The sequence below is a fragment of the Achromobacter sp. SIMBA_011 genome, assembly GCF_046535435.1.
Lineage (GTDB): Bacteria > Pseudomonadota > Gammaproteobacteria > Burkholderiales > Burkholderiaceae_B > Achromobacter > Achromobacter dolens.
In genome coordinates, this window is the sequence record NZ_JAWRWN010000002.1 from 113,731 (window position 1) to 344,416 (window position 230,686).

Genomic DNA, 230,686 nt, shown 5'->3' on the forward strand with positions numbered 1-230,686 from the left:
GCTGACCGTGTTCGGCGAGCCGATCGACCGCGTGCGCGTGCTGGGCGGCCTGACCTTCCTGGACGCCAAGCAGCGTTCCACCGGCAATACCGCCATCGACGGGAACCGCGTCATCGGCGTGCCGCGCTTCCAGGCCAACCTGGGCGCGGAATGGGACATCCCCGGCGTGCAGGGCCTGGCCGTGGACGGCCGCGTGGTCTACACCGGCGCCTCCTATGCGGACGATGCCAACACCCTCAAGGTGCCCGGCTGGACCCGCTTCGACGCCGGCCTGCGCTACATGATGGACGTGGACGGCCACGTGGTGACGCTGCGCGCCCGCGTCGAGAACATCGCCAACCGCAACTACTGGTCGTCGGTGGGCGGCTACCCGGGCAACGGTTACCTGGTGCTGGGCGGCCCGCGCACCTTCTCGCTGAGCGCCAGCATGGACTTCTGAGCGCGGATGCCCGCCGCCAGGCGGGCGCCGCGCAGGCCAGGAAAGGCAACGTCCCGGCGGTCTAGGTCATCAACCAGCCGCCCGCCACGTCCAGCACCTGCCCGGTCACGAACCGCGCCTGGTCCGAGGCGAAGAACAGGCAGGCGTCGGCCACTTCCTCGGGCGTGCCGAGCCGGCGCAGCGCGGTGACCTCGGCCACGGCGTCGTTGATCTCCTTGGGCACGCTTTTCAGCAGCGGCGTGCTGATGCGCCCCGGAGCCAGGCCGTTGACGGTGACGTCGTGCTCGCCCAGTTCCGCGGCCCAGTGGCGCGTCAGGCCCAGCAGCGCCGCCTTGGTGGCGGCGTAGTGCGCGGCGACGATGTCGCAATAGGCCTTGCCCGCCACCGACGACATGTTGATCACGCGTCCCTGGCGCTGGCGCACCATGTGCGGCGTGGCCAGGTGGGTCATGTAGAACACGCTGTTCAGGTTGACCGCCACCACCTTGTCCCATTCACCCGGCGTCATCTCCCACACCTTCAGCGCGCGGCCGTCGGTCTTGGGCGAGATGCCGACGTTGTTGACCAGGATGGTGGCGGGGCCGAGGTCGCGGGTGATGCGGTCATACGCAGCCTGGCACTGGTCGAAGTGCGAGACGTCGGCGTGCACGAAGGTCACGGCATGGCCGCGCTTTTTCAGTTCCTTCTCGTAGGCCTGGCCGCCCTGCGAATTGAAGTCGATCAGCCCGACCTTGCCGCCTTCGGCCAGGAAGCCCTCGACGATGGCCGAACCGATGCCGCCGACGGCGCCGGTGACGATGATGACCTGATCCTGGAAGCGCGCGCTCATGCCCGCACCTTCAACATGATCTTGCCGATGTGCCGGCTGCTTTCCATCAGCGCGTGGGCCTGGGCCGCTTCTTCCAGCGGGAACACCTGGTGGATCAGCGGCAGGCAGCGCCCCTGTTCCATCAGCGGCAGCACCTTGTCGGCCAGCGCCTGGGCGATGGCGCCCTTGTCTTCGTCGGAACGCGGACGCAGGGTGGAGCCGGTGAACGACAGTCGCTTGGTCATGATGGGCAGGGCGTCGATTTCGGCCTTGCTGCCTTCCAGGAAGGCGATCTGCACCAGCCGGCCATTCACCGCCAGCAGGCGGATGTTCTTGTTGATGTAGGTGCCGCCGACCATGTCGAGGATCACGTCCACGCCCTGGCCGCCGGTGGCCTGGCGGACCTCCGCCTCGAAGTCGGTGTCGCGGTAGATCAGCGCGTGCTGCGCGCCGGCCTTCAGGCAGGCCTCGGCCTTTTCCTGGTTGCCCACCGTGGTCCAGACCTCGGCGCCGAAGGCGCGCGCCAGCTGGATCGCGGTCAGGCCGATGCCGCTGGAGCCGCCGTGCACCAGGAACTTCTCGCCGGCCGCGAGGCGGGCGCGCTCGAACACGTTGGTCCAGACGGTGAAGTAGTTCTCCGGGATGGCGGCGGCGGACAGCAGGTCCAGGCCGCGCGGCACCGGCAGGCAGTGGCGCTCGTCGGCCAGGCAGTACTGCGCGTAGCCGCCGCCGGGCGTCAGCGCGCAGACCCGGTCGCCGACCTGCCAGCGCGTGGCGTCGGGACCGACGGCGACGATGGTGCCCGCGACCTCCAGTCCCAGGTAGGGCGAGGCGCCGGGCGGCGGCGGATACGAGCCGGAGCGTTGCAGCACGTCGGGGCGATTGACGCCGGCGTAGGCGACCTCGATCAACACCTGGCGGCCGGCGGGCGCGGCCATCTCGCGTTCGGCCAGGCGCAGGCAATCGGGCGCGCCGCCGGTGCCGTGGTCGATGAATGTGCAGCGTAGAGACATGAATGCGGTCCTTCGGATTTCAGTGGCCCAGATAGGCCTTCTTGACATGGGGATCGGCCAGCAGCTCGGCGCCGGTGCCGGTGCGCACGATGGCGCCGTTCTCCAGCACGTAGCCGCGGTCGGCCAGGCGCAGCGTGCGGAACACGTTCTGCTCCACCAGCAGCACCGTGACGCCGTGGGACGTGACGTCGCGGATGATGTCGAACATCTGCTGCACCAGCAGCGGCGACAGGCCCAGCGAGGGCTCGTCGAACACTAGCAGCTTGGGATCGGCCATCATGCCGCGCGCGATCGCCACCATCTGCTGCTCGCCGCCGGACAGCGAGCCGGCGTACTGCCCCAGGCGCTCGCGCACCCGCGGGAAGATCCGCAGCACTTCCTCCAGCTTGCGCTGCACGATGGGGCGGGCGGCGCGCTTGTACGAGCCCATCAGCAGGTTGTCGCGCACCGTGAAGTGCGGGAACAACTGGCGGCCTTCGGGAATCATGGTGATCCCGGCGTCGACGATGTCGTAGGGCGTGCGGTTGGTCAGGTCGCGGCCCTCGAACTCGACCCGGCCGGCGGTGGCGGGAACCACGCCGCACAGCGTCTTCAGGGTGGTGGTCTTGCCGGCGCCGTTGGCGCCGATCAGCGTCACGATCTCGCCGGCATTGACCTCGAAGTTCAGGCCGTTGAGCACCTGGCTCTTGCCGTAGCCCGACGACAGATCCGAAACCTTAAGCATCCTGGTACTCCTTGCCCAAATAGGCCTCGATGACGGCGGGGTTCTCGACCACGTCCTTGGGGGCGCCGCTCACCAGCACCGCGCCTTCGTTCAGCACGATGATGCGGTCAGACAGCGCCATGGTGGCCTGCATCATGTGCTCGATCAGCAGCACCGACACGCCCGAATCGCGGATGCGGCGGATCATCTTGATCGACTTCTCGATGTCGGTGGGGTTCAGCCCCGCCATCACCTCGTCCAGCAGCAGGATGCGCGGCCGGATCGCCAGCGCGCGGGCGATCTCCAGCCGCTTCATGCCGCCCACCGTCAGGCTGCGGGCCTCGGTGTTCAGGTACTTGAGCAGGTCGGTTTCCTCGGCCACCTTGAGCGCGATCTGCTCGGCCTCCTCGCGGTCGGCGGTGCGGATGAAGGCGCCCAGCATGATGTTCTCCAATACCGTCAGGCCGGTGAACGGCTTGGCGATCTGGAAGGTGCGGCCCAGGCCCTGGTGCGCGAACTCGTCCGGCGTGCTGCACGAGACCCAGTTGCCCTTGGCGTCGACCATCGACACCGCGCCCTTGTCGGGCGACAGGAAGCCGGACAGCAGGTTGAACACCGTGGTCTTGCCGGCGCCGTTGGGGCCGATCATGCCCAGGATCTCGTACTGGTTCAGCGTCAGCGACACGTCGTTGGTGGCGCGCAGGCCGCCAAAGCTCTTGAACAGGTTCTCGGCCTTGAGCACCGGCTGCTCGCGCCGCGCCGCGTCGGTCGGACGGGCTGGTTCGACCAGTTGGCGCCGGGCGCGCGGCGTGCCCAGGTAGGGTAGGCGCGCCAGGGCGCGCTCGATGGCCGGACCGAAGGCGCCGGCCAGGCCGCGCGGGATGGTCAGCACCACCGCCACCAGGATCAGGCCGTAGATCAGCCCGTGCATGCCGTTGCCCACGCTGGACAGCCAGCCGCGCGCCAGCTCGGCGATCGGCAGCACCAGGAAGGTGCCGGCGATGGGGCCGGCCACCGTGCCCAGGCCGCCGATCAGCGCGAACATCGCCACCTGCACCGACAATTCCAGCGAGAAGGCCGAGCTGGGATCGACGAAGGTCAGGTAAGTGATGTGGAAGGTGCCGATCACGCTGGTCAGCATGGCCGACACCACCGCGGCGATGATCTTGACGCGCACCGTGTGGATGCCCACCGCCAGCGCCGCGTCCTCGCGCTCGCGGATGGCGATCAGGTAATGGCCGATGCGCGACTTGCGGATGTACCACGAGACCCAGGTCACCAGCAGGAACAGGCCGAAGGCGATGATCACGTAGTTGATCTTCTCGCGGAACACGATCCAGGCCCAGCCGATGTTCAGCGGCAGGCTGATGCCGCTGGAGCCGCCGGTCCAGCTTTCCTCGTGGATCACCAGCAGCCGCACCACTTCCAGGATGGCGATGGTGGCCAGCGCGAAGAACGGCCCGCGCAGCCGCAGCGTGGGATAGCTGATGATGATGGCCACGGCCGCCGAGATGGCCGCGCCCGCCAGCATGCCGAACCACGGCGAGATGCCGAAGTTCTGCGTCAGCAGGGTGGCGGTGTAGCCGCCGATGCCGTAGAACACCGCGTGGCCCAGCGACAACTGGCCGGCGTAGCCGCCGACGATGTTCCAGGCCACCGACAGCGCGGAAAAGACGAACAGCAGGACGAACAGGTTGGTCCAGAACGGCGTGCCCGTGACGACGGGCACGATGAACATGACGATCAGCAGAATCAGGCTGACGTAGGCTTTGGGGCTTCGAAAGTCGGGAAACACGTCTCGCTCCTTGTGGCTCTGATCACTCTGTGCCGACGCCGAACAGGCCGGTCGGACGCAGGACAAGGATCAAGAGGAAGATCCCGAAATAGACGACCTCTTTGAGGTCGGGGGCGATGTAATAGCCGGCCAGCGTATCGACGATGCCGATGATCATGGACCCGGCCACCGCGCCGTACAGGCTGCCCAGGCCGCCCAGCACCACGATCACGAAGGCGGTCAGCACGAAGTACGTGCCCACCGTCGGGAACACCGGATACTGAGGCGCCAGGAGGCCCGCGGCGATGCCGACGAAGGCCGTGCCCAGGCCGAAGGCGATGGCGTAGACGTTGTTGACGTTCACCCCCATCAGCGTGGCGGCGTAGCGGTGCTGCGCCACCGCCCGCAGCGCGCGGCCCAGGTAGGTGCGGTGCATGAACAGGTGCAGCAGCACGGCCAGGCTCAGGCCGACCACGAAGGTCACCAACTGGCCGGTGACCATGGAGTAGTTGCCGACGTCCAGGGTGCTGGTGCCCAGTTGCACCGGGGCGCGGAACACGTTGGCGCCGAAGATCACCAGCGCCAGGTTCAGCAGGATGGTGGACACGCCCACCGTGGCGAAGATCTGGATGTGCTGGTCGGCGTTGAGCAGCGGCTGGATGATGCCTTTCTGCGTCAGCGCGCCCAGCGCGAACAGGATGACCGCCACCGGCACCAGGCCGATGTACGGGTGCACGCCGAACTGCGCCGCGATCAGGTAGACCGCGTACATGCCGATCATCAGGAATTCGCCATGCGCGAAGTTGACGACGCGGACCACGCCGAAGATCAGCGTCAGCCCCAGGCTGATGATGGTGTAGGCGCCGCCCAGCAACAGGCCGTTGATGACCAGTTGAATGAAGATATCCATGGTGCAACCTCTTGGAACGGGGCGCGTCCCGGCCGCGCGCCGTCGCCGGCGGGGCCGGGGCCGCGGGCCCCAGTGAAACGCCGGACGCCCCCGAGCGTCCGGTTTGCTGGCTTGCCGTGCCGGGCCTGCCGGGTGGCGGCCCCGGCGTTCTATTTCTTGAAGACGGGCTTGCCCAGCGCGAGGTTGTCAGGCGCGATGGTGACCAGCTTGCCATCCTGCCACTGCATCACGTAGAAGGTCGAGGCGTTGTTCTGGCCGTCCTCGCCGAAGTCGAAGGCCCAGCCGTTGGCGGTCTGGCCGGCCGGCTTCTTGTACGCCAGCACGGCCGCGCGGATCTTGTCCTTGTCGGTCGACTTGGCGTTGGCGATGGCTTCGAAGAAGGCCTTGGCGCCGACGTAATTGGTCAGGCTGTGGCCGGACTGCGGGTCGCTCTTGTAGGTGGTCTTGTAGGCTTCCAGGAACTTGTCCAGGCCGGGCGCGCCGGCCGGATTGATGGACGCCTGCGGGAAGTCCAGGTCGAACACGCCGTTCATGTCGGCGCCCACGGCCTTGGCGGTGTCGGCCAGCGAATAGCCGCCGCCGGCGCCGATCACCACCTTGGGCTTGAAGCCGGCGGCGCGCGCCTGGCTGAAGTACAGGATGGCGTCGTTCTGGTAGGCGGTCTGCAGCACCACGTCGACCTTGGCGCCCTTCAGGCGCAGGATCAGCGAGGACAGGTCGACCGTCTTGGCCGAATAGGGCAGCACCTCGGCCACGGTGTAGCCCAGTTCCTGGGCGCGCTTTTTCTCGGTGGCGGCCACGTCGGTGCCGTAGGGGCCGTCCTCGTGGATGATGCCGATGCGCACTTCCTTCGGGTTCAGGCCCATGCCCGGCCCGATGATGTCGTGCAGCGCGTTGACCACCGACACGCCGTACAGCGCGGTGTTGGGGTTGCTGCGGAACAGGTACTTGTAGCCGCGCGTGGTGATCTTGTGGGCGGTGGCGCCCAGCTCGAAGTAGGGCACGCCGGCCAGCTCGGTGACGGGCGAGGCCGCGTACGAGATGCCCGAGGCGTAGCTGCCGAACACGCCGACCACGTTCGATGAGATCAATCGCTTGGTCTCGGACACCGCCTGGGTCGGATCGACCGCGTCGGCCTTGATGATCTGGATCTTCTCGCCGTTGATCCCGCCGGCGGCATTGATTTCGTTGACGGCCAGCTCCAGGCCGCGATAGCTCTCCTGTCCCAGCAACGCCAGCGCGCCGCTGAACGGGAAGAGGGCGCCCACCTTGATGTCGGCCGCCGCGGTGCCGCTGGCCATGACGCCGCACAGGCCCAGCGCGATGGCGAATTGTTTGATCTTGAACACTGTCTACGCTCCTTTGTGGGTTTGGATGCGGACTGTTGTCTGAGTCGTCCGTCTGTTTTTGAATATATGATATATGCGCCGGCGGGGTGTGAGAACCTCGTCCTGGATTCTAGTGCCGGACTTGGTCGGCTGAATCGGGGATTTCCCTCAAGCCGCATGAATAAAGCGTTTGCGGGCAGTTTTTGCCTGCACGGCAGATCAAATTCCGCTGTCCGGGCGCTGTTTCACAAACCTTTTCATGGCTGCTTTGCTGGCAAGAAAGTTCCCCTTTGAATCATATATCCTATATGATCGAAAGGCGTTTGAGCATAAGAATCCAGGAGACAAAGAGCATGTTCGAGGAAGTGGATTTCGCCGGAAAAAAGGTACTCATCACCGCCGGCGCCGATGGACTGGGCCTGGAAATGGCGCAGGTGTTCCACAGCGCGGGGGCGTCGGTGCTGGTGTGCGACGTCAACCGCGAGCGGCTGGCCGCGCTGCCGGCCGAATTGCCCGGCGTGCGCGCGGTGCATGCCGACGTGTCGGATGAAGACAGCGTGGCGGCCCTGTTCGATGCCGTGCGCCAGCAGTTGGGGGGCCTGGACATCCTGGTCAACAACGCCGGCGTGGCCGGCCCCACGGGTTTCGTCGAGACCTTGTCCAAGGCCGACTGGGACCGCACCCTGGCGGTCAACATCACCGGCCAGTTCCTGTGCGCGCGCCAGGCCATCCCGCTGCTCAAGCAGTCGCGCGCCGGCGTCATGATCAACCTGTCGTCGGCCGCGGGCCACCTGGGCTTTGCCGGACGCTCGGTCTATTCGGCCTCGAAGTGGGCGGTGATCGGCTTCACCAAGTCGCTGGCGATCGAGCTGGGCGGCCACGGTATCCGCGTCAACGCCATCCTGCCGGGCGCGGTCGAAGGCCCGCGCATCCGCGCCGTGATCGAGGCCAAGGCCAGGACGCTGGACAAGCCGGTCGAGGAAATCGCCGCGCTCTACGAGAACCAGGCCGCGCTGGGCCGCATGGTCACGGCGCGCGACATTGCCAACATGGTGCTGTTCAACGCCAGCGAGGCCGCCCGCAGCGTCACGGGGCAGGCCATCGTGGTGGACGGCTTCACGCAGAAGCTCTACTGATGGCGGCCGATCCGCGGCGGCGCCACGCCGCCATCATCGGCACCGGCCTGATCGGCCAGGCCTGGGCCATCGTGTTCGCGCGCCAGGGCTGGCAGGTGCGGCTGTACGACGTCGACGCCGCCATGCTGGCCGAGGCCGGCGCGCTGATCCGGCGCCAGCTCGATGCATTGCAGGCGCACGGCCTGCTGCGCGACGCGGCGTCGGCCGCCGCCCGCATCGAAGTGGCGGCCAGCCTGCCCGAGGCGCTGGCCGGCGCCCGCTACATCCAGGAGAACTCGCCCGAGCGGCGGGATCTGAAGCGCGACCTGTTCGCGCAACTGGACGCGGCGGCCGATCCCGACGCCATCATCGGCAGTTCCACGTCCAGCATTCCCGCCAGCGAATTCACCGAAGGCCTGCCCGGCCGGGCTCGCTGCCTGGTGGCGCATCCGGTCAATCCGCCCTATCTGATCCCGGTGGTGGAGCTGTGCCCGGCGCCCTGGACCAGCGAGGCCGCCATGCAGGCGGCGCGCGACATCATGCTGGACATCGGCCAGAAGCCGGTGACGATGCGGCGCGAGATCGAGGGCTTCATCCTCAACCGCCTGCAGGGCGCGCTGCTGCACGAGGCCTTCCGCCTGGCCGCCGCCGGCATCGCCAGCGCCGAGGACATCGATACCACGGTCAAGGACGGCCTGGGCCTGCGCTGGTCGTTCATGGGGCCGTTCGAGACCATCGACCTGAACGCGCCCGGCGGCCTTGCCGACTACTGCGCGCGCTACGGCGGGCTGTACCAATCCATCGGCGCCAGCCAGCGCGAACCCGTGCCCTGGGACGGCGCGCTGGTCGAGGCCCTGGCGGCCGAGCGGCGCGGCCTGCTGCCCGCCGAAGACCTGACGACGCGCCGCTACTGGCGCGACGAACAACTGATGCGCCTGATGCGCCACAAGCAACCGCAAGACAACGGAGACGAAAATGGCTAAAGCCAAGCAGAAAGTCGTGATCACCTGCGCCGTGACGGGCGCCATCCACACGCCCAGCATGTCGCCGCACCTGCCGGTGACGGCCGACGAGATCGCCGAGGCCGCCATCGGCGCGGCCCGCGCCGGCGCCGCCGTGCTGCACCTGCATGCGCGCGACCCGCAGACCGGCAAGCCGTCGCAGGACCCGGCGCTGTTCGAGCCGTTCCTCAAGCGCATCAAGGCCGAGACCGACGCCATCATCAACATCACCACCGGCGGCAGCCCGCACATGACGGTGCAGGAGCGCATGCGGCCGGCCACCACCTTCAAGCCGGAGCTGGCGTCGCTGAACATGGGCTCGATGAACTTCGGCCTGTTCCCGATGCTGGGCCGCTTCCAGGACTTCAAGCATGAGTGGGAGCGCGAGCACCTGGAGAACAGCCGTTCGCTGATCTTCCGCAACACCTACCAGGACATCGAATCGATCCTGGAGCTGGGCAACGCCAACGGCACCCGCTTCGAGTTCGAGTGCTACGACATCAGCCACCTGTACAACCTGGCGCATTTCGTCGACCGCGGCCTGGTGAAGTCGCCGCCGTTCATCCAGTCGGTGTTCGGCATCCTGGGCGGCATCGGCCCGCACCCCGAAGACCTGATGCACATGAAGCGCACCGCCGACCGCCTGTTCGGCAACGAGTACGAATGGTCGATCCTGGGTGCCGGCCGCAACCAGATGCCGCTGGCCACCATCGGCGCGGCCATGGGCTCGAACGTGCGGGTGGGTCTGGAGGATTCGCTGTGGATCGGGCCGGGCCAACTGGCCGAGTCGAACCGCTCGCAGGTCGAGCGCATCCGCACCATCCTGGAGGCGCTCAACCTGGAAGTGGCCACGCCCGCCGATACCCGCGCCAAGCTGGGCCTGAAGGGCGGCGACAACGTGGCTTTCTGACGCCAGGCCGGGCAAGGGCGTGCGCGCCGCCGCCGGATTGATGCCCCCGCCGATGGCGCGGCGCGCGGCCCGCCGGATGCGGGTCGCGGCGCTCCCGGGCGCCGCCCGCGGGACGCCGCCAGCGCGAGCGGCGGGGCGTCAGGCGTGGCGGCGCAAGGCGGCGACGAGGGTCTTGATGTCCAGCGGACGATCGAAATTGGCGGCATGGCGCGCGGCCAGCGTCAGCTCGGCCGCGCGCGCCAGTTCGGCGTCGGACGGCGCGGCCGCGCCCAGCGCCGCCAGCGTGGTGGGCAGCCCCACCTGTTCGTACCACTGCGTCAGCGTGGCCAGCATGCCGTCCTGGCGCGCCTCCAGGTCGAGCTGCACCAGCAGGCCGACGGCCACCTGCAGGCCGTGCGGCGCGCTGGCCAGGCCGGCGATGTTCGGCAGGCCGCGCGTCAGGGCGTGGGCGATCGACAGGCCGCCGCTCTCGAAGCCCAGGCCGCTCATCAGGATCATGGCTTCCACCACCCGCTCGAAGGCGGGCGTGGGCTGGCCGCTGCCGGCCGCCGCCAGCGCGTCGGCGCCGTCGGCCAGCAGCGTGCGCAGGCAACCGTCGGCGATCAACTGGGCGGTCAGCGGCGGGACGCCGTCGTACATGTTGCGTCCGCCGTTGCGGGCGCATTGTTCGGCTTCGAATTTCTTGGAGATGGCGTCACCCAGGCCGGCGCGGAAGAACGCCGCGGGCGCGGTGGCGATGACGGCGGTGTCGACCAGCACGATGGTGGGGTTGAACAGCATGTGCTCGACCGCCAGGAGGTTGTGATGGGCGTCGTACAGCACGTAGTTCTTGCTGGTGGGGGCGTCGTTGGAGGCCACCGTGGGCACCGTGACCAGGTGGCAGTGCTCGGCCTTGGCCACCGCCTTGCCGGCGTCCAGCGCCTTGCCGCCGCCCACCGCGATCACCATGTCGACGCCGGCGGCCGCGGCCTGCGCGCGCAGCGCCGCGATCGATTCGGGCGTGATGTCGCCCTCGACCGGCAGGGCCGTCAGCGCCACGCCGTGGGCGCCGCACAATGCCTCGATTCTCGGGCCCAGCACGCCCTGCACGTAGCGGTCGATGACCAGGGCGGCGCGGCGGCCGAACAAGGCGGCGTATCCGCCCAGCGCGTCGAGCGCGCCGGCTCCCTGGATGTAGCGGCCGGGAGCGCCGAAAATCTTCAGCATCGAGTCTTCCTATTTGCGAGGCCCTGGCGGGCGGTAGTCGAGTTCTTTTTCGCGTTCGACCAGCCAGTCGATCATGATCTTGCCGCCCCACACCAGGTCGGCCTGGATCGCCTTGGTGGCGGCTTCGGGGTCGCGCGCTTCCAGCGCGGCCAGCACGGCCTCGTGGCGGTGTTCATCCTGGGAGTAGTCCAGCCCCGCCGTCTTGATGTGGAACACCTTGAGGATCGGGCCGGTGATGACCCAGAACGATTCCACGGTGTTGCGCAGGATGGGCTTGTTGCTGGCTTCCAGGATGCCGAAGTGGAACTTGCGGTTCAGGTAGCTGGCGCGCTTGGGGTCGGTCGAGGTGCAGGAGATGAAGTCCTTCTGCAGCGCGATCAGGTTGTCCAGTTGCTTGCGCGTGATGTTCCTGGCGGCCTCGGCCGCGCCCATGCCTTCCAGGTGGAAGCGGATCTGCTGGATTTCGCGCAGCTTTTCCGAGTTGACATAGGGCACGTAGACCGCGGTGGCAGCCTGCATTTCCAGGCCCTGTTCGCTGATGAGACGGAAGATGGCCTCGCGCACGGGCGTGATCGAGACGCCCATTTCCTGGGCCAGCTCGCCAATGATGAGGCGCTCTCCGGGTTCGTACTGCCCGTTGATCAGGGCGTTACGGATCTCGTTGTAGACCTTGACGGAGAGGTTCTCTTTTTTTACCGGTTTAAGGCTGGGCATGACGGTCGAGGCTTGGGTTCGATGGAATGGCGGAGGCCGTGAAACGGCGCCCGGCTGAATTCTATCCCGCCCTGGCCAATTCAAGCGCGATGGGTATATTATATATCATATATTCTGATAAGCGAAGGAGACGCCATGCGCCAGGACCGGGGAGACCCAAGCGAAGACGAGGTCCGGATGCTGCGGGAAAAGGCCCGCCACATCCGGTTGGAGACCATCAGGCTGATCGAGATCGCCAAGGTCGGGCATTACAGCTCGGTCTTTTCGTGCGCCGAGATCTTTGCCGCCCTGTATTACGACGTGATGCGGCTGCGGCCGGGCGAGCCTGGCTGGCCGGATCGCGACCGCTTCCTGATGGGCAAGGGCCACGCGGCCGTGGGCCTGTTCCCGGTGCTGGCCGACCACGGTTTCATTCCGCATGAACTGCTGGACGGCTACACCCGCCTGGGCAGCCCGCTGGGCGACCATCCCGACATGACCAAGGTGCCGGGCGTCGATTTCAGTTCCGGCTCCATCGGCCATGCGCTCTCGAACGGCGCCGGCATGGCGCTGGGCGGCCGCATGAGCCAGCGCGATTTCAACGTGTTCGTGATGCTGGGCGACGGCGAGATGCAGGAAGGGCAGGTGTGGGAGGCCGCGTTGTTCGCCGCGCACCACAAGCTGTCGCGCCTGGTGGCCATCATCGACCGCAACGGCTACCAGCTCGACGGCAAGGTCGACGACGTGATCGGCGTGGAATCGCTGCGCGACAAGTGGCAGGCCTTTGGCTGGGAGGTGCACGAGGTCGACGGCCATGACCTGGCGGCGCTGACCGCGCTGCTGCGGCGGCTGCGCGCGGACGAGGCGCGCGCGCGGCCGGCCTGCGTCATCGCCAAAACCATCAAGGGCAAGGGCGTTTCCTATATGGAGACCGAGCCCGGCTGGCATCTGGGCTACCTGGCGCCGCAGGACGCGCAGGCCGCCATCGACGAAATCATGACCCGCGAGATCTGAATGGCACAGGCACAGACGCTTTCCCCCGATTCCTGGCAGTACCGCGCGCTGAACGCGGTGAACCCCGGGCTGTCGTATCTTTCCGACGCGCTGATCGACCTGGCGCGGGCCGGGCATCCGGTGGTGGCCGGCTCGGCCGACCTGCAGTATTCCAACGGCTTGAACCGCTTCGCCTCGGCCTATCCCGAGCGCTACGTGCAGTTCGGCATTTCCGAGCAGAACATGGTGTCGGCGGCTGCCGGCCTGGCCACCACCGGCGCGATGCCGTTCGTGGCGACCTTTGCCTCGTTCCTGGGCCTGCTGTGTTGCGAGCAGATCCGCATGGACGTGGCCTACACCAAATTGCCGGTGCGGCTGATCGGCCATCACACCGGCATCAGCCTGGGTTTCTATGGCACCTCGCACCACGCCACCGAGGACATCTCCACCATGCGCGCCATCGCCGGCCTGACCGTGGTGTCGCCGGCCGACGGGCCGCAACTGGCCGCCGCCATCAAGGCCTCGGTGGACTGGCCCGAGCCGATCTATTTCCGCATCGGCCGCGGCCGCGACCCGCAGGTGTACGAGGACGGCGCGCCGTTCGCGTTCGGCCGCGCCATCGTCCACTCAACCGGCAGCGACCTGAACATCATCGCCTGCGGCATCACGCTGCACGCGGCGCTGGAAGCGGCCGCCCGGATGCGCGAGGACGGCCTGTCGGTGGGGGTGATTGACATGCCCACCATCAAGCCGCTGGACCGCGAGGCGGTGCTGGCGGCGGCCGGCCAGGCGCGCGCGCTGCTGACGGTGGAGGAACACAATGTGATGGGCGGCCTGGGCTCGGCGGTGGCAGAGGTGCTGGCCGATGCCGGCAGCGGCACGCGGCTGCGGCGCCATGGCATCTACGACGAATACAGCCTGATCGCCCCGCCCACCACGCTGTACGCGCACTACCAGCTCGACGGCGCCGGCATCGAGGCGGTGGCGCGCGAACTCATCGCGCGATAGGGCGTGCCAGCATTCACGGGCGCCGGGTGCCGGCGCCCCGACAAGGAGACAGAGCAATGAAGGAAATCAGCGGCAACACCCGCCTGTTCGGCATCCTGGCCGACCCGATCTACCACGTCAAAACCCCGCAGCGCCTGAACGAGCATTTCGCGCGCATCGGCTTTGACGGCGTCTGCGTGCCGTTCCATGCGCGGCCCGACAACCTGGCCGAGGTGGTGGCCGGGCTGCGGCGGCTGGAGAACCTGGGCGGGCTGATCGTCACCATGCCGCACAAGGCGGCGATCCTGGCCCTGGCCGACGAGGCCACGCCGGTGGCGCGCAAGATCGGCGCGGCCAACGTGGTGCGGCGCGAGGCCGACGGCCGCCTGGTGGCGCACATGCTGGACGGCGAGGGCTTCGTGCGCGGCCTGCGCACGCACGGCGTGGCGCCCGAGGGCAAGCGCGCCTATCTGGCCGGCGCCGGCGGCGCGGCCAACGCCATCGGCTTCGCGCTGGTGCAGGCGGGCGTGTCGCGGCTGACGATTGCCAACCGTACGCCGGCCAAGGCCGAGGACCTGAGGGCGCGCATCCTGTCGCTGCATCCCGGGGCCGACATCACGGTTGGCACGGCCGATCCGTCCGGCCATGAGCTGGTGGTCAACGGCACCTCGCTCGGCATGAAGCCGGACGACGCGCTGCCGCTGGACGCGGCGCGGCTGACGCCCGATCAACTGGTGTGCGAGGTCATCATGCAGCCGGCCGACACGCCGCTGCTGGTGGCGGCGCGGGCGCGCGGCTGCAAGGTGCACTACGGCGCGCCGATGCTGGCCGGGCAGATCGAGCTGATGGCGGAAATGATGGGCGTGGCGCCGGCCGCGCAACGCTGAGGCGCGACGGACGAGACGATGGGCGACTACGACTTCATTATCGCGGGCGGCGGCACCGCCGGCTGCATCCTGGCCAACCGCCTGACGGCCGACGGCCGCCACCGGGTGCTGATGCTGGAAGCCGGGCACGAGGCGCGCAGCATGTGGATCTCGATCCCGGCGGGCTTTTCCAAGCTGTTGGTGAACCCGGACTACAACTGGCGCTTCGCCACAGAGCCGGAGGACAACGTCTACGGCCGCACCATCGCCGTGCCGCGCGGCAAGGGCCTGGGCGGTTCGACGCTGATCAACGGCATGATCTACGTGCGCGGCCGGCCGCAGGACTACGACGGCTGGGAGGCCGCCGGCGCCACCGGCTGGGGCGGCGGCACCGCCGAGCGGGTGTTCCGCAAGATTGAATGTTATGAGCCCGGCGGCGAGACCCGCGGCAAGGACGGCCCGATGCACGTGGAGGAAGTGGCCGAGCGCTTTCCGCTGTCCGACGCCTTCCTGCGCGCGGCGCAGGAGGACGGCCTGCCGCTCAATCCCGACTACAACGCCGGCCGCCAGGACGGGGTCGGCTACTACCAGGTGGCGCAGCACCATGGCCGTCGCTGGAGCGTGGTGGATGGTTATCTGAAGCCTGCCGCGAACCGCAAGAACCTCACGGTGGAATGCGGCGCGCACGTGACGCGGCTGTTGTTCGAAGGCAAGCGTTGCGTCGGCGTGGCCTACCGCAAGAATGGCCAGGAGTTCACCGTGCGGGCGCGGCGCGAGACGCTGCTGTGCCTGGGCGCGGTGCAGTCGCCGCAACTGCTGGAACTGTCGGGCGTGGGCAATCCCGCGCTGCTGCAATCCTTCGGCATACCGCTGGTGCACGCGCAGCCGCGGGTGGGCGAGAACTACATCGACCACTTCGCCACGCGCATGAACTGGCGGGTCCGGAACACCGTGACGCTCAACGAGATGTCGCGCGGCTGGCGCCTGGCGCAACAGGTGGCGCGCTACTACACCCGCCGCAAGGGCATCCTGACGCTGGGCACGGGGCTGGTGCATGGCTTCGTCAAGAGCGCGCCGGACCTGCCGGCGGCCGACGTGCAGTATTTCTTCGTGCACGCCAGCTACGCCAACGCGGCCGAGCGCATCCTCGACCGCGAGCCGGGCATGACCATCGGCGTGGCGCAACTGCGGCCGGAGTCGACGGGTTCCATTCATATCAAGTCGCCCGATCCCTTGGTCGCGCCGTCGATCCGGCCCAACTTCCTGTCCGCGCAGATCGATCGCGACAGCCTGGTGGGCGGCATGCGGGTGGCGCGGCGCATCGTGCAGCAGCCGGCTCTGCAGCGCTATATCGAGCGCGAGATGAGTCCTGGGCCGGACGTGGACAGCGACGAGCAGTGGCTGGATTTCGCGCGCCGCAACGGCCAGACCATCTATCACCCGATCGGCACCTGCCGCATGGGCTCGGATGGCGGCGCGGTGACCGATCCGCGCCTGCGGGTCAACGGCATCGACGGCCTGCGGGTGGTGGACGCCTCGGTGATGCCGAAGATGGTGTCGGGCAACACCCAGGCGGCGGTGATGATGGTGGCCGAGCGCGGCGCCGAGATGATCCTGGAGGATGTTGCGGCGGCGTGACGCAGTGTGGCGGCCGGTGAATCGGGCAGCATGCGCAAGCGCCGAGATTTCATTGATAAAACTGATTTTCTATATTTTGGCCCTGCACAATTTATTTGAAAGCTCAGGAGTGGGAAGGAATATAGGGTAAATACTTAAAATCTCTGTCTTGTTGGGGCGTTGAAATTCTTCTAATGTTATTTCATTAATAAAATTGAATTTCACGATAATGCACGCCGCTCCGGCGCCGCGCCACGTTCCCCACCGACGAGACGAGACATGACCCTACGTTTGCAAGACAAGCGCGCATTGGTGACCGCAGCCGGCAACGGCATCGGCCGCGCCAGCGCCCTGGCCATGGCGCGCGAGGGCGCCCAGGTCTGGGCCACCGATATCAACGAGGCGGCGCTGGCCGACCTGGCGAAGGAGGCGCGCGAAGCCGGCCTGGACGGATTGCGCACCCGCGTGCTGAACGTGCGCGACGGCGCCGCCGTGGCCGACTGCGCGCGCGAGACCGGCGCCGTCGACGTGCTGTTCAATTGCGCCGGCTTCGTCCACGCCGGCACCGTGCTGGACTGCGACGAGGCCGACTGGGACTTCAGCATGGACCTGAACGTCAAGGCCATGTACCGCACCATCCGCGCCTACCTGCCGCTGATGCTGGAACGCGGCGGCTCGATCATCAACATGGCCTCGGCCGCCTCCAGCGTGAAGGGCGTGCCCAACCGCTTCGTCTATGGCGCCTCCAAGGCCGCCGTGATCGGGCTGAGCAAGGCGGTGGCGGCGGACTTCGTGGCGCGCGGTATCCGCTGCAACGCGATCTGCCCCGGCACGGTCGAGTCGCCCTCGCTGCGCGAGCGCATCGCCGCGCAGGCGCGCCAGCAGGGCAGCGACGAAGCCGCGGTGCGCGCCGCCTTCGTGGCGCGCCAGCCCATCGGCCGCGTCGGCCGGGTGGAGGAGGTGGCCGCGCTGGCGGTCTACCTGGCCAGCGACGAATCGGCTTTCACTACCGGTACCATCCAGGTTATCGACGGCGGCTGGTCCAACTGAGCCGCCGCTCCGCTTTGTTCCCTTTCAAGGATTCCGCATGAAACTCGTACGCTACGGCCAGCCCGGCCAGGAAAAACCCGGCCTGATCGACGCCCAGGGCGCGCTGCGCGACCTGTCGGGCGTGGTGGCCGACATCGACACCGCCGCCATCGCCCCGGCGATGCTGGCCAGATTGGCCCAGCTCGACCCCGCCAGCCTGCCGCGCGTGGACGGCGCGGTGCGCTACGGCTGCCCGGTCAACGGCGTCGGCAAGATCGTCTGCGTCGGCCTGAACTACGCCGACCACGCCGCCGAGTCCGGCCTGCCGGTGCCGGCCGAGCCGGTGCTGTTCCTCAAGCCCAGCTCGTCGCTGAGCGGCCCGAACGACCCGGTGATCATCCCGCGCGGCTCGGTCAAGACCGACTGGGAAGTGGAGCTGGGCGTGGTCATCGGCAAGAAGGCCTCGTACGTGGAGGAAAGCGAGGCCATGGACTACGTGGCCGGCTACACCGTGGTCAACGACGTGTCCGAGCGCGAATACCAGATCGAGCGCGGCGGCCAGTGGGACAAGGGCAAGGGCTGCGACACCTTCGCGCCGGTCGGCCCGTGGCTGGTGACGCGCGACGAGGTCGCCGATCCGCAGAACCTGGACATGTGGCTGGAAGTGAACGGCCATCGCTTCCAGAACGGCAGCACCCGCACCATGGTGTTCGGCGTCAAGACGCTGGTCAGCTACATCAGCCGCTTCATGTCGCTGATGCCGGGCGATATCATCAGCACCGGCACGCCGCCGGGCGTGGGCCTGGGCCAGAAGCCGCCGGTGTACCTGAAGGCGGGCGACGAGATGCGCCTGGGCATCGCCGGCCTGGGCGAACAGCGGCAGGCCCTGCGGGCCTGGAGCCGGGCCGAATAAAATCGGGTTTCACTCCAACGCCGACGCCATGACCGCTTCCAAGATTTCCCCCGCCGATTCCACGCCGACCGAGGCCGACGCCGCCGACGCGCCGGGCGCGCAACGCTACGCCGCGCCCGCCCTGGAAAAGGGGCTGGACATCCTGGAGGCGCTGGCCGCCAGCCCGGCCGGCTACACGCTGGCCGAGCTGGCGCAGAAGATCGGCCGCAGCGTCAGCGAGATCTTCCGCATGGCGGTGACGCTGCAGCGGCGCGGCTTCGTGCAGGTCGACGACAACGACCGCTACACGCTGACGCTGAAGATGTTCGAGCTGGCGCACCGCCAGCAGCCGCTGAAATCGCTGGTGAGCGTGGCGCTGCCGCTGCTGCGCGAACTGGCCAACCGCGCGCGCCAGTCGTGCCACCTGGCGGTCTACCAGGCCGGCCGGGTGGTGGTGATCGCGCAGGTCGACAGCCCCGAGCGCTGGTCGTTCGGCCTGAAGGTGGGCGTGATGATGGGCCTGACCGACACGTCCTCGGGCCACGTGTTGCTGGCATTCCGCGACGAGGTCGAGCGCACCCGCATGCTGGCCGCCCACATCAAGGTGGAAGGCGAGCTGGAGTCCGACCCGGGCGAACTGTTCCCGATCCTGGCGGACGTGCGCAAGAACGGCTGCGCCTGCATGGCCAGCCGCCAGATCCGCGGCATCACCAACGTCGCCTATCCGGTGATGGGCGTGGGCAACCAGGTCATCGCCGCCATCAACGTGCCCCACATCGAGCGCATCGACCGCAAGGAATCGCCCAGCATCGCCCAGGTGCAGGAGATCGTCGCCAACGTCGCCCAGCGGTTGTCGACGCTGATGGGGTATAGCGGTTATCTGCCGGAGCAGGCGTAGGGGAGGGCGCGCTCACGCCGCCTGGATCGGGATCACCGCATGCACCGGGCGACCGCGCGCATCAATCGCCACCGTCACCGGCATGTCGCGCACCTCGAATTCATAGATCGCCTCCATGCCCAGGTCGGCGAAGGCCACCACGCGCGCCGCGCGCACGGCCTGCGACACCAGGTAGGCCGCGCCGCCCACCGCGCTGAGGTAGGCGCCGCCGTGGGCCTGGATCGCCTGCACCGCCAGCGGTCCGCGCTCGGCCTTGCCGATGGTCACCAGCAGGCCGCTGTCGGCCAGCAGGCGCGGCATGAACTTGTCCATGCGGGCCGCGGTGGTGGGGCCGGCCGGGCCCACCGCTTCGCCGGCCACCGGATCGACCGGGCCGACGTAGTACAGCGCGCGCCCTTGCAGCGGCACCGGCAGCGGTTCGCCCCGCGCCAGCAATTCATCCATGCGCTTGTGCGCGGCGTCGCGGCCGGTCAGCAACCTGCCGGACAGCAGCAGCGTTTCGCCGGCTTGCCACGAGGCGACCTCGGCGTGCGTCAGTGAGTCCAGGTCGACCCGGCGGCCGGCGCTGTCCGGCAGGGCGTCCGGAATGCCGTCCCAGGCCGCGGGATCGGGCGGCGGCAGTACCGCCGGCCCGCTGTCGGGCATCGTGAACGTCACGAAGCGGGTGGCGGCGCAGTTGGGCAGCAGCGCCACCGGCAGCAGCGCCGCGTGCGAGGCGGCGGTGGCGACCTTGACGTCGAGCACGGTGGTGTCGCCGCCCAGGCCCTGGGCGCCGATGCGCAGCGCGTTGACGCGCTGGTGGACCTCGATCCGCAAGCGCTCGACCGGGTCTTGCGCGCCGCGTGCCAGCAGCTCGGGCATGTCGATCGGCGTGAAGAGGGCGCGCTTGGCCAGGGCCATGGCCTGTTCCGGAGAACCGCCCACGCCCAGCCCCAGCACGCCCGGCGGGCACCAGCCGGCGCCCATGCCGGGAAGTTGCGCCACCACCCAGTCGGCGACCGAGTCGCTGGGATTGAGCATGGCATAGCGCGCCTTGACGTCGCCGCCGCCGCCCTTGGCGACTACGGTCAACTCCAGTCCGTCGCCTTCCACCAGTTCCACGTGCAGCACGGCGGGCGTGTTGTCGCGGGTGTTGCGGCGCAGGCCCAGCGGGTCGCGCACCATCGATGCCCGCAGCGGATTGGCGGCACAGCCATAGGCGCGCGCCACGGCCCGGTCGGCCAGGCTTTGCAGGCTGGGCGTGGGGCCGGAGCCGTCGGCGCGGATGCGCGCGTCCATGCCGAGCCGGGCATAGACGTGCGCCACGCCGGTGTCCTGGCAGACCGGGCGCCGCGCCCGCGCGCTCATCTTGCTGTTGACCAGCAATTGCAGCAGCGCGTGGCGCGCGGCCGGCGCGGTTTCGCGGTCGTGGGCGGCCTTCAGCGCCCGCACGAAATCGGGCGGATGCGTGTGGCTGACCGCCTGCAGGGCCTGGGCGATGCTGGTCTCGATATCGGAAGCGAGCAGGACGCGCATGATGTGGCGGGCCTATTGCAGCGTGATGCCGGCCTGCTTGATGACGCCGGCCCAGCGCTTGCCTTCATCGGCGGTGAATTGCTGGAAGGCGGCGGGCGCGTACTGGCCCTCCGGCAGCAACTGGATGCCCTGTTCCACCATCTTGCCGGTGAAGTCACTGTCGGCCAGCGCCTTCTGCCAGGCGCCGTACATCGTCTGCACCACCGCGTCCGGCGTGCCCTTTGGGGCATATAGGCCGTACCACGTGGACACCTGGAAGCCCGGCAGGGCTTGCGCGCCCATCGGCGCCACGTTGGGGAACTGCGCCATGGCGGTGGCGGAGGTCAGCCCCAGCGCGCGCACCTTGCCGCCGCGGGTCTGAGGCAGGGCGGTGTTGGTCTGGTCGAACATGGCGTCGACCTGGTTGCCCATCAGGTCGTTCAGCGCCGGGCCGGCGCCCTTGTAGGCGATGGGCGTGATGTCCATGCCGGCCTGGCTGGCGAACATGGCGGCCACCAGGTGCGAGGTCGAGCCGACCCCGGCGTTACTGAAGTTGAGCTTGCCCGGATGCTGCTTGCCGAAGGCGATCAGTTCGGACACCGACTTGTAGGGCGAGCTTTCGCCCACCAGCAGCACCAGCGGCGTGTCGGGGAAGCGGAACACCGCCTGGAAGTCCCTGGTCGGGTCGTACGGCAGCCGTTGGTACAGCGACGGCGCGGCCGCCATGTAGCCGATGTGGCCCACCAGGAAGGTGTAGCCGTCGGGCGTCGACTTGGCCGCCTTGGCCGCGCCGATGGTGCCGCCCGCGCCGCCCACGTTCTCGATCAGGATGGTCTGCTTGAGTTCCTGCGCGACGCGGTTGGCGATGTTGCGCGCCATCGCGTCGGTGGGGCCGCCGGCCGCGAACGGCACGATCCAGGTGATGGCGCGGTTGGGGTAGGTGTCCTGCGCGTGCGCGCCCGGGGTCAGGGCGAATGCCGCCGTGGCGGTGATCGCCGCCAGCCAGTTCTTCATGGTTTGTCTCCGTGGGTGTTTTTTATCGGGGGAAAGCCGGCGCCGCGGTTCAGGCGGCGCCGGGGTTGAGATGCGCGCGCATGCGGTCCACCATCCGGGGCGCGGCCCCGAGGTAGTGGGCCGGATCGCACAGCCGTTCGATCTGGTCCGCGCCGAGCCGCTGCGCGACCCGCGCATCCTCGCGCAGCACGTCAGCCAGCCGGCGGCGGGACGTGGCCGCCTCGCGGCAGGCGTCGTAGACCACGTCATGCGCGGTCTGGCGGCCGATGTGCGGCGCCAGGCCCATCATCACGGCCTCGGCCACGATCAGGCCGCCGGACAGATCCAGGTTGCGCGCCATGCGCGCGGTGTCCACTTCCAGTCCGCCGAGCATGAAGCGGGCCTGGCGCAGCGAGCCGGCCGTCAGCACGAAGGCCTCGGGCACGGCCGACCATTCGATGTGCCAGGGGCCGGTGGCGCGCTCGAAGTCCTGCAGCATGGCGTCCAGCGCCAGCCCGGCGTGCTGGCGCACGGTCTTGGACGCCGCCCACATCAATTCGCACGAGATCGGATTGCGCTTCTGCGGCATGGTGCTGGAGGCGCCGCGGCCCTTCACGAACGGCTCGAACGCCTCGCCCAGCTCGTTGGTCATCATCAGCATGATGTCGACCGCGATCTTGCCCAGCGAGCCGCATACCAGCGCCAGGAACTGCACCGTTTCCGCCAGGCCGTCGCGCGCCACGTGCCAGGTCACCGGCGCGGCGCCCAATCCCAGTTCGTCCATCAGGGCGCCATGCACCGTCAGGCCCTGCTCGCCGAGCGAGGCCAGCGTGCCGGCCGCGCCGCCGAATTGCCCGATCAGCACCCGCGGCCGCAACTGCGCCAGGCGTTCGCGATGGCGCCGCAGCATCAGCAGCCAGATGGCGGCCTTGTAGCCGAACGTGATCGGCAGGGCGTGCTGCAAATGGGTGCGGCCTGCCATGGGGGTGTCGCGGTATTCGCGCGCCAGGTTGTCGAGGATGGCGTCCAGCGCCGCCAGGTCGGCATCCACCAGTTCCAGCGCCTCGCGCACCTGCAGCACGGTGGCGGTGTCCATGATGTCCTGCGTGGTCGCGCCCCAATGCAGGTATTCGCCTTCCGGACCGCATTGGCGCGACAGCTGGTGCACCAGCGGCAGGATCGGATAGCCGACGATCTCGGTTTCCTCGCGCAGCAGCGTCATGTCGAGGGCGGCGGCGTCGGCGCGGGCCTCGATGGCGCGGGCGGCCTCGGCCGGGATCACGCCCAGCCGGCCCTGCACCCGCGCCAGCGCGACTTCGGTTTCCACATAGCGTCGCACGGTGGCGGCATCGTCGAACACGGCCCGCATCGCGGCGGTGCCGAACATATCTTTGAAGAGGGTGGATTCGAGAACCGAGACTGGCATAAATGTACGCTCTTAAAAAGTTGTACGTACATTTAAGCAGGGCCTTCGGCGGGCGTCAATGCCGGGGAATACCCGCGCCCGGGCAGCAGATAGAATGGAGCCTGTCGCAAACACCCCCGGTTCCATGTCCATCTCGCTGTACACCCGCATCTCCGAAGAACTGGCACGACGGATCGCCGGCGGCGTGTATGCCGTGGGGGCCGTGCTGCCGTCCGAGAACGCCCTGGCCGAAGAGTTCGACGCCAGTCGTCACACCCTGCGGGCGGCGTTGCGCCAGTTGCAGGACCTGGGGTTGATCGCGCGTCGGCGCGGCAGCGGCACCGTGGTCACGGCGGCCCGGCCCAAGGCCGGTTTCAGCCAGTCGCTGCGGTCGCTGGAAGACTTGGTGCAATTGGCCGCGCGCACGCCGCGCACCATCCTGCAGGTGCAGGAGATCGTGGCCGACCTGGAACTGGCCGCGCGCCTGGGCGTCGGGCCGGGCACGCGCTGGCTGCGTTTTGTCTCGACCCGAGGCACGCCGGCGCAGCCGCCGGTGGTGTGGACCGAGCTGTATGTGGACGCCCACTACAAGGGCGTGCGCAAGCTGGCGCGCCAGCATCCCGACCGGCTGGTGTCGGAACTGATCGAGGAACACTACGGCCGCCGCATCGCCTCGGTCGAGCAGACCATCTCGGCCTGCGCCATGCCGGCGGCGGTGGCCGGCGAATTGCAGGTGGCGCCGGAGTCGCCCGGCTTGCTGATCCTGCGCCACTACAAGGACCAGGCCGGGCAGATCGTGGAAGCGTCGTGCTCGTACCATCCTGCCGGACGCTACGAGTTTTCGACGACGCTGATCCGCGAGCACTGAGCCGGTTGGTCCCCGCGCCGCCGCGCCTACACCGCGTACACCACCCGGTGCGCCTCCGTCGGCAGCGGCAGGTCCCAGCGGTGCAGCATGCCCAGCAGGGTCTTGTTGGGCAGCGACGTGTCGCGCCGGGCGTTGCGCCGCAGCAGTTCGGCGCGCGGCTGCTCCAGGTACACCAGCTCGACCTCGGCGTGGTAGGCGTACAGCAGGTCCAGCGTTTTCTTGCGCATCAACTGGCTGAGGTTGGTGGCGTTCCAGACGAACGGGCGGCGCGCGCGCAGCAAGGCCTTGGCCCGGTCGATCGCCAGGTGCGCCACCTTGCCTTCGTTCTTGCCGTGCGCCAGGCCGAGCGCCTCGCGCGCGTCGTCGAACGACACGACCGGCAGGTCGGGGTGATGCGCCGCCACCCAACTGTTCTTGCCGCTGGCCGGCAGGCCCGACATGACGATGACGCGCGAGCCGGGCTCCTGGAACAGGGCGTAGTCCGGATGCACGTCGGCGCCGCGAAAGTAGCTGACGGCGGTGTGCGCGTCGGCGAAGCGCCGCGGCTGGCCGTAGCAGTCTTCCTCGCGCGCGGCCTCGCGGAACAGCGCGATGTTGTCCAGCACCTGCTGCTGGTCGCGGCAGATGCGGCCGCGCATGTCGGCCTCGGCCAGCATCGCCAGCAGCGGAATGCTCAGTTGCCACGACAGCTCGCGCACGATGAATTCCACCGATTTGCCGCGGCGCGAACCGGACAGGGCGAAGAACGGCACCTGGTGCACGGCGATCAGGCGGCAGATGGCCTCGCGCACGGCGAAGGGCACGCCGACGTCCCACAGCGCGATGCGCGCGTCGATCGCGCCCCGGGCGGAATGGCCGGGTTGCGAAATCGCGCCGCTGGCCGGGTCGATCACCGTGGTGGCGTGCTTGGCGATGTCGTGCAGCAGCGCCGCCAGGAACACGATTTCCTGGTCGGCGCGGCTGGCGGCCTGGTAATCGGGCAGCGCCAGCAGGGCCTCGACCACCATGCGCGTGTGGGTCCAGACGTCGCCTTCGCCGTGGTAGCGCGGGTCCTGCGGCGTGGCCTTGGCCAGCTCCAGTGCCGGAAAGGCCGCCAGACAGGCCGCGAAGTCCGGCGCCTGGCCGGCGGCGGGCGCCAGGGCCCGCAGTTGCTCGTAGTTCATGATGCCTCCTTGTCGCCGCGCAGCGTGTCCCAATCGACCCGCGGACGCGGGGCGTACAGGTCGACGCCGGGCGCGAGCTGGTTGGGGACGTAGGGCTGCTCGGAATGGTGCTTGTCGGCGGCCAGGATGGCCTGGACGAAGTCGGCGCGCACCCATTTGTATCGGCCCAGCGTCCTGCCGTCGGCCTCCACCTTGATGTACAGGCCTTCCGACAGGTCCGACTTGTCGCATTGCCGCCAGGCCAGCGCCAGGTCCAGGCCCTCGCGCCGCACGGTGGCCTCGAACGCGTCGCGCCACCGCGCCGTCTTGGCCAGCGAGGGCCGCAGCAGGGCCTTCAGGTCGGCCAGGCGCGCGGGCGCCAGGCCGTCGTACAGGACAGGCACCGACAGCACCGGGCCGCCGGCCAGCAGTTCGCGCCGCGCCTCGGTGGACAGGAAGGCGCCGGTGCGGCGGTCGAGCACGTCGAACTCGAAGAAGTGGTGCGGCAGCGCGTCGTAGAACACCGAGTGCTTTTTCGATAGCGTTTCGCCGTACATCACGTAGCGGTCTTCCAGCCGTTGCAGCAGCCAGCCGGCGTGGGCCTGGGCCCAGGCCTTGATGAAGTTGAATTGGCGTTCGCGTCCGCCGCCCACCAGGTAGTGGCCGCGCGATTGCAGCAGCAGGTCGCCCGCGGGGCTGAAACTGATGCCGGTGTTGGCGCCATCCAGTTTCTCTTCCACGACCAGGCGCAGGCCGCGCAGGTCGCGGTAAGGCACGTGGTCGTGGCCGTGGTCGCCCTCCTGCAGCCGCGAGCCTTCCAGGTGCGGGGTGCGGGGATAGCGGAACAGTTCAAGGGATTGCGCGCAGGCGCGGAAATCCGGCGTCATGGGTCTTCTCCAGGAAAAGTGGGGAAGCCGACGACGCGGTCTTGCGGGGAAGGGAAGCGAGGGGGGATGTGTTGCGCGTTCCGGAACCGCGCCTGCCGCGGGTCGCGCTCAAGACCGGGAAGGTCGAGCCGCGTGAATGGACAGGCTGACCGCGATTACCGGAAGGTAGTCGTCGGCGTTTAGGCGAATTGACGAATGGCAGACACGTTGGCACCCGGAAGAAAAGGGGTTGTTGAAAAGCAAGGGCGCATCCTAAGGCAACGATGATGAGGCTGTCAACGCCGCGTCCGCCGGTTGTTGTCCGGCGGACACGCGGGGTTGCGTCCGGCACGGGGGGCGCGCCGGGCGGTATCGCGGTATCACGGCGCTATCACATTCAAATCACGATAGTGATTTTGAAATTCACAGCCGCGTCACCTGCAGCACCGCGTCGGCGAAGGCCTCGGGCGCTTCCTGCGGCAGGTTGTGGCCGATGCCGCCGGTCACGTCGATGTGACGGTACTTGCCGCTGAACTGGCCGGCATAGGCGGCGGGCGCGGGGTGCGGCGCGCCGTTGGCGTCGCTTTCCAGCGTGATGGTGGGCACCGCGATCTTCGGCGCCACGGCCAGGCGCCGCTCCAGGTCGTCGTAGCGCGCCTCGCCCTGCGCCAGCCCGAGGCGCCAGCGGTAGTTGTGGATGACGATGGCGACGTGGTCGGGGTTGGCGAAGGCGCGGGCGCTGCGCGCGTAGGTGGCGTCGTCGAAGCGCCATTGCGGCGAGGCCAGTTGCCAGATCAGTTTGTTGAAGGCGTCGACATTGGCGGCGTAGCCGGCCGCGCCGCGTTCGGTGGCGAAGTAGAACTGGTACCACCACTGGAACTCGGCCTGCGGCGGCAGCGGCTTGCGGTTGCCTTCCTGGCTGCCGATCAGGTAGCCGCTGACCGACACCAGCGCCTGGCAGCGTTCGGGCCAGAGCGCGGCCATGATGTTGGCGGTGCGCGCGCCCCAGTCGAAGCCGGCGATGACGGCCTTGCCGATATTCAGGGCGTCCATCAGGGCGATGATGTCGACCGCCACCACCGCCTGTTCGCCGTTGCGCGCGGTATCGGCCGACAGGAAGCGGGTCGAGCCGTAGCCGCGCAGGTACGGCACGATGACGCGGTAGCCGGCGGCGGTCAGGCGCGGCGCCACGTCGATGAAGCTGTGGATGTCGTAGGGCCAGCCGTGCAGCAGGATGGCGACCGGGCCGTTGGCCGGGCCGGCGTCGACGTAGCCGATGTCCAGGTCGCCGGCGCGGATCTGGCGGATGGCGCTGAAGCTGGCCGTGCCGGTGGCGCGAGGGGCGACTGGCGCGGCGCCCTGGGCGCGCGCGCTGGCGCCCAGGGCCAGGTTCAGGAGGCTGGCGCCGGCCAGGGCCGAGGTGGTGCCGAGCAGGCGGCGGCGTCGGGTGTCGATGGGATCGGGCATGGCGGGTCTCCGGGAAAGGGAAGTGACAGGGTGTGGCGCCGTTGTAGCCAGCCCGGCGGGGTGGGGGGTGTCGCAATGTACGGCGCGGGCGGGCGGATACATTGCGACTTGAATCTCCTTGTCCGCGCCGCCGGCGTCGTGCGCGGATGACGAGCGCGCGATGCCTGTTGTGCATTCGGCGCGGACTTGGCATGATCCGCGCCATGGCAACGGACCCGACCTCCCGCATCACGCGCCCGCGCGCCCGCCGCGCGGGCCGCGCCGCCGTGCGGCTGGCCCTGGGGCTGGCCGCGCTGACGGCCGCCGCCTATGCGGCCACGGCCGTGATGGAGATCCCGCCGCCGCACACGCTGTGGCGGCTGGAGGCGTCGGCGCCGTCGCGCCGCGGCGACCTGTTGCCGGCGCGGGTCGTGCCGGCCTCGGCCACGCCGTCCGTGCTGGCGGCCAGCGCCTGGCCGCCGCCCGCCACGGTGCCGTGGAAAGGCGCCGAAATTCCGTTCGAGCGGTTCCTGCAAAGCACCGCCACCAACGCGCTGGTGGTGCTGCGCGACGGCCAATTGGAGTACGAGTGGTACCGGCCGGGCGTGCGCGCCAGCGACCCGCAGTCGTCGTGGTCGATGGCCAAGTCGGTGGTGTCGCTGCTGGTGGGCCAGGCGATCGCGCGCGGCGAGCTGCGCGAGGACGACCGCCTGACCGCGCTGCTGCCCGAGCTGGCGGGTGCCGGCGATTACGACCGCGTCACGCTCGGGCATCTGCTGGACATGGCCTCGGGCATCGACGTGTCGGAGAACTACCGGGCCTACTGGCCCTTCACCGGCGCCGCGCGCATGTATCTGACGCGCGATCTGGCCGGGTTTGTGCACGACCACCGGCGCATGCATTTCACGCCGGGCAGCGCGGGCGACTACCGCAGCGTCGACACCCAGCTACTGGGCATGGCGCTGACGCGGGTGACCGGCAAGCCGCTGGCCGACCTGCTCGCCGAACGGCTGTGGGGGCCGATGGGCGCGGAGTCCGCCGCCACCTGGAATCTGGACCGGCCCGGCGGCATCGAGAAGGCGTTCTGCTGCCTGAATGCCACGGCGCGCGACTTCGCGCGGGTCGGGCAGCGCGTGCTTGAGTCCGGGCAGGGCGCAGGCCTGGTCCCGGCCGCGTGGGTGGCGCGCATCGCGCGTCCCGCCCCGCATCCGGTCGACGGCTGGGGCTACGCCGCGCAATGGTGGCAACTGGAGCCCACGGGCGGGCCGGACTTCGCGGCCGTCGGCATCCATGGCCAGTACCTGTACGTGCATCCCGGCCGGCGCGTGGTGATCGTCAAGCTCAGCGACTATGGCGAGAACCAGGACGAGCGCGAGACCTATCGGGCGCTGCGGGCGATCGCCGATCGTTGATGCGGCGCGCGGCCCTGGCTACAGCAGGCCCGAGGTCAGCGCCTTGAGCGTGGCGGCCGCGCGGGTCGAGCATTCCAGCTTGCGGAACACGCTTTCGACGTGGGTGCGCACCGTGCTGGGGCTGATGTTCAGCGCGCGCGCCGCTTCCTTGTTGCTGGCCCCCAGGCTGATCTGCCGCAGCACTTCCAGTTCGCGCTGCGACAGCGGCGAGACGGCGCGGCGCGGGGCGGCGGTTTCGCCGCCCGCCGCGGCGATGGCGGCCTCGGCCGCGTCGGCGTCGTAGCGGCCGGCGGCGGCCTCCTGGCGCAGTTGCCGCGCCGCGTCCGCCAGCGCAAGCGCGGGACGCCAGGGGCGGTCCTCGAGCAGCGCCTGCAAGGTCACGCAGGCGGCCAGCACGCGTTGCGGCAGGCCCAATGCCGCGCCCGCCGCGCCGCGGAAATAGCCGCTGCCATCAAGCCGTTCGTAGGCATACGAGGCCAGTTCGGCGGCCTCGCTCAGGCCCTTGATCTGGCGCGCCGCGCGCGCGGTCCAGTAGGGCATCAGGCGCACCTGCTCCCACTGGTCCGGCGACAGCTTGCCGGCGGTGTTCCACAGGCGGTTCGGCAGCGCGGCGCGGCCGATGCCGTGGACCAGTGCGGCGGCCTGCAATTGCGCCTGCGTCGCCGCGTCCAGGTCGAGCCGCGCGGCGGTGGCCACCGCCAGCGCCGCCACCCGGCGCGAATAGCCGGCCAGCCAGGGCAGCTTGAGTTCGGCCACGTCGGCCAGCAGCGTCAGCGCGGCCGGCGCGCCGGGGCGGCCGCCGGCCAGGTTCCAGTCGGCGCCGTCGGGCGGATCGGCGTCGATCTGGTCGAGCCAGGCCGGGCCGTGGCGCGCGGTCAGCGCGGCGATGTCGGCGGGATACTTGGCGCCGGCCTGCTGGCGCAGGAAGTCCAGCGCGCTGTCGCGGCCATGGGCGCGGCTGAGGATCTCCAGGTCGCTGGCGGCGTTGACGATGAACGCCAGCGGCGAGACGGCGCCGCCGTCCAGCGCCTGGGGCATGCCCTTGCCATCGTGGCGCTCGAAGGCGTGGCGCAGACCGGTCACGACCGCGTCGGGCATGCCCAGGCTGACGGCGACGTCGCCGGAGATCTCGCAATGGATCAGCGCCAGCGGCACGATCAGCGACTGCGTGCGCGCGTCCAGGGGGGGCAGGGTCTGCGCCATCATGGCCTCGCGCGAGGCGATGTCGTCGCCCAGGAGCTCGGCGAAGCCGCCGGCGTTGGCGGTGCAGCCTGACCAGCGCAGCAGCGCCACCGCGCGGGCGTGGTCCTGGCCGGCCGCATCCAGGCCGTGCGCGGCGGCCAGCAGGCCCGCCAGGCAGGCGGTGCGGCGCGAATGGTCGGTGGCGCGGCCCATGCTGAGGTCGCCGATGAAGGCCATGGCCAGCACGGCGTCGGTCAGTTCTATGGCGCTATCGGCGATCATGGGGGCAGGCGGGGCGATGAATGGGGGCGGCAGGAGAGGGCGGGAAAGCGAGAACCGGCGCATCGGTCAATCATCCGATACCGCGCGACGGGCGGGAAAACGACACTGGCGTCAAGCAAGCGCCATGTCGGCGTTTGATCCCGAAAAAAAGGAACCGTCATGAAGCGCCATATTATCGCAGCCTCCCTCCTGGTAGCCGGCCTGTTCGCCGCGCCCGTCTCGCAATCGTTCGCCGCCGAGCCGGCCGCCGCGCGGCCATCCGTCGTCATTGTGCACGGCGCCTTCGCCGACGGCTCGGACTGGGCCAAGGTGGTCGCCCTGCTGCAGGCCAAGGGCGTGCAGGTGCAGGCGGTGCAGAACCCGCTGGAATCGCTGGCCGGCGACGTGGCTGCGGCCAACCGCGCCATCGACAACCAGCCCGGCAAGGTGGTGCTGGTCGGCCATTCGTGGGGCGGCACGGTGATCACCGAGGCCGGCAACCATCCCAAGGTCGCCAGCCTGGTCTACGTGGCCGCGTTCGCGCCCGATGCCGGCCAGTCGGTGGCGACGCTGACCGAGGGCACGCCCAAGGCGCCGGGTTCGGACAGCATCGGCGCCGACAGCCACGGCTGGCTGAGCCTGTCGCCCGCCGGCCTGGCGCGCGATTTCGCGCAGGATGTGCCGGCCGCGCAGGCCCGGGTGATGGCGGCCACGCAGGGCCCGATCAAGGCCAGCGCCTTTGGCGAAGCGGTGTCGACCGCCGCGTGGAAGACCAAGCCGTCGTGGTTCGTCGTCAGCAACCACGACCGCATGATCCTGCCGGCGCTGCAACACCAGATGGCCAAGCGCATCGGCGCCAAGGTCACCGACCTGCAGACCAGCCACGTGCCGCAGCAATCGCAGCCGGACGCCGTGGCGCGGGTGATCCTGGACGCGGTTGCCAGCGTGAAGTGAGGGCTGTGACCGCCCGGCGACATGACGCCGGGCGGTCATGCATGAACGCCGCGCGTCCGTCGGGACACGCGGCGTTTCAGCATCCGGACGCCAGTTGTTCGAGCGCCGCGAGCCGCAGCACGTAGAGCGTGCCGGCGCGGCTGGCGATGATGCCTTCGCGGCGCCACTTGGAGAAGATGCGGCTGAGGGTCTCTGCCCGCATGCCGAGCTTGACGGCGATCTGCGAGTGGCTGAGCGGCAGGGTCAATGGCTGGCCGGCCTGAGGCTTGCCGGCGCGCAGCACGTATTCGGCCAGGCGTTCCTGCGCCGAACTGGATGTGAGCCAGTCGATCCGGTCGGTGTGATGCCGCACCAGCGCGGCGCCGTGGGCGGCGACGCGGCAGGCGAAGCGGCCGTCGTCGCGACATAGCTGCAGGAAGGCGCCTTGATGCAGCAGGCAACCATTGCCGTCGCGGCGGGCGCGGACATGATGCAGGTGGCGCGGCGTCGGCTCGAACATGGCCAGCACCGACAGCCAGCCGCCCGGGCCGACTTCGCCAAATACCTTGTCATCGCCATCGGCGGTGTAGCGCAGGCCCTGGACCAGCCCCTCGCACACCAGCAGGCACGCGGTTGCCGGCTGGCCTTCGGAAAACAGCGTGTCACCCGCCTCGAAGCGCAGCCAATGGGCGCGCGCCGCCAGCGCGCCGAGCGCGGCGTCGGCGATGCCCTCGAACCAGGGATGGCGCCGCAACGCGGCGAGCAGAAGCGACTGGGACGAATTGACAATAGTCATTTGATCGGCGGAGGTGGCTACCTAGAATTCGAATCGAAAATGATTCCTGTTCAAGATGCCCTCCCCGTGAAAAAATACAAGGCCAGGACCGCGCCGCATCCGCGCCGTCTTATAAGTTCTCCCATTGCCTTGAGCGCCTTGTCGGCGGCGTTGTCATGGTCGTCTGGCGCGGCGGCGCAGGGCCCCGTGCGCTTCACCGACATGCTAGGCAACCCGGTCACGCAGGCCGCGCCTTCGACGCGCGCGGTCTCGCTGCCGATGCCGGGCGGCACGCTGTTGATGTCATTGGACGGCGGCTCGTCGCGCCACCTGGCGGGCATGCATCCCGACTCCTATGCGCGCATGGCCGACCCGGTGCCGTCGCGCCTGTTCCCGCACATGGAAAGCGTGCGCTCGGACATCACCCGGTCGGGCTTCGTGCCGAACGTGGAAACCCTGCTGCAGATCCGTCCCGACATGGTGTGGCAGTGGGGTCACATGGGAGACGACCTGATCGCGCCGCTGCGCAATGCCGGCCTGCCGGTGGCCGCGCTGCTCTACGGCACCGACGTGCGCACCCGCGAATGGATCCGGCTGATGGGGCATTCGCTCGGGCGGGATGCCCAAGCCGCCCGGCTGCTGGCGTGGCGCGACGAGGTGCGCGCGCAGATCCTTCGCGTCACCGGCGGCCTGCGCGCCGACGAGCGGCCGGGCGTGCTGTACCTGTCGCGCTACCGGCCGCAATTGCGCACCTCGGGCGCGGGCAGCAGTTTCGATGACGACATCCAATTGACTGGCGGGCGCAACGTGGCCGCGGCGGTGGTCGGCACCGGCCAATCGGTCGGCATCGAGCAGATCATGGCCTGGGCGCCCGATGTGATCCTGCTGAACAACTTCGAGTCGGGCCTGACACCCGCCATGATCTATGCCGATCCGCTGTTCGCGGATATTCCGGCCGTGCGCAGCCATCGCGTCTACATGATTCCGGCCGGCGGCTATATCTGGGATCCCCCCAGCCAGGAATCGCCGTTGTACTGGCAGTGGCTGAGCCAGTTGCTGCATCCGAAGCGATTCGACTGGCCGCTGCGCGAGCGCATCGCGCAGGCGTACGCCTGGCTGTACGGCTATGACATCGACGCGGCCGATATCGACAAGGTGCTGCGCATGCGCTTGAACCACGGAGCCGCCGGCTATGACCGCCTGCGCTGAACGGAATCCCGCGCGGGGCGACGATCGGCGGCGCGCCTGGCCCTGGTGGCTGATGATCGCCGCGGCGCCGCTGTCGGCCCTGGCCGCGTTGTGCGTGGGGCGTTATGCCTTGCCGGCCTCTCATGTAGGCGCCGCGCTGGCCGGATGGGCGCTGCCCGACGGCCTGGCATCCTGGCTGCCGGCCGTCGCCGACGCCGAGCGCCGGGTGGTATTGCTGGTGCGCCTGCCGCGGGTGCTGCTGGCGCTGCTGGCCGGCTCCAGCCTGGCGCTGTGCGGCGCGGCCTTGCAGGGCGCCTTCCGCAACCCCCTGGTCGGGCCGCAGATCCTCGGCATTTCCTCGGGCGCCGCATTCGGCGGTTGCGCCGCGATCCTGCTGTTCTCGTCGCTGTGGGCGACGTTGGGGTTCGCTTTCGCGGGCGGCCTGCTGGCGGTGGCCATCGTCTACCTGCTGGGCCGCTCGCGGGGGCGCACCACCATCCTGATGCTGGTGCTGGCGGGCGTGGTCACCAGCGCGTTCTTTTCCGCGCTGATCTCGCTGGCCACCTATTTCGCCGATCCCTACGACAGCCTGCCGGCGATCGTGTTCTGGCTGATGGGCAGCTTCGCCACGGCGTCCTACGTCAAGCTGGGGGCGGCGGTGGCGCCCATCGCGGCGGGCATGGGGCTGTTGTTCGCGCTGCGGTTCCGCATCAACGTGCTGTCGCTGGGGGACGAGCAGGCCAGCGCCATGGGGCTGGCGGTCGAGCCGCTGCGCTGGATGCTGCTGGGCTGCGCCACGCTGGTGGTGTCGGCCAGCGTGGCGGTGTCGGGCACGGTGGGCTGGGTCGGGCTGGTGGTGCCGCACATCGCGCGCATGCTGGTCGGCCCCGATCACCGCGTGCTGCTGCCCGCCAGCGCCTTGCTTGGCGGCACCTACATGGTGTGGGTCGATACCGTGGCCCGCAGCGCCACCAGCGCCGAGATTCCGCTGGGCGTGATCACCGCGCTGGTCGGCGCGCCGCTGTTCGCATGGCTGTTGCGCCGCACGCAGGGCAGGGAGGCGGGCCATGCTTGAACTGGACCGCCTTGCCGTGCAGGCCGGCGGCCGCCTGCTGCTGTCCGACCTGACGCTGCGCGTGCCGGCCGGCGGCGTGCTGGCCGTGCTGGGGCCGAACGGCCGGGGCAAGACCACTTTGCTCAGGACGCTGCTGGGGGTGCAGCCGCCGGCCGCTGGCGCGGTGCGCCTGCGCGGCCACGCCGCCTATGTGCCGCAGCGCACCGATTCGCTGTTCGCCTACGACGTGCTGGCCATGGTGACCATGGGCCGCGTGCGGCACCTGCGCTGGTGGGCCTCGCCTGGCCCGGGCGACCGCGACATCGCCCGCGAGTGCCTGCGCGCCGTGCGGCTGGAGCATCTGGCGGCGCGGCCGTTCCACGCGCTCAGCGGCGGCGAACAGCAGTTGGCCTGCATCGCGCGGGCCATGGCCAGCGCCAGCCCCATCATCGTGCTGGACGAGCCCAGCGCGGCGCTCGACCTGCGCAACCAGGACGTGATCCTGACGCTGCTGCGGCGGCTGGCGGGCGAGGGCATGACGGTGGTGTTCTCGACCCACCAGCCGCAGCACGCGCAGCACATCGCCGACCAGACCCTGTTGATGCATCCCGACGCCTGCGAGGCCGGGCCCACCGGACAGATGTGCACCGACGAACGCCTGAGCCGGCTGTACGGCTTGCCGGTACGGGTGACCACCGTCACCGCCGACCGCCGCGAGGTGCCGGGCGTGATTCCTCTTTTCCATTGACTCCGATGAACACCATCGTCTATTTGAATCACTGGACCGGCGACGGTCCCGCCGTGTTGACCGGCGGCGATGCGCCGCCGGCCATCGCCGAACCCCTGTACGCCCTGCATCGTTTGGAACTGGCGGCGGTACGGGCCCTGCTGGTGCCGGCCAATACCGATCAGCGCTATCTGCTGTCGCAGCAGGCCCGGCTGGAGGCGTGGCTGCTGGCGGGCGGCACCATGGTGTTCAACGGCCACGTGGCCTATCCCTTCCTGCGCTGGCTGGCGCCGTTCGCGCCCGGCCCGGCGCGCGGCATCGAGGGACTGCGGCTGCACCGCGCCCAGGCGCATCCCGTGTTCGATGGCGTCGATCCGGAACACCTGACCTTCCGCCGCGGCGTGGCCGGCTTCTACGCGCGCGGCGGCAACCCGCCGCCGGCCGGCGCCAGCGTGCTGCATACGCTGGGGCCGGACGCGGTGCCGGTGGACTGGGTGCTGTCCTTGCCCGGCGGCGGCCGCCTGTTCACGCATTCCGGCAACGACATGTGGATGTATGCGGGCAGCGCGGACAGCACCCGCCGCATCGTGCCGCAACTGATCGACTGGCTGCGCGGGGAGGCGGCATGATCCACGACGCCCCTTCCGTTTCGAACCGGCGCGCGCCGGTGATCGCCGCGCTGGACGCCGGCACCTACTACCACCATCGCACCTTCCACACGCCGGAACTGGCGGCGTACATCGACCGGGTGATCTACCTGCCGGAACTGGATGACGCCGCCCTGGAGGGCTGCGACGCCTTGATCGTGTCGTGCCGCATCAATCCCGAGCTGCTGGTGGCGCAGCGGGCGCGCTTGGCCCGCTTCCTGGCCGCCGGCAAGACGCTGGTGGCGATGGGCGAGACCGGCTCGCACCGCTGGCTGGATGGCGTGTGCTGGACCGATTGCGAAGTGAATTTCTGGTGGTGGAAGACGCCGGGGGCCGATCCCGGCCTGCGGCTGGCGGCGCCCGACCATTCGCTGTTCCGGTATCTGACGCTGGCCGATGTCACCTGGCACCAGCATGGCACCTATGCGCCGCCGCCGGGCGCGGTCTCGCTGGTCGACAAGGTCGGCGCCGGATCGGTGCTGTACGAGGACCGCTGCAGCACGGCGGGCCGGCTGATCGTCACCTCGCTCGATCCGATGTACCACCACGGCAGTTATTTCATGCCGGCCACCAGCCGCTTCCTGCGCGGCTTCCTGCCGTGGCTGAAAGATTCCACGCCCGCCGCCTGAGGCGGCTTCCTTCCGGCCTCCGGGCTATTGCGCTTTGTTCGTATGACTCATTCCTTCCCGTCCTCGCCCTTCGTCCGCGCCATCCTGCTGGCAGCCGCCAGCCTCGGCGCGCCCGCCATGGCCGCCGAGACCGCCGCGCAGCTTCCCGCCATTCGCGTCACGGCCGAAGACGCCGCCGTCGACGATGGCCGCCTGCGTGCCATTGGCGCCGCGCCGCCGCCGGCGACGCTCGACCATACGGTCACGCAATCGGTGTCGGTGGTGGATCGCCAGGACCTCGACCGGCTCAGCGCCATCAGCACGCTCGAACTGTTGGGCAGAATTCCGAACGCCACCATCAATCTGGGCGGCGGCATTGGCGGCACTTTGTTCCTGCGCGGCATGGACACGCTCGATATGCGGGTACCCGTGTTCATCGACGGCGATCGCTTTCGCGGCCGCAACAAATTGCAGTTCATGCTCATCAGCCCCACCGAGCTGGAAGCGGTCGAGGTGGTGCGGGGGCCTGATTCGGCACGCTTTGGCAGCGATGGGCTGGGGGGCTTGATCACCTTCGTCACCAAGCGCGCCCGTGGCAACCTGGATCACGGGTTCACCGTGAACGGCGGCGAGGTGTCGACCACCTGGCAGAGCAATGGCATTGGCAGGCAGGCCAACGCGGCGCTGGAGGCGGCCGGCGATGGCTTCGACCTGCGCGTCTATGCCACCGGACGGCGCGCCGGCAACTTCCGCAGCGCCGAGGGCGCAGTGCCGAACAGTGATTTCCGCAGCGCGGGCGGCGGCATCGTGCTGGGCTACATGCCGGATGCGCGCCAACGTATCGAGATCAGCGGCCGCATGGCGCACGTCAACGAAGGCTGGGCGGGCACCGTGCCGCCCTATCCGCTGGCCAGAACGCGCAGCAATCCCCTGAACGTCAAGCAGGGAAGGCTGGCCTATCGGGGCGAGTTCGACGGCGCGATCAGCGAATTGCGCGCCAGCGTCTACGTCAACGAATTCGACACCACGCTGGTGGTGCACAACCAGGCCAACCCGGATCGCGTGCTGGACGTGCAGCGCCACGTGCCGGGGCCGCTGGCGTATGGGGGCAGCCTGGCTGCAACCCTTCCGTGGGCCAGTGTCGCCACCACGGTCGGCATGGATTTCATGCATGAAAACTGGCCCGGCCAGGAACGGCGCACACAGGTGACGCTGCGCCAACCGGACGGCGCCACCCGCATCGCTCGCGGCGACTGGGTGCCCAGCGGACCGTCCCGCTACCAGACCAATATCGGCGCCTTCCTGAGCAATGAGTGGACGATTTCGCCAAAGTGGACGCTGACCGCCGGCGGCCGCCTGGATTGGTACCGTTCCGATGTCGACCTTTCCCCCCTGCCGTCGCCCGATCTGCTGCCGGCGTTCCGCGCGGCGCGCAACAACCAGCAGACCGCCACGACCGGCAGCCTGGGGGTGTCGTATCGCGCTACGCAGGTGGTCGAACTGCTGGGCAGCGTAGGCAATTCGTTCCGCATGCCGTGGATCTTCGACATGTTCGACGCCGGCTTCACGGGCGCCAGCTATTCCTTCCCCAACCCCCGGCTCAAGCCCGAGCGCGGCACCAACGTGGACATCGGCACCCGCCTGCATTTCGAGGATGCCAGCGTTGGCCTGACCGCGTTCCGCAGCGATTTCCGCGACTTCATCGAGAACGTCAACACCCAGTACAACGGCCTGCCCGCCACCCAAAAGGCGAATGTGGGCAAGGTCCGGGTGCAGGGGGTGGAAAGCGACTGGCGCTGGCAGGTGACGCGCGCGCTCAACCTGTATGGCAGCGCCGGCTACCTGCATGCCACCAACCGCATCACCCACCGGCCGCTGCCCTCCATCGCCACGCTCAGCGGTCTGATGGGGGTGCAGTACGTCGGGCCGAATGACGCCTATGCCTTCGGCGCCGAATTGCAGTGGGCCAAGGGGCAGGGCCGTTATGACGACCGCAAGGAATACCCGGCGGCCGGCTTTGGCGTGGTCAACCTGTCCGCGCAATTGCAGTTGGACCGGCTGGGCTTGCCGAAGGTGGGCAATACCCAGGCGGTGTTCAGCATCAACAACCTGTTCGACCGCGCGTATCGCACCGCCGCCACGGCGTCGAATGTCAATTACCCCATGACGGGCCTGAACCCGTTGCTGCAGCCGGGGCGCAGCGTCAATGTGACGTTGCGGACACGGTTCTGAGCCTGTCGCGCGGGGCCCTGTTGCCCCGCGCGCCGGCTTTCATCGCCGCCGCGCAAGGCGGCGTTTCTCCGGCCTTCGGGCTTTGCCTCTGCGTTCCTGTATGACTCATCCCTTTCCGCATTTGCCCCTGGTCCGCGCTTTCCTGCTCGCGGCCACCACCCTTGGCGCGCCCGCCGTGGCTGCCGAACCCGCGCAACTGCCGGCCATCCGCGTCACGGCCGGCGACGGCGCGGACGACGGCCGCCTGCACGCCATCGGCGCCGCCCCGCCGCCGGCGACGCTGGACCATGCGGTGACGCAATCGGTGTCGGTGGTCGATCGCCAGGACATCGACCGGCTCAGCCCCATCAGCACCCTGGAGCTATTGAGCCGGATTCCGAACGCCACCATCAACCACACGGGCGGCATTGCCGGCACGGTATTCCTGCGCGGCATGAACACCAATGACATGCGGGTGCCTGTCTTCATCGACGGCAATCGCTTCCGTGGCCGCAATACCCTGCAATTCATGCTGATCAGCCCGACCGAGCTGGAGCAGGTCGAGGTGGTGCGGGGGCCGGATTCGGCGCGCTTCGGCAGCGATGGGCTGGGCGGCCTGATCAACTTCGTCACCCGGCGCGCCCACGGCAATCTGGATCATGCATTCCAGCTCAATGGCGGCGAGGTGTCGGCGTCGTGGCGCAGCAACGCCAACGCGCTGCAGGCCAACGCCGCGCTCGAAGCCGCCGGCGACGGCTTCGACCTGCGCGTGTATGCCACCGGCCGGCGCGCCAGCAATTTCCGCAGCGCCACCGAAGAGGTGCCCAACAGCGGTTTTCGCGGCGCGGGCGGCGGCATCGTGCTGGGCTACATGCCCGACGCGCGCCAACGCATCGAGATCAGTGGCCGCATGGCGCACGTGAACGACGATGCCGCGGGCGCGGTGCCGCCGTATCCGCTGGCCAGCAGCCATCGAGATCCGCTGGCCGTCAAGCAGGGAAAGCTCGGCTATGCCGGTGAATTCGACGGCCTGGTCAGCGAGTTGCGGGCCAGCCTGTACGTCAACGAATTCGATACCACCCTGGCCGCGCACAACGAGGTAAACCCGGCCCGGGTGGTCGACGTGCGCCGCCATGTGATCGGGCCGCTGGTCTATGGCGGCAACCTCGCCGCGACCCTTCCGTGGGCCAGCGTCGCCACCACGGTCGGCATGGATTTCATGCACGAAACCTGGCCGGGCCAGAAACTGCGCACCCGGACGACGGTGCGCCAGCCCGATGGCGCCACCACCCGGAACCGTGGCGATTGGATCCGCGGCGGACCGACCCGTTACCAGACCAACATCGGCCTGTTCCTGAGCAACGAATGGAACCCCGCGCCCAAATGGACGGTGAGCGCGGGCGGCCGCTACGACTGGTACCGTTCCGACGTTGGTCTCAGTCCGCTGCCGTCGCCCGATCTGCTGCCGGCCTTCCGCGCCGCCCGGAACAACCAGCAGACCGCCATCACCGGCAGCCTGGGGTTGTCGTACCGCGCCACCGAGGTGGTGGAACTGCTGGGCAGCGTGGGCAATTCGTTCCGCATGCCGTGGATCTTCGACATGTTCGACGCCGGCTTCACCGGAACCGGCTACACCTTTCCGAATCCCCGGCTCAAGCCCGAGCGCGGCACCAATGTGGATGTCGGCACCCGTCTGCATTTTGCCGACGCCACGGTCGGCCTGACGGCGTTCCGCAGCGACTTCCGCGATTTCATCGAGAGCGTCGACACGATGTATCTGGGGCTGCCGGCGACGCAGCGCGCGAACGTGGGCAAGGCGCGCGTGCAGGGATTCGAAAGCGACTGGCGCTGGCAAGTGACGCGCGCGCTCAACCTGTATGGCAGCGCCAGCTATCTGCACGCCACCGACCTGGTCACCCATCGGCCGCTGCCTTCCATCGCCGCGCTCAGCGGCCTGATGGGCGTGCAGTATGTGGGGCCGAACGAGGCCTACGCCCTGAGCGGGGAACTGCAGTGGGCCAAGGGGCAGAACCGCTACGACGAGCGCAAGGAATATCCCGCCGCCGGCTTTGGCGTGGTCAACCTGTACGCGCAACTCCAGTTGGATAAGCTCGGATTGCCACGGGCCGGCAATACCCAGGCCGTGCTGGGCGTCAGCAATCTGTTCAACCGCGCCTACCGTAGCGCGGCCACGGCCTCGAACGTGAATTACGCCATGACGGACCAGAATCCATTGCTGCAGCCGGGGCGCAGTTTCAACCTGACGCTGCGGACGCGGTTTTGAGGTTTTTCGGTCGCGGGAACCGAACCCCGCCGCGCCGGTCCATAGCCAACGGATCGGCCGCCGGCCAGTCCGCTTGATATATCAAGGAAGACCTCATGTTCGGAATTGGAATCGCCCTGGCCATTCTTGGCGCCGTGTGCTTGCACGCGGCGATCGGCACGCATCGCGCCGGGTGTGAGTGCCGCGACAGTTATGCCCTGGCGGGGCTGGGCATCGTCGCGGGAAGCGGCGGCGCGTTGTTGCTGGTCTAGGCGCCGCGCTGGCAGGCAGGCGGGCGTCCCGGCCTCGGGACGCCCGTTTTTTACCAGTAGTACTTCACCGACGCCACGACCGTGCGGCCGTTGCCGTACATGCACACGCCGTACGACTGGCAGCCGCTGACATAACGCTTGTCGAACAGGTTGGCGGCGTTCAGGGCGAAACGCCAGTTCGGCATTTCGTAGTGCAGGCCGGCGTCGTAGACGGTGTAGCTGGGGATCTTCAGCGAGTTGTCGGCCGCGCCCGCGGCCGAGCTCTGGTAGCGCACGCCCGCGCCGGCGCCGAAGCCTTCCAGCGGCCCGGTGCGCCAGGTCCAGTCGGCCCACAGCGAGGCCATCTGGCGCGGACGCGGGATGTCCACCGGCCACTTGCCCTGGGTCTCGTCGTTGGCCTTGGTGATCTTGACGTTCTGGAACACGTAGGCGCCGACGATGGACAGTTCGGGCGTGATCTTGCCCACGGCGCTCAGCTCGACGCCCTGCGAGCGCACCGCGCCGGTCTGCACGTAGCTGCTGTTGGTCGGGTCGTTCGGGTTGTTGGTGACGACGTCGGTCTGCTTGATCTGGTAAATGGCGGCGTTCAGCGTCACGTTCTTGCCGTCGGGCTGCCAGCGCAGGCCGGCTTCGATCTGTTTGCCCTGGGTCGGCTTGGCCCAGTTGCCGTCGGCCAGGCGCGTGTTCGAGACCGGGTTGAACGAGGTCGAATAGCTGACGTAGGGCGACAAGCCGTAATCGCCAAGATAGGTCAGGCCGACGCGGCCGGTGAAGGCCTGGTCTAGTTGCTCGGCGCGGGTGTCGGCCTCGCGGTCGTTCTGGCGGGTGCGGGCCCAGTCCTTGCGGCCGCCCAGCGTCAGCACCCAGCGGTCCCACTTGATCTGGTCCTGCGCGTACAGGCCCACCGTGTTCATGACGGTATAGGTGTCGGTGCGCGGGAAGGCGTTGGGGCCGTAGAAGATCGAGCGGTTGATCGGCGTGTAGACCGGGTGGTAGACGTTGAGCGACGGCGCCAGCGCCATCCATTCGCTGTCGATGGTGGACTGGCGGCTGTATTCCAGGCCGGTCAGCAGCGTGTGTTCGAGCGCGCCGGTGCGGAATCTGGCCTCCGCCTGGTTGTCGATGTCGAAACGGCTGTAGTTGAATTGGAAACGGCCGGCATAGCGCGTGATCGTGGCCTGGGTCGGGTCGCTGTCATCCAGGCCGCCGCCCCAGACCGAACGGTTATTCAGCTGCAGGTGCATCAGGCGCGTGTTCTGGCGCAGGGTCCAGACCGAATCCAGTTTGTGTTCCAGCGCGTAGCCGACCGACCATTGCTTCTTGTGATAGTCGTTGAAGTCCGGTTCGCCGGTATAGACGTCGCGCGAAATGCGGCCATTGGGATTGGACAGCACCGTGCCCTGGGCGGGCAGGAAGTTGGTGTTGATGTCGCCCCAGTCTTCCAGGTAGGTGGCCGACAGCGTCAGGCTGGTGGCGGCGCTGGGCTGCCAGCGCAGCGACGGCGCGAACACCACGCGCTGGTCCTTGTTGGGGCCGGTCTGGGCGTTGCCGTCGCGGCCCACGCCCAGGATGCGGTACGACAGCGTGCCGTCCTCGTTGAGGCTGTCGCCGAGGTCGAAACTGAGCTGCTTGCGGGCGTAGTTGCCGACCTGGGTCTCGATCTCGCGGATGCGCTCGCCGTTGGCCAGCTTGCTCTGCACGTCGACGATGGCGCCGGGGTCGCCCTGGCCGTACAGCACCGAGGTCGGGCCGCGCAGCACGGTGATGCTGTCGATCAGGTAGGGATCGACGCGCCAGCTCGCCAGGTTGAGCGTGTTGGGCACCTGCAGGCCGTCGACGTAGGCCGTGGGGGTGAAGCCGCGCAGGGCCGAATACCAGTCGGAACGGTTGTCCGAGCCATAGCTGGAGAAGCCGGGCACGTAGTGCAGCGCCTGGTTGATGTCGGTGGCGCCGGTCATCTCCAGCTGCTGCGCGGTGACCACGTTGATGGTCTGCGGGATCTCGTTGAGCGCGGTGTCGGTCTTGGTGCCGGTGCGGCTGCGGCGCGCCACCAAGCCTTCGATCGCGTCGCCCCGGGTGTCGCCATAGACCGAGACGGTGGGCAGCGTGGCGGTGTCGGCGGCGGGCGGCTGCACCACCGCGGTGTTGCCGGTGATGCGCGCGACCAGGCCCGTGCCGGCCAGCAGGCGGTCCAGCGCCTGTTGCGGTGTCAGGGTGCCGCTGATGGCGGGCGCGCGCCGGTCCTGCACCGCTTCGGGCAGGTAGTAGACCTGTAGATTGGTCTGGCGGCCCAGGTGCAGCAGCGCCTGCGCCAGTGACTGGGCGGGCAGGTTGATCTTGACGGCGGCGGCTTGCGCGTGGGCGGCGGACGGCGCGGCGCCCAGGGCGACGGCGAGGGCAAGGGTCAGGGTGCCGAGGGCGGCATGCAGCGGCGTGGCGCGGGGGCGCGGGAGGCGGGTGGGCCTGGCGGAAATCTGGGTCACGATGGCGCTCGATCGGGGCGGCGGTTTCCGCGAGGGAACCGGCCGGCGGGTTCATGCGGGGCGACAGCCTCCGCTTACCTGCTAAGAGCGGATCGGACGCCGAACCCCGTAATGATTCTCAACTCAAAATGGAAACAAGATGTATCTTCGGCCGGGCGGCGCGAGGGGGCGCGAGGCGGCGGCGTTGCAACCGGCGCGGTGGCGGTCGCCGCGCGGCGCTGGCGAGGGCGGAAAACGTGAATGCGGGGGTGGGGCGCGGAGGGCGGCCTGGACTGAAGACGCGGCGCCGGGTCAGCGGGCGATGATGTCGCTGCCGCCGTCGGCGCGCGGCGTCACGCGCACGGGGATCAGGGCGGGCAGGGCGGCCAGGAAGCCGCGGGTGTCGTCGATGTCGAATACGCCGGCGATGCGGATGCCGCGCAGCGCGGCGGCGACCCGGATGGGCTGTTCGCGGTAGCGGTTGATCTCGTCCACCACCTGCGCCAACGGCACATTGTCGAAGACCGCCTTGCCCTGCCGCCAGGCGGTGAGCGTGGTCACGTCCACGGCTTCGGCCCGCAAGGCGTCGCCCGCATGGGTCAGGCTGACGCCCTGGCCGGCGGCCAGCAGCACCCGCTCGCGCCGCCACCAGGCGCCGGTGGCAACCTCGACCGAGCCGGATTCGACCGCCACCGCCAGCCGCTGGCGGTCATAGCGCACGTTGAAGCGGGTGCCGGTGACGCGCACGCGGCCCAGGTCGGTGTCGACGACGAAGGGCCGCGCCTTGTCCGGCGACACCTCGAACAGGATCTCGCCGGCGTGCAGCGCCACGTGCCGTTCGTCGCGGGTGTAGCGCACGTCGGCCTGGGTGGCGGTGTTCAGCGTCAGGACCGAGTCGTCCTGCAAGGCCACCCGGCGGCGCTCGCCGCGGGCGGTGGCGTAGGCCTGTTCGAACAGCGTCGGCGCCGGCCCCCAGAGCGGCCAGGCCAGACCGGCGCCGGCGGCGGCGCAGGCGGTGGCGGCCAGGCCCCAGGTCAGCCGGCGGCGTTGCGGCGATGGCGGGGGCGGCGCCGGCCGGCGCGAGAGCAGGGCGCGCAGGTCGCGGTCGGGCACGGCCTGGGTCAAGCCCCACACCTGCAGCATCTCCTGGTAGGCGCGTTCGTGCGCGGCGTCGGCCTGGCGCCAGGCCTCAAACTGGCGCCGTTCGCCGGCCGTCATCAGGCCGCCGCGGTCGCGCGCGAACCAGTACGCGGCGGCGTCCAGGGGATCCCTCGGCAGGTTGGGAACGGATGTCATGGCGAATAGGCGTGCAGCCGGGTGTGCAGGTGGCGCATGGTACGGGTCAGGTATTTTTCCACGCTGCTGACCGACAGGCCCATGTGGCTGGCGATTTCCGGCACTGTCCAGCCTTCCAGGCGGTGCCAGGCGAAGACCGCGGCGCAGGGCTCGGGCAGTTCGTCCAGCGCCTGCCGCAGCGCGCGCGACAGTTGCGCGGTGCGCGCGCCGGCCTCGGGGCTGTCCTGCGCGGGGTGTTCGTCTTCGTCCAGGTCGTGCAGCGGCACGGCGGCGCTGCGCACCTGTTGGTGATACTGGTTGGCCAGGCCGTGGTAGATGCTGCGGTGCAGGTAGGCGCGCGGATTGCGGATGGCCGAGACGTCGCCTTCCAGCATGTTGGCGATGGCGTCGTGGGCGGTGTCCTCGACGTCGCCGCTGGCGTGGCCCTTGCGCTTCCATGTGCCCAGCAGCTCGCGATAGTAGGCGAGCCAACCGTGTTCGGCGGGGCGGTTCCGGCGCATGCGGGGGCAACGTGGAAGGGACGAAGCCGCCGATTATTGCAAATAAGAATAATTCTTGTAAAGCCCGCCGGGGCGCGCGGGCTGCCGCCCCGGCGGGCGCCGCCGCTACAGCGCGCGGCTATGCTGACCGGCGCCCAGCGCGCCGCCGCGCTGGCGGGCGGCCTCGCGCTCCGGCGTGGGCAGGTAGATGGCGCACAGCAGGTTGGCGCCGGCAATGATGGCGAACATCAGCGCCATCGGCTGCCAGGTCAGGCCGAAGGTGTGCGCCACCCACAGGCCCACCAGTGGCGTGGTGCCGCCGAAGATCGCGCCGCACAGTTGGAAGCTGAGCGAGATGCCGGTGTAGCGCATCTCCACCGGGAAGGCCAGCGGCAGGTAGGGCGCCAGCACCGCGTAGTAGGCGCCGATCAGGAAGATCGCAGTGAGGATGCCGATGGCGATGTTCTGGATGTCGCCGGTCAGGATCAGCATCATCATCGGCACCGCCCACAGCGTCGACAACGCGGTGACCCAGATCAGGAAGCGGCGCTCGCCGACGCGGGTGGCGATGTACGAGGCGATCGGGAAGCTGATCAGCTCGACCACGCCGGCCCAGGTCACCACGTCCAGGATCTGGCTGCGCGTGATCTTCAGGTAGGTGGTGGTGTAGGTGATCATCAGGGTGGTGACGAAGTAGAACCCCGAGATGCCCAGCAGGCACAGGCCGATGCCCAGCAGCAGCGCGCGCTTGCGTTCGCGCAGCACCATGCTGATGGGGGCGGTGCTTTCCCTTTTCTTTTCCTTCAGGCGCGCTTCCAGTTCGGGGCTTTCGTTGACGCCGCGGCGGATGACGAAGGCCACCAGCACCAGCACGCCGCTGATGATGAAGGGCAGGCGCCAGCCCCACGACAGGAAGTCCTCTTTGGGCAGGTCCGACACCAGGCGGAACACGCCGGTGGCCAGGATCAGGCCGATGGGGCTGCCGTATTGCGGCGCCGAGGCCAGGAAGGTGCGCCACTTGGGCGGCGCGTGTTCGGCCGCGATCAGCACCGCGCCGCCCCATTCGCCGCCCACCGCGATGCCCTGCACCAGCCGCAGCGCGACCAGCAGCACCACGGCGGCCAGGCCGATCGAATGGTATGACGGCAGCAGGCCGATCAGCGTGGTGGCCACGCCCATCAGCAGCAGCGTGATGACCAGGCTCTGCTTGCGGCCGACGCGGTCGCCCAGATGGCCGAACAGCACCGCGCCCACCGGCCGCGCGAAAAAGCCGATGGCGAAGGTGCCGAGCGAGGCCAGCGTGCCCATGAAGGGATCGTTGGTGGCGAAGAACACGTCGCCGAACACCAGGGCGGCCGCCGTGGCATAACAGTAGAAGTCGTACCACTCGATCATGGTGCCGAAGAAAGCGGCGGCCGCCGCCCTGACCGGCTGTCTGCGGCCATTCTGGTCTTGCATGGAATTCCCCTTGTTTGTCGCGGCTTTCCACGGTGGCGCCGCATTGGATACGGCGTTGACGATAGCAACTACTGGCTATATCTTGTATAGCCACAATCCAATCAGATATAGGTCCACTTCATGAAGGAAGTCCTGCTCGCCGACCTGCTTTCCGGCGCGCTGTCGCGCGAGTCGGCCGACCCGCTGCAAAAGCAGATCTACGACATCGTGCGGCGCGGCGTGCTGGACCACACGCTGGTGGCGGGGCAGCGCCTGCCGTCGTCGCGCGTGCTGGCGCAGGAGCTGGGCATTTCACGCATCACGGTGACGCTGGCCTACGAGCGGCTCATCGCCGAGAACTACCTGAGCGCGCGCGGCGGCAGCGGCACCTTCGTAGAGAAGACCGTGGACCGGCCGCTGCTGCCGCCGGCCTCGCCCGAACACGTGCAGCGCCACGTGCCGGGCCTGTCCACGCGCGGCGAGGGCATCGCCGGCGGCGCGGCGGGGCTGGGCCAGCACACCGGCGCGTTCGTGCCGGGCGTGGCCGACGCCAGCCTGTTTCCGTTCCACCTGTGGCGCCGGCTGGTGTCGCGCCACCTGGGCAAGTCGAACCTGGCGCTGTCGGGCTACGCCAAGGACGGCGCGGGCTTTCTGCCGCTGCGCGAGGCCATCGCCAGCTATCTGCGGCTGGCGCGGGCCGTGGTGTGTGAGCCGGAGCAGGTCATCGTCACGGCGGGCACGCACCAGTCGGTTGATCTGTGCGCCCGTATGCTGACCGAGTGGGGCGACGCCGCGCTGGTGGAAAGCCCCTGCCACTGGGCCTTTCCGCCGGTGCTGGCGGCGGCCGGCGTGCGCGCGCATGCCGCCGTGCTCGATGATCAGGGCCTGGACCTGGCGGCCAGCAAGCTGCCGCGCCGGGCGCGGCTGTTGATCACCAGCCCGTCGCATCAGTACCCGACCGGCGTGGTGATGCCGCTGGCGCGGCGCCTGGAGCTGCTGCAGGCGGCGCGGGCGCGCGGCCTGTGGGTGCTGGAGGACGACTACGACAGCGAGTTCCGCTACGACGGCGCGCCGATCCCGTCGCTGCAGGGCCTGGACGCCGACGGCCGCGTGATCTACCTGGGCACCTTCAGCAAGACCATGTTCGCCGGCCTGCGCATGAGCTACATGGTGGTGCCGCCGCAGGTGGCCGAGTCGTTCTCGCGGGCCTGCGCCAGCATCTATCGGCCGGGACAGTTGCATCTGCAGGCGGCGCTGGCGGATTTCATGGCGGACGGCCATTTCTCGCACAACATCAAGCGCATGCGCACCGAGTACGCGCAGCGCCAGATCGTGCTGCGCGATGCGCTGGCGGCGCGGGTCGGCGACCAGGTGCGGTTGTCGCAGGCGCGGGCCGGCCTGCATGTGTATGCGCGGCTCGACCGCAAGGTGTCGGCGCCGCGCCTGGCCGAGGCCGCCCGCGACGAGGGCATCGTGCTGGGGCAGCCGCATTACCTGCCCGATGCCGCCAGCGCGGCGTCGCCCGCGGTGGTGCTGGGGTATGGCGGCGTGCCATGCGAGCGCATCGACGACGGGGTGGCGCGCTTTGCGCGGGCGCTGGGGCGGGCCGGGGAGAACCGGCCCGCGCGCCGGGCGCGTCGTTGAGCCCCGTCGTTGCGCCGCGGCGGCAGGTCGCCGCGGTGACGCCCGGTGATGCAACGCGGCGGCGAATCACGGGGATGGCCCGCCGCCTCCGGCGGCGCCGTCTTGCCCGTGGGAGCCAGCGGAGAGGACGCGCGCGCCGCGCCGCTTTGCCGCCTACAGTTGCGCCAGGGTCTCATCCGCCGCCGCCAGCAGCAGGTCGGCGTGTTCCCGCGCGAACGGCAGTTGCGGCCGCAGCTTGAGCACGTTGCCGTGCAGGCCGGTGGCGCTGAGCAGCACGCGGCGCTGGCGCATCAGGTTGACGAAGCGGTGCGTCTCTTCCTTGGCCGGCGTTTTCGCGGCGCGGTCGCGCACCAGTTCGACGCCGATGAAGAGGCCGTCGCCGCGCACGTCGCCGATCAGCGCGTGGCGCTCGGCCAGCGCGCGGAAACCGTCGCGCAGGTATTGGCCGGTGCGCGCGGCGTTGGCCTGCAGGCCTTCTTCCTCGATGACCGAGAGCGTGGCCTGGGCAGCCGCGCAGGCCACCGGATTGCCGCCGAAGGTATTGAAGTAGCGCGCCTCGCGGCCAAAGCGCTCCATGATGTCGGGACGCGACACCATGGCGGCGATGGGATGGCCGTTGCCCATCGGCTTGCCCATGGTGACGATGTCCGGCACGAGAGCGTGGCGCTGGAAGCCCCACATGCACGAGCCGGTGCGGGCGAAGCCGGCCTGCACTTCGTCGGCGATGAACAGGCCGCCCGCGTCGCGGATGGCCTGCGCCGCCGGGGCCAGGAAGCCGGCCGGGTCGCTGTAGACGCCGTCGCTGGACAGGATCGTGTCCACCAGCAGCGCGGCCGGCTTGATGCCGTGGCGCCGCAGGTCGTCGATGGCGGCCTGCACCTGCTGGCCAAACCATTGCCCGAGGGTGGCCGGGTCGTGGCGGTAGCTGTCGGGCGCGGCCACGGCGCGGGTGTCCACGCCCAGCGGCACGGCCTGGCCGAGCGAGGGCGACACGGCGGCCACCGCGGCGGTGACGCCGTGGTACGCCAGTTGCGTGACGATGACGCCGGTGCCGCCGGTGTGGCTGCGCGCCACGCGCAGCGCGAGGTCGTTGGCCTCACTGCCGGTGCAGGTGAAGATGACCTGCGACAGCGGCTGCGGGAACGTCGCCAGCAGGCGCTCGGCGTAGTCCAGCACGCCGTCGTGCAGATAGCGGGTGTGGGTGTTCAGCACCGCCGCCTGCTCGGCGATGGCGCGCACCACGCGCGGATGGCTGTGGCCCACAGAGGCGACGTTGTTGTAGGCGTCCAGGTAGCGCTCGCCGTCGGCGCCGTAGAGCCACACGCCTTCGCCGCGCACGATGTGCAGCGGCTGGTCGTAGAAGAGGCGGTAGGCCGGCCCCAGCACGCGCTGGCGGCGGGCGATAAGCTCGCGTTCGGCCGGCGGCAGCGCGTCGGCCGCGGCGGGGTCGAAGGCGTTGAGCATGGCTTGGTCTCGGCTCATACAAGAGTCTCCATCGGGGTCTGGCTGGCGGCCAGCAGGATGTCGCTGGCCTGCTGCCGGGGCAGGGCGTCCAGGCGCGCCAGGCCGGTCCAGGCCAGGCCGTTGTTGCGCAGGATGTACTGGCGGTTCTCGGGATGCTGCTGCGCGCGCCAGCCGGTGATGGCCACGGTGATCAACAGGCGCGTGGCGATCAGGTCGGGCAGCAGCGCGATCTCGGTTTCGGTCAGCGGCAGCGTCTGGTGGTAGCTGGCCAGGCACTGGCGCAGGCCGGCCGACAGCGGGTCGGGCGCGTCGTCGAGCAGATAGGCGGCGGCCACGGCCAGGTCCTGCGCCAGCGGCGCGCGCACCATGTCGCCGAAGTCGAGCAGCGCCGCGATCTGTTCGGGGTCGTCGCGCGCCACCATCACGTTGTAGGGGTTGAGATCGTTGTGGATGACCTGGCGCCGCAACCCGCCCAGGCGCGGCCGCAGGTCATGGGCGAAGCGTTCGAGCTGGCGCTCGGCCAGCCGGCGGCGGTCCGCCTCGGGAATCTTCGGCAGCAGGTCGGCGATGCGGTCGGCGTGCTGCAGGTCCCACAGCAGTTCGTGGTCGGCCATGGCATGGTCGAAGCCGGCCAGGGCCAGGTCGAACTGCGCCAGGGCCCGGCCCAGCGCGCGGTACTGCGCCGGACTGCGGGCCACCTGGTGCAGCGGCACGCCCTGCACGAAGGTCATCAGCCGCAATGCCCGGCGCGCGCCGTCGCCGGCATCGTGCCAGTGCACGTAGTCGCCGTGCAGGCCCGGGATCAGGCGCGGCACCGGCGGCTCGCCGCCGGCCAGCATGAGGCGCAGTTGCGCCTGGGTGTGGAAGTCGGTGACCGCCGGGTCCTCGGCCGGGTGGGTGGCCTTGAGCACGTAGGCGCCGCCGGCGGCGTCGCGCAGCAGGAAGTTCTGGTCGCGCTCGCTCGACAGCAGCGTGGCCTGGGCCAGCAGGCCGTAGTGGTGTTGCGCCAGGGCCTCGGCCTGTGACAGGGACAGCTTGGGCGGCTCGGCCGCGAACAGCGCCTGGCCGGCGCTGGGAAGGTTGCCGCCGCTCATGCCTGACGCTCTTCCAGGCCGCACCACTCGGCGATGAACAGGGCGATGGTCTGGGTGACCTTGCGCACCGATTCCAGGTTGACCGCTTCGTCGTAGCCGTGCGGCATGCGGCATTCCGGGCCGTAGACGATGGCCGGGGTGTCGGCGTACAGGCCGTAGAAGCGGGCGTCGGTGGCGGCCGACGTGGCGTATTCGCGCAGCGGTTCGCCGAACACCTGCTCGTGCGCGGCGCGCAGCGCGGCCTCGGCCTCGTCGGCGTTCCGCAGTTCGTAGCCTTCGGCCATGAAGCCGTGGTAGACCACCTTGGGCGGATGCTTGGCCAGGAACGGATCGCGCGCCGCGGCCTGGGCCACGAAGGCCTCGATCTCGGCGCGCGCGGCCTCCAGGCTCTGGCCCGGATAGACCGCCACGCGCATGTCGAAGGTGCACCAGGCCGGCACGCTGGACGGCCAGTCGCCGCCGGCGATCTTGCCGAGGTTGAAACGGATGGGGTGAGGGTGGTCGCAGAAGTGGCGGTGGTCGCACTTGTTGGCGTTCCAGCGCGTTTCCAGTTCGTCCAGCGCCTGGATCAGGAAGATCGCCTTCTGGATGGCGTTGGCGCCGGCGCCGGTGAAGGCGGCCGAGGCGTGCTGGGGGTCGCCTTCGACCTGCACCTGGAACCACATCGGCCCGACCTGGGCGCGCATCAGCATGGGCAGCAGCGGTTCCGGGATGAAGGCGGCGTCGGCGCGGTAGCCGCGCGCCAGGCAGGCCAGGGCGCCGTTGCCGGTGCATTCTTCTTCCACCACCGACTGCAGGAACACGTCGCCGGCCGGCGCCAGGCCGATCGCGGCGAGCGCGTCCATGGCCGACAGGCAGGCGACCAGGCCGGACTTCATGTCGCCCGCGCCGCGGCCGTGCATCCAGCCGTCGACGATGGCGGGGTCGTACGGGTCGCGGCTCCATTGCGCCAGCGGGCCGACCGGCACCACGTCGATGTGGCCGTTGAGAATCAGCGAGCGGCCTTTCAGGCTGCGGGCACGGTGCGCGCCGACCACGTTGTAGGCGTTGTCATAGGACACCGCCACCGGCGAAAAGCCGGGCAGGTGGCGGATGGCGTCGACGTCGATGCGCCAGCGGTCCACGGCGTAGCCGCGCTCGGCGTAGCGCGCCGCCATGAAATCCTGCGCGGTGGCTTCCTCGCCGCGCTGCGACGGCAGGCGCACCAGTTGCGCGGTCAATTCGGTCTGGGCCGCGAAGCCCGCGTCCACGGCTTGGAGGACGCGCTGGCGCAGCGCCGGGGTCAGTTCTGGCATGGATGTGCTCGAGGTTGACAGGGAACCCGGTCATGCTAGGGAAAATTGGATCGGTGAAAAATAGCCAATCCGGGTTATTTGATATGGCCACTTTTGGCGCGCCGGGCCTGGCGACCCGGCGCGCCCTGCCGAACAGCGCGATCCCGCGGGCCATCGCCGAATCCGGCGGGCGCCTGGGCCGCGCCGCCAAATGGCTTGGCATTTCGGCTTGGCATTTCGCGCATCGGCTACCGCGACGCCAGGCACGGCAATTGCTGGCCGGCACGATCATGCCGGCGTTGGCGCGCGCGCCAAGCGCTGCGACAATAGCGTCAGGCGGTCAATCCAACCACTGGACGGGGCGGCAGCGGCGCCCCGAAGGAGAGCGGCATCATGGCGACGCGAACCATCTGGAAAGGGGCGATTTCATTCGGGCTGGTGCATATCCCGGTGGGGCTGCACACGGCGACGACTGAATCGGGCGTGGATTTCGACTGGCTCGACAAGCGTTCGATGGACCCGGTCGGCTACAAGCGCATCAACAAGCGCACCGGCAAGGAGATCGACAAGGACAATATCGTCAAGGGCGTGGAGTATGAGGACGGCCAGTACGTCATCATTTCCCCGGACGAGATCGCCGAGGCCTACCCGCGCACCACGCAGACCATCGAGATCCAGCAGTTCGTGGATGCCGGCGAGGTGTCGTTCGTGTACCTGGAGCGGCCCTATTACGTCGCGCCGATCAACAAGGGCCAGAAGGTGTATGCCTTGCTGCGCGACACGCTGGCCAAGGCCGGCAAGATCGGCATCGCCAAGGTGGTGATCCAGACCAAGCAGCACCTGGCCGCGCTCATTCCGTCGGGCGATGCGCTGGTGCTGAACCTGATGCGCTGGGGCGACGAGGTCAAGTCCACCGAGGACCTGGACCTGCCAAAGGCGGGCGCCAAGGCCTCCGCGCCCAGCGCCAGCGAGCTGAAGATGGCGCGCATGCTGGTGGACGACATGTCGGGCCAGTGGGATCCGGAACAGTACAAGGACGAATTCAAGGCCGCGGTCATGGACCTGGTGGCCCGCAAGGTCAAGGCCGGCAAGACCGAGACGGTGATCGAGCCGCAGGAGGAAACGCCCGCCTATGCCGATAACGTCATCGACCTGACCGAACTGCTGCAACGCAGCCTGAAGGGACGCTCGTCCGGGAAGGCCACGAACGGGGCGGGGAATGGAACGGGCAATGCGACGGCCAAGGGCAAGGCCGCGGCGAAGAAGACCGCGAAGAAGGCAGCCGCCCGGCCGGCGAAGAAGAAAGCGGCGGGCGCCAAGGCGGCCAAGACCCGCAAGGCGGCGTGACCATGGCCGATACCCTGGCGAAATACCGCGCCAAGCGCAATTTCAATGTGACGTCGGAGCCGGCCGAAGGCGGCCAGGCCAACGAGGCGGCGCGCGCCTTCGTGATCCAGAAGCACTGGGCCAGCCGCCTGCACTACGACTTCCGGCTGGAACTGGATGGCGCCATGAAGAGCTGGGCCGTGCCCAAGGGACCCAGCTATGACCCGTCGGTCAAGCGCATGGCCGTGCAGGTGGAAGACCATCCCATCGCCTACAACCGCTTCGAGGGCGAGATCCCCAAGGGCCAGTACGGCGCCGGCAAGGTGATCATATGGGATCGCGGCACCTGGTCGCCGGTGGGCGATCCGGCCGCTGGCTACAGGCGCGGCCATCTCAAGTTCGACCTGCATGGCGTCAAGATGCGTGGACGCTGGGCGCTGATCCGCATGAAGGGCCGCGAGTCGGAAAAGCAGCCGCCCTGGCTGCTGGTCAAGGACCGCGACGAACACGCCCGCGCCGAAAGCGAATTCAGCGTGGTGGACGAGCAGCCCGACAGCGTGGCCACGCCGCCGCGGACGGGCGCGCGGGCCGTGCCCGCCGCGGCGCCCGGGGCGCGGCCGGATGCGGCCGCGTCGCCGTCGTCGCCGCCGGCGTCGGGCGCCGGGGCATCGGACCTGCCGGGCGAGGCGGCGCCCTTGCCGGAGTTGCTCAAGCCGCAATTGGCCACGCTGGTGGAAGGCGTGCCGCGCCAGGCAGGCGATGACTGGATCTACGAGATGAAGTTCGACGGTTACCGTCTGCTGGCGCGGCTGCGGGAGGGCCAGGTGCGCCTGTACACGCGCAACGGCCACGACTGGGGGCCGAAGCTGCCGCACCTGGTGCGGGCGTTGCAGCGCCTGCCGCTGCCCGACGCCTGGATCGACGGCGAGATCGTGATGCTGGCCGACAACGGCGCGCCCAGCTTCCAGGCGCTGCAGAATGCCTTCGACGGCGAACGCACCGACGGCATCCTGTTCTACGCGTTCGACCTGCCCTACGTCACCGGCCGCGACCTGCGCCAGGAGCCGCTGCGCGTGCGCCGCTCGGTGCTGGCGCGGGTGATGGAGGCCGCCGGCGGCGATCCGCTGCGCTTCAGCGAGGCCTTCGACGCGGCGCCGGCGGACCTGGTGGCCTCGGCCTGCAAGATGGGGCTGGAGGGCATCATCGCCAAGCGCCTGTCGGCGCCCTACGTATCGCGCCGCAGCGATAGCTGGGTCAAGCTCAAGTGCGCCCGCCGGCAGGAATTCGTCATTGCCGGCTATACCGATCCCAAGGGCGCGCGGGTGGGGCTGGGCGCGCTGCTGCTGGCGTACCACGACGAGGACGGCGGGCTGGTCTACGCCGGCAAGGTCGGCACCGGCTTTGACGACATGGGCCTGGCGGCGCTGCAACGCCGCCTGAGCGCCCTGGAAACGGAGCGGCCCGCCGTCAAGGCGGCCGGCGTTGGCCGCGGCGTCCATTGGGTGCGGCCCGAGCTGGTGGCGGAAGTGTCGTTCGGCGAATGGACCGCTGCGGGGCATGTGCGCCACCCCGTGTTCCGCGGCTTGCGCACCGACAAGCCGGCGCGGGCGATCACCAGGGAGGCGGCGATGGGGGCCGATACGATGCAGTCCGACGATACGGCCGGCAAGACCGGCAAAGCCAAGACCGGCAAGGCCAAGGCGGGCAGCGCCCAGACTGGCAAGGCCAAGGCGGGCAAGGCCCAGCCAGGCGCCGGCAAGCTGACCCACCCTGAACGCATCATCGATCCGTCCACGGGGCTGACCAAGCTGGACCTGGCGCGCTACGACGGGCTGGTGGCGCCGCTGCTGCTGCGGCATCTGAAGGACCGGCCCGTTTCCTTTCTGCGCGCCCCGTCCGGCCTGAAGGGCGAGTTCTTTTTCCAGAAGCACCTGGAGGCGCCGATGCCGGGCGTGCGGCCGCTGCCGCAGGAACTGGACCCGGATCATCCGCCCTTGATGGAGGTGCCGACGCCGCAGGCGATCATGTCGGCGGCGCAGATGAACGTGGTCGAGTTCCACACCTGGAACGCGGTGAAAAGCGCGATCGACAAGCCCGACCGCATGTTGTTCGACCTGGACCCGGGCGAAGGCGTGGCTTGGCCGTCGATGCAGCAGGCGGCGCGGCTGGTCCACGTGATGCTGCGCGAAATCGGTTTGCGAAGCTGGCTCAAGACCAGCGGCGGCAAGGGCCTGCACGTGGTGGTGCCGCTGCGTCGGCAATACGACTGGGACACGGTCAAGGCGTTCTCGCAGGCCATCGTCCAGCATCTGGCGCGCACGCTGCCGCAGGTGTTCGTGGCCAAGAGCGGTCCGAAGAACCGCGTCGGCCGGATCTTCGCCGATTACCTGCGCAACGGCTTCGGCGCCACCACGGTGGCGGCCTGGTCGGCGCGTGCGCGGCCGGGGATGGGGGTGTCGGTGCCGCTGGCGTGGGACGAGCTGGACGAGGTCCGGGCCAGCGACCAGTGGACCATCGCCAACATCCATGAGCGCCTGGATGTCGGCGACTCGCCGTGGGACGACTACACCCCGCAAGCGCTGGGCGCGGCCATGAAGGCGATGGACTTCAAGCCGGATTCGGGCGGGTAGGACGCCTCGGCGCCCCGATCCAGCCGTTGACCGGCGCCGGGGCCGGTCAACAGGCGGGGGCTTGGGGCCGGCGGCCTACTCGGCGCCCGCCGGCGCCAGTTCCGCTTCGGCCCGGGCGCGCGTGCCGATGCCGAACACCTGCGCCACGATGCCCATGGCGACGATGACGCCGGCCAGGATCGAGGTGTAGACCACTTCGTTGCGATAGGTGCCTTCGATCACCATGGTGACCAGGGCGGCGATGATGCAGACGATCACCGCATACGTCAGCCACGGGAACAGCCACATCCTGAATTCCAGCCGCACCCCGCGCGCCTGCAGGCGCTGGCGCATGCGCAATTGCGAGAAGGCGATGGCCAGGTAGACGAACAGCGCGATGGTGCCGGTGGCCTGCATCAGCACGTCATAGACGTCCATTTTCGAGGTCGCCATCATCCACACGGCGGCGAAGGCGAACAGGCTGGAGACGATGACGCCGACATAGGGCGTGCCGGTCTTGCGCCCGGTGATCTGCATGACGCGGTGGGCGTCGCCGCGCCGGGCGAGCGAATAGAGCATGCGCGAGGCGGTGTACAGCGCTGAATTGAAGCAACTGCATACCGAAGTGAGCACGATGAAGTTGACGATCAACTGCGCGTGCGGAATGCCGAGCGCGTCGAGCGCGACGTTGTAGGTGCCCTGGGTCGGCTGCGTCAGCCCGGGCGCGTTGTACGGCACCAGGCAGACCACGATGAAGATCGACCCCACGTAGAACAGGCAGATGCGCCACACCACCGAGCGCGTGGTCTTGATGATCTCGCGTCCCGGGTCGGCCGATTCGGCGGCGGCCACGGTGACGATCTCGGCGCCGATGAAGGCGAACATCACGCCCAGCAGCGCCACCACCACGGACTTGGGGCCGTTGGGCATGAAGCCCTGGCTGGTCAGGTGATCCCAGCCGTTGGCGGCGCCCCATGGCCACAGGTGCGCCAGCGCCAGGCTGCCCATCACCAGGAACAGCACGATGGCCACCACCTTGATGAGCGCGAACCAGAATTCGAATTCGCCGTAGTTGCGCACGTTCAGGAAGTTGACGATCAGCAGCGACACCGTCACCAGCAGCGCATAACCCCAGGCCGGGACCATCGGGAACCAGCCGTGCAGGATCTGCCCGGCGACGTAGGCTTCCCAGCCCATCAGCAGGGCCCAGAAGTACCAGTAGAGCCAGCCGATGGTAAAGCCCGCCCAGCGCCCGATGGCGCGGTCGGCGTAGGTCGAGAACGAGCCGGTGTCCGGCTGCGCGACCGCCATCTCGCCCAGCATGCGCATGGCCAGGATGACCAGGATGCCGCCGCCGATGTAGGCCAGGATGACGGCGGGGCCGGCCAGGGCGATCTGCTTGCCGGACCCCACGAACAGCGCGGCGCCGATGACGCCGGCGATGGACATCATCGTGAGGTGGCGGGACTTCAGGCCGCCCTTGAGCTCGGTATTGGGGGTGTTCTCCAACTTCTTCTCCTCTCCAGATGCGCGGGGGCCATGGCGTGTTCGCCATCGGAATGGAAAAGAGGCATGTCCCCTGCCGGTTTATCGCTTTTTGCTATTAAGCGTAGGAGCATACGCCCCATGCCGCGAGGGCTGGCGCGCGTGCCATGTCCTGTTGCAAGTGCCAGGTTTTGTTGCGCGCGAGCGAGATAATCAGACTGATAGCAGGCACAACGCCACTGGCGCGTCACGCAACAGGTCGGCAACGTTCAGCGCCGCGGCCGGATGCCGGCGGTCGGACAGCACGTCATGCAGCTCGCCTCCCACGCCGGCCGGCAGGATCACATGCGTGTCCGCCCAATAGGCGCGGGCGGTCGCGCCATCGCCGCGCGCATAGCCGGCAATGGCGGTGGCGCAATGATGGGGCGCGAGGACCAGCAGAGCCTGGCCCGCATGGCGGCGCAGGAACGCCAGCAGGCGCGACGCGCGCGGTCCGCGTATCTCGAGGGGCAGCAACGCGCCGTCGCGCAGCAGTTCGGGGTGACGGGCGCGCAGCGCCAGCGACCGCTGGATCAGTGCCTGCTTGATCGCGCCGCTGCGCCACGCGGCGGCGCTGGTGTCGAGGGCGCCGTCGCCGGCCGCCTCGGCCAGCAAGGCCGCGCGGTGTGCGTAGTCCACGGGACGGCGGTTGTCGGGATCGACCAGGCTGAAGTCCCACAGTTCGGCGCCCTGGTACAGATCGGGCATGCCCGGCAGGGTATAGCGCAGCAGCGTCTGGGTCAGGCTGTTGACCAGGCCGGCGGGCGCCAGCCGTTCGGCGAAATCCGCGATCTCCCGCAGCAGGCCGCGGCCGCCGGCGGTGTGCGCCAGCGCGTCCAGCGCCTGCCGGGCCGCGTCTTCGTAGGGGATGTCGGGCGCGGTCCAGCGCGTGTGCAGCTTGGCTTCGCGCAGCGCCTTCTGCTGCCATTGCGCCACGCGCTCGATAAGGGCGACGACGGCGTCGGGGCGGTCGCCAATGTCCTCGGGCGCCAGCTCCAGCGGCCAGGCTCCGACCAGCGTCTGCAGCAGCAGGTAGCGGTCGGCGCGCGACGGCATGCCGTCGCGCGGGGCCAGGCGTTCGATCCAGTCGCTCGCGGCGGCGATCCAGGCCTGCGGGATTTCGCTCAGCGCGGCCAGTCGGCAGCGGCTGTCTTCGCCGCGCTTGTGGTCGTGGGTGGCGGTGGCCAGCATGGCGTCGGGATGACTGCTGGCGCGCGCGGCGCAGGCGTCGAAAAACGCCTTCGGCGCCAGGGCGAACCGGGTGGGCGATGAACCGACCTCATTGCGCGAGAGCAAGGGGCCATGGCGATAGAACAGCGTGTCTTCCAGGGCCTTGGCGGCCAGGGGCGGGGTGAGTTGCTGGAAGTGGCGCAGCGCCCGCGCCCGCGCGCTGCGCAGGGCGGTGGCGGCGCTTTCCTCCTGGGGCTCGCCGGCCGAGCCATCCAGCCATTGATCCAGCAGCGCCAGGAGGCGGCCGTCGGCGCTGTCGGCCGGGGCGGGCAGGCTGGCGCGCGCGCCGGCCAGGGCGATCCGCCAATGGTGGCGATCGGTGGCGCCGCGACCGCCATCCTCCGCATAACTGCGATACGCGGGAAACGCCGCCAGCAACGCGCTCAGCACGCGGTCGATGGCGGGCGCGGTCCAGTCGCGGGTGCGCAGGTCGAGCCGGGCGATCCGGGTGAGCGCGCGCACCAGAACCAGCCGCTCGGCGGCGAAGTGGCGCGCCAGCATCAGCTCGCGCGCCCGCAGCAGTTGCGTCGATGGCGGCCGGCGGTCGCCGGTGAGCGTTTGCCAGAAGGCCTCCAGCGGCTCCCGGGCGTCGGCCACGTGCAGCAGCGCGCCGACCTGGTCCATGAAATCGTAGCCGGTGGTGCCATCGACGGGCCAGCGCGGGTCGAGGGGTTCGTCCTGGGCGAGGATTTTCTCCACGATCAGGTAAGGCGCGCCTGACAGGCCGGCCTGCGCGCGCGCCGGCGCGGCCCGGGACAGGGCCGCGCGCAGCCGCCGCAGGTACGCACCCGGCATGGCCAGGCCGTCGACATGGTCGATGCGCAGGCCGTCCAGCACGCCCTCCTGCACCAGCCGCAGGGGCAGGGCATGCACGGCGTCGAACACGATGTCGTCCTCGACCCGCACGCCGACCAGCTCGGTGATCTCGAAGAAGCGCCGCCAGTTGATCTGATCGGGCGCGGTGCGCCACCAGGCCAGGCGGTAATGCTGGCGCTCCAGCAACTGATGCAGCCGGCGCCGGCCCTGGGGCGTGGCGGGCGCATGCGCGGCGCAGGTCCGCGCGGGGGATTGTTCGGATTGCGGGGCCTGCTCCAGCGGGTAGCGCTGGTCGCCGATGGCGATGGCATAGCCTTGTCCGGGGGCGTATGCCAACGTAATGTCGCCGTTCTCGAGGCAGACGCCGTAGGGTTCCGGCAGCACCGGCAGCAGCACCTTGCCGCGCAGGGCCGGATCGGGCGCGCGCCAGTCGATGTCGAAGCAGCGCGAATGCGGACTGCGCTCGCCATGGCGCAATACGTCCGCCCACCAGGCGTTGGCGACGTCGGTCGCCATGTGGTTGGGCACGATGTCGGCGATCAGCCCCATGCCGCGCGCGCGCGCCTGCGCCGCCAGGCGGCGCAGCGCCGCCTCGCCGCCCAGGTCGACGCTGACCCGTCCGTGGTCGATCACGTCGTAGCCATGGGTGGACCCGGCGCGTGCCTGGGTGATGGGCGACAGGTACAGATGGCTGATGCCGAGGCCCGCGAAGTAGGGCAGTTGCGCGCGGGCGTCGTCGAGGGTGAAGCCCGCGTGCAGTTGCAGGCGCAGCGTGGCCCGGGGGCGGCCGGCCCCCGCCGGCAGGACAGGTGCGTGGCTGTTCATGGTTTGCGTCCGCGCAGGGACCGCAGCGGGGCGAGGCGTTCGCGCACCGCCGGGTCCTTCAGGCAATCCGCCGCCGCCAGGGGCTGGCGCTGCCGCCAGTTGGGATGGCGGCTGTCGGCGCCCGGCAGGTTGGGTTGGTCGATCGCGCCGGTGGCATCCTCCAGGGGCACCAGGGCCAGGGGGCACGGCGTGGCCGCGACGAAGGCCAGCAACGAGGCGCTGGGCGCTTGCGCAGGCGCGGGCGTGTCGGGCGGCAGGCGCGCATGGTCGCGCACCGCCTGCCACAGGCATTCGCGGTCCGCTTGGCGCTGCGCGCGCAGGTCGGCTTCGCGCTCGTCGGCGCCGAGCAGGCCAAGCCCGCTGCGCCAGTCGAGATCGCGGCCGCGCCACCAGCCCGCGAGCGTGGGCAGGTCATGGGTGGTCGTCATGGCGGCGGCCGGGGCCGGCCAGGCCTCGGGCGCGACGAAGCCGGCCGCGCGACGCGGGCCGGCCGCATCCCGCATGAACCACAACACGTCCATGCCCAGCAGTCCGTGGTCGCGCAGCGCGTCGTCAAAGCCCTCGGGCACGGTGCCCAGGTTTTCGCCGATCACCAGCGCCTGGTGGCGCCACGCCTCCAGCGCCGTCAGCCGCAGCAGCGTGCGCAGCGGATAGCGCAGGTAGGCGCCGTCGCTGGCCGGCGCGCCCTTCGGGATCAGCCACAGGCGCGCCATGCCCAGGATGTGGTCGATGCGCAGTCCGCCGGCGTGGGCCAGGCCTGCGCGCAGCAACGCGAGGAAGGCGGCATAGCCGGATTGGCGCAGGGCCTGCGGCGACAGCGCCGTCAGGCCCCAGGCCTGCCCCTGCGGATTGTAGATATCGGGCGGCGCACCCACGCCGGCGTGCCGCACCAGGTCGGCCTGGTGGCTCCAGGCATGGCTGCCGGCGGGGCTGGCGCCGATGGCCAGGTCGGCGATCAGGCCCACGCGCATGCCGGCGCGCCTGGCCGTCTGCTGCGCCTGAGACAGGCTGACCGCGGCCAGCCATTGCGCGAAGATGTGGAAGTCCAGTTCGGCCGCCTGCGCCTGGGCGAAGTCGCGGACCTCGGCGGAACGGGGATCGCGCAGGCCGTCCGCCCACGCGGTCCAGGCGCGAGGCGCGCCGGGCATGCGGCCCAGGTGTTCGTGCAGCGCTTCGAACAGCGCATGGTCGTGCAGGGACTGTCCGCCGGCCGCGCGGAATGCCTGCAGCGCCTGGCGCTGCTGCGGCGTCGCCGTGCGCTCGAAATCGCGATGCAGTTCGCGCAGCAGCCGCTGGCGGGCGCGGGCGGTCTGCGGCCAGTCGATCAGGTCCTGCTTGTCCAGGGCATGCAGCGCCTGTTGCGCCAACGGCCCCATCCGCGCCAGCGCCGCGCGCACCGGCCTGTCGCCGAGCACGGCGGCGGGATCGGCATAGAGCGTGTTGAGGAACAGCCGGCTCGAAGGCGAATAGGGACTGTACTGCTCGGGATCCGCGGCGAACATCGCGTGGACCGGACTGATCGCCAGCGCGTCCGCGCCCGCTGCGCCCGCGCTCGCGGCCAGCTCGCGCAGCGCGCCGAAATCGCCATGGCCCTGGGTCGCGTGAACCGGATCGTCGCTGGCGCGTCGCAGGCTGTAGACCTGTACCGCCAGGCCCCAGGCGCGCGGCCGGGGCTCGCCCAGCAATTGGGACGGCGTGGGCGCGCTGGCCGGCGCCACCGCCAGGAGGGTGGCGCCGGCGCGCAGCGCCAGGGTGTAGTAGCCGGGAACGGTGGGGAGGGCGATCTCCGGCTGGCCGGCGGCGTCCGGGGTGGTTTCCCCGGCCAGCGGCCTGGCGTGCGCGGCGCTGATCTCGTAGCGCCCCGCGCACGAAGGCGGCACCTTCAGCATGCCGCCGGCGATGCCGACCAGCATGGCCGGCAGTTGCGCCGCGCCGCGGGCGCTGGCCAGCCGTTCGTGGCTGTCGCGGATGTCCGCGTCGCTGTCGGCGGGCAGGTCCATCGCGCGCAGCAGGGCGCGCAGCGTGTCGGGCGCGACGACGCGGGCCCGCTGGTGGGCGTCGGTCCAATGTTCCGCCAGGCCGGCGGCCTTGGCCAGCGCGGACAGCGAGGCGGTCATGGCGTGTTCTCCAGCAGGTAGGTCGCGCTGTTGCCGCACACGCTGCCGGTGCGCAGCGCGTTGAACGCGCCGGGCAGCGACTCGAACAACAGGTCGCAGTCCGCCGGGGGCGGCGACAGATCGGGCGGCAGGGACTCGGGCGCATCGCCCAGGTTGACGTACAGCGAGAGCACCGCGCCATCGTCCAGCCGCCAGCGGGCGAGCGCGGTGGCGGCGCCCAGCGCCAGGGCGCCCAGGCTGACCGCGCCGCGCAGGCGCGGCGCGATGAGCTGCCGCCGCAGGTGCAGCAGCGCCCGGTAATAGGTGCGCCAGGCCTTGCCCTCGTCGCTGTGTTCGGCGGTCCATGGCTGGCTGCGGGCATAGGTGTCGATGGCGCCGGGGTCGGGCACCGCGGCCGCGTCGAGCGCGAGGGCCGGGAACTCGCGGCGCCTGCCCTCGCGCACCGCCCGCGCCAGCGCCGGATCGGCATGGCTGGTGAAGTAGAGGAAGGGCGCGGTGCTGCCGCATTCCTCGCCCATGAAGATCAGGGGGATCTGCGGGGCCAGCAGTTGCAGGGCGACCGCCGCGCGCAGGCGGTCCGGCGATGGCGTCAGGGTGGTCAGGCGTTCGCCCTGGGCGCGGTTGCCGGTCTGGTCGTGGTTCTGCAGGAACAGCACGAAGGCCGTGGGCGGCAGGTGGGCGCTGGGTTCGCCACGCGGGCGGCCGCCGCGATGGGCGGAGGGCTGGCCCTGGTACAGCCAGCCTTGCTCCAGGCATTGGGCCAGCGCCTGGGCCGGATAGCGCGTGTAATCGGCGTAGTAGCCATGCGATTCGCCGGTCAGCAGGTGGTGCAGCACGTGGTGCGCGTCGTCGTTCCATTGCGCGTCGTAACCGGCGCCGAGCAGCGACGCGCGGTTGTCGTCGTTCTCCAGCACCAGGTGCAGGTGGCGTTGCGGCAACTGGCCGCGCAGGTGGCGCGCCAATTCCTCCAGCCAGTCCTGGTCGATGATGGCATGCACGGCGTCAAGCCGCAGACCGTCGAAACGGTATTCGGTGAGCCAATGAAGCGCGCTTTCCTCGAAATAGCGGCGCACGGCGGCCTGGCGCAGATCGATGGCCGCGCCCCACGGCGTGGGCACGTCGTCGCGGAAGAACGGCGCGGCGTATTGCGACAGGAAATTGCCATCAGGGCCGAAATGGTTGTAGACCACGTCCAGCATCACGCCCATGCCCAGGCCGTGGGCGGTATCGATGAGGTCCTTCAGTTCCTCGGGCGTGCCGTAGGCGGTGTCGGGCGCGTACGGCAGCACGCCGTCGTAGCCCCAGTTGCGCGGCCCGGGGAAATCGGCCAGCGGCATCAGTTCGAGCATCGTGACGCCAAGGTCGGCGAGGGCGGGCAGGCGTTGCCGCAGGCCGGCATAGCCGCCTGCCAGGCCCACGTGCACTTCGTACAGCACGGTCTCCTCCCATGGCCGGCCGCGCCATCCCGGATGCCGCCATGGGTAGGTGTCGAGGCCGGTGACCACGCTGGCGTCACGCACGTCGCCGGCCTGCAGGCGCGAGGCGGGATCGGGCACCACCAGCGCGTCGCCGATGCGGTAGCGGTAGCGGGTGCCCGGGCCGCAATCCACATCCACCTGCGCATACCCCTGCGCGTCGCGCCGCAGCGCGATGGGATCGCGGCCCTCGATCAGCAGGGCCAGCCCGGGGGGCGCGGAAGGCGCCCACAGGCGAAAGCGCGTGCGGCCATCGGGCAGCGGCAGGGCGCCGAAGGAAAATGGTTCGGGCCATGCGGTCATTGCGCCTGCTCCGGAATGTGGGCGGCCGCCAGCAGCACCAGGCTCTGCGCCGGCACCACGAGTTCTCCCTGATTGACGGGCGCCGCGGCGGTCGGTGCGGAGGAATCCAGCTCGCGGATCCAGGCCAGCGCCGGCGCTGGCAGCGTGAAGGCGGCCGGCTCGGCGCCGGGATTGAGCAGCAGCAGCGTGATGTCGGCGCTGCCGTCGTCACGCAGCGCGGCGCGGCGCAGGGCGAGGGACTTGGCGGTGACATCTTCCCAGGAGGCCGGTTCGATGGGGCGGCCGTCGGGGTTGAACCAGGCGATGGCGGCCACGCCGGGGCAGACTTCGCGGGCGGCGTCGCCATAGCGCGCGGCCCGCAGGGAAGGATGACCGCGCCGCAAGGCCAGCGCGCGCGCCACCGCCTGGCTCAACGCGCGGCCTTCATCGCTCTGGGCCTGGGTCCAGTCGAGCCAGGACAGGGGATTGTCCTGGCAGTAGGCGTTGTTATTGCCGTCCTGGGTGTTGCCGAATTCATCCCCGGCCAGCAGCATGGGCGTGCCATCCGACAGGCACAGCGTGGCCAGCAGCGCCCGCTGCACCCGGTCGCGCCGTTCCAGCACCGCCTCGTCCTGGCTGGGACCTTCCTCGCCCCAATTGCTGCTGTAGTTCTCGGGATGGCCGTCGTCGCCGTTCTCGCCATTGGCCTCGTTGTGGCGGCCGTCGTAGCTGACGACGTCGCGCACGGTGAAGCCATCGTGCGAGGCGACGAAGTTGACGCTGGCCCAGGGGCGCCGGTGGCGGCGGTCGAAGACGTCGCGCGAGCCGGTCAGCCGCGCCGCCATGTCGCCGCGCTGCCCCTCGTCGCCGCGCCAGTAGCGCCGCGTCGTGTCGCGGTAGCGGTCGTTCCACTCGGCGAAGCCGGGCGGGTGGTTGCCGAGCTGGTAGCCGTCCGGGCCGATGTCCCACGGTTCGGAAATGAGCTTGATGCCCGCCAGTTCCGGGTCCTGCAGCACGGCGTCGAAAAAGCCCGACCCCGGATCGAAGCCGGTGCCTTCCCGCCCCAGCGTGACCCCCAGGTCGAAGCGGAAGCCATCCACGCCATAGGACCGCACCCAGTGGCGCAGTGAATCGGTCACCATCTGCAGCACTCGCGGATGGGACAGGTTGACCGTGTTGCCGCAGCCGGTGTCGTTGATGTAGTGGCGTTCCTCGCCCGGCACCAGGCGGTAGTAGCTGGCATTGTCCAGCCCGCGCCAGGACAGCGTCGGCCCCAGTTCGTTGCCTTCGCAGGTGTGGTTGTAGACCACGTCGAGGATGACCTCCAGGCCGGCAGCGTGCAGGCGGCGAATGGCCTGGCGCAGGTCGTTGGGGCCGTGCTGCAGGTACGACGGTTCGGGCGCGAAGAACGACAGCGTGTTGTAGCCCCAGTAGTTGCGCAGCCCGCGCTCGAGCAGGAAGCGGTCCTGCAGGAAGGCGTGCACCGGCAGCAGTTCGATCGCGGTCACGCCCAGCCGCTGCAGGTGCTCGATGAAGCGCGGATCGGCCAGCGCCGCGCTGGTGCCCCGCAGCGGTTGACGCAGGTCTTCGCGCTGCATCGAGGCGCCGCGCAGGTGCATCTCGTAGATGACGCTGTCGGCCCAGGCGGTGCGCGGCGGCTTGCTGTTGCCCCAGTTGAACGGCATATCCTCCACCACGATCGCCTTGGGCATGGCGGGGGCGCTGTCGCGCCGGTCCATCGCCAGGTCGGCGCGGGCGTGGTTGAGGCGGTATCCGAACAGCGCATCGCTCCAGTTGACCGGGCCGGTGAGCTGGCGCGCGTAGGGGTCCAGCAGCAGCTTGTGCGGGTTGAAGCGGTGGCCGTTGCGCGGGTCGTACGGGCCATGGGCGCGCAAGCCGTAGACCAGGCCCGGCTGCGCATCGGGCAGGTAGCCGTGCCAGATCTCGTCGGTGCATTCCGGCAGATCGAAACGGCGCAGTTCCTTGCGGCCGCGGGCATCGAACAGGCAGACCTCGATGCGGGTGGCGTTGGCCGAGAACACGGCGAAGTTCACGCCCAGGCCGTCGCTGACGGCCCCCAGCGGATAGGGGTGGCCGGCGGTCATGCGGGTCAACAGGGAGGGATCCATGGTCATTCGCCTTCATGCCTGAAGTAGAGGGTGGACAGGGCCGGCAGCGCCAGGGCCAGCGATTGGGCATGGCCGTGCGCCGGCTCCGGCGCGGTGCGCGCCAGCCCAAGGTTGCCGCCGCCGGCGCCGCCATAGGCGCCGGCATCGGTATTGAGGACTTCGGCCCAGCGGCCGGGCAGCGGCACGCCGACGCGGTAGCCGTCCCGGGCCACCGGCGTGAAGTTGCTGATCGCCAGCATTTGCGCCGCGCCATCGGTGCGCAGGAAGGCGACCACGCTGTTGTCGGCGTCATCCAGCACCACCCAGGCGAATCCGGCGGGGTCGGCGTCAAGCGCGTGCAGCGCGGGCTGGTCGCGGTACAGCCGGTTCAGGTCGCCGACCAGCCGCTGCACGCCCCTGCGAGGCGGATCGTCCAGGAGGTTCCAATCCAGCGGCGCATCGTGGTTCCATTCGTCGGGCTGGGCGATCTCGCCGCCCATGAACAGCAGCTTCTTGCCCGGATGGGCCCACATGTAGCCCAGGTAGGCGCGCAGGTTGGCCAGGCGCGCGGCGGCGTCGCCGGGCATCTTGTTCAGCAGCGAGCCCTTGCCGTGCACCACCTCGTCGTGCGACAGCGGCAGGACGTAGCGTTCGGCATAGGCGTAGACCATGCTGAAAGTCAGCTCGCCGTGGTGGTGCTTGCGGTGCACCGGGTCTTCGCGCAGGTAGCGCAGGGTGTCATGCATCCAGCCCATGTTCCACTTGTAGTGAAAGCCCAGGCCGCCCTCGGCCACCGGGGCGGTCACGCCGGGCCAGGCGGTGGACTCCTCGGCGACCATGATCGCGTCGGGCACCTCGTGGCGCACCGCCTGGTTCAGCGCGCGCAGGAAATCGACGGCCTCCAGGTTCTCGCGGCCGCCGTGGCGGTTGGGAATCCATTCGCCGGGCCGCCGGCTGTAGTCGCGGTACAGCATGGACGCCACCGCGTCCACGCGCAGGCCATCGACGTGGAAGCGTTGCAGCCAGTGCAGGGCGCTGGCGATCATGAATCCCCGCACTTCGGTGCGTCCCAGGTTGTAGACCAGCGTGTGCCAGTCGGGGTGGTAGCCCTCGCGCGGGTCGTCGTATTCGTAAAGCGCCGTGCCGTCAAAGCGCGCCAGGCCATGGGCGTCGTCGGGAAAGTGCGCGGGCACCCAGTCCAGGATGACGCCAACGCCGGCGGCGTGGCAGCGGTCGACGAAGTGCGCGAAGTCCGCCGGCGGACCGAAGCGCGCGCTGGGCGCGAACAAGCCCAGCGGCTGGTAGCCCCACGAGCCGCCGAACGGATGTTCCATGATCGGCATCAGTTCGATATGTGAAAACCCCATCGACGCGGCGTAGGCCGGCAGCTTGTCGGCCAGTTGCCGCCAGGCGCAGGCATCGTCGCCGGTGGCCAGCCATGAGCCCGCGTGGACTTCATAGATCGCGATGGGCGCGTCCGCGCCATGGCGGTTCCCGCGGCCGCGCATCCAGTCGCCGTCCGTCCACGGATAGGGCGCCGCGTCGTCCACCACCGAGGCGGTTGCCGGCGGCAGTTCGGCGCGGCGCGCGTGCGGGTCGGCCTTGAAACGGATCGCGCCGGTCGCGTCGGTGACGGCGAACTTGTAGGCCGAGCCCGCCGCGACGTCGGGCACGAACAGCTCCCAGACGCCGGCCTCGTGCCGCAGCCGCATGCCGTGGCGGCGGGGATCCCAGCTATTGAAGTCGCCGACCAGCGCCACGCGGCGCGCGTTCGGCGCCCAGACGGCGCAGCGCAGCCCGGCGACGCCATCGACCGTGGCGGGCCGCGCGCCGAGCCAGTCCAGGGCGGCCCGCCAGTCGCCGGCCGCCAACCCGCGCAAGGCGTCGGCCGGCAGCAATGGGCCGAAGGCATATGGGTCGGCGGTGCGCTGCAACGCCTGCGGCCATTCGATCTCCAGCCGGTACGAGGCAGGCTCGCCGGCGCGGGCGCAGTCCGCGGGGCCGCTGAACAGGCCGTCGCCGTCATCGGCCAGCGGGTGGCGCGCCTCATCGGCGCCGATCACGGTGACCGACCGCGCGCCGGGCGCCAGCACCCGCACGTGGCCGTCATGCGGGCCCAGCACGGCGAAGGGGTCGCCATGCAGGCCGGCGACCAGGGCGGTGCGCTGCGCCGCGTCCAGAGGGGGCGTCAGGGAAGGCGCGGCAGGCGGCGGACGGCCGTTCGCGCCGGCGGCGCCGCGGGAAGAGGCGTGGCGTCGGTTCATGAGGTCGGATCCTCGGCATCGATGGCCGCGTTCTGCAGCAGGGTGTGCGCCAGGGCGCCCAGCGCGCACAGGGGAATGGACAGCCAATCGGGCCGGTGGCCGGCCTCGTAGGCGATTTCGTAGGCGGCCTTTTCGAGCTGCGCCAATTGCAGCAGGGTGCGCCATCGCGGGGCGTTGGCCGCGGCGGCTTCCTCGTAGCCCTGCAGGAAGGCTTCGGTGGCGCGGGCGCGAAAGCGCGCCAGCAGCGCATCGCGCAATTGCCCCGGCGAGTTCGACGCGGCCGCATTCTCCACTGGCGCGGCATTGGCGTCGGCCGGCGCGCCGCCCAGGGGATCCTGGCGCGCCACGGCGGCCGCGGCATAGTCGAACGAGCGCAGCATGCCGGCCACATCCTTGGCGGGCGAAGCCAATTGCCGGCGCAACGCCAGCGGTTGATCGGGTTCGCCCTCGAAATCGATCAGGTAGGCGTCGGTCTGCGCCACCAGGATCTGGCCCAGGTGCAGGTCGCCGTGGACGCGGATCAGCGGGCTGCCGGCGAGCGCCTGGGCCATGCTTTCGACCCGCGCCGCCAGGCGTTCGTGGTGTTCGAACAGCCATTGGGCGCAAGCGCGTGAGGGGGGCTCCAGCGCGTCCAGGCGCGCGCGCAGCGCCTGCGCGGCGCGGTCCAGTTGCGCGTTGACCTGGGCCGCGAGCGCGTCGCCCGCCTCGCGCGACGCCACCGCGGGCGCGAAGGCCGGATCGTCGCTGGGCCGCGACAGGGCCTGGTGCAATTGCGCCACGCGCCGGCCCATGGTGTTAGCCAGGGTGGCATAGCCTTCCAGGCTGGCCTCGAATTCCTCGGGGCTGTCGCCCCCCAGCAGCGCGGTGCCGAGGGCGCGCTTGAGGAAATCGAGTGTCCAGGTCCAGGCGTCGCCTTCGTTGGGAATGTAGGCATACAGCACGGCCAGCGTGCACGGCGTGTCCTCGGCATCGATCCGCCGGACTTCGCCCAGCAGGGCGGGCATGTTGGCGTAGCCGGCGCGCGTCAGGTGGCGGCTCATTTCCACTTCGGCCGACAGGCCGGGCTGGACATTGCGCAGCAGTTTCAGGATGGCCTGCCCGCCGATCACCACCGAACTGTTGGATTGTTCGCCGCTGATCCATTGCAGCGCCGGTTCGCCGCCGAGGTCGAGCGTCGCCAGGCCGGGCTCGGGCAGGCAGCGGATGACGCCGGGGCGCTCGCCCGGCTTGCCGCCCTGGCGGCCGTCCCATTCCCGGGCGGCGCGCAGGGCCGCGACGATCCCCAGCACGAAGCCGGGCTGCAGGAACGCGTCGGCAAGGATGCCGACCTCCGGTCCGCGCCGCACCCGCGCGATCGGATACTGGATCTGCGCGGTTTCGTCCCATACCAGTGCGAAGGGCACCTGCACCCGTTGCGTGGCGGGGGCATCGGCCGGCTCGGCCTCGGCCCAGTAGTACTCCGCGCCATCGGCGCCGAACGGCGTGGCATAGGCCAACTGTGCGCGCGGCGGCGCGGCGCTGCCGGGGAACCAGCGCTGGCGCGCCAGGTATTCGGGCAGGACTTCGGTTTCGAGCGCGAGACGCGAGGCGTCGGTCAGCACCGCGTTGGCGTGGCCGCGCAGGACCAGCGTAACCAGTTCCGGCATGCGCTCAGGCGGACTGGCATGCCAGCCCGGCGGCGCCGCGTTGGCGCTCAGGTCCATCCAGTAAAAGCCGTAAGGCGGCAGCGTCAACAGGTACGGCAGTTCGCCGATCGCGGGAAACGGCGTGCCGCCCAGCATTTCGACCGGCACCCGGCCATTGAAGGCCTGCAGCGGCAGCTCCACCGGCTGGGCGGCGTTGGACAGGTTGGCCACGCACAGGATGGTGGTGTCGCGCCACTGCCGCAGGTAGGCCAGGATCTTGCGGTTGCCGGCCTGGATGAAACGCAGCGTGCCGCGCCCGAAGGCGTGGGTCTGGCGGCGCTGCGCCAGCATGCGGCGGGTCCAGTTCAGCAGCGAATGCGGATCGCGCTGCTGGGCCTCGACATTCACGGCTTCATAGCCGTACAGCGGACCCATCAGCACCGGCAGCGGCAGCCGTTCGGGGTCGGCGCGCGAGAAGCCGCCGTTGCGGTCGGGCGACCACTGCATTGGCGTGCGCACGCCGTCGCGGTCGCCCAGGTGCACGTTGTCGCCCATGCCGAGTTCGTCGCCGTAGTACAGCACCGGCGTGCCGGGCATCGACAAGAGCAGGCTGTTCATCAGTTCGACCCGGCGCCGGTCGCGTTCCAGCAGCGGCGCCAGGCGGCGGCGGATGCCCAGGTTGATGCGCGCGCGCGGATCGGCCGCGTAGACGCTCCAGAGATAGTCGCGCTCGCGGCTGGTGACCATCTCCAGCGTCAGTTCGTCGTGGTTGCGCAGGAAAATGGCCCACTGGCAGGTGGCGGGGATGTCCGGCGTCTGGCGGATGATGTCGGTGATGGGAAAGCGGTCTTCCTGCGCGATGGCCATGTACATGCGCGGCATCAGCGGGAAGTGGAACGACATATGGCATTCGTCGCCATTGCCGAAGTATTCCTGCGCGTCCTCGGGCCACTGGTTGGCCTCGGCCAGCAGCAGGCGCCCGGGATATTCGCTATCGATCACGGCGCGGATGCGCTTGAGCACCTGGTGGGTCTCGGGCAGGTTCTCGTTGTTGGTGCCCTCGCGCTCGACCAGGTAGGGCACCGCGTCCAGCCGCAGGCCGTCCACGCCCATGTCCAGCCAATGGCGCATCACCGCCAGCACTTCCTTGAGCACCTGCGGGTTGTCGTAGTTCAGGTCGGGCTGGTGCGAGTAGAAGCGGTGCCAGAAGTAGGCGTTGGCCACCGGGTCCCAGGTCCAGTTGGATTTTTCGGTGTCGCAGAAGATGACGCGGGTGCCGGCATAGGCCTTGTCGTTGTCCGACCACACGTAGAAGTTGCGCGCGGCCGAACCGGGCCGCGAACTGCGGGCGCGCTGGAACCACGGATGCTGGTCGGACGTGTGGTTGACCACCAGTTCCGTGATCACCCGCAAGCCGCGCGCGTGCGCCGCCCGGATCAGCCGGCGCACGTCGGCCACGGTGCCGTAGTCCGGGTGCACGCCGCGATAGTCGGCGATGTCATAGCCGTCGTCGCGCCGCGGCGAGGGGTAGAACGGCAGCAGCCAGATCGTGTCCACGCCGAGGTTGGCGATGTAGTCCAGCTTGGAGATCAGCCCCGGCAGGTCGCCGACGCCATCGTCGTTGGAGTCGAAGAACGACTTCACGTGCAGTTGGTAGACGACCGCGTCCTTGTACCAGAGGCCGTCGTCCTGGGGCGGGGTATCGCTGTTCATGGTTGCGGGCTCCATGGCGGCGTCAACCATGACGCGACAGCCGCCAGATGCGATAGGGTTGTTCGGGAGACAGCGCCACTTCGCGGGCGCCGCCCCGCCAGGTTTCGCGCCGTTCGGCCAGCAGATCCTCGGCCACCATCTCGGCGGCCCACGGCGGGCAGAAGAGCGCGTAGGGCGGTTCGATGCGGGCCGTCTGGGCGTGGAACGGGTCCAGGCTGATCGCCGCCAGGATCACGTTGCCCTGTCCGGGCGTGGCCTTGGCGAACGCGATGACGCGCGCATTGCCGCTGGCGGCCAGCGTCAGGCCGCGGTGGCTCTGCAGGGCGGGGTTGGCGCGGCGAAGCTGGTTCAGGCGGGCGATGTCGGCGCGGATGTTGCCGGGTTGGCGCCAGTCGCGCGGGCGCAGTTCGTACTTCTCGGAGTCCAGGTATTCCTCCTTGCCCGGCACCGGCGCGGCCTCGCACAGTTCGAAGCCGCTGTAGACGCCCCACAGCCCCGAGCCCAGCGCGGCCAGCGCCGCGCGGATCAGGAAGCCGGGACGGCCCGAGGTCTGCAGGAACAGGGGGTTGATATCGGGCGTGTTGACGAAGAAATGCGGCCGGAAGAAATCCGCCGCCGGCGGCTGCGAGATCTCGCGCAGGTAGTCTTCCAGCTCGGCCTTGTCGTTGCGCCAGGTGAAGTAGGTGTATGACTGCGTGAATCCCACCTTCGCCAGCCGGTACATCATCTTGGGGCGGGTGAAGGCTTCGGACAGGAACAGCACGTCGGGATGGCGCGCGTGGATTTCGGCGATCAGCCACTGCCAGAACGGCAGCGGCTTGGTGTGCGGGTTGTCGACGCGGAACGTGCGCACGCCCTGTTCCGCCCAGAACAGCACGATGTCGCGCAGGGCGCGCCACAGCCCGAGCTTGCGCGCGCGCTTGGGCGCGGGGCCGTAGAACGACACGTTGACGATGTCCTGGTATTTCTTGGGCGGATTCTCGGCGTAGCGCAGCGATCCGTCGGGCCGCCACGAAAACCAGTCCGGGTGCTGCGCCAGCCAGGGGTGATCGGGCGAGCACTGAATGGCGAAGTCCAGGGCCATTTCCATGCCGTGGGCGCGCGCCGCGTGCACCAGCCGCAGGAAATCCTCCAGCGTGCCCAGTTGCGGTTCGATGGCGTCGTGGCCGCCTGCCGCCGATCCGATCGCGTAGGGGCTGCCCACGTCGTCCGGCCCGGCCTGCAAACTGTTGTTGCGGCCCTTGCGGTTGGACCGGCCGATGGGGTGGATCGGCGGCAGGTACAGCACGTCGAAGCCCATTTCGCGGATGTCGGGCAGGCGTGCGATCACGTCGTCGAACGTGCCGTGGCGGCCCGCCTCGGTTGCCTGGGAGCGCGGAAACAATTCATACCAGGCGGCGTGGACCGCGCGCGGCCGGTCGGCCCAGACGGGATGGGGGGCGGACAGCGACTCGAACGGATGGCTGTCCAGGCCGCGCATGGCCTGCGCCAGCGCCGGGCTGAGCAGCAGCGCAATCTGCTCGGCGTCGGGCTCGTCGCCCTCGCGCCGCGCGGCGCGGGTCTTGATGGCGCGCTTGAGCAGGCCGGCGCCGGCGCCGGACGCGCCGCCCATGCTGGCGCGCTGGTCCGCCTCGCGCAGTAATTGCAGCCCTTCCTCGCGCTCGAGCCGCAGGCTGGCGCCGGCGGCGTGCTTGACCTCGAACTCGTGCTGGAAGGTGGCCCAACTGTCGTACCAGGCGACGATCTGGAAGGTGTGCGGGCCGATCCGGCTCGGGCGGAAGGCGGCCTGCCAGCGGTCGTTGCCGGCAGGAACCATCGGCACGCTGCGCCAGCCGGGTTCGTCGTCGGCGCGCCAGCGAAGTTCGGCGGCGAGCTGGTCGTGGCCGTCCATGAAGATGTCCGCCCGCACCTCGACCTGTTCGTGGACGCTGCATTTGACCGGAAAGCCGCCGCCGTCGACGGCGGGCGCGACCTGCTCGATGGCGATGCGCGCCTGGGGGGCGCCTTCGGCGCGCGCCGGGGCCGCCATCCGTGGCGCCGCGCATATCGGCGGGGCGGGGGACAGCAGATAACGGGCATGGCCTGCGGGCGCCAGGATGCCGTCGGCTGGCGCGCCGTCCCGGGGGGAGAGCTCGCCGGGCGGCAGCAGGCCGGCGGCCAGGTCCCGGTCCAGGCGCGCGGGGGCCTGGTCGTCGGGATTGAGCGCGAGCAGATCCGCGCCCTCGGCGGCCGTCTCGCGCAGCACCAGGGTGGCGCCGCCGTCGCGGCCCACGACGATCCGGGGCGGGGCGGTGGCATGGGCCTGCCGCAACCAGGCATTGACCTGGGGGGCGCCGCCGGCCTCGCCGATGTCGTCGGCGAGCCAGCCGCAGCCGCTCAGGGCCGCGGTCCAGGCGCGCCGCGGATCCGCCCGGGGCGCCGCGGCGCCCGCGGGCGGGGCGTCCAGCGCGCACGCGGGGGCGATGATCGGCGCGATGGCGCGCAGGCGATCGTACTCCTCGGCCAGCCAGGGCGCCCGGTAGTCCCACCAGGGCAGCGATGAGAACACGCCGTCAAAGCCAGCGTCGTGCAAGCCCGCCAACGCCGCGGGCGCCAACCCCGGGGTCCAGGCCAGGGCGCGCAGTTCGCCGTCGGCCTCGCGCGAGGGCGCGAACAATGCCCGCCAGGCCTGCGCGTCCAGGACCGGGGGCACGTGCACCACATAGCCGCCCACCCCGGCGCGCGTCCAGCGCCGCAGGCGCTCGGCCCAGGCGGCCACGAAGCCCGCCGGCGGGCCGTCGCGCAGTTGCCTCACGCCATGCTCGGTGACTGGCAGGCGCGGGTCGCGCGCGGGGGCGTCGACGGGGTCGCGATACCAGGCGGCCGGGGCCGTGGTGTCGCGGGCCTCGCGCGCCACGCGCTGCAGCTCCAGGCGCAGCAGCAACGTCAGGCCGTGGTCGGCGGCGCTGCGCGCGTCGCGCGCCAGCCGCGTTGCGAGCGGCTCGACGCCGCCGTCGGCGGCGGCGTGGTCGGCATCGACCGGCGCCAGCGTCCGCGCGCCCGGCGGGCAGAGCCAGGGCACGGGCGCCAGCACCGCGGTGAAACCGGCGCGGCGCACGCTCGCCAGCCACTGCTCGCGCGCCCCGTCGTCCGACGCCGGCGGCAGGCCGGCGCGCGCGTAGTGGATGCGAGGCAGGCCGGCGTTGTCAGGCAGGGCGTGCGGCTTGGCCATGGCGGATTCCTACTGCGGCAGCGGGGCCGTGAGGGAAGCGCCCTGATGCGCGCGGCGCACCGGGCGCGCGGCGGCTTGCGCGGGCTGGCGCGCCGGGGCGGACGCTTGCGCCTGGGTGCCGCTGAGCGCGTGGAACAGCGCCAGGTATTGCGCCACCGCCGGCCGCCAACTGAAGTCCGCGGTCATGGCGTTGCGCTGCATCGCGCGCCAGACGGTCGCGTGGCTCCGCAAATGGACCGCGCGGGCGATGGCGGCGGTCATCTCGGCGGGCGTGCTGCCGTCGAACAGCACCCCGGTGGCGCGGGTCATGGCGGTCAGCGGCTGTTGCGGACCGGGGTCTTCGATCGTATCGGCCATGCCGCCGACCCGCGAGCCGATCGGCAATGTGCCGTAGCGCATGGCATAGAGCGGCGCCAGGCCGAACGGCTCGAAACGGCTGCCATGCAGCAGCAAGTCGCCGGCGGCGTGCAAGCGGTGTGCGCCGGCCTCGTCATAGCCGATGCGCACCGCGCAGCGTCGGGGATAGCGCTGGCCCAGTTCGCGCAGCGCGTTTTCCAGGTGTCGTTCCCCCTGCCCCAGCACCGCCACCTGCAGTTGCGGATGCGCGTCCAGGGCCTGCGGCAGGGATTGGGCGGCGACGTCTGCCATCTTCTGGCCGGTCAAGCGGCTGCACATGATCAGCAGCACCGCCTGGGGGTCTTCCTGCAGACCGTATTCGTGCTGCGTGGCGGCCTTGCACAAGCGCTTGTTGGCCAGGTTGGCGGCGCCGTAGCGCAGCGCGCCGAGATGCGGATCGCGCGTGGGGTTCCACAGTTGGGTGTCGATGCCGTTGGGAATGGCCAGCACGTCGGCCACGCGCTCGCGCAAGAGGCCATCCAGCCCGCAGCCGAATTCGGGGGTCAGGATCTCGCGGGCGTAGCGTTGGCTGACGGTGGTGATGCGATCGGCGTGGCGGATGCCCGCCTTCATGAAATTCAGTTGGCCCCAGGCCTGCGCCCCTTGCTCGCCGCAGAAGGGCGCCGGAATTCCCAGCGCCGGCGCCGCCTCGATCGGCGCCTGGCCCTGGAAGGCCAGGTTGTGGATGGTCAGCACGCTTTTCACGTCCTGCACCCGCGCCGCCCGCAGCAGCAGCGGCGTCAGGGCCGCGTGCCAGTCATGGGCATGCACCACGTTGGGGCGCGGCAGGCCGGGCAGCCCCTGGGCGACGCGCACCGCCGCGTGGGCCAGGGCGGCGTAGCGCAAGGCATTGTCGGCGTAGGGTTGGCCGCCCTCGTCCAGGTACAGGCCGTCGCGGTCATAGAGCGCGTCGTTTTCCAGCAGCAGGAACGACAACCCGGATTGGGGACATTCGCCGGCCAGCAGCCGGGCGTCGCCGCCGGGCAAGCCGGCCAGATGGGCCACCGGGCGCGTCGATTGCAGCCGCCGCGCAACGCCGCGATAGGCGGGCAACAGCAGCGTCGGTTGGGCGTGCGCCTGGACCAGCGCGCGCGCCATGCCGGTGATGGCATCGCCCAGGCCGCCGGTCTTCGCCAGGGGGAAGGCTTCCGCCGCCACGATGAGGATTCTTGGTGTCGTCATGCTCGCTCCGGAGTCGGCGGACGGTCCCGGGAGCCGGGGCCACATCCGCAAGACTCATCGCCAAGCAAGTGCCATGCCCGCGGGCGCCGCGGCGGGCGCGCGGGTCTATGTGGACGGTCGTGCGTCGTTGTTGCCGCTGGTTTGTAATCATGGCGCGCGCGGCTGGCTGGTATCCGCAGGCGGATGGCGCCTGCGCCAACCGAGGCGCGCCTCGACCGCGGCGAACGCCAGCAGCGCCAGGCATAGCGGCGCCAGCGCATACAGCGCCCGGTAGCTCAACGCCGCGCCCAGGATTTCCGCCGCCGGCAGCCGCGATGACAGGGCCGCCACGAAGATCGCCTCGGTGGTGCCGAGTCCGCCCGGCACGCGGGTGACCACCGCCGCGAAGCTGGTGCACAGGAGCACGCCCAGCACCACCGGATAGCTGACTTTGGCCTGTAGCAGCACGTACATGATGGCCCCCATCAGCAGCCACGACAGCGCCGCCGTCACGCTCTGCAGGACCGCCATGCGGCCGCCCGGCAGCGTCACGCGCTGCCTCAGCCAGCGCGCCACGCGGCGGGTGGCGCGGGCGCAGATCCAGACATAGAGGGCGGCCATGGCGAGCAACCCCAATCCCATCAGGCGCAGCACGCCGCCGCCGATGTCCCAGCCGGCCGGCAACACGATCGCCCCGCTGGCGAACACCGCGCCGGCCACCCAGGCATAGCCGATCCAGTTGGACACCGCCGAGAACACCGCCACGCGGGTGGCGGTGGCCTTGCGGCAGCCCAGCCGGGCATACAGGCGCAGACGCGTGCCCAGGCCGCCCAGCAGCACCCCCAGGTTCAGGTTCAGCGCATAGCTCAGCAACGCCACGCCCAGCACCTTGGGCCAGGGCAGGCGATGGCCGGTGTAGCGGCGGCCCAGCAGGTCCAGGGCGGCGTAGGCGAGGTACGCCGGCACCACCAGGGCGGCCGCGAGGAGCAGCGTCTCGCGGGGGATGCGGCGCACGGCCTGCCACACGCCGGGCCAGTCGACCGAGCCGCCGAAATACCCCAGCAGGCCCAGCGCCAGCGCCAGCACGATCCATGGCAGCACCCGCTTGACGCGTGGCCAGCGGCGCCGGGCCGCGCGCACTAGAGGGGCGCGGCGCAGGTTCATCGCGCGTCGCTCTGGTGATGGCCCGCGCCGTTGACGGTCCGCAGGCGCGGCTTGTGCGCGGGCAGCGCGCCGGCCCAGGCCGGGAAGCGGCGCAGGAAGTGGAACACCACGACCCCGACCCAGAGCCGGCGCAGGCGCCGCCGCGAGTCGGGCCGCATCCGTACCCGTTTGCAGTCCTGGGCGATGAGGCGCTCCAGGCTGTCGCGCAAGGCGGCGTTCAGGGCGCTGTCGCGCGCCACCACATTGGCTTCCAGGTTCAGGGCGAGGCTGAGCGGGTCGAGGTTGCTCGAGCCGATGGTCGACCAGTCGTCGTCGACGCAGGCGACCTTGGCGTGCAGCGGGCGCCGGCAGTATTCGAAGATCTCGACGCCGGCGTCGATCAGGTAGTCGTACAGCATGCTGGCGGCCAACTGCGCCACCAGCATGTCGGGTTCGCCTTGCAGCAGCAGCCGCACGCGCACGCCACGGCGGGCGGCGTTGGCCAGGTCGCGCAGCAGGCGATAGCCTGGAAAGAAGTAGGCGTTGGCGATCAGCACGTCATGGCGCGCCGAACGCAGGCCGGCGCGGTAATAGCGTTCGATGTCGGTGCGGTGGGCGTGGTTGTCGCGCACCACCAGCCGGCCGCCGCCGTCGCCCGCGGGCATCGCTTCCAGGGGCGCGGGCCGACGTCGGCGGGGCGGGTCCGCGCCGAGCGCGGCCCGGGCATGGTCGGCGATATCGGCGGCCAGCGGACCGTCCACCCGCACCGCATAGTCCTGCTTGGCTTCGGGGCCGTAGTCCGGCAGATGGTCGGCCGAGAAGTTGATGCCGCCCACGAAGGCGCAGGCGCCGTCCACCGCCACGACCTTGCGATGCATGCGGCGGAACAGATTGGTGCGCACGCCCAGCAGCCGCGGGCGCGGGTCGAACAGGTGCACGCGCGCGCCGGCGCCGGTCAGCGGCGCCAGGAATTCCTCTGACAGAAGGTCCGAGCCGTAGCCGTCGACCAGCACGTCGACGCTGACGCCCCGGCGCGCGGCGGCGATCAGGGTATCCCGCAGATCGCGGCCCACCGCGTCGTCGAAGAGGATGAAAGTCTCGATCAGCACTTCGCGGGTGGCGGCCTCGACGGCGGCGCGCACCGCGGGAAAGTAGGCCTCGCCGTTTTCCAGCAGCGTGTAACGGTTGCCGCTGCGCCAGCCATTCGGGGGCAGCGTCATAGCGCGACTTCCGCGGCGATCGGCACGTGGTCGGACAGCCCCGCCCACACCCGCGAGGCCAGCGGCACGGGCCGCCAGTCGCGCACATTGCGCACGTAGATGCGGTCGAGCCGCAGCAGGGGCCAGCGCGCCGGGAACGTGCGGGCGGGCCGGCCCAGCCGCGAAGTGAAGACTTCCCGCACCTGGCAGTCGCGCAGCAGGCCATCGGCCTGCTGCCGCCAGTCGTTGAAATCGCCGGCGATCAACAGCGGATCGCCGGCCGGCACGTCGCGCGCCACCAGGCGGCACAGGCTGGCGATCTGGCGGGCGCGATGGCGGGCGCGCAAGCCCAGGTGGACGCAGATCGCATGGACCGCGCCGGCGCGCCCCGGCAGTTCCAGCACGCAGTGCAGCAGGCCGCGGCTTTCGTGTCCGCCGACCGTCACGTCATGGTTCTCGAAGCGCGTGATCGGGTAGCGCGACAGCACCGCATTGCCGTGGTGGCCCGCCGGATAGACGGCATTGCGGCCGTAGGCGAAGTCGCGCCACAGCGTATCGGCCAGGAATTCATACTGCGACGCCGCCGGCCAGCGCGGCGCGGCGCGCGCGGCCATGGCCTGGTGTTCGCCCACCACTTCCTGCAGGAAGACCAGGTCTGGAGCGGCCATGCGCAGGGCGTCGCGCAGCTCATGCAGCATGAAGCGGCGGTTGAAACTGGTGTAGCCCTTGTGGATATTGACGGTCAGGAGCGTCATCGGGACGATCGGTGCGGGCAATGGCCTCTCCGGCGAAACGGGATCCTGGCCGGGGAGCAAGTCCCGTGCCCGGCGCGCTTCGCCCTACAGCCCCAGTGCCAGCAGCATCAGGAACGCGCCGAACAGGACAAAATGGGTCATCCCTTCGATCGCGTTGGTCTGGCCGTCGTTGAGGTTGATGGCGGCCACCAGCAGCGTCAACAGCATCATCAGGGTCTGCAGCGGCGTCATGGCGATATCGATGCGCTGGCCCGATATCAGCGCCAGCGCCTCCATCGCGGGCACGGTCAGGATGACCGTCGAGAGCGAAGCGCCCAGGGCGATGTTGACCACCGATTGCATGCGATTGGCCAGCGCCGCGCGCAGCGCCGTCAGCATTTCCGGGGCGGCCGAGATGCCGGCCACGATCAGCGCCACCAGGCCGGCGGGCACGTCGACGCCAGCCAGGCTGCGGTTCAACGAGTGCGACATCAGTTCGGCCAGGGCGCCCACCGCGATGATGCCGGCCGCCATGACGCCGATGGACTGGCGCCGGGTCGGATAGCCGGAGGCGGGCGGCGGCCGGCGGGTCTTCTTGTCGGGATAGCTGTAGCTGAAGAAATAGCTGTGCGGGCCGGTCTGCATGCGCAGGAAAACCCCGTACAGCAGCAGCATCACCACGATGGTGAAGGCGCTGTAGGCGCGCCAGCTTTCCCCGGGGACGAATTCCGGGATGATCATCGACACCGTGACGGCGGTCAGGATCATGACGCTGTAGGTGCGCGCGGAATCGTCGTTGTAGGCCTGCTCGCCGTGCTTGAAGCCGCCGATCAGGGCGGCCACGCCGAGGATGCCGTTGATGTCCAGCATGACCGCCGAGTAGATGCTGTCGCGCACCAGGGTGGGCGAGCCGGCCTTGGACGAGACGATGGCCAGCACGATGACCTCGACCAGCACCGCCGACAGCGTCAGGATCATGCTGCCGTAGGGATCGCCCAGCTTTTGCGCGATGCGTTCGGCATGGCGCGCCACGCTCAGGGAAGCCGCCAGGATCGCCGCCACCAGTATGGCCGTTTCGAGCAGGCCGGCCGCCCGTCCGTAGTCGGCCAGGCGGGCATCCGCCGCGAACCCCGCCATCGCGATGGCGCAGGCCAGCAGCAGGAATTTCTCGGACTGCAGAATGGATTTCATCGGGTTTCGGCGGACCGCAACAGTGCGAGGCTAGCACGCGTCGGGCCGCGTCGGGGCGGGCAGATGGGCACGCGGCTTGCTGGAAAGAAGCGCCGCGTCCGACAGGAAGGAGTCCCATGACCAGCAATCGCGTGCCTCGGCGCAAGCCGTCGTCGAAACGAGCGCCCCGCCCGCGCGGGGGCGACCGTGGCAATGCCGTTTCCCGCTTCTTCGATCATTTTGCCGCCCGGGTCACGAAGTGGACCGGGTCGCCCGTGGCGTTCGGAACGGCGCTGCTCGCGGTGCTGGTCTGGGGGCTTTCCGGTCCGGCGTTCGGTTATTCCGAAACCTGGCAACTGGTGATCAACACGGGCACCACGATCGTCACTTTCCTGATGGTGTTCCTGATCCAGCAGAGCCAGAACAAGGACAGCGAGGCACTGCATCTGAAGCTTGACGAGCTGTTGATCGCGCTGCACGGCGCCGACGAGGGACTGGTCGATGCCGAGCGCCTGGATGAAGACAAATTGTTGGCGCTGGCCGCGGCCTGCACCGCTCGCGCCCGATCGCAACGGCGCCAGCGCGCCCGCGATCCCGACGAAGCCGGCCGGCACGGGTCGGCACGGCGATTGCTGGACAGGTCCCGGCGGCCGCGATCGCGGCCCGCCCGCCAACCCGACAGGAGTCAGCAATGACGCAGAAGACCTTGCAGGATCTATTCATCCATGAACTTTCGGACATCTACAGCGCCGAGAAACAACTGACCCGGGCGCTGCCCAAAATGGCGCGCGCCGCCAGCGACGCCAAGCTCGCCGAGGCGTTCACGTCGCACCTGGAGGAGACGCGCGGACAGGTCGAACGCATCGACAAGATCGTCGAGGCCGCCGACTTCAGGCTCAAGCGCGTCAAATGCGCGGCGATGGAGGGCCTGGTGGAAGAGGGCCGCGACGTCATCGAGGACGTCGAGAAGGGCCCGGTGCTGGACGCCGCGCTGATCGCGGCCGCGCAGAAGGTGGAGCACTACGAGATCGCCAGCTACGGCACCTTGTGCACCTTCGCCAAACAACTGGGTCACGACGATGCGCTCGCCTTGCTGAAAGAGACGCTGGCCGAGGAAAAGGCCGCCGACGAAAAACTCAACACGCTGGCCCTGGAGCAGGCAAACGCCAAGGCCGCGCGCGCCGGCAAAGCCGCATAGGCCGGCCGACCCGTCCGACAAGGAGACCGCCATGGCGAACGCCACCAAGCATCCAGACACCGGCGAATCCGGACGACGCCGGCAGCCGGCGCGGCCGGACCAGTCGCCCGCGGAATCACCGGATCCGCCGGTCCGCGAACAGGACGCCGACCGCCATGGACGCTGGCCGCCGGGCGGCCTGCCCAATCCCATGCCGGACGTCGACCCGCAACAGACTCCCGGCATCGACCGGCTCGGCGATGCCGGCCCCGAGCAACGCGCCTGGCTGCGCGGCTGGCGCGCACTTTAGGAATCCACCATGGACATATATGTGCCCGTCGCGCCGTCGCGCGACAGCGCCGCGCGCCGCTTGCGGCCATCCGCGCCGGCCGCGCGCGCCGACGCCTATCCGGAGCGCGGCCCGATCGCGTTGAACGGCTATTCCCAGGTCCTGCCGGCCGCCTTGGCGGACCGGGTCGAGCGGCGCCTGGCCGTGGCGGACCGCGATGCCTGGATGCAGCGGCTGTGGGCCGCCGACGCCACGCTCTGGACCGGCGCCGATGAGGACCGCTGGCTGGGCTGGCTGCAACCGGGCGTGGCGCCGGGCCGGCTCGGCCGCTTCTGCGCCATCTGCCGGCGTCTGTGCGTGGCGGGATTCACCGACGCCGTGATGCTGGGAATGGGCGGCGCCACATTGGGCGCCGAGGCCTTGGCGCGCCTGCTTGGCGCGGCCGTCGGCGGGCTGCGCATGCATGTGCTCGATTCCACCGACACGGCCCAGATCCTGGCGCTGCAGGCGCGGCTGGACCTTGGCCGGACGCTGTTCGTGGTCGCCAGCAAATCGGGGACCACACTGGAATCCGGCATGCTCGCCGCCTATTTCCAGCAATGCGTGGCGGCCCGGCTGGGCCGCCAGGAAGCGGCCCGTCGCTTCGTCGCCATCACCGATCCGGGCACGCCCCTGCATGCGCATGCCCTGCGCGAAGGCTACGCGGCGGTTTTCCCCGGCAATCCGGCGGTGGGCGGACGCTACTCGGTGCTTTCGTCCTTCGGGCTGGTGGCGGCGGCGCTGCTGGGACACGATCCGGCCCGCCTGCTGCGGGCCGCCCGACCCATGCGGCGCGCCTGCTCGCCGCGCGCCGCCGCGCGGCGCAATCCCGGCCTGCTGCTGGGCTGCGCACTGGGTGAAGCGGCGCTGGCGGGCCATGACAAGGTCACGCTGCTGGCCGACCCCGGCCTGGACGCGCTGGCCGGGTGGCTGGAACAGTTGCTGGCCGAGTCGACCGGCAAGGACGGCAAGGGGTTGATCCCGGTGGCGCAGGAGTGCCTGGCCGGGCCGGGGGAGTATGGGCGCGACCGCCTGTTCGTGCACCTTGCCGACGCGCGGTCGCCCGACGCGCGCATGGCCGCGTTGGCGCGCGACCTGGCCGCCGCCGGCCACCCGGTGCTGACCTGCCGTAATGGGGCCGCCCTGACTGTGGGTCAGGAGTTCTTCCGCTGGGAATTCGCCACCGCGGTGGCCGCCGCCGTGCTGGGCGTCCATCCCTTCAACCAGCCCGATGTGGAGGCCAGCAAGGCGCGCACCCGCAGTCTGTCCGCCAGCCCGGGCGGGGCCGCGCCGGGCGGCGCCGAGCTGCTGCGGGTGGAGGGGCCGCTGGCCTTCCATGGCAAAGCGGCGTCGGCCGATTCGGCGCTGGCGCTGCTGGCGTCGCACATGACGCAGGGAGCCCCCGGCGGCTACGTGGCCCTGCTGGCGTATCTGCCGCAAGGCGCGGCCTGCGAAGCCTGGCTGGCGGGCGCGCGCGACTGCGTGCGGCGCGGCACCGGCGCGGCCACGGTGGGCGGCTTCGGGCCGCGCTACCTGCATTCCAGCGGGCAATTGCACAAAGGCGGCACGCCGGGCGGGCGGTTCCTGTTTATCACCGCGGACGCGCCGCGGGTGCTCGAGGCGCCGGGCTACGCGGCCAGCTTCGGCGCGACCCAGGCGGCGCAGGCCTTGGGCGACATGGAGGAACTGATGGCCCGCGGCCGGCCTTGCCTGCGGGTGCATGTCTCGGGGGATCTCGCGGCCGGCCTCGCGCAGCTCGAGCGGCTGCTGCGGCAGGCGCTGACGCCCGCCGCGGCGCGCGCGGGGCTGTCCGCGGTCGGCGCGGCCACCGATTGCATCAACCCTCTACCCGCCACACCCGACGCGCGACGGTCCCCCCTTTCTGGAGTCCTGCCATGAAACAAACCCCGATACTCGCTGCCGCGTTCGCCCTCAATATGTTGGCCGGCGCGGCCTCCTGGGCCCAGGCGCAGCCGCCGGCCGGCGCCACCAATCCGCCCGCCACGCCCGCGCCCGACGCCCGGCCCATGCCCAAGGCGCAGCCGGGGCAGCACCCAGCGCGCCCTCAACCCAAGGCGCAGCCGAATCAGGGCGCGCCCCACGCCGTGCCGAAATCGGAGCCGCCCCAGGGCGAGCCGCGTCCCGCCAAGGAAGACCGCCCCGCCAAGCGCCTGGACAGCGAGGGCGGCACCGACAGCCGGGGTGCGTCCGGCGGGCGAGGCGGCACCGGCTCGACCGGCCAGGGCGGCATGCCCGGCTCGGGCGCGTCGGCCGGCTCCGGCGGCACGACCGAGACCCGGTGAGGGCGCAGGCGCGGCTCAGGCCGCGCCGCTGTTGCGCGCGGGTTGCCGGGCCACGTGCAGGATGCGCTCCGGCAGCGCCAGGGCGATTCCGGCGGCCTGCAAGTCGCGCATCACGCCCAGGTAGATCGCCTGTTGCAGGTCCATGTAGCGGTTGTAGTCCGCGCTCATCACGTAGTAGACCGCCTCGAATTCCAGCGAACTCTCGGCCAGGCGCGCCAGGTGCGCGCGGTCGAAGCGGGTGTCGGGTTGCTGCTCGATCTGGGCGCGGATGATCCCGGGAACGGCGGCCACCTGCTCGACCGGGGTCTGGTAGGTGACCCGGATCGAGAACACGATGCGCCGTTGTTGCATGCGCTTGTAGTTCTGGATCGTCTGCTTGAGCAGTTCCGTGTTCGAGCACACGATCTGCTCGCCGCCCAGGCTGCGGATGCGGGTAGTCTTGAGGCCGACATGCTCGATGCTGCCGGCCACCGCCCCGAAGACGATGAAGTCGCCGGCCTCGAATGGCTTGTCCAGGCCGATGGAGATCGAGGCGAACAGGTCGCTCAGGATGGTCTGCACCGCCAGGGCCACCGCCACGCCGCCGATGCCGAGGCTGGCCACCAGCGCGGTGATGTTGACGCCAACGTTGTCGAGCATCGCCAGCAGCACGATCACCCATACCAGCGCCCGCAACAGAAACGATAGCAGCGTGGCGGTAATGGAGCCGGCGCGTCCCCGCGCCGCGACGGCATGCGTCAGGCCGACCTCGATGCCGCGATCGAGCCACAGCGCCAATTGCAGGGCGATCAGCACGAACCACAGGTGGCCGGGGCCGGCGCGCCCGGGCAGCGGCGCGCCCACCAGGTCGGCCGCCAGCAGCAGCGACGCCAGTGCCAGGATCATCCAACTGGTGCGCAACAGTACGCGCGACGCGGCGCCGGCGGCGCCCTGGCCGGCCGGTCGCGCGAGGCGGTCGAGCCGTGAACGGGCCAGGCGCAGGGCCAGCATCAACAGGAAGCAGAGGGCCGCGCCGACCGCCAGCGCCGCCAGCCACAGCGCGACGGGATGGCCGGCGAGAGCGGCGGGGTCGGAAAACCAGTGGGTGAGCATGTCGTCTCCGATGAGGGCAATGCCGGCGTGCAGCAACCGCCGTGCCGGGCGGCGGCGCTTGCGAGGTCTCGGCACGGCAGTTGCTGGACAGGCCACGTCCCGCCCCGGAGTCCCCCAACCATGCCGGCCGACCACGCCCACGTCCCTGCGTCTCCCGAAGACACGTCTCCCGCAGACACCGACGGCCTTTCCTGCCTCGTCGTCGTTTCGCCGCACCTGGACGATGCCGTGTTGAGTTGCGCCGGCCTGCTGGCGGCGCGACCGGGCTGCGTGGTGGTGACGGTGTACACCGGGGTTCCCGGCGCCGCCGCCATGCTGACGGACTGGGATCGGCGGTGCGGGTTCGACAGCGCCGGCCAGGCCATGCGCGCGCGCGTCGACGAGGACCGGCGTGCGATCGGCCTGCTCAAGGGGCAACGCGTGGCGCTCGATTTCCTCGATAGCCAATACGTGGCGTGTGCCGATGCCGGCATGCCGGCCCTGACGGAGCGCCTGATGCGCACGCTTGCCGCGCTGCGGCCCGATGGCGTGGCCATCCCGCTGGGGTTGCTGCATGGCGACCACATCCGTGTCAGCGACGCGGGGCTGATGGTGCGCGAAGCCTGGAAGGGCCCGGCCTGGTTCGCCTACGAAGATGTGCCCTACCGTAGCCTGCCCGGCGTGTTGCAGGAACGGCTGGCCCGCCTGCATGCGCGCGGCGTGGTGGCCGCGCCCGCGGAGCTGACCGTGGAGACGCGCGGCAAGGCCGCGGCCGTTGCCGCCTATGCCTCCCAGCTCAAGGGCCTGGGGCGCCGCGCGGACGAGCTGGGTCGCGAAGAGCGCTATTGGCGCCTGGTCGATGGGTGAGCCGCCGTGATGTCGAACGATTCCCGCACCTCCATCGTGGTGCTGACGCGCAACCGGCGCGATGAAGTGCGCCGAACGCTGGAGCGCTTGCTGGCGCTGCCGCAGCGCCATCGCATCATCGTGGTCGACAACGGCAGCGAGGATGGCAGCGCCGAGCTCATTGAACAGGCATTCCCCGACGTGACGCTGCTGCGGGCGGGCGCCAACCTGGGGGCGGCGGGACGCAACCTGGGCGTGGCGCGCGTGACGACGCCCTACGTGGCCTTTTGCGATGACGACACCTGGTGGGCGCCGGATGCGTTGGCGCGGGCGGCCGACATCCTCGACCGGCATCCCGCGATCGCCGTCCTCAACGCGCAGGTGCGGGTCGGCCCGCGCGAGCGGCTCGATCCGGCCAGCGAGGCGATGGCGCGCAGCCCGCTGCCCGACATCGCCGGCGTGGGCCCGGCGCTGGTCGGCTTCATGGCGGGGGCCTGCGTGATGCGGGCCGAGGCCTTTGAGCGCGCGGGCGGCTATTGGCCCCCTTTCTTTATCGGCGGCGAGGAGGCCTTGCTTGCCTTGAACATCCGCGCGCAGGGCGGCCTCATCGTCTACGCCCCGGCGCTGCGCACGCACCACTGGCCTTCCGCCCAGCGCGATGCGCCGTTGCGTCGGCGGCTGCTTGCCCGCAATGCGCTGTGGACCGCGTGGCTGCGCCTGCCAGCGGGCATGGCGCTGGCGCGCAGTTGGACGGTGCTGCGCGGCTTGCCGGACTGGCGGGCACGCGCTCGCGCGTGCGTCGACGCCTGGTCTGGATGGCGATTGATCCGCCGTTGGCGCCGGCCCGTGGCGCCGGCCGTATGCCGCGAACTGCGGCAAGTCTGGCGCAGCGGGGCGGGCGACTGAACGCTTTGCCCCAATCAACATAAGGAGAGAACCATGAAATCCCTTCCGCTGGCCGCTTATTGGGAACGCGACGCGGCCGCCCGGGCGGTGCAACTGGCGCTGCCGATGCTGGAGGCCGCGCGCGCCGACAAGCGGGTCGGCGAGAGCGGCTTCCTGCACGTGGTGGTCATGAATCCGCTGGCCAGGCCCGGGGAGTGCGATTTTTCGCAGGCCATCCTGTACGAGCAGAGCGTCGGCGATCCCAATCGCTGGGACGCGGACTATGGCGCTTTCGCGCGCGGCAAGGCCCGGCTGAGCTGGCGCACCGGCCTGTCGAGCCACGAGGTGGTCGTGGCGCGGCCCCATTTGCTCCAGGCCAAGGACACGCCGGTCTGGGGCAGCGTGTCCGTGGATGGCATCGTGGTGGCGGTGAGCGGCGCCAACCCATGGTTCGATGAGGCTTTTGCCGCCGCCGTCGCGCACCTTTTCAAGGCGGTGGTGCGCGGACGCCGCGAAGCGGCGGATTCCTGAAGGGGCCGCGGCCGCGCCGCGCTGGCGCAGGCCGCGGAACGCGGGTTGCTGGTCGGGCCGGGCCACTGACCCGGAGACATGACCATGAACGGACCCGACATCCACGAGGCGCGCCAGGCGCGCAACGAGGTGACGCGCACCATCCTGCGCGCCCTCTGGAAGTACCGGGGCCGTACGGCCGCCGCCCTGGCGCTGTTGCTTGCCGCCAAGCTGCTCATGGTGCTGGTGCCGGTCATTCTCAAGAACATCGTCGATACCCTGAGCGCGCCGGGCGGGCTGGTGCTGCCCGCCTTCCTGCTGCTGGGCTACGCGGTGACGCGTTTTGGCGGCAGTGTGTTCACGGAACTGCGCGACGTGGTGTTCTCGCAGGTGGTGCAACGGACCGTGGCCGAATTCACGGTGTCGGTCTTTGCCCGGCTGCAGCGGCTCGGGGCACGCTTCCATGGGGCGCGCCAGACCGGCGCCCTGGCCCGTGACGTCGAGCGCGGCACCGCGGGCGTTGGCTTCCTGCTGGGGACCGGGCTGTTCACGTTGCTGCCGACGCTGGTGGAGATCGTGTCGGTCGTGCTGATCCTGGTGATGGGCTACAGCGCCTGGTATGCGCTCATCGTCATGGTCACGTTCAGCGCCTACTCCATCTATACCAGCGTGCTGGTGCGCAAGCGCATGGCCTACCAGCGACGCTTGAATGAACTGGATTCGAAGGCCAGCGGACGCATGGTCGACAGCCTGCTGAACTACGAGGCGGTCAAACTGAACGCCAACGAAGGCCTGGAGGCGGACCGCCTGACCCGGGTGCTGGACGAATGGGCCGGCGTGGGAGTGCGCAATCAGCGCTCGCTGTCGCGGTTGCACGTGGGGCAGAGCGGCATCATCGCCTGTGGCGTGGCGGCGGTGATGATACTGGCGGGGCAGCAAGTGGTCGGGGGCCGGATGACGGTGGGCGACCTGGTGCTGGTCAACGCCTACATCATCCAGATCTGCCTGCCACTGAACACGCTCGGCCTGATCTTCCGACAGGCCAAGGAGGCGTTCGTCAACGCCGAGCGGGTCTGCGATCTGCTGCGGCATCCGGTCGAAACGGGGGATGATCCCCAACTGCCGTCACTGGAGCCTGGCGGCGGCGACATCCGTTTCGAAGATGTCGGTTTCGGCTATGAGCCGGGCCGGCAGATCCTGTGGAATATCGATTTCACCGTGCCCGCGGGGACCACGCTGGCGGTGGTGGGCGGCAGCGGCTCGGGCAAGTCGACGCTGGCGCGGCTGTTGTTCCGCTTTTATGACGCGGACAGCGGCCGCGTGCTGATCAACGGCCAGGATCTGCGGGCCGTGAACGTGCGCAGCATCCGTCGCGCGGTGGGGATCGTGCCGCAGGATACGCTGCTGTTTAACGAGACCATTGCCTACAACATTGCCTATAGTCGGCCCGATGCGACGCCCGACCAGGTGACGCTTGCCGCGCGCGGGGCGCGCGTGCACGAATTCATCGAAAGCCTGCCGGCAGGCTATGACACGCCGGTGGGTGAACGGGGCGTCAAGCTGTCGGGGGGCGAGCGCCAGCGCATCGCGATCGCCCGCGCCATCCTGAAGAACCCGGCCATCATGGTGTTTGACGAAGCGACCTCGGCGCTGGACACGCGCACCGAGCGCGCGATCCAGGCCGAACTGCAGCGCATCTCCACGGGCCGCACCACCTTGATCATCGCGCATCGGCTGTCCACCATCGTGCACGCCCACAATATCCTGGTGCTCGACCACGGCCGCATTGTCGAGCAGGGACGCCATGAGGCGTTGCTCCAGAGGCAGGGCATCTATGCACAGATGTGGGCGTTGCAGCGCCAGCAGTCGGCGCTTGAGGAGACCCAGGGCCGGTCGACGCGCCAGCCGGTCAACCTGGTCGCGGTGGTCGCGGGGGTGCTTGACGCATCCCGCGAGGCGGCCCAGGAGAAGGGCGTCAACCTGTACACCCAGATCGGTGGCGAGGCGGCGCGCATCACCGGCGATCCCAGCGACCTGCAACAACTGGTGTGGAGTCTGTTCCTGCATGCGATCGCGGTCACGCCGGCGGGCGGGCGCGTCGGCATACGGTTGCAGCGCGAGGGGCCCATGACGCGCCTGACGGTGACGGACGGGCGGGCCGAGGCGGGCGCCGATCCGGCCGCGGCGGACTTTCATCTCAACCCCACCGACGCCTTGCGGGCGGCGGTGGCGACGGACCCCGCGCAACTGGCGGCGCAGGCACAACGCCAGGGCGGCATTTTCCATAGCATCCCTTCGGCCGCCGGCGGGCAGGCCTATGCGGTGGACTTCCCGGTGCGCGCGGTGGAGCCCGCCGCGCTGCGCACCGATATGAACCTGCCCGATCTGCGCGCCGTGACCGTCGCATTGGTCGATGACCAGGCGGAGGCGCGCGAGCTGGTCGCCGACATCCTGGCGACGCAGGGCGCGAGCGTGGCGCAATATCCCGACGGGCGGCAGTTGCTGGCCGCGCTCGAGACGGCACAGGCACCGCAATGGCCGCAGGTGCTGATCTGCGACCTGTCTCTGGGGGACATCGACGGCTACGAAGTCATCGACCGAATCCGCGCGCTCGAGGCCGAGCGCGGCGCGGCCCTGGCGCACCGCCTGCCAGCGATCGCGCTGTCGGGGCATGCGGGTCCGGATTACCGGTTGCGCAGCCTGCTTGCCGGATTCCAGGTCCATCTCGCCAAGCCGGTCGACCCGAACGAGTTGCTGGCGACGGTCGGCACCCTGCTGCCGCAGCGCGGGCGCGCCGGGGGCGCCACCTGAATATCGCTTGAATGTCACTGTTTTCGCGGCCTCCGCACTTCTTACACGCAACAGTAAGAAGTACCGGATGGCGCCGGCACACGGCGCCGCGGCCCTTCGCGAACCGCGGGCAACAAGGTCCGCTTCTCGATCCGTTTCGCGTCGCTCCATTGCCGCGGCCGCATATCGGCACAGCACTTGCGATGTTGGCCACATCCGCGCAGGGCAGGCGCCACGCGGTGTTTCACGAACCGCGACAGGAGTACCGACATGAACCATCGAGAAAGATACGACCGCCGCCGGCCGCGAGGACCGCGCCGACAGCCGCGCCGGTGTTCAGGCCGTCGACAACCGTATCCGCATCGCCGGGGCGGGCCAGGGCTGGCCGGGCCCGCGCCCCTCCGTCTGGGAGCAGGACAATGAAAAAGATCGCCATCATCAGTGAACACGCGTCGCCGCTGGCCCTGGCCGGCAGCATCGACAGCGGCGGGCAGAATGTCTACGTGGCGCAAGTGGCGCGAGAGCTCGCGCGGGCCGGCATGCAGGTCGACATCTTCACCCGCAAGGACAATCCGGCGCTGCAGCCCGAGCACGCCTGGATGCCCGGCATCAAGGTGGTGCACGTGCCCGCCGGGCCCGAAATCTACCTGGCCAAGGAGCAGATGCTTGCCTACATGGACGACTTCTCGCGCTATCTGCTGCGCTATGTCAGCCGGCAGGACAGGGCCTACGACGTCATCCACGCCAATTTCTTCATGTCGGCCTGGGCCGCGCTGCCGGTTGCGCAGCGCCACGGCATTCCGCTGGCCGTGACGTTCCACGCATTGGGCAAGGTCCGCCGCCAGCACCAGCAGGAAGCGGACCTGTTTCCCGACAGCCGCTTCGACATCGAGACCGAGATCGTCCGGCGCGCCGACCGCATCATCGCCGAATGCCCGCAGGACCGCCGCGACCTGATGGCGCTGTATGGGGCCGACCCGCGCTGCATCGAAGTCGTGCCGTGCGGCTACGACGCCGCCGAGATGGCGCCGCAGCCCAGGGCCCGCGCGCGCGCCCTGCTGGGTTGGGATCACGACGATTTCACGTTGCTGCAACTGGGGCGCATGGTGCCGCGCAAAGGCGTGGACAACGTCATCCGCGGCCTGGCGAGGCTGCGCCATCAGCATGGCGTCAACGCGCGCCTGTGCGTGGTGGGCGGCAATACGGACGATGCCGACGAAACGGCCACGCCCGAAATCGGCCGCCTGCGCCGGATTGCGCGTGAGGAGGGGGTGGCGCCCTGGGTGCAGTTCACCGGCCGCCGTCATCGGGACCAGTTGGCGGCCTACTACAGCGCCAGCGATGTGTTCGTGACCACGCCCTGGTATGAGCCTTTCGGTATCACGCCGGTGGAGGCGATGGCCTGCGGACGGCCCGTGGTGGGGGCGGATACCGGCGGCATCCGCAGCACCGTGGTGGACGGCAAGACCGGCTTCCTGGTGCCGCCGCGCGATCCGCAGCGGCTGGCCGAGCGGCTGGCGCTGCTGGCCGCCGATCCCGCGCTGTGCGCCCGGTTGGGCGAGGCCGGCCGGCTGCGGGCACGACGCCTGTTCACCTGGAAGCGGGTGGGACTGGATCTGTTGTCGGTCTATCGCCAGATGGCGGCGCAGGCCGCCCGGGTGGATCGGCATGCCGCGCGGATCGCGGCTTGAGACAAGGAGCGCGACATGCGGTGTGACAGCTTGAAGGAACGAGTGGTGTTGGTGACCGGCGGCGGCAGCGGACTGGGCGAGGCCTTGTGCGTCATGCTGGCGGCCGAAGGCGCGCGCGTCGCGGTGGCCGACATCGACGAGCGGCGCGCGCAGGACCTGGCCGGACGGCTCAAGGCCGGCGGCGCCGACGTGATGGGCTGCGTCATGGACGTGGGCGTGGCGCGGGATGTGGAGGAATGCCTGGACGCCGTGGCGCGGCGGTTCGGCCGGCTCGATGCCATCGTCAACAGCGCGGGCATCGACGTCACCGCGCCGATCGGCGCGCTCGACGCCGATGTCTGGGAGCGCGTCCTGCGCACCAATCTGACGGGGCCGTTCCTGATGGCCAAGCTGGCCAAGGACAGGCTCAGCCCGGGAGGGCACATCGTCAACGTGGCCTCGACCGCCGCGCGGCGGGCCTGGCCCAACGCCAGCGCCTACCACGCGAGCAAGTGGGGCTTGATGGGCCTGTCGCATGCGCTGCACGCCGAGTTGCGGCCCGCGGGCCTGAAGGTGAGCGCCGTCATCGCCGGCGGCATGCGCACGCCGTTCCTGCTGGATCGGTTTCCCGATATCGATGTGGATACGCTGCAGGACCCCGCCAATGTCGCTCGCGCGGTGTGCTTCGTGCTGACGCAGCCGCAGGAGACGGTCGTGCCCGAGGTCATGGTGCTGCCCATGAAGGAGACGTCATGGCCATGAGGCCCGCGGTGTTCCTCGACAAGGACGGCACCGTCCTGGCCGACGTGCCGTACAACGTCGACCCCGCGAAGATGGTCTACGCGCCCATGGCCTTTGCCGCGCTCAACCGCCTCGGCGCGGCCGGGGTGACGCTGGTGGTGGTGAGCAATCAGTCGGGCGTCGCGCGCGGCCTGTTTCCGCTGGCCGCGCTGGATGCCGTGCAGGTGAAGCTGGCCGCCATGTTCATGGCGGCCGGGGCCTGGCTCGAGGGCTTCTACTGGTGTCCGCACCATCCGGCCGGCAGGGTCGCCGGCTTCGCCGTCGATTGCGATTGCCGCAAGCCGCGCCCCGGGCTGCTGCTGCGGGCCGCGGGCGAACTCGGCCTGGACCTGGCCCGCTCCTGGTTCATCGGCGACATCCTCGATGATGTCGAGGCCGCCAATCGCGCCGGTTGCCGCAGCCTGCTGCTGGACGTCGGGCATGAAACCGAGTGGCGCGAGGGGCCCCACCGGGTGCCTGATGCGCGCGCCGCCGACCTGGATGCCGCCGCGCGGCTGGTGCTGGCGGACTGGCCCGCCCCGGGGAGGCAATGATGCATCCTGATTGGAACGATTGCCCGCATGTGCTCGGCATCCGCCTGGACAACATGGGGGATGTGCTGATGTGCACGCCGGCGCTGCGCGCGCTGCGTCAATCGGGCGCGAAGCGGCTGTCGCTGCTGACATCCCGCGCGGGCGCGCGGCTGGCGCCGTTCCTGCCGGAGGTGGACACCGTCATGGCCTACGACGCCGCCTGGATCAAGAACGCGTCGGCCGGCAATGCCGATGATCTGGAGGCGGTGGCGCGCCTGCGCGCCCTGCGGCCGGATGCCGCCGTGGTGTTCACCGCCTACAGCCAGAGCGCCCTGCCTGCCGCGTTGCTCTGCCACCTTGCCGGGGTGCCGCGGGTGCTGGCCTATAGCCGCGAGAACCCCTACCGCCTCATCAGCCACTGGGTGCGCGAGACCGAGCCGGCGGCCGGCATCCGCCACGAAGTGCGGCGGCAACTGGACCTGGTGGCGCAGGTTGGCGCGCGCACCGACCAGCCCGGCTTGTCCTTCCAGGTGCGCGACGAGGACCGCCGTTCGCTGGCGTCGAAGCTGCATCGTCAGGGCGTTACGGAGGCCGGCGGGTGGATCTGCGCGCACGCTGGCGCCACCGCCGCTTCGCGACGCTATCCGGCGGCGCTGATGGTGCGCGCCTTGACCGGCCTGCGCGGCGAAGGCCGACGCATTCTGCTGCTGGGCGGCCACGAAGATCCGGCGCTGGCCCCCGCGCTGGCGGCGGCGCGGCCGCTGCTGCCCGGCCTGGTGGACCTGTCGGGGGAACTCGACCTGGGCGAAATGGGAGCGGCGCTGGAAGCGGCGGCGGTCCTGATATGCAACAACAGCGGGCCGGCGCATGTCGCGGCCGCGCTGGGAGTGCCGGTGGTGGACCTGTATGCGTTGACCAACCCGCAGCACACGCCGTGGATGACGCCCGCGCGCGTGCTCAGTCACGACGTGCCGTGCAAGTACTGCTATCGCAGCGTCTGCCCGCAGGGCCATCACGCCTGCCTGGCCGAGGTGCCGCCGGAAAGCGTGGTGGCGGCGGCCCGGGAATTGCTGGCCAGCCCGGGAGCGCGCGCCGACCGTCATTTCGCCAAGGAGGAACTGTCATGTACACCCTAGGAATCAATGCCGCCTACCACGATTGTTCCGCCACCCTGGTGCGCGACGGCGTGGTGCTGGCCGCCGCCGAGGAAGAGCGTTTCACCCGAGTCAAGCATGGCAAGCGGCCCGTCCCCTTCACCACCTGGCAACTGCCGTATCACGCCATCGACTATTGCCTGTCGGCCGGCGACATCCGTCTGCGGGACGTGGACCATATCGTCTATTCCTACGATCCCGCCCTGCTGGCCGGCAGTCGCCCGCTGGCCACGGACATCACCTTGCCGCTGGAACCGTCGCGCGCCGGCGTCGGCGCCGAGGGTGAATCGCCGTGGGATCCGCTGTTCCTGTCCTATCTGGTCAACGCGCCGCGCCAACTGCTGGACGGCGCCCCGCACCACCTCAAATCACCGCGCTTCGACGATCTCACGCTGGATCACATCCTGGAGCGCTGGGTTTTCCTGGACCACCATCTGTGCCACGAGGCCAGCGCCTTCCTGGCCGCGCCCTGCGAGGAATGCGCGGTGCTCACCATGGATGGGCGCGGCGAGCGCACCACCACCAGCTACGGCCACTTCTCCGAGGGCGAGTATGGCCGCCTCAAGCAGATCGACCTGCCGCATTCGCTGGGCCTGCTGTACGAGGAGGTGACGCGTTATCTGGGCTTCCTGCATTCGTCCGACGAATACAAGGTGATGGCGCTGGCCTCGTTCGGAAAACCTGAATTCCGCGCCGCATTCCGCGACATCCTGAGGCTGGAGGAAGAGGGCGGCTACTCGGTGCAGCCGGCGCGGCTGGCCGAGCGCTTCGGTCCGCCCCGGCGCCGCGGGGCGCCGTTCGAAGACAAGCACAAGCACATCGCCAGTTCGCTGCAATACGTGCTGGAGGAAACCGCGCTGCACATGGCGCAATGGCTGCACGCCAGGACCGGCGCCCGCAACCTCAGCATGGCGGGCGGGGTGGCGTTGAATTGCGTGATGAACGCCCGCATCGCGCGCGACGGCCCGTTCGACACCGTGTGGGTGCAGCCCGCCGCCGGCGATGCCGGCACCTCGCTGGGCGCCGCGCTCTACGTCGACTATCACCGGCGCGGCGGCAAGCGGGCCTGGACCATGGATCATGCCTACCTTGGCCCCGCCTATGGCGACGAGGAGATCGAGCGCTTTCTGTACGCGAGCCGGCAGGACTTCCGGCGGCTGGACGACGTCGCCGGCGAGGCCGCCGCGCTGCTGGCGCGGGAGAAGATCATCGGCTGGTTCCAGGGGCGCATGGAGTTCGGGCCGCGCGCGCTGGGGGCCCGCTCGATCCTGGCATCGCCGCTGGACAGCGCCATGCAGGCGCGCCTGAACGGCCTGAAGGACCGGGAGGATTTCCGGCCGGTGGCGCCAGTCGTCATGGAAGAGCGCGCCACGCAATGGTTCGATGGCCATGGGGCCGATCCGATCTGCGCGCCGTTCATGCTGTTCGTCTACGACGTGCTGCCGCAATGCGCCGGCCGCATCCCGGCCGTTCGGCACATCGACGGCACGGCGCGAGTGCAGACCGTGCGCCGCGACCAGAATCCGCGCTACTACGACCTGCTGGCCGCTTTCGAGCGACAGACGGGCGTGCCGGTCCTGGTCAACACGTCTTTCAACACACGCGGCGAGCCCGTGGTCTGCACGCCGCGTGACGCCCTGGAGTGCTTCTGGACATCGCCGCTGGACGCGCTGGTCATCGGTTCCTACCTTGTCGAGAAGCCGCGATGACGCCCGGCCCTGTTCCCGCCGTGTCGGTGGTGGTGCCGACCTTCAGGCGACCGGCGCTGCTGGCCCGTTGCCTGTCGGCGCTGGCGCGCCAGGAGTTCGCGCGCGATGGCTATGAAGTGCTGGTATGCGACGATGCCGCCAGCGCGGCCACGCGCCGGCAGGTCGAGGCGCTGCGGCGTGAATGGGGTGGCCGTCCCGCCTTGCGCTACCTGGCGGTCAGCGGCACCCGCGGCCCGGCGGGCGCCCGCAACCTGGGGTGGCGCAGCGCCAAGGCCGAGATCATCGCGTTCACCGATGACGACACCATCGTCCACCCCGACTGGCTGTGGCAGGGGGTGCAGGCGTTGGAGACGGACGCGGACACGGCCGCGGTGGCCGGCGTGACGGACATGCCATTGCCGCAACCGCCCAGCGATTACGAACGCGACGCGGCCGGGCTGACCCGCTCGGAGTTCATCACCGCCAACTGCTTCGTGCGGCGCGCCGCGCTGGTGGCCGTGGGAGGCTTCGACCCGCGCTACACCATGGCCTGGCGGGAGGACTCCGATCTGCATTTCGCCTTGCTCGATCATGGCCTGGCGGTGCGCCGCGCGCACCAGGCGCGGGTCACGCATCCGATGCGGCCAGTGGCTTTCGGCGCCGGGCTGGGCATGCAGAAGAAGGTGATGTTCGACATGCTGCTGCGCAAGAAATATCCGTTGCTGTACCGCAGCCGCGTCCATCCGCGCGCGCCGCGCCTTTACCTCGCGATCACCGCCAGTGCCGTCTGCGCCCTGGCGTTGACAGCGTTGGGGCAGCGCCAGGGCGCGTGGGCCGCGGCGGGGCTGTGGCTGGCGCTGAGTGTGGGATTTTTCCTGCGCCGGCTGCGCGGGACGCGGCGAACCCTGCGCAATGTGTTGGATCTGGCCCTCACGTCGGCATGCATTCCCGTGCTGTCGATCGGCTGGCGCGCCGTCGGTCTGCTGCGCTTCGCGAGCGTCAAGCCATGAACGCGCCGTTGCTCGCCGCCCGCCCTCCCGACCGCATCGCCGTATTCCGGGCGCTGCAGTTGGGCGACATGCTGTGCGCGGTGCCGGCGCTGCGCGCCTTGCGCCAGGCGTTTCCCCATGCCCGCATTGCGCTGATCGGACTGGCGGGCATGGGCGAATTCGCGCGCCGCTTCCACGCCTATGTCGATGAACTGATCGCCTTTCCCGGCATTCCCGAATTTCCGGAACAGGCCTGTCGACCGCATGAGTTGCCGGCTTTCTTTCGCCGCATCCGCGCGGCTCGGCTGGATGTGGCCTTGCAGATGCATGGCAGCGGCGCGCAGTCGAACCGCATCGTGGGCCAGCTCGGAGCGGCCAGTTGGGGAGGGTTCGTGGCCGAACCCGGCGCCCAGGTTCCCGGCCGGCGCCTGTACTGGCCCGACGAGCTGCCGGAGCCGCAGCGCTATCTTGCGCTCCTGCGCTTCCTGGGACTGCCGGCTGCCGACGACCGCCTGGAATTTCCGTGTGACGAACAGGACGAGGCCGAGGCGCACGCCGTGCTGCGCAAGCATGCGCTGGATCCCGCGCGGCTCGTGCTGCTGCATCCGGGCGCGAGGCTGGCTTCACGGCGCTGGCCGCTGGCGCGCTATGCCGAGGTCGCCCGCGCCCTGCAGGGCGCGGGCTGGCAGGTGGCGCTGACCGGCACCACCGCCGAACAGTCGTTGACCCGCGAGCTGAGGCAACGGGCGGGACTGCCCCTGCCGGACCTGTGCGGCGCGACGAGCCTGGGCGGATTGGCGGCATTGCTGCGCGCGAGCCGCCTGCTGGTGTGCAACGACACCGGCGTTTCGCACATGGCCGCCGCGATGGGCGCGGCCAGCGTGGTGATCGCCTGCGGCAGCGATGCGCGCCGCTGGGCGCCGCGCGACCGTCGCCGTCACCGCGTGCTGGCGGCGCCCGTGCCCTGCCGGCCCTGCGCATACGAAACCTGCCCGATCGGCCATCCCTGCGCGTGGCGCGTGACCGTGGCCGACGTGCTGGAGCAGGCCGGGCGGCAATTGACGGAGGCGCGCGCATGAATCCGATCGCTTCGGCCGTCGCGCCGGCCCGCCGCCTGCGCATCCTGACCTGGCACGTCCATGGCAACTACCTGCATGCCCTCGGCCACGTGCCGCATGACTTCGTGGTGCCCGGCTTGCCTGGCGACCCTGCCGGATACGGCGCGCTGGGCCCGCGCATCCCCTGGGGCGACAACCTGACGCAACTGCCGGCGGGCGAGCTGCGCGCGCAACGGTTCGACTGCGTGCTGTACCAGTCACGCCAGAACCTGGAAGACGCCCGCCTGCTGTTGAGCGATGCGCAGCGCGCCTTGCCCTGCGCCTACCTGGAACACAACCCGCCGGCCCCGCACCCCACCGATACGGTGCATCCGTTCCGCCATGATCGCGGCGTGCTGGTGCACGTGACGCCTTTCAATGCGGAGATGTGGGACAACGGCGGCATGCCGGTGCGCGTGGTCGAGCATGGCGTGCCGCCGCCCGGCGTGGCCTACGACGGCAGCCTGGCGCGCGGCATCGTGGTGGTCAACCACCTCGCCCGCCGCGGCCGGCGCATCGGCCTGGACCTGTTCGAGCGCATGCGCGCCCGCACCCCGCTCGACCTGATCGGCATGGAGTCGGAGACCCTGGGAGGGCTCGGCGAGGTGCCGAACATGGAGGTGGCCGCCTGTCTGGCGCGCTACCGCTATTTCTTCAGTCCGGTGCGCTATGCCAGTCTCGGCCTGTCGCTGGTGGAGGCGATGCTCTGCGGCGTTCCCGTGGTCGGGTTCGGCACGACCGAGTTGCCGGCGCTGATCGTCAACGGCGAAAACGGCTTTGTGGACACGCGCATCGAACGCCTGGCGCAGGTGGCGCGGCAACTGCTGGCCGAGCCCGACCTGGCCAGGGCCTGGGGGGCCGCCGGACGCGAAACCGCCTTGCGGCGTTTCGGCATGGATCGCTTCGTGGCCGACTGGCTGGCGGTATTCGAACAACTTACGGAGGCCGCATGACTACGACAACATTGCCCAAGGGCCGCGCGCTGGTCGCCGGCGGCGCGGGATTCCTCGGATCGAACCTGTGCGCGCGGCTGCTGGCCGATGGCTGGGAGGTGGTCTGCGTGGACAATTTCCAGACCGGGCGGTCGCGCAACCTGGCATCGCTGGCCGCGCATCCGCGCCTGGCCATCGTGCGCCACGACATCGTCGACCCGTTGCGGAACCTGACCCGGGTCGATCGCATCTACAACCTGGCCTGTCCGGCGTCTCCGGTGCATTACCAGGCCGATCCATTGAAAACGCTGCGTACCTGCGTGCTGGGCTCGATGCAGTTGCTGGAGCTGGGCCGGCGTTGCGGCGCGCGGGTGCTGCAGGCCTCCACCAGCGAGGTGTACGGCGATCCGCTGGAGCACCCGCAGCGCGAAGGGTACTGGGGCCACGTCAATCCGGTCGGGCCGCGCTCCTGCTACGACGAAGGCAAGCGTTGCGCGGAGACCATTTTCATGGAGTACGCCGCGCGCGAGGGCGTCGACGTCAGGATCGCGCGCATCTTCAACACTTATGGGCCGCGCATGGCGCCGGATGACGGCCGCGTGGTGTCGAATTTCATCGTGCAGGCCCTGGCTGGCCAGCCCCTGACCATTTATGGCGACGGCACCCAGACCCGTTCTTTCTGCTATGTGGACGATCTCATAGACGGTCTGGTGCGGCTGATGGAGAGCGCGCCACCGGACCTGCGGCCAGTGAACCTGGGCAATCCCGCCGAGCTCACGATGCTGGAAATCGCGGACATGGTCAGGACCCTGACCGGCGCCGACGTGCCGCTGGAGCATCACGGCCTGCCGGTCGACGATCCGGCGCATCGCTGCCCGGACATCTCTCTGGCGCGCGACCGGCTGGGCTGGTCGCCGCGCATCGACCCCCTGGAGGGGATGGAACGCACCGTGGCCTACTTTTCCACTGAAGCCGGCATGGCGCGGCGGCTACCCCGGCCGCGCCGGTCTTTCGCCGCGTCGGCGCAAGGCCCGATCACGCTAAGGAGCCTGTCATGAAAGCTGTCGTATTCCACGCCATCGGCGATATCCGCCTGGAGACCGTGCCCGATCCTGAATTGTTGGAGGACACGGACGCCATCGTGCGCCTGACCGCCAGCGCCATCTGCGGCACGGACCTGCACTTCGTGCGGGGCACCATGGAGGAGGTCACGCCGGGCACCATCCTCGGCCACGAAGGGGTCGGGGTGGTCGAGCGCCTCGGTCCGGGCGTCCGAAACCTCAACCTGGGCGACCGGGTGGTGATTCCTTCCACCATTGCCTGCGGCTACTGCTCCTATTGTCGCGCGGGCTACTACGCGCAGTGCGACAACGCCAATCCCAATGGCCGCGACGCCGGCACGGCCTTCTATGGCGGTCCGCAGGGCACCGGCCCTTTCCACGGGCTGCAGGCCGAGCTCGCGCGGGTGCCTTTCGCCAATGTGAACCTGGTGAAGATTCCCGATGAGGTCACGGACGAACAGGCGCTGATGCTGTCCGACATCTTTCCCACCGGCTATTTCGGCGCCGACCTGGCGGACATCAAGCCGGGCCATACCGTGACGGTCTTCGGCTGCGGGCCGGTCGGCCAGTTCGCGATCGCGTCGGCGCGGCTGATGGGCGCGGGCAGGATCTTCGCCGTCGATGCCGTGCCGGACCGCCTGGCGATGGCGCGCGCCCAGGGCGCCGAAGTGGTCGACTTCAACGCCGAGGACCCGGTGGCCTGCATCCGGGGCTTGACGGGCGGCATCGGCACCGACTGCGCGATAGACGCGGTGGGCGTGGATGCCGTGCATGCCCATGACGGCCCGGCGGCGGACGGCGGCGACATCGCGGCCATGGAACACGAATCCCGCCAGATCGCGCCGCATGCGCGGCCGGATCATGGCGACTGGGTGCCGGGCGATGCGCCGTCGCAGGCGTTGCAGTGGGCGGTGCGGGCGCTGGCCAAGGCAGGCAGTCTTGCAATCATCGGCGTCTACCCGCCCAATGATCGCACCTTTCCGATCGGCGAGGCCATGAACAAGAACCTGACGGTGCGGATGGGCAATTGCAATCACCGCAAGTATGTGCCGCGGCTGATGGAACTGGTGCGCACCGGGGCGATCGATCCGGCGGCCATCCTGACGCGGCAGGAGCCGCTGACGGGCGCGATCGAGGCCTATCGCGCCTTTGACCGCCGGCAACCCGGCTGGATCAAGGTCGAGCTGGCGCCAGGTCACTGAGGCATTTTTTCGATATCACCCGACAGGGAGAACCGTCATGAAAACCAAAGACACCCAACCGCATCCCTCGCAGGACGATACGCCGCGCCAGGCGCAGGCGAGTCACGGCGACAGCCAGCACCGCAGCAAGAAAGCGGGGCACGTCACCCGTATCGGCACGGGGCAGGACCAGCAGAGCTCGCGCAATCGTGGCGCTGGCGCCCGCAGCAAACCCTGACCCGCGCCATCCCGAGCCGGCGCCGGCAGGCAGGGGCCGCCGGCCGGCCGTGCAAGGCAACAGGCCCCCGCTGGAGAACACCATGAGACATTCCCACCCCTCACATCCGTGGGCCGCCGCGCTGGCCGGCCTGGCCATGGCGCTGGGCGCCACCGCTGTGTGCCCGGCCCAGCCGGCGCGAGAGCCCGCCGCGGGCGCGGCGCCGGGCTCGCAGGCGCCGGTCGCCCCGGCCCCGTCGCCGGCCATGCCTGGCGAAGGCGCGGCCGGCCCGTCCAAGGGCGATCCGACGGCGCCGCCGCCCACCATTCCCCGTACCGCGCCGCCAGACAAGCCGCCGGCGCCCACGCAGGGCCAGGGAACGGTCAAGGGCTCGCGCGCCAATCCCGCGGCCGATGGCCAGATCCCGGGCGGCCGAACCGGCTCGGGCGGCAGCAAGAGCAACGAGTTCGGACGCTGACCCGCTCGCCCGACCGACTTGCGGGGCGTAGACCTCGCGAGAGGCCAAGCGCCGCGCCCCTCAGGACGTCAGGCGCGCGGCCAGGTTGAGCGTCACCAGCAGCATCGAGCCCATGGCCCACAACAGCAGGGCCAGCCACAGGCCGACCGACAGCCGGGGTCGGCGCCGCAGCGCGGCAAGCGCGTCGCCAGGCGCGGCCGGCGCGGGCCGCGCGAGATCCGCGTTGGCCGCTGCCGAAGGGCAACAGCAAGGAGATTGCGGCGGCGTCAGCGACACCGCCGCGTTGCCGATCATTGTCGAGGGCTCCGCCGGTTTGGGAGTGATCATCGCAGCAGCTCCTGTCGTTCGCAACGCGGACCATTCGATCAGGGCGGGGCGCTCCAGACCGATGCCTGGCGGTACTGCTCGGCCCGCGCCAGCGTCCGGTAGAAATCGGCGCCGGCGCGGACCAGCGCCTCCATTTCACGCGGCGACAGCTTGTCGTTCAGCGCGGCCAGGCATCCCGCATAGTCGGAAAGCACTTCGGGCCAATCGCTGAGCGGCCGGTCGGAAACGGAGGCGGCCAGCATGCGCGCCAACAACTCATCGCGGTCCATACGTTAGCCATGGGTCCGTCACGCTCATTGCTTCTCGGTTGCCTGCTTCAGGGTCTTGGCCATCTGCAGATGCTGTTGCAGCGTCGGCAGCGTCTGGATGGCGAACTGCTTCACATCCGGATCCTTGACCTCGTTGGAGGCCTTTTCGAACAGCTTGACGGCATCCTCGTGCGCATCCACGCCGATTTCCTCGGCATAGGCCTTGTCGAAGCCTTCGTCGCGCAGGCCCAGCGCCTTCAGCCGCGCCTTCTGCACCAGGGACGGCTCGGTGGGCACCTCATAGCCCTTGCCCTTGGCCAGGGTCGCCAACTGCTGCCCGGCCTTGCCGTGGTCGTCGATCATCTTCTGCGCGAACGTCTTCACGTCGGCGCTGTGGCCTTTTTCCAGCGCCATCTTGCTGCCCTCGACCTCCAGGTGGCCGGACTGCGCCGCGCTTTCCAGGAAATCGCGGTCGCCGCTGTCCAGCTTGGTGGTTGCCGGGGCGGCGGGCGCGGCTTGCGCCATGCTGGCCTGCGGGCCGCCCAGCGCGAGAAGCAGCAGGGAAAGGGTGGTGAGATGGCGGATGGTCATGGCGTACTCCCGTTGGGTTGGCGTGCGCGGCGCATCGGATATGGCCGTGCTGCCATACAGCAATCCATGTTCCCGGGCCGGGAAGGGCCATGCCGTGCACGATCGACCGGCAGGGGTGCGGGAGGAACGGTACTTTTTACCGACCTCCGCCGGATCGCTACAGGCGCGGCCGCAAGCGCTGTTGGTCCTGCCAGCCGCCTTCCCAGGCGCGCACTTTTTCCAGCCACTGGCCTATCGGCTCGCGGGTACGCGAAGGCAGTGACTCCAGTTTGAAATAGGGGCAATCCAGCTTCCAGGCGCCCTGCATCGCGGCGGCCGCCCCTAGCCTTCGGATGTCTTCATACATTGAATCTCTCCAAAAGGATGGGTAGGAGTGCCCAGCTTGCGCGCGATGAGGGCAGGCGTCGATGGTTATTACCGAACGACACACTGTTACAGCGTTACGGGCCGCGGCGGCGGCTCGACGGCTCCGGCGTGTCGGCCTCGCCGCCATTGCGCACCGCGTCGGGAGGGGAATGCGACACGCCTGCCTCGGCTTCATCGACGACGTCATCGGGGCGGATGTCGGCGCCGGGGTCTTCATCGGGGATGCGCGGATTGGCAGCGGGGCGGGCGCCGGTGCCCTGCGCATCGCTGTCGCTGCCGCGCGAGGACGATGGCAGGTCGCTGGGCGAATCCGAGGAGTCGCTGGGGCCGGCGGGGGGCGAGGTGACGGGGTCGGGATTCGATGACATGGCGTAACTCCTGAAATTGAGGGGAGGGAGGGCCGGCGTCAGCCCAGTCGCCGGACCAGGCGCGCGACGCGGGCGATGCCGCCGGTGCCGCTGGCGGCGCGGCCGACCAGGGTGGTGCCGGCCAGCGTCCACAGCACGCGGCGCAGCGGCGTCGCGCCGCGCATGCCGCGCAGCATCATCCATGCGCCCAGGACCAGCACCACCAGGTGCTCGCCTGGCAGATCGGGACGGGCGGCGTCGAGTTCGCGCAGGCGCCGCGGCGGGCGGGCGGCGGTCACGGGGCCGTCATCCGGACGCGGATCGTCGGCGGTCGAATCCGCCGGTTCGATGTCCTCGTCCGGAATCTGGTCGTTGCCCTCCTTGCGCGCGTCGTGGCGGGCGTCGTCGGGCACGGCCGGGTGTTGCGGGCGCGGCGGCGGGGGCGAAGGCGTTGACGGGCTGGACATGGCGGCTCCTTGGGCGGGGGGGAATTTCCCGTCGCCAGCAAGCGCCGCTCCCGGCCGAGCCACCGCGGCCGTGCAGGATTGGGCAGGAATCTCGGCGGATTGCGCTACCGGCGGCGCAGACGATTCCGGACAATGTCCCTTTTGGACAAGCACCAGGGAGTCTTCAATGCTTGTGAAAGCCTATGGCGCCTACGCCGCCGACAAACCGCTCGAATCGCTCGAGATCCGCCGCCGGGCCACCGGCGCCCATGACGTCCAGATCGACATCGCCTACTGCGGCATCTGCCACTCCGACCTGCACCAGGTGCGGTCCGAATGGGAAGGCACGCAATATCCCTGTGTGCCGGGCCATGAGATCGTCGGGCGCGTCGCCGCCGTTGGCGACCACGTGCAGGGATTCAAGCCGGGCGACCTGGTCGGCGTCGGCTGCATCGTCGACAGTTGCAAGCACTGCGCCGAGTGCGCGGATGGCTTCGAGAACTACTGCGATGGCATGGTCGGGACCTACAACGGGGCGACTGCCGACGAGCCGGGCTGGACGCTGGGCGGCTACACCCAGAAGATCGTGGTGCACGAACGCTACGTGCTGCGCGTCAGCCATCCCGCCGAGCAGTTGGCCGCGGTGGCGCCGCTGCTGTGCGCCGGTATCACCACCTATTCGCCGCTGCGCCACTGGAACGCCGGGCCCGGCAAGAAGGTCGGCGTGGTGGGCATCGGCGGGCTCGGCCACATGGGCATCAAGCTGGCCCATGCGATGGGGGCGCACGTGGTGGCCTTCACCACCTCGGAATCCAAGCGTGACGCGGCCCGCGAGCTGGGCGCCGACGACGTGGTGGTGTCGCGCAACCCGGATGAGATGGCCGCGCATCTGCAGAGCTTCGACTTCATTCTCGACACCGTGGCGGCGCCGCATGACCTGGACGCCTTCCTGGCGCTGCTCAAGCGCGACGGGGCCATGACCCTGGTGGGCGCCCCGGCCACGCCGCATCCGTCGCCGAACGTCTTCAACTTCATCATGAAGCGCCGCTCGCTGGCAGGCTCGATGATCGGCGGCATTCCCGAAACGCAGGAGATGCTGGACTTCTGCGCGCGGCACGGCATCGTTGCCGACATCGAGATGGTGCGCGCCGACGAGATCAACGCCGCCTACGAGCGCATGCTCAAGGGCGACGTCAAGTACCGCTTCGTGATCGACAACGCCACGCTGGCGGGCTGACGCGGATGCCGGCGCCGGGCGGCGGATCGCCTCAGGCCCGCCCGGCGCCGAGCACCAGGTCGTCGAACAGCGTCGTTCCGCCCATCTGCCCGCCCTTGAGCATCAGTTCCAGCCCGTCGGTCAGCGGATCGTCGCTGCGCGCCACGCTGACGGTGACGCCGGGTGCGAGCGTGCCGTGAAATCCCAGGCCCCATAACCCCAGCGCCAACGCGGCGTGGCTGGAGGTGTCGCCGCCGGCGATGCCCAGGCGCGTGAGCCGGTGGCCGGCGGCGGCGCTGGCGCGCACGATGCCGGCCGCCAACTGCCCGGTGGCGCGCGCGGTGGCGGCGGTCCGGTCCGCCGTCAGGGTCTGGTCGGGCGCATCGGTATGCAGCAGCACGTTGTGCCCCGAGGCCAGCGCGCCGGCCGCCTCCTCGATGCGCGCCCGGGCATAGGCCGGGTCGCCCAGCAGGCGTTCGACCCGCAAGGGGTGCCGCGCATAACGCTGACAGGCGGCGATCTGGCGGGCCGTGACCGGCGACAGGCTGCCGGCCACCACCAGCACCGGCCCCTCGGCGGGCGCCAGCGTGGGCGGGGCGGAAGCGGGGGCGAGCCCGGCGGCGCGCGTCAGCGCCTGCTGCACGCTGCTGGGACCCACCGCCAGTAACGGCAGCGCCGCGGCTGCGCGCCACAGCAGCCGGCCGATCAGCGCCAGTTGTTCGTCGTCCACCAGATCCAGCAGCAGCGGGCCGTCGACCGTGTCCACGATGTCGTCGATCCAGTCGTCGGCCGCGCGCAGGTCGGCTGGGCCGCGCAGCGGGGGGTAGGCGGTATGGGGCAGGGATCCGATGCCGGTCAGCCCCTGCCGCGCCAGATGGCGGCGCAGGTCGGCCTCGTGCATGGGCGTGACGGGATGCGCGCGCATCACCGGGTGCCGGTCGATGCGGTGGACCTCGGGGTCGGCGCCGGCGCGCGCGAACAGGGTGGCGAAGCTGCAATAACGCCCGATGCCGGGCTGGCCGCCGACGATGGGCACGAGCGGATTGAGCATGTGGCGCCGCAGTTCGGCCACGGCCGCGCCGATGCTTCCCACGTGCGGGGCGCTGTCGAAGGTGGAGCAGCACTTGTAGTGCAGGATGCGGGTGCCGGTGGCGGCCAGGAAGCGCCCGGCCATGCGCAGCTCCGCCGTCATCGCCTCGGGCGCCATGCCGCGCGCCGCGCCGGCGATGCCGAGGGCGTCCAGCGGGCCGGCGCGTTCCAGTTGTCGGGGCGTCGGCACGCCCAGGAACAGCAGGCTGCGCCAGCCGGCCAGCGCCACGTGCGCCAGCGTGTCGGTGGCGCCGGTGAAGTCGTCGCCGTACCAGGCGACGCGCGGCGCGGCGGCGCGGGCGGGACCGTCCGTCATGCGCGCGACCCGAAGTGTGCCAGCGCGCGCCGCAACTCGGGGGCGTCAGCGGCGAAGCTGGCCAGGTCCTGGCCGGCGCGCGCCGCCTGCCAGGCCTGGCGGATGCTCCGCACGCCGGCCGCCGGGCCGTCCGGATGCGCCAGGATGCCGCCGCCGGACATGAACAACAGGTCGTCGGTGCGCACCGCGGCCCAGGTGGCGGGCACCGTGCCGGCCCACTGGCCGGACGAGAACGCCGGCATCACCGCGTCGTCGATGCCGGGGGTGAGCGGCGCCAGGCAGTCGCGGGCGCTCTCCACTACCTCGGCGTCGGGCTGCGAGAACTTGCCCTGCAGGCCGTGCACGTGCATGTGGTCCACGCCGGCCAGCCGCCACAGCGTCTGGTAGGCCTGGAAGCCGATGCCGAGCAAGGGGTGGCGCGACAGCGCGCCGTAGCCGTTGCGATGGCCGTGCAGCGCCAGCGGCGTGTGGCGGCGCAGGGTCTGGATGGCGGAATAGCCGCACCAGTTCAGGCTGGCCATCACGCAACTGCCTTGCTCGCGCTCGATCAGGTCGGCGTGGCGCCGCATGGCGTCGGTTTCGTCGGTGATGTTGAAGGCCACCATGACCTGGCGCCCCGTGCGTTCGCGGTGCGCCCGCACCACCGCCATGACGGCAGCCACGCGCTGCGCCAGCGGCGCATGGGCGGGGTTGGCGCAGACTTCGTCGTCCTTGATGAAATCCACGCCCGCCGCGCACAGCCGCGCCACGAGGTGCGCGGTCTGCTCGGGCGAGAGCCCGACGTTGGGCTTGATGATGGTGCCCACCAGCGCGCCGCGGTCCACGCCGGTCAGCGCGCGCGTGCCGGCCACGCCGACGCGGGGCATGTCGAACTGGGCGCGGTAGTCGGCGGGCAGCTCCAGCCGTTCCAGCCGCAGGCCGGTCACTTCGCCCAGGTCGTACAGGTTGCCGCCGACCGTGGCGGCCAGGGTCGGCAGGTTGGGGCCGATATTGGCCACCGGAAAGGCGATGCGCACGCGGGCGCGGCGCAGCGTGGCCGGCAGGCCGCCCGGCTGGCGCGCCAGCCAGGCGTTGGGCAGGCTGGCGTGGCCGGTGGATTCGAGCTCCCGCACCGATTCGACCTGGGCGCGGGCGCGCGCCCGCAGCTCGTCGGTCTCGCCCTCGACGCGGGTGAAGGTGCCGCAGGACTGCTCGCCCGCCATCACCTCGGCGACGCGCGCCGGGTCCAGCGGGGTTTCGATCAGGTAGGTGGCGCGGATGACTTGGGTGTTCATGGATGGGTTCCGGGGCCCGGTTTCAAAGCCGTGCCAGATCGGGAAAGGGGCGCACCGGATCGCGGCCGTCCCAGTCGCGCGCGCTGTCGCGGATCAGGTCGAACAGGCGGCCCTTGGGGCCAGCCACCTCGGACAGCTCGATGACGGTGCCGGGATGGTATTCGGTGTCGAAGTAGATGAAGCGGCCGTTCTCGCCGACCTCGCCCTGCATCTTCGGCACGAAGCCTTGCGCCAGCAGGCGCGCCAGGTCGGCGTCGTAGTCCTGGGTCCAGTAGGCCACGTGCTGCAGCCCGGTGCGGCCGGCCTGCAGGAAGTCGCGGTACATCGACGGCACGTCGTTGCGGGTCTGGATCAGCTCGACCTGCACGAAGCCCGAATTGGCCAGCGCCACCGAGTTGTGCGGCTCGTACGGCGCGCCGTCATAGCGGTAGTTCACGATGGGCACCTTGGGGTTGTAGAACCAGGGGCCCACGCCTAGCGTGCGGCTCCAGTAGTCCATGGCGGCCTCGATGTCGGGCACCACATAACCGAGTTGGCGGATCTCGCCCAGGAAACGACTCATGATGGATTCTTGTGTAGGAAGTGGCGGGGGCGCGGCCCGCGATGGGCCGCGCGGCATTCAGGACGCGGATTTGAGAAAACCGATGGAAATCCAGGGGAAGGCGGCAACGATGACCAGCCCGACCAGCAGCGCGGCGATGTAGCCCCAGATCGGGCGGATGCCCTCGTCGGGATCGACCCGGCTGATGGCGCAGGCGCCGTAGTAGCCGACGCCGAAGGGCGGCGCGAACAGGCCGATGCCCATGGCGAAGATGACCACCATGGCGTAATGCACCTCGTGCACGCCCGCCTGCGCCGCCACCGGGAACAGCAGCGGCCCGAACAGCACGATGGCGGGAATCCCTTCCAGCACGCTGCCCAGGATGATGAAAGCCACGATCGACACGGCCAGGAAACCGTAGCTGCCGCCCGGCATGCCGGCCATCAGCCGCGCCAGGTCGCCCGAGAAGCCCGATTGCGTCAGGGCCCAGGCCATGGCGGTGGCGCAGCCGACGATCAGCATGATGGCGCCGGACAGCGAGGCGGTCTCGATCAGCATGGGCTTGAGCCGCGCCAGGTCGAAGCGCCGGTAGATCAGCGCGCCCACCACCGCCGCATAGACGATGCCGATGGTCGAGACCTCGGTGGCGGTGGCCACGCCCTCGACCACCGCGGCGCGGATCACGAAGGGCAGCGCCACGGCCGGCAGGGCGATGACGAAGAAGCGGCCGATCTCGCGCGGCGCGAAGCGCTGCGCCAGGCTCAGGTCTTCCTTGCGGTAGCGCCACCACACCACCGAGCACAGCGCCAGCCCCAGCACCACGGCCGGCAGCAGGCCGCCGGTGAAGAGGGCGGCGATGGACACGCCGGTGACCGAGCCGATGGTGATCAGCACGATCGACGGCGGGATGGTCTCGGTCTGCGCGCCGGTGGCCGACAGCAGCGCCACCAGGTCGCCGGGCCTGGCGCCGCGCTTGCGCATCTCGGGAAACAGCACTGGCGCGATCGCCGCCATGTCGGCGATCTTCGAGCCGGAGATGCCCGACACCAGGTACATCGCCCCGATCAGCACGTACGACAGGCCGCCGCGCACGTGGCCCAGCAGGCTGGCCAGGAACTGGATCATGGCGCGCGCCATGCCGGTCATCTCGATCAGCGAACCCAGGAAAATGAACAGCGGCACCGCCAGCAGCATCAGGTGCGACATCCCTTCGTCCAGGCGGCCCACCATCACCAGCATCGGCGTGTTGGTGGTCAGCGCCAGGTAGGAGAACGTCGCCAGCGCGAACGAGAACGCGATCGGCACGCCCGCGAACACGGTGGCCGCGACGATGCCGACGAAGAAGATCACCAGGTTGAGCTTTCCCAGTCCCGTGAACAGCGGCTGCGCCAGCCAGAACGCCGCGACCATCGCCGCCGCGCCGGCCAGCGCCAGCAGCAGGTGCGGCACGGTCTGGGTGCGCAGCAGCCGCAGCAGCGCCACCACCGCCATCAGGCCCATGCCGACCGGAATGGCGGCGGCGCGCCAGGCGTTGCTCAGCTCCAGCGCGGGCGTGATGATGAAGTGTTCTTCGTGCGCGTATTCGATGGCCGGCGCCAGGATCAGGAACAGGAAGGCGAGCGAGGCGGCCAGCGCGCCGGCCTCCAGCCGCGCGCGGCGCGCCGGACCGATATGGTTGACCAGCGCCGTCATGCGCATGTGCTCGCCGCGGCGCAGCGCCACCACGGCGCCCAGCATCGACAGCCACAGGAACAGGATGGAGGCCAGCTCATCGGACCACACCAGCGGGCTGTGGAACACGTAGCGCGCCACCACGCCGGCGAACAGCACCAGGATCTCGACCAGCACGATGGCGGCGGCCGCCAGTTCGACCAGGCCGCCCAGCGCCGCGTCCAGCGCATCGCCCGCGCGCCGCAGCGGATGGGCCGGCAGCGCGGGCGCGGCGGCGTGGGAAGAGGAGAGCGAGGACATGGGCGCGGCCTCAGGCGAGCTTGCCGACGGCCTGCTCCAGCAGGCCCCAGGCCTCCTGGCCGAAGCGTTGCCGCCATTCGCTGTAGAAACCGGCCTTGCGCAACTGGTCGCGGAAGCTGTCGGCGGCGGGCTGGTTGAACGTCAGGCCCTTGGCTTCCAGGTCGGCCTGCACCGAGGCGTTGAGTTTCTTGATGTCCTCGCGCTGCGCCAGCCCGGCCTCGTTGATGCCGCGCGCCACCACCGTCTTCAGGTCCTGCGGCAGGCCTTCCCACATGCGGCCGTTGGCGATGAACCAGTAGCCGTCCCAGATGTGGTTGGTCAGCGAGCAGTACTTCTGCACCTCGTACAGCTTGGCCACCTGGATGATGGGCAGCGGGTTTTCCTGCGCGTCCACCACCTTGGTCTGCAGCGAGGAATAGACCTCGCTGAACTGCAGGCTGGCCGGCGCCGCGCCCAGGCCCTTGAACATCGAGATGGGCAGCGGGCTGACCGGCACGCGGATCTTCAGGCCGTCCATGTCGGCGGCGCGGGTCACCGGCGCCTTGCTGCTGGTGGTCTGGCGAAAGCCGTTGTCCCACATCTTCTCGAAGGCATACAGGCGGCGCTGCGCGATGGCGGCGCGCACGTGGGCGCCGAGCGCGCCATCCATGGCGCCCCAGACCTGGCCATAGTCCTTGAAGGCGAAGCCGACGGCGTTGATGGCGGCCACCGGCACCAGCGTGGCGATCACCAGCGCGGAGGGCGTGAAGAAGTCGATGCCACCCGACCGCACCTGGGCCAGCATGTCGGTGTCGCCGCCGAGCTGGTTGTTGGGGAAGATCTTGATGTCGACGCGGCCGTTGCTTTCCTTGAGGATGCGGTCGGCGGCTTCCTGGGCGCGGATGTTCAGCGGGTGCGAGACGGGCAGGTTGTTGCCGTACTTGAGGGAATAGTCGGCGGCCCGGGCGATCAACGGGAACCCGCCGCCCAGGGCGGCCGCGGCGGGAAGGGCGCACAAGCGGCGCAAGGCACTGCGGCGGGTGAGCAGCTTCATGGTTGTCTCCAGAATCTTGGTTATGATGTTTTTTGAGGTGCCGCAGAAGTCCATCGCGCTGAGGCATGATGGACAATAGTGAACCGGCGCCCGCATCGTCAAACCCCAACAATGATGGTTTTTGATGTGAACAAGCCCACTCGCGAACGCAAGCTGGCGACCCTGGCCGAGGTCGCGGCGCTGGCCGGCGTGTCCACCGCCACGGCCGACCGCGTGCTGAACCGGCGCCCCGGCGTGCGCAACAGCACCGCGCAGCGCGTGCTCAAGGCCGCCGCCGAGCTCGACTACCTGCCCGAGGCGGACCTGTTCGCCGCGATGGCGCCCGAGCCCATGCGACTGGTGATCCTGCTGCCGCGCGGCAGCAACCGTTTCCTGCGCATGCTGGGCGACAGCGTGAGCTACGCGCACGAGCACTTCGCGCCGCTCAACGCGCGCTGCCAGGTGGATTACGTCGAGAGCTTCAACCCCGAGGCCCTGGCGCAGGCGCTGCTGCATCACGGCAGGCGCGCCGACGGCATCGCCTTCATGGCGCTGGAGCATCCGGTGGTGCGCGAGGCCGTCAACGCGCTGGCCGAACAGGGCGTGCCCACGGTGACGCTGATCTCCGATCTGGCCAACAGCGCGCGCGTGGCCTATGTGGGCCTGGACAATCGCGCCGCCGGCCGCACCGCCGGCTACCTGCTCGCGCGCTTCATCGGCCCGCGCACCGCGCACGTGGCGCTGATCGCCGGCTCGCGCCACTACCGCGCCCACGAGGAGCGCGAGGGCGGCTTCCTGCAGCTCTACGCCGAGCAGTTCCAGGCCATGCAGGTGGTGGACCTGCGCGAAGGCTACGACGACGCCCAGCGCAACTACGAGCAGACGCGCCAGTTGCTGGAGCAATACCCGCAGCTTGCCGGCATCTACAACATCGGCGGCGCTTCCGACGGCGTGGCGAGGGCGCTCAAGGAGGCCGGGCTGCAGCACCGGGTGGTGTTCATCGGCCACGGCCTGACGCCGGACACGCGCGCGCTGCTGATCGACGGCACCATGGACGCCGTCATCACGCAGAGCCCGGTGGAGGCGCTGATGAGCTGCGTGCGCATCTTCTGCAACGTGCGCGACAAGCGCAGCCCCATGAGCGGGGTGGAGATGAACCGCAGCCAGGTGATTCTGCGCGAGAACCTGCCTTGACGGGCAAGGGCCCGGGCGAGGGCCGGCGCTGCCAGCGGCGCGCGGTCGGCGCGGGTCATGCTTCGGGCCGAGACCGGCATGAGCTTCGGTCGCTTCGGCCGCTGGCGCCAGCGTATCCAGGTCGCATTGTCGATCCTGCGCCTGGCGCAAGGCGCTACCGTCCAGGCCGTCGCCCTCGAACTGGGCTACGAAGCGCGGGCAGCTTCGTGACGATGTTCAGGAAGGTCATCGGCACCTCGCCGGCGCGCTTCATGGCCGAGCGACTGGTGCGTGACATCGACGGCGGTTGCTTCTTGTGAGGCCTGTTGCCCTTTGTCATGGGGCATTCTGTTGACTGCCATCGCGCGATTGGTCAACACTGCCCTGGCTTCGCGGCGGCCTGGTCCCGGCGCGCCGAAGACCTGTTCGCCCGCTTCCCCATGAGGTTCTCCCGCCATGCACGCACACCCGATCCGTCACGCCGTCGCCGCGGCCTTGCTGTTGCTGGCGATGCACGCGCAGGCCCAGGAGGGGCTTCCCGCGCCCGTCAACGGCATCACCTTCGAGGAATGGGCCGCGGGCAATGCCCGCCTGGCCAACAATCAGCCCCTGGACGGCGTGCTGAAGATACTGAAGGTGAACGAAGGTCAGTGGAAACAGGCCGACGCCGCCTTCATCGAGGAGCTGAAGCGGCGCGATCCGGGCTCGCCCACATTCATGCGTTACGGCGAAGTGTTTGCCAACCCGGCCGTGGGACGTTTCGCCAACGCCGGCGAACAACCCAGGGTGGAGGGCAAGCTGGCCACCTATGACGATTACGCGCGCCTGCAGGCGGACATGAGCGCGGGCGTGCAGGCGGGCAAGGATCCACAGGCCATCCTGAAGGAATACGGCTTGAACACCTATCAATACTCACAGGAAAGCGGCAAGTGGGTACGGATGACGGCCACGGTCAATGATCCCGCCGAACTGGAGCGCCTGGCCGCGATCCGGGAAAAGTACCAGCGTGAAGCGCGGGCCAGGTATGGATTGCCCGCGGCCGAATGAGATAGCGCGCCGCAGTGGGACAGGGCGGGGCCGAGAGGCTAGCGGCCCCCGGAGCAGGCATGGCGCTTGCTGAATCTCCCGATCGGATCATCGTCGGCTCACACCGATGCCATCGACACGTACAGGGAGATATCCATGCCAGCCAGGAAAGCAAGCAAGGCCAGGAAGCCGGGAGCCGTCGACACGGCTTTCAACAATACGGACAGCGGCCCCGCCGAAGCGCCCGCGGAGGGCGTCGGCTCCGCGGCGATGCAGCGGGCGGCTGCGGTGGCGGCGACTGCCCGGGCGCTGCCCCATCATCCCGACAAAGAGAAAGAATACGGGGACGCGGGCGCCCGCTGCCCGTACCGCGGCGTCGCCGTGGCGACGGCCGATGCGTCGGCGAGCGCCAGCTCGTTGTCCGAGAGCCAGTACACCGACAAGACGGGCGAGCCGCCCGAGGCCGGCGCCAACGCGGTCGACGGCGGTCTTGCGCGGGTGCGCGTGGATGCGCAGGGACAGGCGCTGACGACGAACCAGGGCGTCGCCGTGAGCGACAACCAGCATTCGCTGAAAGCGGGCCTGCGCGGCCCCGCGCTGCTCAAGGATTTCATCCTGCGTGAAAAAATTACCCACTTCGATCATGAACGCATTCCGGAACGCATCGTGCATGCGCGGGGATCCGCGGCGCACGGCTACTTCGAATGCTACGAATCGCTGGCCGGCCTGACGCGGGCCTCGCTGTTCGCGACGAAGGGCAAGCGCACGCCCGTGTTCGTGCGCTTTTCCACCGTGGCCGGCGAGCGCGGATCGAAGGACACGGCGCGCGACGTGCGCGGCTTCGCGGTCAAGTTCTACACCGACGAAGGCAACTGGGATCTGGTCGGCAACAACATGCCCGTCTTCTTCATCCAGGATGCCATGAAGTTCCCGGACCTGGTGCACGCGGTCAAGCCCGAGCCGCATCACGGCATGCCGCAGGCGGCATCGGCGCACGATACGTTCTGGGACTTCGTGTCGCTGATGCCGGAGTCGACCCATATGCTGATGTGGCTGATGTCGGACCGGGCGATTCCGCGCAGCTATCGCATGATGCAGGGGTTTGGCGTGCACACTTTCCGCTTCGTCAACGACCAGGGCGACGCCAAGCTGGTGAAATTCCATTGGAATCCGGTGGCGGGCACGCATTCGCAGGTCTGGGACGAAGCCGTGAAAGTGTCGGGCGCGGACCCCGATTTCCACCGCCGCGACCTGTGGGAGGCCATCGACGCCGGCCACGGCCCCGCGTGGGAGCTGGGCGTGCAGGTCTTCACCGAGGAAGAGGCCGAGCGCTTCAGCTTCGATGTGCTGGATGCCACCAAGATCGTGCCCGAGGAGCTGGTGCCCGTGCGCCCCATCGGCCGCATGGTGCTGGACCGCAATCCGGACAACTTCTTCGCCGAGACCGAGCAGGTGGCGTTCTGCGCGGCGCACGTGGTGCCGGGCATCGATTTCACCAACGACCCGTTGCTGGCCGGACGCATCCACTCCTATGTGGATACGCAGATCTCGCGGCTGGGCGGACCCAACTTCCACGAGATCCCGATCAATGCGCCGCTGGCGCCGGTCTACAACAACCAGCGCGACGGCATGCATCGGCAGGCGGTGCATCGCGGCCGGGTAGCCTACGAACCCAATTCGCTGGGCGGCGGCTGTCCGTTCCAGGCCGGCATGGAGGGCTACGTGTCCTTCCCCGAGCCGGTGGCGGGCGACGAGTTGCGCGGCCACCCCGAGCGCTTCGCGGAACACTACAACCAGGCGACCCTGTTCTACGACAGCCAGGCGGACTGGGAGCGGCGCCATCTGGCCGATGCCTTCGCCTTCGAGCTGAGCAAGGTCACGGTTGCCGCCATCCGCCAACGCATGGTCGCCTCGCTGCGCAACGTCTCGGATGAACTGGCGCGGATCGTGGCCGACAAGCTGGGCATGGCGCTGCCCGACCCCATGCCCCGCGCCCTGCGCCAGGCCCCGCCCCCGGAAGTGGCGCAGTCACCCTCCCTGTCGCTGACGGCGCGTCCGGGCCAGGCCGGCGTTGTCACGCGCAAGGTCGCCATCCTGGTGGCGCAAGGGGTGGACGGCGCCGCCGTGTCGGCGGTGGCGCAGGCCCTGATACAGGCCGGCGTGGTGGTGCGCCTGGTGGGGCAGCGTATCGGCCCCGTTGAGACGGCCGATGGCGCCCGGCTGGACGCGGATGCCTCGCTGGACAACCAGCCGTCAGTCCTGTTCGACGGCGCCGTGGTGCCGACGGGTGGGGATGCGCTGGCGCGTTGGCGCCAGGACGGGCGGGCGCTGGAATTCATCCGCGACAGCTACCGCCACGGCAAGACGCTGCTGGCGCTGGGCGAGGGCGGCGGCTTGCTGGAGACGGCGGGCCTGGACCTGGCGGCTGGGGACGCAGGCCTCGTCATCGGCGACGCGCCGGAGTCCGCCGTCGCGGCATTCATCGAATCCCTGGCGCGGCACCGCCATCCGGAGCGCGAGACCAGTCCTCCGCGCGTCTGACCGGGGCGGCCGGAGGCGGGGCCGCCCCGGCCCCCCTGGCCCCCGCGCGCAAGGCCGTGGCAAAGCCGCCTTCCACGCGCGAGTAGGGGCGGGCGCTGGTGGTGACGCGCGGCAGCGCGGTCCACGCGATGGAGCAGCCCGCCTGCGCCATCCTGTCCACCAGCGTCTGGTCCTCGCTGCAGGCCAGCGGCGCAAAGCCGCCGATGCGGCGATAGGCCTGCGCCGCGATGCCCAGGTTGGCGCCATGTACGTGGCGATGCCCATCGCGGTCCTGGTAATGGGCGGCAAAGTCGCTTCTGGCGGCCTCGGCGTGCACGCCGTGCGCCGCCCAGCCGGCCACGCCTACCGTGCCGCACACCACCTCGGCGCCCAGGGACAGTTGGTCCACCAGCCAGCGGGGCGACACGACGGTGTCGGCATCGGTGTGCGACAACCAGCGCGCGCCCGCGTCCAGCAGTAGTTGCGAGCCGGCCGCGCGGGCGGCGCCGACATTGCGGGCCTGGATCGCGAGGCAGTGGACCGGCCAGGCGGCGGCGAGCCGCGCCGTGGCATCGCGGCAATGGTCCAGCACCACCACGATCCGGACCGGCTCGGCCAGCAGCAGAGGGTGGCGCGCCGCCCGCGTGACCGCACGCAGGCACGCCGCGATGTGGTGTTCCTCGTCGTGGGCGGGGATGCAGACGCCGATCATCGGCCGTCTTCCTTGCGGGCGATATCCATGCTCCAGGCATCGAGCTGGAACTCGGGTTCCTGGTGCGTGAACAGCGGCCTGGCGCCGGGCAGCGCGCCCAGGCTGGCATGCAGGGCGTCCGTCTGCTGCCGCCGGTCGTCGAACCCGCCGCGCCAGTGGCAGGCAATCAGTTCCGCGCCCGGCCGCAGGCTGGCCCGGGTGCGGGCCAGAAAGCGAGCCAGCGCGGCGTCCTCCAGGTAGTAGGCCATCTCCGAGATCACCATCAGATCGAAGCCGCCGGGCGGGATGCGCGGCCACGCCCCGGGCAGGCGCAGGGCGACCACCTGCACGCCGTCGGCATGATTCGCCAGCATATGCTCGCGGCAGCGGCGTACGGCGGTCTTGGCCACGTCGACGGCCGTGACCCGCCGGCAGCGCCCGGCCAGCGCCAGTGTCATGTCGCCGTTGCCGCAGCCGACTTCCAAGGCATGCTCGTAGCGGGGCCGTCCCAGGCTGGCCAGCAGCAGTGCGCGCTTGCGGCGCTCGTACCAGGCGACGCGCACGTTCCAGGGGTCGTCGAAGGAGCGATACAGCGTTTCGAAATGGCGGGCTAGAGCGTCCACGTCGACTCCTGCGCGGCAAGCACCTGGGCGCCGTGGGAGGCCTGGTCGCGTTCCGCGTGGCTCTGGCGAATGTAGAGCGGCAGATCGGCCATCACCTGCGCCAGCGCCGGATCCTTGCATAGCGGGCCGGCGCCGAGCGCGCGGGCTGCGCGGCCCACGATATCCTCGGCCGCCGTCTCGACCGCAAGCCGGGCGCGCGCCGTGGCCAGCGCGCAGCCGTCGCGCGGATTCGCGTCGATGGCGGCGGCCGCCGCATGCAGGGCCCCGCGCGCCTGGGACAGCGCCACATCGGCGGCGCCGAGATGCGCCAGGCGGAAGGGATCGGCCCGGCCGTCCGAGGCGCCGGCTCGCAGGTGCTGGAAGATGCGGGTCAGGCCCCCGTACCAGCAGGCGGCGACGCCCGCGCCGCCATGCAGGAAACCCGGCCGGTTCACGTACGCGCCCGGCGCGCCGAGCGCGGTTCCTAGCGCATCCTGGAAGGAAACATCGAGCGTCGCGCTATCGCGCATCGCCGGCGCAAGCCAGGTGTCCGGCAGTCGGGTGACGCCGGGCTGCGCCAAGGCGACCGTCGCCAGCCACGGCGCGCCGGCGGGAGTCCACCCACTGACCACGGCGTGGCTCGCGCCGGCCGCGCCGGAACACCAGGTCTTGATGCCATTGAGCACCACCCGCCCGGCGGCGTCCGGGGTCAATACCAGCCGCTGCCGCGCGGATTCCGCGCACCACACGCCCCAGATGCTCCCTGGCGGCGCAGGCGCGGGGGCGGCGAGCTCCGCCAGGATCGCCAGCGCATCGGTGTGGCCCTCGAAGCGCTTGGCCAGGGACAGGTCAACCGCGGCCACGGCGGCCAGCGCCCGCCAGCGCGTCAGCGTCTCCCCGCTGCCGGGCAAGGGCAGGCCGTCACAGCCCGCATCCACCAATCTGCGCATGATGGCTTCGGAGCCGTGCGCGGCGTTGGATTCGGCCAGCACGGCGTGCAGGCGATCGAGGCTGAACGAGGGCAAGGGTGCACTGCGGGACATGGGGCGGTTCGCGAGGACGGGATTGCTTGTTCAGCAAATGGCATGCCCGGGGCGCCGGCGCGGCGCGCCGCACCGCACGCGAGGTGACTGGGGGCCTGGCGCGTCTTTCATCGCCGTGGCCAAACTTTATCTCCTTGCCCAGGGATTGCGTGGCAGCAATAATGTTCGCCATAACTGACCGATGGCGTGACACGGGGCCAGCAGACGCGCCTTGGATAACCGATCGAGGAAACCGACATGACATCGCTGCCACAACGCTTCCTGGATCATCTTGCCGCTCTCGGCTGGACGGTGCGGCGGACGACGCCCAGCCCGACGCCCGCGGCCGCGCCGGGCGACGCGCACGGTTATGGCGCATTCCTGGCGACCTTCATCGAATTGCACAACGCGACCCAGACACGCTGGTTCCTGAGCGCGGCCGACCATGACTGCACGGCGGACAGCGCTTTTCCTTGGCACGCCCTGCGCGATATCAGCCTGGAGGCGGCGCTGGACGATGGCGGCCGGCAGGCGGTCCTGGACTTCTGGAGCCAGCACACGCCGATCTACATGAGCGTTGCCGGCGACTACGAATTCCTGGCGATAGAACGCGACTCGGGCCGCATCGTGCACGGCATCGAGCCGGAATTCGAGGACACGCGCGAAGTCGCCCCGAGCATCGCGGCCCTGTTCGAAGACATGATCGCGGGGCGCGCCATGGCGGCGCTACTGGCGTAACGGCGTACGCGGCGATCCCGCCGCGGCGTTCCTTGAACCGCTGTTTCGGGAGGCATCGTGGCCGCTAACGCGGAGCAACGTAAAATGTCAGGTCTCTAGCCTCAATATGCCTGCCTTATGAACCTTGACCGACTGCGCCGCGAATTTCCCGACTTCGACATTACAACCTTGCCGCCGCTGCCCGAAGGGTACGTCGATGCGTCGAGCTACATCGATGCCGCGCCGTCATTCGAGAACCGGGAACGCGGCCTGAAAGTGTATGTCGACTACGCCAACTACGCCGACCGCGAATCCGGCCGGAGCCAGCGCTTCTGTGTTTCGCGCTACGACGAGGAAGAGGGCGACTTCGACGACGTCGCCCTGTCGACCAACGATTGGGCCGAAGTCGTGCGCTTCCTGACCGCCTGAATGCCCACGCTGGCTGAATCGCCCGGCGTGTGATGGCCGCGCGTCTTGTCCGCCCCGAGGACAAGGAAGAGATGACCATGGTGCGCCTATCCAATGAACCCGCCGCTTTGCTGGCGGGTTTCGCTTTTTTGCGGGCTTGAGCGAAGGATCAGGCCGCGAACGTTACTCCCGCCCCTCAGGGATTGAGCAGCAGGAATAAAGTTCGCCTTTTCGATCGCAGGAGGCGCGGCGATTTGTTGAGAGCTAAAAGTTCGCCTTTTCTGGGAAGCCAAATCTTCGGGTAGATGAGATTTATGTCAAAGTTCGCCTTTTGTGGCGCCTGTGATGCGAAAGCGCGTTGTACGGCCACTACAGGAAAAGCTAATACAAATAGTCAGAGAATTCGTAGGGCTATACAGGCCACTATCGCCCCCTCAAACACATAAGTTCCCAGCTCTATAACTCACTAGACTTCATCAAAATGCTTCCCTACATCGTCGCTGTGGCTTCAATTCTCGTCGTCGGGCTCTCCTTGTACAAAGAGCAGAAAACGTCACCGAATAGCCCATTCATCAAACATGCAGTTTGGTTGCACCACGTCGGGCAGGCAGTCCTCGTGGCTCTTGCGTTCTGGGCCGCAGTGGATTCAACAAACTCTGCCAAAAAGGTGCAGGTAGCGCGACTCTATGCCGAGGCAGCGGCTGCAGCCCACAGTCATTCCTCGGAGATCCTCGAAAAGTACATGCTTGGATTATTGCCCCACGCAACAGTGCTGAAAAATCATAAAAGCTATCAACAGGGTCTCCTCAACATTCCGTCGGAAGTTGCAGGGCGATTCAATTGGGATAGTGTCGCTTCGTCGAAGGACAAAGAGAGCCTTGTTGAGGCGCGGAGGGCATTCGCCGACTTGCAGCGTGTCGCGCGGAAAGTGCTTAACGAGCGCTTGATGTATGGAGAGAAGTACCCTGAGGCAATGGCAACGTGGGCAACGCGCACGCTAGACGTTGAAGTGGATGCGTTACCAGAATTGCTCTTAGGAACACCGGCGGCGCAGGCCTATACAACGTTGATCGGCGAGGCAACCGGTGTCTCCGTAAAAAAATATCAAGATGCAGCGGCACGATTGTCGCAATGAATCTAACTGACCGTCTGAATCCACAATCGCGAAAGATGGGGAATTGCTTCACGAAGGCGCGACCTATACGCTCTGTCCGAGCGTCTCCGAAGAAGCGCTGATGAATTCAGTCACGCTGATTTCGGCCAGCAAGATGTTCAACCTGACGGGCTTGAAGCAACCCAGGTGAACGCCGCAAACCCGCTGCTCGTGGCCACGTACTTGGAGGGCTTCAAGCACGTGGCCTCCAGCTATGGCGGGTCCATATTCGGCCAAGCGGCCGCAGAAGTCGCGTGCCGGGATTGCGATGATTGGCTGAAACGACGCTTGCGGCCGAGACCAGGCGTTGGCTTCCTGCGCAGCGGCGTAGTCATTCGGCTCGAGTTGCTCTGGACGAGGAGATGTTTTGAAAGACGAAGCGCAATCAGGCTATAAGCCTGTACAGGATGATGTGCTGTAGACGTTGGGCTTAGCGGTAATTGCGGGGCAGGGCATCGAACACCTGATGAGTATCTGCCTGACGTTTCCATTGAATGGCGAGCCGTTGCGGACAGTCGAACAGCTTCAAGCTTTGCTAGAGCGTCATTCGAAAGCAACCTTGGGTCAACTGCTCAAAGCGTTGCGGCAGCGGGTGGATCTTCCCCCCACCTTCGGCGACCAGTTGGATCGTTTCCTTCAATGCCGCAACGTCATCACGCATCGGCTACATGACGTACCAGGCGGTTTGGATCTGCATTCCGATGAAGGCCGAGGAAGGCTGAAAGCTTTCTTGCTGCAGTACATGGATGACGGCCAGCGCGTATCCATGGTGTTTCTGGGCGTCCTACGGAAGTGGGCGGGCCAGGTCGGCATTGATTTTCCCAACGACCATCTTCTGAGCTAGCGGATGCAGGACTATCTGGATGCAAATGTCGTGCCGAACCTGCGGAGCTTAGTCAGGTCCAAAGCCGGGGGGCGTAGGCGAGACTTCGTGCTTCAAAAAGATGCAACAGCCTGTGACCCTAACCCAGTTTTTAGTACCGATCTAAATTAGAGAAATCCGGCACCTCATGGCGATTACCGGCTGGACCCTGGCTCAGGTCGAACACGCCACAGACGAGGTAATGACGCAGTGGGAGGAGCGCTCACGACATAAATGAAAGAGCGACTATAGCTGGTTGACGCGGACACATGGCTTCGTACTTGATAAGGCAAGTGCCGCGAGGGCGGAGACCGCAAACTTCGAGCTGATTGCCGTCGCCCGTCAAGGCGCGGAGGAAGCTGAACAATCCTATGTCGATGCAATTCTTAAGGCTCGTCCGTGCCCCGCATCGGGACCAGAACGTAATCCGAAACGGCCAGTGATCGGTATGCTCAAATCCCTGTTCCGGTAAAAAAAACGGCTCAGGTCCTTCCCGGCGTATGAACGCGGAAATTGCGATCTCAGTCCGAATGTCGAACATGAGACAATGTTATAAGCGTCCTCAGTAATCCGCGATGTCGCGTGTGGCCGGTGAAAGGCGTGCAGACCTGACTCATCTCGCTAGTTGGGAACGTCCGTTGTCGGGCGGGGTGTCACTCCCTAGGGGAGTCGAACGCCGCTCTAACCTGAATCTTCGCTTCCGTAAGGAAAGACTGAGTTCGACAAAGACGGGGTGCCGTTGGCGAACGGTAGAAAGCGCGGGCTTGTGGACCTTGGCTGTTCCGTTACCGACGATCTCTCCCTACATTCATCGCCAATGTCGAAAACCAGACCCTCCACGCCCAAGGTGAAAGCGCCGCGAATGCTTGCGACTGGCGGCGGCAATGCGACTGCGTCCGGCGTGAACTTCCAGCAGAGCCTTGGTGGGCTGTTCGGGCTCTGGATGCTGACTGAGACGCCGATCGACCCGCGCCTTCAACTCGGCAGCGCCATCGTCACCAGCATTCGCATGGAAACCGAGGCGCCGCTGGACGACACCTTCGCCGCGACGAGCGACGGCGGTATCATTTGTGGCCAAGCCAAGAACACCCTCTCTCTGTCCGAGATCCTCGAAAGCGAGTTCGGAAAGACGGTCGATCAGATCGTGCGTCAGTTCCGGCTCTGCCATGACGGTACAGGCGACCTCGGATGGAACCGGCCGCTCGACCCGTCCAAGGACCGATTGCTGATCGCTGTCGGACCCGGCTCGCCGGCGACCACCCGCGTCAACTTGGCGAAGGGCCTGGAGGCCCGACGGCAGCCCGGCGCACCGGTGCTCACGGCTGGCGAGACCAAGGCGGTCGCGCAGTTCGACACCTGCGTCCGCCTCGCCTGGGCCATCGCCGCGCCGGGCGAACCGCTGACTGAAGATGTCCTGCTTTCGATTTCGCGCCTCACCTACGTCTATACGATCGACCCTGAAGGTTCCGACCGAACCGCTTGGGCCGCCGCCTTGGGGTCAGTCCTGAAGGTGCCGGCAGACGCCCCGGCGGTTATCAACTTGCTGGAGCGGGTCGCAGGAGACCTGATGGCTGCGCGCGGCGGCCGAACCCTTCACGCACTCCGCACCGACTTGATGGCCCGCGGCGCCCAGCTCGCGGCTCGGCCCGACTATCGCAAAGATATCGCAGCGCTTACGGCCTACTCGCTGCAAACCGAACAGACCTTAGCCGGTTTGGAGGTCGTTGAAGCCGAGACGGGTATGCCCGTCGGCATTGCTCGCCACTGCCAGGCTGCGATCAATGCGGCGGCACTCAGCGGCGACCTGCTGCTGATCGGCGAGCCCGGCGCTGGCAAAAGCGCGGTGATCAACGCCCTCGGGCGTGCCCTTCGTGCGAAGGGCAACGACGTAGTCCAGATGGCGGTCGACCGGTTCTCGGTCGAGTCGCTGGAAGGCCTGTCTCGCGCCCTCGGTCTGGACCATGATCTGCCGGCGGTGCTGGGTGCGTGGGACGGGCCGGAACCCGCCTTCCTCTTGATCGACGCGCTGGACGCGAGTCGCGGCGGATCGGGCGAGGCGGCGTTCAAACGGCTCGTCGAGTCCGTCGTGGAACTGGGCGGGCGATGGACCGTGATCGCCTCCATTCGGACATTCGATCTGCGGCTGGGACAGAATTTCCGAAGCCTCTTCAGGGGAAACCCCCCTGACAGAGCCCTCCAAGGTGACGGGTTCGCCAACGTGCGGCACGTTCAGGTGCCGCCCTGGTCGGAGAGCGAATTCGCGGAATTGCTCGCCAGAGCACCGCGGCTGGCGGACATGCTCCAGAACAGCACCGCCAAGCTGCGGGAGCTGGCCATGGTGCCGTTCAACACCCGCCTTCTCGCCGATCTGGTCGCGACCGGCGCCGTCAGCCAGGACTTCTGGGCCATCGACTCCCAGATCGCGCTGCTGAACCTCTATTGGGACCGCCGCGTGCGGGACCACGGGGTCGCAGCCGAGGTTTGCCTGCGTTCGGTCGTCGAAGACATGGTCGCCAACCGCGCCTTGCGGGCTCAGCGGGTTAAGGTGGCCGCCGCCAACCCCGCCATCCTGGACACCTTGACCGGCGAGGGCGTGCTGGTCGTCACCAACGGCGAGCGATCCGTCCAATTCCGGCACCATCTTCTGTTTGACTACGTCGCCAGTCGCGTGTTCCTCGACCCCGATGGCATCGTTGACGGCAGCGCGGCCTTCCCCAAGGCGGAAGGGCTTGGTCTCGTCCTCGCCCCGGCCATGGGCTTTCTGGTTCAGTCACTCTGGGCTGAAGACGCCGATCACAATCGGTTCTGGACCGCGGTCGGCAACCTCTTGGGCCGCGCGGACTGCGATCCGGTGATCCGCAGCATCGCCGCTCGAATGGCGGCCGAACTGCCAACGACCACCGACGACATCGATGCCTTCGCAAAAGCGATCGGCGCGGAGGTGCCCCCCGCCGTCGCCGCCCTTCCCCACGTCGCCGGCGCCATGGCGGTTCGGCTTGAGGATGAACCCGGGATTCCCCTGGCGCCGTGGGTTCATCTCCAGCTTCAGCTGTCAAGGAGGCCAGGGTCAAACGCCGGCGTGCTGCGAATGACGGCGTACATGCTGACCGAGCGCGTTCAAGATCCGGCCTTGCGCGCCGATATGGGATCGGCGGTCAGGGCGCTCCTAGCCCACGGCTACACCTTGGACGACACGCAAAGCTTGGCCACCCCCGCGATCGGCTTCGTGGCTGATACCATCGCGACAGACGTGGACGCATCCGTGGCCTTGCTGCGTGCGGCGCTGACCGATGATCGCTTCGACAGATTTGCGCCCCAGGAACTGCCCGCGCTAGCGTGGAAGATCGACGCCATCGCCAAGGCCTCACCGGCATTCGCGGCGGAAATCTACGAGAGCGCCTTCGCGCGCCAGGTGAGCGACGACCGTAAAACCTCCATGGTCAGTGGTCGAATTCTCAACCTGACCTCCAACGCCCGGCAGGACTTCGAGTCATCGCGGTGGTCACTTAAGGAATACTTCCCTCGGTTCCTAGACGCATCGCCGGTCGCGGCGACCCAAGCTTTGCTGGTAGCGCTCGCTGGTTACGTTGCGCGCGAACATTCCCGTTCAGAAGGGGTGAACCCGCTCCAAGTCACTGTCGCTGGTGATGTGGTGCATCTCCAGCAGGACCTCAGTTACATCTGGGCCCATGAGGTCCACCCTCAACACGCCCACGACGCCGACGCCCTGTTGTCGCAATTCGAGACCTGGCTCGAGACCGGCGACGAGGCGGTGATTTTGGCGTCGGTCGAACATGCTGTGCGCGAAGGCAGTCTCGCCGTCATGTGGTCGCGACTCTTCATGGCGGCTGCGGCCAGGGGCGGCGCCCTGGCTGAACTGCTACTTCCGTATGCAGCGCGACCCGAGTTCTTGATCACACCCGACACGCGCAAGGACTCCATCGACCTCTTGGCGGCTCAATATGATGGGCAATCGGTCGAAGCGCGCGAAGCGCTTGAAGGCGAACTCATCGATCACCCCTTCGACGATTTTCTCCACCCGAAGGCCGCGAAAGAGGAGTTTCTCCGGCGTCTCTTCGCCACCATCGGCGCTGAGCGCCTGGCGACTCAAGCAGCCCGCGACATCCTGGCCGCGGCTCCTGAGACCGAGATTACCAACAACCGGCTCTACAACGTCGAGGTGAGCTGGGGCAAGGCCGACGACGATTTCTACTGGCTCAGCCAGGAGAACAAGGCGAACCCAATCGTACGCGAGACCGGCGCAGAGCTTGACCGGGCTCGCCGCGCACTGGGCTTGGAAGGCGACCGCAAAGGTCCCGTCGAGTCCGTGACCGAAGCACTCGCAGCGCTGACGGCGCTCAAGGCCCGCTTGGACAGCGGCGCCATCCCGGACGACTCCCTAGTGGACCGAGCGGAGGGCACGTTCGCGGAAGGCGTTCATAAGGTGGTCAACTCCAGCCACGTGCCGGCTGACACGTCGGCGGAGTTGATCGACCAACTCCTGAGCTGGATCGAGTATGCCAGCCACCTCAAAAATCCGGAGGCCGAGGACGATACCGAGGCCAAGTTCGAGGAGTTCCCGAGTTGGGGTTCGCCGTCGGCGAGGCTTGAGGCGGCGGAAGCGGCGCTCGACCTTTGCCTGAAACGGCCTGAGGTTTACCCAGCGCTGGAGCCGTTGATCGACCGCGTCTTGGCCGATCCCCATCCCGCCGTTCGCTTGAACGCCGCCCTTCATTTGATCCGTATCTGGGAGATGGATCGCGCGGGATTCTGGGCGCGAGCGACCCGTCTGGTCAAGGTCGAGGAAAATCGGAGCGTTCTGGATAGCTACGTCTGCAACTGCTTGAGCAACATCCAATGGTATGACGCAGCGCGACCAGTTGCCGACCTCATCATGATTTTGATTGAGCGGTGCCCGGCAAGCGACCAGCGCAACGCGACGATCCGCGGACATTTGGTTCAGATGACACTGCAGTTTTGGCTGCGGTTCGGCTTCACGGACGCCGAGGAGCATGTCCGAGGCTGGTTTGCACGGACGGTCGACAACGTCGAAGAGGTCCGCGATGCGATCCAGTGGATGCGGGCGGCCTACACGGCCGGCTTGCGGGGCCCGGAGGATCCAGACCCGGCTCGAGATCGAGCGACGGCCATCGAGTTGACCATCCACGCGGTTTCTCAGGCGGGCGGCGTTCTGACCCACTATGCCACGCTCTCAGCTCCCACAGAGGCGGAGATTGCGCGCGCCCGGAGCGCAATGCAGATCATCGATACCGTCTGCCAGCAGCTCTACTTCAGCTCGGGCGCGTTCCAACATGGGGGCCGGAACCTTCCACCGATGACAGTGGAAGGCTCCGCTGTTTTCCTTCACGAGACGGCGCCCATCCTGCGCCAGCTCGGCGAGCACGGCGGGCCGCACACGGTCTACTATCTGATCCAGTTGTTGGAGCACCTGGTCGAAGCCGATCCCGCCGGCGTGTTCGATCTCATCGCCTTCGCTGTTCTCAAGGGCGGACAGCAAACCGGCTACCAATTCGAGAGCTTGGCGGCCGACCTCATGGTGAAGCTGGTCGGGCGCTACCTCGCCGACCACATGGAAATCTTCGACGATCCGCAACGCCGAACCGCGCTCGTTGACACGCTGGAAGTGTTCACTGCGGCCGGCTGGCCGTCAATCCGTCGGCTCTTCTATCGGCTTCCAGAGCTGCTGCAGTAGACGATTATCGTTCATCACACTGCGCTGAGATCGGGATAACGACCACACACATTGTGCGGCCCTAGTCGCGGGCTCGAATGGCGCGAATGTCCGGTTAGCGGCTTAGTCCCAAAGACCGCTTCTGGCACTGCGCAGCACTTGCGCGGAGGTAAGGGAGCGGAGCATAAGCGTGGCCTTGACAGGCCATCGAATCAAAATGAGACCCCTCTTTCTCCATGGTATTTTGCGTGGTATCGACAGGATCGATTGGAACAAGTGATTGAGTTAAATCACTATTTAATGCAGAAAGATAATCGAGTGGGAGTGACGCGATGCGTTGGGGCCAGCCTGATCCGTGCACCTTCACTGGGCCACTTTCGGATATTGGAGACACCTGTGCCAAGCGGCCTTCCGCCAACTTGACGAAGTACACTACGCTCCAATGCGCCTTGCGTCCGCGGTCGCTCGTGGCTCTTGTGGACTGCCCCCAGGGCGAGAGAGAGCAAGGGATCACCCGTCCACCACGCTGAATTGGCCGCTGTCCGAAGGATAACGGTCATTTAACCGCCCCAGGCACGAGCAGAACGACGGTCTCCTTCTGGCCGAAGGCGAACTCTAGTTGCGGCCCGCTTCCAACCCGAAGCGGAAGTTCGGCCGACAAAAGCCAAAGGCTGCTTCGCAGCGGGAGCTGCCGTTCATGCGCCGTCAGCGAACTGGAAGTCCCTGCCACTTGAAGTCACTGGCCACCGGTAGTTCTCGGGCATCTCCCTTGGCCACCGATACGCCGGTGTCGGCCTGGAGGTCGCTGGGCCGGTACCCGAAAGCAGGCGTCAATCGGTGGGGCGCCGGACAGTGCAAATGCTACGCTGACATAACTTGGCCCAGCCAAGGCCACTTAAGCTGCTGCTGCACTTTCATTTGCTCTCCTTTTCTGTATTTTTACAAGAGATGTATATTTGGCTCCGGCTCAACTACGGTAACTGGATGGATATTCAGAATAGCGCATCCCCGGAAGCTGGCATTCGCGGCGCGATCCCGCCGAGGTGGGCGGTTCGGAGGTGGAGCCTTCCTGACCTATCTGGCCTTTGAACGCTCCTTGGCCCTCGGGCTGCCCCGGTTGCAGGTTCGTCGTGCAGTGACATGATTGCAGGAAGGAGTGCCACAGGCACAGCATCAGAAACAATCAGATAAGTGATGACCATGGCGAAGGATGTGGAGACCTCAGCGAGCCCTCGAGAGATCATCGAGAAGATTCGTCGAGTCGAGTTCGGCATCGGTGCAGACTTGCAAGGTGACGGTGAGGTTGTCGTCGAAGCTCTTGTTCGCAAGTACCGCAGCCTGCTGGAGACCGTCGCGCAGGACCTTAATTCGAAGGAATCACACTTCCTCCTCGAGTTGGTCCAGAACGCTGATGACAACGAGTACGCGGAAGGCGTCGCTCCGACGCTGGCGTTTCGGCTGACGCCAGAGGAACTGGTTGCCTTCAACAATGAGCTTGGGTTCTTGGAGAAGAACGTCCGGGCGCTGTGCAGCGCAGGGGAAAGCTCGAAGAAAAACAAGATCGGCTACATAGGCGAAAAGGGTATCGGCTTCAAGTCGGTCTTCAAGGTCACTGACAGTCCGGAAATCCACTCCAACGGGTACCACTTCAAGTTCGACATCACCAACCCTGAGGACTCGCTGGGCTACGTCGTTCCTCATTGGGTGTCAGACCGCGCAGATGCCAATCAAGGGGGGACAACCGTCGTTCTTCCCGCGAGACCGGGCCACCTATTCGCTCCTACCCTGTTGAGCGATATCAGCCCAACCCTGCTGTTGTTTCTGACAAAACTTCGTGATGTGCAGATTGAACGGAGCGGCGGAAGCTCCCGATTCACCAGAGATGACGTTGACTCCGTAAGCACGCTGACGGTGACGACTAATACCCGGGGCGGTCACGAAAGCTCAGAAGTCACGACGTATTTGCGCACCAGGTTCGGTCTTGATATGTCGAAAATCGTCGAGCCGAAGCGCGAGAACGTCGCGCAAACGGAAATCGTCCTCGCATTTCCGATGGACGAGGATGGTGCGGCGCAACCGGCCGAGGGCTGCCAGACCTACGCCTTTCTCCCGATTCGTGAGTTCGGCTTCAAGTTCTACATCCAGGCCGACTTCGTCCTCATATCGAGCCGCGAGGGCATACACGAGGAGCTGGCCTGGAATGTCCGGCTGCGAGACGAGATTTCCCGTGCCTTTGTCGCAGCGGTCAAGATGTTCAAAACGCACCCAGGCCTGGCAAAGACCTTCCTACGATTCCTTCCTGGGGATCGTGATGTCGTTGACCCCTTCTTTGCGCCGGTGGTCGAGCAGACGATTCGGGCATTGAAGGGCATCCATTGCATCCCCGTTGAAGGTGGTGAGTGGAGGAAGCCTGGGGAGGTTTTGCTTGTCCCAGGGCCCTTCAGGAAGCTGTTCACCTCCGCTGATGCCGCAGCGCTGTTCGGCGGTGCCTACCCATTGCCAGAAGTCGCGGTTCCGGACGGCGGACTGGCGCGCCTATCCTGTCGCAGTCTTTTGGTTGAGGACGTCCTTGGACTCTTCGAAACGAGAGGTGAATGGCTGGCCGCCAAGGATCTGGAGTGGAAGGTTCGCTTTTACGAATACTTGGCCAAGTCTGGCTCGCGGAAGGACTACCTCGCGGGCATGCTCAAGCTGCCCTGCGTGCCAGTGTCAGGTGGTGGCATGGCAAACCCGGAAGACGGCGTCGTCTTCTTCCCGCTTAACGCTGATTCGAACTACGGCTTCGAGCACATGCTGACCGTCGTTGACCAGGCGTTCTATGCGCGGGCCAGGGAGGTGGCTCCGGATGTCTTGACGCTTCTTCGCGACCTTGGCGTCAAGCACGATGAACCGTATGAAATGATCCAAGAGCACGTCATCCCGCACCACACTGTGGACGGATTTAAGGTGGCGGATAGAGTGTCTCTGATCGGGCACATCAGGTACATCAGAGACAAGCTCGACCTTTACCTAGCCAAATGGCGTGAGCGAGGCCTGGAGACAGACGCCTTGCAGGAGCTTCGAGAAGGGTTGTACCTCGCGAGCAAGCGAGAGGAAAGCGGCACGCTGTACTTCGACAGACCAGGCGGTCTATACATCAGCAAGACATACAGGCCGAGCTTCGACATCGAGACTCTGCTTGGTGAGAGTATTGCCCCGGCACTGCTGATTTCTGACGTGTATGTCGTCAAACCAACCGATGCTGCAGACGCTGAAGCTGAGCTCAAGGACATAGAACGTTGGCGCACCTTCTTTGCGCGCCTCGGCGTACACCAGGTGCCAAAGGTCGTTCGTGAGCAGTCTGGCGAAGTTTCCTGCAGCGTGGAGCTCAGTGCGCTTCTTCGATCCGGTAATCAGGGCGTTCGGCGGCTCACGCTTGAGTGCTTGAGCAAGAACTGGGGCGTGTACGGCATCCCGACTTCTTATGCGACGAGGAACGGACGGGGCTTGCAGAAGACTCAGGTCGTCCGAGCGCTGCGGGCGACGATCGCTCCGACCAAGCGGCGCGTTTCTGCTCCATTGGAGCAAACCTACCATGACAGGCCAGACATTCGAGAGGTTCTCACCGGCAACGTGGTGTTTGTGGATGCAACCTTCACGGACGATCGGTTCCTAGACGCATGCGGCATCACGTACAAGGTCAATGCTGAGGCTTGCCTGAAGCGACTGCGTCAGATACGTGAAGAGGGCGGTTCGAACCGGGAGGCTGTCCGAGCGATCTACCGACAACTTGAGCGGCTGTGGAGCTCTGACCATTCCACTATCGAAGCAGCCTTCAGAGCAGAGCGCTTGATCGCTGTGGGGCGCGGCGAAGACACGACCTGGGTGCTTCCGAGCGAAGCCTGCTGGAGGCCCAGCAATATCCGACTGCTGGACAGGCGACATCCACCGCTAAGCGGCCAGTACGTCGACTTCTCGAACTTCTTCACCAAGCTTCTCAACGTCCCGTCCGAGCTGGCCATTGAGAAATGGCTGGACGCCATCGGGGACCTCGAATCCATCGAGTCCGCGAGCGATCGGCAGGCCACGGTGGTGGCGATCTACCGTCGCTTGCACCAAGCCCTCGCTACCCTAGCCGTTGCGAACCCTCCGGTCTTCCCGCCTTTGTGGATTTCTCGTCTCAAGGATGAAGAGATCTACCTTACCCAGGCAGGAGACCTGGTCGAGAGCTCGCCGACGCTGTACTTCAACGACGCGCCGCAGTACGCGGCGCTTTTTCAGGACGCCCCTGAGGTGCAGTTCCTAGCGGTGGTTCCCGAGCAGCTCCCAGCCATATCGCAGTTGCTCGGCAAGGCCGGTATCCGTACGCTTACCGCGGCGCTGAAGGTCGAAGTCTCGGATGACGTCCAGGGCGTGCGCGACGAGCAGCTGATGCTCAAGGTTCGAAGCATGTTCATGTGCATCGTTCGAGTCGTCTATGGGCAGAGCATTGAGCGATTTCACACCGCCATAAAAGCCAAGCTCTTTGAGACCCTGCGGGACCTTGAGATCCTTATCGTGCCGGGGCTGGTATTGGATTTGACGCTTGGTACGGCTTCTCGCGAAACCGTCGGCGCGGTTGCCAGACGCGGGACGGAGCTCTTGCTCGATGCCGAGGCCCCATCGCGCTTGGACCATGTCGCCATTGAGGTCCGAAAACTGCTACGCCTCCCGGCGGCTTCAGTGGACATCATCAGCCGCCTCCTCATCTCACCGACGGTTCGAGAAGCCGAAGCCTACCTTCAGCTGCGGCAGATAAGTTCGCTTCCGCCAGAAGAGGCTCTAGCCCTTTCGCGGGCGCTTGGCCTCGCAGAACCTGAACCGGAGCCAGCACCTGACTTGGAGCAGGAAGCTGTGCACGTGCGGGCGAGCGAATCATCGGCGCCGCCGGCTCCTATGGCGGCGCAGGCTGAACACGTCGTGGAGCCAGGACCAAGCCCGACCGTAGCGACTTTCCCTGTGTTCGTTCCACTGACTGCTGAGGTGCAGCCTACGTCGCCCACTCCGACTCTCGTGCCGCCGCCGGAGCTTGAGGAGGCTGCGACGACTGTGCGTGGTCCGACTCCCTGGCCGGCCTGGTCGGGTGCGCCGCTGCCAATGGGAGGTGGTCTTCAAGGGGAGACCGAGTGGAGCAGGCCCTCTGGCGTTCCGCCGGCATCGCCTCCAACACTCGGCGACTTTCGGCCAGCAGGGCCGCAGCAAACCGAAGCTCCAGGAGATGCAAGCGCCGGTGCCGTCCCTGGCGTGTTCGCGCCGGCTCGTATCGGTTGGGGACTGCATGTTGGATTGCCGCGTGCACGTCGTAGCTCGCGAGGCTCTGGATCCGGGAGAAGCGGGCGCGGGCGTCTTCTGAGCTACGCGGAGAGGCCGGACCAGACTGTCCCGCCAGCAGCTCCACTTGAGGCGGTAGACCCAGACGCTGCCGCTAGAAATCGTGCGGTCGAACTGGCTGCCGTGAAGCTCTTCATGGACCAGGCCGCTTCGCAGTGGAGATCGGCGGAGATCATGCCGCCTAACAACCCCGGCTACGACATCAGCGCCATTGCGATGGATGGCCGTGAGGAGTTCATTGAAGTCAAAGGGCAGGGCGGAGCCTGGACGGAGGAAGGTGTCGCACTGACACCCACGGAGTTGGCAAAGGCGCATGCTGCGAAGGATCGCTACTGGCTTTGCGTGGTTGAGTTTGCTACCGATCAGAACCGTCGGCGGCTGTCGCTCGTCCAGAACCCGTTCGGCCTGACAACGCAGTTCCGCTTCGACAGCGGTTGGAAGGCGATGGCGAAGACTATCGCCGCAAGGCCTCAGCGTCCGGAAGCGGGCATGTTTGTAGACCTCCCCGGCGACGGACGGGCACGTATTGCCAAGGTCAAGGGTAGCGGGCAGTTCTGCAAGTTGCACGTTGAGTTCGAGGACGGTCGCCAGTCCTTCAGCAAGATCTTCAATCCAGCAACGATGACGTTGAGCTACGAGTAGCCATGGCACGAATGATTCCAACCCTGACCGAGGAGCAACTGCGGGGCTTGAAGTCGCAGGCCGAGGCACGGTTCTATGAGGAATGTCGCAGGCAGTTGCCTGAAGACGTTCTGGTCATCTACTCGGCAAACTGGGTGTTCCGCAACGGCAAGGACTGGCTCCTTGAAGGCGAAGCTGATTTCGTGATTGCTGTGCCGCAGTCAGGCGTATTCGCAATCGAAGTAAAGGGCGGCGGGGTTTCCTTCGACGCCCCGACGGGACGGTGGCAGTCTATCGACCGCCACGGGGATAGGCACGACATCAAAGACCCGTTTCGCCAAGCCAGCGGTGAGCGCCATGCGATTAAAGACCAGCTTCTTGGGCACGTCCTTTGGCGGCGTTGGAGAGGGACGCGGCTGACGCTCGGGCATGCGGTCGTGCTCCCTGATATTCATGATGTGCGCCCTTTATTAGCCCCGGATCGCCAGCGCCCAACCATCGCCGTGACCGCTGACGTCCTTGCTCTGGAACCCTGGCTCGACCAGTTGCTGGCTTTTTGGACGCAACCCAACGATGACCCGCTTGGGAGGCAAGGTGTCCAGCTTGTCGAGGAGATCTACTCCAGTTCGGTAGAGGTGCGGCCGGCCCTTCGAGCTGTTCTAGACGCGGCTGAGCAGACCCGTATCCGCCTTACAACCAACCAGGCGAAGGTGCTTCGGGTCTTGGGCGGACGCAAGCGAGCTGTCATCTCGGGCGGCGCAGGCACCGGCAAGACACTAATCGCTGTGCACAAGGCTCGTCTGCTTGCCGAGACGGTGGAGAACGTACTACTGCTTTGCTACAACCGGCCGCTGGCCGTTGCGTTGGCCCAGGGGCTGGCCGATCAGCCCCGAGTCACAGTCTTGAACTTCCACCAGTTGTGCGACAGGCGCATAGGTGAAGCGCGCCGGGCAGGAAGGGATGTGATGGCTGAAGCCATTGAGGCCTTTCCGGGGTCATCTCAAAAGTACGCCTTTGAAGTCCAGATGCCCTACGCGCTCGCCTTGGCGAATGAATTGCTGGGTGGGGCGTTCGACGCGATCGTCATTGACGAGGCTCAAGACTTCAGCGATGACTACTGGTTCGCTCTGGAAGAGCTGCTCAATGACGAAGAGGAAGGCGCGCTTTACCTCTTCCTGGACGAGAACCAGGCGCTTTATCGCAAGCACGCCAACCTTCCCGTTGCAGATGAGCCCTTTCCGCTGCTTGCGAACTGCCGAAACACCGTCCCAATCCATCGGATGGGCTACGCCTTCTACAAAGGCGAGGCCATCGATGATCCTGACTTGCCCGGTGACGATGTCCTACGGGCGGCGGTCGAAGGCGATTCTCAACAGGCTGTTGCCATCGCCAACATCGTTCGACAGCTTCTTACCGAAGCTGTGTCGCCGGAGGACATCGCGGTTCTCTTAGCGAAGCGTCCAAAGGTGCACCTTTACGACCTGCTTCAAAAGCAAAAACTTCCAGCAGCGACCTGGTCCGTCGAGGTCCCGGGTCAGCGTCGTGCCGTGCTTATCGACACGGTGGGGCGCTTCAAAGGGCTCGAAGCGTCGGTTGTCATCTTGTGGGTCGGGGAGGAGCTCGTCAACGAAGGGCTGCTGGAGTACTTCTACGTTGGCGTGACGCGGGCAAAAACGTTGCTCTATCTGGTTGGATCGTCCGGTGCACTGTCGGCTTTCCGGTGAGCATCACAGGGCTTAGTGGTCGAGTGTTGGTCAAACATGTACCTAAAACAGCTTCACATCCAGAGTTTCACGAGCTTCTACGAGCTGTGTCTTCAGTTCAAGAACGGTTGAGCGCACGGCCAAATAGGATGGTAGCCGACGCACTACGTAGGTCGGTCCTCTGTCACCACGAGGCCATCCTGAACGACTCGAAACGGGCACCGAATCCTTCGAAGCCCACGACTGCAACGGGGCGGTTGCGATCTGTCGCTGACTGCTCGCGAGCGTCAGCCCACAGCCTGTACCTTCCGTTCGTGATCTCACGGCGAACGGCTGCTTCTGGCCGAAGACAGTCATCGTGGGGGGATCCCTCCGGCCACTTTCTTGGGCGGGAAAAGAAGACGCCCCGAATGGTTTGGGACTATTCAGACCTAGTCATGTCACCTGCATTCTATCCGGGAGAGATTTCTCTAGGGCGGCGACAGTAGCTTAGGTCAAAGGAGTTGCGTCGGTGAATGTGGCTCCGCAGATTGTATTGGGGACCGATGGGACGGTCCGTCGTACCTCGGCGATGTGGCGAGCGTTAGTCCGCCGAAATTGCGATCAATTGCATTGCACGCATCGCTCTGGGGACTGGGCATATGGCAGCCGCATCATCATGAGTAGCTGCATGTTCGAGGTGTTGCACAGGGACATTAGAGTGTGCAAACATGTCAACAGCGCAATAGCTGGTGCGTCCAGGTACGGACAATAGCGTTGCCCCCACGCAGGTGGTTCCGCCCGGAGCGGGTAATGAGACCCAGACTACGGAGCCCCAACTCGTTGGGGCTTTCGCTTTTTTAGAGGCGTATGTGAACACCGCGCCCCGATCGTCGTGGCGTTGAGGCTCTGCGTCCCTGTGCGCCATCCGTGAGGGGGTATTCATCATGATGACCGGGGCAACTAAGCATGGCCTAGTTTTGCGATCCATATAACCCCTTTCCAAGGCGAATGGCATTGCTCAATAGATCGCCGGCGGTAGGGCGTTTTTTTCGGCTTCTTGGCGCTGACGGGACAGCAGCTATCCGCCTTTCGCCGTCTGGATTGTTGTCCTTCGAATTCACGGGCACCTGCATCAGGGATGCCCTGCGGGCAATTTCCTTCAGTGTGGGATTCTCTGTGTTACTGGTATCAAAGCCTCTTTCCAATCGGGACGGGCCGAGAGGGTTGTGGTACTCGCTCTTTGGGTTTCCGCTAATGACGTAGTCACTGAGTGCCTTGAGTTGGTGGCGGGAAACGGCATAGTCTGAAGATCGGTACGCCTCCTGAACGTGGTCCATTGTGACTTGGCGGATTTTCTTGGAGCCTCGGGAATGCCGGTAGGAGATCTTCAACAGATCCACGACTAAGCGCTTGATGCCACCTGTTAATTGGTGAATGACCTCTTGCTCAGAATGGACGTCGAGATTAATGGTCTCGTCAAGACTCGTGTGGCAGCAACGCAAGAAGGCAATCCAATCGTCCGAGCCCGCTTCATCACGTCCGACTTCTATTGGCCTAGTGAGCAAACGTTGGCGCAGCTGTTCAGGAGAACGACTGAGCGTTCTGACCAGGCTTAGGTTTGCAACGAACAGCAGTGGTATGCCGAATTGCGTGAACTGGAGCAAGATGTTTCGAATGCTGCTGGTGCTGCTTCCACCTACTTTGAACTGCGTTTCATCGATTAGGACGAAGGGGGCTCCGCGGGCATAAGCGCGATGTGGAAAGCAATCGATAGCGTCCTTGAGAGAATGGATCTTCGGATTCTTGACGCCCAGATTGATGTAGTCGTTGAGATAGGCCTTGAGGCCCAAATCTCGTTGGAGAGTCACCTTGATGGGGCCTTTCATGGGGGACGCTAAAAGGCCATCCAGAACCTGAATGCGCGTGTCAGTGAACAAGCGGCAGAACGCATCAATGACCTGACTTTTGCCCACGCCGGCAAGGCCGGTTAGACAGATGGGATTGCTAAACGTCCCGGTCGTAGTCTTCATTGGCGCATGCAGCTTGGATGCATAGCGCTGCTCGCTCTCATAAGCGCTCTCGCAATACACCTTGGCAAGGTCTCGCAAGCGACCTAGGATCGCCACGTCCTGCTTCGTGGGGTAGTAGATCTCAGCTAGCGTGCTACCGACCCTGACTTCAACGTCGGTGGGGCTGGCGGTTGATGCCAGTTCCAGAGGACGCGGCATCCGGTAGCAACGTTGTCGGATCGCCGATTCGGTGCGCAGCGCTTCGAATCGTGCGATCCAAGGAAGAGGTGAGCTGGGCATCAGCGTTCTCCGTGGTACAAATTTCGGTGCTGCGAGCGTTCGGCAGGCGACGCCTTCGGCGTTTTCTCACTTCGTCGCGTGGTCAGGCGAGGTGCTTGATAGGGGCGTCCGAATCGATCCTGCTCATTTTTCATGCCCTGTGCGATGACTGCACTACGGTTCAGGTCCTGCCTTTGACGGTTCCTGCCCCTTCTTTCTTCCAGTTCGATTGCTTCCTTCTCGCTAAGGTTGGAGTCCTCGGGGCCGCCATTGAGAATACTCTCGTTGTCGAGTTGCAATAGCCGCCCGTCTAGCTCTACCCAGATATGACGAAGGCAAAGTGGCAAGTAGTAGGCCTTTAGCTTCCTGACGCGCTTGTCAGGATATGTGGACACAGCCTCTGCCAACTGATGGGACCGATACGTAATGCTCCGGAACTTGGCTCCTGAGCGCGTGAGCGAGATAGTGTCGGAAGGCAGGAATTGGCGAACTGCCTCTGCGAAGGGGACGGGTTGAGCCGCCGTCCTGCCTACCTTGACCAGGTCTGCTGCGAGAGCGGCTGGCGTGGGGCGGACATTCCTCCGGGCGAACGTCGCGTTGTAGCCGGTGTCTTGTAGCTGACTCTCGTTTTGCGTGAGACAGCGCTGGATTTCACTGAACACCAGCTCTGTGACCGTTTTCTCGCTTTTGACGTAGACGTTCGGCTCTTCCATCCGAAGGTCCTTCGGGTGCTTACTCTCGATGAGCGCCTTTGACTGTCCCGAACCCGTAGGGGTGATCTCACACAGCGGAAGGTAGCTTGTTTTTCGGTTTGGACTGAGCATTTCTCGCCGATGGTGAAACGTAGAGCCTGGTCCTCGGTCATTCACAATTTGAAGGGGGAGTCCGTGCCCCACCCATTCCCCTTCTTGAATGTCTATCCCGAAGAGAGAGCAGAAGACTCTTTTATCAATCGCCATCGAAAACAACATCATTCGATACGCATCGGAGTGTTCTCCCCCAAGGGAAAAGCCGATGCCCACGAGCTGAGATGTAGCAACGCACACGCCTCGAACAACGCAGAGCCGGTCAAGCTCCTTGCCGCTGATGTAGCTGCAGGGCTTCTCTAGGCTGTAAAAGCCGTCGCATTCCACGATCTGCATGTGGTCAGTCGTAGTTTCCCGGAAGCTGCCATAGTTCTGTCTCTGGCGTCTTGCACGGTTCTTTCCGTACTTCGCTATGCGGACCTGCGATGCGCCAAACAGCTTATTTACGTGGTACCGATAGGCCGCGAGGGTGGGGACTGGCGTCCCGTCGCCGGCAATGAGTCTGCGATTGCCATCGGCCAGCTCCTTTGTGGAGGCGCCGAAGTGTTTGAGCATTGCCTCGGCATAGATTTTGGATAGTGATTGCCCGTTTCTGGCTAGATTTGTGTATGACTTTTCAATCAGGTCGATGTCCCTTTGGGTCAGGCGCCGAGGCGGTGCCAAGTCGGGATTGCGGGTAAGCCGGCCGTATGGCTTGGAGCCAGGTGTGGACGCACGATCGTAATGGCCAATCCTGCCGAATGCTGGGTAGAGGGACAGCTCTGACCTTCCGAAGCATAAGTACGTCAAAAGCCAATGCCGAACTCGCCGAGGTGTTTGCCCTCGTTCTCTTGCCATCTGATTGAGGGCGAATTCGGGAGCGTCCGCTTGGACGATGGCAGGCCAAGCATCCACATAGTCGACGATGGCAAGCAACCGCTCTTGCGCTCGAAAGATGTTGCTCTTCTTGCTTCCAACGCGGCGCGTGTCGACCTCCCATAGATCGATTCCCTCCAGTCCTTCGAGGTGCGGAGGCATCGAAGGTTGGGACGCTGCGGCGCGGAGCTCTCCGCTGAGGATTCCACGTTCGAAGTCTTGTTGCTCGAGGACGACGAGGTGCGCATCCCATTCCTTTTTGCCGCGCTCAAATATGGCCAAAAGTGCTCGGCGCGCGGCTGTGCTGTTCAGTAGAAAGTAGAAATCGCGATCCGTCGGCAGATCCAGGTATCCATTTGGGGCGATAAGTTTGGTTCCGATTTGCATGGCTACCTCGCGAACCAATGAGAGAATTCGACAAGGGGGTCCTTACGTTCGGGGCGCAAGGCTCTATCAATCAGGATCGGTGAGTACAGATCCACCCGGATGTCGCGGAGGTAAATTCCTTCGTAGAAGAGCCGCTTGCATTCATGTTGAGACAGTTTCAGCCTTGTCTGCAATTCAGGGAACACAGAATTTGGAGAGGCCGCGTTTTGGCGGAGAGCGCGAAAAGCGTCCCAAACGGCATGCCGTTTGTCCGGATCCGTTGGTCCTGGGCGCGCGCTCCAAGTGATGAGCCACTTCAGGTTTGTGACGAGCGTGCAGTTCATGGCATCTTCGCTCACCTGCACTGTCCGAATGCCAGCGGCTGCATAGTACTCAGCTTCGAGAGTCTGACGCTGGGCGACGCGCTCAGCTGCACGTTCTCGAGAAGCTCTGGCGCGCACACGGTTCCCAATGGGCGATGAGAATGCTGCAACGGTCTTTTTCACGGACCAGTTGATGCAGTAAAGACCATCGCGATCTTCCATAACGAGCAAAAGGTCGCCCAGATAAGGGAATGGAACAGCGGCTTTTTCGCCGTGAATCGATTGAGGGTCATCAATCCATACGTGAGGGTGCCGACTCGTCATGCCAAGGCGTTCCGCAATCGCGACCGTGCCAGGCAGCCGAGGAAAAACTTGTCCCTGAGCACGGGGGTGTGTCGTCAAGGGGTGAGGGGCGGGTATGGGCGACAGGACTTTCTGCTCGTGCATGTCGACAAGTCGAGGATGGAGCAGGGCAAGACAGCCGGCAGCTCGTTCCGGAAACGACAGGAAGTGTACGTCTCGACCCAGGCGGCTCGAATAGACGATGGAGGCCCTGCTTATGCTGGGGGCTTCCTCACGAGTCGCGAGCTGTGCGGGGATATAGTCAGGTCCCCAGAGAGGGATTTTCTGACGAGCAGAAATAGTGCGAAGTCTCGCTTCGCTGATAAGCGCCTTCTTGGCCATGGGATTAATTCCTTGAAAATCTTGGGTTTCAAGGCTTAAGAACTAGGCATTTCCTCGGGGCGAACGCGTCCGGAACTGCGCTTGACTTGCGCAGCCCACCGAGGCAAGATGGGCATAGGGATACCACCCGACGCACATCTCGAAGGCCGAAAAGCTCTTGCAGGAGCTTTTCGGCCTTGTGCTATTTGGTCTCAAGCAAAGTGGGGGCTAGGCTTGTGAGGTGTCTCCTTGATGGATAAGTGTCAGGGCGTCTTGTCTGGGCAAGGCCTTTGGACGGTCAGCCGGCCAAAATTGGTGACGGCCGGCTGGGGTGATTTTGAGCCATTTTGTTCAGCTTGTCGAACTAATGAAAAAATTGCCGGCGGCAAAAAGCAGGCCCTCTTTTCTTGATATAATCCGTCCCCATAAAGGCCGTGAATTATAATAGAGTCTTTATATCAAAGACTTAGGGTTTGTATTGACCTTTTTTTCTGGTATGCTCGCGTGGCAACGGACTGATGGAAGTCAAATTTCAGGCGTTTGATTGTTCCAAATTTGTTGCTAATGAGAGCGCTGGCCTATGGGCTTCCAATCTCCGGTGCAAGGTTGGCTAGCAGGCGACGAATCCTTCTTCAGCCTTTGTAGTCGTATGCATCGAGCTTCAGGTCATGGGCGCAGTGAAGTCACCTGTAGCATGCTGTTTGGCCACCCTCAGCTGGGCCGTCAGCACGATTTCCCCGCCAAGCTTGGTCATTTTGCGCATGTGACAGATGGCTGTTTTGGCGATGCTCCGCGACTCCTGTCGCGCACGCTTTTTCCCTATTTCTTGGCTTGGAAGCCGCGAGCGGTCGCCGAAGATCTGATGTCGCGCATTTGCGATGGGGTTGGAGGCGACGTGTGGCGGTTCCGCATACGCACTGCAATCTGTGGCTTCGCATCAGACCATGCACTGAAGCTCTGCCCCCATTGCGTTGCAGATGAGCGGCGGCGGTTTGGCGTTTCCTATTGGAAGTTGCCCCACCAGTATCCGGGCGTTTGGGTGTGTAGTGTGCATGGCAGGCTGCTTTGGATTCAACGACGGGTTAGGGAGCGCGCAGGTGGGTTGTCTTGGGCCTTGCCGACGTTGGAGACGGCGGTGCCGGTAGGGCAGAACATCAAAGAGGCGGATTTGGCGGCGCTGGCCGATTTCTCAGCGTTCTGCGTCGAGGCTATGAGCCGCCCTCAGCTGTCGGCGGAGCTTCGCGCGCAAGAAATTCGACTGGCAATCGACACGTTGCGATTGAGCCCGGAATGGCGGCCTCGAAAGCGCCTCGAGGACGCGGGAAGGGCGTATGTCGCACACGTGGCGCCGTTCCGCCTCGCGCCAGACATGCGTGCACTGCCTTCGGAATCACGCCTAGCGACGACCTGGCTGTGGACCATGAGATTCGGTGCTTGGCAACGCTTGCATCCTTTGATTTTGCTGAGCGTTGCACATTGGTTGCGCGCTGGCCTGGGCGAGTACGCTGACGGCTAAGGCACTCGTCGACTGGTTTACGAAGGCTTGGCCTCGTATAGCTTCGCCATAAGTTGTCGTTGTTTAGAAGGGTTGGACGTAGTGATAGTAGTCAAGCCGGCACCCGGGGAGTTCTATCTCGGGCACTATGGGCGAGCCTGGTGCATCAACAATCAAGGTTCTCGTATGACGCCTGCCATGGCCCGCGTTCCGCATGGAAGGCTGTCCCATTTCATCAATACCTTTCTTCCCTATCCGATTGAGGACTTTGCCAGTTCGCTTGGCCTGCAGGCCGAGACCTACTGGAGGTCGCATACGCTACAGCCCTTGTATTTCTTCACGCGTCTGTCGAGCGAGGGAGCGGTAGCTGATTGGGCCGTGTCTAAGAAAAAGTTGGGGGAGGGCTTTGGATTCACCCGCGCAGAGGTGGTTCGCTACTGTCCGGCGTGCGTGGACGGGCAAAAGAAGACGTTGGGTTTTGCCTACTGGCGTCGAGAACACTTTATCCCAGGGGCTGACCTGTGCTCCGAGCATGAGCTTACTCTTCTCGTGGTCAAGCAAGAATATCGCGCCACGGCGTTCGTGGATGCTCCAGGCCGAGGTCATGATTTAGTCGAAGATGAGACGCCCGACTTGGAAGAGGTCCGTGATTGCCCTGCCGTTCAGAGGTATCTTGCTCGGGCAGTTGACGTTCTTCGCGCGACTTGCGGTTCCGAGGTCCTTTCTCTCTCTCTTCCCAAGAGGAGAAAAGCGGAGAGGGAACTGCCTGCCTTAAACGAGGAACTGTTGCCGCTCGAAGCCTTAGAAAAATTGCTGCGGTCTGTACCAGCTCAGTGGGTGCGACAACATTTTCCCGCGTTGAGTGATGCTTCGACATCTCAGCGGGGAAGGTTGCGCATGAGCGACCTTCCCGGCACTGCGTTGCTACTGCTAGATTCATGTGACGCGATGCCTGCAAGGCCACCGGCCTACAGTCCATGGTCAATTGCTTGACGCGCGGGCTGACCACGGTGGGTTAGCCGCATAGATCTGATTTTGCGTGGACGATGATCTGTATTTTGCACGCAGAGTTTCCAGTCTTTCCTCTGTAAACGAGTTCCGCTTGCGCTTCATTGCGGCCATTGACCTTGCATATGTGACAGGCCGCTCAGCGGAACAAACTAAGAGATCAAGGCTGAGGCCCTGCGCACAGATTTGAGTCTCCAACTTCATTCCTCTGGCAGGAACTCCGAGCCACGCCCCCAAGCTGGGACTAGCTCGACATAAAGCGATTTTCGCCCGACGATGACGGCCAGCATAGGGCGCTTGTCCCGCCGCTTCGCGGCTAGGCGGGTCCATTCCGATCTATCAAGACCAGAAGGACGTGGATAGTCTTCCGGGTGCGTGTGCCATTCCCCCAGATAACGGACCGTTCCCTGACTCGCAGTCCATCGAGAGAGCGCGATGACGTCATGACCATACGGCATTCTCTCGAATAGGTAGCGAAATCGCTTGTCCCACGCCGTGGGAACCGTCGCTTGGTGGAGAAGCAAATGGGCACCGTGCACCGAGCCAAGCAGAAGTCCGCCGGCTTCGCAGTCGGCATCACTGGCCTGGACATGCTGAGAGAAAGTCTCCAGCGTGGGCTCTGAAAAATGCAACAGCATTCTTTTGTCGTGGGTGGCCCAGGAGCTTATGAATGGCATAAGGGGCAGTCCCGATCCGCAAGCGGATCGCAATCGGGCGTTGCAAGTTGATGGGAGCGATCGATCAATCTCGTTCGCAGCGCAGGAGAATAGATATCGTTTACCCAATCAAGAGCCATCTCGGCGCCTAGACTTGCTGCTTGCACCGATACTGAAGCGGGGAATGGCACATACAAACCTTCGCACCCATGCCCTGCCAGGATGACAGGAAGAGGCTCCAGGGTGGAGTGGAGCTCGCCCTTTCTACTGCTGTGCCAAAGGCATCGATAGCACGCGCCAGCTACGTTCGTTCTCAGAAGCCCACGGACAGTCGTTCCTGGCCCCTCTATCCATACGGAAAGCATAGGCAGCGGGGAGGGATAGCGGCCACACAACCAATGCCCTAATGACTCTTCGCCAGTAGCATCGATGAGAAAATCAATTTTCCCCAGATGTGCCTTCCTTACATCGACTGGTAGGGCTCGAATATCGGCGCCCGGCGCTAAGCGCTTGAGTTCCTTCGCCATAGCCTCGGCCTTGTTCGATAGAAGGTCCGGAAATCCTAAGCGGTGGCGCCCAATGTTCTGTGGGAGAAGGCAGTCAAAATCAACCAGTGTGATTTTTCCGCCAGATGTACCCGCACCAGCTTTGACAAGCATATCGGCCAGATAGCCGCCAATCGTTCCACACCCGACGACGGCGATGCTCTTGCCTGCTAGGATGTTTAATTTTGGAACATTTCGCTGCGCAAGATAGCGATCATCTATTCGGATCACGGAGACAGGCATCACTTTTAGTCCGTAACTTGTATCCCTACCATCTGCAAGTTTGCTCTTCCGGGATGCCTTCTGGCGATCATAGAGAACCACAAAGCCATATGTCATCAAGGGCGATTCAATGACAATCAAAACACCATTGGCCCGCGTTCTTTCACCTTCCTTGATACGCTCGTGAATCTTGCGACGACACCGCGAATCGAGAGTGCTTTGCCACGTCAAGACATCCCCAACTGTTTCTGGTGGCCAGTGCTTGGTTAGGGGGCGCGGTTGAGCCGCAGTCTTGACTCTGTAGGTCAGTACTGTTCTATCGGTAACTTTGTAGCCGAGCGAGTGCAGCTTGTTTCGTGTTCGCTCCTCGTTGTCGGTGATGAACCATAAGGGATTTCCGCTAGCCTGCGCGACAATACAACTTTGCCGCCCCAAATCCTTCCCCTGCATATCCACGAAACAGAGCCAGCCATTCCAGTAGGCGAAAAACTCCTCTGTAAGGTCTTCGACCATCTCGCCCTTCAATATCTGGCCAAACACCAAAGCCGCACGTTCTAGGCAGGCTAGGTATTGGCCGACTGGATCGTAGATATCCAGAACAACCGTCCCCTTGGCGAGATAGCAAAGGAAACCATCTCCCCCAAGATGGGGAACGGCTTTGGGCAGCTGAGGGGGAATCTCGAGCAGTCGAATGCGAGGAAGCTCGAAGAATGTGGGATCCAGCTGGACCTCGCACTGGCAACACTCGCCCGAGCCAGGAGAAATCAAGTGCCCGTGCAACTTGACCCAGCCGTCCTTCCTCTTGCCAACAAAGTCGAAGCCTCGCTGCTTGAACGCCTCGACTACATCTGCGACCGTTACGGTGTTGCTCATCCTGCTTTCGTTCGCCCAACGAGTTCGCTCGGGCCAGCGGCGGCAGGAGCTGCCGCAATGGTGGCAGCGATGGACACCACCTTGACCCGGTCAGGCTGATTCGGAAAACGTGGCCCGAACTCACGCTGCATCCAAATGCATGCCTGTGAGGGGCTGCTGGCGTCAGTCGCGCCGCGAAGCACCTTCTCAAATGCCTCGAACGCCTTTGCGGCATCTTCGACGCCGTCCGGGCCGAGCCGCTTGGTCAGGGACTCCGACTCCTCCACGGGATTGTTCACGCCCGCACGCAACCGGGTCGGCAATGCAGCAACGACATCGAGCAAGGCCAAGTCATCGCGCCGATCGCGCCTTTCGAAGAGAGGTGCCGCTGCGGCCATTAGCAAGATTGAAGCAGGCCCACCGCTTGGCCACCTCCAGTCACGGAACGCTTTCAAGTAACGAACGACGCGTCGGAACTGCTCGCCCTTAACCTCCACTTCGCCCAAGAACCATTCTTTCACGGGCCTGGGATCGGATGCCGTCCAGTTGCATTGCCTATGGGCAAGGAGCACCTTGTCAGCGGGCAGCGCCGTCCACGCATCCCGCTCTGCCCTGCTCATCGCCTCCGTCAGTGAGTCGAAGCCATACCGTTCCATCGAGGCCTTTGCGAGAGTGACAAATTCTTCATCGGGTATGGCATACAACGGAATATCAATGTGGGCGTATGAAGCGATGATGATGCGAATGCACGTCGGTTTGTCTGTGACAAGCTTCCAGCCCTTCTCCTCGACCAGCGGCTTCAAAGCCTCTTCCGCAGCGGCGAAGAATACGGTTGTGGCTGTGCTAGGGCGCTTTGTCTGCGACACGAAACTCAATGGCAGATAGCAGCCGTCATCTACATCCGCTTGCTGTGGGCGCTGTGCCGGCGAGTTCAACGTTTTATAGGCCCACGAACCTTGCGTGAAGAACCGAGGCTGTGGCGCTCCTTCGGTGTAGCCACGCGCCTTCAAGACGCGAGGGATGCCTGTACGCAAGCAGTCCCTTACGTCCGTACGTGCGCTAGCGATCCATTCACGCTGCTCAGGCGTCAAATCCAACTTGTCGTGCATGCACGACTCGTCTTCTACTGTAGTAAAAAAGAGCGGACTAAGGTTCAGCACGTGGCCTCCGGAACATTCTTGTTGGGGCCGTGATAGAAGATGGGGGCGCCGGCCCGATGCGCACGAAATGGTTTAAAAAGTGGATCACCAAGCGCCCGTTGCGCCGCATGCTTTCCACGGTCCTTGAGCGTATTCGTGGCACCAACTGAAACCCGATCCAGCGCCTTGACGTCTCTGCTTTGATCTGGTGTTGCCTTGTCGTCGATCTGAAAGTAGTTATTCCCTAACGACTGCCGCAACATGTAGTCCACGGACGATTCTTGAGCAGAGATCACCAAGTCGAACAGCCCTCCGCGCCATTTTCCAAACCCTCGGTCAAGACTGGCACCGCCACGGACCGTGGCGCCGATCGTCATCGTACCGATGGCGAGAACCCGAATCAGCGCGTCCGGGTTTGGCGCTAGGAATGTTCTGACCTCGTGCAACCCGAAGAGGCCAGGGGCATTGCCGACCAATCCCCCGTCTGCGAAAACGCCTCGGTCATTGCGAGCCAGTGGAAAGTAGACGGGTGCCGCAGCAGTGGCCAACGCAACGTCGACGATCTTCATCGGGTGATCCACCTCGAAGGAAGGATGGTGAGGCGTCTTGAAAAACTGCCCACGCCCCGTCGAGTAGTTGACTGCGGGCACGAGAACTCGATGCTTGAGATTACCGATAGTGGTGTCTTGGAAGCGCTCAGTTAGCACATCTCTCAATCCCACGGCGTCATGCTTCGCGCGCAGCCAGAATCCTAAGAGCCGCCTTGCAAGACTGCGGCAGCCAAAGATGCGGCTGCCTTGGTCTTCAAACAGCGTTTTGAGCTCCTGGGCCGGTATCTCCGCAGCCAGTCCCAAAGCCAGCATCCCACCCGCCGAAGTGCCGCAGATCAGGTCGAAATGCGAAGCAATAGGACGGCCCAACACGATTTCGAGTTCGGCGAGCACCGTGGCCGTATACAAACCGCGATAACCGCCGCCCGAAAGGGCAAGCACATGGTAGGTGGGGATGTCGGTCATGGCGCCTCAACCCTTCGGGGGGAAGGAGTCGTTGCCGTGACTGTCCTTGTCGCGGATACGGCCATCCGGGCGATGGATGACGAGTTCGGACTTCTGGTTGCGGGCAATGTCACGCCCCGCATCTATCGCTTGTTGCTGCGTGTCATGCACAGAGGTCGCCCTCTGATTGCCTGCGCCCTTGACAGCCCAACCGTCTTGGTGAGGAACAACATGCTGATTCTTACCGGCCATGGTGGCTCTCCTACAGTGAAAGCAACGAAGTCCTGGCAGTAGGCCAGGTTGTCAACGGCCGCCTGCTGTAGCACAATTCGTTGCTTAGGCAGACAACAGGAAGGCCAAGCCAATTCAACCTGAGGCGGGCTTAGAACCCGCATCTGTTGTCTGGCTGGACAACAATGTATCAGAGCATGTGCGACGGCGCAACTGTCGTGCAACATGCATCTTTGGACACAAATGGATGTGGGGATAGAGCAACAGATGGCCGTGCCGTCTCCCGCAACCGCAAGGATAAGAATTCATGCCGCAAACAGGCTTGGGCGTCGCTATCAAGACGCTACGCGAACGTAGAACTCTCTCGCTGCGTGAGATTGGCCAGCTATCGTCCGTGGACCATGCATATGTCTATCGCCTCGAAACAGGCGAAAAAACCAACCCTTCCCAAGACCTAGTCGAGAAGCTATTGAAAGTTCTGAAACCCTCGGAGAGGGATGCGGCTCTGGTGACTTGGCTCGCTGACCACGCCGATGCGGATACGAGCCTTGTCGAATTCGTGTTACAAGATCCATCTATCGGTATCGACGTATTTACGATGGCGGCGGGCGTCAGGCATCGCGGCAATGCAAGGCCTGATCCCGCCACATTGATTGCCCGAATCAAGAAGGCTCTTGAGGATGACGACGAGGACGATTGAATATGGATGAGGCGGCTGTCAGGCAGAAAGCGCGCTCGTTTGTTGCGCAAGTCGATATTGCAAACATTCGAGAGGATCTTTCTGCCTACGTAGTGGCAGCCAATGCCAAGGTCAAGAAGGATGAGCTTGGCCAGGGGGAATCCGGCTACACCCTTACCAAGCCAAGTGGGAAGCACATCATCACTGTGAACTCCCTGGAAACGGAGGAGCGCCAGCGATTCACCATTTGCCACGAAATAGCTCATATCGTGCTCGGCCTAGAGTCGAGTCATGAAGAAGTCCCGTCGTGGTCGTACGCCAAGCGACATCCTAATGAGGTAGCCTGCGACGCGTTTGCGGCCGAATTGCTAATGCCCTATCAGTCATGGCTTGCTGCCACCTCGAAGGAAGAGCCTTCTTTCGAGCTGATTCAGCACATGGCCGATTTGTTTGGTGCATCGTTTCCTGCTGCTGCGTCCAGATTTGCCACTCTCAGCGATGCCCCCTGCGCTTTTGTCACCATGGAACGCGGCGCAGTACGGTATGCAGCACGCTCTACCTCTTTGCGACAAGCCGGGGCTTGGATACCTCCTAGATCGACGATCCCAGCAGGCTCAGTCGCACATCAAATCAGGTCTTCTGGAGTCAGCGCCACTGATACCGGGGAAGTCTCCCAGGACGTATGGTTCGACAACTGGGAAAAGGGCCTTGATCTCTGGGAGCTATCGAGGCACTACGCCCGCACTGACACAACCATTTCACTACTATGGTTTGACGGTGAAGACTTGCCTGAAGTTGAAGTGAATCGTTTCGGCGCGCGAGTCGAAGACGATGGCGGCCTAGCGGAACTTACTGGAGAGCTGTCGTGGCCAGGCCGAAGCAAGCGTCGGTAGCTCTCTGATCCGCTGCGACCAACGTGCACCCGAGCATTCGCCCTGTTGGCTGACATGATTTGAGGCTGGCCAAACAGTGACGATCTTATCGACACCAAGTTGGAACACCTCCGTTAGGCCTTGGATCTCGCGGCGCAGTTGCTAAGTACTCCGGCTGTGTGAATGAGCCGCCGATATACAAGTGGTGCGGCGAGTATGTCAAAAAAGCGGCGTTGGTGACTGTCCGCCTGAATCCACAGCCGAAAACCGCCACTGGCAACAAGCGCCCGGTGTGTCAATACAAAGCACGGCGCTTCCAACTCTGACAATTCCCAACTCACAGCCGAGTGTCTCGAGACGTCCGTGTCTCCTCCGCAAAGCCCGTACTGGCATCTCCCATATCTGGGGCTTAGACCGTCGAACCAATTCAATTGCGTTTATTGCGAAGTTCGCCTTTCTTGACCTGCAGACTGTTTATCGGCGAGGAATAGAAGAAGATGTCCGCCCAATGGCTGGCGTTGACCACCAAAGCCAAAAGGCGAACTTCAACAAAAAAGGCGAACTTTATTCCTGCTGCTCAGGGATTCCCCCAATCACATTTCCCTTGCGGAAAATCAATGCTCTATAGGACACTTTGTGTCATAGCCGCAATCAAGCGGCGGACACAAGGGGAATTCTATGAAGCGCATCATCATGGCCGCCGCCCTGGCGCTGGCCGCGGGGGCGGGCAGCGGCGCGCAGGCCGCGTTTCCGGATCATCCGATCCGGCTGGTGGTGCCGTTCGGCGCCGGCGGCATCACCGATATCGTGGCGCGCCAGGTCGGCAAGGGCATGGGCGATGCGCTCGGCCAGAGCGTGGTGGTGGAGAACCGTCCCGGCGCGGGCGGCGTGATCGCGGCGCAGGTGGCGGCCACGGCGCCGGCCGACGGTTACACGATCTTCATGGGCACGGTGGGCACGCAGGTGGTGAACCCGCTGATCTACGCCAAGCTCAGTTATGACCCCGACAAGTTCGCGCCGGTCGGGCTGGTGTCCGGCTCGCCCTATCTGCTGGCGGTGCGCGGCGACCTGCCGGCGGCGAACTTCGCGGATTTCGTGACGTATGCCAAGGCGCATCCGGCCAAGCTGAATTTCGGTTCGGCGGGCACGGCCAGTTCGCCGCACCTGGGGCTGGAGCTGCTGAAGCTGACGGCGGGCGTGGACATCGTGCACGTGCCGTTCAAGAGCGGCAGCGAGGCGGTCAACGCGGCCATCGGCGGCCAGGTGGACGTGGTGATGGACGCCAGTCCGGTGATCTTGCCGCACGTGGCCTCGGGCAAGCTGCGCGCGCTGGCGGTGGCGGCGGACCAGCGCCTGCCGTCGGCGCCGCAGGTGCCGGCCGCGGCCGAGGCCGGCGACGCCGGGCTGCAGATCAGTTCGTGGAATGCGTTCTTCGCGCCGGCCGGCACGCCGCCGGCGGTGCTGGAAAAACTCAACGCGGCGCTGCGCCAGACGCTGGCCTCGCCCGAACTTAAGACGCGGCTGGCGGCGCAGGGCACGCAGCTCCATACCGGCGCGCCGGACGAATACCAGCGCTTCATCGCGGCCGAAAAGAAGAAGTGGGCCGAGATCGTCAAGCGCGCCGACATCAGGATGGATTGAGCATGACGACGCATCCCCTGGCGGGACAGCCGCTGGAACTGGCCGACACGCTGCGTTCGGGCAATGCCTGGAAGATCCGGCTGGCCTGCGGCTACATGGGGCTGGCACTGACGCGCCGCACCTTCGACATCGTGCAGGGCGACCTGGAGACCGAGGCCTTCGGCCGCATCAATCCGTGGCGCCAGGTGCCGGCGCTGCGCACGCCCGAAGGCGTGTGGCTGGCGGAATCTCAGGCGATCCTGTGGTATCTGGGCCGGGGCACGCCGTGGCTGCCCGAGGGGCGGCTGGCGCAGGCGCAGGTGGCCAGTTGGCTGAGCTTCGAGCAGACCCAGCACATGCACGCCTTCGCGCAGCCGCGCCTGCTGATCCACCTGCGCGGCACGGCGCGGGTGGATGACCCGGCGATGGTCGAGTGGCGCCGCATCGGCATGCGCGCGGCGGCCTGGATGGAGGCGCATCTGGCGGGCCGCGATTTCCTGGTGGGCGAGGCGCCGACCATCGCCGACATCGCGCTCTATCCCTACACCAGCATGGCGGAGCAGGGCGGCTACGACCTGTCCGCCTTTACCCACATCAACGCCTGGCTGGCGCGCATGCGCGCCCTGCCGGGCTTTACGCCGTTGTTGGAAACGGCATAGCGAGGAGTCAAAGATGGCCGATACGATGCACTTGGGCAAGGATGAACTGATCGCGCGCGCCAAGGCCGAGATGCAGCGCCAGTTCGACACGCCCGACTGGACGCTGCGCGAGCGCCTGGCGCTGACCTGCCGCATCCTGTTCGACGGCGGGCACGATTCGGGCCTGGCCGGCCAGATCACGGCGCGGGCGCCGGAACCCAACCGCTACTACACGCAGCGGCTGGGGCTGGGGTTCGACGAGATCACGGCCGGCAATCTGCTGCTGGTGGACGAGGACCTGCGGGTGCAGGAGGGCGGCGGCATGCCTAATCCGGCCAACCGTTTCCATTCCTGGATCTACCGGGCGCGGCCGGACGTCAACTGCATCATCCATACGCACCCGCTGCACGCGGCTTCGCTGTCGATGCTGGAGGTGCCACTGGAGGTCTCGCACATGGACAACTGTCCGCTGTATGGCGACGTGGCTTTCCTGAAGGACTGGCCGGGCGTGCCGGTGGGCAACGAGGAAGGCGAGATCATCTCGGCGGCGCTGGGCGACAAGCGCGCCATCCTGCTGTCGCACCACGGCATGCTGGTGGCCGCGGGCACGGTGGAAGAGGCCTGCGTGCTGGCGCTGCAGTTCGAGCGCGCCGCCCGCATGCAGTTGCTGGCGATGGCGGCCGGCACGATCCAGCCGATTCCGCCGGCGCTGGGGCGCGAAGCGCACGACTGGATCCTGACGCCCAAGCGCTCGCAGGTGGGCTTTTCGTATTACGCGCGGCGGGCGCTGCGCCAGCACCCGGACGTGCTGGGCTAGCGTCTGCCGGGGCCGCCGAGGGCGGCCGGGCTTGCTGCGCGGGCCCGCCGCATGGGCGCGGCCAAGGGCGTGTCGGGCGGGCCGGCTCGACGCAACGGCGGCTTTCGGGCATTCTTATCGGTCGTGTCCGCCATTTTCCCGCCCATGATCGACCTGCCTCACCGCCTGCGCGCGCTGCGCCGCCAGCAATCCCTGTCCCTGGAACAACTGGGCGAGCGCACGGGCCTGACCAAAAGCTATCTGTCCAAGCTGGAACGCGGCCTGAGCGAGCCGTCGATCTCCACTGTGCTGCGCCTGGCCGAAGCCTATGGCGTGGGCGTGTCGCAACTGGTGGGCGGCGACGGCGCGGCGCAGGACGAGGTCGTCAGCCTGGTGCGCGTGGCCGATCGCGAAGCGCTGCAACGTCGCGACCTGGGCAACGAATACCACTACGAGTCGCTGGCCGGGCGCCGCAAGGTCAAGGCCATGGAACCCTTCATCGTGCACCCGCCGCGTGAATTTCCCGACGCCGCCGCGGTCTTTCCGCATCCGGGCGAGGAATTCCTGCTGGTGCTCAAGGGCGCCATCGAGGTCCAGGTGGGCGAACGCGCGTTCCGCCTGGACGCCGGCGATTCCCTCTATTTCGATTCCGAACTGCCGCATCGCATGCGCACGGTCAGCCGCGGCGCGGCCGAGGTGCTGGTGGTGGCGGCGCATTGATTCCAAGGAAAATGCAGTGAAGCATGATCAATCGCGGCTGGTCCGCATCGATGCCGGCCCCATGAAGAACCCGGTGCCGGGCAAGCCCAAGCGTCCCATTTCAGGCGACGCGGCATTCCGCACCGTGACCGCCTTCGAAGGCAATGGCGGCCGCGCCGAGGCCGGCGTCTGGGAAAGCACCGCCGGCAGTTTCCAGTCCAACACCACCGGCTACATCGAGTTCGGCTACATCGTCGAAGGCGCGGCGCGCCTGGTCGATCCGGACGGCACCGTGCACGAACTGACCGTGGGCGAGGCCTTCGTGATGCCGGAGGGCTATACCGGCCGCTGGGAAGTGGACCAGTTCGTCAAGAAGATCTATTTCATCAGCCGCACCGCCTGAGACCGGCGCGACGCTCGCCCGCCACGGTTCGAACAGGGCCGGGGCATGAACGATTGACGGCAGCCCGCGCGACGGCGCGCGTCCGTTACGGCGTCGGCCGCTGCGAGTAGGCCGAGGTGCCGAAGGTGTTGCCCATGCGGTTGCCGATGGTGGCGGGCGTGGGCAGGCCCATCTGGTTGGGCGGCCGTTGCGTGATGGCTTCCGAGCCGAGCGCGGGCGGCGGCTTGGGCGCGGCGTCGGGCGCCATCTTCTGGTTCAGGCAGTCATACGACAGGGCGCGGTAGCCGTTGACCTCGGTGTCGATGCAGGCGCCGGCCGGGGCGGACCTGCCGGTGGGCGATGGCGGCGCGACGGGCGTGGCCCGGGGCGTAGGCGGTGTCTGGGCCGTAGGCGGAGTCTGGGCGCCCGCGGGCAGGGGCGCCATTGCCAGCGCCGCCAACAGCAGGCTGGCGCGGCGCGAAACGAGGCACGGGATGCGCATGCGGGTTCCTTGGCATAAAGGCCGGGCGGCGCGCGGCCGCCACCGATGAATCCAGTATAGGGACGCGCCGCTCCGCGTGGGTGACGGGTTTGTTGCGCAGGCGGGCGCGCGGCGGGGCGCGTGTCACGTCTGTTTCACACGGCGCCGCTACCATGCCGCTTCCGCCCTGCGTCCGGCCCGTCGCCGGCACGCAGTCGCCACGCCATCTAAGAGACATCGGGGTGTTATGACAGTCACGCAGGCGCCTGGGGCCGCTTGGGCGTTCGCCTGCTGGTTCGCCTTTGGCCTGTCGGTGCTGCCGCCGGCAGCGCTGGCGCAGCAGCGCGTGGCGGATGGCGCGCCGATCGCGTTCGACATTGCCGCGCAGCCGCTGGATGCCGCCCTGGCCGCCTATACCCAGGCGACCGGCATGGCGGTGCTGGTGACCAGCCGCCTGACGGCCGGCCGCCAAGGCAACGCGGTGCGCGGCCGGCTGGCGCCGCGCGAGGCGCTGGGCCTGTTGCTGGCGGGCACCGGACTGCAGGCCCGCTATAGCAGCGCGTCGGCGTTTACGCTGGTGGAGGCGCCCGCGAGCGCGCCCGCGCCGCGCGCGTCGGCCACGACGCCGTCGGCCGCGCTGACGCGCTATGCCGGCATATTGCAGAACACCGTGACGCGCGCACTGTGCCAGTGGACCGGCGCGCGGTTCGGCCGCTATCGGGCGTCGCTGCAACTGTGGATCGGCCGCAATGGCGTGGTGCGCCAGGCGCGGGTGCTGTCGGGCACCGGCGACGCGCGCCGCGACGCGGCGCTGGCCGGCGTGTTGTCGGGATTGATCATGGACACGCCGCCGCCGGCCGACCTGCCGCAGCCCGTGACCATCGTGCTGGCGCCACGCCCGGATCCGGATGCCGATTGCCGCCTGGCCGGCGCGGCGGGCTGACGCGCATGTCCATGACCGGCGACGCCCTGCGCAACCTGTTCCTGTCCAAGTACCAGGAATTCCGCAAGCGCCTGCGCATCCGGCTGGGGTCGGAAGACCTGGCCAACGACGCCATGCAGGAAGCCTGGCTGCGGGTCGACAGCCTGGCCGAGAGCGCGCCGGTGGAGTATCCGGCCGCCTATCTGTTCAAGATCGCCGCGAACGTCGCCGAGGACCAGCGCCGCGCCAATGCCCGCATCCTGTCGATGGCCGAGATCGAGGAACTGTACGACATGGCCGACGAGGCGGCGGGCCCGGCGCAGGTGGCGGAGGGGCGCCAGCAGATCGAGGCGCTGGAGGCGGCGCTGGCCGAGTTGCCACGGCGGCGCCAGGCGATCGTGATCGCGGCGCGGGTCGATGAGGTGCCGCACCGCGAGATCGCCGAGCGTTTCGGCATTTCGGTGCGGACCGTGGAAAAGGAATTGCGCGCGGGGCTGGAGCACTGTTGCGGGAAATTGGAAAAAAAGTATGTCCAGCGCTACGGTCCCCAGGCCCGCGAAACGTCTTAGCTATATGACGACCCTGTTCAGACGCTCCCGCCTTGGTGGCGACCCCGCGGCCGCGCTCAAGCGCGAGGCCCAGGCGTGGGTCGTGCGGCTGGACTCGGGCCAGGCCAGCGTGGCCGATGGCGAAGCCTTTCGCCGCTGGTGCGGGCAGAGCGCCGAGCACGCGCGCATCTTCAAGGAAACGCGTAGCGCCTGGCAGCAATTGGCGCCGGCGGCGCGCCAGGCCCACGCCGCGCTGGTACGCCGCGCCCGCAGCGCGCGGCCGGCGCGTCGCGCCTTCCTGGGCGGCGCGGTGGCGGCCTGCGGCGCCTGGCTGGCATTCAAGCCGCCATTGGGCTTGTGGCCCGCCGTTGACGAGCTGACCGCCGATGTGCGCAGCGGCACCGGCGAGCAGCGCCGCGTGGCGCTGGCCGGCGACGCCAGCGTGCAGTTGAATACGCAGACCCGCATCAACCTGTCGCGCAGCGGCCTGGCGCCGCAGATCGACCTGCTGGCCGGCGAGGTCGAGCTGGCGACGGCCGGCCAGCCTGTCAGCCTGACGGCGGGCGCGGGTCGGATCGACGCCTCGTCGGGATGCGTCAACGTGCGCTATACCGACGGCCAGGTGCGGGTGACCTGCCTGGAGGGCAGCGCCCGCGTCACGTCGCGGCAGGAGTCATTGGAACTGGCCGCCGCGCAGCAGGTCGTGTTGGGCCCGGGCGGCGCCAGCAGACCGCGGCGGGTGGACCTGGACGCGGTCACGGCGTGGCGCCGGGGCGTGCTGGAATTCAACAATGTGCCCCTGGCGCAGGTGGTCGACGAGATCAACCGCTATCGCCCCGGCCGCATCGTGCTGGTGGGCGACCGGCTGGCGGGCAGCCTGGTGCAGGCGCGCTTCTCGCTGGACCAGTTGGCCGACGCCGCGCTGCTGATTCGCGACGTGTATGGCGCCCAGGTTACGTCGCTGCCCGGCGGCATCGTGCTGCTGAGCTGAGCGCCGTGGCGCGCGTTGTCCCAAACGTGAAATATGAATTTTTTATGAAAAGGCGCAGTCGATGACGCTTTAAGCGGTCTAGGCACCCATGCGCAGAATCGCCCGGCCCGCGTCGCCTTCTTCCAGGCGCACCGGTCCCGGCGCTGCAGATGCCAGATCCGATTCCACGAAGGAAAAGCCGTCATGCCCAGCCGTCGTCACACCCTTGTCCCCTGCCGATCCCCGCGGCGTTCGCGCCGTCCCGCCTGGCGCCTGACGCCGGTGACGCAGGCACTGGCGGTGCTGCTGGTGGCGGGCGGTTGGGGCGGGGCGGCGCAGGCCCAGCCGCGCGCCTTCAGTCCGGGTTGGTTCGCCGACAAGGGCGCGGTGCAATCGACCGCGCAGCGCACCGGCCGCATGCCCGACGGCAGTCTGGCTGGCATCGGCAACAGCGCCCGCCAGCAGGCGCAATCGCGCCAGCAGTTGCAGCGTTCGCTGGACAACCTGAATCGCACGGCGGCGGCGGTGGCCGCGCAGCAGGCGGCGCAGGCGGCGGCGCGCGCTGCCGCGGCGGCCAATGGCTCGGCCGTGCCGGACGGGCTCGCGCCGGGCGGCCTGTGGATCGCCGAGGGCGCGCAGGCCAAATGGGAGGGCGCCAACAAGCCGCGCACCGGCACCGAGGGCGGGCGCCAGTTGGTGACCATCGAGCAGACCCAATCGCGCGCCATCCTGAACTGGGACACCTTCAACGTGGGCCGCAACACCACGCTGCGGTTCCAGCAGAAGGCCGACGACGCGGTGCTGAACCGGGTGGTGGGCGCATCGGCGCGGCCCAGCCAGATCCAGGGTGCGATCCAGGCCGACGGCACGGTGTTGGTGGTGAACCAGAACGGCGTGATCTTCAGCGGCACCAGCCAGGTCAACGCGCGCAACCTGGTGGTGGCCGCCGCCACAATGAGCGACGCGCAGTTCCGCGAGCGCGGCATCTACGCCGACGCCGACGGCACCATTCCCACTTTCAAGGACGCGCTCGGCAAGATCGAGGTGCAGGCCGGCGCGCGCCTGGCCACGGCCACGCCCGGCAGCGCCACGCGCGGCGGCGGCTACGTGCTGCTGGCCGGCAAGGAAGTCCGCAACGCCGGCGAGATCAGCACGCCGCAGGGCCAGGCGCTGCTGGCGGCCGGCGACAGCTTCATCATCCGCCGCGGCCAGGGCTCGGACAGCAACATCGCCTCCACCACGCGCGGCAACGAGGCGCAGGCGGCCGGCGCCGGCCTGGTGCGCAACACCGGGCTGATCCAGGCGCCGCAGGGCGATGTGACCCTGACCGCGCAGCGCGTGGAGCAGGCCGGCGTGCTGGTGTCGACCACCTCGGTGGATGCGCGCGGCTCCATTCATCTGGACGCGCGCGGCAACGGCGCGGCGGTGACGCTGGCCGATGGCGCGGTCAGCGCCATCCTGGTGGACGCCAGCCTGACAACCGCGCTGGACGGCCAGCGCGCGAGCCTGCTGCAGCCGGCCGTGGGCGGCAACACCGCGCTGATCCCCGGCGACGAATTCCGCCGCGACCTGTCGCTGCTGCGCATCAGCAGCCAGGGCACGGTGGACTTCCAGGGCGGTTCGCTGTCGCTGGCCACCGGCGGGCAGGTGGCGGTCAAGGCCGATGGCCGCGCGCTGGTGCGCGACGGCGCGCGCATCGACGTGGGCGGCGCGGTCGGCGTGATCGTGTCGATGGAGTCCAACAACCTCAAGATCAACCTGCAGGGCAACGAACAGCGCGACGCCCCGATCAACCGCGACAGCAAGCTGCTGAACAACAGCGAGGTGTGGCTCGATCGCCGCGACCTGGTGCGCCTGGCGGCGGGCAGCGGCGGCAACGATGCCGACCGCTGGTACACGGCCGGCGGGCTGCTGGAAGTGGGCGGCTACCTGGGCACGCTGGGCGTGCCGGTGAGCCACTGGCTGGCGCAGGGCGGCGTGGTGCGCTTCGATGGCGCCGAGGTGGTGACGCAGGCCGGCTCGGCCATCAACCTGTCGGGCGGCACGCTCGACGTGCAGAGCGGCGAGATCCGCCAGAGCTGGCTGCGCGGCGAGGACGGCCGCCTGTACCTGGCCGACCGCGCGCCGGGCGATCTGCTCTACAGCGGCCTGTACCGGGGCTACGAGGCGGTGTCGCGGCGCTGGGGCGAGAACGCCACGCGGCGCTTCTACAACCCGCTGATCGCGCCGCCGACGCGCTACGAATCGGGCTACACCGTGGGCCGCGACGCCGGCGCGCTGGTGGTCTCGACCCGCAACGCGCTGCTCGATGGCGACGTCATCAGCGACACTTACCAGGGCGACCGCCAGACGCGCGCGCCGGTGGCCGGCCAGGACGGCTACAGCCAGTCGCACCGCAACGCGGCGCGCGCGGCGCAGTTCGTGGTGGGCACCTACAAGCCCTATTACGACAACGCCGGCAACTTCCTGCGCTACCAGCTCGGCGCCGGCGGCGCGGCCGCCGAGGTGGTGGTGGGCCGGGATCTGGCGGGCCGCTCCGCGGGCCTCGAACTGGCCGATGCGCTGCCCGCCGAGATGAAGGGCAAGGTGTTCCTGGACGCCGACCACCTGAACGGGTTCAGCCTGGGCGCCATCCGTCTGGCGGCGACCCGGGCCGTGCGCGTGGACGCCGGCTTGCGCAGCGCCGACGGCGGCGAGATCACGCTCTACGCGCCCACTGTCGACATCAATGCGGATCTGGTCAGCCGCGGCGGCCTGATCCAGGCGGGCAACACGCTGCGCCAGCCGGGCACGGCCGGCCGGCTCGAAGAAGTTTCGCTGCTGCCGACCAATAATGCCAAGGCCGCGCTGCGCGTGGCCGGCGGCGTCGTGCTGGATGCGCGCGGCGTGTGGAGCAACCTGAAGGAGGATCCGGCCGCGCAGCGCGGCCTGGCCGTCATCGACGGCGGCCGCGTGTCGCTGCGCGGCACGGGCGACGTGGCGCTGGCGGCGGGCAGCCTGATCGATGTGTCGTCGGGCGCGGCGCTGCTGACCAGTGGCGCGTTGCAGGGCGGGCGCGGCGGCAGCGTGACGCTGGAAGCCAACGCCGTCAGCACGCAGCCGGCCTCCGGCGGCAAGGTGGCGCTGGCCGGCGCGGTGCGGGGTTACGGCGTGAGCGGCGGCGGCGCGTTCAGCCTGGCCAGCGGCGGCGCCCTCGTGCTGGGCGGCCCCGCCGATGGCCAGGCGGCCGATGCGGTGCGGCTGGATCCGTCCTTGTTCCAGGCCGGCTTTGCCAGCTATGACCTCAACGGCCATGGCGGCCTGCGGGTCGCCGATGGCGCGGATATCGCCGTCGCCATGCCGGTATGGCGCATGCGCCGGGAAGGCGGCGCGCTGCCGCTCACGGGCACCGATCCGGCCGAGGCCCTGTTGCTGTGGACCCCGCCGCTGTACACGGAAGATCCCAAGCGCGGCAGGCTGACCCAGCGTGGCGGCGCCAGCCTGGCGCTGCGCTCGGACCGCGACGCCCTTGGCGGCGTGCTGGAGATCGGCGCGGGCGCGCGGGTGGCGGTGGATCCGGGCCAGTCGATCCGCCTTGCCGGCGGCGACCAGATCACGGTGCTGGGCCGCCTGGTGGCGCCCGGCGGCCTGATCGCTATCCTGGACACTCGGGTGGACTCGCAGCAGAACTACACGCCCAAGGCCAACGGCCGCTCGGTGTGGATCGGCGAGAAAGGCGTGCTGGACGTGGCGGGCGACAGCCACGTCGCGCTGGCCACCGACGGCCGCCGCTATGGCGTGGCGCGCGCGGGCGGCAGCATCGAGATCGGCGGCGCGCTGGACTGGGAGGCCGATGCCTACGCCCCGCGCCGGCCGATGGACCGGCACCTGATCCTGCGCCCCGGCTCGCTGCTGGACGCGTCGGGCGCGCAGGCGCTGGTGGACCTGCCCGGGCGCGGCGCCACGCTGCTGGCCTACAACGGCGGCAGCATCGTGCTGGCGTCGGCCAACAGCCTGTACCTGGACGGCGACCTGCGCGCCATGGCGGGCGGGCCGGGCGCGGTGGGCGGAACGCTGGGCGTGGCGCTGGCGCCGGCCTTCTACCAGAGGAACCTGGCCGAGGCCGCGGTGTTGACGCCGCGCGTCCTGACGCTGTCGCGGCAGAAGGGGGCCTCGCTGCTGCCCGCCGGCCTGCGTCCGGGCGAGTCTGGCGCCGACCTGCGCTATGGCGCCGGCGGCCTGGGCGTGGACCAGGTCCAGGCCGGCGGCTTCGGCAACCTGGCGTTGTTCGCGTCGGTAAGGGCCGACAGCGGCCTGACGCTGGCCATGCCCCAGAGCCTGCGCCTGTCGGGTCCGCTGATGTTGAGCCAGAGCGCGCCCGAGGGCAGCGTGGTGGCCCTGTCGGCCCCCTACCTGTTCCTGAATCACGCGGCCTATGCGCCGCCGCTGGGATCCGACAGCGTGGTGCAGGTCGGCATGGTGGCGCCGGACTGGCTCAAGCGCGGGCATCGCCTGGTGCTGGACGCCGGCATGATGGATCTGCGCGGCATGCGCGACTTGCGCAGCTTCGATGACGTCCAGGTCAACCTGGCCGGCGACCTGCGCCTGACGGGCGTGTCCGTGGGCCAGGACTTCAATGGCAACACGTTGCTGGCCGCGCCCAACCGCCTGACCATCACCGCGGCCCAGATCTATCCCGCCACCGGCAGCGGCGGCGGGATTGCGGCGGGCGAATACTACGGGCAAGGGGGCGGCAATGCGCTGAAGAATCCGGAGGCGGTGCTGACCATCCGGCGCGCCACGGATGCAATGCCCGAGGTGCCGTATTCCGCCTTCGGTTCGGTGACGTTGTCGGGGCCCAATATCGTCCAGGGCGGCGTGGTGCGCGCGCCGCTCGGCTCGATTGTCTTCATGGGGCCCGAGGGCGCGCCGTCCAGCGTGCGTTTCCTGGCCGGCAGCGTAACCTCGATCAGCGGCCAGGGGCTGGTAATGCCCTATGGCGGCACCACCGACGGCATCAAGTACCTGTACGGCGGACAGGAGATCCGGGTCGCGGGCGTGGGCGGCAATGACCTGAACGGCGCGCCGTCCCGCATGATCCAGATCAACATGAAGTCCATCGCGGCCGACGCCGGCTCGCTGCTGGACCTGTCCGGCGGCGGCGAACTGACCGGCGCCGCGTTCGTGCGCGGACGCGGCGGTTCGGTGGACGTGCTCAAGTACGCCATGGCCGACGCCAATCCCGGCTTCGGTTTCAGCAAGTCCGGCAGCGCCGTCTATGCCATCGTGCCCGGCTTCGGCGGCGACTATGCGCCGGCCACCAAGGACGCCGCCATGCCCGCGTACGGCCAGCGCGTCACCATCGGCGCCGGCGTGCCGGGGTTGCCGCCCGGCACCTACACGCTGTTGCCCGCCAATTTCGCCATGCTGCCGGGCGCGTTCCGCGTCGAGGCCGGCGCGCCGGGTGTGTTCGACGCGGCGCGGGCCGCGCCGACCCGTGGCGGTTCCTGGGTGACCACGGGCCGCATGACGGCGCCGGGCGTCGATCCGGGCGCGGTGCCCGCCAGCCAACTGCTGGTGACGCCGGGCGCCGTGGTGCGCCGCCATGCGCAATACAACGAGACCTCGTACAACGCTTTCCTGGTGGCGAACGCGGCCCGCACCGGCACGCCGTTGCCGATGCTGCCGGCTGACGCGGGCATGCTGCGCCTGAAGCTGACGCCGGGGGCGGGCCGCGAGGGCACGCCGGCCCTGGCGTTCGGCGGCGAGGCGCGCTTCGCCGCGGCGCCGGGCAGCAGCGGCGCGGGCGGCACGCTGGCCGTGGACGTGCGCGGCGGCGGCCTGGAAATCCTGGGCCCGGGGCAGGCGCCGGCCCTGGCCGGCCCTGGCGTGGCGGTCTCGGCCGACGCGCTCAATGCCTTGCGTCCGGCCCGCATGGTGCTGGGCGGCGTGATAGGCGCCTCCACCCAAGCCGATTCGCTCGGCGCGATCAGCCTGGGCGGCGACTCCCAGCGCGTGCTGGTGCGGGGCGGCGCCCGCCTGTACGCGCCGGAGCTCGTGCTGCTGGCGCCCTCCAACGGCAATATCACCGTTGAGCAGGGGGCCGTCCTGTCCACCGTCGGGCTGGGTGCGGCGCCGCAGGACGCGCGTGGCGGCTATTACTACTCGCTCCAGTCCAACGGCGCGCTGGTCCTGTCCAATGGGCAGGTCAACCTGCGGCCCCCGGCGCAGGATGGCCGCGTGGCCATCGACATCGGCGCCTGCGCGGGCGTCTGCGCCGGAACCACGCGCCTGGTGTCGGAAGGCACGATTGGCGCGGCCACCAACGGCGCCTTCACCTTGCGCGACAACGTCGAGTACGGCACGCGCAACCTGATGCTGAGCGTGTCCGGCCTGAACCTGGGTTCGCCGCAGGCGCTGGCCCAGGCTGCGGCGGCAGGACAACTGCCGCCCGGCCTGGCGCTGGACCAGGATGCCCTGGCGCGGCTGCTGCGCGGCAATACGGCGCTGGGCGCGCCCGCGCTGGAAAGCCTGATCCTCAATGCGGGAGAGTCCATCAACGTCTATGGCGCGGTGACGCTGGACACGCGCGCCGCGGCCGGACCCTCCGCCTTGCGGCGGCTGGTGCTGGGCGCGCCGGCCGTGTATGGCTACGGCGCGGCCGGCGACACGGCGCGCATCAGCGCGCCGGAAGTCGTCTGGGCGGGTTCCGTCCAGGCCACGCCGGCCGGCAATGTGCCGCTGGGCTACGACACGCCCGCCGCGCCGGGCGGCGCGGTGCTGGACCGCCTGGGCGACGGCAGCCTGACCATCGCGGCCGACGTCATCCGCTTCGACTATTCGCCCTACACCCTGCCGGCCTCGCTGGTGCCGGCCAACCGCCTGGCGCTGGGCTTTGCCGCGGTCAACCTGGAGGCGGCCCGGATGATCACGGGCGGGTCGACCGGCAACCTGCAGGTCTACCACAAGCAGAACGGCTACGTGACGGGCGAAGGCTGGCGCTACCAGGGCGGCGATCTGACGCTGCGCACGCCGCTGTTGACAGGCGAGGCGGGCGCGACGCTGGCGTTGCGCGCCGGCGGCACGCTGGCGCTGACGGGCACCGGCGCCGTGGCGCCGGCCCGCGATGTGCTGGGCGCCACGCTCGACCTGAAGGCGCGGCGCGTGACGCTCGATTCGACCGTGGCGCTGCCGTCGGGCAAGCTGAGCGTCAAGGCCGACGAGGACATCACGCTGGCGGGCGGCGCGCGCATCGACCTGTCGGGCCGCGCTTTCACGGCCTACGACGCGGTGCGCTATAGCTGGGGCGGCGACCTCGAACTGAACAGCGTGGCCGGCAACATCGTCCAGGCCGCCGGCTCGGTCATCGACCTGTCGGCGCGCAACCAGCGCGGCGGCCGCATGCAGGCCGTGGCGCTGGGCGCGGCGGGCGGCCGCGTGGCGCTGGACGGCGCCGTGCTGGGCGGGGCCAGCGGCGAGCGCGATGCCGGCGGCACGCGCGTACCCTATGACGGCGCCGAGATCACCCTGCGCGCGCAGACGCTGGCGGATTTCGCTGGCCTGAATCAACGTCTGAATCAGGGCGGCGTCACCGGCGCCCGCCGCTTTCAGGTCAAGCAGGGCGACCTGGTGGTGGGCGACGAGGTGCGCGCGCGCGTGGTCGAAATCAGCGTCGACGGCGGCAGCCTGACGGTCAATGGACGCATCGACGCCAGCGGGCGGCAGGTCGGCAGCATCCGCCTGGCGGCGCGCGACGACCTGCGCATCAACGGCCTGCTGGACACGCATGGCGAACGCCTGCGCCTGGACAGCTATGGCAAGGTCATCGACGCCGCCAACCGCGCCATCATCGAACTGACCTCGCGCGACGGCACGCTGGCGCTGGACGCCGGCGCGCGCTTCGACCTGCGCGCCGGCTCCGACGACCCGAGCCGCCTGGGCGGCCGCCAACTCGGCACGCTCGACCTGAATGCGCGCCGCCTGGGCGGCGGCGCGGAACGCGGCGCGATTGCCGGATCGGGCGATGGCGCCAATGACGTGGCCATCCGCATCACGGGCACGCCGCAGATCCTGGGCGCCAAGACCGTCGCCGTGAACGCCTTCCGCCGCTACGATGACGCGCCGCTGGCGCCCAGGCCCGACGTCAGCGGCAAGACGCCGCAACTGATCACGCAGGCCTACCTGGACGGCATCGATGGCGAGAGCGTGGCCTACATGAACGCCGCGCTCGGCAATGGCGCGCTGACCGCCCGGCTGGCGGCGCTGGGCCCGTATCACCTGCGGCCCGGCGTCGAGATCGTCAGCGCCACGCCCGATGGCAACCTGACGGTGTCGGGCGACATCGACCTGTCGAACTACCGCTACGGCCCCAACGCCAACCGCGCGGTGGCCGCGCTGCGCGGCTACGGCGAGCCCGGCAAGCTGGTGCTGCGCGCCGGCGGCGACCTGGCCATCCACGGCAGCATCAACGACGGGTTCGCGCCGCCGCCCGAGACCATCGACGACAGCGGCTGGAAGCTGGTCGAAGGGCGTTTCCTGGACAATGGCCAGACGCCGTTCGGCGAGGATCTGGTGGTGCCCATCGATGGCGTCCAACTGGAAACCGGCACCATCTTCCCGGCCGGCCGGGCGCTGAACTACGACCTGCCGGCGCAGGCCGCCACGCTGCCGGCCGGCACCGTGCTGCCGATGGCGGCGACGCTGAACGGCCCGCTGGCGCTGCCCGCCGGCCTGGTGCTGACCGGCGACCTGACGCTGGCCGACGGCCGCGTGCTGCGCGCCGGCACGGTGCTGCAGGAGGCGCTGGCGCTGGGCGCGGGCGCCCGCCTGGGCGCGGGCTTCACGCTGCGCAACGAAGCGGCGCTGCAGGCCTTCACCTGGCCCAAGGGCGTGCCCCTGCCGGCGGCGCTCAAGGCCAGCGCGCGCCTGGACCTGGCGCGCGGCTCGCTGATCCCGTCGCAGACTTTCATCGAACTGCCGGGCCATCAACCCATCAACCTGCGGCCGGTCGGGCCGGATGGCCGCCAGGGCCGCAACTGGGCGCTGGCGCCGATGCTGGGCGAAGGCGCCAGCGCCTGGAGCCTGATGGCGGTGGCGGGCGCGGACCTGACGGCGGCCGACATGGCGGCGCGCCGGCCGGACGGGCAGGGCGACATCATCCTGGCCGACACGCATTACGGCCGGCTGGGCTTTGGCACCAAGACCATCACCAGCGTATTCATCGGCGACCGGGGGCTGACACAGACCGCCATCGACGAGTTGGGATTGGACCAGTCCCTGCTGGGAACCTCGCCCAAGCCCATTGCCGAAAGCTTCTTCATGAGCGAGGACGACTTCTGCAACGGCACGGGCTACTGCGAGGCGGCTTCGCGCACGCTGACGCTGGAGGGGGCGCTGCTGTACTTCGGCGACCCGGCCTACGTCGGCTATTCGGTCAGGAAGCTGGCGCAGGAATGGTTCATGGATGAGAACGAGGTGTGCTTCGACGTCAGCTATTGCGCAGGCGGCGGCCGCACCGAGACCACGGTGAAGCGCGACTACCGCTACGGCGACCGCGCGCCGCTGTTCAGCGTGCTGCGCACCGGCACCGGCGACCTGTCGCTGCTGGCCGGGCGCGATGTCGGCATGGCGTCGGTCTACGGCGTGTACACGGCCGGCGCGCCCTCGTCGCTGGGGGCGCCGCTGGACGCGCGCTTCAACCTGCCGCGCGGCACCACCGACGATGACGCCGTGCTGGGCACCATCCAGCACGACGGCAAGTACGACGCGGCGCTGGCCGCCTATCGCGCCTGGTACCCGGACCAGGGCGGCAACCTGACCGTGGCGGCGGGGCGTGACATCTACGGCGATGCATGGAGCGCGAATTCCATGAACGCCCAGCGCTATGGCACTCAGGATGTCGAATACACCAAATACCCCAGCGCCGCGCTCAGCAACTGGCTGTGGCGCCAGGGCAGCGTGGGCATGCCGGGCGTGAACGACATCGCGTCGAGCTGGTGGATCAATTTCGGCACGTACGCGGCCAATGCCTCGACCAACAGCCAGCAGCCGCGGGTCGTGGGTTTCACCGGCTTCGGCACCCTGGGCGGCGGCAATCTCAGCATCAGCGCCGGACGCGATGCCGGCGTGCGCGATGCGCGCGGCGACGCGCTGCTCAACAACAATCTGGCATCCGGCCGTTCGCAGGCCCTGGTGGCTGTGGTGGCCGGCACCGGCCGGGTGGTCGACGGCGACCTGGTGTTGACCGGCGGCGGCGACATGGATCTGCGCATCGGCGGCGCGTACAACCCCAATCTGCGCGCGATGCAGCAGACCGACGGCAGCGCTGGCACCGGCACCGGCCATGCCGGCAACTTCGAGGATGTCGATCTGAACGGGCTGCTGGTCAATCTGCGCGGGCAACTGGCGCTGACGGCGGGCCGCGTCGGCGGCATCTCGCTGTTCTATGGCGACGGCGCTCAGCTACGCGCGCCCGATATGTCCGCGGTGGGCGGCGGCAAGCCCATGGGCGGGCCGCGCCTGCTGCTGGGCGATGCGGTGGCCTCGCTGGATACTCGTGGCGACCTGGTGCTGGCCGACGCGCCGGACCCCGGCCGCGTGCGCCAGATCAACACCAGCCCCTACACCCAGGGCAGCCTGTCCAAGGGCGGCGGCGCCGAAAGCTGGTTCACGTTGTGGACGCCGGCCACGGCCATCGACCTGTTCTCGGCGGGCGGCAACCTGACGCCGCTGACCACCAACAATACCTTCAAGCCGGGCACCGACCTGCTGACCGATGACACGACCCGCGTCGGCGCGCAGCGGCAGGTGAACTACCTCTATCCGTCCAAGCTGGGCGTGACGGCGGCCGGCGGCAATATCATCCTGGCCGCCACCACGCGCGAGGCGGAAAACGTCAATCACGTGCTATTGCTGGCGCCGTCGTCCAGCGGTGAATTGTCGATGCTGGCCGGCGGCTCGATCTTCGCCGCGGGCGCGCATGCGGTGTCGATGTCGGGCACGGATACGCCACTGCCGACACCGTGGCGTCCCGGCTTCATGGCCATCAATGCGGGCGAGAACAACGACCAGACCATCTTCAATGTCTCGGTCGAGGGCAACAAGGTCTGGCAGAACTCGCCCAAGCCGCTTTTCACGTTCGGTCCCAATACGCCATTGGATGCGTCGCCGCGCGAAGGCGGAATGGCAGTGGCGCGCTTCCATGCCGTGGATGGCGATATCGTCGGCCTGCGCGCCGGCGCCGAGACGCGGATCATGACGGATACCTTGCAGGGGCGGCCGCGTACCGTGCTGACCTGGTACGAGGCCGCGCTGCCGGTCTCGGTGCGGGCGGGGCGCGACATCCTCGGGATGAGCGCCCTGGGCCTGCACAGCAATGCCAACGACCTGTCGCAGGTGAGCGCCGGGCGCGACATCGTGCGGGCCGACCTGAAGGTGGCCGGTCCTGGCGCGCTGCTGGTGCAGGCCGGCCGCAACATCCGCCAGGACGATGTGGCCAGCGTGGTCAGCCTGGGCGCCGTCGTGCGCGGCGATGCGCGTCCCGGCGCCGATATCGCGGTGCTGGCGGGCGTCGGGCCGCAGGGCCCGGACTACGCCGGCCTGCTGGCGCGCTACCTGGATCCGGCACGCGCGCTGGCCGCGGGCCAGACCCTGGGGGCCTATCCCGATCGCGTGGCGCAGTCCTATGCCGGCGAGCTGTCGCTGGCCGGCTGGCTGCGCCAGGCGTACGGCTACCAGGGCGACGAGTCGGGCGCGGCGGCCGAACTGGCGCGCCGCCAGGGCATGCTGGATGCCGAGGCGGCGGCCGATCCGGCGCGCAAGCGCCGCGACCTGATGCAGGACTATCGCCAGGAAAGCGAGCTGCACCTGGTCAACTGGCTGCGCCTGCATCATGGCTACGCCGGCGGCGAGGACGGCGCGCGCGCCGCGCTGGACGCGCTGGCGCCCGCGCAGCAGGGCCTCTACGCGCGCCAGTTGTACTTCGCCGAATTGCGCAAGGGCGGCCGCGAGTACAACGAGCAGGGCGGCCCGCGCACCGGCAGCTACCTGCGCGGCCGCCGCGCCATCGCGGCGCTGTTCCCGCAGACCGACGCCGAAGGCGCGCAGCGCCTGTACCAGGGCGACTTCACCATGTATGGCGGCGCCGGCCTGCGCACGCAGTTCGGCGGCAACATCCAGGTGCTGACGCCGGGCGGCCAGCAGGTGCTGGGCATCGAAGGCGCGGCGCCGCCGGCGACGGCGGGCGTGGTGACGCAGGGCCAGGGCGACATCCAGCTCTATGCGCTGGGCAGCGTGCTGCTGGGCCAGAGCCGCATCATGACCACCTTCGGCGGCCACATCCAGGCCTGGTCGGCCGAGGGCGACATCAACGCCGGCCGCGGCGCCAAGACCACCGTGCTCTACACGCCGCCCAAGCGCGTCTACGACGCCCTGGGCAACGTCACCCTGGCGCCCACGGCGCCGTCGACCGGCGCCGGCATCGCCACGTTGGCGCCGATCGCCGAGGTGCCGGCCGGCGACGTCGACCTGATCGCGCCGCTGGGCACCATCGACGCGGGCGAGGCCGGCATCCGCGTGTCGGGCAACGTCAACGTCGCGGCGCTGCATGTGGTCAACGCGGCCAACATCCAGGTGCAGGGCGACAGCAAGGGCATTCCGGTGACGGCGGTGGTCAACACCGGCGCGCTGGCCTCGGCCAGCGCGGCGTCCTCGGCCGCGTCCGGCGCGGCCGAGGACTCGGCGCAGCGCGCCCGCCAGCAGGCGCGGCAAAACCAGCCGTCCGTCATCAGCGTGCAGATCCTGGGCTATGGCGAGGAACCGCTGGCCGGCGCCGGCGCCGCGCCGCAACCGCGCGCGGCCACGCCGTCCTACCGTCCCGACGGCGTGGTGCAGGTGCAGGGCGTGGATAGCGGCGGTTGACGCCGGGGGGCGGGCGGTCGGCAAAAAGCCGGCTGCCAGTCACGCCATCGTCATGAAGATGGCGCGTGAAAAGCGGCTCAGGGCCCGGCGAAAACCGGGCCCTGATGCTTTTCCGCGCGGCTTCTCCCCGGCCCGCGCTGTTTCATGAAATTTTTCTTACAACGCGCAGTCCGCGCCGCCCGGGAACGTCTAGTAACAAGCAGAAGCTGTAGACGCGGGTATGCGGGCAGAAAACCGTAACGGGATTGTCGCAAACGCGCTGCACGGTAGCGGCCGGTGCCAGACCGGCTATCACACAAGGAACTGAGTGCATCGCTATGCATGATTTCGAGAGCAGGGGCGGCGCGCTGCGCGCCATGATGCGCGGCGCGCCGGTGGCGGCGGCGCTGGCGCTGGCCGCGAGCGTGGCCGGGGCGCAGCCGGCGCCGGCCACGCAGGAGGCGCGCCGCGTCAACGTCAACGAATACATCGCGCGCGGCAACACCGTGCTGGATGCCCGCGACATCGAGAAGGCCGTCTATCCCTACCTGGGACCGGACCGCACGCTGGCCGACATCGAGGCCGCGCGCGAAGCCTTGCAGGCCGTCTACCAGGAACGCGGCTACCAGTCCGTGTACGTTGACCTGCCCGAGCAGCAGGTGGCCGACGGCATCGTGTTCCTGCAGGTCGCCGAGACCAAGGTCGGCCGCGTGCGCGTGGTGGGGGCCAAGCACTATTCGCCGCTGGCCATCCGCGACGAGGTGCCGGCGCTGCGGGAAGGCGAGGTGCCCAACTTCAACCAGGCGCAGGCCGAGCTGACCGGTCTGAACAAGGGCGCCAGCCGCCAGGTGGTGCCGCTGGTCAAGGAAGGCCGCATCCCCGGCACCATGGATGTGGACCTCAAGGTCGAGGACAAGAACCCGTGGCACGCAAGCCTGGGCCTGAACAACGACTACAGCGCCGACACCACGCGCCTGCGCAGCACGGCGTCGCTGGGCTACGACAACCTGTGGCAACTGGGCCATTCGGTCAGCCTGACGTTCTTCACCGCGCCGCAGGAAACCGACAACGCCAAGGTCTGGTCCGGCTCCTACGCGATGCCGCTGGACAAGCAATGGAGCCTGCAGTTCACCGGCTACAAGAGCGACAGCAACGTGGCCACCATCGGCGGCACCAATGTGCTGGGCAAGGGCTACTCGTTCGGCATGAGCGCCATCTACACCCTGGCGCCGCAGGGCGATTGGTACAACTCGCTGTCGGTCGGCCTGGACTACAAGAAGTTCGACGAGACCACGCGCTTTGGCGGCAACGAAGACCTGATCCCGCTCAAGTACGTGCCGTTCACTTTCTCGTACAACGGCTACCGCTATTCCGAGTCGTCGCAGAGCAGCGTCGGCCTGTCGATCGTGGGCGCCAGCCGCTCGTTCTTCGGCCTGGGCAGCGACTGGAAGGAATTCGACGACAAGCGCTACCGCGCCAGCCCCAGCTTCGCGCTGCTGCGCGGCGACGGCACTCACACGCAGAACCTGTTCGGCGACTGGCAACTGGGCCTGCGCGCCGGCTTCCAACTGGCCTCGGGCGCGCTGGTCTCGAACGAGCAATTCTCCGCCGGCGGCAGCACCAGCGTGCGCGGCTACCTGGCCGCCGAGCGCACCGGCGACGATGGCTTCCTGGGTTCGGTCGAGTGGCGCACGCCGTCGCTGGCGCGCTGGCTCGGCAGCAATGTCAACGAGTGGCGCTTCTATGCCTTCGCCGATGCGGCCACGCTGCGCCTGCGCGACCCGCTACCCGAACAGGACGCCAGCTACTCGCTGGCCAGCGTCGGCCTGGGCACGCGCCTGCAGGTGCTGGACTGGCTGTCCGGCTCGCTGGACTGGGGCTATCCGCTCAAGGACGGCCCCAACACCAAGAAACACGATCCCCGACTGAACTTCAGCGTCCGCGCCAGTTTCTGAGCGCGCGCGAAACCGTATTTATCCCGGAGTCCTGACCATGCAACGCTTATTGATGCTCCTACTGACCGTGCTGGCCGGCGTGCTGCCGTCCGCCGCCAACGCCTGGTGGCAGCCCGACTGGCAGTACCGCAAGCAGATCACCGTCGACAGCACGCCGCAGGGCGCGCCGCTGGGCGCCGCCGCCGGCCGCGCGCCGTTGCTGGTGCGGCTGCACACCGGCAACTTCACCTTCGACGGCATCAACGAGAAGGGCGCGGACATCCGCTTCGTGGCCGGCGATGACCAGACCGTGCTGAACCACCAGTTGGAAGCGTTCGATCCGCTGCTGGGCATGGCGCTGATCTGGGTGGACCTGCCGGCGCTGGCCGACGGCCAGCGCCAGGACATCTGGATGTACTACGGCAACCAGAAGGCGCCGGCTTCGGCCAACGGCCAGTTGACCTTCGACCCGAACTACACGCTGGTCTACCACTTCGACGGCGCGGCCGGCGCGCCGCCGCGCGACACCACCGGCAACAGCAACAACGCCCAGACGCCCATGGCCGCCGCGGTAGACGGCGTGATCGGCCGCGCCGCCCAATTCGCTGGCGGCGCGCCGCTGATGCTGCCCGTCAGCCCCTCGCTGGCCGTGCCCGCCGCGGGCGCCTTCACCTTCAGCGCCTGGGTGCGCGCCGACCAGCCGGCCGGCGAGCAACTGGTGTACGCGCGCCGCGACGGCGGCAACGCGCTGCTGATCGGCATCAACCAGGGCGTGCCCTTCGTCGAAGTGAACGGCCAGCGCAGCCAGCCCGGCCAGTCGCTCACGCCCGCGGCCTGGCAGCACCTGGCCGTGACCGCCGATGGCAGCCAGGTCACGCTGTATGTGAACGGCCGCGCCACCTCATCGCTGGCCGTCAGCCTGCCGCCGCTGAACACGCCCGCCGCGCTGGGCGGTGACGTGCCCGCGCCGGCGGCGGCCACCGCGCCCGCCAACGCCGACGCCGCGCCGGCCGAGGCCGCCGCCGCGCCGGCGCCGCGCGTGTACGCGCCGTTCGTCGGCGCCATCGACGAAGTGCGCCTGTCGCGCGTTGCCCGTCCCGCCGCGCTGATCCTGGCCGACGCGATCTCGCAGGGCGCCGAATCGCGCCTGGTGGCCTACGGCAACGACGAGGAACAGTCGGGCTTCGGCTTCGGCGGCCTGGGCTTTTTGCTCAAGGCGGTGCCGATCGACGCCTGGGTCATCATCGCCATCCTGGCGCTGATGATGGTGCAGTCGTGGATCATCATGATCAAGAAGAGCCGCAACGTGGCCCGCGTGGCGCGCGCCAACGAGGTCTTCCGCGAGTCCTTCGCCAAGGTCGGCCAGCGCCTGGAACTGCTGGCCGACGACAAGGCCCTGGCCCAGCGCCTGGAGCACGCCTCGCTGTGGCGCCTGTATCGCGTGGCGGTCAATGAAATCCGCACCCGCCGCGAGCAGGGCGCCGACACCAGTTCTATCTCGGCCGCCACCATCGAAGCCATCCGCGCCTCGATGGACGCCGTCCGCACCAAGGAAAACCAGTTGCTGGGCGCCAGGCTCGGCTCGCTCTCGAACGCCATTGCCGGCGGCCCGTACATCGGCCTGCTGGGCACGGTGCTGGGGATCATGGTGGTGTTCCTGGGCACCGCCATGGCCGGCGACGTGAACATCAACGCCATCGCCCCGGGCATGGCCGCCGCGCTGCTGGCCACCGCCATGGGCCTGTTCGTCGCCATCCCGGCGCTGTTTGGCTACAACCGCCTGGTCTCGCGCAACAAGGAAATCGGCGCCGACATGCGCGTGTTCGTCGACGAGTTCGTGACGCGCCTGGCCGAAGTGCATGGCGAAAGCCAGGCCCAGGAAGCCGCCCACCACGGCGGCGCGCGCGCGCCCGTCGCCAGCCGTCCGGCCGTGCGCGATGCGCAGCCGGCCGCCGCCGAAGCATAAGGAGACGACCCCATGGCTTCCGTATCCGCTTCCCAGGACGATGACGACGACGCGCCCGTGGACGGCATCAACATCACGCCGCTGGTCGACGTGCTGATGGTCGTGCTGGTCATGTTCATCCTGACCGCCACGGCGCAGATTGCCGGCATCAAGGTCAACCTGCCCAAGGCCAGCTCGTCCATCGCCCTGTCGCAGCCCAAGACGAAGGCGATTTCCGTCAACGACGCGGGCCAGGTGTTTCTGGACGCCTACCCGGTGACCCTGCCTGAGCTGGAAGACCGGCTGCGCACAGAGAAGGCGCTGAATCCCGACTTTCCGGTGATCGTGCGCGGCGACGCCGCTGTGCAGTACCAGAAGGTGGTGGAAGTGCTGGACCTGCTGCGCCGGCTGGAACTGGCCCAGGTCGGGCTGGTCACCGGCAAGCCGAAATAAGGGGCCGAGGCAACCGTCATGCCGCACCACGCATCCGATTCCCCGCGCGCCCCCCATCCCGCGCGCCGCTGGCTCAAGCTGGCGGCGGTGGCGGTGGTGTTGATCGCCGCCGCCTACGCGCTCTGGCGCTGGGCCAACGACATGGCCGGGGTGCGCCGCGACGCGCCCAAGGTCACCGCGATCATCCCGCTGCCGCCGCCTCCGCCGCCGCCGCCCGAGCCGGAAAAGCCGCCGGAGCCCGAGCCGCCCAAGGAAGAGCCGGTGGCCACGCCCGAACCCGAGCCGCAGCCCACGCCCGAACCGCCCAAGCCGCAGGACGAGGCGCCGCCGCGTCCGGCCGACGACCTGGCCAACCCGATGCAGATCGACGGCGATGCCCAGGCGGGCAGCGACGCCTTCAACATCGGCGCCGGCCAGGGCAAGGGCATGGCCGGCGGCGGCGGCGGCCGCGCCGGCAACGCCACCTACAGCCAGTACCTCGCCTACGCGCTGCAGAAGATCCTGCGCGAAGACGAGCGCACGCGCAATCTGACCTTCCGCCTGCAAGCCAACATCTGGCTCACGGCCAGCGGCCAGATCACGCGTGTCGAACTGACCCGTTCCAGCGGCGATGCCGACGTCGACGCCCGCGTGGTGGCGGCGTTGCGCGCGGTGCCGGGCCTGGATGAACGTCCGCCGGCCTCGGCCAGCATGCCGATCCGGGCATCGCTGACCGGCCGCCGCCCCTCCTGAAGTGCTGAATTGAACCGATCCTGGAGTGCCAAGAGAATGAAGTTCCAATTGAACCGGTTGGCGGCATCGCTGGCCCTGGCCGCGGCGGGCGCCGCCGTGGCGTTGCCGGCCACGGGCAACGCCGCGCCCGCCCCGTCCGAGAACGCCACCATCAACCTGATCCGCCTGCTGGTGCAGCAGGGCGTGCTCAAGCCGGAGCAGGCCGAGGCCCTGGTGGCCCAGGCCGAAGCCGAGGCCAAGGCCGCCCGCGCCGCGCCGCAGGACCGCGGCGCCGCCGTGGCCCAGGCGGGGGACGTGCGCGTGCCCTATATCCCGCAGACCGTGCGCGACCAGATCCGCGACGAGGTCAAGGCGGAAGTGATGGTGCAGGCCAAGGCGGAAAACTGGGCCCAGCCGAATACCTTCCCCGATTGGGTGTCGCGCATCACCATCGACGGCGACGTGCGCGTGCGCGACGAGTCGCGCCTGTACTCGGGCAACAACAGCAACGAAATCGTCGACTTCGCCAAGCTCAATGCCAAGGGCCCGTACGACCTGAACCGCAACACCAACGGCAACTACCCGCCGATGCTGAACACGCGCGAGGACCGCCGCAACCAGTTGCGCATCCGCGCCCGCCTGGGCGTGCGCGCCGACATCTCGGAATCCTGGACCGCGGGCATCCGCCTGGCCACCGGCAGCGACGACAGCCCGGTGTCGACCTCGCAGACGCTGGGCGGCGGCATGGGCAAGAAGGACATCTGGCTGGACCAGGCCTACCTGACCTACCGCCCCGCCAAGTGGGCCACGGTCACGGGCGGCCGCATCGCCAACCCGTTCGAGTCGACCGACATGCTGTTCTCGAACGACCTGAACTTCGACGGCATTGCCGCGATCTTCAAGCAGCCGCTGGAAGGCCGCGACGTGACGCTGTTCGGCACCCTGGGCGCCTTCTCGACCGAGTACGGCTCGAACGGCTGGAACTCGTCGTCGTTCTCCGAGGGCAAGAGCGAGGACAAGTGGCTGCTGGCCGCCCAGGCCGGCGCCGACTGGAAGATCGACAGCCGCAACAGCCTGCGCGGCGCGCTGGCCTACTACCATTTCGACAACATCGCCGGCAAGCGCTCCAGCGCCTGCTCGCCCTGGGCCGGCCAGGAGAACTGCGACACCGACTGGTCGCGTCCGGCCTTCATGCAGAAGGGCAACACCCTGTTCCTGCTGCGCAACATCACGTCCAACCCGCTCGACCCCGCCAACACGCCGCAGCCGCAATACGTCGGCCTGGCGTCCAAGTTCGACCTGCTTGACCTGAACCTGCGCTGGGACACGCGCGTGTTCGACGGCCTGGGCCTGCGCCTGAACGCCAATTACCTGCGCAACCTGGCCTACAGCAAGAGCAAGATGGCGAGCCGCTCGCAAGGCCAGCTCGTCAACAACGTCGGCGAGAACGGCGACATCGAAAGCGGCCCCAACGCCTGGATGCTGCAGGCCACGCTGGGCCGTTCGTACGACCTGAAGGAGAAGGGCGACTGGCTGGCCTTCGTCGGCTACAAGTACATCCAGCCGGACGCGCTGCCCGATGCCTTCAACGATTCGTCGTTCCACCAGGGCGGCACCAACGCGCGCGGCTACTACATCGGCGGCGGCTATGCCTTCGACAAGAACGTGTACGGCGTCCTGCGCTGGATGAGCACGCGCGAGATCTACGGCGCGCCGCTGTCCATCGACACCATGCAGTTCGAGATCAACGCCAGGTTCTGAGGCCATGGACATGCATAGCTTATGGGATGAATCGAGCCCGCCCCGGGCATTGGGGCGCGGCCGGCGGCTGGCCGCCGCCGCGGCCCTGTGCGCCGCCGGCCTGAGCGTGGCGCTGCCGGCGCACGCCGAAACCATGGAAGAGCGCCTGCGCGCCCAATTGCGCAGCACCACCCAGCAACTGCAGCAACTGCAGAGCGAGCAGGCCCAGGTCAATGCGGCCAAGGCCGCCGCCGAGGCCCAGCGCGACGCCGCCCAGAAAGAGCTGGAGGCGCTGCGCGGCCAATTGGCCAAGGCCAAGGGCCAGGCCGAGAAGCTGGCCGAGCAGCAGGGCGCGGTCATGGAAAGCGCCCAGGCGCAGGTGGCCGCCAGCCACGCGCAGTTGGGCAAGTTCAAGGGCGCCTATGACGAACTGCTGACGCTGTCGCGCGCCAAGGAGACCGAACGCCAGACCCTGGCGCGCGCCCTGGCGCAGCGCGACACCGAGGCCAAGGCCTGCGTCGCCAAGAACCGCGAGATGTACGAGGCGGGCAAGGAGATCCTCAATGCCTACGAGCGCATCGGCGCCGGCGGCATCCTGGCCATGAAGCAGCCTTTCGCCGGCAGCGCGCGCGTCAAGTTCGAGGAGCAGGCGCAGGCATATGGCGACAGGCTGTACGACGCGCAGGTCGGCGCCGCCGCGCCGCCGGCGCCGCCGGCCCAACCCTGAGCGCCAGGGCGCTGTCTTATCTCTTTCATGCAGGGAGACTGTAATGAACGGCTTTGCCTGCGGACCGATCTCTCTGAATTGATCTCTTTTACCTAGGAATGACTGCAATGACCGACTCCAGCCTGATTCTCGACGTGAATGTCGAACGCCTGCAGGAACTGCTGCAATCCGCCGGCTATCGCGTCACCGTGTCCGAGCAGAACGGCATGGTGCAATTGCTGAGCGCCAGCCAGGGCGTGGGCTTCGCCGCGCGCATGGGCAACCCCGCCGTCGAATCCGGCTGCTACCTGGACTACACGCTGAGCTGCGCGCTGCGCGTGCAGGGCGAACTGCCGCCCGGACTGGCCGAGCGCTGGAACGTTGAAAAGCGCTTCGCCCGCCTGACGCTGCAGGGGGTGTTCCTGGTGCTGGAACTGGACGTGATCCTGGCCGGCGGCGTGTCCGAGAACTACCTGCGCGCCACCGTCGAGCTGTGGGACCGCCTGTTGCAGGAGTTCCTGCTGTTCCTGCGCGCCAACGCCTCCGCCGAAGCCGGCGCCGATACCGACGCCGTTGAACCGCGGCAGGACGCCGCCACCGAGGCGCTGAACTGATCCATCCGCCCGGCCCGACGCCTGGCGTTCGGGACGGCAACGTCCCCAACCCCCCAGGCCGCCGTGGCGGCGAATGGCGCATCCAGGCAAGCGAGGTTCCGACCATGAACATTCTCCCCAATCAGCCCGCGCGGCTGCGCGTGACCGCCGCGGTGCTGCTGATCGCGTTGCTGGCCGGCGCGGTGGCGCTGATGCGCGGCAGCCCGGCGCAGAGCAGCGAATCCAGTCCCGTGCCCGCCAAGGCGGCGGCCGCGCCGGAAAAGGGCGCGGCGCCGGCCGCTGCCGCCGCCGCCCAGCCGGCCCCGGCAAAGGCGCCAGCCGTGGCCACCCTGGGCGCGGTGCAGGTGGACCGCGACGAACTGGCGCGCCAGCTCGAATCGCTGCCGCCCGAGGCCCGGGCCCAGCTCAAGGGCAATCGCGCCGGACTGGACCAGTGGCTGCGCGCGCGCCTGGCCGAAAAGGCGCTGGTCGAGCAGGCCCGCGCCCAGGGCTGGCAGGAGCGACCCGAGCTCAAGCGCGCCTTCCAGGCGGCGCAGGAGCGCATCGTGCTGCAGACCTACCTGGATTCGGTCAGCCGCGCGCCTGACGACTATCCGGCCGAGGCCGACCTGCGCGCCGCCTACGAGCGCGCCAGGCCGCAACTGGCGCAGCCGGCGCTGTACCGCGTCAGCCAGATCTTCGTGGCGGCGCCCCTGGGCGACAACGAGGCCGTGGCCGCCGCGCGCAGGCAGGCGCAGGACCTGGCCAGGCGCGCCCAGGCGCCCAAGGCGGATTTCGCGGCGCTGGCCAAGAGCCATTCGCAGGACGCTTCGACCCGCGCCCAGGGCGGCGACATCGGCTACGTGCCGTTGGCGCAGTTGACGCCCGAAATGCGGCCCGTGGTCGAGCCGCTCAAGCCCGGCGAGGTGGCGGCGCCGGTGCAGTCGGCGGCGGGCTTCCATATCCTGAAGCTGGTGGACCTGCGCCCGGCCAGCGTGACGCCCTACGAGCAGGTCAAGGACGAGTTGCGTGCCGCGTTGCGGACCCAACGCCAGGAACTGGCGGCGAGGGCTTACCTGGAGGGGCTGCTGAATGCAGGAACCGTCAGCATTGATGGCGCGGCACTCAATGCCGCGTTCGACCAGAGCGCGGCCGCCGCGTCCGCCCAACCCGCCGTCGCCGCTCGCGCGCCCTGAATCCGGCGGCATCGCCGTGGCGCTGGAGGCTCGGCTCGGCCAGGCCCTGGGGCGGGCCGGGCCGCCCGCCAGCCTGCAGTGCGCGGCCGCGTTGCTGCAAGCGGTGCGTGCCGCCTTTGCCGGCGACCTGCATTGGCTGGCGCTGGTGCCGCAGGTCGAGCCGGGCCGGTCGCGCGACGCGCTGCGCGATCCCGGCCTGGATTTGGCCGACCTGCGCGTGCTGTACCGGGCGTTGCGGGTGGCGTGGCTGGCCGAGCTGGTGTTCGGCGGCGCGGACGGCGCGCGACGCTGGCTCCGCAGCCCCAAGCGGCGCCTGCATGGCCGGGTGCCATTGCTGCTGTGCCAGCACGGCCGCTACGCCGCGCTGATCGAGCAGTGGCTGATAAATATCGACGAAGGAAACGGGCCATGACCGCGCTCTGGCGCTTGAGCAACTGCCAGGACCTCATGCCGCGCGCCCGCCCCGCGGGCCGCTGGCATGCCGCCGGCGCGGCGGTTGTGGTGCTGGACGCCACCCCCGCTGCCGCCGTCTTCGCGCGCCTGGCCCAGGCCGAGGTGGCGCATCCGCGCGCCCTGCCGCGCAGCTATTTCCTGCTGGAGCTGCGGGTGCCCGCGGCGGCCGTGGCCGAACCGCGCCCGCCGGCCGGCTGGCAGAGCGATCTGCAGGCCTCGCGCGCCTTCGGCAACGCCTGGCTGGCGCGGGGCGATACCTTGCTGTTGAAGGTGCCCTCGGCGGCCGGCGGCTGCCAATACCTGCTGAATGCCGACCACCCCCTGCTGGCGCAATGCCAGATCGTGTCGTCGCTCGCCTATCCGTTCGCGCCTCATCTGGCGGGCATCGAGGGCGCCGTGCTGGATGGAGCGGGCTGGCTGGCCTGTGCGCACGACTGACGCGGAGGGCGGCGGCCCTGCCGGCGGCGGGGCCTGCCGCCCGGGACGGCCCCGGCTGGGCATAGAATATGCCGCATCCGTCCCTATTCGCAGGAGCCCGCGTATGACCGCCATTCCCGCTGCCGCCACGTCCGGCGCAGCGCTGCCCGCCGTGACCGCGCGGGTCGACGTCGTTTCCATCCAATCGCAGGTGGTCTATGGCTGCGTCGGCAACAATGCCGCCATGCCCGTGTTCCGCCAGGCCGGGCTGCGCGCCATCGCGCTGCCCACCGTCATCCTGAGCAATACCCCGCACTATCCGACGCTGCACGGCAGCGCGGTGCCGCTGGACTGGTTCGAGGGCCTGCTGCGCGGATTGGACGAGCGCGGCGTGACCGCGGTGGCGCGCGCCGTGGTCTGCGGCTACCTGGGCCAGCCTGGCCAGGCCGACCTGCTGGCGGACTGGCTGCGCGGGCTGCGGGCGGCGCGGCCCGAGGTGCGGGTGCATATCGACCCGGTCATGGGCGACCGCAACGACGGCCTGTACGTGGATGCCGGGCTGGTGGCGCAATACCGCCGCAGGCTGGTGCCGCATGCCCACGGCATGACGCCCAACCATTTCGAGCTGGAGCAGATGGTGGGCCGGCCGCTCGCCTCGATCGACGAAGTGGCGGCGGCCGCGCGCGAACTGATCGCCGAGGGGCCGGAATGGATCGTGGTCACCAGCGCCGCGCCGCAGACGGCGGCGCCCGGCACCCTGCGGCTGGCGGTGGTGACGGCTGCCGACTGCGTGGTGCTGGGCCACCCCGAGATCGCCATCCCGCCCTCGGTGCATGGCACGGGCGACGTGTTCATGGCGGCCATCACCGCGCGGCTGCTGGCCGGTGATTCCCTGGAAAACGCGGCGCGCGACGCGGCCGCCGCCGTGACCGGAGCGCTGGCGCGCACCCGCGATCTCGGCTGGGAAGAACTGGCGGTGGAAGGTTGACGCGGGCGGGCCGCCGCGCCCGCCGTGTCTTGCTCAATACGTCTTGTAGGGCAGGAACTTGCCGCTCATCACGATCTGCACGCGGTCGCCCTTGGGATCGGCCTCGCGCGTCAGGTCCATCTTGAAGTCGATGGCGCTCATGATGCCGTCGCCGAACTCTTCGTTGATGAGCGCCTTGAACGTGGTGCCGTAGACGTTGATCAGCTCATAGAAGCGGTAGATCAGCGGGTCGGTGGGCACCGTGGTGGGCAGCGAGCCCTTGTAGGGCACCACCTGTAGCTGCACCACCGCGTCGGCGGGCAGGTCCAGCAGGCGGGCGGCGGCCTGGGCCTGTTGCTCGGTCAGGGTCATCTGGCCCAGCAGCGCCGCGGTGGTCCATTCCTTGCTCTGGCCGACGGCCTCGGCGATGGCGGCCCAGGACAGCTTCTTTTCCAGGCGGCGGGTGACGATCAGTTCGGTGACTTCGGCGCGGGACATCATGGGGGTTCACTCCTTATGGGAAGCCTTGTCGACCAGGAAGTCGACGAGATGGTTGCGGATTTCGTAGTAGCGCGGCTCGTGGTGCAGGCTGGCGCGGGTGCGGCCGCGCGGCAGGTCCACCTCGACCGACTCGGCGATGCGGGCATGGGGGCCCGCGCTCATCAGCAGGATGCGGTCCGACAGCAGGATGGCCTCGTCCACGTCGTGCGTGATCATGAAGACGGTCTGGCGGGTTTCCTGCACGATGGCGCGCAGTTCGTCCTGGATGGTGCCGCGCGTCAGCGCGTCGAGCGCGCCGAAAGGCTCGTCCAGCAGCAGCATGCGCGGCTGGATGGCGAAGGCGCGGGCGATGCCCACGCGCTGCTTCATGCCGCCCGACAGCTCGCACGGCTTCTTGTCGGCGGCGCGGGCCAGGCCGACCATGTCCAGGTAGCGCAGGCTGTGCTCGCGCACCTGGGCGCGGGAATAGGCCGGCCAGCGCGAACGCACGCCGAATTCGACGTTCTGCAGCGCGCTCAGCCAGGGCAGCAGGGCGTGCGCCTGGAACACCACGCCGCGCGCCAGCGACGGGCCGGCGATCTCGCGGCCGTCCATGATGACGACGCCTTCGCTGGCCTCGTCGATGCCGGCCAGGATGTTCAGGATGGTGGTCTTGCCGCAGCCCGAATGGCCGATCACGCAGACGAACTGGCCTTGTTCGATGCCGAAGTCGATGTTCTCGAACACCGGCGCCGCCGGCCGGCCGTCGCGGCCCGGGTAGCGCTTGGCCAGCGCCTGCACTTGCAGAAAGGGTGGGCTCATGGCGTTCACTCCCGGTAGCTGACCAGCCGCGCGGCGCGCGCCAGCACGGTGTCCAGCAGCATGCCGATCAACCCGATGAAGAGGATGGCGCAGATGATGTTGGCGATGGACAGGTTGTTCCATTCGTTCCAGACGAAGTAGCCGATGCCGGTGCCGCCGATCAGCATTTCGGCCGCCACGATCACCAGCCAGGCAATGCCGACCGAGATGCGCATGCCGGTCATGATGGTGGGCGCGGCCGCCGGCAGGATCACCAGCAGGGCGGTGCGCAGCCGCGACACTTCCAGCGTGCGCGCCACGTTCAGCCAGTCCTGCCGCACGGCGCCCACGCCGAACGCCGTGTTCACCAGCATCGGCCAGAGCGAGCAGATGAAGATCACGAAGATGGCCGAGGTGTCGGCGTCCTTGATGGTGTACAGCGCCAGCGGCATCCAGGCCAGCGGCGAGATCGGCTTGAGCACCTGGATGAACGGGTCGAAGGCGCGGTAGACGGTCCTGGACATGCCGATCAGGAAGCCCAGCGGAATCGCCACCAGCGCCGCCAGCAGGAAGCCGGTCAGCACCCGCGCCACCGAATACGCCAGTTGGATGCCGATGCCCTTGTCGTTGGGGCCGCGGTCGTAGAACGGATCGCGCAGGTGCTGCCACAGCCGGGCGCCGACCTCGGCCGGGCCGGGGAAGGGCGTCTGCGAACCGCTGGCGGCGGCGTTGCCAACCAGCGCCGCATAGGCCGGATCGACCGTCGCCGCGCCCGCGGCGGGGCGGGTGGCGACGTGCCACAGCAGCAGGAACAGCAGGAACAGGATGACGGACAGGAAGGTCGCCCGCCAGGGTTGCACGGCCCGCATCAGCTCCTCCGGATCTTGAAGCTGGCCAGGTAGGCTTCGGGCTGGGCGGGGTCGAAGGGCTTGCCCATCACGCTGAAGGTCTTGGCGGCGTCGGTGGGCGGGGTCAGGCCGGCCTCGCGCATCAGGCGCAGCGCGTCGGTCGCCAGGAACACCTCATTGGCGACTTTCTGATAGTCGACATCGCCTTTTATCTGGCCCCAACGCTTCATCTGCGTCAGGATCCACACCGCGAACGAACCCCACGGCATGGGATCGAAGTCGATGCGCTGCGGGTCTTTGAGCACGTTGCCCAGGCCGTCGGCGTAGGTGCCGGTCAGCACCTGTTCCACCACCGTGACCGGCTGGTTCAGGTAGTTGGGCGCGGCGATGGCTGCGGCAATCTCCTTGCGGTGGGCCGGGTCGCGGGCGTAGGCGGTGGCCTCGATGATGGCCTTGAGCAGGGCCTGGTAGGTATTGGGCTGGGCGGTCACGAATTCGCGGCTGGCCGAGAACGCGCAGCACGGATGGCCGTCCCAGATGGCCTTGGACAGGGTGTGGATGAAGCCCACGCCGTCATAGACCGCGCGCTGGTTGACCGGGTCCGGCGCCAGGAAGCCGTCGATGTTGTCGGCGCGCAGGTTGGCCACCATTTCGGGCGGCGGCACCGAGCGGATCTGCACATCGGTATCCGGATCCAGGCCATGTTCGGCCAGGTAGTAGCGCAACAGGTAGTTGTGCATGGAATAGTCGAACGGCACCGCGAACTTGAAGCCCTTCCAGTCCTTCGGATCGCGCCGGTCCTTGTGCTTCATGGACAGGGTGATGGCCTGGCCGTTGATGTTCTCCACGGCGGGCATGGTCCATGGCACGGCGCGGCTGGCGCCCACGCCCATCGAGATGGCCAGCGGCATGGGCGACAGCATGTGCGCGGCGTCGTACTCGCCGGACATGGCCTTGTCGCGGATCAGCGCCCAGCCGGCGGTCTTGACCACTTCCACGTCCAGCCCCTGCTTGCCATAGAACCCCATCGGGTGCGCCATGATGATGGGCGTGGCGCAGGTGATGGGGATGAAGCCCACCTTCAGCTTCTGCTTCTCCAGCGGGCCGCCGGATTGGGCAAAGGCCTCCTTGGCGGCCGCCAGCGGGAACAGCGCGGCGACGGCGGCCATGGCCGTGCCCCCGCCGACCGCGCGCAGGAAGCGGCGGCGCAGCGCGTCCTGCGGGAACAGGGCGCGCATGACGGCGCCTTCCACCGCGCGGTCAAAGGCGGCGTCGCCGGACGCCGCGCCAGCGCGGGCCTCCTGGCCGTCCGCCGCCGCGCGCGCGTGCTCGGCCTGGGAGGCATGGCGGCCGCAGGCGCAGGCCAGGCGGCTGGCGGGATCGAACGGATTGCTGAACAGGGACATGGAGGCCTCCAGGGTTCGGAATGCCTCCATCTTGGGGCGCGCCGCCGGCGCCCGGTATCGCCGGTTCGACGATATCCATGTAGGGGGCGCACTACACGGTGCGCGGCCGCGCCGGGCCGGTGCGCGTGGCGCTCAGCGCGCACCCAGGTGGTGCGCGCGGGCGTAGTCCACCAGCTCGACCAGCGTGCGCACGCCCAGCTTCTCGAAGATGCGGGCGCGGTAGGTGGAAATGGTGTTCACCGACAGCGCCAGTTGCTCGCCGATGGCCGACACCGATTTGCCGGCCGCCAGCAACTGCAGCACCTGGAATTCGCGGTTGGACAGCAGCTCGTGCGGCGGCCGGGTGCTGTCCTGGCGCACGGTGTGCGCCAGCAGTTCGGCAACGGTCGGCGTGACGTACATCCGGCCGGCGGCGGCGTTGACCAGCGCCGCCAGCAGCTCGTCTGGATCGCAGCCTTTGTTCAGATAGGCATGGGCGCCGGCGCGCAGGGCCCGCACCGCGAACTGCGATTCCGGATAGACCGACAGCATCACCACGCCCAGCGCCGGATGGTCGGCGCGCACCGTCTTGAGCACGTCCAGGCCGTCGCGCTCGCCCAGCGCCACGTCCAGCACCATCGCGTCGAAGAGCTCCTGGCGCAGCGCGCGCAGGGCGGCGGGGGCGTCGGCGGCCTCCCGCACCAGGCCCACGCGCGGGTCTTCCTGCAGGATGCGGGCCAGGCCGCGGCGGATGATGAGGTGGTCGTCGACGATCAGCAGGTTCAGGGGCATGGCGTCGTCTCCTCAGGCCGCTTGCGGGTTCAGGCGCAGGCGGGCGCACAGGCCGGCGCCGGGCGCGCTGTCCAGCTCCAGGTCGCCGCCGATGGCGCGGGCCCGTTCGCGCATGCCCAGGATGCCGAAGGTCTGGCGCGTCTCGGGCAACCGCATGCCCACGCCGTCGTCTTCCACTTCCAGCAGCAGGCCATCCTCGCCCCAGACCGCGCTGACGCTGACGCTGCGGGCCCGCGCGTGGCGCTGCACATTGGTCAGCAGTTCCTGCACGATGCGGTAGACGGCGATTTCCGCCTCGGGCGCCAGGCGGCGGCTTTCGGTGTCGGGCGGGCACAGGTAGCGGCAGCGCAGCCCGCTGCGCGCCTGCAGGTCCTGCAGCAGCGTTTCCAGCGCCGCCCACAGGCCCAGGTGGTCCAGCACCACCGGCCGCAGGTCGTTGAGGATGCGGCGGGTGGCGTCCATGGCCGTCTGCGTCACCTCCAGCATGCGGTCCAGGTGGGCCTGCAGGGGCGGCTCGCCCGCCAGTTGCCGGCGCAGCCAGTTCAGGTCCAGTTGCAGCGCGGTGAACGAGGCGCCCAGGTCGTCGTGGATATTGCGGGCGATGTGGGCGCGTTCCTGCTCGCGCAGCGTGCTCAGGTGCGAGGCCAGCCGCCGCAGCGATTCATGGGCGGCGCTGAGTTCGGCGGTGCGCACCTGCACCCGCGCTTCCAGTTGCGCCCGGGTGCCTTGCAGCTCGCGCTCGATGCGCTTGCGCGCGCTGATGTCCGAAAACGTCACCACCGCGCCCACCACCTCCTGGTCGTTGCGGATCGGGTACGAGGCATACTGCGCGTCGAAGCAGGAGCCGTCGCGGCGCCACAGCACCTCGTCGTCGACCCGTTCGCCGCGGCCGTCGCGAAAGGCCTTGAAGATGCGGCAATCGTGCACCGGCATCAGGCTGCGGTCGGCGTGGGAATGATGGATCAGGTAATGCATGTTGCGGCCCACCACCTCGTCGGGGGTGTAGCCCAGCATGGCGGCGCCGGCGCCGTTGATGAAGATGCAGCGGCCGCGCAGGTCGATGCCGTAGATGCCCTCGCCGGCCGATTCCAGCAACATTTCCAACTGGCGGCGCCAGGCCGCGTGGTGCGACAGATGTTTCAGATCCGCGAACATAGCCTTTCGACGGGCCTGGCCGGCCCGATTCCCCTGGTTCGGGCGATTTCCGCCCTGTTTTTCCTTTCCGGGCAGTGTACGGCAGGCCGGCGCGGTTATCGCATTTATCAAACACACCGTTCCACCAGGCCGAACAAGCCGCCCGCGGCAGGCGGGTAAAATCAGCGGTTGTCCACCACGCTGGGAGCCAGAGTGCAGCCGGTCATTTCAGTTCAAGGCCTATCCAAGCGATACGCCTCGGGATTCCAGGCGCTCAAGAGCGTCGACCTGGAGATCCAACGCGGCGAGATCTTCGCCTTGCTCGGCCCCAACGGCGCGGGCAAGACCACGCTCATCAGCATCATCTGCGGCATCGTCAACCCGACCGAGGGCCGGGTGCTGGCCGACGGCCACGACATCCTCACCGACTACCGCGCCGCCCGCAGCGCCATCGGCCTGGTGCCGCAGGAGATCTCCACCGACGCCTTCGAAAGCGTGTGGAACACGGTCACCTTCAGCCGCGGCCTGTTCGGCAAGCCGGCCAATCCCGAATACATCGAGAAGGTGCTGCGCGACCTGTCGCTGTGGGACAAGAAGGACAGCCGCATCATGGCCCTGTCCGGCGGCATGAAGCGGCGCGTGATGATCGCCAAGGCGCTGTCGCACGAACCCAAGATCCTGTTCCTGGATGAACCCACCGCCGGCGTCGACGTCGAATTGCGGCGCGGCATGTGGGACATGGTGCGGCGCCTGCGCGAGAACGGCGTCACCATCATCCTGACCACCCACTACATCGAGGAAGCCCAGGAAATGGCCGACCGCGTCGGCGTGATCCGCAAGGGCGAGATCATCCTGGTCGAGGAAAAGAACGCGCTCATGACCAAGCTGGGCAAGCGCCGCCTGACGCTGACGCTGAAGGCGCCGCTGCCGGGCATCCCGACCGCGCTGGAGCCGTTCCACCTGGAAATGTCTGCCGACGGCCGCCAACTGGTCTACACCTACGACAACCAGGGCGGCGGCCAGATCTCCGGCCTGCTGCGGCGCCTGACCGAGCTGGACATCGAATTCACCGACCTCAACTCCTCGGAAAGCTCGCTCGAGGAAATCTTCGTCAGCCTGGTGCACGGACAATCATGAATTTCTACGCAATCCGCGCCATCTACCGCTTCGAAATGGCCCGCGCCTGGCGCACGCTGATGCAGAGCGTGCTGTCGCCGGTCATTTCCACCTCGCTGTACTTCGTGGTGTTCGGCTCGGCCATCGGTTCGCACATGGTGCAGATCGACGGCGTCAGCTACGGCGCCTTCATCGTGCCGGGCCTGATCATGCTGTCGCTGTTGACCCAGAGCGTGGCCAATGCTTCGTTCGGCATCTACATGCCGCGCTTCTCGGGCACCATCTACGAGATCCACTCGGCGCCCATCTCGTACCTGGAGATCGTCGCCGGCTACGTCGGGGCGGCGGCCAGCAAGTCCATCATCCTGGGGCTGATCATGCTGGCCACGGCGCGCCTGTTCGTGCCGTTCGAGATCGCGCATCCGTTCTGGATGCTGGGGTTCCTGCTGCTCACCGCCGTCACCTTCAGCCTGTTCGGCTTCATCATCGGCGTGTGGGCCGACGGCTTCGAGAAACTGCAGATCATTCCGCTGATGATCATCACGCCGCTGACCTTCCTGGGCGGCACCTTCTATTCCATCAAGATGCTGCCGCCGTTCTGGCAGGGCGTGACGCTGTTCAATCCGGTGGTGTACCTGGTCAGCGGCTTTCGCTGGGCGTTCTATGGCGTGGCCGACGTCAACGTCACGGTCAGCGTCGCCATGACGCTGGTATTCCTGGCCGTCTGCCTGGTGGTGGTGCGCTGGATCTTCAAGACCGGCTATCGCCTGAAGACCTGAGCCTGTCCGTCGGCCGCCCGCCGGAGCAAGGGGGGCGGCCCGAGCCAGGCGCCCGCGTGTGCGCTAGGCGCCAGCGCCGGACCGGCTACGCCGCCGCCACGGGCGCCTGGCGCGCCAGCCCGCCATGGGCATCGAGCAGCCGCTCGCGCCACGCGGCCACCGGATCGTCGGCCGCCAGCAGTTCCAGCGCGCTGGTGCAGCGCGCCCACATGAAGAAACCGAACACCGCGTAATCCGCATAGGCCGGCTGCTGGCCGGCCAGGTACGGCTGCCGCGCCAGCGTCTGGCGCAACGGCAGCAGCGAGGCGCGCAGGGCCGCCAGTTGTTCCTCCCGCAACGCGGGCAGGTCTTCGAGCGGTCCGAAGCGCTTTTCGCGGGTATGGCGGAAGTAGTCCTTGTCCTTGGCGTCGATCAGGGCGTGGATCTCCGGCAGCAGCAGCCGCGCCAGCGTCGGCACCAGGGTGGTGTCGGCCCAACTGTTGGCGAACAGGCTGAGCGCGCGGCCGGTGTCGCCGCCGAACAGCGAGGGGCGTTCGGGGAACGTGTCTTCCAGGTAGCAGGCGATCTGCCACGAATCGCTGATCACGTGGTCGCCGTGCACCAGCACCGGCACCAGCTTCTGGCCCGAGAATTCGATCGCTTCCTTGTCGGTGAAGCGCCACGGCACGGTGTTGGCGGCCAGGCCCTTGTGGGCCAGCGCCATGTGCGTTTTCCAGCAATGCGGGCTGAAGCGCAGCGTCGGATCGGCGCCGGCCAGGTCGTACAGGGTGAGATCGGGGGTCAAGATGCCGCGCTCCTTGAAGGGTTCCCCGGCAGGATACCCCCAAGGCGCGCTGAGCGGGGAGGGGGGCCTACTGCACGGTCGCGCCGGCCTTGCCCATGTTCATGAGGCGCTGCTTGAGCTGCGGATCCTGCTGCACGGCGCGGCCGATGCCGTTGAATTCCTCGACGGACAGGCCGTCCGCCTGCACCAGCTTGACCATCTTGGCGTCCGCTTCCTGGATCACCTTCTGCTTGGCCGCGTCGGTCTTGGCGGCGTCGACCTTGGGCCGATATTCGTCCACCACGCCCGACACCTTCTGCGAGGCCGAGGCAAAGCGCTGCAACTGCTGGTCGGTGGGTTGCGCGGCGGCGGGCGCCGTCGGCGTCTGGCTGGCGGGCGCGTTCTGCGCCAGGACGGGAGCACCGGACAAGACGGCCGCGGCTAGCACGGCCGACAGGATTGCGGTTTTGGAACGCTGCATGGAAACCTCCTAATTCCGGGTGAATGTCCGACCATGATGACAACCGGCCCCGGGGCGGTTCAAGTTTCGCAATGTGTTTTCCTGTGTCGGCGGACCACGATGGCGCCGGGCCTGCGCGGGAGGGGCGCCCCGGGCGGGCGGCGGAAATGTTTTGCCCGCAACTTCGTGACATTGCGCAAGCGGATCGCAGGCCGGGTGTCGGCGGCGGGGGGCGCCGCTGCCGCGCCGGAGCCGTCAGGGCGCCAACTGCACCGCCGTGTACACGTGTCCCTGGCCCTGCCGGTAACCGCAATGGAACGACTGGCCGCGCCGGAAATCCGCGCCGGCATCGCGCTGCAGCCGCAGCACCAGCCGCTGCGCCGTCACGTCCGCATGCACCACGGCCAGGTCGCTGAATTCCAGCGGGCAGCGCGTCAGCGGGAACTGGCACTTGTAAAGCGCTTCCTTGGCCGAGAACACCAGCGTGGCCCAGACGGCGCGGGGCAGGGCGCCGGCCACCAGGCCGTGCTCATCGGGCAGCATGCAGACGGCTTCGATCGCTTCCAGCGCATCGGCGCCGGCGATCGCTTCCAGGTCGATGCCCAGGCCGCGCGTGTCGGCGAGGCGGCCCACGGCCACGCCCAGCAAGCGCCGGCTGTGGCTGATGGAGCCGACGAAGCCCTCGGGCCAGCGCGGCGCGCGGTCCACGTCCGCGCCGACCTGCACGGTGCGCGCGCCCAGCCCCGCCAGCAGCGTTGCGGCCAGTTCGCGTCCCGCCTGGTATTCGGCCTGGCGGCGCGCGGCGGGGTCCGGCGCGTCATCGGCCGGCAGGGGTTGCACGCGTTGGGCAATGCGGCCGGTCAGGACAAAAGGCGCGTAGGGGGCGGGCAGCGGAGTCAAGGCAGGGCGCCATCGGGTGGGATGCTCCGATCATAGGCCATCGCCGCGCCGCTGCGCTCAGGCCAGCGCCATGCTCAGCAGCACCAGCGCCAGCAGCGCGACGTAGACGCGGGCGTGCCATTGGTCCGGAATGCGCGGGATCAGCGGCGCGGCCAGCCGGATGCCGGCCAGCGACCCCAGCGCCAGCGCTGCGAAGGCCAGCAGGTCGACATAGCCGATGATCCAAGGCGCCAGCGGCGCCGGCAGCGCCCGCGCCGCCGCCATGTAGGCCAGCGTGCCGACAATCGCCACCGGCAGCGTCAGCGGATTGGCCATGGCCGCGGCCTTGGCCATCGGCAAACCGCGGCGGCGCAGCAGCGGCACCGTCATCACGCTGCCGCCGACGCCCAGAAACGTGGCGATGACGCCGATCGCCACGCCGCCTCCGACCGTCACGCCGTGGCCCAGGGGCCGCGCCGCGCGCGACTCCCGCTGCGCCATGAAGCCCTGGCGCAGCACGCAGTCGAGAATGGTCACGGCCAGATAGGCGATGAAGGCATGGCGCACCAGGTCGCCGCTGGCGCGGGTGGCGGCCCAGGCGCCCAGCAGCGCGCCCGCCCCGATGAAGGCGGCCAGCGGCCAGACGTAGCTGCGCACGATGTTGCCGGCGCGCTGGTGCCTGCGGGTCGCGGCCACCGAGTTGACGATCATCACGCAGGTCGAGGTCGCCACCGCGATGTGCATGGCCGCCTGGCCGATGGCGTCCTGCGCGCCATGGGTGGCGGTCAGCACGCCATACAGCACCGGCACCACCACGAAGCCGCCGCCAAAACCGAACAACACCGTGGTCACGCCGCTCAACGCGCCGAACAGCGCCAATGTCACGTACAGCATTTCATGCGTCCTTTCCGTGAAACCGCCACGATAGGGCGGCTGGCGCTGGCTTGCTTTCGAGGATTGGACAATAATGTTTGCGTTCCGGCCACGTCCCATCATGCGAAACAGCCACATTGATCAGCACGATCGCCTCGACCGCGCGGTGGTTGCCATCGGCAACGACTACCCGCCCGGCCACCTGCTGCCGGCGCACACGCACCGCCGCGCGCAACTGCTGTACGGGGCCACCGGCGTCATGCACGTCGTCACCCGCGACGGCAACTGGGTGGTGCCGCCGCAGCGCGCCGTGTGGATCCCCGCGGGCGTGGCGCACCAGGTGCGCATGCAGGACGTCAGTACGCGCAGCGCCTATATCGAGCCGGGCGCGGCCCGCGCCGGCAGCGCCGCCTGCGAGGTGGTCGAGGTGTCGCCGCTGCTGCGTCAGTTGCTGCTGGCGGCGGTCGACATGCCTGCCGACTACGACCCGGCCGGCCGCGACGGGGCGCTGGCGGCGCTGCTGCTGCACGAGGTGACGCGCGCGCCGGTGCTGCCCCTGCACATCCCGCTGCCGCGCGACAAGCGCCTGGCGCCGCTGTGCCGCGCCTTCGTCGCCGCGCCCGACGTGCGCCAGTCGCCCGAGGCCTGGGCCGAGCGCCTGCACATGAGCCCGCGCACCTTCAGCCGCCACTTCCGCCAGCAGACCGGCATGGCGTTCTCGGCCTGGCGCCAGCGCGCCTGCGTGGTGCTGGCGCTGGCGCGGCTGGCCGCCGGCGCGCCGGTGACGGCGATCGCGCTGGACTTCGGCTACCAGAGCCCGGCGGCGTTCTCGACCATGTTCCGGCGCGTGCTGGGCCGTCCGCCCACGAGTTATCTGCACCCGGCCGACTAGGGACGGCTGCGGGCGTGCCGGCACGGCCCTGGGGGATTCAGCGCCGCAGTTTCATCGACACATCGGTATGCGTGCCGCGATCCAGGTCCGCGCCCAGCGGTTGCGTCCACAGCGGCAGCTTGAGCAATTCGTTGCCGACCTCGCCCGATTCGATGCGCTGCGCGATGTCATCGAGCAGCAGCGTGCGGGTCGCGAATCCGCGCCCTTGCAAACCGCGTGCGAACAGGCGGTAGGTCAGGTTGGGTTCGGCGCCCTTCATGACGCCCAGGTCGAGAATGCGGCCATGCTCGTCGCGCAGCAGCAGGTGGCCGGGGCGGGCGTAGATGCGGTAGATGCGCCACGGCGAGGACACCGCGGCATGTTCGCGCGGGCGCTCGGATCGAGCCGGCGCGTCGGCCGGCGCGGGTGTGGCGGGCGGCAGCAGTTTCACGCAGGCGTTGGCGAATCTGGCAATGGACCTTCCGATGCGACTCACGGTCGTCTTCCTCCGGGATGGCGATACGGCGAGGAGACGCGCGTTCAAGCACCACCGTTGCAGCATACGCGCTTTATCTACCGCAGCGGGCATTTGCGCAGAGAGTTACGTAATTGGCCCGAATGCCGCCTCCCTCGGGTCCGATATATCACAAAAGTGATCAATAGAATCACGTATCGGCCTGTATCGGCCTGGATGTTAATTGGAAACAGCCGTTGACTTTCGCCTGTCGGGCACCCATAGTGGACTTGCAGCTATTCGAGCATCGTGATCAACGTCCGGTATCGCGCCCCTTCTGGCGCCTCATTGTTCGCCATCCCTTTCCTTGATTGGCTCCCTTCCCGGGCGCTGCCCGCCATGCAAGGAGTGAAATGATGGAAACCGGAATTGTGAAGTGGTTCAACGACGCCAAGGGCTTTGGCTTCATCATGCCCGAGAACGGCGGCAAGGACCTGTTCGCGCATTTCTCCGAGATCGTCGGTGACGGCCACAAGGCGCTGGTCGAGAACCAGCGCGTCAGCTACGTCACGGCGCAAGGCGCCAAAGGCCCGCACGCGACGCAGATTCGCGCAATGTGAACGACGGCCCCGCAGTGCGGGGCCATCGGTTCAGACAGGAGGACACATGTTCCATAACAACATGGTCTACAAGGGCTACCGGCTGATCGCCAGCGTATCCCGCATTTCCGTGGCGGGCAGCCCCCGTCCCGCCTTCACCGCGACCGTGGGGGTCGAGCTGGCCGCCGATTGGCACCGCCTGCACGACCCGCACCTGGTGCCGTTGTTCGCGGCCGGCGGCTTCGTGTCGTCGCCAGTCATGGCGGTGGATGCCGCCATCCATCACGGCCGCCAGTTGGTCGACGGCTACGTGCGGCCAGCCGCGCAGGTGCCCGCGCGCTAGCGCGGCGCGTCGACAGGGCGTGGCCTGAACGCGTTCAGGCAGCGCCCGCGCCGTACCACAGCACGGCGAAGAAATGACAAACGGTGCCGGCCAGCACGAACAGGTGCCAGACGAAGTGGCCATAGCGCCAGCGGTTGTCGAACACGAAGAACACCACGCCGCCGGTGTAGGCCAGCCCGCCGGCCAGCAGCCACCACAGGCCGCCGCTGGGCACCAGCTCGAGCATCGGCTTGACGGCGATGACCACCAGCCAGCCCATCGCCAGGTACAGCCCGGTGGACAGGGCGGGGCGGTCGAGCCGCTTGCTCGCCTTCAGCCCCACGCCCAGCAGCGCCATGCCCCACACCAGGCCGAACAGCGTCCAGCCCCAGGGACCGCGCAGCGCGCCCAGCGCGAACGGAGTATAGGTGCCCGCGATCAGCAGGTAGATGGCCGAGTGGTCGAGCACATTGAACAGGCGCTTGGCGCGGTTGTCCGGCAGCGCGTGGTAAATGGCCGACGCCAGGTAAAGCAGGCACATGCTGGCGGCAAAGATCGCCGCGCCGGCGATAAACGCGGCATCGCCCTGGCGCGTGGCCGCGACGATCAGGATCGGGGCGGCGGTCAGCGCGCCAGCCGCGCCCAGACCGTGGCTGACGGTGTTGGCGATTTCCTCTCCAAGGGTCTGGCGGCGGTCATTCGGGAACATGGTGTGCGGAGCGAGCGAGAATTGTAGTCAGGGTTTTCACCATAAGGGTTTTGCGTCGCCGCCTCAAGTCGGCCGGAGGCGCAGGGCGGCCCGCCTTGATTTTCTGCAAACCCGGCCGCTGCGGGGGCGCTCGAAAAGCTGCGAGGGCAAGTTACTGTGTGATACATTTCTCTCGCTAAATCAGCCGCCCGCAGAGGCGGCGCTTTGGCTGCGTACCGCGTTATCGAGGGGCTGCGCATCCGGCGGGCCCGCACAGACTCTTCAAGGGGAGGCTCTTCTATGATTCCGGCAATCGGCCTGATGGTTGGGGCATACATCGTCACGCGCATGACCGCGACGCTGACCCGGCCAGGCACCAGCAAGGTCGTCAAGGTGCTTTCCATCATCACGATCGCGGTGGCGCTGGTCTCCTGTCTGGAATTGCTGACGAGCGGCGCGGCAATCCAGTCCGGTCGGTTCTGAGCCGGGCCGGTCCCGGAGCATGGGCGTCCGCCCGCGGCGGATGCGGCAGTCGGCGGGCCGCGCGTTGCGGCCAGGCGGTTTTCAAACGTCGTCGTGGAGTCACACAGCGTTCACAGGCCCGATCAATGGCGCGCAGTCTCACCCATCTGTTTTTCACCGCCGCGAAGAAGCTGAGCCGCATGCAGCGCGCGGCCATGCGCATCGCGGCGCCCAAGCGGGCGCGCAAGCGCGCCGCGCCGGCGCGTCCGGCCGCCGCCCGGCCGGCCGCGCACAGCGCCACCGGCGCCGCGGCCCCCAGCCTGGGCAGCGGTCGCTGGGAAGCCTCGCGACAATTCACCGACGCGCACGGCCGCAGCCTGTCTTTCGCCCGCTACACGCCGCCGGCCGTGCCGCGCCAGGGTATGCCGCTGGTGGTGATGCTGCATGGCTGTCGCCAGACCGCGCTGGCGTTCGCGCGCGGGTCGCGCATGAACCAGTGGGCCGACGCCGGCGGATTCATGGTGCTGTACCCGCAGCAATCGATGACGCGGCAGGTGCAGCGCTGCTGGCGCTGGTTCCAGCCCGACGCGCAGCACGGCGGCGCCGAGGCCGACCTGATCGCCGCCTTGATCCAGGCCGAGGTGGCGCGCCACGGGCTGGACCCTGAACGCGTCTACATCGCCGGCCTGTCGGCCGGCGCCGGCATGGCCGGGCTGGTGGCGCTGCGCCATCCCGCGCTGATCGCCGCGCTGGCGATGCATTCCGGGCCGGTGCTGGGCGACGCGCACAGTGCCGCGGCCGGCCTGAACACGATGCGCCGCGGCTCGGTCAAGCCGTTGCTGCCGCTATTGCAGGGCGTGGCGGATCCCGCCGCGTTCGCGCTCGGCATGCCGGCCATGATCCTGCAGGGGCAGATGGATCCGGCGGTGGCGCCGCGCAATGCCAGGCAATTGTTCGAGCAGTTCCGCGCCCTGAACGGGCTGGCGGCGGACGAGCCGCCGGTCGAGCGGGTGCTGGGCCTTGGCACCGAGAAGGCCTATCGCCGCGTCGATCTGTTGCGGGGCCGCAAGATCGTGCTGCGGTTGTGCGAAATCACCCGCGTCGAGCACGGCTGGAGCGGCGGCGATGCCTCGGTGCGCTATCACGCGCGCAGCGGCCCGGATGCCTCGGCGCTGATCTGGCGGTTCTTCCAGGGGCAGCGGCGCGTGGTCGCGTAGCGCGCCTGCGGGCAAGGGCGGCGGGGTGGCCTGACGGCGGCCAGCGCGTTATTGTTCAGGAAACGGAAACAGACATGTCGTCCCCGGCGCCGGCCGGCCGTCGCGGCGCGGCGCTAACATCGCGCCACGCCCGCGGACCCGGCGCCGTTCCCGCGCCCGGCCGGGCAAGCCTATTCGGAACTCATCATCATGTCCCTGTCCATCTACCAGGCCTCGGTGCCTGTCTTCATCCGCGGTTTGAGCGTGCTGGCCGCGCTGCTGGAAAAGGGCGCCGCCCACGCGGCCGCCAACGGCATCGATCCGGCCGAGCTGGTCAATGCCCGCCTGGCCCCCGACATGTACCCGCTGTCGGGGCAGGTGCAACGCGCCAGCGACGCCTCCAAGTTCGCCACGCAGCGCCTGTCGCAGGTCGAATCGCCCAGGTTTCCCGATGAGGAAACCACATTCGAGCAATTGCAGAAGCGCATCGCCGACACCATCGCCTACCTGCGTTCGGTGCCGGCCGAGGCGCTCGAGGGCGCCGAGGGCCGTAAGATCACGCTCAGCTTCGGCGAGTTCAAGCCCGAATTCCAGGGCGATGCCTACCTGCTGACGTTCGCGCTGCCGAACTTCTATTTCCACGTCACCACCGCCTACGACATCCTGCGCCACGCCGGCGTGCCGATCGGCAAGCTGGACTTCCTGGGGCCGTACACGGCCTGACGCCGCGTCGGGGCGTCCCGCACGCCCTCGCCGGTACGCCCTCGCCGGTATGCCCGCGCCCTTGCGGACGCGGGCCGGGCGGGCGCTTGAAGCGGCGGGTCAGCCCGGCTGCTTCGAGCGATCGCCGCAGCCTTCCATCTCGCCCATCCGGGCCATGTTGCGCTGGATTTCCTCCGGCGTCAGGTCTTCCTTGTGGGTGGCGATCGACCAGCGGTGGCCGAACGGATCCACCACCTGGCCGTAGCGGTCGCCCCAGAACATGTCGGCCGCCGGCATGGTGACCTGCGCGCCCGCCGCCACCGCCTGCTTGATCGCGGCATCCACATCCTGCACGTACAGGTGCAACGTTACCGGCGAACCCTTGAGCGCCTTTGGGCCCAGGCTGCCCCATTCGGGGAAGTCATCCATCAGCATCACCACCGAATCGCCGATGCGGATGGCGGCATGCATCACCTTGCCGCCGGGGGCCGGCAGGCGCGTCAGTTCCTTGGCATCGAACGCCTTGCGGTAGAAGGCAATGGCATCCGAGGCGCCTTCGCACACGATGTGCGGGGTCAGGGTGTGCATGCCGTCGGGAATCGCTTGCTTTGCGGGGGTGGCCATGATGTGTCTCCGATAACCGTGAAAGAGAGGGGTACTTGGGGGACGGGCGCCGGCGACTGCGCATTCCGGCCCGTCCTGTTCCCACGACGAATGGGCGGCGCCGGGATCGACAGGCCGCCGCGATTTTTTTTCAACCGCGGGCCGACTTGCCCACCAGGGTGGTGAAGCCGCCCCAGCACATGCGCTTGAAATCGAACACGCCCTCGCAGGACATGCCCGTCAGGCGCGGGTCGGCCATGACCTTGGCGTTGATGCGGTCGCGTTCGGCCTTGCTGGCGAACGCGATCCAGGAGAACACCACCGTCTCGCCCTCGCGCGCGCCGGCGGCGGCGCTGAACGAGCCGAAGCCCTCGCCGTCGATGTCGTCGGCCACGCACTCGCGGAATTCCAGCGCGCCGCATTCCAGCCAGATCGAGCCGGCCAGCTCGGCCATCTTGCGATAAGTCTCGATGTTGGCCTTGGGCACGCTCAGCAGGTAACCATCTATGTACTGTTCCATCCGATGCTCCTTGATTCCGTGTCGTTGTACGCGCCCCCCGCAGGCCCGCATCGCCGCGGCGGCCGCGCCGGCAGCCATGCCGGTAGTTGTCACTGTATCGGGATCGGCAGCGCTTTCAGATAGGCGATTGCGACATTCTTGAGGGTGGATTGCGACAGGTCTCCGGCGTATGCTGGTGGGCATGAAAAACATCGCCTTCCTGCTGCCGGCCGGCGCCAATATCGCGTCGCTGGAAACAGCCCGGCACGGCTTTCTGGTGGCCAATGAGTACCTGGCCGCGCAGGGGCGCGCGCCGCAATTCCAGGTGCGCACGCTGGCCGCCACGCGCCAGGTCAGCCTGGACGACGGCCGCATCACGGTGCAGGCCGACCTGGTGCTGGACGAGGCCCGCGATATCGACATCTGCATCGCGCCGCCGCTGCTGGGCGCGGTGTCGGACGTGGTGCTGTCCAACCGCGAACTGGTCGATTGGATCGCCCGGCACTATCGCGGCGGCGGCGAGGTCGCCAGCCTGTGCCTGGGGGCGGCGCTGCTGGCCGCCGGCGGCCTGCTCGACGGCCAGCAGGCGGTGGTGCACTGGGCCGCGCGCAACCTGTACGCCAGCCTGTTTCCGGCGGTGGATTGGAGCATCGACCGCGTGGTCCATTCCGGCAACGGCATCTACACCAGCGGCGGCGCATTCTCGGCCGCGCACCTGGTGCTGCACCTGATCGAGAAATACACCGACCGCGACACCGCCATCTGGTGCGCCAAGTACTTCCAGCTCGACTGGAGCCGCCAGAGCCAATTGCCGTTCTCGGTGTTCATGGGCCAGAAGGCGCACGCCGACCAGGTGGTGCGCGCGGTGCAGGACTTCATCGAAAGCCGCTACACCGAAAAGATCACCGTCGAGGACCTGGCCGACCGCCACGCGCTCGGCCGCCGCACGCTCGAACGGCGCTTTCGCCAGGCCACCGGCAACAGCATCGTCGAGTACGTGCAGCGCGTGCGCGTCGAAGCCGCCAAGCGGCGCCTGGAAAGCTCGCGCAAGAGCGTGTCGGAAGTGATGTACGAGGTCGGCTACAACGACACCAAGGCCTTTCGCGACATCTTCAATAAATACTGCGGCATGTCGCCGGTGGGCTACCGCGAACGCTACCAGTAGTCGGCCCGCGTCAGCCCGCGCGCCGGCGCGCCACGGGGAAACCCGATATAAAACTTTGCACAGCCTCCATGATCCAGCGTTATGCGTGGCGGCCGGCTGTTTGCCCCGTCGTGGAGAAATAGTCCATGGAATCAGGGCGTTAGCGTCTCGGTCTGGCGCCCGTCCGTGGCCCGGCGCGGCGGCTTCGCGCCGTTTCCCAATTGCCCGCGGCCATGCATGATGGTGCCTCCTGCCAGGCGCCGCCACGGCGCGCCGGGCCATGCGTTGGGACTTTTCTTGATGACAGACTTCGATCTGACCTTGCACAACGGCCGCATCGTCACGGCCGATGCCGACTTCGTCGGCGACATCGGCATTGTGGACGGCGCCATTGCCGCGATCGCGACCTCGCTGCCGGCGGGCCGCCGCGCCATCGACGCGGCCGGCCGGCTGGTCATGCCGGGCGGCATCGACAGCCACTGCCACGTGGAACAGCTTTCCAGCATGGGCGTGCTGTGCGCCGACGACTGGCACACCGCCTCGATCTCGGCGGCCCACGGGGGCAACACCACCATCGTGCCGTTCGCGGCGCAGCATCGCGGCCAGTCGCTGCGCCAGGTCGCCGAGGCCTACGCCGCCTCGGCCGCCGAGAAATCGGTGATCGACTACAGCTACCACCTGATCATCTCGGACCCCACGCCCGATACCTTGAACCGCGACCTGCCCGAGCTGATCCGCGCCGGCATCACCTCGTTCAAGGTCTTCATGACCTACGACAAGCTCAAGCTGGACGACCGCCAGTTGCTGGACGTGTTCGCCATCGCCGCGCGCGAGGGCGCGCTGCCGATGGTGCACGCCGAGAACAACGACGTCATCAGTTGGATCGCGCGCCACCTGCTGGCGGCGGGCCACACCGCGCCCAAGTACCACGCCGTCAGCCACGATCCGATCGCGGAGAACGAGGCCACGCAGCGCGCCATCAGCCTGGCCGCGGTGCTGGAAGTGCCGGTGCTGATCGTGCACGTCTCGACCCAGGGCGGCGCGCAGGCGATCCACGCCGCGCAGACGCTGGGCGCGCCGGTGTACGGCGAGACCTGCCCGCACTACCTGCTGCTGACCGCCGAGGATATCGACATCCCCGGCGTCGAGGGCGCCAAGTTCTGCTGCAGCCCGCCGCCGCGCGACCCGGTGTCGCAGCAGGCGCTGTGGCAGAGCCTGGACAGCGGCACGCTGGCGCTGCTGTCGTCCGATCACGCGCCGTACCGCTATGACGAATCCGGCAAGCTGCCGGCCGGCGACGCGACCACGTTCAAGCAGATCGCCAACGGCCTGCCGGGCCTGGAAGTGCGCATGCCGCTGCTGTTTTCCGAAGGCGTGCGCAGCGGCCGCCTGACGCTGCAGCAGTTCGTGGCGCTGACCTCGACCAATCACGCCCGCATGTACGGCCTGTACCCGAAGAAGGGCACGCTGGCGGTGGGCGCGGACGCCGACATCGCGATCTGGGATCCGGAGAAGACCGTGACCCTGCGCGCCGCCGACCTGCACGACGCGGTCGGCTACACGCCCTATGAAGGCCGCCAGGTCACCGGCTGGCCCACCACGGTGATCAGCCGCGGCGACGTGATCGTGGACGACGGCGTGCTGCGCGCCGAGCGCGGCCGCGGCCAGTTCATCGCCCGCGGCCTGCCCGCCCCGCTGCAGAAGGCGCGCGAGATCAGCCCGCGCGCCGCCTTGCTGCGCAAGATTTTCCCGGCCGTGATCGCGTCCTGAGCGACACGGCCCTCAACGCATAGCGATAGAACCCCGGAGACTGACATCGTGAGCAACGCAACCCATGCGCGCAAAATGGACCTCGCGGTCGCCCAGATGGGCGCCGTCAACCTGGCCGACACCCGCGCGGTGGTGGTCCGCCGCCTCGTCGAGATGATGCGCGAAGCCGCGGCCCGCAAGGCCGAGTTCGTGGTCTTTCCCGAACTGGCGCTGACCACCTTCTTTCCGCGCTACTGGATGGACGACGCCGAGGCGGTCGATCGCTTCTTCGAAAAGCGCATGCCCAACGCCGACGTGCAGCCGCTGTTCGACACCGCGCGCGAGCTCGGCATCGGCTTCTACCTGGGCTACGCCGAACTGACCCCGGAAGGGCGCCAGTTCAACACCGCCATCCTGGTCGACCGCCAGGCCAAAATCATCGGCAAGTACCGCAAGATCCACCTGCCGGGCCATTCCGACCACAAGCCGGAGGCGCCGTTCCAGCACCTGGAGAAGAAGTTCTTCGAGGTCGGCGACCTGGGCTTCGGCGTCTGGGAGACCAACGACGTCAAGATCGGCATGTGCCTGTGCAATGACCGCCGCTGGCCCGAGACCTACCGCGTGATGTCGCTGCAGAGCGCCGAGCTGATCGTGCTGGGCTACAACACGCCGTCGCTGAACATCCACTGGAACGAGCCGGCGCACCTGCGCACCACCACGCACGAGATCGTGCTGCAGGCCAGCGCCTACCAGAACGCGGTGTGGGTCGCCGCCGCCGCCAAGTGCGGCCACGAGGATGGCCACCACATGATCGGCAGCTCCATGATCGTGGCGCCGTCGGGCGAGATCGTGGCCCGCTCGAGCGGCGAGGAAGACGAAGTCATCACCGCCCGCATCGACCTGGGCATGGGCCAGACCTTCCGCGACCACGTCTTCAACTTCGCCAAGCACCGCAGCCCGCAGCACTACAAGCTGATCGTCGAGCGCACCGGCGCCGGCGAGCCGCTGCCGGTGGCGCAAATCGATTAGGTCCGCTTGAGGATTGCCTGCGTCATCGCGGGCAACTCCTTTTTGACGATCTGGGAAAACTGCGTCAGGAAGGCCTTGGCGATGGACGGGGGCGGCTCGATCCGGGAATGAGACACGTACACGAACAGCGGGATCGCCGGCTCGACGCGGCGCACCGCCAGCCCGTGCATCAGGGCGTCGGTCAGGCCATACGAGTCCACCAGCGCCACGCCGACGCCCTGGCGCACGAACGAGCACGCGGTCTGCGACGAGCGCACTTCGATCGCCGGGGCCAGGATGTCGCGGCCCTGCGGATCGAGATGCGCGTACAGCGTCTCGCCCAGCGGCGTGTCGCGGCTGTAGCCCACCAGCATCTCGCCGGCCAGCATGTCCGGCAGGATCACGCGCTCGCGCGCCAGGCGGTGGCCCGCCGGCAGCACGCAGACGATTTCGCCCTGCGCCAGCTCGGTGGTGATCAGGTTGGGATGCTCCGGCTTGAAGATGGAGATGGCGATGTCGGCGTAGCCCAGCAGCAGTTGCGGCAGCAGCGCGTCCATGCCCAGTGGCCGGTAGCGGATGCGCACGCCGGGGTTGCGGGCGCAGAACTTCGCGGTTGCCGCCGGGATCAGCCACTCGCCGAAGCTGGGGCTGGACACCACGCTGACCAGGCCGCCGCCGTGGCCGGCCAGGCCCGCGGCCATGTCGTTCAGGCGGTTGACGCCGGCCTGGATCGATTCCACTTCCTGGAACAGCTTGCGCGCTTCCTTGGTGGGATGCAGGCGGCCCTTGAAGCGCTCGAACAGCGCATAGCCGAGGCGCAGTTCGATCGATGCCAGCACCCGGCTGATGGCCGGCTGGGTCACGTGCAGCAGCCGCCCGGCCGCGCTCAACGAGCCCGTGATCATGATGGCGTGGAATACCTCGATCTGGCGCAGATTCAACGGCGCGGAAGACCGGACCTTTCCGGGTAACTCAGACATGCTGCGTGCTTTCCTCTTGACCCGGGCGGTGCGCCGGCGCTTGCCGGCCCGCCTCTATTGCAAGGATTCTACTCAATCGTGCCCAACGCCCGCATCCTCCTCGTAAACCCGAATTCCCTGGACAAGGTGACCGAGGCCATCGGCCGCGCGGTCGAGCCGTTCCGCCACCTGCCGCTGGATTTCCGCTGGCTGACGTCCGCCGGCGGGCCGGCCGGCATCCAGAACCAGGCCGAGGCCGACGCCAGCATCGCGCCCATGACCGAGCTGGTGCGGCGCGAGGCGGCCGGCGCCGACGCCGTGATCGTGGCCTGCTTCAGCGATCCGGGGCTGCATGGCCTGCGGGACCTGGCGCCGGTGCCCGTGCTGGGCATCGGCGAATGTTCGGTGCTGACGGCAATGAGCATCGGCGCCCGCGTCGGCGTCATCGCCATCGCCGGGGCCGCCATCCCGCGCCACCTGCGCTACTTCCGCGCCATGGGCGTGGCCGACCGCATCTGCGGCGAACTGGCGCTGGACCTGCGCGTGAGCGACCTGGCCGACGCCGAACTGGCGTTCCAGCGCATGGCGACAGTGGGCAGGACCCTGCGCGACGCCCACGGCGCCGACGTGCTCATCATGGGGTGCGCGGGCATGGCGGACCTGCGCGCGCGGCTGCAGGAGGCCTGCGGCCTGCCGGTGGTGGAGCCGACCCAGGCCGCCGTGGCCATGGCGGTCGGGCGGATCTTCGGCGGCGCTTGAACGGCCGCGGGGGCGGCAGCGCATCGGCCATGCCGGCGCCGTGGCGCGCGCATGGCCGATGCGGCGTTACGCCGCCTGCTGCACGTAGTGGCCGGCGGCCACCTGCACCAGTTGGGCCACGACCGGGTTGTCGCCCACCTTGCGGATCGGGCTCGGAATCTCGCGGGCCGCGCGCGCGCTGCGCTGGTGGCGCCGCGCCGGATCCGGCACCGGCACCGCCGACAGCAGCCGCTGCGTATAGGGATGGCGCGGCCGGTGCAGCACCTCCTGGGTCGGGCCGATCTCGACGATCTGGCCCATGTACATGACCGCCACGCGGTGGCTGACCTTTTCCACCACCGCGATGTCGTGCGAGATGAACAGGTACGACAGGCCCATCTCGCCCTGCAGCTCCTTCATCAGCTCGATCACGCGCGCCTGCACCGACACGTCCAGCGCCGACACCGGCTCGTCGGCCACGATGATCCTGGGATTCACGCTCAGCGCGCGGGCGATGCACAGGCGCTGGCGCTGGCCGCCCGAGAACTGGTGGGCGTAACGGTCCAGGAAGTCGCGCGGCAGGCTGACCCGTTCCAGCAACTGGGCGGCGCGCTCGCGGCGCTGCTCGCGGCTGTGGCCGCCATGCACCTTGAGCGGTTCGCTGACCAGGTCCCAGGCGTGCAGGCGCGGATTGAGCGACGCATACGGGTCCTGGAAGATCATCTGGATGTGGCGCCGCATCGCGCGCATCTGCTCGGGCGTCATGTGGGTGACGTCCTGGCCGGCCAGGCGGATCGAGCCGGCGCTCGGCTGCACCAGCTTCATCAGCAGGCGCCCGGTGGTCGACTTGCCCGAGCCGGACTCGCCCACCAGCGCCAGCGTCTCGCCGGCGCGCAAGTCGAACGACACGCCCTCGACGGCGTGCACGTTGGCCACCACCTTGCCGAAGGCGCCGGCCTTGACCGGAAAGCGCTTGGCCAGGCCCGACACTTCCAGCACCGCCGGGCGCTCCCGCACCATGGCTGCGTCGGGCGAACCGTCGCCCAGCCGCGGCACCGCGGCCAGCAGGTCGCGCGTGTAGGGCTGCGTGGGCGCCTCGAACAGCGTCGCGGTGGCGCTTTCCTCGATCCTGTCGCCGTGCCGCATCACCACCACGCGATCGGCGATCTCGGCCACCACGCCCATGTCGTGCGTGATGAACAGCACCGCCATGCCGACCTCGCGCTGCAGGTCGCGGATCAGGTCGATGATCTCGGCCTGCACCGTGACGTCGAGCGCGGTGGTCGGTTCGTCGGCGATCAGGAGCTGCGGCCGGCAGGCCAGCGCCATCGCGATCATCACGCGCTGGCGCATGCCGCCGGACAGGTCGCCGGGATACTGCGTCATGCGGCGTTCGGGTTCGGACATCTTCACCGCCACCAGCATCTCCTGGGCGCGCCGCCAGGCCTCCTGGCGCGAGATGTCCTGGTGCAGCAGATAGACTTCGGCCAGTTGGTCGCCCACCGTCATCACCGGGTTGAGCGAGGTCATCGGCTCCTGGAAGATCATCGAGATCTCGTTGCCGCGGATGCGCCGCAATGCCGGTTCCTCCAGCCCGAACAGGTCCACCTCGCGGCCGTCGCGCGGCACGAAGCGGGCGCTGCCGGCGGCGATGCGGCCGCCGGCGCGCTCGATCAGGCGCAGGATCGACAGCGCCGTCACCGATTTGCCGGAGCCGGACTCGCCCACCAGCGCCACCGTTTCGCCGCGGCCGATGGTGAAGTCCAGCGACTTCACCGCCCGATACGGTCGGGCGCGGGCGCCGAATTCGACGCTCAGGCCCCGCACCGCCAGTAAGGTCTCGCTCATGGGGATGCTCCGTCAGGCGCGGCTGGGAAAGACGCGCGGCGACATGGCGTCGATGTCGCGGCCGGCGTAGTCGCGCTGCGCCACGGTGGCGATGGTCCGCGCCTGGGCGCGCTCCACTTCCTGCATGGCGCGTTCGATGTCGATGGTCAGCAGCTTGCCGTCCCTGACCACCTGCTCGCCGTCCACGTATACGTCGCGGATGGCGCGGTCGCCGGCCGAATAGATCAGGCTGCGCAGCGGCTCGCGGCCAGGCCGCATGTACGGATGCGACAGGTCGACCAGCGAGAAGTCGGCCTTGCCGCCGACTGCGATGCGGCCGATGTCGTCGCGGCCCAGCATGCGCGCGCCGTTGATCGTGGCGGCGTTGAACACTTCCTCGGTGGACGCGGCGCGGAAATGGCCGGCCTGCAGCCGGGCCACGTAGCAGGCCAGCCGCATTTCATCGAGCATGTTGTGCGGGAAGGTGTCGGTGCCGATGCCGACGTTGATGCCGGCGCGCAGGTAGCGGCCCAGAAAGCTCAGCGCGATGCCGCGCCGCGCGAACACCGTCGGACAGTGCGCGACGTGCGCGCCGGAGCGTTGCAGCAGGCCGAAGTCATCGGCGTGCGGCCAATACAGCGCGCGGTGGTCGTTCAGGAAGATGCCGTGGCCGATGATGAGGCCGCCATCGAGCAGGCCCTGGTCATCGAGCCATTCGATCGGCGTGCGGCCGTGGCGGCGCGTCATCTCCGAGAATTCGACCACGCTCTGCGCGGCGTGGATCTGCATCGGGACGCCCAGGCGGCGCGCGGCGTCCCGTGCCGCCTTGAGCAGTTCGGGCGAGCAGGTGTCGACCTGCGAGGGGCACAGCATGGCGCCCAGGCGGCCGCTGGGGTGGTTGATGGCGCTGTCGGCCACCGCCAGGGCGGCCTCGAACGACTTGAGCGCCGCCGCTTCATCCCAGGTGTATTCGACCGAATGGCCGTCGTTGGTGCGCCAGGCGGCCGAGCGGAACATCGGGCCCAGCACCCCACGGATGCCGGCCGCCGCCACCACGTCGGCCCAGCCGGGGCGCGGCAGCGACATGTCCACGAAGGTGGTCACGCCGCTCAGCAGCATCTCGGCCATCGCCACCTGGTTGGAGTACTGCGCCGTCTCGATGCCGGTGCGGAACACCGGCATGTATTCGTACAGCGAGCTCTGGCCCAGCTTGTCGCTGCCCAGTTCTTCCAGCAGCCCGCGGTTGCCCGGCTCGGAAGAGGGATGGCTGTGGACGTTCACCAGGCCTGGCATCGCCATCAGGCCGTTGCCGGCCACGACCTGGTCGGCCGGGCCGGCGTAGTCCTTGCCGGCATGGATGACGGTGTTGCCGCGCATGACCAGGTCGGCGTTTTCGATATAGACGTGCGAGCCCAGCGCCTCGTCCCAGGCCACCAGGGTGGCAAGCTGCTTGAAATGGGTGATGCGGGTTGGATTGGTGTCGCTCACGGGAGACTCTCTGTGCGGCGGAATCAGGAGAAGGGCGGCGCGGGGGGGACGCCGCCCGGTGCGGTTTACTTCAACTCGATGTCCAGGCCCTTGTAGGCGGCGGCGCCGAAGATGCCGTGCGCGCGCATCGGCTTCAAGCGCGGCCCGCCCACCAGGTACAGCGAGTCGTGGTACAGCGGAATCCACGCCACGCCGTCGGAGATCTTGGTCAGCGCCTTGGACAGGATCGCATCGCCGCTCCTGGCGTCCAGCGCCTCGCTGCCCTCGGCCAGCCAGCGGTCGGTGTCGGCGTCCTTCCAGTTCATGCGGTTCGGGGTCGGGATGCTGCTGGACAGGAAGTAGCTGTTGAGCGCCTCGCCCGTGCTCATGTAGCCGAAGCTCATGCTGAATTCATCGAACTCCTGCGTGGCCAGCTTGCCCCAGGCCGAGGTCGAGTCGAACAGTTGCACGCGCAGGTCGGCGCCGACCTTCTTCATGTCGCCCTGCACGGCTTCCATGATGTCTTTCCAGTAGCCGGTGATGCCGTAGTGCAGCAGCGACAGCTTCTGGCCGTCCTTGTAGCGGTAGCCGTCCTTGCCCATCTTCCAGCCGGCGTCGTCCAGCAGCTTGTTGGCGGCGGCCGGGTCGTAGCGGTAGGCGTCGTTGGAGCCGGCGGGGGTGTTGGTGGCCAGCATGCTGGTGGCGGGCACCGCCTCGCCGAAGGTGATGGCCTCGGTCAGCGCCTTGCGGTTGATCGCCAGGTTGAGGGCGCGGCGCACGTTCACGTCCGTCAGCATCGGCTTGTCGATCTTGAAGCCGAGGAAGAAGGTCCAGTAGAACGGGTCGGCCTTGCTGACGAACAGGCGCTTGTCGGCCTTCAGGTCCTTGATGGCCCACTGCGGCAGGTAGCGCGACAGGTCGGCCTGGCCGCTTTGCAGCGCGGTCAGGCGGGTGCTTTCCTCGGGCACGATCTTCCAGACGATCTTGTCGACCTTGGGCGTCGGGTCCTTGTAGATCGCCGGGCCCCACTTGTAGCCGGCATGGCGGGTCAGCACCACTTCATTGCGCGGCGACCAGCTCTGGAAGCAGTACGGACCGGTGCCGTCGAAGGCCTTGACGCCGTAGTCCTGGCCCAGCGCCTTGACCTGGTCGATGTTGATGACCGAGTGCATGTAGTGCGCCATCTGCTGCAGCAGCTCGTTGTAGGGCTTCTTCAGCTTGTAGACCACGGTGACGTCGTCGGGCGCGGTGATGCTGTCGACCGGACCGGCGCGCCAGCGCTCCAGGCCCTTGGTTTCCGGGTCCAGCCAGCGGGTGTAGCTGGCGACCACGTCCTTGGCCGTCATCTTGCGGCCGCTGCAGAACGTCACGTCGTCGCGCAGGCTGAAGGTGTAGGTCAGGCCGTCCGGCGAGATGGTCCAGCTCTTGGCCAGCGCCGGCACCGGCGTCTTCATGTCGTAGTCCAGGCCCACCATGGTGTCGGCGGCCATGAACAGCACCTCGGCCGCGCCGCGCGCGGTGGTGCGGTGCGGGTCGTACTTGTCGGTGTCCAGCTCGCGCAGGATCAGGACGGTCTTTTCGGCCTGCGCCAGCGCCGGCGCGGGCGCGGCCAGCAGGCAGGTCAAGGCCAGCGGCGCGAGGGCCAGTCCCTGGATGGTCTTCATGATGCGGTTTCCCCTGTATGGTTTGTGATTAGGCCGGGCCTGCCGCGGTTCAGAACCGCAGCTTGGGATCGAGCGCGTCGCGCAGGCTGTCGCCCAGCAGGTTGAAGGCAAGCACGATGAAGAAGATGGTCATCGTGGGAATGGTCGAGATGTGCGGGAAGATCTGCAGGAACTTGCGGCCGTCGGCGGCCATGCTGCCCAGTTCCGCGAACGGCGGCTGCGGCCCCAGCCCCAGGAACGACAGCACGGAGCCCAGCAGGATGGTGTGGCCCAGTTGCAGCGTGGCGTAGATCATCAGCATCGACGAGCAGTTCGGCAGCAGATAACGGGTGATCAGGTAAAAGTTGCCGAAGCCCATGGCGTGGCCGGCTTCCATGTATTCCTGCTTCATCACCACCATGGCCGAGCCGCGCGCGATGCGCGCCATGCCGGGAATCGCCGAGATCCCCAGCGCCAGCACCATGCTGGTGGTGCCGGGGCCCATCAGCGCCGACAGGCTAAGGCCGAACAGGATCGCCGGGAACGACAGCAGCACGTCGACCACGCGCATGATGACGCCTTCCAACGGTCGGTAATAGGCGGCCAGGATGCCGAGCAGGGCGCCCAGGCCGGAGCCGCCGATCACCGCCAGCACGCTCAGCATCAGCGTGGCGCGGATGCCGTAGATCACGCGCGACAGGATGTCGCGGCCCTGCACGTCGGTGCCCAGCAGATAGTGGACGCCATCGGCCGAGGTCCAGCCCGGCGCCTTGCGGGCGATGGCCATGTTGGTCGAATACGGATCGTGCGGCGCCAGCCAGGGGGCGAACAGCGCCACCAGCACGATCGCGATCACCGCCAGCAGCGACAGCAGCAGGATGGGATCGCGGCGCAGGCGCGACGCGATGCGCGTCAGCGGCGTGGCGATGGCCTGGGGCGGCAGTCCGCCCATCGAGGAAGTGGTGCCTGCGCTCATGATTTGTTGCCCCGTGGATCCAGGTAGCCGTAGAGCAGATCCACGATCAGGTTGATGAGGATGAAGCCCAGCGCGGTCACCAGGATCGCGCCCTGGGCCAGCGGGAAATCGCCGGCGAAGATGGCGCCGACCGCCATGCGGCCCACGCCCGGCCAGGAATAGATCTGTTCTGTGACCACGGCGCCGCCCAGCAGGTTGCCCACCTGCAGGCCCACCAGTGTCACGATCGGCAGCAGCGCGTTGCGCAGCGCGTGGCGCAGCAGGACGCGGCGTTCGCCGGCGCCCTTGGCGCGCGCGGTGCGTACGTAGTCGCCGCTGAGCGTCTCGATCACGGCGGTGCGGGTGATGCGCGCCACCGGTCCGATCAGCACCGACCCCAGCGTGAGCGCGGGCAGCGCCAGCGATTGCAGGCCGGCCAGGGTCCAGATCGGGCCGTTGCGGCCGATGTACGGCAGGATGCCGGCGCCGCCGACGTGCTGCACCAGCAGCAGGCCGACCCAGAACACCGGCAGCGACACGCCCACCACCGACAGCGTCATGACGAAGCGGTCGGTCAGCTTGCCGCGGCGGTAGGCGGCCAGCGTGCCCAGCAGGATCGCCAGCGGGATGGACCAGACCACGCTGGCCAGCATCAGCTCGGCCGTCGCGCCGATCGTGGCGCCGATCTCGTCGATGACCGGCACGTTGGAGATCATCGAGCGGCCCAGGTCCAGATGCAGCAGGCGCCACACGTACAGGGACAACTGCTGGACGATCGATTTGTCCAGGCCGAGCTCCTGGCGCACCTGCGCCAGTTCCTCGGCGGTCGCGGTGGGGCCGGCAATCACGGCGGCGGGGTCCGCCGGCGCGACCTGCAGGAGCACGAAGCACACCACCACCACGCCCAGCAGGACTGGCAGCGAGATCGTGAAGCGATTGAGGATCTGGCGGATCATGCGAGGCCCGCGCAAGTCATACGGGCTGGCTCGGGGACTGGCCCGGTGCTAGGCGCGCCCGCGGCGGGCCGTGGGGGGGAAAGGTGAACTGGTCTCGGCATGACACGACCTCGTCTCTGTGGGCGTCCAGGTGCTGCGGTGGCCAAAGAATGCCAGCGCGTCCTGGCGCCGGGGACCCAGGGAAATCCACTATGGGAAGACCGCGGCGAGATTTCGTATTCCCTTCTCAACCAATTGAAATGAAAGGGTTTTTTTCGGGTTTTCGGCGAATGGCGCGACGCCTGCGATAACGCGGTGTTATGAAGCCTGCCTAAAGATTGATAGACACCGGAGCGATAGGCGGCAGGATCGGGACGCCCGGGCGGCGGATGGGCGGCGACGCCCGCATATCCATAGTTGGAATCCTTCGTTGGCGCCGGCTGGCGCGCCTCTTAGCCTGTTTGCTGTGTAAAGCGGGCGTTCGACACCGAAGGGGTGACCGAGGCCGGCGCCGCGCGGCGCCGGACGCCCGCGGGCTTTGTGGAGCGTGCGGTTTGAAGTTCTCTCGTTTCTGGACCCGGGTGCAAGGCCTGGCGGTGGTGTTCCTGTTGGGCGCGATGGCGCCGGCCGGCGCCGCCTATCCCGATAAACCCGTGCGGCTGGTGCTGCCGCTGGCCCCGGGCGGCGCCATGGACGTGCTCGGGCGCGGCCTGGCCGAGCGGCTCGGGGCGCTATGGAAGGTGCCTGTCATCGTCGAGAACCGCGCCGGCGCCGGTGGCAACATTGCCGCCGATCAGGTGGCGCGCGCGGCTCCCGACGGCTATACGCTGCTGCTGACCGGCGACATGCTGGTGGCCAACCAGACCCTGTTCAAGGGCGCCATCAACTACGACCCGGTCAAGAGCTTCGCGCCCATCAGCATCGTGGCGGCGACGCCGCCGGTGATCGTGGTGCGCGCCGATTCGCCCGTCCGCGATATCGCCGGCCTGCGCGACGCGGCCAGCCGGCACGTCCTGAACGTCGGCACCCCGGGCTACGGCAACAGCAACCACCGCGCGCTCACCCGCCTGCAGCAGCAAGTGCAGGGCACCGTCCAGCACGTGCCGTACAAGGGGGCGGGGCCGGCGGTGGTGGCGCTGCTGGGCGGCGAGATCGACGCCGCCATCGTGGCGTTGCCCGCCGTCTCCACCCTGATCGCCAACGGCCAGGTGCGCGCGCTCGCCGTGCTGCAGGACAACCGCAGCGCCACCGTGCCGCAGGTGCCGACGGCGGCGCAGGTCGGGCTGGCGATGGATGGCGACACCGGCTGGTTCGGCCTGCTGGCGCCGGCCGGCACCCCGCCGCAGGTGGTCGACGACGTCTGGCGCGCGGTGCGCCAGGCCGTCACCGAGCCGGATTTCCGCGCGCGCCTGCTGGCCATCGGCTTCGAGCCGATCGCCGACCAGCCGCGCGCGTTCGCCGACCGCATCGTCAGCGACGCCCTCAAATTCCCGGCGCTGCTGCGTGACAGCGGCGTGGCGCTGCAATAACGCTTCACCGACGCGCAAGAGGCCGCCATGCCCATCCTGACCATCGGCAACGCCGAGCTGCATTTCGACATCGAGGGCCAGGGCGACGCCGTGCTGGCGCTGGCCCCCGGCGGCATGCTGTCGCACCGCGAACTGTGGCGCGTGACGCGCGACGGCCGGCCGCGCGAGTATCCGGATCCGGTCGCCGCGCTCGCCAGCCGCTACCGCGTGATCGCCCCGGACCAGCGCAACGCCGGCCGCTCGCGCGCGCCGGTGCTGGCCAGCGACGGCTGGACCACCTATGCGCGGGATCACCTGGGCCTGCTGGACGCGCTGGGCGTGCAGCGCTTCCACGTGATCGGCTCCTGCATCGGTTCGTCGTTCGCGCTCAAGCTGTGCGAGCTGGCGCCCGAACGCGTGGCGTCGGCGATCCTGCAGCAACCCATCGGCATCGCCGGGCAGGAGGGCAAGCGCGGCGAGTCTTTCGACCAATGGGCCGATACCGTGCGCCAGCGCGATCCCGCCATCGACGAACGGGCCCTGGAGGGCCTGCGGCACAACCTGTTCGGCGGCGATTTCGTCTTCAGCGTCAGCCGCGACTTCGTGCGGCGCAACCCGATTCCGCTGCTGATCCTGGGCGGCAACGACCCGTTGCATCCGCGCGCCGTCTCGCTGGAGCTGGCGCAACTGGCGCCCGCGGCCACCCTGGTGGAAGCGTGGAAGACGCAGCCGCGGCGCTATCTCGACGCCATCCAGGACTTCCTGGCGCGGCACCCGGCCTGAGCGCCGCGGGACTGTCAGCGGCGCTGGACGGTACGCGACGCCGGGCGGTGAGCGTCGCCGGGCCGCTATGAGGCCGCCAGCGCCTGCCGCGAGCGCCGCGCAAGGCGTTCGAGCAGGGCGCTGGCCAGGCTTCCCGCCAGCGCGAACCCGACCGCCACCCACAAGGCCCAGGTGGCGCCGGCGCGGGCGTTGAACACAAAGCACGCCGCCACGAAGGCCGCGCCCATCGTCTGGCCCAGCAGCCGCGCCAGGCCGGACAGGCCGCTGGCTACGCTGGCGCGGTGCGCCGGCACGCTGAACATGATGAAGCGCTGGTTGGGCGACAGGAACAACCCGAACCCCGTGCCGCACAACGCCATTGGCAGCATCACCGCCCACATCGGCGCGCCGGCCGGCAGCGCGCTCACGGCCAGCAGGCCGGCGGCCAGCAGGGCCAGGCCGACCATGCCCAGCAGGCTGGCGGACATCCGGTCCGACCACTTGCCCGAGAACGGCGCCAGGCAGGCCCCCATCACCGGCCAGGGCGCGATCAGCATCCCGACCTCGGCGATGTCGCGCCCCAGCGTCTGGTTCAGCAGGAACGGCAGCGCCACCATGGCCGCGCCCTGCGCCGCGAAAGCCAGCACGCACACCAGCACCGCCAGCGAGAAGGGCGCCAGGCGCAGCAGGTCCAGCGGCACGATGGCGTGCGCGCTCAGGCGTTCGCGGCGCCACAGCAACGCCCAGCTCAGCGCCGCGAGCACCCAGATCAGGGCGGTGTTCCCGTCGGGCTGCGCCACGCGTTCCAGGCCCAGCACCGCGAGCCCGAACGCCAGCGCACACAACACGGCCGCGCCGGCATCGAGCGCCTTGCCGTCGCCAGGCAACCTGGGCAGGTGCCGCCCGGCCAGCGCCAGCGCCACCAGGCAGAAGGGCACGTTCACATAGAACAGCCAGTGCCAGCTCAGCACCGTCAGCATCGCCGACGCCAGCACCGGCCCGCCCGCCAGTGAGGCGGCCGCGATCATGGCGTTCAGGCCCATGCCCCGGCCCAGTTCCTCCTTGCGGTAGATGGCGCTCACCAGCGCCATGTTGCAGCCCATCAGCGCCGCGGCGGCCAGGCCCTGCGCGGCCCGGGCCGCCTCCAGCGACCACAGCGACTGCGCCGCGCCGCACCAGACGGAGGCGGCCAGGAACAGCCACAGCGCCGGCAGGAACACCCGCCGGTGGCCGAGCTTTCCGGCCAGGGCGGCCAGCGGCAGCATCGTCGCCACCATGACGAGCTGATAGATCGTGACCACGCCGATCACGTCGGCGGCGCCAACGCCGAGCTGCGCGGCCATCGACGGCAGCGCCGTGTTCGTCATGGAGGTATCGAGCGTCGCCATCGAGATCGACAGGGACACGGCCAGCATCGCGTAGCGGCGCGCGGCGGGTGTCAGGGGAGCGGGGAGAGAAGCAGCGGGCGTGGACATTGCGGTATACGGGGGGCAGAGAAACGGCTCCCAGTATGAAAGCCGCGATCCTTGCGGTGAATAGCAAAATCCGTAAACCAGCCTTGCAGATATGAAATACTGGAGCCGCATGGCATCCCGGCGGCAAGGGCCGCGAAGCGAGGGCAGGGTGAACCGATCGGAAGGCATGGCGTTGCTGGTGGCGGCCGTGGACCAGGGCAGTCTCAGCGGCGCGTCGCGCGTCAGCGGGGTGTCTTTGGCCTCGGTCAGCCGCCACATCAGCGCGTTGGAAGAGCGCATTGGCACCCGGCTGCTGGTGCGTTCGACCCGGGCGCTGCGTTTGACCGAGGCCGGTCAGCGCTATTACGCCGAGGCCAAGCGCCTGCTGGCGGACATGGACGAACTGGAGAGCAGTATGCGGATCGATGCCGCCGAGCCCTCCGGCCGGCTACGCGTCACGGCGCCGACGCTCTACGGCCGCGTGCATCTGCAGCCGCTGCTGGCCAAGTTCCTGGTGCTGCATCCCAAGGTCACGCTCGACCTGCACCTGCTGGACCGCCCCGTCAACCTGCTGGAAGAGGGCATCGACCTCGCGGTGCTGGTGGGCGAGCAGCCCAGCTCCAGCCTCGTCGCCCGGCGCCTGGGATCCATCCGCTGGGTGCTGAGCGCCTCGCCCGATTACCTGGCGCGGCGCGGCACGCCCCGCAGCCTGCAGGACCTGACCCAACACGACGGCCTGGTGTACAGCCACCTGGCGACCGAGGACATGTGGACGCTGATGGACAAGGGCAAGCCCACCGTCGTGCGGGTGCCGACCCGCATGCGCTCGAACACCGTGGATGGCGTGGTCACCGCCGCCGCGGCCGGCGCCGGCATCGTCTACGCGCCGGCCTGGGCCATCGCCGACCACGTCGCGGCGGGCCGCCTGCAACCCTTGATGGTGGCGTCGGAGACCCCGCCCCGGCCCGTGTTCGCGTTGATGACGCACCAGCGGCTGATGGCCGGCAAGGTCCGCTCGCTGGTGGAGTTCCTGGTGGAAAAACTGCGGGAAAAATCGCTCAACGAGCTATGACCCGCCAGGGCGTGGCGCGTGCCGGCGTGCCGGCGGGCCGGCGTTCAGAGGCCGTCCAGCAGCGCCTTGCCGGTCTCGTTCGCCGACTTGCCCTGGTTGACGGCATCGGTCAGCGTCGTCACGAACCACGGCAGCACCAGCTTGGTGTCGGGGTCGGACAGGCCGACGCGCAGGCGTTCCTGGGGGGCGGCGGGGGCGGCGTCGGCGCTGGCGGAGAGAGCGCTTTGCGCCGGGGCCGACGTGGCGCTGGCGGGCGCGGCCGGCGGTTGGGCCAGGGCGGCGGCGCTGGTCAGCAGCGTGGCGGCAAGCAGGGGAAGGCGGCGAAGGCAGGGCATGGGGAACAGGCTCCAAAAGGCGGGGCGGTTCGATCATCAGCGCCCCGCGGACATCGGCGGGCGCCTGGGAAACCGTTGCCGCTATTGTGTGACGGCGCCGGGCGCCTGGATACCAGGGAGTTGTGATGGTGTGTGAATTTCTGTCCGCGCGCGGCAATCCGGCACAATCCCTGATTCGTGACGGAGAATCCGATGGCTGAAACCGACCCCGGCGGTCCCGCGCAGGCGGACCTGCTGCCCTATACCCACGACGGCATCCCCGCCCAGGAGACCGGGCTGGCCAATCCCGCGGCGCAGGACGGCCGCCTGCGGGTGGTGCTGCTGGCGCCCGACCCGGCATCCGCCGCCCCGTTGCGCGATCGGGCCCGCGAGATCGCCAGCGACCTGGCCGCCCGATCGGACGCCGGCTTGCGTTTCCTCTGGGACGCCGGCCGCACGCCCGACGATCCCGAGCATCCGCCGGCAGCCTTCCTGCAAGGTTTCACGCCCTCCGACCTGGTGGTCGCCGCTGACGGCAGCTATGTCGTGCACTTCGCGCCGCACGACGCCGCCTGGTTCATGGCGGGGTATTGGCCGGCGCTGCGCTACTCGGCCGGACATCTGCCGGTGGGCTGGACGTGTGAATCCTGACGCGGCGGGGCGCGGATGGAGCCCGGCGGCCGGGCCGATCCGTCCGCATCCTGCGCCACTGCCCCGGGTCGATCTCTTGACAGCCGACCAACCAACTAGTAGATTGGTTGCCATGAACCTGGAACTTTCCTCCCGCGCCCTCGAAATCGTCGACCAGACCCGGCAGTTGCTGGCGAGCGGCGGCTATCACGGCTTCAGCTATGCCGACATCTCCGAGCGGGTGCGCATCGGCAAGGCCAGCATCCACCACCATTTCCCGACCAAGGCGGACCTGGTGCTGACCGTGGTCACGCGGCATCGCGAGCAGGCCCGCTCGGGGCTGGCGGCGCTGGACCAGCATGTGACGGATCCGCAGGCGCGCTTGATGGCGTATGCGGACTACTGGGCCAAGTGCATCCGCGATGGTTCGATGCCCATGTGCATCTGCGCGATGCTGGCAGCCGAATTGCCGATGATCCCGCAGGCGGTGGCGGACGAGGTGCGCGCCTATTTCGGCGAGCTGACCGCGTGGATCGGGTCGGTGCTGGGCGCGGGTGTCGCCACGGGGCAGTTCCAGTTGCGCAACGGTGTTCTGGTCGAGGCGCAGGCCTTCATGTCCACGATCCACGGAGCGATGCTGACGGCCCGGGCGCTGGGCGCGCCCGAGGCATTCACGACGATCTCGCACGCGGCCATCAGGCAGTTGTCGACGCCGGCGTGATGGCCGGCCCGCGCGCGCCTTCGGGTGCGCGTTTTTTTGAATGACTTAACCAACCAACTAGTTGGTTGTTTTATGAATTTACCGGGCGTCATTGCCCATGTCTGTCCACGTTGTCGGCGCTGTCGCCAATCCCTGGCCGCGCCTGCGCTTTCAAGGAGCCCTGCCCATGCCGCATCCCATTTCGCCTCTCGGGGCCGCACACACCCTCATCAGCCTGGTCCCCGCCTTCGCGGGCCTGTACAGCTTCGTCCGCTACCGCGGCATCGACAGCGCGACGCCGGTCGGCAAGATCTATCTGGGCGGCCTGGTGGTGGCGGTGCTGACGTCGTTCGGCCTGTCCAGCACGGGTGGATTCAACCCCGGGCATGCGCTGGGCATCCTGGCGTTGCTGTCGGTCGCGGGGGCGCTGCTGCTGTCGCGCCTGCCGCCCCAATCGGCGGCGCGGGCTCATCTGTCGCAACTGGGGTTCGCGTTCAGCTTCTTCCTGATGTGGGTGCCGGGGATCGCGGAGACGCTGACCCGGCTGCCGGTGTCGCATCCGTTGGCCGACGGGCCGCAGTCGCCGCTGGTGCGCGGCGCGCTGGCGACGTGGTTCGCGGTCTTCGTGCTGGGCGCCATCACGCAGCAATGGTGGATCCGTTCGCAGCGTCGCCGCGCGCCGTCCCGCTAGCCAGGTGATGCCGCGCGCGCCGGCGCGCGGCCAGGGGACTTGCCATGAGCGCCAACGCCATTGACCCGATCGATCCGCTGCGCATCGACGCGGTGCGCGACCCGTACCGTCTCGAACGCCTGCACGCGCAACTGCGGACCGACCGCGCGATGCGCGCGCGGGCGGCGGCGTTTTCGCGCATCCACGCCGCGCAGACGCAGGCGGTGTCGGCAACGGCGGCGGTAGCGGCGTCTCAACCAACGCCGCCGGGCGCGCCTGCCTCGACAGCGTCATCCGCGCCGCGCGCCGCGGCCCCGAAAATGGACGCGCCCGGCATCGCGCTCGAACCCTTGCGCGACCAATACACGGCGCATTGCCTGAAGCTCGCGATCCAGGCGTTCCGTGATGAACAGGCTCGGCTGCAGGCGCGCACCGTCGCGACCAACCGGGCCGAACGCGATGCCCAGGCGGCGTTGCAGGCGCGCGCCGAGGCCGCCAATGACCTGGGCACGATTCAGGGCCTGCTGCCGCAACTGCCATATCGCTTCGTGGCGGGGCTGCCGGCGATCCTGCCGTCGCAGATCGTGGCCGCGCCCGGCCCCGCGCCCATCACGGTGGGGCCGGTGGCGCAGGCCGCGGCCTTGCGCAATGCCATCGACGATGCGCTGGCCGGCGATCCCGCCCAGCGCGCTCGCAACCGCCGCCCGCGCCCGAGCGAGGAATGATGCGCGGCCGGCGCAACGCCGGCGGTACGCGCCGAGCGCAGCCGTAACGGGCGCGGCCACCGCGGTCCGCGTCGCTGGCACATCGCGGACACGCACAGGCGCGGCCGCCAGGGCATGCCGGCCAGCGCGCGCCCCGGCTTCGCATTCAGCGTTCCGTAAATCACCTTTCAAACGCCCTCCAAACCTAGGGTTAGTTCGCGTATCCGGCCGTTTTCGGAAGGACTACATTGACTCATTCATTGGAACCAAGTCTCATTTTTTGGAACTTTATGGCCTCACTCGAAAACGCAGCCATCATTCTTCGCCTGATCAACAAGCTCAATCGCAAGGTCACGGTGACGGACCTGGTCGAGCACCTGGGGATGCCGAAAAGCTCGGCGTCGCGCCTGTTGGCGCAGATGAAGGAACTGGGGCTGCTGGACCGTGAGGAGAGCACCCGCGCCTATGGCCCGGGGGTGATGATCCTGGAGCTGTCGCGGATGGTGCGCGAGACCACCTCGCTGTCCGCGCAGATGCAGGACGCGCTCAAGCGCCTGAGCGCCCAGAGCGGCCACACCGGCTACATCTCGGTGCTCGAGGGGCGCGACGTGATGGTGCTGCACGTGCAGCAGGGCTCGCATCCACTGCGCGTCACGACCTATCCCGGACACCGTTCGCCCAGTTGGGCCACCTCGACCGGCCGCGTGCTGCTGGCGCGCGACAGCGACGACAAGGTGGCCAAGCGGCTGGGCAAGCAACTGCCGTTCATTTCCGACGAAGCGCCGCGCACCGTGCCTGACGTGCTGGCCCGTCTGCGCGATGTGCGCGAGTCCGGCTTCGCCGTGGCGATCAACGAGGCCATCCCGGGGGTGGCCTCGGTCAGTTGCGCCGTGAGCGACCCGGTGTCGATGGAGCGCTTCGCCATGTGCCTTTCCTTTCCGGCGGCCCAGGCCGATGCCGCCAGCGTGCAAGCGCTGGCCGCGGACCTGCTGACGGAAGCCAGAAGCCTCGGCCGCATCGTGTGCGATCCGGCCTGGGGATCCCCCGTTCATGCCCTCCACGAGTCAGCACCATGATTGATTCCACCCCCCGTCACGCCGCCCAAGGCGGCGCCACCGCGCAGGAAGACCCGCATCCAAGAGCGCTCTCGCTGTCCAACCTGGTCCTGTTGGCCGCACTGAGCGTGTTTGGCGCGGTGATCGGCATCCAGTTGATCGTGACCCTGGGCGTGACGCCCAACACCTCCATCATCGGCGCGCTGGTGGCGATGATCCTGGCCCGCGTGCCGATGCGCCTGCTGCGCTCCTACCGCTCGGTCCACACGCAGAACCTGGCGCAGACCGCCATCTCCTCGGCCACCTTCGGCGCGGCCAACAGCCTGCTGCTGCCGCTGGCCATTCCCTATCTGCTGGGCCGCCCCGACATGGTGCTGCCGATGTTCCTGGGCGTGGGGCTGGCGATGCTGCTGGACGCCTACATGCTGTACCGCCTGTTCGGCAGTTCGGTGTTCCCGGCCACCGGCGCCTGGCCGCCCGGGGTGGCCGCGGCCGAAGCCATCAAGGCCGGCGACCAGGGCGGCACGCAGGCCAAGCTGCTGGGCCTGGGCATCGTGGTGGGCGCGGTGGGCTCGTGGTTCAAGATCCCGATGTCGGCGTTCGGCGTGGCCTTCATCGGCAACATCTGGGCGCTCGGCATGTTCGGCCTGGGCCTGCTGCTGCGCGGCTATTCCGAGCCGCTGTTCGGCATGGACATCAACAAGCAGTACATCCCGCACGGCGTGATGATCGGCGCCGGCCTGGTGGCGCTGATCCAGGTGGCGATGGTCATGCGCGGCAAGGCCGGCCCCAAGGCCAGCGGCCCGGCCGGTCCCAGCGTCGGCAGCAGCCTGCGCCTGGGCGGGGTGGGGTACATCCTGCTGTCCGCCGGCATTTCGCTGCTGGCCGGGCTGTATGCCGACATGCCGCTGCCGATGCTGCTGGGCTTCATCCTCTATGCCGCCTTCGCCGCGCTGGTGCACGAGCTCATCGTCGGCATCGCCGCCATGCACTCGGGCTGGTTCCCGGCGTTCGCGGTGGCGCTCATCACCTTGCTGCTGGGCCTGTTGATCGGCTTTCCGCCGCATGCGCTGGCGATCCTGTGCGGTTTCTCGGTGGCGACCGGCCCGGCCTTCGCGGACATGGGCTACGACCTCAAGGCCGGCTTCATGCTGCGCGGCAACGGCGCCGACATGGCTCTCGAACTGGAAGGCCGCAAGCAGCAGTTGATTGCCGCCATGCTGGCCTTCCTGATCGCGATCCCGGTGGTGTACTTCAGCTATGGCGCGCTGTTCGCGGGCGGCCAACTGCCGCCGGTGGCCAAGGTCTACGTGGCCACCATCAACGCCGGCGCCACGCCGGGCATCGCGCAGATGCTGCTGGTATGGGCCATTCCCGGCGCCATCATCCAGTTGATCGGCGGCCCCAAGCGCCAGCTCGGCGTGTTGCTGGCCACCGGCCTGCTGATCGCCAACCCGCTGGCGGGCTGGGCCGTGGCGGCGGGTATCGCGCTGCGCCTGTTGATCGAGAAGGTCGGCGGCGAAAAGCACCGCAACCACATGGAAGTGTTTGCCGGCGGGATCATCGCGGGCGACGCCATCTTCAGCTTCTTCAGCGCCGCCATCACCTCTCATTTTGGCAAGAAGTGATTCCCCCTTCTTGCCGTCTTTGCCCGAAAGGAAATCCATCATGAGTCTTTCCCAGACATTGCAGGCCTTCGAAGCGCTGGACAGCGCGCACGCGTCGGGCCACACCGTGGCCACGCTGCTCGAAGGCCATCCCGGCGTCAGCGTCACCGTCACCAAGATCACCGGCGCCAACGGTTCCACCGATTTCGTGCGCATCGTCATTCCCGGCGCCCAGGGCAAACGCGCCGGCGGGCCGGCGCCCACGCTCGGCATCGTCGGTCGCCTGGGCGGCATCGGCGCGCGGCCGGGCCGCATTGGCCTGGTGTCCGACGGCGACGGCGCGGTCGCGGCCGTGGCCGCCGCGCTCAAGCTGGCGCACATGCAGGCGCAGGGCGACGTGCTGGCCGGCGACGTGATCATCGGCACGCACATCTGCCCCGATGCGCCGACCCGTCCGCACGAACCGGTGGATTTCATGGATTCGCCGGTCGACATGAAGGCCATGAACGAGCAGGAACTCAGCGCCGAGATGGACGCGGTGCTGTCGATCGACACCACCAAGGGCAACCGCATCATCAACCACAAGGGCTTCGCGCTGTCGCCGACGGTCAAGCAGGGCTACATCCTGCGCATGTCGGAAGACCTGCTGCGCATCATGGAGACGACCACCGGCCGTCCCGCCGCCACCTTCCCGATCTCGCTGCAGGACATCACGCCCTACGACAACGGCGTGTACCACGTGAACAGCATCATGCAGCCGTCGGTCGCCACCGCGGCGCCGGTGGTCGGCGTGGCCATCACCACCGAGAGCGTGGTGCCGGGCTGCGGCACGGGCGCCAGCCACGAGGTCGACATCGCGTCCGCCGCCAAGTTCGCGGTCGAAGTGGCCAAGGAATTCACCCAGGGCAAGTGCCAGTTCTTCGACCGCGACGAGTACGCGCTGCTGCTCAAGCTCTACGGTTCGCTGGCCCATCTGCAGGGCGAGCAGGTCGCCAAACACTGAACGCACGGGAGCGCCATCATGTCCGCCACGGCCAAGCTCGGCACCATCACCATCGGCCAGGCCCCCCGGCCCGACATCACGCCGATTCTCGAACGGCACCTGCCGCCCGGCACCCCCTGCCTGCACGCGGGCCTGCTCGACGGCCTGGCGCGCGATGAGATCGAACGGCGCTACGCGCCGCGGGCCGGCCAGGCCACGCTCATCACGCGGCTGCTGGACGGCTCGTCGGTGGTGGTGGACAAGGCCGCCATGCTGGCGCTGCTCACGCAGAAGATCGCGGCGCTGGAGGCGCAGGGCTGCGCCTTCGTGCTGGTGCTGTGCACCGGCGCGTTCGACGACCTGCGCGCCGCCAGCGCGTGGCTCATCGAGCCGGACCTGATCGTCTCGCCCACCGTCGCCGCCCTGGCGGGCGCGCGGCAGGTGGGCGTGATCGTGCCGCTGGCGTCGCAGGTGGCGTCCGAGGCGCACAAGTGGCGCGCGCTGCAACACGCGCCGCTGTGCGCCGTGGCCTCGCCCTATGCCGACGGCAGTGAGTCCCTGGCCGAGGCGGCCCGAGAACTCAAGCGGCAGGGCGCCGACCTGCTGGTGCTCGACTGCATGGGGTTCGTCGAACGCCATCGGACGGCGGCCGCGGCGGCGTCCGGCCTGCCGGTGATGCTGTCGAACGCGGTGATTGCGCGGCTGACGGCGGAGCTGCTGACACAGGCAGACTGATACGCGCGTGTTGACGGCGGCCGGCTAGTAACGTATCGTTTTGCGCAGTTACTATCCGAGCGTCGCCATGCACTCCCGTTTCGACCGATTCCGCGCCACCCCGCTCGGGCAGCAGCTCGAGGCCCTGATCGATGAGCCCGGCCGCTACCTCGAGTACGCGGCGCTGTCGCGGGTCGGCGTGGCCGCCGTCGCCGCCATCAGCGATGACATCGAGAGGTTGTTTCCCGAAGTCGCGGCGGACACCACCGCGCGGCAGTTCTGCGGCGCGCTGGTGGCCGACCTGATGCGGCGCCAGGGGCACGACGTGGTGCAGGCGCGCGGCCGGGTGGCGGGCCCGGTCTTCAGCTATGGCGCGGTGTTCAGCCCGCGGCCCGTGGCGCTGCCGTTCGCCGGCGTCATCGACGAGCTGGCGCGCATGGCGGACGCGCTGGCCGGCCTGATGGGGCGGGTGCCCGCGGCGTGGCGCACCCGCCGGCCCGAAGGCACCGGCTTTTCGGCCACCGAACACGTCTGCCACCTGCGCGACCTGGACGCCGTGTTCACCCAGCGCATCGCGGCCATCCTGGCCGCGCCGCTGCCGCGCATCGATTCCGTCGACGGCACGGCCATGGCGGCCGAGCGCGACTACCAGGAACAGGACCCGGATGCCGCGCTGGCGTCGTTCCGCCGCGGCCGGGCGCAGTTGTGCGCCTCGCTGCGCAAGCTGGACGTGGCGGCGCTGGCGCGCTGCGGCCTGCGCGACGGCCTGCACCGCATGACGCTGGAGCAGATCGCGCGCGAGCTGCTCGGCCACGACCGCACCCACTGCCAGGAATTGGAGGAACTGCTCGCCGAGCTGGCGCCGCCGGCCGCCCGCGGCAAAGGCGGCGCCGCATGAGCCGCGCGTCCGCCGCGCCGCCGATGCTGCTGATCCACGGCCTCATCGGCGCTTTCGATGTCGACGCGGGCCTGCCACCGCACGCCGCGCCGCCGCTGCTGGGCTACGGCGAACACCAGGCGACGCCGCCGGCGCGCATCTCGCTGCCGGCGCAGGTTGAGCACCTGCGCGCGTTCATCGACACACATTTCGATGGCGTCGCGGTCGACCTGGTGGGGCATTCGGTCGGCGGCGCGGTGGCGATGCTGCTGGCGCAGGCCTATCCGCAGCGGGTGCGCCGCATTGTCAATGTCGAGGGCAATTTCACGCTGGCCGACGCGTTCTGGTCGGCGTCCGTGGCGCGCATGAGCGCGGGCGAGGCCGAGGCCATGCTGGACGGCTTTCGCGCCGATCCGCTCGGCTGGCTGGGCGGCGCGGTGGCCGAGCCCCGGCCGCATTGGCGCGACACCGCCGCCCGCTGGCTCGCCCAGCAGCCGGCCTCGACGCTGCGTGCCATGGCGGCGTCGGTGGTGGCGGTGACGGGCGCGGCAGGTTACCAGGACACCTTGCGGCAGGTGTTCGCGCGCCATCCTGTGTACCTGCTGTCGGGCGGGCGTTCGCACGCCGGCTGGAACGTGCCAGACTGGGCCTGGCGCGCCTGCGCGGGGCGGCAGGCGCTGGACGGCTGCGGCCACCTGATGATGCTGGAGCGGCCCGAGGCATTCGTGGCGGCGCTGCGCCACTGCCTGGGGCATGACGGCAATTAAGGCGGCGCATCGGCTATATTTCCAGCGCCTCCTGTCTCTCGCGGGCCGTTGCCGGCCCCACTGAATCCCATGTCCGAAAAACCCGTCGAACCGCAAGCCGTCCTCAGCCCCAACGCCCGCTACGCGATCTTCATCGTCGCCACGCTGAACCCCGGCGCCGACAACGCCGCCGCCGTGCGCGCCTGGTGCGAAGACGTCGGCAACCTGGTGCGCACCGTCGGCACGCGCGCGGTGGCGGCCGACCTGTCCTGTGTCTGTGGTTTCGGCTCGGCGGCCTGGGACACGCTGTTCGGCGCGCCGCGGCCCGCCGGCCTGCATCCGTTCCGCGAGATCGGCGCGGGCGAGCGCGTCGCCGTCTCGACGCCCGGCGACATCCTGCTGCACATTCGCGCCGAAGCCATGGACGCCTGTTTCGAGCTGGCCACCTTGCTGGTGGCCGCGCTGGGCTCGGCGGCCACCGTGGTCGATGAAGTGCATGGCTTCCGCTACTTCGACCGGCGCGCCATCATCGGCTTCGTCGACGGCACCGAGAACCCGCAGGGCTTCGAGCTGCCCGGCTACACCCTGATCGGCGACGAGGACGAAGCCTTCGCCGGCGGCAGCTACGTGCTGGTGCAGAAGTACCTGCACGACATGGCCGCCTGGGAAAAGCTGTCGACCGAACAGCAGGAACTCATCATCGGCCGCCGCAAGCTCACCAACGTCGAACTGCCCGACGACGTCAAGCCGTCGTACTCGCACAGCGCCCTGACCACCCTGGAAGAGGATGGCCAGGAGATCAAGATCCTGCGCGACAACATGCCGTTCGGCCGCGCCGGCGCCGGCGAATTCGGCACCTACTTCATCGGCTACGCGCGTTCGCCCAAGCCGATCGAACAGATGCTCGAGAACATGTTCGTCGGCCGTCCGGCCGGCAACTACGACCGCCTGCTGGACTACAGCCGCGCCGTCACCGGCAGCCTGTTCTTCGTGCCGTCGGCCGAGCTGCTGGACGAGCTGGCCGGACGCGAAGGCTGATCGGTATCAGTCGGGAATCTGCGGCTCCACCAGCCGCATCAACTGCGCCAGCGATTCCTGCCAGCCCAGGTAGCACATCTCCGGCGGAATCACCGCGGGGATGTTCTCCTGCACCACGGTCATCTCCGTGCCGCAGGAGACCTTGCGCAGGGTGATGGTGGTCTGCATCTGTCCCGGCAGGTTCGGATCGTCGAACTGGTCCGTGTAGCGGATCTTCTCGCCCGGCACCAGTTCCAGGTACTCGCCGCCGAAATCGTGGGCGTGGCCGGTGCCGAAATTGCGGAACGACATGCGATGCCGCCCGCCCACCCGCGCGTCCAGTTCATGGACCTCGCAGGTGAAGCCGTAGGGCGGCAGCCAGCGCACGACCGCGTCGGGTTCGAGGAAGGCGCGGTAGACGCGTTCGGGAGTGGTGCGCAGGACGCGATGCAGGGTCACGGTGCCAGTCGTCATGATGAATCCGCCTTTGAAGGGAAGTTGAGCGTACTGGTTCGACGTTCGAGCATCCCGCGGATCGACATGACTGGCATGGGGACAAACCCTAGGTCGTCGCCCAGTCGGCTTGCGCCGTCGTTTCCCGCAGCAGCACATCCTCATAGAAGGCGCCGATCGGCAGCGCGCGGTCGCGCACCTGGATCTCCAGCACCCAGATGCCGTCGGCGGGCACGAAATCCGCCTGCGCCAGTTGGTGCTTGCCGTAGAGCGCGTGCGGAAAATCCGCCACGCGGTGGCCCGGGATCTCGCGCACCAAGTCGCAGCCGTGCTGGCGGGCGTGCGCCTCGGCGCGGTCGTACAGGGCGGCGCCGGTCAGGCCCTGGAGCCAGTCCTCGCGGGTGCGCTCGAACACCTGGCGCGCGGCCTCGGCGCAGCGCTCGCGGTCGGCGTCGGCGCCCAGCACGAAGGTGTCGCCGTAGTCGCCCTCGTAGCCGTCCCAGACCGGGCCGATGTCGACCACGAACACGTCCTCTTCCCGCAGGCGGCGCTGGAAGTCGGTGGGCTGCACCGCGGGCGACTGCGAGTCGGGGCCGAAGCGGATGTAGGTGGGGTGCCAGTTGTGCGACGAGCCCATCTGGCGCAGGTGCGCGTCGGCCGCGTTGACCGCCTCGCGCGTGGTCATGCCGGGCCGCATCAGCGCGGCGATCTCGCGCACCGCGTCGCGCGAGCGGCGGCGCGCCTCGAGGATGCCGGCCAGGGTGAAGTGGCTGCCGACCCGTTCCCAGGGATGGGCGGGGGCGGCCGGCGCGCCGGCGGCGGCCGCGTCCTGCGAGGGCAGGAACGCTTCCGCGTGGAAGCGGTCGCGCGCCAGCCCGGCGGCGCCCAGCCGCTCGCGGGCCGCCCGCACCATCGCCGGGTTGCCGCAGGCGTAGACCACGGTGCGGGTCCAGTCATGGTCGGCGGCGAGGGCGGCGTCCTGCACATGCCAGGGGGCGGCGGCCTGCGCGGCGGGGGGCTCCGACAGCACGGCGTGCCAGGCGAAGCCGGCGCCCTTGCCCTGCAGCGCATTGAGCAGCGGCCCCGCGTAGCAATCGTCCTCCGTCCGGCCGCCCCAGTAGAGCGTGACGCGCTTGAAGCGCGGGTCCCGCAGCGCTTGCATCAGGATCGGATGGATGCCGGCGTAGCCGGTGCCGGTGGCCAGCAGCACCAGGTGCTCGATGTCCGCGGGCCAGCCGTCGGCCGGCCAGACGCAGGCGCCCTGCGGGCCTTCCAGGGACAGCGTATCGCCGGGCATCAGGCGCGGCAGGACGCGTTCGGTGAAGCCGCCGCCGGGCATGCGGCGGATGTGGAATTCGAGTTGCGCGGGGCCGGCGGCGGCGGGCACGTTGGCGATCGAGAAGGGGCGCTGGCTGCCGTCTTCCAGCAGGAAACGCACGTGCTGGCCGGCCTGCCAGGTGAAGGCGGCTTCGCCGCGCACCGCGATGACCAGCCGGGTGACGTCGGCCGTCAGCGGCGCGCGCGACAGCACGGTGGCCTCGCGCCGCTGCAGCGGCCGGGGCGGGGCCTGCCAATGCGGAAACCGCAGCGTCAGGTCGCTGGCGGCGCGGCACTGGCACATCAGCAGTTCGTCGTCGGCGGTGACGTAGGAACGTTCATTGGGCGGCGCGATGCGTTCGTGGCGGCCGGCGGTGACCACCGCCCGGCAGGCGCCGCATTCGCCGCGCTGACAGGAGAAGGGCACGGCCGCGCCCTGGGCCAGCGCGGCGTCCAGGATCGAGGTGGCGTCATCGCAGGTGAATTGGCCGCTGGCGAGCGTGATGGTGTAGGTGGACATGGCACGGTTCCGAAAGACGGGGCGATGGGCGTAATGTAGGGATAGAATGGCTGGGTGAAATAGGGCCATTTCCATGAATATGAGCAAGCCACTTACATGAGCAAGCCACTGATGCGCGATGCCCGGCTGGAATCCAGCCTCGACCTGCCGGTCGACCCGCCGCGCGCGGGAGAATCCAAGCAGGCCTGGGTCTACCGCCAGATCCGCGAACGGATCCTGCGCGGCGTGCTGCCCTCGGGCGGGCGGCTGCCGTCCACCCGCGACCTGGCGGCGCGCTGGCACGTGGCCCGCTCCACGGTCGAGGCCGCCTACGACCAGTTGCGCGGCGAGGGCTATACCGCAGGCGCGGTCGGTTCCGGCACCTACGTGGCGGCGGTCATCCCGGACAATTTCTTCCGGCGCGGCCTGCCTGGCGATGACGGCGCGGCCAGCGGACCGGGCGCGGCCGCGGCGCCTGACCGCGCGCGCGCCGCGGCGGGCGGGCAGGCCGCCGGGGCCGCCGATCCGTCGGCCCCGGTCCCGCGCCGTGACGCGTCCTCCTTCATGGCGCGCAGCGCCGACGCCTCGCTGTTCCCCATGGAAACCTGGCGCAAGGGCCTGATGGCCAGTGCCCGGCGCGTCACGCCGGCGCAACTGGCGCACGAGGATCCGTTGGGCTGGTATCCGCTGCGCGAGCAGATCGCCCGCTACCTGGGCGCCGCGCGCGGCATCGCCTGCGACGCCGGCCAGGTGGTGGTGCTGACCGGCATCCGCGACGGCCTGGACCTGAGCGCGCGCCTGCTGCTGACGCCGCGGGACAAGGTGCTGGTCGAAGACCCCGGCTACCTCAACGCCGAGCCGCTGTTCAGCCAGTACACGCGGCGCATCGTGCCCATCGCCATCGACGAGCACGGCTTCTCGGTCGCGCGCGCCCGGCGCCAGCGCGGCGCCCGGCTGGCGCACGTGACGCCGGCGCATCAATCGCCCACCGGCGTCACCATGCCCGTGTCGCGTCGCCTGGAACTGCTGGATTGGGCCGCGCAGACCGGCTGCTGGATCCTCGACGACGACTACGACAGCGAGTTCAGCTACGACGGCGCGCCGCTGGCGGCGCTGAAAAGCCTGGACAGCGCCGACCGCGTGATTCACTTCGGCAGCTTCAACAAGACGCTCTTCAATGCCTTGCGCATCGGCTACGCGGTGGTGCCGCGGTCGCTGGCGCCGGCCTTCGCCCGCGCGCTCTACGTCACCGGGCGTTCGTGCAGCGTGATCGAGCAGATGACGCTGGCCACGTTCCTGGAGGACGGCGGCTTCGCGCGCCACGTGCGCAAGGCGCGCTCGGTCTACGCCGGCCGCCGCGACCGCGTCATGGCCATGCTGCGCGAGACGTCAGGCGCGGCGCCGCTGCGCGTCAGCGGCGAGCAGACCGGCTTTCACCTGGTGTGGTGGCCGCCGTCCGGCTTCGACGTCGCGGCCCTGCTGACCCGCGCCCGTGAATGGGGCGTGGGCATCCAGCCGGTCGCGGACTTCTGCCGGCGGGTGTCCTGGCCGCAAGGCGTGGTCATCGGCTACAGCGCGCGGCAGGACGCCGACCTGGACCGGCTGGAAGCGCTGCTGCGCGAGGCCATGCCTCGCTAGCGCCCTTCAATTCGGGGCTGGCCTGCGCGGGCGGGCGCCTGGCGGCCAGGCGCTCGCCGTTTTCGTAGCAAAATGCCGCATGGCGTGCCCGCGCGCGCCGCCGACTTCATCGCATCCGAGGATCTTCCATGCCGCAACTCGATCTCTACCAGGTAGACGCCTTCTCCGCCGCGCCCTTCGGCGGCAATCCCGCCGCGGTGGTGCCGCTGGACGCCTGGCTCCCGGACGCCACGCTGCAACGCATCGCCGAGGAAAACAACCTGTCCGAAACCGCCTATGTCGTGCGGCGCGGCGACCTGTACGACCTGCGCTGGTTCACGCCCGCGGTCGAGGTCGACCTGTGCGGCCATGCCACGCTGGCGACAGCCTGGGTGCTGTTCGAGCAACTCGGGGCCAGGGACGAGGTGCTGCGGTTCGCCACCCGCAGCGGCGAACTGCAGGTGCGTCGCGCCGGCGACGGCCTGGCGATGGACTTCCCGGCCAAGCAGCCGGTGGCCGAGGCCGTGCCGCCCGGCCTGTTGCAGGCCCTGGGGCTGGCCGAGGCGCGGGCGCTGTACCGCACCGACGACTACCTCGTCGTGATCGACGACGAAGCGCTGATCGACGGCCTCAAGCCGGACTTCGCCGCGCTGGCGGCCTTCGACGTGCGCGGCGTGGCGGTGACCGCGCCGTCCGCGCGCCACGATTTCGTGTCGCGCTGGTTCGGCCCGCGGGTGGGCGTGAACGAAGACCCGGTGACCGGTTCCGCGCACACCTCGCTGGCGCCGTACTGGGCGCAGCGCCTGGGCAAGACGGTCCTGAGCGCCGAGCAGGGCGGGGCGCGCAAGGGGCAACTGCGCTGCGAGGTGCGCGACAACGGCCGCGTCATCATCAGCGGTCAGGCGGCGCTGTACCTGCGCGGCGCGATCTTCCTCTGATTGCGCGGGGCCGCGGGCGCCATTACCGAAAACCTATCGCCTCATCAGCACTTCAAATACGCGCCGCGCCGGGGCGCGCCTAGAATCTGCCGTCACAAGACACGGACCGGCCGACACGCGTCGCCGTTCACGACAACGAGGAGAGGCAGGGCATGGATGCGGTGTGGATAGTGGCGATCGGCGCGGCCGCGGCAGGCTTCGTGCAGGGGCTGTCGGGCTTTGCCTTCGGCATGGTGGCCATGTCGTTCTGGGCCTGGGTGCTGGACCCGCGGCTGGCGGCGGCGCTGGCGGTGTTCGGCGCGCTGACCGGACAACTGCTGGCGGTGTTCTCGGTGCGCCGAGGCTTCAATTGGCCGCTGCTGTGGCCGTTCCTGCTGGGCGGGCTGGCCGGCATTCCGCTGGGCGTGCTGGTCCTGCCGCACCTGGACATGGACTGGTTCAAGGCGGTGCTGGGCGCGTTGCTGGCGCTATGGTGCCCGGTGATGCTGGTGGCGCAGCGCCTGCCCCGCATTGGCGGCAACCGCTGGGGCGATGGCGCGGTCGGCCTGGCGGGAGGCGTGCTGGGCGGCATCGGCGGTTTCGCCGGCAGCGTGCCGACGCTGTGGTGCACGCTACGCGGCTTCAACAAGGACACGCAGCGCGCCGTGATCCAGAACTTCAATCTGTCGATGCTGTCGGTGACCATGGCGATCTACCTGGCCACCGGCATCGTTACGCGCGACATGGCGCCGATGTTCGCGGTGGTGGCGCCGGCGATGCTGATCCCCACGCTGCTGGGCACGCGTTTGTATATCGGCATTTCCGACGTGACGTTCCGTCGCGTGGTGCTGGGGCTGCTGACGTGCTCGGGCCTGACGCTGCTGGCGTCGTCGGTGCCGCAACTGCTGGCGCGCTAGCGATGCCGATGACCGGCGT

At 68.5% G+C, this 230,686-nt stretch carries 195 protein-coding genes (1 of these 195 cut by a window edge); 111 read left to right on the forward strand and 84 right to left on the reverse strand.

Annotation, left to right across the window (positions count from 1 at the left end; translation table 11 throughout):
- Positions 1–439 carry the 3' end of a TonB-dependent receptor gene (locus tag SB816_RS07830; RefSeq protein WP_336235283.1) on the forward strand. The gene continues 1,760 nt to the left of window position 1, outside the view, so 439 of the gene's 2,199 nt are visible here — the last part of the coding sequence; its start codon lies beyond the left edge, outside the window; it ends in the stop codon at positions 437–439.
- A gap of 61 nt (positions 440–500) precedes the next feature.
- Here SB816_RS07830 and SB816_RS07835 read toward each other — a convergent pair whose 3' ends face one another.
- From SB816_RS07835 to SB816_RS07860, 6 genes are all read right to left on the reverse strand, one after another.
- Positions 501–1,268 (reverse strand): SDR family oxidoreductase, encoded by a 768-nt coding sequence (locus SB816_RS07835; protein ID WP_049073021.1) that lies wholly within the window; start codon positions 1,266–1,268, stop codon positions 501–503.
- Positions 1,265–2,260, reverse strand: coding sequence for an NAD(P)H-quinone oxidoreductase (locus tag SB816_RS07840; protein WP_410546740.1), 996 nt, complete (start codon positions 2,258–2,260; stop codon positions 1,265–1,267). Before SB816_RS07840 ends, SB816_RS07835 begins: the two co-directional genes overlap by 4 nt.
- A gap of 19 nt (positions 2,261–2,279) precedes the next feature.
- A complete protein-coding gene (locus SB816_RS07845; protein ID WP_049073023.1) occupies positions 2,280–2,984 on the reverse strand; it encodes an ABC transporter ATP-binding protein in 705 nt (234 codons plus the stop codon).
- Positions 2,977–4,758: an ABC transporter permease subunit gene (locus SB816_RS07850; RefSeq protein ID WP_144654738.1), complete on the reverse strand. Its 1,782-nt coding sequence runs from the start codon at positions 4,756–4,758 to the stop codon at positions 2,977–2,979. The genes SB816_RS07845 and SB816_RS07850 overlap by 8 nt, the downstream gene beginning before the upstream one ends.
- Positions 4,759–4,780: 22 nt before the next feature.
- Positions 4,781–5,647, reverse strand: a complete 867-nt coding sequence (locus SB816_RS07855; RefSeq protein ID WP_006387153.1) for a branched-chain amino acid ABC transporter permease — start codon at positions 5,645–5,647, stop codon at positions 4,781–4,783.
- Positions 5,648–5,796: 149 nt separating this feature from the next.
- Positions 5,797–6,948, reverse strand: coding sequence for an ABC transporter substrate-binding protein (locus tag SB816_RS07860; protein ID WP_211485570.1), 1,152 nt, complete (start codon positions 6,946–6,948; stop codon positions 5,797–5,799).
- Between the two features lie 380 nt (positions 6,949–7,328).
- Between SB816_RS07860 and SB816_RS07865 the strand changes: the two genes are divergently transcribed.
- Genes SB816_RS07865 through SB816_RS07875 form a run of 3 tightly spaced genes read left to right on the forward strand, consistent with a single transcriptional unit; the run spans position 7,329 to position 10,001 of the window.
- Entirely contained in the window at positions 7,329–8,111 is a 783-nt protein-coding gene (locus SB816_RS07865; RefSeq protein ID WP_410546741.1) for an SDR family oxidoreductase, read from the forward strand.
- Positions 8,111–9,073, forward strand: a complete 963-nt coding sequence (locus tag SB816_RS07870) for a 3-hydroxyacyl-CoA dehydrogenase (protein WP_410546742.1) — start codon at positions 8,111–8,113, stop codon at positions 9,071–9,073. Before SB816_RS07865 ends, SB816_RS07870 begins: the two co-directional genes overlap by 1 nt.
- Positions 9,066–10,001: a 3-keto-5-aminohexanoate cleavage protein gene (locus SB816_RS07875; RefSeq protein WP_024069782.1), complete on the forward strand. Its 936-nt coding sequence runs from the start codon at positions 9,066–9,068 to the stop codon at positions 9,999–10,001. Before SB816_RS07870 ends, SB816_RS07875 begins: the two co-directional genes overlap by 8 nt.
- A gap of 138 nt (positions 10,002–10,139) precedes the next feature.
- Here the strand turns inward: SB816_RS07875 and SB816_RS07880 are convergent, their stop codons facing one another.
- On the reverse strand, positions 10,140–11,207 hold the full coding sequence (locus SB816_RS07880) for an iron-containing alcohol dehydrogenase (protein WP_410546743.1): 1,068 nt from the start codon (positions 11,205–11,207) through the stop codon (positions 10,140–10,142).
- 9 nt (positions 11,208–11,216) lie between these two features.
- The gene (locus SB816_RS07885) at positions 11,217–11,921 is read right to left on the reverse strand and encodes a GntR family transcriptional regulator (RefSeq protein WP_006387160.1); all 705 of its coding nucleotides are present in this window, start codon (positions 11,919–11,921) and stop codon (positions 11,217–11,219) included.
- Between the two features lie 177 nt (positions 11,922–12,098).
- Between SB816_RS07885 and SB816_RS07890 the strand changes: the two genes are divergently transcribed.
- From SB816_RS07890 to SB816_RS07920, 7 genes are all read left to right on the forward strand, one after another.
- Entirely contained in the window at positions 12,099–12,914 is an 816-nt protein-coding gene (locus tag SB816_RS07890; protein ID WP_102964990.1) for a transketolase, read from the forward strand.
- Complete coding sequence (locus SB816_RS07895; RefSeq protein ID WP_049073030.1) at positions 12,915–13,901, forward strand: transketolase family protein; 987 nt, start codon at positions 12,915–12,917, stop codon at positions 13,899–13,901.
- A 56-nt stretch (positions 13,902–13,957) separates the two neighbouring features.
- Entirely contained in the window at positions 13,958–14,767 is an 810-nt protein-coding gene (locus SB816_RS07900; RefSeq protein ID WP_144654741.1) for a shikimate dehydrogenase family protein, read from the forward strand.
- Between the two features lie 18 nt (positions 14,768–14,785).
- Complete coding sequence (locus SB816_RS07905) at positions 14,786–16,384, forward strand: GMC family oxidoreductase (RefSeq protein ID WP_395756806.1); 1,599 nt, start codon at positions 14,786–14,788, stop codon at positions 16,382–16,384.
- A gap of 258 nt (positions 16,385–16,642) precedes the next feature.
- Positions 16,643–17,413, forward strand: coding sequence for an SDR family oxidoreductase (locus tag SB816_RS07910; protein ID WP_020928760.1), 771 nt, complete (start codon positions 16,643–16,645; stop codon positions 17,411–17,413).
- A 37-nt stretch (positions 17,414–17,450) separates the two neighbouring features.
- Complete coding sequence (locus SB816_RS07915) at positions 17,451–18,305, forward strand: fumarylacetoacetate hydrolase family protein (RefSeq protein ID WP_006387177.1); 855 nt, start codon at positions 17,451–17,453, stop codon at positions 18,303–18,305.
- 28 nt (positions 18,306–18,333) lie between these two features.
- Complete coding sequence (locus SB816_RS07920) at positions 18,334–19,182, forward strand: IclR family transcriptional regulator (RefSeq protein ID WP_064524323.1); 849 nt, start codon at positions 18,334–18,336, stop codon at positions 19,180–19,182.
- Between the two features lie 12 nt (positions 19,183–19,194).
- Here the strand turns inward: SB816_RS07920 and SB816_RS07925 are convergent, their stop codons facing one another.
- Genes SB816_RS07925 through SB816_RS07935 form a run of 3 tightly spaced genes read right to left on the reverse strand, consistent with a single transcriptional unit; the run spans position 19,195 to position 23,095 of the window.
- On the reverse strand, positions 19,195–20,697 hold the full coding sequence (locus tag SB816_RS07925; RefSeq protein ID WP_175189400.1) for a fumarate hydratase: 1,503 nt from the start codon (positions 20,695–20,697) through the stop codon (positions 19,195–19,197).
- Positions 20,698–20,709: 12 nt separating this feature from the next.
- Complete coding sequence (locus SB816_RS07930) at positions 20,710–21,690, reverse strand: Bug family tripartite tricarboxylate transporter substrate binding protein (protein ID WP_116791859.1); 981 nt, start codon at positions 21,688–21,690, stop codon at positions 20,710–20,712.
- A 49-nt stretch (positions 21,691–21,739) separates the two neighbouring features.
- On the reverse strand, positions 21,740–23,095 hold the full coding sequence (locus tag SB816_RS07935) for an adenylosuccinate lyase family protein (protein ID WP_054502997.1): 1,356 nt from the start codon (positions 23,093–23,095) through the stop codon (positions 21,740–21,742).
- Positions 23,096–23,189: 94 nt separating this feature from the next.
- Between SB816_RS07935 and SB816_RS07940 the strand changes: the two genes are divergently transcribed.
- The gene (locus SB816_RS07940; RefSeq protein ID WP_240317294.1) at positions 23,190–23,942 is read left to right on the forward strand and encodes a GntR family transcriptional regulator; all 753 of its coding nucleotides are present in this window, start codon (positions 23,190–23,192) and stop codon (positions 23,940–23,942) included.
- A 26-nt stretch (positions 23,943–23,968) separates the two neighbouring features.
- Here the strand turns inward: SB816_RS07940 and SB816_RS07945 are convergent, their stop codons facing one another.
- The 3 genes from SB816_RS07945 to SB816_RS07955 form a co-directional block, all read right to left on the reverse strand.
- Positions 23,969–25,105: an AAA family ATPase gene (locus SB816_RS07945; RefSeq protein ID WP_269875078.1), complete on the reverse strand. Its 1,137-nt coding sequence runs from the start codon at positions 25,103–25,105 to the stop codon at positions 23,969–23,971.
- Positions 25,102–25,971 carry an RNA ligase family protein gene (locus SB816_RS07950; RefSeq protein ID WP_024069770.1) on the reverse strand — a complete coding sequence of 290 codons (870 nt, stop codon included), beginning with the start codon at positions 25,969–25,971 and terminating at the stop codon, positions 25,102–25,104. Before SB816_RS07950 ends, SB816_RS07945 begins: the two co-directional genes overlap by 4 nt.
- 402 nt (positions 25,972–26,373) lie before the next feature.
- Positions 26,374–27,417 (reverse strand): alpha/beta hydrolase, encoded by a 1,044-nt coding sequence (locus tag SB816_RS07955; protein WP_410546744.1) that lies wholly within the window; start codon positions 27,415–27,417, stop codon positions 26,374–26,376.
- A gap of 203 nt (positions 27,418–27,620) precedes the next feature.
- On the opposite strand from SB816_RS07955, the gene SB816_RS07960 reads away from it, so the two are divergent.
- Positions 27,621–28,808 carry a serine hydrolase domain-containing protein gene (locus tag SB816_RS07960; RefSeq protein WP_242608501.1) on the forward strand — a complete coding sequence of 396 codons (1,188 nt, stop codon included), beginning with the start codon at positions 27,621–27,623 and terminating at the stop codon, positions 28,806–28,808.
- A gap of 18 nt (positions 28,809–28,826) precedes the next feature.
- On the opposite strand, the gene SB816_RS07965 is transcribed toward SB816_RS07960, so the two are convergent.
- Positions 28,827–30,272 carry an HD domain-containing phosphohydrolase gene (locus SB816_RS07965; RefSeq protein WP_410546745.1) on the reverse strand — a complete coding sequence of 482 codons (1,446 nt, stop codon included), beginning with the start codon at positions 30,270–30,272 and terminating at the stop codon, positions 28,827–28,829.
- A 159-nt stretch (positions 30,273–30,431) separates the two neighbouring features.
- Here SB816_RS07965 and SB816_RS07970 point away from each other — a divergent pair, with 159 nt between their 5' ends.
- On the forward strand, positions 30,432–31,205 hold the full coding sequence (locus SB816_RS07970; RefSeq protein WP_054417340.1) for an alpha/beta fold hydrolase: 774 nt from the start codon (positions 30,432–30,434) through the stop codon (positions 31,203–31,205).
- A 76-nt stretch (positions 31,206–31,281) separates the two neighbouring features.
- Here SB816_RS07970 and SB816_RS07975 read toward each other — a convergent pair whose 3' ends face one another.
- Positions 31,282–31,980 (reverse strand): Crp/Fnr family transcriptional regulator, encoded by a 699-nt coding sequence (locus tag SB816_RS07975; RefSeq protein WP_054417341.1) that lies wholly within the window; start codon positions 31,978–31,980, stop codon positions 31,282–31,284.
- A 186-nt stretch (positions 31,981–32,166) separates the two neighbouring features.
- Between SB816_RS07975 and SB816_RS07980 the strand changes: the two genes are divergently transcribed.
- The 8 genes from SB816_RS07980 (at position 32,167) to SB816_RS08015 (ending at position 40,929) form a co-directional block, all read left to right on the forward strand.
- A complete protein-coding gene (locus tag SB816_RS07980) occupies positions 32,167–33,168 on the forward strand; it encodes an ABC transporter substrate-binding protein (RefSeq protein WP_054503290.1) in 1,002 nt (333 codons plus the stop codon).
- Entirely contained in the window at positions 33,152–34,222 is a 1,071-nt protein-coding gene (locus tag SB816_RS07985) for a FecCD family ABC transporter permease (RefSeq protein WP_230846638.1), read from the forward strand. Before SB816_RS07980 ends, SB816_RS07985 begins: the two co-directional genes overlap by 17 nt.
- Complete coding sequence (locus tag SB816_RS07990) at positions 34,215–34,949, forward strand: ABC transporter ATP-binding protein (protein WP_410546746.1); 735 nt, start codon at positions 34,215–34,217, stop codon at positions 34,947–34,949. The genes SB816_RS07985 and SB816_RS07990 overlap by 8 nt, the downstream gene beginning before the upstream one ends.
- Positions 34,950–34,954: 5 nt before the next feature.
- The gene (locus tag SB816_RS07995) at positions 34,955–35,557 is read left to right on the forward strand and encodes a hypothetical protein (RefSeq protein WP_410546747.1); all 603 of its coding nucleotides are present in this window, start codon (positions 34,955–34,957) and stop codon (positions 35,555–35,557) included.
- Positions 35,554–36,204: a hypothetical protein gene (locus tag SB816_RS08000; protein ID WP_410546748.1), complete on the forward strand. Its 651-nt coding sequence runs from the start codon at positions 35,554–35,556 to the stop codon at positions 36,202–36,204. Before SB816_RS07995 ends, SB816_RS08000 begins: the two co-directional genes overlap by 4 nt.
- Positions 36,205–36,246: 42 nt before the next feature.
- Entirely contained in the window at positions 36,247–38,415 is a 2,169-nt protein-coding gene (locus SB816_RS08005; RefSeq protein WP_410546749.1) for a TonB-dependent receptor, read from the forward strand.
- A gap of 100 nt (positions 38,416–38,515) precedes the next feature.
- Positions 38,516–40,678, forward strand: a complete 2,163-nt coding sequence (locus SB816_RS08010; protein WP_410546750.1) for a TonB-dependent receptor — start codon at positions 38,516–38,518, stop codon at positions 40,676–40,678.
- Between the two features lie 95 nt (positions 40,679–40,773).
- Positions 40,774–40,929, forward strand: a complete 156-nt coding sequence (locus SB816_RS08015) for a hypothetical protein (protein ID WP_410546751.1) — start codon at positions 40,774–40,776, stop codon at positions 40,927–40,929.
- A 50-nt stretch (positions 40,930–40,979) separates the two neighbouring features.
- Here the strand turns inward: SB816_RS08015 and SB816_RS08020 are convergent, their stop codons facing one another.
- The 4 genes from SB816_RS08020 to SB816_RS08035 form a co-directional block, all read right to left on the reverse strand.
- Positions 40,980–43,223 carry a TonB-dependent siderophore receptor gene (locus SB816_RS08020; protein WP_410547118.1) on the reverse strand — a complete coding sequence of 748 codons (2,244 nt, stop codon included), beginning with the start codon at positions 43,221–43,223 and terminating at the stop codon, positions 40,980–40,982.
- A 480-nt stretch (positions 43,224–43,703) separates the two neighbouring features.
- Positions 43,704–44,687: a FecR family protein gene (locus SB816_RS08025; RefSeq protein ID WP_410546752.1), complete on the reverse strand. Its 984-nt coding sequence runs from the start codon at positions 44,685–44,687 to the stop codon at positions 43,704–43,706.
- Positions 44,684–45,187, reverse strand: coding sequence for a sigma-70 family RNA polymerase sigma factor (locus tag SB816_RS08030; RefSeq protein WP_116791846.1), 504 nt, complete (start codon positions 45,185–45,187; stop codon positions 44,684–44,686). Before SB816_RS08030 ends, SB816_RS08025 begins: the two co-directional genes overlap by 4 nt.
- A gap of 105 nt (positions 45,188–45,292) precedes the next feature.
- Positions 45,293–46,624, reverse strand: a complete 1,332-nt coding sequence (locus SB816_RS08035) for an MFS transporter (protein WP_410546753.1) — start codon at positions 46,622–46,624, stop codon at positions 45,293–45,295.
- A gap of 120 nt (positions 46,625–46,744) precedes the next feature.
- Here SB816_RS08035 and SB816_RS08040 point away from each other — a divergent pair, with 120 nt between their 5' ends.
- Positions 46,745–48,247 carry a PLP-dependent aminotransferase family protein gene (locus tag SB816_RS08040; RefSeq protein WP_116791844.1) on the forward strand — a complete coding sequence of 501 codons (1,503 nt, stop codon included), beginning with the start codon at positions 46,745–46,747 and terminating at the stop codon, positions 48,245–48,247.
- A gap of 153 nt (positions 48,248–48,400) precedes the next feature.
- On the opposite strand, the gene SB816_RS08045 is transcribed toward SB816_RS08040, so the two are convergent.
- From SB816_RS08045 to SB816_RS08055, 3 genes are read right to left on the reverse strand one after another with little or no spacing between them, the layout of a single operon-like run.
- Positions 48,401–49,729, reverse strand: coding sequence for an aspartate aminotransferase family protein (locus SB816_RS08045; protein ID WP_410546754.1), 1,329 nt, complete (start codon positions 49,727–49,729; stop codon positions 48,401–48,403).
- The gene (locus SB816_RS08050) at positions 49,726–50,805 is read right to left on the reverse strand and encodes a phosphotransferase (RefSeq protein ID WP_410546755.1); all 1,080 of its coding nucleotides are present in this window, start codon (positions 50,803–50,805) and stop codon (positions 49,726–49,728) included. Before SB816_RS08050 ends, SB816_RS08045 begins: the two co-directional genes overlap by 4 nt.
- The gene (locus SB816_RS08055) at positions 50,802–52,100 is read right to left on the reverse strand and encodes an ArgE/DapE family deacylase (protein ID WP_410546756.1); all 1,299 of its coding nucleotides are present in this window, start codon (positions 52,098–52,100) and stop codon (positions 50,802–50,804) included. Before SB816_RS08055 ends, SB816_RS08050 begins: the two co-directional genes overlap by 4 nt.
- Before the next feature lie 372 nt (positions 52,101–52,472).
- Between SB816_RS08055 and SB816_RS08060 the strand changes: the two genes are divergently transcribed.
- Together SB816_RS08060 and ligD are read left to right on the forward strand one after the other, a co-directional pair.
- A complete protein-coding gene (locus SB816_RS08060) occupies positions 52,473–53,426 on the forward strand; it encodes a Ku protein (RefSeq protein ID WP_410546757.1) in 954 nt (317 codons plus the stop codon).
- Positions 53,427–53,428: 2 nt separating this feature from the next.
- The gene (gene ligD, locus SB816_RS08065; RefSeq protein ID WP_410546758.1) at positions 53,429–56,035 is read left to right on the forward strand and encodes a DNA ligase D; all 2,607 of its coding nucleotides are present in this window, start codon (positions 53,429–53,431) and stop codon (positions 56,033–56,035) included.
- Positions 56,036–56,110: 75 nt separating this feature from the next.
- Here the strand turns inward: ligD and SB816_RS08070 are convergent, their stop codons facing one another.
- From SB816_RS08070 to SB816_RS08130, 13 genes are all read right to left on the reverse strand, one after another.
- On the reverse strand, positions 56,111–57,466 hold the full coding sequence (locus SB816_RS08070) for an amino acid permease (protein ID WP_240317308.1): 1,356 nt from the start codon (positions 57,464–57,466) through the stop codon (positions 56,111–56,113).
- Between the two features lie 246 nt (positions 57,467–57,712).
- Positions 57,713–60,409, reverse strand: coding sequence for a malto-oligosyltrehalose synthase (gene treY / locus SB816_RS08075; RefSeq protein WP_410546759.1), 2,697 nt, complete (start codon positions 60,407–60,409; stop codon positions 57,713–57,715).
- Positions 60,406–62,526 carry a 4-alpha-glucanotransferase gene (gene malQ / locus SB816_RS08080; RefSeq protein ID WP_175143204.1) on the reverse strand — a complete coding sequence of 707 codons (2,121 nt, stop codon included), beginning with the start codon at positions 62,524–62,526 and terminating at the stop codon, positions 60,406–60,408. The genes treY and malQ overlap by 4 nt, the downstream gene beginning before the upstream one ends.
- A complete protein-coding gene (gene treZ / locus SB816_RS08085; protein WP_410546760.1) occupies positions 62,523–64,304 on the reverse strand; it encodes a malto-oligosyltrehalose trehalohydrolase in 1,782 nt (593 codons plus the stop codon). Before treZ ends, malQ begins: the two co-directional genes overlap by 4 nt.
- Positions 64,301–66,412 carry a glycogen debranching protein GlgX gene (gene glgX, locus SB816_RS08090; RefSeq protein WP_410546761.1) on the reverse strand — a complete coding sequence of 704 codons (2,112 nt, stop codon included), beginning with the start codon at positions 66,410–66,412 and terminating at the stop codon, positions 64,301–64,303. The genes treZ and glgX overlap by 4 nt, the downstream gene beginning before the upstream one ends.
- A 2-nt stretch (positions 66,413–66,414) precedes the next feature.
- A complete protein-coding gene (gene glgB, locus SB816_RS08095; protein ID WP_410546762.1) occupies positions 66,415–68,655 on the reverse strand; it encodes a 1,4-alpha-glucan branching protein GlgB in 2,241 nt (746 codons plus the stop codon).
- Positions 68,652–71,993, reverse strand: coding sequence for a maltose alpha-D-glucosyltransferase (gene treS / locus SB816_RS08100; RefSeq protein ID WP_144654759.1), 3,342 nt, complete (start codon positions 71,991–71,993; stop codon positions 68,652–68,654). Before treS ends, glgB begins: the two co-directional genes overlap by 4 nt.
- Before the next feature lie 22 nt (positions 71,994–72,015).
- Positions 72,016–75,204, reverse strand: a complete 3,189-nt coding sequence (locus SB816_RS08105; protein ID WP_410546763.1) for an alpha-1,4-glucan--maltose-1-phosphate maltosyltransferase — start codon at positions 75,202–75,204, stop codon at positions 72,016–72,018.
- A gap of 9 nt (positions 75,205–75,213) precedes the next feature.
- The gene (glgA, locus tag SB816_RS08110; RefSeq protein WP_410546764.1) at positions 75,214–76,782 is read right to left on the reverse strand and encodes a glycogen synthase GlgA; all 1,569 of its coding nucleotides are present in this window, start codon (positions 76,780–76,782) and stop codon (positions 75,214–75,216) included.
- A gap of 147 nt (positions 76,783–76,929) precedes the next feature.
- Positions 76,930–77,925: a lysylphosphatidylglycerol synthase domain-containing protein gene (locus SB816_RS08115; protein WP_410546765.1), complete on the reverse strand. Its 996-nt coding sequence runs from the start codon at positions 77,923–77,925 to the stop codon at positions 76,930–76,932.
- Positions 77,922–79,124, reverse strand: a complete 1,203-nt coding sequence (gene clsB / locus SB816_RS08120; protein WP_175143198.1) for a cardiolipin synthase ClsB — start codon at positions 79,122–79,124, stop codon at positions 77,922–77,924. Before clsB ends, SB816_RS08115 begins: the two co-directional genes overlap by 4 nt.
- Positions 79,121–79,879 carry an endonuclease/exonuclease/phosphatase family protein gene (locus SB816_RS08125; RefSeq protein ID WP_054502971.1) on the reverse strand — a complete coding sequence of 253 codons (759 nt, stop codon included), beginning with the start codon at positions 79,877–79,879 and terminating at the stop codon, positions 79,121–79,123. Before SB816_RS08125 ends, clsB begins: the two co-directional genes overlap by 4 nt.
- 63 nt (positions 79,880–79,942) lie before the next feature.
- The gene (locus tag SB816_RS08130) at positions 79,943–81,028 is read right to left on the reverse strand and encodes a calcium:proton antiporter (RefSeq protein WP_410546766.1); all 1,086 of its coding nucleotides are present in this window, start codon (positions 81,026–81,028) and stop codon (positions 79,943–79,945) included.
- A gap of 116 nt (positions 81,029–81,144) precedes the next feature.
- On the opposite strand from SB816_RS08130, the gene SB816_RS08135 reads away from it, so the two are divergent.
- Genes SB816_RS08135 through SB816_RS08155 form a run of 5 tightly spaced genes read left to right on the forward strand, consistent with a single transcriptional unit; the run spans position 81,145 to position 84,815 of the window.
- The gene (locus SB816_RS08135; protein WP_254607647.1) at positions 81,145–81,702 is read left to right on the forward strand and encodes a low affinity iron permease family protein; all 558 of its coding nucleotides are present in this window, start codon (positions 81,145–81,147) and stop codon (positions 81,700–81,702) included.
- Positions 81,699–82,205, forward strand: coding sequence for a ferritin-like domain-containing protein (locus tag SB816_RS08140; protein WP_054502969.1), 507 nt, complete (start codon positions 81,699–81,701; stop codon positions 82,203–82,205). The genes SB816_RS08135 and SB816_RS08140 overlap by 4 nt, the downstream gene beginning before the upstream one ends.
- Before the next feature lie 31 nt (positions 82,206–82,236).
- Positions 82,237–82,494 carry a hypothetical protein gene (locus tag SB816_RS08145; protein ID WP_054502968.1) on the forward strand — a complete coding sequence of 86 codons (258 nt, stop codon included), beginning with the start codon at positions 82,237–82,239 and terminating at the stop codon, positions 82,492–82,494.
- 9 nt (positions 82,495–82,503) lie between these two features.
- Complete coding sequence (locus SB816_RS08150) at positions 82,504–84,411, forward strand: hypothetical protein (protein ID WP_410546767.1); 1,908 nt, start codon at positions 82,504–82,506, stop codon at positions 84,409–84,411.
- A complete protein-coding gene (locus tag SB816_RS08155) occupies positions 84,408–84,815 on the forward strand; it encodes a hypothetical protein (protein ID WP_144654764.1) in 408 nt (135 codons plus the stop codon). Before SB816_RS08150 ends, SB816_RS08155 begins: the two co-directional genes overlap by 4 nt.
- Before the next feature lie 15 nt (positions 84,816–84,830).
- Here SB816_RS08155 and SB816_RS08160 read toward each other — a convergent pair whose 3' ends face one another.
- Positions 84,831–85,907, reverse strand: a complete 1,077-nt coding sequence (locus SB816_RS08160; RefSeq protein ID WP_064524417.1) for a mechanosensitive ion channel family protein — start codon at positions 85,905–85,907, stop codon at positions 84,831–84,833.
- A gap of 120 nt (positions 85,908–86,027) precedes the next feature.
- Here SB816_RS08160 and SB816_RS08165 point away from each other — a divergent pair, with 120 nt between their 5' ends.
- The 16 genes from SB816_RS08165 (at position 86,028) to SB816_RS08240 (ending at position 102,697) form a co-directional block, all read left to right on the forward strand.
- Complete coding sequence (locus tag SB816_RS08165) at positions 86,028–86,753, forward strand: PIG-L deacetylase family protein (RefSeq protein ID WP_410546768.1); 726 nt, start codon at positions 86,028–86,030, stop codon at positions 86,751–86,753.
- Positions 86,754–86,762: 9 nt separating this feature from the next.
- Positions 86,763–87,638, forward strand: a complete 876-nt coding sequence (locus SB816_RS08170; RefSeq protein ID WP_269873988.1) for a glycosyltransferase family 2 protein — start codon at positions 86,763–86,765, stop codon at positions 87,636–87,638.
- A 33-nt stretch (positions 87,639–87,671) separates the two neighbouring features.
- The gene (locus SB816_RS08175; RefSeq protein ID WP_054502963.1) at positions 87,672–88,148 is read left to right on the forward strand and encodes a hypothetical protein; all 477 of its coding nucleotides are present in this window, start codon (positions 87,672–87,674) and stop codon (positions 88,146–88,148) included.
- An 84-nt stretch (positions 88,149–88,232) separates the two neighbouring features.
- Positions 88,233–90,938 (forward strand): ATP-binding cassette domain-containing protein, encoded by a 2,706-nt coding sequence (locus tag SB816_RS08180; protein ID WP_410546769.1) that lies wholly within the window; start codon positions 88,233–88,235, stop codon positions 90,936–90,938.
- Between the two features lie 398 nt (positions 90,939–91,336).
- Complete coding sequence (locus SB816_RS08185; RefSeq protein WP_054502961.1) at positions 91,337–92,608, forward strand: glycosyltransferase; 1,272 nt, start codon at positions 91,337–91,339, stop codon at positions 92,606–92,608.
- A 15-nt stretch (positions 92,609–92,623) separates the two neighbouring features.
- Complete coding sequence (locus tag SB816_RS08190) at positions 92,624–93,349, forward strand: SDR family oxidoreductase (protein ID WP_144654768.1); 726 nt, start codon at positions 92,624–92,626, stop codon at positions 93,347–93,349.
- The gene (locus tag SB816_RS08195) at positions 93,340–93,921 is read left to right on the forward strand and encodes a D-glycero-alpha-D-manno-heptose-1,7-bisphosphate 7-phosphatase (protein ID WP_054502959.1); all 582 of its coding nucleotides are present in this window, start codon (positions 93,340–93,342) and stop codon (positions 93,919–93,921) included. The genes SB816_RS08190 and SB816_RS08195 overlap by 10 nt, the downstream gene beginning before the upstream one ends.
- Positions 93,918–95,036, forward strand: a complete 1,119-nt coding sequence (locus tag SB816_RS08200) for a glycosyltransferase family 9 protein (protein WP_156330772.1) — start codon at positions 93,918–93,920, stop codon at positions 95,034–95,036. The genes SB816_RS08195 and SB816_RS08200 overlap by 4 nt, the downstream gene beginning before the upstream one ends.
- Complete coding sequence (locus tag SB816_RS08205; protein WP_054502957.1) at positions 95,024–96,763, forward strand: carbamoyltransferase; 1,740 nt, start codon at positions 95,024–95,026, stop codon at positions 96,761–96,763. Before SB816_RS08200 ends, SB816_RS08205 begins: the two co-directional genes overlap by 13 nt.
- Positions 96,760–97,752: a glycosyltransferase family 2 protein gene (locus SB816_RS08210; protein ID WP_410546770.1), complete on the forward strand. Its 993-nt coding sequence runs from the start codon at positions 96,760–96,762 to the stop codon at positions 97,750–97,752. Before SB816_RS08205 ends, SB816_RS08210 begins: the two co-directional genes overlap by 4 nt.
- A complete protein-coding gene (locus SB816_RS08215; RefSeq protein WP_410546771.1) occupies positions 97,749–98,810 on the forward strand; it encodes a glycosyltransferase family 9 protein in 1,062 nt (353 codons plus the stop codon). The genes SB816_RS08210 and SB816_RS08215 overlap by 4 nt, the downstream gene beginning before the upstream one ends.
- Positions 98,807–99,781, forward strand: coding sequence for a glycosyltransferase (locus tag SB816_RS08220; protein WP_144654772.1), 975 nt, complete (start codon positions 98,807–98,809; stop codon positions 99,779–99,781). The genes SB816_RS08215 and SB816_RS08220 overlap by 4 nt, the downstream gene beginning before the upstream one ends.
- Positions 99,778–100,818: a UDP-glucuronic acid decarboxylase family protein gene (locus tag SB816_RS08225; RefSeq protein ID WP_410546772.1), complete on the forward strand. Its 1,041-nt coding sequence runs from the start codon at positions 99,778–99,780 to the stop codon at positions 100,816–100,818. The genes SB816_RS08220 and SB816_RS08225 overlap by 4 nt, the downstream gene beginning before the upstream one ends.
- The gene (locus SB816_RS08230) at positions 100,815–102,023 is read left to right on the forward strand and encodes a zinc-dependent alcohol dehydrogenase (RefSeq protein WP_054502952.1); all 1,209 of its coding nucleotides are present in this window, start codon (positions 100,815–100,817) and stop codon (positions 102,021–102,023) included. The genes SB816_RS08225 and SB816_RS08230 overlap by 4 nt, the downstream gene beginning before the upstream one ends.
- A gap of 37 nt (positions 102,024–102,060) precedes the next feature.
- A complete protein-coding gene (locus SB816_RS08235) occupies positions 102,061–102,240 on the forward strand; it encodes a hypothetical protein (RefSeq protein ID WP_054502951.1) in 180 nt (59 codons plus the stop codon).
- An 82-nt stretch (positions 102,241–102,322) separates the two neighbouring features.
- A complete protein-coding gene (locus tag SB816_RS08240; RefSeq protein WP_054502950.1) occupies positions 102,323–102,697 on the forward strand; it encodes a hypothetical protein in 375 nt (124 codons plus the stop codon).
- Positions 102,698–102,757: 60 nt separating this feature from the next.
- On the opposite strand, the gene SB816_RS08245 is transcribed toward SB816_RS08240, so the two are convergent.
- The 6 genes from SB816_RS08245 to SB816_RS08270 form a co-directional block, all read right to left on the reverse strand.
- Positions 102,758–103,024 (reverse strand): hypothetical protein, encoded by a 267-nt coding sequence (locus SB816_RS08245; protein WP_410546773.1) that lies wholly within the window; start codon positions 103,022–103,024, stop codon positions 102,758–102,760.
- 38 nt (positions 103,025–103,062) lie between these two features.
- Positions 103,063–103,293 (reverse strand): hypothetical protein, encoded by a 231-nt coding sequence (locus SB816_RS08250; RefSeq protein WP_054502948.1) that lies wholly within the window; start codon positions 103,291–103,293, stop codon positions 103,063–103,065.
- A gap of 24 nt (positions 103,294–103,317) precedes the next feature.
- On the reverse strand, positions 103,318–103,863 hold the full coding sequence (locus SB816_RS08255) for a DUF4142 domain-containing protein (RefSeq protein WP_054502947.1): 546 nt from the start codon (positions 103,861–103,863) through the stop codon (positions 103,318–103,320).
- A 157-nt stretch (positions 103,864–104,020) separates the two neighbouring features.
- A complete protein-coding gene (locus tag SB816_RS08260) occupies positions 104,021–104,209 on the reverse strand; it encodes a CrpP-related protein (RefSeq protein ID WP_162876623.1) in 189 nt (62 codons plus the stop codon).
- Positions 104,210–104,303: 94 nt separating this feature from the next.
- Positions 104,304–104,597: a hypothetical protein gene (locus SB816_RS08265; RefSeq protein WP_054502945.1), complete on the reverse strand. Its 294-nt coding sequence runs from the start codon at positions 104,595–104,597 to the stop codon at positions 104,304–104,306.
- A 38-nt stretch (positions 104,598–104,635) separates the two neighbouring features.
- Positions 104,636–105,043: a hypothetical protein gene (locus SB816_RS08270; RefSeq protein WP_410546774.1), complete on the reverse strand. Its 408-nt coding sequence runs from the start codon at positions 105,041–105,043 to the stop codon at positions 104,636–104,638.
- Between the two features lie 166 nt (positions 105,044–105,209).
- Here SB816_RS08270 and SB816_RS08275 point away from each other — a divergent pair, with 166 nt between their 5' ends.
- Positions 105,210–106,259 carry an NAD(P)-dependent alcohol dehydrogenase gene (locus SB816_RS08275; protein WP_054502944.1) on the forward strand — a complete coding sequence of 350 codons (1,050 nt, stop codon included), beginning with the start codon at positions 105,210–105,212 and terminating at the stop codon, positions 106,257–106,259.
- Between the two features lie 31 nt (positions 106,260–106,290).
- Here the strand turns inward: SB816_RS08275 and SB816_RS08280 are convergent, their stop codons facing one another.
- Genes SB816_RS08280 through SB816_RS08300 form a run of 5 tightly spaced genes read right to left on the reverse strand, consistent with a single transcriptional unit; the run spans position 106,291 to position 112,462 of the window.
- Positions 106,291–107,643 carry a four-carbon acid sugar kinase family protein gene (locus SB816_RS08280; RefSeq protein WP_410546775.1) on the reverse strand — a complete coding sequence of 451 codons (1,353 nt, stop codon included), beginning with the start codon at positions 107,641–107,643 and terminating at the stop codon, positions 106,291–106,293.
- Positions 107,640–108,917, reverse strand: coding sequence for a ribulose-bisphosphate carboxylase large subunit family protein (locus SB816_RS08285; RefSeq protein WP_410546776.1), 1,278 nt, complete (start codon positions 108,915–108,917; stop codon positions 107,640–107,642). Before SB816_RS08285 ends, SB816_RS08280 begins: the two co-directional genes overlap by 4 nt.
- 22 nt (positions 108,918–108,939) lie before the next feature.
- Positions 108,940–109,479: a VOC family protein gene (locus SB816_RS08290; protein WP_410546777.1), complete on the reverse strand. Its 540-nt coding sequence runs from the start codon at positions 109,477–109,479 to the stop codon at positions 108,940–108,942.
- 57 nt (positions 109,480–109,536) lie between these two features.
- Positions 109,537–111,429 carry a TRAP transporter large permease subunit gene (locus SB816_RS08295; RefSeq protein WP_054502941.1) on the reverse strand — a complete coding sequence of 631 codons (1,893 nt, stop codon included), beginning with the start codon at positions 111,427–111,429 and terminating at the stop codon, positions 109,537–109,539.
- A gap of 10 nt (positions 111,430–111,439) precedes the next feature.
- Entirely contained in the window at positions 111,440–112,462 is a 1,023-nt protein-coding gene (locus tag SB816_RS08300; protein WP_054502940.1) for a TRAP transporter substrate-binding protein, read from the reverse strand.
- 111 nt (positions 112,463–112,573) lie between these two features.
- On the opposite strand from SB816_RS08300, the gene SB816_RS08305 reads away from it, so the two are divergent.
- The 4 genes from SB816_RS08305 to SB816_RS08320 all read left to right on the forward strand — a co-directional run bounded on the left by SB816_RS08305 (position 112,574) and on the right by SB816_RS08320 (position 117,181).
- A complete protein-coding gene (locus tag SB816_RS08305) occupies positions 112,574–113,635 on the forward strand; it encodes a LacI family DNA-binding transcriptional regulator (protein WP_410546778.1) in 1,062 nt (353 codons plus the stop codon).
- 78 nt (positions 113,636–113,713) lie between these two features.
- Positions 113,714–113,845: a hypothetical protein gene (locus SB816_RS08310; protein WP_258955758.1), complete on the forward strand. Its 132-nt coding sequence runs from the start codon at positions 113,714–113,716 to the stop codon at positions 113,843–113,845.
- 225 nt (positions 113,846–114,070) lie between these two features.
- Positions 114,071–114,661 (forward strand): hypothetical protein, encoded by a 591-nt coding sequence (locus tag SB816_RS08315; RefSeq protein ID WP_410546779.1) that lies wholly within the window; start codon positions 114,071–114,073, stop codon positions 114,659–114,661.
- Between the two features lie 135 nt (positions 114,662–114,796).
- Entirely contained in the window at positions 114,797–117,181 is a 2,385-nt protein-coding gene (locus SB816_RS08320; RefSeq protein WP_410546780.1) for a catalase, read from the forward strand.
- Here the strand turns inward: SB816_RS08320 and SB816_RS08325 are convergent.
- Genes SB816_RS08325 through SB816_RS08335 form a run of 3 tightly spaced genes read right to left on the reverse strand, consistent with a single transcriptional unit; the run spans position 117,120 to position 119,478 of the window.
- Entirely contained in the window at positions 117,120–117,872 is a 753-nt protein-coding gene (locus SB816_RS08325; protein ID WP_054502937.1) for a glycosyltransferase, read from the reverse strand. The genes SB816_RS08320 and SB816_RS08325 overlap by 62 nt on opposite strands.
- On the reverse strand, positions 117,869–118,474 hold the full coding sequence (locus tag SB816_RS08330; protein ID WP_064527185.1) for a class I SAM-dependent methyltransferase: 606 nt from the start codon (positions 118,472–118,474) through the stop codon (positions 117,869–117,871). The genes SB816_RS08325 and SB816_RS08330 overlap by 4 nt, the downstream gene beginning before the upstream one ends.
- Positions 118,462–119,478, reverse strand: coding sequence for an acyl-CoA dehydrogenase (locus SB816_RS08335; protein WP_410546781.1), 1,017 nt, complete (start codon positions 119,476–119,478; stop codon positions 118,462–118,464). The genes SB816_RS08330 and SB816_RS08335 overlap by 13 nt, the downstream gene beginning before the upstream one ends.
- A 255-nt stretch (positions 119,479–119,733) precedes the next feature.
- Between SB816_RS08335 and SB816_RS08340 the strand changes: the two genes are divergently transcribed.
- The 7 genes from SB816_RS08340 to SB816_RS08370 all read left to right on the forward strand — a co-directional run bounded on the left by SB816_RS08340 (position 119,734) and on the right by SB816_RS08370 (position 136,001).
- Complete coding sequence (locus SB816_RS08340; protein WP_410546782.1) at positions 119,734–120,213, forward strand: hypothetical protein; 480 nt, start codon at positions 119,734–119,736, stop codon at positions 120,211–120,213.
- Positions 120,214–120,330: 117 nt separating this feature from the next.
- Positions 120,331–120,621, forward strand: a complete 291-nt coding sequence (locus SB816_RS08345; protein ID WP_054502933.1) for a hypothetical protein — start codon at positions 120,331–120,333, stop codon at positions 120,619–120,621.
- Between the two features lie 460 nt (positions 120,622–121,081).
- The gene (locus SB816_RS08350; protein WP_410546783.1) at positions 121,082–121,735 is read left to right on the forward strand and encodes a hypothetical protein; all 654 of its coding nucleotides are present in this window, start codon (positions 121,082–121,084) and stop codon (positions 121,733–121,735) included.
- Between the two features lie 484 nt (positions 121,736–122,219).
- Positions 122,220–122,597 carry a hypothetical protein gene (locus SB816_RS08355; protein WP_410546784.1) on the forward strand — a complete coding sequence of 126 codons (378 nt, stop codon included), beginning with the start codon at positions 122,220–122,222 and terminating at the stop codon, positions 122,595–122,597.
- A gap of 880 nt (positions 122,598–123,477) precedes the next feature.
- Positions 123,478–128,328, forward strand: coding sequence for a hypothetical protein (locus SB816_RS08360; protein ID WP_410546785.1), 4,851 nt, complete (start codon positions 123,478–123,480; stop codon positions 128,326–128,328).
- Positions 128,329–129,501: 1,173 nt separating this feature from the next.
- Positions 129,502–134,298, forward strand: a complete 4,797-nt coding sequence (locus SB816_RS08365) for a sacsin N-terminal ATP-binding-like domain-containing protein (protein WP_410546786.1) — start codon at positions 129,502–129,504, stop codon at positions 134,296–134,298.
- Positions 134,299–134,300: 2 nt separating this feature from the next.
- Positions 134,301–136,001: an ATP-binding domain-containing protein gene (locus tag SB816_RS08370; protein ID WP_410546787.1), complete on the forward strand. Its 1,701-nt coding sequence runs from the start codon at positions 134,301–134,303 to the stop codon at positions 135,999–136,001.
- 932 nt (positions 136,002–136,933) lie between these two features.
- Here SB816_RS08370 and SB816_RS08375 read toward each other — a convergent pair.
- The 3 genes from SB816_RS08375 to SB816_RS08385 are packed head-to-tail and all read right to left on the reverse strand — an operon-like array spanning position 136,934 to position 141,284.
- On the reverse strand, positions 136,934–138,271 hold the full coding sequence (locus SB816_RS08375) for a hypothetical protein (protein WP_410546788.1): 1,338 nt from the start codon (positions 138,269–138,271) through the stop codon (positions 136,934–136,936).
- Complete coding sequence (locus SB816_RS08380; protein WP_410546789.1) at positions 138,271–140,298, reverse strand: hypothetical protein; 2,028 nt, start codon at positions 140,296–140,298, stop codon at positions 138,271–138,273. The genes SB816_RS08375 and SB816_RS08380 overlap by 1 nt, the downstream gene beginning before the upstream one ends.
- Before the next feature lie 2 nt (positions 140,299–140,300).
- Positions 140,301–141,284: a hypothetical protein gene (locus SB816_RS08385; RefSeq protein WP_410546790.1), complete on the reverse strand. Its 984-nt coding sequence runs from the start codon at positions 141,282–141,284 to the stop codon at positions 140,301–140,303.
- A 559-nt stretch (positions 141,285–141,843) separates the two neighbouring features.
- Between SB816_RS08385 and SB816_RS08390 the strand changes: the two genes are divergently transcribed.
- Together SB816_RS08390 and SB816_RS08395 are read left to right on the forward strand one after the other, a co-directional pair.
- Positions 141,844–142,779: a TniQ family protein gene (locus tag SB816_RS08390; RefSeq protein ID WP_410546791.1), complete on the forward strand. Its 936-nt coding sequence runs from the start codon at positions 141,844–141,846 to the stop codon at positions 142,777–142,779.
- A gap of 165 nt (positions 142,780–142,944) precedes the next feature.
- Positions 142,945–143,751, forward strand: coding sequence for a TniQ family protein (locus SB816_RS08395; RefSeq protein ID WP_410546792.1), 807 nt, complete (start codon positions 142,945–142,947; stop codon positions 143,749–143,751).
- A 215-nt stretch (positions 143,752–143,966) separates the two neighbouring features.
- On the opposite strand, the gene SB816_RS08400 is transcribed toward SB816_RS08395, so the two are convergent.
- The 5 genes from SB816_RS08400 to SB816_RS08420 are packed head-to-tail and all read right to left on the reverse strand — an operon-like array spanning position 143,967 to position 148,427.
- Entirely contained in the window at positions 143,967–144,443 is a 477-nt protein-coding gene (locus tag SB816_RS08400; RefSeq protein ID WP_410546793.1) for a Mov34/MPN/PAD-1 family protein, read from the reverse strand.
- Complete coding sequence (locus SB816_RS08405; RefSeq protein ID WP_410546794.1) at positions 144,431–146,062, reverse strand: ThiF family adenylyltransferase; 1,632 nt, start codon at positions 146,060–146,062, stop codon at positions 144,431–144,433. Before SB816_RS08405 ends, SB816_RS08400 begins: the two co-directional genes overlap by 13 nt.
- Positions 146,059–147,201 (reverse strand): CBASS cGAMP synthase, encoded by a 1,143-nt coding sequence (locus tag SB816_RS08410; protein ID WP_410546795.1) that lies wholly within the window; start codon positions 147,199–147,201, stop codon positions 146,059–146,061. Before SB816_RS08410 ends, SB816_RS08405 begins: the two co-directional genes overlap by 4 nt.
- Complete coding sequence (locus tag SB816_RS08415; protein WP_410546796.1) at positions 147,195–148,196, reverse strand: CBASS cGAMP-activated phospholipase; 1,002 nt, start codon at positions 148,194–148,196, stop codon at positions 147,195–147,197. The genes SB816_RS08410 and SB816_RS08415 overlap by 7 nt, the downstream gene beginning before the upstream one ends.
- A gap of 6 nt (positions 148,197–148,202) precedes the next feature.
- Complete coding sequence (locus SB816_RS08420) at positions 148,203–148,427, reverse strand: DUF2188 domain-containing protein (RefSeq protein ID WP_410546797.1); 225 nt, start codon at positions 148,425–148,427, stop codon at positions 148,203–148,205.
- A gap of 286 nt (positions 148,428–148,713) precedes the next feature.
- On the opposite strand from SB816_RS08420, the gene SB816_RS08425 reads away from it, so the two are divergent.
- The 7 genes from SB816_RS08425 (at position 148,714) to SB816_RS08455 (ending at position 154,113) form a co-directional block, all read left to right on the forward strand.
- On the forward strand, positions 148,714–149,106 hold the full coding sequence (locus SB816_RS08425; RefSeq protein WP_175140534.1) for a helix-turn-helix domain-containing protein: 393 nt from the start codon (positions 148,714–148,716) through the stop codon (positions 149,104–149,106).
- A 2-nt stretch (positions 149,107–149,108) separates the two neighbouring features.
- Positions 149,109–149,978 (forward strand): ImmA/IrrE family metallo-endopeptidase, encoded by an 870-nt coding sequence (locus tag SB816_RS08430; protein ID WP_410547119.1) that lies wholly within the window; start codon positions 149,109–149,111, stop codon positions 149,976–149,978.
- A gap of 657 nt (positions 149,979–150,635) precedes the next feature.
- Complete coding sequence (locus SB816_RS08435) at positions 150,636–151,598, forward strand: Bug family tripartite tricarboxylate transporter substrate binding protein (protein WP_410546798.1); 963 nt, start codon at positions 150,636–150,638, stop codon at positions 151,596–151,598.
- A 2-nt stretch (positions 151,599–151,600) separates the two neighbouring features.
- A complete protein-coding gene (locus SB816_RS08440; protein ID WP_054449419.1) occupies positions 151,601–152,236 on the forward strand; it encodes a glutathione S-transferase family protein in 636 nt (211 codons plus the stop codon).
- A gap of 13 nt (positions 152,237–152,249) precedes the next feature.
- Complete coding sequence (locus SB816_RS08445; protein WP_054502931.1) at positions 152,250–153,032, forward strand: aldolase; 783 nt, start codon at positions 152,250–152,252, stop codon at positions 153,030–153,032.
- 144 nt (positions 153,033–153,176) lie between these two features.
- Complete coding sequence (locus tag SB816_RS08450) at positions 153,177–153,731, forward strand: helix-turn-helix domain-containing protein (protein WP_054417394.1); 555 nt, start codon at positions 153,177–153,179, stop codon at positions 153,729–153,731.
- 16 nt (positions 153,732–153,747) lie between these two features.
- Positions 153,748–154,113 (forward strand): cupin domain-containing protein, encoded by a 366-nt coding sequence (locus SB816_RS08455; RefSeq protein WP_054417395.1) that lies wholly within the window; start codon positions 153,748–153,750, stop codon positions 154,111–154,113.
- A gap of 85 nt (positions 154,114–154,198) precedes the next feature.
- Here the strand turns inward: SB816_RS08455 and SB816_RS08460 are convergent, their stop codons facing one another.
- Entirely contained in the window at positions 154,199–154,594 is a 396-nt protein-coding gene (locus tag SB816_RS08460) for a hypothetical protein (protein ID WP_410546799.1), read from the reverse strand.
- A 226-nt stretch (positions 154,595–154,820) separates the two neighbouring features.
- On the opposite strand from SB816_RS08460, the gene SB816_RS08465 reads away from it, so the two are divergent.
- From SB816_RS08465 to pdxY, 15 genes are all read left to right on the forward strand, one after another.
- A complete protein-coding gene (locus SB816_RS08465) occupies positions 154,821–155,516 on the forward strand; it encodes a secretin and TonB N-terminal domain-containing protein (RefSeq protein WP_116791818.1) in 696 nt (231 codons plus the stop codon).
- Positions 155,517–155,527: 11 nt separating this feature from the next.
- On the forward strand, positions 155,528–156,064 hold the full coding sequence (locus tag SB816_RS08470; RefSeq protein WP_231133029.1) for an RNA polymerase sigma factor: 537 nt from the start codon (positions 155,528–155,530) through the stop codon (positions 156,062–156,064).
- 4 nt (positions 156,065–156,068) lie between these two features.
- The gene (locus tag SB816_RS08475; RefSeq protein WP_410546800.1) at positions 156,069–157,034 is read left to right on the forward strand and encodes a FecR family protein; all 966 of its coding nucleotides are present in this window, start codon (positions 156,069–156,071) and stop codon (positions 157,032–157,034) included.
- Positions 157,035–157,217: 183 nt separating this feature from the next.
- Positions 157,218–169,910 (forward strand): filamentous haemagglutinin family protein, encoded by a 12,693-nt coding sequence (locus SB816_RS08480; protein WP_410546801.1) that lies wholly within the window; start codon positions 157,218–157,220, stop codon positions 169,908–169,910.
- A 317-nt stretch (positions 169,911–170,227) separates the two neighbouring features.
- On the forward strand, positions 170,228–171,844 hold the full coding sequence (locus SB816_RS08485; RefSeq protein ID WP_410546802.1) for a ShlB/FhaC/HecB family hemolysin secretion/activation protein: 1,617 nt from the start codon (positions 170,228–170,230) through the stop codon (positions 171,842–171,844).
- 37 nt (positions 171,845–171,881) lie between these two features.
- Entirely contained in the window at positions 171,882–173,789 is a 1,908-nt protein-coding gene (locus tag SB816_RS08490) for a DUF2341 domain-containing protein (protein WP_410546803.1), read from the forward strand.
- Positions 173,790–173,801: 12 nt separating this feature from the next.
- A complete protein-coding gene (locus SB816_RS08495; RefSeq protein WP_054417402.1) occupies positions 173,802–174,221 on the forward strand; it encodes an ExbD/TolR family protein in 420 nt (139 codons plus the stop codon).
- Positions 174,222–174,239: 18 nt separating this feature from the next.
- Entirely contained in the window at positions 174,240–174,953 is a 714-nt protein-coding gene (locus tag SB816_RS08500; protein ID WP_410546804.1) for a TonB C-terminal domain-containing protein, read from the forward strand.
- 36 nt (positions 174,954–174,989) lie between these two features.
- On the forward strand, positions 174,990–176,693 hold the full coding sequence (locus SB816_RS08505; protein ID WP_395756768.1) for a putative porin: 1,704 nt from the start codon (positions 174,990–174,992) through the stop codon (positions 176,691–176,693).
- 10 nt (positions 176,694–176,703) lie between these two features.
- Positions 176,704–177,399: a DNA repair protein gene (locus SB816_RS08510; RefSeq protein ID WP_410546805.1), complete on the forward strand. Its 696-nt coding sequence runs from the start codon at positions 176,704–176,706 to the stop codon at positions 177,397–177,399.
- Positions 177,400–177,506: 107 nt separating this feature from the next.
- Positions 177,507–177,992 carry a YbjN domain-containing protein gene (locus tag SB816_RS08515; protein ID WP_175190221.1) on the forward strand — a complete coding sequence of 162 codons (486 nt, stop codon included), beginning with the start codon at positions 177,507–177,509 and terminating at the stop codon, positions 177,990–177,992.
- Positions 177,993–178,096: 104 nt separating this feature from the next.
- A complete protein-coding gene (locus SB816_RS08520; protein WP_410546806.1) occupies positions 178,097–179,167 on the forward strand; it encodes a peptidylprolyl isomerase in 1,071 nt (356 codons plus the stop codon).
- Between the two features lie 16 nt (positions 179,168–179,183).
- Complete coding sequence (locus tag SB816_RS08525; protein WP_231133071.1) at positions 179,184–179,579, forward strand: MbcA/ParS/Xre antitoxin family protein; 396 nt, start codon at positions 179,184–179,186, stop codon at positions 179,577–179,579.
- Positions 179,576–180,058 (forward strand): RES family NAD+ phosphorylase, encoded by a 483-nt coding sequence (locus SB816_RS08530; protein ID WP_064528639.1) that lies wholly within the window; start codon positions 179,576–179,578, stop codon positions 180,056–180,058. Before SB816_RS08525 ends, SB816_RS08530 begins: the two co-directional genes overlap by 4 nt.
- A gap of 103 nt (positions 180,059–180,161) precedes the next feature.
- Positions 180,162–181,025: a pyridoxal kinase gene (pdxY, locus tag SB816_RS08535; protein ID WP_410546807.1), complete on the forward strand. Its 864-nt coding sequence runs from the start codon at positions 180,162–180,164 to the stop codon at positions 181,023–181,025.
- Positions 181,026–181,058: 33 nt separating this feature from the next.
- Here pdxY and cynS read toward each other — a convergent pair whose 3' ends face one another.
- The 6 genes from cynS to SB816_RS08565 form a co-directional block, all read right to left on the reverse strand.
- The gene (gene cynS, locus SB816_RS08540) at positions 181,059–181,502 is read right to left on the reverse strand and encodes a cyanase (RefSeq protein ID WP_045953619.1); all 444 of its coding nucleotides are present in this window, start codon (positions 181,500–181,502) and stop codon (positions 181,059–181,061) included.
- Between the two features lie 9 nt (positions 181,503–181,511).
- Complete coding sequence (locus SB816_RS08545) at positions 181,512–182,306, reverse strand: ABC transporter ATP-binding protein (protein ID WP_054485296.1); 795 nt, start codon at positions 182,304–182,306, stop codon at positions 181,512–181,514.
- A gap of 5 nt (positions 182,307–182,311) precedes the next feature.
- Complete coding sequence (ntrB, locus tag SB816_RS08550; protein WP_006386105.1) at positions 182,312–183,154, reverse strand: nitrate ABC transporter permease; 843 nt, start codon at positions 183,152–183,154, stop codon at positions 182,312–182,314.
- Positions 183,154–184,539: a CmpA/NrtA family ABC transporter substrate-binding protein gene (locus SB816_RS08555; protein ID WP_410546808.1), complete on the reverse strand. Its 1,386-nt coding sequence runs from the start codon at positions 184,537–184,539 to the stop codon at positions 183,154–183,156. Before SB816_RS08555 ends, ntrB begins: the two co-directional genes overlap by 1 nt.
- Before the next feature lie 132 nt (positions 184,540–184,671).
- The gene (locus tag SB816_RS08560; protein WP_064527905.1) at positions 184,672–185,310 is read right to left on the reverse strand and encodes a response regulator transcription factor; all 639 of its coding nucleotides are present in this window, start codon (positions 185,308–185,310) and stop codon (positions 184,672–184,674) included.
- A 12-nt stretch (positions 185,311–185,322) separates the two neighbouring features.
- Positions 185,323–186,465, reverse strand: a complete 1,143-nt coding sequence (locus SB816_RS08565; RefSeq protein ID WP_054502926.1) for a PAS domain-containing sensor histidine kinase — start codon at positions 186,463–186,465, stop codon at positions 185,323–185,325.
- 192 nt (positions 186,466–186,657) lie between these two features.
- Between SB816_RS08565 and SB816_RS08570 the strand changes: the two genes are divergently transcribed.
- Complete coding sequence (locus SB816_RS08570; RefSeq protein WP_026383041.1) at positions 186,658–187,581, forward strand: ABC transporter ATP-binding protein; 924 nt, start codon at positions 186,658–186,660, stop codon at positions 187,579–187,581.
- Entirely contained in the window at positions 187,578–188,339 is a 762-nt protein-coding gene (locus SB816_RS08575; protein WP_006386110.1) for an ABC transporter permease, read from the forward strand. The genes SB816_RS08570 and SB816_RS08575 overlap by 4 nt, the downstream gene beginning before the upstream one ends.
- A gap of 85 nt (positions 188,340–188,424) precedes the next feature.
- Here SB816_RS08575 and SB816_RS08580 read toward each other — a convergent pair whose 3' ends face one another.
- From SB816_RS08580 to SB816_RS08595, 4 genes are all read right to left on the reverse strand, one after another.
- Entirely contained in the window at positions 188,425–189,123 is a 699-nt protein-coding gene (locus tag SB816_RS08580; protein WP_064527898.1) for a glutathione S-transferase family protein, read from the reverse strand.
- 67 nt (positions 189,124–189,190) lie between these two features.
- A complete protein-coding gene (locus SB816_RS08585; RefSeq protein ID WP_054502923.1) occupies positions 189,191–189,583 on the reverse strand; it encodes a DUF4168 domain-containing protein in 393 nt (130 codons plus the stop codon).
- 234 nt (positions 189,584–189,817) lie between these two features.
- Entirely contained in the window at positions 189,818–190,462 is a 645-nt protein-coding gene (locus SB816_RS08590) for a 4'-phosphopantetheinyl transferase (RefSeq protein ID WP_343719274.1), read from the reverse strand.
- Between the two features lie 57 nt (positions 190,463–190,519).
- Positions 190,520–191,335, reverse strand: a complete 816-nt coding sequence (locus tag SB816_RS08595) for a sulfite exporter TauE/SafE family protein (protein ID WP_144654802.1) — start codon at positions 191,333–191,335, stop codon at positions 190,520–190,522.
- 100 nt (positions 191,336–191,435) lie between these two features.
- Between SB816_RS08595 and SB816_RS08600 the strand changes: the two genes are divergently transcribed.
- Positions 191,436–192,206: an AraC family transcriptional regulator gene (locus SB816_RS08600; protein WP_064527926.1), complete on the forward strand. Its 771-nt coding sequence runs from the start codon at positions 191,436–191,438 to the stop codon at positions 192,204–192,206.
- 37 nt (positions 192,207–192,243) lie between these two features.
- Here SB816_RS08600 and SB816_RS08605 read toward each other — a convergent pair whose 3' ends face one another.
- Entirely contained in the window at positions 192,244–192,681 is a 438-nt protein-coding gene (locus tag SB816_RS08605) for a hypothetical protein (RefSeq protein WP_144654803.1), read from the reverse strand.
- Positions 192,682–193,055: 374 nt separating this feature from the next.
- Here SB816_RS08605 and SB816_RS08610 point away from each other — a divergent pair, with 374 nt between their 5' ends.
- Together SB816_RS08610 and SB816_RS08615 are read left to right on the forward strand one after the other, a co-directional pair.
- Positions 193,056–193,259, forward strand: a complete 204-nt coding sequence (locus tag SB816_RS08610) for a cold-shock protein (RefSeq protein ID WP_006385404.1) — start codon at positions 193,056–193,058, stop codon at positions 193,257–193,259.
- A gap of 46 nt (positions 193,260–193,305) precedes the next feature.
- A complete protein-coding gene (locus SB816_RS08615; protein WP_054502919.1) occupies positions 193,306–193,581 on the forward strand; it encodes a hypothetical protein in 276 nt (91 codons plus the stop codon).
- Between the two features lie 34 nt (positions 193,582–193,615).
- On the opposite strand, the gene trhA is transcribed toward SB816_RS08615, so the two are convergent.
- Complete coding sequence (gene trhA, locus SB816_RS08620) at positions 193,616–194,269, reverse strand: PAQR family membrane homeostasis protein TrhA (RefSeq protein ID WP_410546809.1); 654 nt, start codon at positions 194,267–194,269, stop codon at positions 193,616–193,618.
- A gap of 279 nt (positions 194,270–194,548) precedes the next feature.
- Here trhA and SB816_RS08625 point away from each other — a divergent pair, with 279 nt between their 5' ends.
- The 3 genes from SB816_RS08625 to SB816_RS08635 all read left to right on the forward strand — a co-directional run bounded on the left by SB816_RS08625 (position 194,549) and on the right by SB816_RS08635 (position 196,629).
- Positions 194,549–194,731 carry a hypothetical protein gene (locus tag SB816_RS08625; protein WP_006396220.1) on the forward strand — a complete coding sequence of 61 codons (183 nt, stop codon included), beginning with the start codon at positions 194,549–194,551 and terminating at the stop codon, positions 194,729–194,731.
- Positions 194,732–194,856: 125 nt separating this feature from the next.
- Complete coding sequence (locus SB816_RS08630; protein WP_054502917.1) at positions 194,857–195,927, forward strand: alpha/beta hydrolase family esterase; 1,071 nt, start codon at positions 194,857–194,859, stop codon at positions 195,925–195,927.
- 189 nt (positions 195,928–196,116) lie between these two features.
- The gene (locus tag SB816_RS08635; RefSeq protein ID WP_054502916.1) at positions 196,117–196,629 is read left to right on the forward strand and encodes a DUF1993 family protein; all 513 of its coding nucleotides are present in this window, start codon (positions 196,117–196,119) and stop codon (positions 196,627–196,629) included.
- A 99-nt stretch (positions 196,630–196,728) separates the two neighbouring features.
- Here SB816_RS08635 and SB816_RS08640 read toward each other — a convergent pair whose 3' ends face one another.
- On the reverse strand, positions 196,729–197,232 hold the full coding sequence (locus tag SB816_RS08640; protein ID WP_054502915.1) for a VOC family protein: 504 nt from the start codon (positions 197,230–197,232) through the stop codon (positions 196,729–196,731).
- A gap of 130 nt (positions 197,233–197,362) precedes the next feature.
- A complete protein-coding gene (locus SB816_RS08645) occupies positions 197,363–197,731 on the reverse strand; it encodes a DUF1428 domain-containing protein (RefSeq protein WP_054502914.1) in 369 nt (122 codons plus the stop codon).
- A gap of 169 nt (positions 197,732–197,900) precedes the next feature.
- On the opposite strand from SB816_RS08645, the gene SB816_RS08650 reads away from it, so the two are divergent.
- The 3 genes from SB816_RS08650 (at position 197,901) to SB816_RS08660 (ending at position 201,632) form a co-directional block, all read left to right on the forward strand.
- Complete coding sequence (locus SB816_RS08650; protein ID WP_064527894.1) at positions 197,901–198,875, forward strand: GlxA family transcriptional regulator; 975 nt, start codon at positions 197,901–197,903, stop codon at positions 198,873–198,875.
- Positions 198,876–199,154: 279 nt separating this feature from the next.
- Positions 199,155–200,624, forward strand: a complete 1,470-nt coding sequence (gene hydA / locus SB816_RS08655; RefSeq protein ID WP_410546810.1) for a dihydropyrimidinase — start codon at positions 199,155–199,157, stop codon at positions 200,622–200,624.
- A gap of 75 nt (positions 200,625–200,699) precedes the next feature.
- The gene (locus SB816_RS08660) at positions 200,700–201,632 is read left to right on the forward strand and encodes an N-carbamoyl-D-amino-acid hydrolase (RefSeq protein WP_410547120.1); all 933 of its coding nucleotides are present in this window, start codon (positions 200,700–200,702) and stop codon (positions 201,630–201,632) included.
- Here the strand turns inward: SB816_RS08660 and SB816_RS08665 are convergent.
- On the reverse strand, positions 201,629–202,591 hold the full coding sequence (locus SB816_RS08665) for a LysR family transcriptional regulator (protein WP_054502910.1): 963 nt from the start codon (positions 202,589–202,591) through the stop codon (positions 201,629–201,631). The two genes, SB816_RS08660 and SB816_RS08665, sit on opposite strands and share 4 nt — an antisense overlap.
- Before the next feature lie 78 nt (positions 202,592–202,669).
- Here SB816_RS08665 and SB816_RS08670 point away from each other — a divergent pair, with 78 nt between their 5' ends.
- A complete protein-coding gene (locus SB816_RS08670) occupies positions 202,670–203,329 on the forward strand; it encodes an aspartate/glutamate racemase family protein (protein WP_410546811.1) in 660 nt (219 codons plus the stop codon).
- Between the two features lie 66 nt (positions 203,330–203,395).
- On the opposite strand, the gene SB816_RS08675 is transcribed toward SB816_RS08670, so the two are convergent.
- The 5 genes from SB816_RS08675 to SB816_RS08695 all read right to left on the reverse strand — a co-directional run bounded on the left by SB816_RS08675 (position 203,396) and on the right by SB816_RS08695 (position 210,156).
- On the reverse strand, positions 203,396–205,156 hold the full coding sequence (locus SB816_RS08675) for an ABC transporter ATP-binding protein (protein ID WP_410546812.1): 1,761 nt from the start codon (positions 205,154–205,156) through the stop codon (positions 203,396–203,398).
- A gap of 12 nt (positions 205,157–205,168) precedes the next feature.
- The gene (locus SB816_RS08680) at positions 205,169–206,623 is read right to left on the reverse strand and encodes an amidohydrolase family protein (RefSeq protein ID WP_116791807.1); all 1,455 of its coding nucleotides are present in this window, start codon (positions 206,621–206,623) and stop codon (positions 205,169–205,171) included.
- 65 nt (positions 206,624–206,688) lie between these two features.
- Positions 206,689–208,266 (reverse strand): ABC transporter substrate-binding protein, encoded by a 1,578-nt coding sequence (locus SB816_RS08685; RefSeq protein ID WP_410546813.1) that lies wholly within the window; start codon positions 208,264–208,266, stop codon positions 206,689–206,691.
- Positions 208,267–208,315: 49 nt separating this feature from the next.
- Positions 208,316–209,221, reverse strand: a complete 906-nt coding sequence (locus SB816_RS08690) for an ABC transporter permease (protein WP_231133056.1) — start codon at positions 209,219–209,221, stop codon at positions 208,316–208,318.
- Positions 209,218–210,156: an ABC transporter permease gene (locus tag SB816_RS08695; protein ID WP_054502904.1), complete on the reverse strand. Its 939-nt coding sequence runs from the start codon at positions 210,154–210,156 to the stop codon at positions 209,218–209,220. Before SB816_RS08695 ends, SB816_RS08690 begins: the two co-directional genes overlap by 4 nt.
- 533 nt (positions 210,157–210,689) lie before the next feature.
- Here SB816_RS08695 and SB816_RS08700 point away from each other — a divergent pair.
- Complete coding sequence (locus SB816_RS08700) at positions 210,690–211,664, forward strand: Bug family tripartite tricarboxylate transporter substrate binding protein (RefSeq protein ID WP_054502903.1); 975 nt, start codon at positions 210,690–210,692, stop codon at positions 211,662–211,664.
- Between the two features lie 27 nt (positions 211,665–211,691).
- Positions 211,692–212,426 (forward strand): alpha/beta fold hydrolase, encoded by a 735-nt coding sequence (locus SB816_RS08705; RefSeq protein WP_116791803.1) that lies wholly within the window; start codon positions 211,692–211,694, stop codon positions 212,424–212,426.
- Positions 212,427–212,491: 65 nt separating this feature from the next.
- Here SB816_RS08705 and SB816_RS08710 read toward each other — a convergent pair whose 3' ends face one another.
- On the reverse strand, positions 212,492–213,880 hold the full coding sequence (locus SB816_RS08710; protein WP_240317285.1) for an MFS transporter: 1,389 nt from the start codon (positions 213,878–213,880) through the stop codon (positions 212,492–212,494).
- Positions 213,881–214,028: 148 nt separating this feature from the next.
- On the opposite strand from SB816_RS08710, the gene SB816_RS08715 reads away from it, so the two are divergent.
- Positions 214,029–214,931 (forward strand): LysR family transcriptional regulator, encoded by a 903-nt coding sequence (locus SB816_RS08715; protein ID WP_240806379.1) that lies wholly within the window; start codon positions 214,029–214,031, stop codon positions 214,929–214,931.
- A gap of 44 nt (positions 214,932–214,975) precedes the next feature.
- On the opposite strand, the gene SB816_RS08720 is transcribed toward SB816_RS08715, so the two are convergent.
- Positions 214,976–215,266, reverse strand: a complete 291-nt coding sequence (locus SB816_RS08720) for a hypothetical protein (RefSeq protein WP_054502899.1) — start codon at positions 215,264–215,266, stop codon at positions 214,976–214,978.
- 192 nt (positions 215,267–215,458) lie between these two features.
- Between SB816_RS08720 and SB816_RS08725 the strand changes: the two genes are divergently transcribed.
- The 11 genes from SB816_RS08725 (at position 215,459) to SB816_RS08775 (ending at position 224,968) form a co-directional block, all read left to right on the forward strand.
- Positions 215,459–215,896, forward strand: coding sequence for a hypothetical protein (locus SB816_RS08725; protein ID WP_240806380.1), 438 nt, complete (start codon positions 215,459–215,461; stop codon positions 215,894–215,896).
- A gap of 112 nt (positions 215,897–216,008) precedes the next feature.
- Entirely contained in the window at positions 216,009–216,596 is a 588-nt protein-coding gene (locus SB816_RS08730) for a TetR/AcrR family transcriptional regulator (protein WP_410546814.1), read from the forward strand.
- 166 nt (positions 216,597–216,762) lie between these two features.
- Positions 216,763–217,266, forward strand: a complete 504-nt coding sequence (locus SB816_RS08735) for a hypothetical protein (protein WP_054502897.1) — start codon at positions 216,763–216,765, stop codon at positions 217,264–217,266.
- Positions 217,267–217,310: 44 nt separating this feature from the next.
- Positions 217,311–217,970 carry a hypothetical protein gene (locus SB816_RS08740; protein ID WP_410546815.1) on the forward strand — a complete coding sequence of 220 codons (660 nt, stop codon included), beginning with the start codon at positions 217,311–217,313 and terminating at the stop codon, positions 217,968–217,970.
- A gap of 269 nt (positions 217,971–218,239) precedes the next feature.
- The gene (locus tag SB816_RS08745; protein ID WP_054502895.1) at positions 218,240–219,025 is read left to right on the forward strand and encodes an IclR family transcriptional regulator; all 786 of its coding nucleotides are present in this window, start codon (positions 218,240–218,242) and stop codon (positions 219,023–219,025) included.
- The gene (locus tag SB816_RS08750) at positions 219,022–220,632 is read left to right on the forward strand and encodes an OPT/YSL family transporter (protein WP_116791798.1); all 1,611 of its coding nucleotides are present in this window, start codon (positions 219,022–219,024) and stop codon (positions 220,630–220,632) included. The genes SB816_RS08745 and SB816_RS08750 overlap by 4 nt, the downstream gene beginning before the upstream one ends.
- 40 nt (positions 220,633–220,672) lie before the next feature.
- Positions 220,673–221,614: a DUF1177 domain-containing protein gene (locus tag SB816_RS08755; protein ID WP_054502894.1), complete on the forward strand. Its 942-nt coding sequence runs from the start codon at positions 220,673–220,675 to the stop codon at positions 221,612–221,614.
- A gap of 18 nt (positions 221,615–221,632) precedes the next feature.
- The gene (locus SB816_RS08760; protein ID WP_175166695.1) at positions 221,633–222,328 is read left to right on the forward strand and encodes an AroM family protein; all 696 of its coding nucleotides are present in this window, start codon (positions 221,633–221,635) and stop codon (positions 222,326–222,328) included.
- 67 nt (positions 222,329–222,395) lie between these two features.
- Positions 222,396–223,205, forward strand: coding sequence for a DinB family protein (locus tag SB816_RS08765; protein ID WP_410546816.1), 810 nt, complete (start codon positions 222,396–222,398; stop codon positions 223,203–223,205).
- A complete protein-coding gene (locus SB816_RS08770; protein ID WP_054502892.1) occupies positions 223,202–223,951 on the forward strand; it encodes an alpha/beta fold hydrolase in 750 nt (249 codons plus the stop codon). Before SB816_RS08765 ends, SB816_RS08770 begins: the two co-directional genes overlap by 4 nt.
- Positions 223,952–224,020: 69 nt before the next feature.
- The gene (locus SB816_RS08775) at positions 224,021–224,968 is read left to right on the forward strand and encodes a Dyp-type peroxidase (protein WP_054502891.1); all 948 of its coding nucleotides are present in this window, start codon (positions 224,021–224,023) and stop codon (positions 224,966–224,968) included.
- A gap of 6 nt (positions 224,969–224,974) precedes the next feature.
- On the opposite strand, the gene SB816_RS08780 is transcribed toward SB816_RS08775, so the two are convergent.
- Both SB816_RS08780 and SB816_RS08785 read right to left on the reverse strand, forming a co-directional pair.
- Positions 224,975–225,421, reverse strand: a complete 447-nt coding sequence (locus tag SB816_RS08780; protein WP_116791795.1) for an SRPBCC family protein — start codon at positions 225,419–225,421, stop codon at positions 224,975–224,977.
- An 88-nt stretch (positions 225,422–225,509) separates the two neighbouring features.
- Entirely contained in the window at positions 225,510–227,237 is a 1,728-nt protein-coding gene (locus SB816_RS08785; protein WP_410546817.1) for a M24 family metallopeptidase, read from the reverse strand.
- Positions 227,238–227,333: 96 nt separating this feature from the next.
- Between SB816_RS08785 and SB816_RS08790 the strand changes: the two genes are divergently transcribed.
- From SB816_RS08790 to SB816_RS08800, 3 genes are all read left to right on the forward strand, one after another.
- Positions 227,334–228,854: a PLP-dependent aminotransferase family protein gene (locus SB816_RS08790; protein WP_410546818.1), complete on the forward strand. Its 1,521-nt coding sequence runs from the start codon at positions 227,334–227,336 to the stop codon at positions 228,852–228,854.
- A 128-nt stretch (positions 228,855–228,982) separates the two neighbouring features.
- Positions 228,983–229,771 carry a PhzF family phenazine biosynthesis protein gene (locus tag SB816_RS08795; protein ID WP_054501984.1) on the forward strand — a complete coding sequence of 263 codons (789 nt, stop codon included), beginning with the start codon at positions 228,983–228,985 and terminating at the stop codon, positions 229,769–229,771.
- A gap of 152 nt (positions 229,772–229,923) precedes the next feature.
- Complete coding sequence (locus tag SB816_RS08800; RefSeq protein WP_054501985.1) at positions 229,924–230,667, forward strand: sulfite exporter TauE/SafE family protein; 744 nt, start codon at positions 229,924–229,926, stop codon at positions 230,665–230,667.
- Positions 230,668–230,686 lie beyond the last annotated feature (19 nt).

Coding starts and splice junctions, on each gene's coding strand:
- SB816_RS07835 (WP_049073021.1), bottom strand. CDS start 1,268: ATGAGCGCGCGCTTCCAGGATCAGGTCATCATCGTCACCGGCGCCGTC.
- SB816_RS07840 (WP_410546740.1), bottom strand. CDS start 2,260: ATGTCTCTACGCTGCACATTCATCGACCACGGCACCGGCGGCGCGCCC.
- SB816_RS07845 (WP_049073023.1), bottom strand. CDS start 2,984: ATGCTTAAGGTTTCGGATCTGTCGTCGGGCTACGGCAAGAGCCAGGTG.
- SB816_RS07855 (WP_006387153.1), bottom strand. CDS start 5,647: ATGGATATCTTCATTCAACTGGTCATCAACGGCCTGTTGCTGGGCGGC.
- SB816_RS07860 (WP_211485570.1), bottom strand. CDS start 6,948: ATGGCCAGCGGCACCGCGGCGGCCGACATCAAGGTGGGCGCCCTCTTC.
- SB816_RS07865 (WP_410546741.1), top strand. CDS start 7,329: ATGTTCGAGGAAGTGGATTTCGCCGGAAAAAAGGTACTCATCACCGCC.
- SB816_RS07870 (WP_410546742.1), top strand. CDS start 8,111: ATGGCGGCCGATCCGCGGCGGCGCCACGCCGCCATCATCGGCACCGGC.
- SB816_RS07875 (WP_024069782.1), top strand. CDS start 9,066: ATGGCTAAAGCCAAGCAGAAAGTCGTGATCACCTGCGCCGTGACGGGC.
- SB816_RS07880 (WP_410546743.1), bottom strand. CDS start 11,207: ATGCTGAAGATTTTCGGCGCTCCCGGCCGCTACATCCAGGGAGCCGGC.
- SB816_RS07885 (WP_006387160.1), bottom strand. CDS start 11,921: ATGCCCAGCCTTAAACCGGTAAAAAAAGAGAACCTCTCCGTCAAGGTC.
- SB816_RS07890 (WP_102964990.1), top strand. CDS start 12,099: ATGCTGCGGGAAAAGGCCCGCCACATCCGGTTGGAGACCATCAGGCTG.
- SB816_RS07895 (WP_049073030.1), top strand. CDS start 12,915: ATGGCACAGGCACAGACGCTTTCCCCCGATTCCTGGCAGTACCGCGCG.
- SB816_RS07900 (WP_144654741.1), top strand. CDS start 13,958: ATGAAGGAAATCAGCGGCAACACCCGCCTGTTCGGCATCCTGGCCGAC.
- SB816_RS07905 (WP_395756806.1), top strand. CDS start 14,786: ATGGGCGACTACGACTTCATTATCGCGGGCGGCGGCACCGCCGGCTGC.
- SB816_RS07910 (WP_020928760.1), top strand. CDS start 16,643: ATGACCCTACGTTTGCAAGACAAGCGCGCATTGGTGACCGCAGCCGGC.
- SB816_RS07915 (WP_006387177.1), top strand. CDS start 17,451: ATGAAACTCGTACGCTACGGCCAGCCCGGCCAGGAAAAACCCGGCCTG.
- SB816_RS07920 (WP_064524323.1), top strand. CDS start 18,334: ATGACCGCTTCCAAGATTTCCCCCGCCGATTCCACGCCGACCGAGGCC.
- SB816_RS07925 (WP_175189400.1), bottom strand. CDS start 20,697: ATGCGCGTCCTGCTCGCTTCCGATATCGAGACCAGCATCGCCCAGGCC.
- SB816_RS07930 (WP_116791859.1), bottom strand. CDS start 21,690: ATGAAGAACTGGCTGGCGGCGATCACCGCCACGGCGGCATTCGCCCTG.
- SB816_RS07935 (WP_054502997.1), bottom strand. CDS start 23,095: ATGCCAGTCTCGGTTCTCGAATCCACCCTCTTCAAAGATATGTTCGGC.
- SB816_RS07940 (WP_240317294.1), top strand. CDS start 23,190: ATGGAGCCTGTCGCAAACACCCCCGGTTCCATGTCCATCTCGCTGTAC.
- SB816_RS07945 (WP_269875078.1), bottom strand. CDS start 25,105: ATGAACTACGAGCAACTGCGGGCCCTGGCGCCCGCCGCCGGCCAGGCG.
- SB816_RS07950 (WP_024069770.1), bottom strand. CDS start 25,971: ATGACGCCGGATTTCCGCGCCTGCGCGCAATCCCTTGAACTGTTCCGC.
- SB816_RS07955 (WP_410546744.1), bottom strand. CDS start 27,417: ATGCCCGATCCCATCGACACCCGACGCCGCCGCCTGCTCGGCACCACC.
- SB816_RS07960 (WP_242608501.1), top strand. CDS start 27,621: ATGGCAACGGACCCGACCTCCCGCATCACGCGCCCGCGCGCCCGCCGC.
- SB816_RS07965 (WP_410546745.1), bottom strand. CDS start 30,272: ATGATCGCCGATAGCGCCATAGAACTGACCGACGCCGTGCTGGCCATG.
- SB816_RS07970 (WP_054417340.1), top strand. CDS start 30,432: ATGAAGCGCCATATTATCGCAGCCTCCCTCCTGGTAGCCGGCCTGTTC.
- SB816_RS07975 (WP_054417341.1), bottom strand. CDS start 31,980: ATGACTATTGTCAATTCGTCCCAGTCGCTTCTGCTCGCCGCGTTGCGG.
- SB816_RS07985 (WP_230846638.1), top strand. CDS start 33,152: ATGACCGCCTGCGCTGAACGGAATCCCGCGCGGGGCGACGATCGGCGG.
- SB816_RS07990 (WP_410546746.1), top strand. CDS start 34,215: ATGCTTGAACTGGACCGCCTTGCCGTGCAGGCCGGCGGCCGCCTGCTG.
- SB816_RS07995 (WP_410546747.1), top strand. CDS start 34,955: ATGAACACCATCGTCTATTTGAATCACTGGACCGGCGACGGTCCCGCC.
- SB816_RS08000 (WP_410546748.1), top strand. CDS start 35,554: ATGATCCACGACGCCCCTTCCGTTTCGAACCGGCGCGCGCCGGTGATC.
- SB816_RS08005 (WP_410546749.1), top strand. CDS start 36,247: ATGACTCATTCCTTCCCGTCCTCGCCCTTCGTCCGCGCCATCCTGCTG.
- SB816_RS08010 (WP_410546750.1), top strand. CDS start 38,516: ATGACTCATCCCTTTCCGCATTTGCCCCTGGTCCGCGCTTTCCTGCTC.
- SB816_RS08015 (WP_410546751.1), top strand. CDS start 40,774: ATGTTCGGAATTGGAATCGCCCTGGCCATTCTTGGCGCCGTGTGCTTG.
- SB816_RS08025 (WP_410546752.1), bottom strand. CDS start 44,687: ATGACATCCGTTCCCAACCTGCCGAGGGATCCCCTGGACGCCGCCGCG.
- SB816_RS08030 (WP_116791846.1), bottom strand. CDS start 45,187: ATGCGCCGGAACCGCCCCGCCGAACACGGTTGGCTCGCCTACTATCGC.
- SB816_RS08035 (WP_410546753.1), bottom strand. CDS start 46,624: ATGCAAGACCAGAATGGCCGCAGACAGCCGGTCAGGGCGGCGGCCGCC.
- SB816_RS08040 (WP_116791844.1), top strand. CDS start 46,745: ATGAAGGAAGTCCTGCTCGCCGACCTGCTTTCCGGCGCGCTGTCGCGC.
- SB816_RS08045 (WP_410546754.1), bottom strand. CDS start 49,729: ATGAGCCGAGACCAAGCCATGCTCAACGCCTTCGACCCCGCCGCGGCC.
- SB816_RS08050 (WP_410546755.1), bottom strand. CDS start 50,805: ATGAGCGGCGGCAACCTTCCCAGCGCCGGCCAGGCGCTGTTCGCGGCC.
- SB816_RS08055 (WP_410546756.1), bottom strand. CDS start 52,100: ATGCCAGAACTGACCCCGGCGCTGCGCCAGCGCGTCCTCCAAGCCGTG.
- SB816_RS08060 (WP_410546757.1), top strand. CDS start 52,473: ATGGCGACGCGAACCATCTGGAAAGGGGCGATTTCATTCGGGCTGGTG.
- ligD (WP_410546758.1), top strand. CDS start 53,429: ATGGCCGATACCCTGGCGAAATACCGCGCCAAGCGCAATTTCAATGTG.
- SB816_RS08070 (WP_240317308.1), bottom strand. CDS start 57,466: ATGATGTCCATCGCCGGCGTCATCGGCGCCGCGCTGTTCGTGGGGTCC.
- treY (WP_410546759.1), bottom strand. CDS start 60,409: ATGAACAGCCACGCACCTGTCCTGCCGGCGGGGGCCGGCCGCCCCCGG.
- malQ (WP_175143204.1), bottom strand. CDS start 62,526: ATGACCGCCTCGCTGTCCGCGCTGGCCAAGGCCGCCGGCCTGGCGGAA.
- treZ (WP_410546760.1), bottom strand. CDS start 64,304: ATGACCGCATGGCCCGAACCATTTTCCTTCGGCGCCCTGCCGCTGCCC.
- glgX (WP_410546761.1), bottom strand. CDS start 66,412: ATGGATCCCTCCCTGTTGACCCGCATGACCGCCGGCCACCCCTATCCG.
- glgB (WP_410546762.1), bottom strand. CDS start 68,655: ATGAACCGACGCCACGCCTCTTCCCGCGGCGCCGCCGGCGCGAACGGC.
- treS (WP_144654759.1), bottom strand. CDS start 71,993: ATGAACAGCGATACCCCGCCCCAGGACGACGGCCTCTGGTACAAGGAC.
- SB816_RS08105 (WP_410546763.1), bottom strand. CDS start 75,204: ATGGCCAAGCCGCACGCCCTGCCTGACAACGCCGGCCTGCCTCGCATC.
- glgA (WP_410546764.1), bottom strand. CDS start 76,782: ATGACGACACCAAGAATCCTCATCGTGGCGGCGGAAGCCTTCCCCCTG.
- SB816_RS08115 (WP_410546765.1), bottom strand. CDS start 77,925: ATGAACCTGCGCCGCGCCCCTCTAGTGCGCGCGGCCCGGCGCCGCTGG.
- clsB (WP_175143198.1), bottom strand. CDS start 79,124: ATGACGCTGCCCCCGAATGGCTGGCGCAGCGGCAACCGTTACACGCTG.
- SB816_RS08130 (WP_410546766.1), bottom strand. CDS start 81,028: ATGAAATCCATTCTGCAGTCCGAGAAATTCCTGCTGCTGGCCTGCGCC.
- SB816_RS08135 (WP_254607647.1), top strand. CDS start 81,145: ATGACCAGCAATCGCGTGCCTCGGCGCAAGCCGTCGTCGAAACGAGCG.
- SB816_RS08140 (WP_054502969.1), top strand. CDS start 81,699: ATGACGCAGAAGACCTTGCAGGATCTATTCATCCATGAACTTTCGGAC.
- SB816_RS08145 (WP_054502968.1), top strand. CDS start 82,237: ATGGCGAACGCCACCAAGCATCCAGACACCGGCGAATCCGGACGACGC.
- SB816_RS08150 (WP_410546767.1), top strand. CDS start 82,504: ATGGACATATATGTGCCCGTCGCGCCGTCGCGCGACAGCGCCGCGCGC.
- SB816_RS08155 (WP_144654764.1), top strand. CDS start 84,408: ATGAAACAAACCCCGATACTCGCTGCCGCGTTCGCCCTCAATATGTTG.
- SB816_RS08160 (WP_064524417.1), bottom strand. CDS start 85,907: ATGCTCACCCACTGGTTTTCCGACCCCGCCGCTCTCGCCGGCCATCCC.
- SB816_RS08165 (WP_410546768.1), top strand. CDS start 86,028: ATGCCGGCCGACCACGCCCACGTCCCTGCGTCTCCCGAAGACACGTCT.
- SB816_RS08170 (WP_269873988.1), top strand. CDS start 86,763: ATGTCGAACGATTCCCGCACCTCCATCGTGGTGCTGACGCGCAACCGG.
- SB816_RS08175 (WP_054502963.1), top strand. CDS start 87,672: ATGAAATCCCTTCCGCTGGCCGCTTATTGGGAACGCGACGCGGCCGCC.
- SB816_RS08180 (WP_410546769.1), top strand. CDS start 88,233: ATGAACGGACCCGACATCCACGAGGCGCGCCAGGCGCGCAACGAGGTG.
- SB816_RS08185 (WP_054502961.1), top strand. CDS start 91,337: ATGAAAAAGATCGCCATCATCAGTGAACACGCGTCGCCGCTGGCCCTG.
- SB816_RS08190 (WP_144654768.1), top strand. CDS start 92,624: ATGCGGTGTGACAGCTTGAAGGAACGAGTGGTGTTGGTGACCGGCGGC.
- SB816_RS08195 (WP_054502959.1), top strand. CDS start 93,340: ATGGCCATGAGGCCCGCGGTGTTCCTCGACAAGGACGGCACCGTCCTG.
- SB816_RS08200 (WP_156330772.1), top strand. CDS start 93,918: ATGATGCATCCTGATTGGAACGATTGCCCGCATGTGCTCGGCATCCGC.
- SB816_RS08205 (WP_054502957.1), top strand. CDS start 95,024: ATGTACACCCTAGGAATCAATGCCGCCTACCACGATTGTTCCGCCACC.
- SB816_RS08210 (WP_410546770.1), top strand. CDS start 96,760: ATGACGCCCGGCCCTGTTCCCGCCGTGTCGGTGGTGGTGCCGACCTTC.
- SB816_RS08215 (WP_410546771.1), top strand. CDS start 97,749: ATGAACGCGCCGTTGCTCGCCGCCCGCCCTCCCGACCGCATCGCCGTA.
- SB816_RS08220 (WP_144654772.1), top strand. CDS start 98,807: ATGAATCCGATCGCTTCGGCCGTCGCGCCGGCCCGCCGCCTGCGCATC.
- SB816_RS08225 (WP_410546772.1), top strand. CDS start 99,778: ATGACTACGACAACATTGCCCAAGGGCCGCGCGCTGGTCGCCGGCGGC.
- SB816_RS08230 (WP_054502952.1), top strand. CDS start 100,815: ATGAAAGCTGTCGTATTCCACGCCATCGGCGATATCCGCCTGGAGACC.
- SB816_RS08235 (WP_054502951.1), top strand. CDS start 102,061: ATGAAAACCAAAGACACCCAACCGCATCCCTCGCAGGACGATACGCCG.
- SB816_RS08240 (WP_054502950.1), top strand. CDS start 102,323: ATGAGACATTCCCACCCCTCACATCCGTGGGCCGCCGCGCTGGCCGGC.
- SB816_RS08245 (WP_410546773.1), bottom strand. CDS start 103,024: ATGATCACTCCCAAACCGGCGGAGCCCTCGACAATGATCGGCAACGCG.
- SB816_RS08250 (WP_054502948.1), bottom strand. CDS start 103,293: ATGGACCGCGATGAGTTGTTGGCGCGCATGCTGGCCGCCTCCGTTTCC.
- SB816_RS08255 (WP_054502947.1), bottom strand. CDS start 103,863: ATGACCATCCGCCATCTCACCACCCTTTCCCTGCTGCTTCTCGCGCTG.
- SB816_RS08260 (WP_162876623.1), bottom strand. CDS start 104,209: ATGTATGAAGACATCCGAAGGCTAGGGGCGGCCGCCGCGATGCAGGGC.
- SB816_RS08265 (WP_054502945.1), bottom strand. CDS start 104,597: ATGTCATCGAATCCCGACCCCGTCACCTCGCCCCCCGCCGGCCCCAGC.
- SB816_RS08270 (WP_410546774.1), bottom strand. CDS start 105,043: ATGTCCAGCCCGTCAACGCCTTCGCCCCCGCCGCCGCGCCCGCAACAC.
- SB816_RS08275 (WP_054502944.1), top strand. CDS start 105,210: ATGCTTGTGAAAGCCTATGGCGCCTACGCCGCCGACAAACCGCTCGAA.
- SB816_RS08280 (WP_410546775.1), bottom strand. CDS start 107,643: ATGACGGACGGTCCCGCCCGCGCCGCCGCGCCGCGCGTCGCCTGGTAC.
- SB816_RS08285 (WP_410546776.1), bottom strand. CDS start 108,917: ATGAACACCCAAGTCATCCGCGCCACCTACCTGATCGAAACCCCGCTG.
- SB816_RS08290 (WP_410546777.1), bottom strand. CDS start 109,479: ATGAGTCGTTTCCTGGGCGAGATCCGCCAACTCGGTTATGTGGTGCCC.
- SB816_RS08295 (WP_054502941.1), bottom strand. CDS start 111,429: ATGTCCTCGCTCTCCTCTTCCCACGCCGCCGCGCCCGCGCTGCCGGCC.
- SB816_RS08300 (WP_054502940.1), bottom strand. CDS start 112,462: ATGAAGCTGCTCACCCGCCGCAGTGCCTTGCGCCGCTTGTGCGCCCTT.
- SB816_RS08305 (WP_410546778.1), top strand. CDS start 112,574: ATGATGGTTTTTGATGTGAACAAGCCCACTCGCGAACGCAAGCTGGCG.
- SB816_RS08310 (WP_258955758.1), top strand. CDS start 113,714: ATGAGCTTCGGTCGCTTCGGCCGCTGGCGCCAGCGTATCCAGGTCGCA.
- SB816_RS08315 (WP_410546779.1), top strand. CDS start 114,071: ATGCACGCACACCCGATCCGTCACGCCGTCGCCGCGGCCTTGCTGTTG.
- SB816_RS08320 (WP_410546780.1), top strand. CDS start 114,797: ATGCCAGCCAGGAAAGCAAGCAAGGCCAGGAAGCCGGGAGCCGTCGAC.
- SB816_RS08325 (WP_054502937.1), bottom strand. CDS start 117,872: ATGATCGGCGTCTGCATCCCCGCCCACGACGAGGAACACCACATCGCG.
- SB816_RS08340 (WP_410546782.1), top strand. CDS start 119,734: ATGACATCGCTGCCACAACGCTTCCTGGATCATCTTGCCGCTCTCGGC.
- SB816_RS08345 (WP_054502933.1), top strand. CDS start 120,331: ATGAACCTTGACCGACTGCGCCGCGAATTTCCCGACTTCGACATTACA.
- SB816_RS08350 (WP_410546783.1), top strand. CDS start 121,082: ATGCTTCCCTACATCGTCGCTGTGGCTTCAATTCTCGTCGTCGGGCTC.
- SB816_RS08355 (WP_410546784.1), top strand. CDS start 122,220: ATGAGTATCTGCCTGACGTTTCCATTGAATGGCGAGCCGTTGCGGACA.
- SB816_RS08360 (WP_410546785.1), top strand. CDS start 123,478: ATGCTTGCGACTGGCGGCGGCAATGCGACTGCGTCCGGCGTGAACTTC.
- SB816_RS08365 (WP_410546786.1), top strand. CDS start 129,502: ATGACCATGGCGAAGGATGTGGAGACCTCAGCGAGCCCTCGAGAGATC.
- SB816_RS08370 (WP_410546787.1), top strand. CDS start 134,301: ATGGCACGAATGATTCCAACCCTGACCGAGGAGCAACTGCGGGGCTTG.
- SB816_RS08375 (WP_410546788.1), bottom strand. CDS start 138,271: ATGCCCAGCTCACCTCTTCCTTGGATCGCACGATTCGAAGCGCTGCGC.
- SB816_RS08380 (WP_410546789.1), bottom strand. CDS start 140,298: ATGCAAATCGGAACCAAACTTATCGCCCCAAATGGATACCTGGATCTG.
- SB816_RS08385 (WP_410546790.1), bottom strand. CDS start 141,284: ATGGCCAAGAAGGCGCTTATCAGCGAAGCGAGACTTCGCACTATTTCT.
- SB816_RS08390 (WP_410546791.1), top strand. CDS start 141,844: ATGGGCTTCCAATCTCCGGTGCAAGGTTGGCTAGCAGGCGACGAATCC.
- SB816_RS08395 (WP_410546792.1), top strand. CDS start 142,945: ATGACGCCTGCCATGGCCCGCGTTCCGCATGGAAGGCTGTCCCATTTC.
- SB816_RS08400 (WP_410546793.1), bottom strand. CDS start 144,443: ATGCCATTCATAAGCTCCTGGGCCACCCACGACAAAAGAATGCTGTTG.
- SB816_RS08405 (WP_410546794.1), bottom strand. CDS start 146,062: ATGAGCAACACCGTAACGGTCGCAGATGTAGTCGAGGCGTTCAAGCAG.
- SB816_RS08415 (WP_410546796.1), bottom strand. CDS start 148,196: ATGACCGACATCCCCACCTACCATGTGCTTGCCCTTTCGGGCGGCGGT.
- SB816_RS08420 (WP_410546797.1), bottom strand. CDS start 148,427: ATGGCCGGTAAGAATCAGCATGTTGTTCCTCACCAAGACGGTTGGGCT.
- SB816_RS08425 (WP_175140534.1), top strand. CDS start 148,714: ATGCCGCAAACAGGCTTGGGCGTCGCTATCAAGACGCTACGCGAACGT.
- SB816_RS08430 (WP_410547119.1), top strand. CDS start 149,109: ATGGATGAGGCGGCTGTCAGGCAGAAAGCGCGCTCGTTTGTTGCGCAA.
- SB816_RS08435 (WP_410546798.1), top strand. CDS start 150,636: ATGAAGCGCATCATCATGGCCGCCGCCCTGGCGCTGGCCGCGGGGGCG.
- SB816_RS08440 (WP_054449419.1), top strand. CDS start 151,601: ATGACGACGCATCCCCTGGCGGGACAGCCGCTGGAACTGGCCGACACG.
- SB816_RS08445 (WP_054502931.1), top strand. CDS start 152,250: ATGGCCGATACGATGCACTTGGGCAAGGATGAACTGATCGCGCGCGCC.
- SB816_RS08450 (WP_054417394.1), top strand. CDS start 153,177: ATGATCGACCTGCCTCACCGCCTGCGCGCGCTGCGCCGCCAGCAATCC.
- SB816_RS08460 (WP_410546799.1), bottom strand. CDS start 154,594: ATGCGCATCCCGTGCCTCGTTTCGCGCCGCGCCAGCCTGCTGTTGGCG.
- SB816_RS08465 (WP_116791818.1), top strand. CDS start 154,821: ATGACAGTCACGCAGGCGCCTGGGGCCGCTTGGGCGTTCGCCTGCTGG.
- SB816_RS08470 (WP_231133029.1), top strand. CDS start 155,528: ATGACCGGCGACGCCCTGCGCAACCTGTTCCTGTCCAAGTACCAGGAA.
- SB816_RS08475 (WP_410546800.1), top strand. CDS start 156,069: ATGACGACCCTGTTCAGACGCTCCCGCCTTGGTGGCGACCCCGCGGCC.
- SB816_RS08480 (WP_410546801.1), top strand. CDS start 157,218: ATGCCCAGCCGTCGTCACACCCTTGTCCCCTGCCGATCCCCGCGGCGT.
- SB816_RS08485 (WP_410546802.1), top strand. CDS start 170,228: ATGCATGATTTCGAGAGCAGGGGCGGCGCGCTGCGCGCCATGATGCGC.
- SB816_RS08490 (WP_410546803.1), top strand. CDS start 171,882: ATGCAACGCTTATTGATGCTCCTACTGACCGTGCTGGCCGGCGTGCTG.
- SB816_RS08495 (WP_054417402.1), top strand. CDS start 173,802: ATGGCTTCCGTATCCGCTTCCCAGGACGATGACGACGACGCGCCCGTG.
- SB816_RS08500 (WP_410546804.1), top strand. CDS start 174,240: ATGCCGCACCACGCATCCGATTCCCCGCGCGCCCCCCATCCCGCGCGC.
- SB816_RS08505 (WP_395756768.1), top strand. CDS start 174,990: ATGAAGTTCCAATTGAACCGGTTGGCGGCATCGCTGGCCCTGGCCGCG.
- SB816_RS08510 (WP_410546805.1), top strand. CDS start 176,704: ATGCATAGCTTATGGGATGAATCGAGCCCGCCCCGGGCATTGGGGCGC.
- SB816_RS08515 (WP_175190221.1), top strand. CDS start 177,507: ATGACCGACTCCAGCCTGATTCTCGACGTGAATGTCGAACGCCTGCAG.
- SB816_RS08520 (WP_410546806.1), top strand. CDS start 178,097: ATGAACATTCTCCCCAATCAGCCCGCGCGGCTGCGCGTGACCGCCGCG.
- SB816_RS08530 (WP_064528639.1), top strand. CDS start 179,576: ATGACCGCGCTCTGGCGCTTGAGCAACTGCCAGGACCTCATGCCGCGC.
- pdxY (WP_410546807.1), top strand. CDS start 180,162: ATGACCGCCATTCCCGCTGCCGCCACGTCCGGCGCAGCGCTGCCCGCC.
- cynS (WP_045953619.1), bottom strand. CDS start 181,502: ATGTCCCGCGCCGAAGTCACCGAACTGATCGTCACCCGCCGCCTGGAA.
- SB816_RS08545 (WP_054485296.1), bottom strand. CDS start 182,306: ATGAGCCCACCCTTTCTGCAAGTGCAGGCGCTGGCCAAGCGCTACCCG.
- ntrB (WP_006386105.1), bottom strand. CDS start 183,154: ATGCGGGCCGTGCAACCCTGGCGGGCGACCTTCCTGTCCGTCATCCTG.
- SB816_RS08555 (WP_410546808.1), bottom strand. CDS start 184,539: ATGTCCCTGTTCAGCAATCCGTTCGATCCCGCCAGCCGCCTGGCCTGC.
- SB816_RS08560 (WP_064527905.1), bottom strand. CDS start 185,310: ATGCCCCTGAACCTGCTGATCGTCGACGACCACCTCATCATCCGCCGC.
- SB816_RS08565 (WP_054502926.1), bottom strand. CDS start 186,465: ATGTTCGCGGATCTGAAACATCTGTCGCACCACGCGGCCTGGCGCCGC.
- SB816_RS08575 (WP_006386110.1), top strand. CDS start 187,578: ATGAATTTCTACGCAATCCGCGCCATCTACCGCTTCGAAATGGCCCGC.
- SB816_RS08585 (WP_054502923.1), bottom strand. CDS start 189,583: ATGCAGCGTTCCAAAACCGCAATCCTGTCGGCCGTGCTAGCCGCGGCC.
- SB816_RS08595 (WP_144654802.1), bottom strand. CDS start 191,335: ATGCTGTACGTGACATTGGCGCTGTTCGGCGCGTTGAGCGGCGTGACC.
- SB816_RS08600 (WP_064527926.1), top strand. CDS start 191,436: ATGCGAAACAGCCACATTGATCAGCACGATCGCCTCGACCGCGCGGTG.
- SB816_RS08610 (WP_006385404.1), top strand. CDS start 193,056: ATGGAAACCGGAATTGTGAAGTGGTTCAACGACGCCAAGGGCTTTGGC.
- SB816_RS08615 (WP_054502919.1), top strand. CDS start 193,306: ATGTTCCATAACAACATGGTCTACAAGGGCTACCGGCTGATCGCCAGC.
- trhA (WP_410546809.1), bottom strand. CDS start 194,269: ATGTTCCCGAATGACCGCCGCCAGACCCTTGGAGAGGAAATCGCCAAC.
- SB816_RS08625 (WP_006396220.1), top strand. CDS start 194,549: ATGATTCCGGCAATCGGCCTGATGGTTGGGGCATACATCGTCACGCGC.
- SB816_RS08630 (WP_054502917.1), top strand. CDS start 194,857: ATGGCGCGCAGTCTCACCCATCTGTTTTTCACCGCCGCGAAGAAGCTG.
- SB816_RS08635 (WP_054502916.1), top strand. CDS start 196,117: ATGTCCCTGTCCATCTACCAGGCCTCGGTGCCTGTCTTCATCCGCGGT.
- SB816_RS08640 (WP_054502915.1), bottom strand. CDS start 197,232: ATGGCCACCCCCGCAAAGCAAGCGATTCCCGACGGCATGCACACCCTG.
- SB816_RS08645 (WP_054502914.1), bottom strand. CDS start 197,731: ATGGAACAGTACATAGATGGTTACCTGCTGAGCGTGCCCAAGGCCAAC.
- SB816_RS08650 (WP_064527894.1), top strand. CDS start 197,901: ATGCTGGTGGGCATGAAAAACATCGCCTTCCTGCTGCCGGCCGGCGCC.
- hydA (WP_410546810.1), top strand. CDS start 199,155: ATGACAGACTTCGATCTGACCTTGCACAACGGCCGCATCGTCACGGCC.
- SB816_RS08660 (WP_410547120.1), top strand. CDS start 200,700: ATGGACCTCGCGGTCGCCCAGATGGGCGCCGTCAACCTGGCCGACACC.
- SB816_RS08665 (WP_054502910.1), bottom strand. CDS start 202,591: ATGTCTGAGTTACCCGGAAAGGTCCGGTCTTCCGCGCCGTTGAATCTG.
- SB816_RS08675 (WP_410546812.1), bottom strand. CDS start 205,156: ATGAGCGAGACCTTACTGGCGGTGCGGGGCCTGAGCGTCGAATTCGGC.
- SB816_RS08685 (WP_410546813.1), bottom strand. CDS start 208,266: ATGAAGACCATCCAGGGACTGGCCCTCGCGCCGCTGGCCTTGACCTGC.
- SB816_RS08690 (WP_231133056.1), bottom strand. CDS start 209,221: ATGAGCGCAGGCACCACTTCCTCGATGGGCGGACTGCCGCCCCAGGCC.
- SB816_RS08695 (WP_054502904.1), bottom strand. CDS start 210,156: ATGATCCGCCAGATCCTCAATCGCTTCACGATCTCGCTGCCAGTCCTG.
- SB816_RS08705 (WP_116791803.1), top strand. CDS start 211,692: ATGCCCATCCTGACCATCGGCAACGCCGAGCTGCATTTCGACATCGAG.
- SB816_RS08710 (WP_240317285.1), bottom strand. CDS start 213,880: ATGTCCACGCCCGCTGCTTCTCTCCCCGCTCCCCTGACACCCGCCGCG.
- SB816_RS08720 (WP_054502899.1), bottom strand. CDS start 215,266: ATGCCCTGCCTTCGCCGCCTTCCCCTGCTTGCCGCCACGCTGCTGACC.
- SB816_RS08725 (WP_240806380.1), top strand. CDS start 215,459: ATGGCTGAAACCGACCCCGGCGGTCCCGCGCAGGCGGACCTGCTGCCC.
- SB816_RS08730 (WP_410546814.1), top strand. CDS start 216,009: ATGAACCTGGAACTTTCCTCCCGCGCCCTCGAAATCGTCGACCAGACC.
- SB816_RS08735 (WP_054502897.1), top strand. CDS start 216,763: ATGCCGCATCCCATTTCGCCTCTCGGGGCCGCACACACCCTCATCAGC.
- SB816_RS08740 (WP_410546815.1), top strand. CDS start 217,311: ATGAGCGCCAACGCCATTGACCCGATCGATCCGCTGCGCATCGACGCG.
- SB816_RS08745 (WP_054502895.1), top strand. CDS start 218,240: ATGGCCTCACTCGAAAACGCAGCCATCATTCTTCGCCTGATCAACAAG.
- SB816_RS08750 (WP_116791798.1), top strand. CDS start 219,022: ATGATTGATTCCACCCCCCGTCACGCCGCCCAAGGCGGCGCCACCGCG.
- SB816_RS08755 (WP_054502894.1), top strand. CDS start 220,673: ATGAGTCTTTCCCAGACATTGCAGGCCTTCGAAGCGCTGGACAGCGCG.
- SB816_RS08760 (WP_175166695.1), top strand. CDS start 221,633: ATGTCCGCCACGGCCAAGCTCGGCACCATCACCATCGGCCAGGCCCCC.
- SB816_RS08765 (WP_410546816.1), top strand. CDS start 222,396: ATGCACTCCCGTTTCGACCGATTCCGCGCCACCCCGCTCGGGCAGCAG.
- SB816_RS08770 (WP_054502892.1), top strand. CDS start 223,202: ATGAGCCGCGCGTCCGCCGCGCCGCCGATGCTGCTGATCCACGGCCTC.
- SB816_RS08775 (WP_054502891.1), top strand. CDS start 224,021: ATGTCCGAAAAACCCGTCGAACCGCAAGCCGTCCTCAGCCCCAACGCC.
- SB816_RS08780 (WP_116791795.1), bottom strand. CDS start 225,421: ATGACGACTGGCACCGTGACCCTGCATCGCGTCCTGCGCACCACTCCC.
- SB816_RS08785 (WP_410546817.1), bottom strand. CDS start 227,237: ATGTCCACCTACACCATCACGCTCGCCAGCGGCCAATTCACCTGCGAT.
- SB816_RS08790 (WP_410546818.1), top strand. CDS start 227,334: ATGAGCAAGCCACTGATGCGCGATGCCCGGCTGGAATCCAGCCTCGAC.
- SB816_RS08795 (WP_054501984.1), top strand. CDS start 228,983: ATGCCGCAACTCGATCTCTACCAGGTAGACGCCTTCTCCGCCGCGCCC.
- SB816_RS08800 (WP_054501985.1), top strand. CDS start 229,924: ATGGATGCGGTGTGGATAGTGGCGATCGGCGCGGCCGCGGCAGGCTTC.